The sequence below is a fragment of the Brevundimonas aurantiaca genome, from assembly GCF_904830995.1.
GTDB classification, from domain to species: Bacteria; Pseudomonadota; Alphaproteobacteria; order Caulobacterales; family Caulobacteraceae; genus Brevundimonas; species Brevundimonas aurantiaca.
In genome coordinates this window covers 1-214,471 of record NZ_CAJGVD010000002.1, presented here as the reverse complement: position 1 = coordinate 214,471, position 214,471 = coordinate 1, and the positions used below count along the sequence as shown (strand labels likewise).

Genomic DNA, 214,471 nt, shown 5'->3' with positions numbered 1-214,471 from the left:
CAGAGATTTTGCAGATCCAAGACCAAGGCCTCAAAACCACAAAAAACCACCGCAAGGAAAACCAAGAGGCCTTCCTCTTAACCGTTCGGCGATTCGATTGGAGCGCGGAACCTATTGAAACCAACCCTGGAAAGCAAGAAGTTTTTCAACCCCTCAACTCCCCCAAAACTCCCGAAACCAAAGTCCCAAAAGCCTCAAAGGCCGGCCCGTCTCCGAGCGAGGCAGCCCTATACGGGCCACCATTTTACACCGCAACCAGATTCTGAAGGCGGAGGAAAGATTCTCACCGACTCTCGGTCGGTCGAGCCGCAGCCCCGCCGCTCAGCCCGCCGCTATATAGGTCTTGAGGCTTTCGGCCTCGCGGGCGTGTTCTTCGATCTGGCGTTTGACGAGGTCGCCGATCGAGACGACGCCGACCAGGGTCTCTCCGTCCAGGACCGGCAGATGGCGGATCCGCCGGTCCGTCATCCGACTCATGACGGTCGACAGGCTCTCGCGCGGCTGGGCGAAGATGACCTTGGCGGTCATATAGTCCTGAACGGCGCGCGCGAGGGCCTTCGGCCCGTCGGCCGCCACGGCCTTGACCACATCCCGTTCCGAAAAGACGCCCACGACGGCGTCTCCGTTCTGGACCACCAGAGCGCCTACGCGTTTGGCGTCCAGCGCCTGACACGCCTGGGCCACCGTCACATCGGCGGTAATGGAATAGACGGCGTTTCCCTTGGTCTTGAGGATCTCGGCGACGAACATCGCGGCTCCTTCTCTCTGTTAGGAGACGACCGCAGGGCCGGGATGGCGACAGGGCCGCTCGGACCGATGATCGCTCAGGGACGCCGGGGAATCAAATGGCCGAATCGGCGCCTGAGCGTCCCGCCTGCGACGTCGTTCCGAAAGCGCGTCCCAGGGGGCCGATCGCGAGCAGCCCGGCCAAGAAGCCGAAGGCATGGGCCTCCCAGGCGATTCGCGCGCCGTCGGCGCCGGGGGCATAGCCGATCAGGCCGGTCACGGCGTTGACCGCCATCCAGACGATGGAAGCCGCGATCACACGCCGGTCCAACAGGCTGAGGACTCTGCCGCCCCTCCAGCCCTGTGGCGCTCCCATCAGTCGGGTCGCCCCGCCGATCAGCCCAAAGACGGCGCCCGACGCTCCCACCATCGGATCGGAAGATCCCCAATGCACCAGCCCGTAGCCCAGGGCCGCGATGACGCCACACCCTATATAGAAGAGCAGAAAGACGCTCGATCCGAAGCGTTCGCCAAAAAGCCGCGCGACCGGCGCGCCGAAGGCCAGGGCGCCGACCGCATTCATCAGGGCGTGGGCCCATCCACCGTGCAGCAGCATGGCGGTGAACAGCCCGCCCCAACGGCCGTCCTGCAGATCTATCGGCGCAAAGGCCATGCTGGCGCCCATGTCGGGCAATTGGCGCTGAAAGAAGAACAGCACCGGCATGGACAGGGCGACCACGACCACCGACAGGGGCGCGTTGAATACAGCCTCTGATTTGGGCGGATCTGAATGCGGGGGGCCGTCGAATCGATCGTCAGGTTCGGACATGGTTTTCAATGGGTGACGATTTCGCCGATCTCAAGCGCTTCTTAATAACCTTAACCCAGTTTAGCGGGTGGATCGCGGTTCGATCCCTTGGTTCGTCGACGCGCAAGGAGTCCCCATGCCGGTCCAGAGGCCGATCGCCCCCCTGACGATGGCGCTTGCGGTCGTCCTGGCGGTCCCGACGCTGGCGGCCGCCCAGACCACGGGCTCGGCCGGCGCAGCGCGCTTTCAACAAGGCTATGGGGCGGCGCGAAGCGCCACCCAGGCCGCCGCGACCGGCTCGACACGCGACGCCAACGGCAACCGCATCATCGTCAACGGTCTGATCCAGTCCGGCGCCTCCTCCTATTCCAGCCAATCCGGCGGCGTAGCCTCGGCCTATGCCGGCGCCGGCGCATCGAGCAGCGGGGGCGCGGCCATCGGCGGCTCGACCGCCGTCGGCAATCAACTGAATGTGGTGGTTCAGGGCAGCCACAACACCGTCATCGTCAATTCGAAACAGACCAACAACGGCGACGTCACCGCCGGCACGGCTCTGAACGGAAGCCTCACCCTGCCATGAGCCGACCTGTCTTCATTCGCACCGGCGCTGCGTCGATTGCGGCCGCCCTGCTGCTGGCCGGCTGCGTCAGTCCGGTCGCAGGGCCGTCGGGCCAGTATGCGACGCCGATCGGCAATGCGCCGGTCACCGCCAACCCAACCCCCTATTCGACCGCCCTCTACTGCCTGGCCGACTACGCCCGCCGCTATAATCTGCCCTCGCCGCGCATGGCCGTGGGGCGGATCAGCGACTATACGGGCACCGTCTCCTCCGACGGCGGGCGCCAGATCACCGGCGGCGCCTCGCTGATGGCCAACTCGGCCCTCGCCAAGGCCGGCGCGCGGATCGTCGAACGTTACGACACCTCGGTGTCGGAGCTTGAGCTGCGCTACGCCAACAACAAGCTGATCGGCGACAGCACGCCCAGCGCCCAGGGGCCGGAAGACACCCAGTACCGCCGCATCCTGGCCGGCCAGGTGCCGGGCTCGGACTTCTACATCGTCGGCGGCATCACCGAGGTGAACTACAACATCCGCTCGGGCGGATTCGACGCCGCCGTGGGCGAGGTGGACAGCGACCGGCCCGATTCCGGCATCGCCACCCACCGCACCTATGTGATGAACATCGCCATGGATCTGCGGCTGGTTCAGACCACGACCCTGGAGGTCGTGGACGTGGTCTCCTATCAAAAGCAAATCATCGGCCGCGAGATCTCGGCGGGCGTGTTCGACTTCCTGAACGGCAATGTCTTCGACATCTCGGCCGGGTCCGGCGGGATGGAGCCGGTGCAACTGGCCGTCCGCGCCCTGGTCGAACGGGCCACGGTCGAGTTCATGGCCAATCTTTACGGCGCCCCCGGCCCCGAAATCTGCCTCAACGCCGCCAACGACCCGCTCGGCGATTCCACCGTCGGTCCCACCGGCGGCTATTACCCGGCCTATCCCACTACGGAGACGAACAATGGCCAGACCCGCGCCGATCCGTCTCGCTGGCATGATCGCCGCGACGGCGACGTTCGCCGCTCTCGCTACTGAGACGAGAGCCCAGCAAGCGCCGGTCTGCGACGCCCAGACCGGCTCCACCTGCACCAGCACCCAGACGATGACCGGCGAGGTCACCGGCGCGGTGAACCTGGACGTCGCCGTGGGCCAACTTCAGGTGACCAATGACGTTGCGGGCAATCTTCTGGTCGGAGGCGTCGATCAGGCGGCCGCCGATCTGACCGCGCGTCAGACCATGACGGGTCCGTCCGTCACGGCCCGCACCGCAGTGCGGGCGCCGACCGCCCATATCGAAGACGGCGCCGCCGTCGCCACCACGGCGGCGGCCAATCGGATCGCGCTCAGCGGATCGTCCGCCTCGATCACCGGCGCCCTCGACCAGTCAGCCCAGACCCCCGTCCTGGCCGAGACCGTCGCCGATATTCAATACATCCCCGCCCCCGCCGACTTTTCCGCCCATGCGGCGGCCAACCTGGTCCAGGCCTCGACCAACGGCGCCTCGCATCAGGATTTGACGGTGCGCCAGACCAACGCCCCCTCGACCATCGAGGCCCGCACCGACGTCTATGTCGACAACGCCTGGAACCTGGCCGCCCGGGCCGGCGCCGGGGGCAACCGGATCGTCCTGTCGAACGCCGGCGGCTCTCTGGTCGCGACGAGTGACCAGACCAACCAGGGCCGTGTCCGCGCAGCGGCCCGCGCCCAGACCAATTTGCAGGGCCAGACCACAGTCGCCGCCCGCGCCGTCGCCAACGAGACCGTCGCCGGCAACCAGGACATATATCTGGAGCTGGACAACACCCAGCTGAACACCGGCGGGGTCGAGGCGACCGCGACCTATGCGGGCGTCAGCGGCTATGACGCCTATGTCGGCGCCGAGGCCGTGGGCAACAGCGTGACCGGTTCCGCCTGCTCGCAATGCGGCGGCGAGGTCCATGTGACCAACAGCCAGACCAACGACGCCAATGTCACGGCCACGATCAACGCCACCATCGGGTCCGGCCGCGCCGCGGTGGTCGGCGCCACCGCCGTCGGCAACAGCGCCACCTTCTATGTCAGCCGGCCGGGCGGCTGAGGGAGTAAGGTCCGCCGAGAGACGCAGCCGCCGCGATATCTCGCCCAGCGCGCCCCTTTTGCCGAAAGGCCCCGCCGTGAACGACGGGGCCCTCCTTAATATCTATCAGCGGCCAAGCTTAGTGGGGCCGGGCGCCGCCGCTGGCGGAAACGCCGGCCGAGACGGCTGCGCCGTTGCGGTCCGCGGACGCCGATCCGTTGACGCCGGCGTTGGCGGAGGCGCGGTGCGTGGGGGTTTGGGTTTGACCCGAACCCGATGAGGAGCCGCTGACCGAACCGCCTCTGCTGGACAGGGCGCTATTCACCAGACCCGACCCCTGGGCCTGGCCTTCGCCTTCAATGGAGCCCGCAGCGTTGGCGGCGCCGTTGACGGTTCCGTTCAACGCACCCTGGGCCTGGCCTTGGGCGGCGGCAGCGGTAGAAGCGACGCGGTTTCCAGCCGTGACGGCTGCGTCCTCGGCCCGAGCGAGCGCGCGCTCGGCGGCTGCGGCGGCGCGGGCCTGGGCCTGCTGAGCGCGACGTTCCGCGCGGGTCAGGGTCTGATCGGTGGTCGAGGTGACGCCGTCACGGATGCGCGAACCGTCCACCGCACCGGATACGCTGCCGGCCAGGGACCCGGAGCCGCCGATCTGGCCGCCCATCATGCTCCCGACCGGGCCTCCGAGCCCGCCGGTCAAACCACCGGTCAAGCCGCCGGAACCGCCCAGAACCTGGGCTTGCGATGCACCGGCCAGAGCCAGGCCAAAAGCGACGGTCGCGGTCATCAGGGTCTTCTTCATGGTCAATCTCCTGCATGTCTCGGGCATCTCGCCCTCACAGGATCCAACGACCGGCCGTCGAGGTTTCATCCCGACCGCTCGAATTTTTACCGAGCCAGCCGCCCGGGCGCGCCCATGGTCTGTGGCGAAACGCGCGAAGCGACGCCGACCAGTCCTTGGCCATAAATCGGGTCGCGGCCCCGCGCGCCCAGATCCTCGGCGCTACGTCCCAAGGCGGCCTGGCCCTGGCGCGCCAGAAGTCCAGCCACGATCGGCGCGGCGAAGGAAGTTCCCCGCACGCTGGTCCACCCACCGCCCGGAGCCGCAGCGGCCATATCGGCGCCGGGCGCGGCGAAGGCCACCTGAGGGCCGCGCGCGGCCTCCGGCAGAACCTGGTTGCGGGCGTTCACGGCGGTCACGCCGACCACCCCGTCGTAGGCGGCGGGATAGAGGGCCGGGGCGGCCGGGCCGTCGTTGCCGACAGCGGCCACCACGGTCAGGCCACGGGCTTGGGCCCGCTGAATCGCGCGTTCGACTAGAGCGTTGCGCGGGCCGACCAGGCTGATGTTCACTACCGACACTCTTTGCTCGACCATCCATGCCAGAGCCTGGGCCAGGGCGGTCGATGAGCCGTTCGCCGCTTGTCCACCATAGATGTCTGCGACGCGCAGATCGGCGCCCGGCGCGCCGCCGGCGAATGGGCCGGCGCGGCCGACCATCAGGGAGGCGACCGCCAACCCATGGGCGCCCATACGCGGAGGGCCGGCGAAACCTCGCTGCACGATCTGCGCCCCGGCCAGGGCGGGATGGGTGGCCTCGACGCCCGTGTCGATCAAGCCGAGCGTGGGGCCTGTCTCTCTACGACCGTTGGAGGATAGACCCACCAGTCCGGTCTCCGCCGACGGCACGGCGCCGGCGAGGTCATGGACATGATTGAAGGTGATCTCCGCCTGCGGGTCCAGTCGCTTCAGTTGCGCGACGGCCCGCGCCAAGGCCAGACCCCGCGGCGGGGCCAGAATGACACTGGACAGGTCCAAAGCGTCCAGCCGCTCCTCCCGCAGCAGCGTAAACCCCGCCCTCATCGCCTGGTCGCGGGCGGCGGGCGACAGGTCCAGGGCCACGATCTCGCCGCGCACCACAGGCCAGCCCTGAGGGTCGGCCTCCAGCGCCCCATTGGACCGCCGCACCAGTTGCGCCAGACGCGACGGCGCCCTCAAGGCGTCCTCGACCGCCTGGCGGCCCATGCGATCAATGTCATCCAGACCCGGTAGTCCCTCCGTCAAACGGTCAGGCAGGCGATCCGGCAGACCCTGCCCCGATCCCGGAAGGCTGGGAACGGGCAGCGATCCGATCTGTGCCCGTGCCGGCGTGCCCGCAGCCAGCGACACCAGCAGCAGCGCCGCCAGGCCGGCCCAGGCGGAGGTCCATGTCCATCTCATCGTCGGCTCCTTCGACCGCCCACGCCAGTTCGCCCTTGCCTCACGCTGCGTTCCGTTCTCGATATGCCATGGATGAAACGCTTGGGCTCATTCGTTTCATCCGCATGGAAAAGGACGACACGTGGACGATTTTCAGAGGGGGCTGGTGGAGCTTCTGCCGCGCCTGCGCCGATTCGCCCGCATCCTCCGCCCCCACGACGCAGACGCGCAGGATTTGGTGCAACAGACGGTGGAACGCGCCCTGGCGTCGCGGCGCGGTTTCAAGACCGGCACGCGGCTGGACAGTTGGACCTTCACCATCATGAGACGGATCGCCATAGACGACGGTCGCGCACGCCAGCGCTGGGGCCGGGTCCTGACGCCCGAGGACGAGGCCACGGCCCGTGTGCCCGACGCCGCCCAGGCGGACGAAGGTCTGCGCGCCGACGCACGGCTGGTGCGCGACGCCATCCACGCCCTGCCCGAGGATCAGAAACATGCGGTCGCCCTCGTCCTGGTCGAGGGCCTGTCCTACGCCGAGGCGGCCCAGGTTCTGGGCGTGCCCGCCGGCACCCTGACCAGCCGTCTGGTGCGCGGCCGTCAGACCTTGATGCAGACGTTGGCCGAGCAGGGAGTGACGGGATGAACATCGACGATGAAACCCTGATGCGTTGGACCGACGGCGAACTGGCGCCCGATGCGGTCGCACGGCTGGAAGCGGCGGCCCGGACCGACTCCGCCCTGGCCGAACGGATGGCGACGGCGCGACGGTTGCGCGCGGCGACGCAGGCGGCCTTTCTGGTCCAGGTCGATCCCCGCGACCGTGATCTGTCGCGCCTGATCGCCAATGGCGGCCACGTCCGCGCAGCGCCGTTGGCGGGTTTGAAAGCCTGGTTGTCCCAAGCCCTCGCGCCGCGCCAGGCGCCGATCTGGGGCGGGCTGGCTGCGGCGGCCTTCGTCGCCGGGGTGCTGATAGGGCCGGGCATGAACAGCGGCTCCGGCATCCGTGTCGCCGAGGACGGCGTCCTTGCCGACAGGGATCTGGTCAAGGTCTTGGATCGCCGCCTCGCGTCAGAGGGGGCGGACAACGCCGGTCGGGCCGTCGGTCTGACCTTCCAGGACGGCGAGGGCCGCTGGTGCCGCACGTTCCAGGCTCGAGACGACGGGCTGGCGGGCCTGGCCTGTCGCCGGTCGGACGGCTGGACCGTCCAGGCCCTGGCGCCCCTGTCGAGTCCAACCGGCGAAGTCCGCACGGCCTCGTCCGACACCCCCGCCGCGGTCCTTGGCGCGGTCGATGCCCTGATCGCCGGTCCCTCCGCCGACGCCGTCACTGAGGCGCGCGCCCGCGACGAAGGCTGGCGCTAGTCCGCGAACGGATTCCCTCTTCAAATTCACCGCTTGCAAAGCGCCTTCGACCCCGGAGGGGGCGTCGGGCGGTGCAAAAGGTCGCCTTGCCCTCGCCCCCACGCTCCCCTACTGCGGACAAAAGCCGCTCCGTCGGGGGTTGCGGCGTTGGGAGTGAGTTCATGCGTTCTGCGCGTCGTCTGCTGCTGCTGGCAGCCTCCGGGTTGGCTTTGTCGGTGGGGGCGTTCAATGCACCGGCCCTGGCCTTTGCGCCCGCCGCCGTTCAGGCCGGGGCACAGGTTGGGGGCCAGGTTCCCCCGTCCGACCCCTGGGCCCAGACGGCCAGCGATGTTCCGGCCGATCCGGCGGTGCGGTACGGCCTTTTGCCCAACGGCATGCGCTACGCCCTGATGCGCAACGCCACCCCGCCGGGTCAGGCCTCGTTCCGGCTGCGGATCGACGCGGGCTCGCTGATGGAGCGGGACGACCAGAAGGGGCTGGCCCACTTCATGGAGCATATGGCCTTCAACGGGACCAAGGACATCCCCGAGAACGAGATGCTGCGGATTCTGGAGCGGCTGGGCCTGGCCTTCGGCGCCGACACCAACGCCTTCACCAGCTTCGACCAGACCGCCTATATGTTGGAGCTGCCCAACACCCAGGACGAGACGGTCGATACGTCGCTGCGGGTCATGCGACAGATGATGGGCGACGCCCTGATGGCGCCGGAGTCCATCGACGCCGAGCGCGGCGTGATCGAGGGCGAGGAACGCAGCCGCAACAGCCCGCAGATGCGGGTGCTGAAGACCCAGCTGGCCCTGCTGGCGCCCGGTCAGCGCCTGTCGCAACGTCTGCCGATCGGCGACCTGGAGGTGATCCGCACCGCGCCGCGCGAGCGCTTCGTGGACTTCTATGACGCCTACTATCGCCCGTCGCGGGCGACCTTCATCGCCGTGGGCGACTTCGACCTGGACGCCATGGAGGCCAAGGTGCGCGGCGCCTTCGCCGACTGGACGCCCAAGGCCGCCGACGGCGCGGAGCCCGACCTTGGTCAGGTGCAGCCGCGCCAGCCCCAGACCAGCATCATTGTGGAGCCGGGCGTACAGTCGTCGATCCAGATCAACTGGATCAAGGCGCCGGATCTGGATCCCGACACCTTCAACGAACGGGCCGAGGACATTCGCCGCAGCCTGGGCTTAGCCGTGCTGAACCGGCGGCTGGGCGAGATGGCGCGGGCCGACAATCCGCCCTTCCTGGGCGCCGGCGCCGGCTATCAGTCGCTGTTCGACAGCCTGGACGCGGGCGTCCTGTCGGTCAGCTTCACCCCCGGCCAGTGGAAGCGGGCCCTGGAGACGGTCGAACAGGAGGCGCGCCGCCTGACCCAATACGGTGTGACCGCGCCTGAACTTCAGCGCGAGATCACCGAATACCGCACCTCGTTGCAGAACGCCGTCGCCACCGCAGCGACCCGCTCCACCCCCGCCCTGGCCGGCGCCCTGCTGAACGCCGTCAACAGCGATACGGTCTTCACCGCGCCCCAGCAGAGTCTGGACCAGTTCGAACGGATCGTCGCCGATCTGACGCCTGAACAGGTAGACGCCGCCGTCCGACCTGTATTCGAAGGCCAGGGGCCGCTGGTGCTCTTCACCAGTCCGGTCCCGGTCGAGGGCGGCGAGGCCGCCGTCACGGCCGCCCTGGAAGCGTCGCGTCAGGTTCCTGTGGCGGCTCCGGCCGATCAGGCGGCCCTGGAATGGCCCTACGCCGACTTCGGCGCGGCGGCGACCCCGTCGTCGCGCACTGAGGTGTCGGACCTGGGGGCCGTGCTGGTGCGCTTCCCCAACGGCACGCTGCTGAACATCAAGAAGACCGACTTCCGCGACGATCAGATTCTGATCAGGGCCAAGACCGGCATCGGCTCGCTGGGCCTGCCGACAGACCGCTTCTCGCCCCTGTCCCTGGCCGATACGGTGCTGAACGCCGGGGGCCTGGGCAAGCTGACGGTGGATGAGGCGGATCGGGTCCTGGCGGGTCATGTGATCAACACCTCGGTCAGCCAGGGCGAGGACGGCTATGTCTTCAGCGGCTCGACCCGGCCTGAAGATCTGGCGCTGGAGCTTCAGGTGCTGACCGCCTTCCTGACCGATCCGGGCCTGCGCCCCGCCCCGCTGCAGCGCGCCCAGGCGGCCTATCCCCAAACCCTGGAGCAACTGACGGCCACCCCCGGCGGCGCCTTTGCGGTGAAGGGCGGCGCGATCCTGGCCGGGGGCGACAAGCGCGCCGCCACGCCGACGGTCGAGGAGTTCCAGTCGGTTCAGATCGAGCCGCTGCGCGAGCAGATCAAGGCCGCCCTGGCCTCCGGCCCGGTCGAGATCACCGTCGTCGGCGATGTGGACGTGGATGCGGTGATCGCGGCCGTGGGCTCGACCTTCGGCGCCCTGCCCGCCCGCGGCGCGGCGCCGACGCCGCCGGCCGGTTCGGCCGAACGGCGCTTCCCCGCGCCCACGGCGACCCCGGTCCGGCTGACCCACACCGGCCAGGCCGAACAGGCCCTGGGCGTCGTGGCCTGGCCGACGACGGACCAGATCGGCGACCGCACCACCTCGCGTCAGCTGTCCCTGCTGTCGGCGGTGCTGCAGCTGCGGCTCAACGAAGACATCCGCGAGAAGCAGGGTCTGGCCTATTCGCCCAACGCCGGCTCCAGCACCTCCGACGTCTTCCCCGGCTACGGCTATATGGTCGTGGCGGCCGAGACGGCGCCGGAGTCCCTGCCGAAACTGTTCACCGCCGTTGACGCCATCGCCGCCGATCTGCGCGACAATCCGATCGGTGAGGACGAACTGAACCGCGCCCGCCGCCCGGCGCTGGAGCGTCTGCGCCGCAGCATGGCCGACAACGGCTATTGGCTGACCCAGTTGTCCGAGGCCCAGTCGGACCCCGCCTCGCTGGACCAGACCCGCAACAATATCGCGGTACTGGAAGCCGTCACAGCGGCCGACCTGCAACGGCTGGCGCAGCATTATCTGAAGCCGGACACGGCCTGGCGCGCCGAGGTCGTCTCGGACAAGCTGGCCCAGTAAGAAAAACGGCCCCGGTTCGAAAGAGCCGGGGCCGAGCCCTTTCCAGGGCAGTTTTCAGGATCATCGACGGAGACGTCGACGCCCCCATATCTCGCACGCGGCGCCTGAGCCGAGGCTGAACGGGGCGTGTCAGCCCCGGTTCAGAAGACCCGGCCGCCGACGCCGCCGTCCAGGGTGATGGCGCCGGTGACGACCGTCGCGCTCTGCACCTCTTCGCGGTATTCGGTGTATTCCTCTTCCCGGTACATGGTCAGGATCTTCACCCCGGCGCCGTAGCGACGCAGCAGGGAGCGCTCGTTGCAGTCACGCTCGGGCTTTTCGGGGCGGCATTCCAGCCGACCTTCGCCGCCGAACCACAGGGCCTCGTGCTTGTTGCAGGTCAGGGTCGTGCCGTGGTCGAATTTGATCTCACCCTCATAGTCCGCGATCGTCGCCTGAAGCCAGGTGCCGGCCAGGCAGCGGTAGATTTCGCCCTCATAGCCGTCGGCGATCTCGCGGTCCGGCTTCACCTGAGAGGCGGGATGCGGCACCTGGCGATCGTCGATACAGACGGCCTGGATCACCACGCGCTTCATCATCCGGCGATAGGCGGTGAAGGGCGTCCGCACCGTCTGGGCCAGACCCTCGACGGCCAGGCCCTGAATGGTGGTCGGATAGGGTTGGTCCACGGTCACATAAGCCGCACCGCCGCCCCCACCGTAGCCGTAACCGCCCGCAAAGCCGCCGGCCCGGGCGTTGATATAGGCCCGGGCGCCAGCGTTTGCGTTGGCGCCGGCGTTGGCGGACGCACCGGCGTTCACATTGACGTTCACATTGACATTGGTGTTGGACGACCAGTGGCCCCCCCCCGCCGCAGGAACCGCCGTCTCCGCAAGAGGGCGGGGGCGGCGGCGGCTCGCAGCAGGGCGGCGGCGGCGGCTCGCAGGCCGGTTGGCCGCAGCTCTGGGCGGCAGCCGCGCCGGCGACGCCCAGCATGGCCGCGCCGGCCGCCAGACCCAGCATCAATTCCTGATCCGCTGCCGCATCGGCGGGACTCCCGAACGAATTCTCATCTCGCCCGAACAGACTTCCGGACGATCCAAACTTAACCAAGACGGCAAAAGCCTTTCGTTTCCGTTGAGACGCGGCGGTGTTCGGGATGGCGCAATGCCGCATCCGTCTGCTAGACCGCCTCCACAATGACCGTCCGCGTCCTCATTCGCCTGATTTCGATTAGCCGCCCGGCGTAGCGCCTCTGGGCCCTTGGCCCCGTGCACGCCGGGAACGACCGCCCCTAGAGGGTGAACCCGCCCTCAAGCAGCGCGAAGCGCGATAGGGCGAACGAAGACAGCGAACGCTCACCCCACGACGCCGAGACGACCCATGGCCGACGCCACCGACACCACCGACACCCCCTCCGGCCGCGACTATCGCGACACCGTCTTCCTGCCCGAGACGCCCTTCCCCATGCGCGGCGGCCTGCCGCAGAAGGAGCCGGCGATCCTGGAGCAGTGGGGCGACCTGTACGGCGCCCTGCGCGCCGAGCGGCAGAAGCAGAACGCGCCCCTGTTCGTCCTGCACGACGGCCCTCCCTACGCCAACGGCGACATCCACATCGGCCATGCGCTGAACAAGACGTTGAAGGACTTCGTGGTCCGCAGCCGTTTCCTGCTGGGCTATGACGTCGACTACGTCCCCGGCTGGGACTGCCACGGCCTGCCGATCGAGTGGAAGATCGAGGAACAGTTCCGCGCCAAGGGCCGCCGCAAGGACGAGGTGTCCAAGGACGAGTTCCGCGCCGCCTGCCGCGACTACGCCGGCAAATACATCGACCTGCAGCGCGACCAGTTCCTGCGCCTGGGCGCGGTCGGCGACTTCGCCAACCGCTACGCCACCATGGACTTCAAGTCGGAAGCGGCCATCGTCGCCGAATTCCACAAGTTCAAGAACTCGGGCCAGCTGTATCGCGGCTCCAAGCCCGTCATGTGGTCGCCGGTCGAGCGCACCGCCCTGGCTGACGCCGAGATCGAGTACCATGACCATGTGTCGCCGACGATCTGGGTCAAGTTCCCGGTCACGGGCGCATCCGACGACCATCCCGACGACCTCTTGTCCTTCCGCAGCGGCACGCCCTCGGTCGTGATCTGGACCACCACCCCCTGGACCATCCCGGCCAACCGCGCGATCAGCTACGGCCCCGAGATCGCCTACGGCCTGTACGAGGTCACGGCCATGGAAGAGGGTCTGGAGTTCGCGCCCTGGGCCAAGCCGGGCGACCGTCTGATCGTCGCCGACAAGCTGGCGGAAGACGTGTTCAAGGCCGCCAAGATCGCCGCCTGGACCCGCGTCTACGACATCAATCCATCGGGCCTGGAATGCGCCCACCCGCTGGCCGCGCTCGACAGCGGCTACGGCTTCTCCGTGCCCCTGCTGGCCGGCGACCATGTGACCGACGACGCCGGTACGGGCTTTGTCCACACGGCGCCGGGCCACGGCGCCGACGACTTCGAGGTGTGGAAGGCCCACGGTCATCACGAGGTGCCGGACACGGTCGATCCGGACGGCGCCTATTATCCCACCGTCCCCCTGTTCGCCGGGCTGAAGGTTCTGGAGACCGAGGGCAAGAAGACCGGCAAGTTCGGTCCCGCCAACGGGGCGGTGATGGAGAAGCTGATCGAGGCCGGCAATCTCTTGGCGCGCGGGCGGCTGGAGCATTCCTATCCGCACTCCTGGCGGTCCAAGGCGCCGATCATCTTCCGCAATACGCCGCAGTGGTTCATCCGCATGGACCAGCCCTTGAAGAGCGGCGACACCCTGCGCGAAACGGCGTTGAACGCCATCGACGACACCGCCTTCCACCCGGCGGCGGGCAAGAACCGCATCCGGTCGATGGTCGAGGGGCGTCCCGACTGGCTGGTCAGCCGCCAGCGCGCCTGGGGCACGCCGCTCGCCATGTTCATCGACAAACAGACCGGCCAGCCCCTGCATGATCCCGAGGTCGACGCCCGGATCGTCAAGGCCGTGGCCGAACACGGCGCCGACATCTGGTTCACCGCGCCGGACAGCGACTTCCTGGGCGCTCACGACCCGGCCCGCTACGAAAAGGTCGAGGACATTCTGGACGTCTGGTTCGACTCCGGTTCGACCCACGCCTTCACCCTGGATCCGCGCCTGCCCGAGCACGGCTATACGGGCGACCGCCCGGCGCATTGGCCGGCCGACCTCTATCTGGAAGGGTCGGACCAGCACCGCGGCTGGTTCCAGTCGTCGCTGCTGGAAGGTTGCGGCACCCGTGGCCGCGCCCCGTTCAAGGCGGTCCTGACCCACGGCTTCACCCTCGACGAGAAGGGGGAGAAGATGTCCAAGTCCAAGGGCAATACGACCGATCCCCTGACCATCATCAAGGAGAGCGGCGCCGACATCCTGCGCCTGTGGGTGGCTCTGGTCGACTATTCCGAGGATCAGCGGATCGGCAAACAGATCCTGCAGACCACGGTCGACGCCTATCGCAAGCTGAGGAACACGGTCCGCTATCTGCTGGGCGCCTTGGCCGACTTCGACGAGGCCGAGCGGCTGACCGACTACGACCAGTTCCCGCCGCTGGAGACGTTCATCCTGCACCGCCTGTGGGAGCTGGACGCCCATGTGCGCCAGGCCTACGCCGAATACCGATTCCAGGACGTGGTGCGCCCCGTGCTGGAGTTCTGCTCCAACGACCTGTCGGCCCTGTATTTCGACATCAGGAAGGACAGCCTGTACTGCGACCGCCCCGACGCCCTGCGCCGCCGGGCCTGTCGCACGGTGATGGACGAGGTGTTCGCCCGCCTGACCGCCTGGCTCTCGCCGCTGACGCCCTTCACCATGGAAGAGGCCTGGACCACGCGGTTCCCGGAAGGTGGGAGCAACTGCCTGCGGGTGATGCCGGGAACGCCGGCGGAGTGGGAGAATGCGGCCGAGGCGGCTCGGTGGGCGAAGATCAACACCGTCCTGGAAGTCGTCAACGAATCCCTGGAGGCCGCCCGTCGCGACAAGCGGATCGGCGGGGCGCTGGACGCCTGGCCCACCGTAACGGCCCCGGCCGTGACCTTCGCCCCGTTTGACGGCTTGGACGCGGCCGAGATTTTCCGCACCTCTGGCGCGGAACTGGTCGAAGGCGAGGCCCTGGCCGTAACCGTGAACCTGGCCGAGTATCCGAAATGCGCCCGTTCGTGGCGGCGCGTGCCGGATGTCGGCTCCGACCCCGACTATCCCGACCTGTCGGCGCGCGACGCCGACGCGGTCCGGTACTGGGACCAGACGCGGGGCTGACCTCAAGATCCTCCCCCGCTTGCGGGGGAGGTGGGCCGGCGTCCGCGCAGCGGACCAGGCTCGGAGGGGGAAGTGTCGCTCAGGAAGAAGACCTCCCTCATCGTCAGGCGTGTCGTTGCGCGCCGGGAAGGTCTGAACGCGACACTGCGTCATCTTGAAAAAGCGGCCTGCGGCCACCAACTGCGACGTCTCCGTACAGCGCGCCCTTCCCCTTCGCAGGAGCCCCGATGACGCATGCCGACAGCCTGATTCTCACCCTGGTCGGAGGCTTCGTCCTCGCCTTTGTGTTCGGCATGTTGGCCAATCGTCTGAAGCTGTCGCCTCTGGTCGGCTATCTGGTCGCGGGGATCGTCGTCGGTCCCTATACGGCGGGGTTCGTCGCCGATCTGGAACTGGCGCCCCAGTTGGCCGAGATCGGCGTCATCCTGCTGATGTTTGGAGTCGGTCTGCATTTTTCGCCCAAGGATTTGATGCAGGTGCGCAAGGTCGCCGTGCCTGGCGCCCTGGTCCAGATCGCCGCCGCCACCGCCCTGGGCTGGGCTCTGGGCCGGACCTTGTTGGGCCTCGGCGACGTCGAGGCCCTGCTGATGGGCTTCTCCCTTTCGGTCGCCTCCACCGTCGTCCTGCTGCGGGCGCTGGAAGAGCGCAAACAGGTCAAGGGCGAGATCGGGCGGATCGCCGTCGGCTGGCTGATCGTCGAGGACATGGTGATCGTCATCGCCCTGGTCATGCTGCCCATGATCCTCGTCCCGGCCGGAACCCAGGCCGACCTGGGCGCCCTGGGCATGAACATCGGCTGGACCCTGTTGAAGGTGGCCCTGTTCGTCGCCGGCATGCTGGTGGTCGGCGGGCGTCTGATCCCCTGGCTCCTGGTGCGGATCGCCCATACCCGGTCGCGGGAACTCTTCACCCTGGGCGTCCTGGCGATCGCCCTGGGCATCGCCTGGCTGGCCTATTATCTGTTCCATTCGTTCGCCCTCGGCGCCTTCCTCGCCGGGCTGGTCATGAACGCCTCTCCCCTTGGGCATAATGCGGCCGAACGGTCCCTGCCCCTGCGGGACGCCTTCGCCGTCCTGTTCTTCGTCTCGGTGGGCATGCTGTTTGACCCGATGATCCTGGTGCGCGATCCGCTGGCGGTTCTGGGCGTCCTGGCCATCGTCATCGTCGGCAAGTCGCTGGCGGCCCTGGTCATCACCCACGGCTTCAAGCTGGATCGCTCGACCGGCCTGACCGTCGCGGCCTCCCTGGCCCAGATCGGCGAATTCTCCTTCATCCTGGCGGCCTTGGGCGTCTATCTGGGGGCCATGAGCCGAGAGACCCACGATCTGATCCTGGCGGCGGCCCTGCTGTCGATCTCGCTGAACCCCTTCGTCTTCCTGCTGACGGATCGGATGGGAGGGCGGCCCCGCCCGCCCGTCGCCGGCTCGCCCGAGGCCAAACAGGCGGCGATCGACCACGCGGCGGAAAAGGCCGCATCGAATCCGGCCACCGCCTGAGCCTACGCCTCTTGGCGGGCGCTCGGGATCGTCGTTAACTGCGGCCATGGACGAGACCCTTTCAGCCCAGGCGGTGCTTCACTACGGCGACGGGGAGTTCGCAGTGCTGAAGCCCGGCCGTTTCGTGCGCTGCGCCGTGACGGAGAAGCCCATTCCCCTGGAGGTGCTGCGGTACTGGAGCCCCAGCCGGCAGGAAGCCTATTTCGGCCCGGCCGAGTTCATCGCCCGGATGCAGCCTGAATGATCGGCCGCCGGCCGCTGCTGCTGGGCCTGGCCTCTGCGGTTGCGACGCCCCGCGGCCTGGGCGCCGCCGCGCGCGGCGAGACGCCGTCCGCCCTGCCCCTGGCGATGAACGGCGCCTGGCGACAGGGCGGCTACGCCCTGGGTCGCACGGCGCCGCGCGCCCTGATCTTCGTGGATGGCGAGGCCCTGAGCACCGCCTCCGCCGACGGCCTGTTCATCGTGGGCTTTGACCGAGACGCCGCCGGAGAGGTGGAAATCGAAGCTCGCGACGGCGCGCAATCCACCCGACGCCGCATCGCCGTGGCCCCCTATGACTTCCCCTCGACCCGGATCGACGGCCTGCCGCCGGCCACGGTCGAGCCCAGCGATCCGGCCCTGCTGGAGCGCATCCGCCAGGAGGTCCTGGTCAAGACCGAGGCCTTCGCCAGCCGGGCTGATACGGACGACTTCCGCGACGGCTTCGTCTGGCCGCTGGAGACCTATCGCGTCTCCAGCGCCTGGGGCGCCCAGCGCGTTTTGAACGGCACGCCCGCGCGGTCCCATTACGGCGTCGATCTGGCCGCGCCGATCGGAACCGTCATCCGGGCGCCGGCCGACGGCCGCGTGATCTTCACCCGGCCCGACATGCATTTCGAGGGCGGTCTGACCCTGATCGATCATGGTCAGGGGCTGATCAGCGCCTATCTTCACCAGTCGCAGATCGACGTCGCGGCCGGTCAGACCGTTCGTCGCGGCGATCCGATGGGGCGGGTCGGCATGAGCGGCCGCGCGACCGGCCCGCACCTGTGCTGGCGCTTGAAATGGCGCGACCGCAACCTGGAACCCTCGCTTCTGATCGGCGCCCGGCCGCCCGAGCGCCTGGCCTGATTCGCGGCCGCTTGCCTGCCTAAGGGAAATCCCTTATATTGCGCCTTCGTGCTAGGCGGGGGGCCGAATGCCGCATCTTCAATCGCTGAATGTGCTGCTGGTCGATGACAATCAGCACATGCGCACCATCGCAGCGGCCGTCCTGCATTCCGCCGACATCCACCGGGTGTATGAGGCCGGCGACGGGGCGGAAGCCTTCGAGGTTTTGCGCCGTCAGCCCATCGACCTGGCTCTGGTCGATTACAACATGTTCCCGATGGACGGGGTCGAGTTCACCCGGCGGGTCCGGAACCGCCCCGACAGCGCCAACATCTATCTGCCCATCATCATGATGAGCGGCCATGCCGAGAAGCACCGCGTCTACGCCGCCCGCGACGCCGGGGTCACCGAGTTTCTGGTCAAGCCGATCACGGCCAAAGCCATTCTGGACCGGATCAACGCCGTCATCTTCCGACCCCGTCCGTTCGTGAAGACCGCCACCTATTTCGGACCCTGCCGCCGTCGCCGCGAGGCCGACGACTACTGCGGCCCGTTCCGCCGCTCCGCCGACGGGGCGGCCGCTTCCAACGCGGCGTAAACCCGGTCGGGCCACCGTTTGTGGACCCAGAACCAGTCTTCGGGAACTTCGCGCACCCGCTCTTCGACGAAGCGGTTGGCGGCCTGGATTCCGGCCAGGACGTCGGCGGCCTTGTTTTCGGTTTCACGCACTGTGATCGGCTCATGGGCGGTCACGCGAAAGCGCGCCCCAGGCAGCCGCACCACCGACAGCGGCTGCATCACGGTTCCGAACTTCAGGGCCAGCCGCGCCGCGCCCGGCGAGGCGTTGACGGGCTGACCGAAAAACTCGACCTCCGGCCCCTGATTGTATTTCTGGTCGACCAGCAGGGCGATGGAATCGCCCCGCTTCATCCCGGCCATCAGATCGCGCGTCCCGTCCCCCTTGGGCGCGAACAGCCGGATGCCGTAACGCTCTCGGCTCTTGCGGATCTGGGCGTCGACATAGGGATTGTTGGCGGCGCGATAGGTGACTTGGCACGGCACGCCCGAGGCCATGATGACCGCCGCCATGACTTCGAAATTGGCCAGATGGCCCGAGATCAGCACTGCGGGGCGCCCGCTGTCGCGCAGGGCGTGCAGCCGCTCCATCCCCACCACCTCGACCCGCCCTCCGGCCGGGGTCAGCTGATCCATCACCGCCAGTTCGGCGAAGGTGCGGCCCGTGCGGTCCCACTGTTCGCGCGCCAAGGCCTCGCGACGATCCGGCGGCATCTCGGGAAAGGCGATGCGCAGATTTCGCATCACCGTCTTCTGCGTGCCGGTCAGCGGCCCCAGGGTCCTCAGCAACCAGCCCCCCAGGGCCGAGGCCCGCTCGACGCCCAAAAGGCGCAGGAAGGCGAACAGGGCCTGAAAGCCGACGGCCTCCAGGCGCCAGATGACGTCCTGCTTCCAATCTGTGGCGCGACCGCCCCTTGGGCCGTCTGCGCGCGTGTCTTCACCAGGCAATCGTCAATCCGCCGTCCACCACCAGGGTCTGTCCGGTCACATAGGCCGAAGCAGGGCTGCACAGATAGACCGCCGTGCCCGCGATTTCATCGGGCTGGCCGATCCTTTTCAGCGGCGCCGGTTCGGTGACGGTTTTCAGCAGCTCCGGATTCTCCCACAGATATTTGGCGAAGTCGGTCTGGACCAGGCCCGGCGCGATGCAGTTCACGCGCACATTGGACGGTCCCCACTCCACGGCCAGATTACGCACCAGCTGCATGTCGGCGGCCTTGGAGATGTTGTAGGCGCCGATCAGGGCGTTGCCGCGCAAGCCCCCGATCGAGGAGATCACCAGGATGGCGCCGTCCTCGCGCTCCACCATCTGTGGGGCGACCATCTGGATCAGCCAATGGTTGGAGATGACGTTGTTCTGAAGGATCTTTTCGAACTGCTCGTCGGCGATCCCGGCCATCGGCCCGGCGTAGGGATTGGTCGCGGCGTTGCAGACCAGGATGTCGATTCGGCCGAAGGCGGCGTTGGTTTCATCGACCAGCCGTTGCAGGTCTTCCTTGGAGGCGATGTTGGCCGGAACCGCGATGGCGCGGCCGTCTCCGTACTTTGCGTTGATCTCGGCGGCGGCCTCATCGCAGGGTCCGGCCTTGCGCGAGGATATGACGACCCGGGCGCCGTGTTCGGCCAGACGCTCGGCTATGGCCTTGCCGATGCCGCGCGATGAGCCGGTGATGATGGCGACCTTGCCGGTGAGATCGAACAGTTCCATTGCGTTTCCCTTGAGTTTCGCCGGGTTATTTGCAGCCCGGCTCTAGCCGAACGCCATTGATAGCCTGATACTCAGGCGATTCCATCCGGGAGTGGCCACCGCCAGCCGATGCGCAACCTGACCACGGGCTTTCTCTACTTCGCCTATCTGTTCCTCGGCATGACCGTGGGGGCCTTCCTGTGGCGTGCGGGTTTGGGCGCCGGCGCAGGCGTGGCGGGGGCGATCGGCGCCCTGGGCCTGTTGGGCGCCTTCCACGGCATCGTCACCGGCATGGCGGCGCGCCGCGCTCTGAAGAAGGAAATCGATCAGGTCCGCGAGGCGCATCGGCTGCTGGCCGATGCGATGGAATCGACCCAGGGCGCCCTGACCGAACTGGCCCAGGCCATTGAAAGCGGCGCCCTGTCGGACACCGACGCCCTGACCGGCGAAGTTCGGATGCTGGAGACCCTGGTCCAGCAGATGAGCGACAGCATCGACCAGCGTCTGGCCAGCGCGCCCAGTCTGGGCGTCGAGACCTTCGAAGGCCGCCGCCAGGCCCAGTCCAACGTTCTGCTGCGGACCATCCACGAGGCGCTGAGCCAGGGGCGGGTCGATCTGTATCTTCAGCCCGTCGTCTCCCTGCCGCAACGCCGCACCCTCTTCTATGAGAGCTTCACCCGCCTGCGCGACGCCAGCGACCGGGGGATGATGCCGGCGGAGTATCTGTCCCTGGCGGAGGGCGAGGGCCTGGTGCCGGCGATCGACAATCTGCTGCTGTTCCGCTGCGCCCAGATCGTGCGCCGGCTGTCGCGCCAGGACCGTAAGGTTGGGGTCTTCTGCAACGTCGCCCTGACCTCCTTGGGCGATGAGACCTTCTTCCCGCGCTTCCTGGACTTCCTGAACGAGAACCGCGACCTGAACCAGGCCCTGATCTTCGAACTGGGCCAGGCGACCTTCGACGCGCGCGGCGCGGTCGAGGCTCGCAACATGGCCAAGCTGGCGGACCTGGGCTTCCGCTTTTCGCTGGACAAGGTCCAGACCCTGGACCTGGACTTCGCCGATCTGCAGCGTTCGGACGTGAAGTTCATCAAGGTGGCGGCCGATCTGCTGATCGAGCAGCTGCTGGACCTGGACGGCGGCGCGCCCTTGCGCTCCATGCCCGACATTCAGGCGGCGGATTTCGCCGCCTTGACCCGCCGCTACGGCGTCGAGGTGATCGCTGAAAAGGTCGAGGCGGAACGTCAGGTCGTCGATATCCTCGAACTGGACGTCGCCATGGGCCAGGGCCATCTGTTCGGCGAGCCCCGCGCCATCAAGGAACAGGTGCTGGCCGAAACCGACCCTCCGGCCGAATTCCTGCGCTCCACCCTGCGCAGCGCTGAGCAGCGGCGTCGGTTCAGCTGATCGCTCCATATCTGTCTCCTCCCCATGACATGGGGAGGTGGCGCGGCGCGCCTTCCGCGCCGTGACGGAGGGGTTCTTCCGCACCCCAGGCGCCTCTGCGGCGTCAAGAGCCCCTCCACCGCTTCGCGGTCCCCTCCCCATTTCATGGGGAGGAGACTTTCGTCAGCCCGTCGGAGCAGCTACTCAGCGCCCATGACCCTCCCCCACGCCCTGCCCCATCTCGAAGCCGTCGCCGGCGACTACGACATCCTGCTGTGCGACGTCTGGGGAGTGATCCACAATGGACGGGAGAGCTGGGCGGGTCCTTGCGAGGCCCTGACCCGGTTCAACGCCCAGGGCGGCCATGTGGTGCTGATCTCCAACTCGCCGCGTCCGGCTTCTGACGTCGTCGCCCAGCTGGACGGGCTGGGCGTGCCGCGTGAGGCGTGGAAGGCCTTCGTCACCTCGGGCGACGCGACCCGCGCCGAACTGGCCAAGCGCGCCCCCGGTCCGGCCTGGATCGTCGGGCCCGAACGCGACGCTCCCCTGTACGCCGGCCTGAACCTGGCGCGGACCGACAGCGCCGAGGACGCCGCCTTCATCTCCGTCACCGGGCCGGTCGACGACACGGTCGAGACGCCGGAGGACTATCGTGAACGACTGGCTGTCGGCGCGGCGCGGAATCTGGAGCTGATCTGCGCCAATCCGGATCGGGTGGTCCAGCGCGGCGATCAGCTCATCTATTGCGGCGGGGCCTTGGCCGACCTCTATGAGGCCTTGGGCGGCCGGGTCGTCATGGCCGGAAAGCCTTTCGGCCCCATCTACGACCTGGCCTTGAGAGAGGCGGAACGTCTGCTGGGACGGCCCGTGGACCGGTCGCGCGTCCTGTGCATCGGCGACGGGGTCGTGACCGACGTCATGGGGGCCAATGCGCAAGGCCTGGACTGCCTGTTCATCGCGCAAGGGATCCACGGCGACCAGGCCAGGGGCGAGGACGGAAGCCTCGATTCCGCCCGCGCCGGCGAACTTCTGAAGGCTGAAACAACATATGCGCGCTACGCCGCGCTCGAACTGGCCTGGTAAGGCTCGCCATTTTGTCGCACCGCCGCTAAAGCCTGATCCATGGTCGAATTGGTTCAGCAACATCCGTCCGGCGGCTACATCCTGGACGAGCTTCACATCGGCATGGCGGCCGAAAAAATCGTCGTGGCGACGGAGGACCGGATTCGGCTGTTCGCCGAGGCGTCCGACGATTTCAACCCCGTGCATCTGGACGAGGCCTTCGCCTCCAAGACCGCCTACCGCGGCCGCATCGCCCACGGCCTGCTCAGCGCCTCCTTCGGCTCGGCCGTGGTCGGCACCATCCTGCCGGGGGCGGGGTCGATCTACATCTCCCAGACCCTGGCCTTCCATCAGCCGGTGCGGATCGACGATGTGGTCCGTATACGGATCACCGTGATCGAAATTGAGTCCGAGAGCGCACGGGTCAAGCTGAGCTGCGAAGGCTTCGTCGGCGAGACGATGATCATGGACGGGATCGCCGTGGTTCGCGTTCCGCGCCGGCGCAAACCGTCCCAGCGCTGATGCAGATTGTCCGCGACTGGCGCGACCTGCCGGACGCCCTGAAGGGCGCGGCGGTCGCGGTCGGCGCCTTCGACGGCGTCCATCGGGGGCACCAGGCGGTCATTGCAGAGGCCAAGGCCGCCGCCGAACGGCTGGGCGCCCCGCTGGGCGTGGTCAGTTTCGATCCCCATCCGCGCCGCTGGTTCCAGCCCGAGGCCGCGCCCTTTCGCCTGATGACCGCCGACCAAATGGCGCGGGCTCTGGCGCCCCTGGGGGTCGACATCCTTTATCTGCTGCCGTTCGACGGCGAGATGGCGGGCATGAGCGACGCCGACTTCGCCGAACAGGTGTTGGCCCAGGGTCTGGGCGTGCGACACGCCGCCGTCGGCTTCGACTTCACCTTCGGCAAGGGGCGGTCCGGCTCGCCCGAGGCGCTGCGGGCCTATGGCGAGCGGCTGGGCTTCACGGTCTCGGTGGCCGAACGCCTGGACGACGCCGACGGGCTGAAACTGTCGTCCAGCGCCGTGCGCGAGGCCCTGAAGGCCGGGGACATGGACCGCGCCGCCGCCATATTGGGCCGCCCCTTCGCCATCCAGGGCGAGGTGATCCACGGCGACAAGCGCGGCCGCACCATCGGCGTGCCGACCGCCAACGTTGCTATGGGCGACTATATGCGGCCGGCCTACGGCGTCTATGCCACACGCAGTCGTCTGGCCGACGGGCGGGTCGTGGACGGGGTGGCCAGCCTGGGCCTGCGGCCCATGTATGCGCTGGAGAGCCCACTGCTGGAGGTCTGGCTGTTCGACTTCGACGGCGACCTGTACGGCCAGATCATCGAGACGGAACTGGTCGCCTGGCTGCGCGGCGAGGAAAGTTTCGACGGGCTGGAGGCCTTGAAGGCCCAGATCGAGGCCGATGCGGCGGCGGCGCGGACAGTCCTGGCTTCCTGATCGCCGCCCCTTCGACCCGGTCAGAGCGGGCGCAACTCCGCCGCAAACCGCTTCCAGTTCTGCACATAGTGCTCCGCCGACATCTGAAGCACGGCGATCTGGGCGGGATCGCGGTCGCGCACCACCTTGCCCGGCTGGCCCACCACCAGACTGTTGTCGGGGATTACCTTGCCCTCGGTCAGCAGGGCGTTGGCGCCGATGATGCAGTTGCGGCCGATCTTCACCCCGTTCAGCACCACCGCCCCAATCCCGATCAGACTGTAGTCCCCGACTTCGCAGCCGTGCAGCATGGCCTTATGCCCGACGGTGACGCCCCGCCCCAGGGTCAGGGGCGAGCCCATGTCGGTGTGCAGGACGCTGCCGTCCTGAATATTGGTGTCGGGGCCCACGGTGATCGGCTCATTGTCGCCGCGCAGCACCGCCCCGAACCAGACGCTGGCGTTGACGTGCAGAATCACGTTTCCAATCACGGATGCGTTCGGCGCCACCCAGTATTCGCCCTGCGGCGGAAACTGAGGTTTGCTGTCGCCCAATGCGTAAATGGTCATCAGAATGCCGCCTAATCTTCGAAAATTGAGGGCTTTAACAGATTTCTAACCACGATAGCATCTAACTGTTGATGCGATTCGAGGGTTGCCATTTCGGCCCCGGATCCGAAGCCGGATCAAGCCCGGTCCGGTCAGTTGTCGGGGCTTTCGCTTGGCGCGTTGGGATCCTGGTTCGGTTGTTCGGGAACGGGTTCAGCCCGTTTTGGACGGCCCGGCCGTTGATCCCGGTGGTCGCTGCGGCGCAGGCCGTGACCCCTTCCTCCCCAAGACCAGCCAAGGCGGAACCCGTGTGGGTCCGCCTTTTTTCATGCCCTGGAGGCGTCCATGACCAAGCGTGCGGCAATGAAGCGTCAGTCCCGTGAAAACGGACTCCTGGATTCGCGAGAGTTCATGGAGGAATCAAAGGTGCGGCGCCTGCACGCCCCCCACAACGAACGGTCAGGCTGGTCGCCCTATCCCAACAATGACGACCGGGACCAGGGCTATCTGAAGACGCTGAAGCCCAAGTCGGACGGTCAGCACGAACTGATGGCGGCCATCGACGCGCACAATCTGGTCATGGCCCTGGGACCGGCAGGGACCGGCAAGACCTATCTCGCCGTCGCCAAGGCGGTCGAGGCGCTTGAGGCCGGCAAGGTCGGCCGCATCGTCCTGAGCCGCCCCGCCGTCGAGGCCGGCGAATCGATCGGCTTCCTGCCGGGCGACATGGAGGACAAGCTGGCCCCCTATCTGCGCCCGCTCTACGACGCCCTGTCGGACCGGCTGTCGATGAAACGGGTCAAGGCCCTGATGGCCGAGGGCCTGATCGAAATCGCCCCCATCGGCTACATGCGCGGCCGCACCCTGAACAACGCCTTCATCGTCGTCGATGAGGCCCAGAACTGCACCTATGTGCAGCTGAAGATGCTGCTGACGCGCCTCGGCTGGCATTCGACCATGGTGGTCACGGGCGACCCCCACCAGTCGGACCTGCTGCCCGGCGTGTCCGGCCTGGCGGATATTTCCGCCCGGCTGGAGGCGGTCGACAACATCGCCGTGGTGCGTCTGGCCGAACGCGACATCGTCCGCCACCCGCTGGTGGCCTCGATGATCGGGGTGCTCTGAACGCCCTGCGGGTCTGAGTAGAGGGAGGGCCGGCGTCCCAGCGCGCCGGCCCTCTCTTTTTGCGCGCCCGTCGCCCCATCCGCAGAAGGGCCCTGAAACGACATGTGAACTGGGGGTGTCATAACCACGTTCGATCATGGCCGTTTCGTGTTGTGAACGCTCTCAATCCATGCTTACCTGTTCATGCGAGGGGCCGAAGAGTCTCCGCACAGGGAGCGGAAAGTTGACGGCCTCTCCAGGTCGTCGAACCTCGGCGTCGAAGACGCTATCCGCAAACAGGATCGAAAAGCCTGCGACAGCAGGCGATGCTGTCGGCTGCCCGCCGCCATCATCGATCCTGTGCGGCGCATCCCAACTCTTGTCCTGACGGCGGTCGCCGTCGCGCAATCGGTTCGGGGCGTCTCTTGAAGTTTTCCAAGTCCTTGATGATCAGCCGTCTCGCCCTGGCCTTCGCCGTGGGCGTGACGCCCGCCGGCGCAGTCGCGCAGCCGGCGCAGTCTGCGCCCCAGACGGAGACGGCCGCCGCCCAATCGCGCGCCGACGCCCTGCTGGCGCGAATGACGCAGGACGAAAAGCTTCAGCTGATCCACGGCTATTTCCCGCCCATGGCGGCGCGGACGCCGGGCGCCCCAGTCGCCGACATGATTCCCTCGGCCGGCCACATCCCGGGAATTCCCCGCCTGGGTATACCCACTCTGCGCGAAAGCGACGCCAGCTTGGGCGTCGCCAACCAGGTCGAGCAGCGCAAGGGCGACGTCGCCACCGCCCTGCCCTCCAGCCTGGCGACCGCCGCCACCTTCGATCCCCAGATCGCCTACGCCGGCGGGGCCATGATCGGCTCGGAGGCGAGGGCCAAGCGGTTCAACATCCTGCTGGCCGGCGGGGTGAACCTGACGCGCGATCCGTGGACCGGAAGGAATTTCGAATATCTGGGCGAGGATCCTCTGCTGGCCGGGGTCATGGCCGGGGAGCATATCCGCGGCGTCCAGTCGAACAGGATCGTTTCGACCATCAAACATTTCGCCTTCAACGCGCAAGAGACCGGGCGGATGATCATGGATGCGCGGCTGGACGAGGCGTCCCTGCGCGAAAGCGACCTCTTGGCCTTCCAGATCGCCATAGAGCGGGGAAATCCCGGCTCGGTCATGTGCGCCTACAACAAGGTCAACGGCGACTGGGCCTGCGAGAACGACGTCCTGCTGAACCAGGTGCTGAAGCGCGACTGGGCCTATGACGGCTGGGTCATGTCGGACTGGGGCGCGGTCCATTCGACCGAGAAGGCGGCCCTGGCGGGGCTGGACCAAGCCTCGGGCCAGGAGCTGGACCGGGCGCTTTATTTCGACGCGCCCTTCAGGGAGGCTCTGGAAGCCGGACGGATCCCACAGGCGCGGCTGGACGACATGGTGCGCCGCCTGCTGGTCGGCCTGATCCGGACCGGTGTGCTCGACGCACCCGTGGTGACGACCCAACAGCCGATCGACTACGCCCGCAACGCCGAGGTCGCCCAGCGCGCGGCCGAGGCCGGAATCGTGCTGCTGAAGAACGACGGCGGGGTCCTGCCCCTGGCCAGGACGGCGAAGCGGATCGTGCTGATCGGCGGCCATGCCGACGTCGGCGTCCTGTCGGGCGGCGGATCGTCCCAGGTGCGGTCGGTCGGCGGGGCGCCGGTGGAGATACCCCTGACCTCGGGGGCCGCAGCCTCGTTCGCGCGGATCACCTGGCATGCGTCGTCGCCGCTGAACGCCATCCGGGCGATCGTGCCGGAGGCGACCGTGACCTATGTCGACGGCAAGGATGCGGCGGCTGCGGCTGCTGCGGCGCGAGCGGCGGACGTCGCCGTCGTCTTTGCCATCCAGTGGACCACCGAGGCCCAGGACGTCGAGACCCTGTCCCTGCCCGACGATCAGGACGCCCTGATCGAGGCGGTCGCCGCCGCCAACGACAAGACCGTAGTGGTGCTGGAGACCGGAGGGCCGGTGCTGATGCCCTGGCTGGAGAAGACCCCGGCTGTGATCCAGGCCTGGTATCCCGGCCAGCGCGGCGGCGAGGCCGTCGCCCGCATCCTGTTCGGCGAGGTCAATCCGTCGGGCCGTCTGCCGATCACCTTCCCCGCCTCGGCCGACCAGGCGCCGCGCCCGACGCCGCCGGGCCTGGAGGCGCTGAAGAGCGCCGAGGCCGCAGCCGCCGCCAATCCCGGCGCGCCCCAGGCCGGCGAAATCCAGGGCTTCGAGGTGGACTATGCCGAAGGCTCGGACGTCGGCTACCGCTGGTACGAACGCGAGGGCAAGACGCCCCTGTTCCCGTTCGGATATGGTCTCAGCTACACAAGCTTCGCCTATTCCAACCTGGCGGCGTCCAGCGCAGACAAGCTCAGCGTCAGCGTCGATGTGACCAATACCGGCGCGCGAGCCGGCGCCGAGGTTGCGCAACTCTATGTCGCTTCGGGCGATCGGCCCCGCCGTCTGGCCGCCTTTGCGCGGGTGAACCTGGCGCCGGGCGAGACGCGCCGCGTCACCCTGACGGCCGAGCCGCGCATCCTGGCCGAATACGACACCGCCCTGCCCGGCTGGCGCATCACGCCGGGCGATTACCGCATCACCGTCGCCCGTGACGCCGCTGAGCCGGGGTTGAGCGCGACCGCCACGCTTTCAGGGTCGACCATCAAACCTTGAACCAATGCCGCACAACAAAACGCGGCGCCACCGAGGAGGGAGAAAGAGATGAGAATCCACAAGAGGCCCATGGTTGCGGCCTTGCTGGCGAGTTCGGCGCTGGTCGCGCCGGCCTACGCCCAGACGGGGCCCCAGACCGCTGAACCGGCGGCGACGCAGGAGCCGACCGAGGTCGGCGAAATCGTCGTGACCGGCATCCGCGCGTCGCAGACCCAGTCGATCAACGTCAAGCGCAACGAGACCGCTTTGGTCGATGCGATTTCGGCGGAAGACATCGGCAAACTGCCTGACGTCACCGTGGCCGATGCCCTGCAACGCATCGCCGGCATCCAGATCCGCCGCACCGCAGGTGAGGGCTCCACCGTCAACATCCGCGGCCTGCCGCAGGTTGTGACCCTGCTGAACGGCGAACAATATCTGAGCCCCGGCAACCTGGGCAGCGCCCAGCCGAACCTGAACGACGTGCCGTCGCAGCTGATGAGCTCGATCGTCGTGTTCAAGTCGCAGGACGTGACGAACGCCCTGTCCGGCATCTCCGGCACCATCGATCTGCGCACCCGTCGTCCGATGGACTTCAGCTACGGAACGACCGTCACCGGCGCCGCCGAATACCAGACGGGCGAACGCACTCGTCAGGACGACTACCTGATCAACGGCCTGCTGAACTGGCGCGGCGACCGCATGGGCGTCATGGTCTCGGGCGTGCTCAGCAATTCGAACCTGGGCAATAACTACGCGGGCACCGCCGGCAGCCTGTTCGGCAGCAACGACTGGGGCGGTTCGGGCAACGCTTGGCTGGCGCCCCACGGCTACGAAATGTTCAACCGCGTGGTCGAGCGCGAACGGGTCGGTCTGAACGCCGCCTTCCAGTTTGACATCGAAGACGGCATTCGTCTGACGGCCGAGGCCTTCTACACCAAACAGGACGAGTACAATCGCGCCGCCGGCCTGAACGTCTCCAACCGCTGGAGCGGGCTGGGGTGGACCACCCCGACCGAGTCGACCGACACGGGCCTGGGTTGGCTCGACGTCGAGGAATATGATCTGGACGCCTGGTGGGTAAACTCCTTCACCGTCAACCGCGTCACCAACAATGAGTCCAAGAACTTCAACCTGGAGCTGGACTACGACAAGGGCGGTCCCTTCACCTTCAATGCGCGGGCGATCAAGGCCGAGGCCTCGCTGCTGAGCATGAACGGTCAGGTCCAGGGCGACCTGTCCAACTGGGAGTACGGATCGGACCGCGCCTTCACCCTGTTCCGCCAAGCGGCGGACCGCACCCGCGGCACCTTCTACCCCGCCTCGATCGCCGCCCTGTATCCGGCCTCACGCTATTCCAACAACGTCGTCGGCAGCCAAGGCGGTCGCTACATCACGCCGAACCCCTTCGGTTATGGGGCGGACCCGCAACTGCATATCGATACCGGCGGTTCGAAACTGGCCTGGAGCGGGTTCGAAAACAACATCGTCGGCGGCTTGGGCAATGTGCCGCTGAGCCAATATATGTCGAACCTCGATTCCTACACGGTCGGGGCCTATTCATCCGAAGGCAACCAGCGCAACAACTCGGACCTGACCGTTGTCCGTTTCGACGGCTCGTATGAGTTCCAGGAGCGCCCTGCTTTCGGCTTCCTGACCCGCGTCGACGCCGGGGTTCGCCACAGCGGTCGCGAGGTGGAGATCACCAACTTCCATCTGTTCTCGGACTTCTACGCCAATGCCGGCGCCGGCAACCAAGCGGGCTGCTCGGCCCAGTGGAAGGCCATCGACGTCGTGATGGACAATCCGCAGTGCCAGTCTGGCGAGTTCGTGACTAACCCCGGGTTCAATCCGGCCTTGGCGGTTGCGACCACGCCCAGCAGCTGTACGGCCGGCACGGTGGCCAACGCCCCCACCTGCTTCCAGGGCTATACCGTCAACCGCCCCACGCTGCTGCGCGAAAACAACAATACCTACTTCCTGACCGACTTCGGCTCGGTCGCCTCGGGCATTCCGGGGGTGTGGGTGGCTGATCCGCGCGATTTCGACGACCCCCGCGCCTTCCAGCAACGGGTCTTCGGCAACGCCTATGACGTCATCATTCCCGGCAACTCCTATGACGTCGATCTGTATGAGGACAGCGCCTATCTGAACGGCGCCGTCGAGTTCGGCGCCCTGCACGGCGACGTGGGCGTGCGGATGGTCCGGACCGAGCTTCGGGTCCGTCAAAATCAGACCGGCGACGTGCGCGCCTATGGCGACACGAACAACGATGTCGGCGACACGATTTCGAGCCGCAGCTACACGGACTGGCTGCCGTCGGTGAACCTGGCCTACGACTTCAGCGACAAGCTGCGTCTGCGGGCCGCCTACGCCAAAACCATGATCCCGCTGGATCTGGGCAACTACGGCGGCGGCGTCACCATATCGACGGCGGACCCCCAGGGCCCGACGCCCGCCGATCCGACCGCTCCGCCCGTCGGCGTTCGTCGGGTGACCGGGGCCACCCTGTCCGGAAGCCCGGACCTTGACCCTTGGCGTTCGGATAACTTCGATCTGGCGCTGGAGTACTATTACGGCCCGGCGACGATGTTCAACATCGCGGCCTTCCGCCTGAATATCGATAGCTTCGTCACCCGCGCCACCGTCCCCCAGAGCGGGTCATATGCGGACGGCGATGGCGTCATCCGCAGGCTGGTGGACGTCAACCGTCCGGTACAAGGCGACGGCGGCCAGCTTCAAGGCATCGAAATAGGCGCCAAGATCGGTCTGTCGGATTTCATCGACACGCCCATCTGGTCCGATTTCGGCTTCGACGGCAGCTACACCTTCTCGGACAGCTCCTCCAACTCGACGGCCCTGAACGGGGACGAACTGCCGTTCCAGGACAACTCGAAACACTCGCTGAACGCCGCCGTCTGGTACCAGGGCGACAAGCTTCAGGCGCGGGTCGCCTGGAACTATCGCACGCCGCGCCTCAACAGCACGTTCGGCAGCATCCCGATCTATCAGGATACGTCGCAATACGTGGATGTGAACGTGACCTATGACGTCAACGACATGGTCACGGTTTACGCCAACGGATCGAACGTCCTGGGCGAAATCGAGGAGTACTACCTCGAGTTCAAGCCGGGTGCGGAACAGTTCCAGAGCCGCAACGAGTTCGAGCCGCGCTACACCATCGGCGTGCGCGCTCGCTTCTGATCTCTTCCTGAGCAGACTGGCCGGCGGCATTCGTGTCGCCGGCCTCTTTTTTCGCGTATTGGGATCAGGCCATGGATGAGATCGACGATCCTCGCATCCGTTCCGTCGTCATCGTGGGCGGCGGCACCGCCGGCTGGATGACGGCTGCGGCCCTGGTCCAGCATTTCCGCAGCACACCGCTGAAGATCACCGTGGTCGAGTCCTCCGACATCGGCACGATCGGCGTGGGCGAGGCGACCATTCCCACCATCCGTCGGTTCTATGGGCAGCTGGGTCTGCGCGACGACGACGTGATGCGGGCCACCCAGGCGACCTGCAAACTGGGGATCCGCTTCATCGACTGGTCCGGGCCGGGCTCGGACTTCATCCATCCCTTCGGCCTGTACGGGCAGGACGTGAAGGGGATCGGTTTTCATCATTACTGGCTGAAGCAGAAGCGCGCGGGCAACCCCGCGCCGCTGGCGGCCTATTCCTTGGGCGCGTCCCTGGCCGCCGGGGGCAAGTTCATCCAGCCCTCGCCCAATCCGCCGTCCCAGCTGTCGGTGTTCGACTGGGCGCTTCATCTGGACGCCGGCCTGTTCGCCCAACATCTGCGCGCCTATGCCGAGGCCGGGGGCTGCGCCCGGATCGACGCCCGCATCCGCTCGGTCGAACTGCGGCCCGAGGACGGTTTCGTGCGCGCCCTGACCCTGGACGACGGGCGCGAGGTCGAAGGCGATCTGTTCGTCGATTGCTCGGGCTTCAAGGGGCTGGTGATCGGCGAGGCCCTGGGCGTCGGGTTCGAGGACTGGGGCCGCTGGCTGGCTTGCGACGCCGCCTATGCGGTGCAGAGCGCCAACCGCCCAGGCGACGCCCCCGCCCCCTTCACCCGCGTCACTGCCCGGTCGGCCGGATGGCAATGGGGGATTCCGCTGCGCCACAGGGCCGGCAACGGCCTGGTCTTTTCCAGCGCCCATCTGAGCGACGATCAGGCCCTGGCCGAGCTTATGCCCCATCTGCTGGGCGATCCGCTGACGGAGCCGCGTCGCATTCCCTTCCGCCCCGGCCGGCGGTCGCAGGCCTGGGCCAAGAACTGCGTCGCCATCGGCCTGTCGTCCGGCTTCCTGGAGCCGCTGGAGAGCACCAGTATCGCCCTGATCGAGACGGGCATCGAGCGACTGAAGGCCCTGTTCCCCGACCGCCGCTTCGCCCAGCCGATCCTGGACGAGTTCAATGATCAGACTGCGCGGGAGATGGAGCGGGTGCGGGACTTCATCATCCTGCACTACAAGCTGAACCGGCGGACCGACACGGACTTCTGGCGCGACTGCCGCGATATGGCCGTCCCCGAGACGCTGGAGCGCAAGCTCGCCCTGTGGACCGCGCGGGGCCAGTTCGTCCGCTATCGGTGGGAGATGTTCCACCCGGCCAGCTGGCTGGCCATCTATGACGGCTTCGGCCTGTATCCCGACCATTACGACCCCGCCGTCGACGCCATGGACCCGGCCTATCTGGCGCGCAGCCTGGCCGAGATGCGGACCAATATTGCCGACTTCGTCGCTCGGACCCCCGATCACGCCCAATTCCTGGCGGGTCTCGATCCCGCCGCCTCAGCCGCATGAGACCCGAGATGGACCAACCCCGCCGTCCCCTGAAGAAGATCTGCATCGTCGGCGGCGGGACCGCCGGCTGGATCGCCGCCGCCCTGATGGCCGAGCATTTCAAGGGCCGGATGGCCGAGGTCGAGTTGGTCGAGTCCGACGACATCGGCACGATCGGGGTCGGCGAATCCACCGTGCCCCCCTTCCTGGAAATGCTGAAGAAGCTGGGGATCAACGAGCAGGACTTCATCCAACAGACCCAGGCCAGTTTCAAACTGGGCATCCAGTTCGACGACTGGACCGAGAAGGGCGAAAGCTATTTCCACCCGTTCGGCGCCATCGGCGTGCCGGTGGACGTCAGCGACTTCTATCCGGTCTGGCTGAAGGCGCGGATGAACGGCTATCAGCGCCCGCTGATGGACTTCGCCTCTGCGGCGCGGATGGCGGCCCACGAAAGGTTCATGCTGCCGTTCAAGGCCCAGCGCAGCCCCATCGGCGGGGCCTCCTACGCCGTCCATGTGGATGCGAAGCGGGTGGCCCGCTATCTGCGCGACTTCGCCGAAGCGCGGGGGGTGAAGCGGACCGAAGGCATCGTCGAGGATGTGATGACGCGGCCCGACGGCTTCGTCACCGGCGTGAAACTGAAATCGGGCCAGACGGTCGAGGCGGACTTCTTCATCGACTGCACCGGCTTCCGCGCCCTGCTGATCGGCAAGACCCTGGGCGTCGGCTATACAGACTGGTCCGAATGGCTGATGTGCGACCGGGCCATCGCGGTCCAGACCGAGAATGTCGGGGCGCCCAAACCCTATACCCTGGCCCAGGCGCAGGACTGCGGCTGGCGCTGGCGCATCCCGCTGCAGCACCGGACCGGCAACGGCCATGTCTTCTGCAGCCGCTACATGTCGGACGACGAGGCGACGGCGCGCCTGCTGGCCCAGGTCGAGGGCCGGCCGGTGGTCAATCCGATGGTGGTGCCGTTCAAGACCGGGGTGCGGGAGAAGATCTGGGACAGGAACGTCCTGTCCCTGGGTCTGGCCAGCGGCTTCATCGAGCCGCTGGAATCGACGGCCATCCACCTGATCTATCGCGGGATGGACTTCTTCTTCCGCCTGATGCCGGACCTGGATTGCGATCCGAAACTGGCGACCGAATACAATCGGCGGATGACCGTGGACTACGAGGAGATCCGCGACTTCATCATCCTGCACTACGCCCTGACGAGGCGGGACGACACGCCCTTCTGGCGGGCATGCCGCGACATGGCCCTGCCCGAGGGGTTGCAGCACAAGCTGGACGTCTTCCGCGCCAACGGCAGCCTGGTCGAGGCGCTGGACCCCCTGTTCCGCAATGTCAGCTGGTATGCGGTGATGGACGGCATGGGGGTGACGCCCCGCTCCTATCCGCCGCTGGTCGACCGGATCGACTTCTCCGGCCTGACCGCCGAGATGGACCGGGCGGCCGATATTCTGAACGCCTTCGTCAAGGACCTGCCGTCGCATCAGCAGTTTCTGCAGGACAACTGTCCCGCCCCGCCGGTCGACCTGGCGCCGGTCGCCCCGGCCACCGTACCCGCTTGATGCCGGCGCGCTTGCCTTATCGCCGCCGAGCCTGACAGTATGAGGCGGGGATAAGGAACCAGAGTTTGCGCCGCGCCGTCACCATCAAGCACGTCGCCGCCGAGGCGGGCGTTTCCCTGCAGACGGTGTCGCGGGTCATTAACAACGAACCGAACGTGCGGCCCGTGGTGCAGGAGCGGGTGCGCGCCGCCGTGGCCAAGCTGGGCTATGTGCCCAGTCTGGCGGCGCGACGGATGGGGGGCTCGCGCTCCTATCTGCTGATGGCGCTGAACGACCGAGACCGGACCATCGAGGGCTGGAAGTCCGGCGAGGGCACCGACTGGGTCGACCAGATGCTGATGGGCGGCATGCTGAAGTGCGAGTCGCACGGCTATCGGATGATCTTCGAACTGGTCGACACCCATTCCGACCATGTGGATCGCGCCGTGCGCGCCGCCCTCGCCGCTCTTCACCCCGACGGCGTCATCCTGACCCCGCCGCACAGCGAAAACCCGGCCATCACCGGCCTGCTCAGCCAGTTGGGCCTGCCCTTTGCGCGGATCGCGTCGATCGCCGAGGGCGACGGGTTCGCCGTATCGATGGACGACGCCGAGGCCGCCGCCCACGCGACGGATCATCTTCTCTCCCTCGGCCATAGGCGCGTCGGCTTCGTCACCGGCAGCCCGCAATACGCAGTCAGCGACGGCCGGCTGTCCGGCTATCGCGCCGCTATGAGCGCCTCGCCCCATGGGCTGGACGAGACCCTGATCGGACGCGGCGACTTCTCCTATGAGTCGGGTGTCGCCGCTGTGGACGCCCTGCTCGATCTGCCATCGCCGCCGACGGCGGTCGTCTGCAGCAATGACCGCATGGCCCTGGCGGCGATCCGCACCGCCCAGCGACGCGGTCTTTCCACGCCGTCGGACCTGTCGGTCGTCAGTTTCGACAATACGCCCCTGGCGCGGTTCGCCGACATGACGGCGGTGATCCAGCCCGTCGCCGAGATGAGCGCGGTCGCCGCCGACCTGCTGATCCGGTTCAAGGCGGGGGAAACGGACCTGCCGTCCCAAAGCAGGGTGGCCTTCGGCTTTGCGCCTCGCGGCTCGACCGCCCCGCCCCGGTCTGGCGGCTCACGCTAGGCGACAGTCTTTTCGCCGAGGCCTTAATAAGTCCAGCAGCGCCCGGATCGCATGATATAGGGCCGTCTCTCCTGTTCGTTTGAGGATGTTAGGATGCGCGTCGCGATGATCGGCACCGGCTATGTGGGCCTGGTGTCTGGGGCCTGTTTCGCCGATTTCGGCCACGTCGTGACCTGTATCGACAAGGATCCCTCCAAGATCGAGCGTCTGGAACGCGGTGAGATTCCGATCTTCGAGCCGGGGCTGGATGATCTGGTGGCCGCCAACGTCAAGGAAGGTCGGCTGTTCTTCACCCTGGACGGGGCCGAGGCGATCCGCCGGGCCGACGCGGTCTTCATCGCCGTGGGCACCCCGACCCGCCGCGGCGACGGCCATGCGGACCTGTCCTACGTCTATGCGGCGGCTGAGGAAATCGCCGGCCTGATCGACGGCTTCACCGTGATCGTCACCAAGTCCACCGTCCCGGTCGGCACCGGCGACGAGGTCGAGGCGGTGATCCGCAAGGCCAATCCGAACGCGGACTTCGTCGTGGTCTCCAATCCGGAGTTCCTGCGCGAGGGCGCCGCCATCGGCGACTTCAAACGCCCCGACCGGGTGGTGATCGGCGTCAACGACATCGAGGGCGAGACCGGCGCCCGCGCCAAGGCGGTGATGAGTGAACTGTACCGTCCGCTGAACCTGAACGAGAGTCCGCTGCTTTTCGTCGGCCGGCGCACGTCCGAACTGATCAAATACGCCGCCAACGCCTTCCTGGCGATGAAGATCACCTTCATCAACGAGATGGCGGACCTGTGCGAGGCGGTGGGCGCCGACGTGCAGCAGGTCGCGCGCGGCATCGGCCTGGACAAGCGCATCGGGTCGAAATTCCTGCACGCCGGCCCCGGCTACGGCGGCTCCTGCTTCCCCAAGGACACCCTGGCCCTGGTCCGCACGGCCCAGCAATATGAATCCCCGGTGCGGCTGATCGAGACCACGGTCGAGGTCAATGACGCGCGCAAGAAGGCCATGGCCGGGCGGGTTGAAACCACCCTCGGCGCCGCCGTCGCGGGCAAGACGGTGGCCCTGCTGGGTCTGACCTTCAAGCCGAACACTGACGACATGCGCGACGCCCCAAGCCTGGACATCGCCCAGGCCCTGATCGCCGCCGGGGCCCAGGTCCAGGCCTTCGACCCCGAAGGCATGCCCGAGGCGGCCAAGCTGCTGCCGGACGTGAAGATGAAGGCCAACGCCTATGACGCGGTCGAGGGCGCCGACGCGGTGGTGATCGTGACGGAATGGGACCCGTTCCGCGCCCTGGATCTGGACCGGATCAAGCTGCTGATGAAACAGCCGGTGCTGATTGATCTGAGAAACATCTATCGTCCCGACGACATGGCGCGGCGTGGGTTCAAATACTCCGGGATCGGCCGCGGATGAGCGAAGGGCCGATCCTCGTCACCGGCGCCGCCGGCTTCATCGGCATGCATACGGCCGAGCGATTGCTGGCGCGCGGCGAGACGGTGGTCGGGATCGACAACTTCAACACCTATTACGACCCGGCCCTGAAGGAGGCCCGCGCGGCGCGGCTGCAGGCCCGCGAGGGCTTTCGCCTGGTTCGGGCCGACATCGCCGAACATGAGCAGGTGCTGGCCCTGGTGCGGGATCAGGGGATCAAGCGGATCGTCCATCTGGCCGCCCAGGCCGGGGTTCGTTATTCGCTGGAGAACCCCTTCGCCTATGAGCGCTCGAATCTGGCGGGGCATCTGTCGATCTTAGAGGCGGCGCGTCACAACGCGGTCCAGCACCTGGTCTATGCCTCGTCCAGCTCGGTCTATGGCGATCGGCCGCTGGAGGGCTCCGGCTTTCGCGAGGACGATCCGACCGTGACGCCGGTCTCCTTGTACGCCGCCACCAAACGATCCTGCGAACTGCTGAGCCAGAGCTACGCCAAACTGTACGGCTTTCCCCAGTCGGGTCTGCGCTTCTTCACCGTCTATGGCCCCTGGGGCCGGCCGGACATGGCCTATTTCAGCTTCACGCGGAAGATCGCGCGCGGCGAACCGATCGAAGTCTATGGCGAGGGCCGCATGGCCCGCGACTTCACCTATATCGACGACATCGTGGACGGGATCGTCGGGGTCTTGGACCATCCGCCTGCACTGGGCGTTCATGAGGTCTACAATATCGGCGACAGCCAGCCGGTCGGCCTGATGGAGATGATCTCCACCCTCGAAGCGGCGCTCGGCGCCGAGGCCGAAAAGATCATGCGCCCCATGCAGCCAGGCGACGTCACCGCCACCTATGCGGACGTCTCCAAGCTGAACGCCCTGATCGGCTATCGGCCAAAGGTGCCTCTGAAAGAGGGGCTTGAGAAGTTCGCCGCCTGGTGGCGCGGGTATGAAAACGGCTGAAGATCGAGGGCTGAGGCCGGAACGGACGGCGCTGAAGGCGGTTTTCAGCCCATGCCCAGACGCGCCCCCAAACCCCCGATCCTGAAGAGCAAGCGCGGCGTCGCCATCCTGCTCCTCGTCTTGGTCCTGATCTTCGGCCTGCTCTACTTCGGCGTCGGCGCCACCGCCTTCCTGCGAACCCAGCCGCCGATCTAGGCGGGCGTGCTCAGCCCTCGTTCAGATCATCTACAGCCTCGTCCTTGGCGGTGGTCGGGACGGGCGTGCTGGGATCGCCGCTGATCGGCCCCTGGGGCAGGTCGCCTTCGGGGCGCTGGTCGTGCGGCGTCTTCTGAACCGCCAGCGTATTGGGATCAGGGCCGATCTGGCCGCCCGGACCGACGCCGCCGGCCCGTTCCTGCAGCGCCTCGGACGGGGTGTTCAGCGACCGCCCGCGCGCCACGCCCGGCGGCAGGGCCGCCTCGGCCTCTTGTTCCTTGTTCATGTCGAACCTCCATCCAATGGGGACCAGGAGGTAACCGAACCCTGCCTGCCCGGTTCCTGCATCGTGTCAGGGTGTCGGGCTCCGGTCGCAAATTGACACCGGTAACAAACCTGACAAGCTGGCCGCAAAACAGGGATGAGGGAAACGCCCATGAGGTTCATCGACCGCCGCGCCGCACTGACCGGCCTTCTGGGCGGTGTCGCCGCCTCCGCCCTGCCGGTCCGGAGCGTTCTGGCCCAGACGCTGGAAGAGGCCGCGCCGCTCGGCCGCGAATGGGCGAACATGAAATGGCGTCGCGGGATCGAAAACCAGCGGATGGCGGACCTGGGCGACGGGACCTTCCTGAACCCGATCCTGTCCGGCGACCACCCCGACCCGTCGATCCTGAAGGACGGCGACGACTATTACATGACCTTTTCGTCGTTCGAATCCGTGCCGGGCATCCATATCTGGCATTCGCGCGACCTGGTGAACTGGCGCCCCGTCACTGCGGCCCTCACCACCAATATCGGCTCGGTCTGGGCGCCCGAGCTGATCAAACATGAGGGGCGATTCTACTGCTACATCCCCGCCCGTTTCCCGGAGTACCGGTCGAACTACGTGATCTGGGCCGATCGTATCGAAGGGCCCTGGAGCGCGCCGATCGACCTGAAGCTGCCGGCCCATATCGACCCCGGCCACATCGTCGGCGAAGACGGCAAACGCTATCTATTCCTGAACGGCGGCGACCGAGTCCGGCTGACCGACGACGGCCTGGCGGTCGATGGTCCGGTCGAGGAGGGCGTCTATGACGCCTGGCGCTATCCCGAGGACTGGATCGTCGAAGGCTTCGCCCAGGAAGGCCCCAAACTTCTGAAGCGCGGCGATTATTTTTACATGATCACCGCCATCGGCGGCACGGCGGGTCCGCCGACGGGGCATATGGTCATCGCCGCCCGTTCCCGGTCCATCCATGGCCCGTGGGAAGACTGCCCGCACAATCCGATCGTCCGCACCCGCTCCGGCGCTGAAAAATGGTGGTCGCGCGGTCACGCCACCCTGGTCGAAGGTCCGGCCGGCGACTGGTGGATGGTCTACCACGGCTATGAGAACGCCTATTGGAGCCTGGGCCGCCAGACCCTGCTGGATCCGATCGAATGGACCGACGACGGCTGGTTCCGCGCCAGGGGCGGCGATCTGTCGCAGCCGATCGCCAAGCCGCGCGGCGGGCAGGCCGTACCCCACGGCATGGCCCTGTCGGACGATTTCTCAACCGACAAGTTCGGCCTTCAATGGAGCTTCTATGATCCGCAGCCGAACGAAAAGGACCGTCTGCGGCGAGACAGCGGCGTGCTTCATATGCGCGCTAAAGGCAGGGCGCCGGCGGACTGCTCGCCCCTGACCTTCGTCCAAGGCGAGCAAGCTTATGAAATTGAATGCGAAATCGAGATCGACCCCGGCGCGGTGGCGGGGCTGATTCTGTTCTACGATCGCGCCCTTTACGCCGGTCTGGGGTTCGACGCTCAGCGCTATGTCACCCACCAATACGGAATCGAACGCGGCCGCCCGGCCAATCCCCACGGACGGCGCATGTTCATCCGCCTGACCAACGCCTATCAGAACCTCTATTTCGACACCTCCGGCGACGGCGTGACCTGGCGACGGTTCGATCGAGGCATGGAAGTTTCCGGCTATAATCAAAATGTTAGGGGCGGCTTCATGATGTTGCGTCCGGGCCTCTACGCCGCCGGAGAAGGTGAGGCGCGGTTCAGGAATTTCCGCTTCCGCGCGCTCGGCGCCTAAGCCGCCCGGGCAGCGTCGATGGGCGGGGATCGCCTCGTTCTTTCCCGGCCCCTTCCAATCAAACGCTGATTTTTGCCCTGGCGTTCGCCACATTTTCACCATATGACACCGGTGACATTGTCATGCCTCGCACGGCGGGGCGGACGAATTCAAGACGATCCCCTCATCAAGAGGGGGACAGAGGATGTCGGCATCCGGCCCGCCAGAGGCTGGAGCGCGACAGCAACGGAGGGAACGGATGCACAACCAAACCACAGGACAACTGCGCGCGGCGGCGTCCCCGGCGGCGCTTCTGATCGGCGCCCTGCTGCTGGCGGCGCCCACTTGGGCCCAGGCTCAACAGGCCGATGATCAGGAGGCCACGACCGTCGATGAGATCGTCGTCACCGGAATCCGCGCCTCTCTCGCCAGCGCCCTGAGCGAAAAGCGTCGGTCGAACACCATCGTCGACGTCATCAACGCCGAAGACATCGCCGACTTCCCCGACGCCAACCTGGCGGAGTCGCTTCAGCGGATTCCCGGCGTCTCGATCGACCGCGAAAACGGCGAGGGCAATTCGATCTCGGTCCGCGGCCTTGGCGGCGACTTCACCCGCGTCCGGCTGAACGGGCTGGAGACCCTGTCCACCTCCGGCGCCAGCAGCGCCGACGGAGCCCTGCGGCGCGACCGCGGCTTCCAGTTCAACACCTTCGCCTCCGAGCTGTTCAACTCCCTGAAGGTCCAGAAGTCCGCAGACGCCCAGACGGACGAAGGCTCCCTGGGCGCGACCGTCGATCTGATCTCGGGCCGCCCGTTCGACTTCACCGAACGCCGTCTCGCCCTGACCCTTCAGGACGCCTATTACGAGAACGGCGGCAACCACAGCCCGCGCGTGGCCCTGTTGGCGTCTGACCGCTGGACCAGCAAGATCGGCGAGTTCGGCCTCTTGGGCTCGGTCGCCTACAATGAGCGTAAACAGGTCATCGACAGCTACGCCCGTCAGGTGGGCTCGATGGACTACGCCTATCGCGGCGCGACGTTCAATAACGCCGGCGCCAACGCCGCAGGGGACCCTCAAGGCTTCGCCCTGCCGATTGGCACGCCCAACTCGGCCCTGCCGCGCGTCACCAATCCCGAGGCGCGCAACTATCTGATCGGCTCGAACCCGGCCGCCTATGCCCTGATCAACGGAACGGGGAACCGCGGCTCTCTGGTTCGCATCCCGGCCCTGGCCACCCTGAATCACCGCGAGGTGGATCAGGATCGCCTGGGGGTCACCCTGTCCGGCCAATGGCGGCCGACGGAGCGGACAACGATCAGCTTCGACAACCTCTATTCGGAGATGACCCAGACCTCGACCAACTATCAGATCGGTCCGGTCGGCCTGAACCGCAACAACACGAACGGCAACCGCACCGCCACGGCCTTCAGCTATCAACCCGCGACGCCCGCCAGCAACCCCAACAACAGCTACAATAACCGCCGCAGCGTATACGCCAACTGCACGGCCCAGGCCGCGACCGAGTTTCGCGACGCCATCGACTGCGGGCAGTCCCTCTATGGCAATATGCCGATCTTCACCACGGCGCCGGGCGCCACGAACCAGACTCTGGCAGCCGGCGTCGGCAGCTTCAATCCGAACAACCTCGACGTCTACGACTACTATAACCAGCCCGGCTCGGTCGGCTATGTGGCGCATCCGCAGTATCTGGCCATGCGCGGCGCCTTCATCGGCCGCCCCTCGGTGCGCCTGATCGACGCCGGCCTCAGCGAGACCGGCGCCAACGCCAACTATCTGGTGCTCGGCAACGTCGACATGCGCTCGGCGGTCGATCAGGGCTCCTATACGACCAAGTTCCGCCAGAACTCGATCAATATCGAGCATGACTTCAGCGACCGGTTCAGCATGTCCCTGCTGGTCGGCGATTCCGAATCGACCAACGAAAACATGGGCCTTCTGGCCGACTTCATCCGGCTGGACTCCGGCCAGGGCGTCGCAGGAAACGACTACTTCGTCTACGACGACCGCGCCGGCGGCGACATGCCCTTCATCGACTTCGGCTTCGACGTCGCCGATCCCAACAACTGGGACTTCGTGAAGGGCTATTCCGCCCTGCGCGCCTTCCGCACCGTCACCGAAAACGGCTATCAGACGGCCAAGGCCGACTTCCGCTGGGATTACAACGACTACGTCACCCTGCGTTTCGGCATCGGCAAGCGCAAGTTCGACTTCTACTATACGCGGTTCGAGCGGCTGGTCAGCGACACCATGAACCCCAGCCTGCTGGAGGGGGTCCGCAGCGGCCTGGCTCAGGCCACGACAGTGGCTGACATGGGCCAGACGGTCAGCTGGGGAGACGGTCTGAACGTGCCTGACGGCATGCCGACGTCCTTCTTCGCCCCCAATCTTCAAGCCTTCCAGAACCGCTTCGGCTTCGACTGCGACTGCATCAACGAATGGGGCGACTGGCGTCTGTCGGACCTTCGCAACGGCGGGGTCAACACCTTCTGGGTCGATGAAGAAAGCCTGTCCTACTACGGCCAGATGGATTTCAACCTGCCTCTGTTCGCCGGAACCCTGCGCGGCAACGCCGGTCTGCGGAGAGCCGAGACCAGCGTCGACTCACGCGGACGTTCGCCCAGCGGCCGCCCCATCAGCAACGACAACGACTATAACGACACCCTCCCCTCGCTGAACCTGGCGTGGGAGGTCAGCGACAGCCTGATCCTGCGCTTCGCGGCGGCCAAGGTGATGGCGCGCCCGCAGATGATGGCCTTGCAGCCCGGCGTCACCTCCTTCACGGTGCCTGTGGGCGTCGCTGGGGCGGCGGCCGAGTTCGACGGCTCAAACGCCCAGATCAGCCTGGGCAACACCAAGCTGAAACCGTTCCGAGCCACCAACCTCGACTTCAATGTCGAATGGTATTTCGCCAAGGACGCCTTGTTGTCCGTGGCCTATTTCCACAAGGAAATCGAAAGCTTCCCGCAGGTCGTGCTGCGTGAGGGCAGGCTGAGCGAGGTTTTCAGCAGCGAGCAGATCGCCAATCTTCGGGCCGCCTATGACGACCTGACCGACCTGGCCTCTGACAGCCGCCGCGCCTATATCGACGCCGACCTGCCGTTCGTCCTGCGTCAGTACAATGACGCGCCGGGCGGGACCCTGTCCGGCTTCGAGGTCGCCTATCAGCAGAACTTCACCTTCCTGCCGGCGCCGTTCGACGGTTTCGGGGTTCAGGCCAACTACACCAACATCGAATCCGAGCTGGAATACATCCTCGATCCCGCGCGGAACCTGACCGGAACGGCCCCCTTCCTGGGCGCCTCGCCGGAATCCTTCAACGCGACCGTCTTCTATGAGGTGCCGCGGTGGAGCGCCCGCGTTTCGGCCGCCTATCGGGCCGCTTACCAAACCACCTATCCGCTGGCGTCGGGGGGCTGCGATCCGGGCCAGTGCGACTCGCCGCTGATCAACGACTTCATCGGCTCCAACGAGACGCTGAATGTGGACGCCGCCTTCACCTACAAACTGACCGACAACGTCACGATCACCGCAGAGGCCCTGAATCTGACGGACCAGCCGGACGAGCGCTGGGCCTATCAGGCCGATCCGCTAGTCAACAGCTACGGCAGCACAGGTCGCAAATATTTCGTCGGCGCCCGCTTCATCTTCTGAGGCGGACCGACGCTCCCTGCCCCCTGAAGGGACGTCGCCCCGGCGACGTCCCGCTTTTTTTGCCCTTCGATCCAGGAAAGCGCCATGCTGAGAGCCACCCTGATCCTAAGCCTGTCGGCGATCGCGGGCGCCGCCTGCGCCCAGACCCCGCCGCCCGGGTCCCAACGGGTTGCAGCGGCCTCATCTATGGTCTGGGGGTCGTCCGCCGTCAGCCGTCCGGCGGGCTGGTACGGCTCGGATGAGGCGCGTCGCCTGGCCCTTCAGGTCATCGCGCATCAGTCGCCCCAAGGCGGCTGGCCCAAGAACACGGATCTGTTCGCGCCGCCCGCGCCGGATGCGGATCCGACCCTGACCAACACCATCGACAACAACGCCACCACCCTGCCCCTCGCCTTTATCGCGCGGGTGATCGAGGCCGGCGATTCGACGCCGCGCGCCGCCTTCGACAGGGGTCTCGACTATCTGCTGGCCGCCCAATATCCGAACGGCGGATGGCCCCAGTACGCTCCGCTGCGGGGCGGCTATCACGACGCGGTCACCTATAATGACGACGCCATGGTGCGGGTGCTGCGCCTGCTGGACGAGGTCGCCCAGGCCAAACCGCCTTACGGCTTCGTCGACGGCGCGCGGCGCGAGCGGGCGGCCCAGGCCGTGCGGCGCGGCGTGGACGCCCTATTGAAACCCCAGGTGCGACAGGACGGCCGACTGACCGTCTGGTCCGCCCAGCACGATCCCGTCCCCCGGGCGCCCGTCGGCGCCCGCCGGTTCGAGCCGGCGTCTCTGTCGGGGCAGGAAAGCGTGGGCCTGGTGCGCTTCCTGATGGGGATCGACCAGCCCGGCCCTGACGTGATCGCCGCGGTCGAAGGCGCCGTGGCCTGGTTCCGCGCCACGGCCCTCTACGACATCCGCATCGAGTCCTTCACCGACGCTGAGGGACAGGCGGACCGACGGGTCGTGCCGGCGCCGGGCGAAGGCCCGCTGTGGGCCCGATTCTACGGGCTCGAGGACAATCGCCCGCTGTTCACCGGCCGCGACGGCGTTCCGCGCCCGGCCCTGGCGGACATCGAGCGGGAGCGCCGCGCCGGCTACAACTACTATGGCGACTGGGCGAAGACGCTGCTGGAGCGGGACTATCCCGCCTGGCGCGCGCGCCTTGCCCGGCCGAACTGACAGGGCCGGCGAAGCGAAGGCCTCGCCGGCTCTAGAGCATGATCGTTTCGGACGGAACCGCTTCGCGGTTCCGACAGAAGCGTGAATCATGCTCTCGCTTTAACTTGGAGCCTCAGAACCGCTTGGTCAGCTGCACGCCGTAGGTGCGCGGCTCGTTGACGAAGGCGGTCAGGTTGTTGAAGTCGATCGCGCCGATGACGTTCTCTTCGTCGGTCAGGTTGCGGACATAGGCCGCCGCTTCCAGGCCGCGGCCCAGGTCGCGCCAGCCGGCCCGCAGACCGCCCTCGAAGTGCGTATCCTGCATGAACTCGACCGATTCATAGAGGAACAGGTTGAAGTCCTTCAGCATCGTCCAGTCGGTCGAGGCGAAGAACTCGGTGTCGTCGCCCAGGGGCAGGACGTAGTTCAGCGTCAGATTGGCGGTGTATTCCGGCGCCTGCGGGAAGGGGTTGCCGTCGACCTTGGCGCGACGGGTCGTGCCCACGGTGACGATCGGGTCGGTGACGGTGCAGTTGGAGCCGCAGATGGCGACCAGCAGGTCGCCGTCCTTGATCTCCGTGTGGTTCCAGGCGGCGCCGGCCGCCAGGCTGAAGCCCGCGCCCAAATACAGGTCGCCGTCCAGCTCCAGGCCGTAACCTTCGCCCTTGTCGGCGTTGATCAGGCGGTTGGAGTTGTCCGCCCCGCCGATGGCGGTGAACTGCATGTCGCTGACCTCATAGGCGTAGGCCGTGCCGTTCAAACGGCCGCGGCCGTCGAACAGACGGGCCTTGAAGCCGGTCTCATAGGACATGACGGTTTCCGAATCGGCCGTGGTCAGGACCGGGAGGTTGCGGCCCTGGATCGACGGACCGCGATAGCCCTTGGCCACGCGGGCGAACAGGTTGAGGCTGTCGTTGACCTCATACAGGGCGCTGACGTCCCAGCTGACCTGCTCGTCGCCGACCGAGACGGCGCCCGTCCCACCAGCGCCGGTTCCCAGGACGATCCGACCGAAATAGTCGCGGTTGTCGTCGGTATAGCGCAGACCCGCCGTGACCTTCAGGGCCTCCGTCAGCCTGTAGCTGCCCTGACCGAACACGGACCAGGAGTCCGACTTCTGCACGATGTCGGTCACGCGCGTCGGCTGGGGATTGCCCACGCCGTTGAAGGTGCCCGAGACCAGATTGATCCGCTCATCCCAATAGAAGGCGCCGATCTGCCAGCCCAGGCGCGCATCGCCGTTCGAGGCCAGTCGCAGCTCGTAGGTGTTTTGCAGCAGATCGCTGGACAGGGTGCCGGTCTCGGAGTTGAACGGCGTCTTGTAGGAGGCCGTCGCGGGGGCGCTGGCCACGCCGCCGTCGATGTCGCCGTCGCCCTGCGACCAACCCTGGTAGGAGCCGACGATGCCGGTCAGGGTGGCGGGGCCGAAGTCATAGGCCACGCGCAGCGACTGGGACGTGGTCTTCTGCTTCTGGAAGTTGTTGCGGCCGCCGTCGTAATAGACGGTGTCCCGGTCGAAGTTGTCGTTCAGCTTGTTGGAGCCCTTGGTCAGGGCGTTGGCGCGGTTCATCGTGCCCGTGCCTTCGTAGTCGCGAGCCTGAAGGGTCAACAGGGTCGACAGACGCGCGGTCGGGGTCCAGGCGACATGGACGCGGCCGGCGATGTCGTCGAAATTGCCCAGGTCGTCCTTGTCCGGATTGGCGAAGGACGGATTGTAGGCGTTATCGACCCAGTCGTCGCGATGGTTCCACAGGAAGGCGCCGCGCACCTGGAGCGTCTCGGACGCCGGCAGGGTGACGGCGGCCTCTGCCCGGGTCGAACCCAGGTTGCCGTAGGTCAGGGAGCCGAAACCGGTGAACTCGTCCGACGGCTTGACGCTGTCGATCTTGATCACGCCCGCCGGGGTGTTGCGGCCGAACAGGGTGCCCTGCGGTCCGCGCAGCACTTCCAGCTGCTGCACGTCGAACAGGGGGAAGCCCTTCAGATAGACGCTTTCCAGAACCACGTCGTCCAGCACCACCGAAACCGGCTGGGAGGCGGTGAAGTCGAAGTCCACATTGCCCAGGCCGCGGATGTAGAAGCGCGGCGCATAGCGGCCGTTCGAGCTTTCGACCTGAAGGCTGGGCACCCGGCCCGACAGAGCCAGAACGTCGGCGCCGCCGGCCGAGATGTCCTGCAAGGTCTGGGGCGTCAGGGCGGAGACGGCGAAGGGAACGTCGCGGATGTTCTCGCTGCGACGCTGGGCGGTGACGACGATGTCATCGACGCCGGCCGGTTCGGCGGCGGTTTGCGTCTGGGCCTCGGTCTGGGCCTGGGTCTGAACCTGAGCGAGGGCCGAGCCGGCGCTCAGCAGGGCGATGCTGCTGACGGTGGCGGCCAGAAGGGCGGGACGAAGCATGGCTGAACTATCCTTGGCGTCGTGGGGAGGAACGATCGCGCGACGCCGTAAAGCTTCGAAAAGGGAATCGCCAGCGTCAGAAGGCCCCCTTTCTTGAAGCTTTGAAGACGCGGACACAGCGGTGTGACAATCAGCTTCAGGCGGGGCGCCGCGCGGCCCCCCAGTCTTGTTCGAACAAGGTTGAAGTGCGACGATGTAAGGGTGCGTCTCTCCGCTGCGCGCCCCTTCCCCATATCCTGGATTGCGCATGTCTCTCGTCAGGCCTTCCCGCCGCCGTCTTCTGCAACTGGCCGGGGCGACGACGCTGGCGCCGGGCCTGATCGGCCTGAGAGCGAAGGATCAGACCAAGACGATCGGCCGGGTGCTGGCGGTTTCGGACATGCATTCGGCCTATGAACGCACCGCCCAACTGCTGGCCGCCTTTGAAAGGGAGGTGCGGACCCATCCGATTCCCCATGTGATCGCCGTCAACGGCGACCTGTTCGAACACGGCAACGCCGTGGCCGTGCGGTCCGGCGGTATGATCGACTGGGCGTTCGTCGAGGCCCTGCCGCGCCTGGCGCCCACCGTGTTCAACCTGGGCAATCACGACAACGACCTGACCCCGGACCTGGCTGAGGTCGTGGCGCGTCTGCGGACCCTGGGCGTCCAGGTCGTCAGCACCATAGGCGACCGGCGCACGGGCGAAGGCTACGCCCCCTCTTCGACCACCCTGCCCTTCGGCGCCCGGTCCTTGCGCGTCGTGGGCATAGGGACCGACGCCCTGAACACCTATCCCAAGGTTTCTCGCGACCAACTGGACATTCCAGCCCCTGCGGACTGGGCCAGGGCCGAGCTTGCGACCGCCTTGGCGGGCGCCGATCGGATTCTGATCCTGAGCCATGCGGGTGTCGCGGCCGATCGCGACATCCTGCCCCTGCTGCCCGACGGCGGCCTGATGATCGGCGGCCACAACCATCTGCTGTTCCAGCATCAACAGGGCCGCAGCGCCTATGCCCACACAGGCTCGTGGACAAGCGCCTATACGGTTGGCGAATTCCGCGCCGACGGCTCGGTCACGGCCGCCTCTCACCCGGTCGCGCTGGACGCCGCGGCCGATCAGCCCCTGGCCGAACTGATCGCCGCGACCCTGGCCGCCCAGATGACGGCGGAGGAGCGGGCCCTACTGGGCGTCAGCCCCCGCGCCCTGTCCCTGGGCGACACTGGACGGAGAGTCGCGGCAGGCCTGGCCCAGGCCGCAGGCGTCGATGCGGGCTTCATCGGCCACACCACCCTGGGCGCCGGCCTGCCTGCCGGGCCGGTCAGCCGCTACGTTTTCGACGCCGTCGTGCGTTTCGACGGCCGGCTGATGACCGCCGTCGTCCCGCGTGATCGGTTCGACGCCTTCCTCGCCCGCGCCAACCAGGACCGGCCGATGCCGCTCAGCGCGCGCAACGGCGACTTCCTCTACGCCGCCGGCGCCGCGCCGACGGACGGCCCCGTGCACATCGTCACCACCGACTGGTGCGCGACCAATCAGGCCGGATATTTCGGCGCCGGCGACCTCGTCTTCACCGAAGCGCCCGGTCTGACGGTCAAGACGGCGGCGGCGGCGGCCCTGTTGGAGCCGCATTGACAACGGCCGCCCAGCCGGAGCCAAGATGGATCATGGCGATGCGCTCGATACTGTCGACCATCCTGGCGCTGGCGGCCCTGGGACAGGCTGGGACTGCGGCTGCGCAGACGACGGGGCGTTGGACCGTCGATCAGGCCTACGCCGTCATCGACTTCCAGACCCGCCACGACGGCCGCAGCGTCGCCCAAGCCTTGGAGCGCCATCTTCGCCGTCAGGGCTTCCGGGTCGTCACCCGCCGCCAAGCCTCCGGCGCCCCGCCCCGCACGCCCGGTCGTTTTACCCTGGCGGACCCGGCCGCGCCGACGGGTTTTGGGCTGGAGGGTCCGACGACGCGCGCCGCGGCGGGCTGGCTGCGGCCGGTCCGCACGGTCGTCTGCAACGGCGCCGCCTGGCGCGCCGAAGTCAGCCCGCGTCAGGTCGGGCCGGTCGGGACCCGCTACACCCTCTGTCTCTTTCCCTATCGCGACGGCGCGCGCCAGGGACTTCAGCTCGACATCTACGCCGCCGCCGTCCTGCACGGCGATCCAGAGACGCCGATCGCGCCGCAGTCCGAAGCCGTCTCGCCAGAAGCCTTCATGCGGGGCGCGGTTCAGGCGGTCGAGCAAAGGATCGGTCAGCCCGGCGCCTGGATTGAACATCGCCCGGCCAATCGCGACCGGCCCTTCTTCCTAGACGACGACGCCCTGTCCGCCGGTCCCCACTGAAGCCTTTCGACTGAGACTGAAACGATCGCGCCCCCGACGGAGCCGTCGGGGGCGCGAAAGTCAGCGTTCAGGCGGGAATCAGAACTTGACGCTGAACCGGCCGAAGATGCGGTTGTCGCGGTACTCGTCCTTGTAGAGGCCAGTGTAGCCCATCTCCAGCGCGGTCCGTTCGGTCGCCTGGACGGTGAAGGCCAGGCCGCCGGAGATGACGTCGTCCCCCGGATTGGCGCCGCTGATCACGAAGCCGGGTCCATCGGCGAAGGCGGCGTCGAAGACTGGCCCGTCGCCGTTCAGATCGTGGGTATAGGCCAGGTGGGTCACCGCCGACAGACGCGGACGGCCCTGACCGCCGGCCAGGACGGTGCGGGTGCGGAAGCCGGCCGTGACCAGATCCGCCGTCTGTTCGACTTGGCCCGACAGGGCGGCGTCTCCGCCGACCTCGACCACGTCGGCGTCGTATTGGACATGGCTGAAGGCGCCGTAGGGTTCGAACATCGTCGCCCCGACCGCCCGGCTCCAGGCGAGTTCGCCATAGACCTGCCAGACGTCGCCGTCATAGTCGCCGGCCAAGGCGTTGCTGAACTGGTTCAACTGAGCGGTGCGGTCGGTGCGGACGTCGGCCTTGGCCCAGGATCCGCCGACACGGACCTGGAAGTCGCCCAGGGCGCCGCCGCCGTAGACGCCGATCTGTTCGCTGTTGACACGACCCGTCGAGTTCAGCCGCGCCGACCGCAGTTCCGAACGGCTTTCGCCCAAGGCCAAGCCGATGTGAACATCGTCCGACAGCGCCTTTTCGGCCCCGACCAGATAGCCGGACGATTCGCTGCGGAAGGCCGCCAGGCCGTCATGACGCGAGCCGCGGCCGTCGCCGAAGACGCCGCTGCCCCAGACCGAAACCCCGTTGCCCGCATAGGTCTGACCGCCGGCCTGACCCCGGCCGCGATCCGACATGGCCTCGCGGATCGCGCGCGTGTCGGACACCGCCAGGCCGGCCAGAGAGGCGTGAACCTCGCCGGTCAGGCTGGGCAGGGCGGCCTGAACCGCGGGCACGCTGGCGTCCAGCAGGGCGTTCTCCAGCGACAGGTCGCGGCTTCCGCCGGTCGCCGATCCGTTGATCATCACGTCCAGGGCTGCGCCCGCCGACTTCTGGTTCGAGTTGGCGCCTAGAGACGCCACCGTCACGTCGTTGCGGCGCACCGTCAGCGTGACCCCGTTGGTCGAATAGGTCAGGACCGGCGTCAGGAAGGCCAGATCGCTCTGCGCCCCGGTGAAGGCGCCGGTGACTGCGCCCGTCGATTGAATGATGTTCATCCGCGAGCGCAGGTTCCACTCGCCGCTGTCGGCCTTCAGCACGACCTGACCGCCCTCGAGGCGCGTCGCCCCGCCGACGTTCAGCCGCGAATAGGCGCCGCCGTTGACGCTGGAGCGGATCCACAGGAAGGAGCCCGGCTTGAAGTTGACGTCGCCGGCGACGGTCAGGGTTCCGAACGGATTGGCTCCGTCGCCCGGCGCGACCACGCCGCCGCTTTCCGCCGTCAGGTTCAGCAGACGACCGACGCCGCCGATCATGCCCACGCCGCCGACGGTGGCGTTCGAGCGCAGCAGGCTGCCGTTGACGGTCAGAAGACCGCCCTCGACGCGGGTCGGGCCGCTGTAGTCATTGGCGCCGGTCAGGATCAGCTGCCCCCCGCCCTTCTTGACCAGACCGCCGATGTCATTGCCGAAGTTGGCCCGCACCTCGGCCGAATAGCGGTCGCGCGCGTCGCCGATGTTGTTGCTCCAGACATCGACGGTGCCGACCGCCACGGTGACGTCGCGGGTCGCCCGCAAAGCGGTCGGGCCGCCCAAGGCGACGTTCATCTGGGGCGCGCCCCAGCCGGACTTCAGATCGACGCCCGGCGTGTCCAGATCCCGAGAGCTGGACACCAGAATGTCCGAAATCAGGGCCGTGGAATATTCGGGGAAGTTCTCCATCAGGAGGGCGGCGAAGCCCGACACGTTCGGCGCCGCCATCGACGTGCCGGTATAGGCCGCATAGCCGGCGCCGGTGTAGCGGATGTACTGGTTCAGCACCCGCTGCAGTTCGGCGTTGGCGTATTCGAGCACGGCGCCGGAGAAGGCCGGGGTCAGGATCGCCATGTTGTTGGTCGAGACCAGCAAGCCCGCCAGGGTGGAGGTGAAGCTGTCGGGATCGCCCAGGCGGGCTCCCGCAACCAGGGTGATGGCCGCCGCTTGCCGAGCCACTTCGCGCCGTTGCGCGTCCTCGTCATAACCGGGTCCGCCGGCTTCTCGCGCGTCGAGATAGTTGTTCAGCACGACCAGAAACTGGTTCACGGCCGCAGATTGCAGGGCCGAGACGGTGGTCGCAGCATAGAGTCCCGTATAGTTCGCCCGGGGATATAGGGCCAGGATGCCGGCCCGGTCCATCGTATAGGCGGGCACGGACGAGACGACGGCCGAACCCGGTCCGGCGACGCACCAGGTCGCCGTCTGACCGCAGAAGCTGGTCGACGGGTCGGCGGCGGTGAAGCTGGAATAGTTGGCGACCGACAGCCAGTTGGAGCGCAGGCGCGGATCCGACAGGGGCGCCACGGCGTCGATGCTGGCGTGGACGCCATAGCCGTTGCCGGCCGAGAAGACCACCAGCACGTCCTTGTCCAGCACGGGCTTGTAGTAGTCGCCGTAGTTCCGGTTCATCGACGCCAGAACGGTCGACAGCGACGCATTGTACGGCAGGGACGTGCCGCTGCCCCAGCTGTTGTTGATGATGCGCACCTGCCCCGTATTGGCCAGATCGACGATGTTCTGGTTCGAGGTCGCGACGATGTCGCCGTCGATATAGACGTCCTTGAACCACAGGAAGTCGCCGGCCGCGAAGTTGGTGGTGGCGGCGTAGAGCTTGGCGCCGTAGGCGTTGCCGAACATGGGCTGACCCGCGACCCGGTCGCCGGCGATGGTGCCCGCCACATGGGTGCCGTGGCCCTCCCATCGACGACGCGGATTGATCCGCCCGTCATTGCCGTAGCCCTCGACGACCTGGGTTCGCAGCCCCGTCACCTTGCCCGCCGATCCGAACAGGGGGTGGTCCATATAGACGCCGGCGTCATTGACCCCGATCGTCTGACCCCGCCCGGTCAAACCCATGGCGTAGGCATGTTCCAGCCCCAGGAAACGCTTGGAATAGTCGACCGAAAACTGGGCGTCCGACCGCCACGAGGCCAGGGCCGTCTGATAGTTGGTCGTGCGCGTCCCATTGGCCATATAGAAGCCGCCGGCCGGCGGGGTCGGCGCCGTCTGCGCCGCCGCCGCGCCCGCCAGGACCGACACGCCCGCCGTCGCAGCCATCAGGCCGATTTTGAAACTGAAAGCCACTCTTTCCCCCTCTTCGGCCGACGGCCGAACGCTTAAGCTTGCAACTCCACGGCGCAATTCAAACACTCAATCGACCGGCGCGAGCACCGTCGTCAACACATTTCGGACAAAAGACGGGCGCGGCGTTTCGTCTTTTAGGGGATAAAATTCCGACGCGTTCTGCGCGGCCAGCCGTAGCCTTCTCCGCATTGTCATGCGCTATTCGGTTCAGCGGCGCAGGTCCAGACCATCGCCGGGCCGAAGCAACTCGCTCGCAGGGGGGGGTACGGAGGGAAAGCCGTGGCGGACAGAGAGGGATTCGAACCCTCGGTAGGCTTTCACCTACACACGCTTTCCAAGCGTGCGCGATCGACCACTCCGCCACCTGTCCGTTTCACGCCAGCTCGTGCGCGCCGCCGGAGGTCGATCCGGCGGGAGGCGGGCCTGATAGAACACCATGGCCCCCTCGGCAAGCGCCTGTGACGTCCCCATATGGGGGCGGACGACATTTTCCTTATTGGGGAACCCCATGCTGCTGACCAAGACCGCCGAACTGCCCACCGCCGAGACCGCCCTGCCCGGACGCGCCGAGCCCCTGGCGACGGACGAAACCCATTTCGTCAGCGGCCATCCGCTGAAGGGGCCCTATCCCGAGGGTTTTGAAACGGCGATCTTCGGCATGGGCTGTTTCTGGGGCGTGGAGCGGGTCTTCTGGTCCCTGCCGGGCGTCTGGGTGACGTCGGCCGGCTATTCGGGCGGAATCACGCCCAATCCGACCTATGAGGAGACCTGCACCGGCCGGACCGGGCATGCCGAGGTGGTCAAGGTGGTGTTTGACCCGTCGGTCATAACCTACGGCGACCTGCTTAAGGCTTTCTGGGAAAACCACGACCCGACCCAGGGCATGCGCCAGGGGAATGACGTCGGCACCACCTATCGGTCCGCCATCTACACTCTGAACGACGATCAGCAGCGCGAGGCCGAGGCGTCGCGTGACGCCTATCAGGCGGCCCTGACCGCGGCCGGGCGCGGCGCCATCACCACCGAGATTCAGCCTGCCGGCGAATACTATTACGCCGAGGGTTATCACCAGGGCTATCTGGCCAAGAATCCGGCCGGCTATTGCGGCATCGGCGGCACCGGCGTGGTCTGTCCGATCGGGATCGGCGTGAGGGCCTGACCGACGTCCTTGGATGACGGTCGGGCGAAATGTCCTGTCCGCCTCCGGCTAGGCGTCGGCGGCGGACAGGCGTAGGGAAGCCGAAAACGCCCAAGGGAGAGCCGCCATGTCCGCCTTCGTCCATCCCGATGAGATCCGCAGCCGTTTCTCGGCCGCCTTGTCGGCCATGTACCGAGCGGAGGTGCCTCAGTACGGGGAGCTGCTGACCCTGGTGGCCGAGGTCAACGCCGAGGCCTTGAAGGCCGATCCGGCGGGGGCGGACCGGCTGGCCGCAGCCGGCGAACTGGCGCGGCTGTCTGAGGAACGGCACGGCGCCATCCGCGTCGGCACGGCGGACGAACTGGCCACCATCGCCCGCGCCTTCGCCGTCATGGGCATGGCGCCGGTCAGCTATTACAATCTGGCCCCCGCGGGGGTGCCGGTCCATTCGACCGCCTTCCGCCCGGTCGATCCGGCGGCCCTGGCGCGCAATCCCTTCCGGGTCTTCTGCTCCCTGCTGCGGCTGGAGCTGATCGCGGATCAGGACCTGCGTCAGGAGGCGGCCGCCGCCCTGGCCCGGCGCGACATCTTCACCCCGGGCGCGCGGGCGCTGATCGAGACGGCCGAGACCGCGGGCGGCCTGGACGAGGATCAGGCCGACCGCTTCGTCTCCGAACTGCTGGAGACCTTCCGCTGGCACGCCGAGGCGACGGTCAGCGCCGCAACCTATGAACGCCTGGTCGCCGCCCACCGGCTGATCGCCGACGTGGTCAGCTTCAAGGGGCCGCACATCAACCATCTGACGCCGCGCACCCTGGACATAGACGCGGCCCAGGCCGCCATGCCCGAACGGGGCATCACGCCCAAGGAGACGATCGAGGGGCCGCCCGCCCGCGCCTGCCCGATCCTTCTGCGCCAGACCAGTTTCAAGGCCCTGCAGGAGGCCATCGCCTTCCCCGGCGCGGACGGGGCCGTCCAGGGGGTGCACACCGCCCGCTTCGGCGAGATCGAGCAGCGCGGCTGCGCCCTGACCCCCACGGGCCGCGCCCTGTACGACGCGGCCCTGGCCGGCAAGGACTTCTCGGACCTGCCCGACGACTGGACGGCCCTGCGCCGAAACGGCCTGGCCTGGTTCCGCTATCGCGCAACGCCGCAAGGTCTGGCCGGCCGCGCCGAGACGGCCGATCTGGAGGCCCTGATCGCCCTGGGTCACGTCGTCGCGGAGCCGATCACCTATGAGGACTTCCTGCCCGTCAGCGCCGCCGGAATCTTCCAGTCCAACCTGGGCGCCGAGGTGCGCGAAGCCTATGCCGTCGACCCGGCCAAGGCCGATTTCGAACAGGCCCTGGGCCGGGCCGTGCTGGATGAGATGGCCCTGTATCAGGCGGAGCAGGAAGCCTCGATCAGCGAGACGTTGAAGGCCTTGGGTCTGACCGAGGCCGTGGTCTGAGGAAATCCGAGACCATCCGCCGTATTGCCTGACGCCCCGCGCCGGATCATAGACGCGGCCGTGCCCCCCTCCGCCCCCTCGTCTGCGCGTCGTTATGATCTGGACTGGATCCGGGTGGGGGCGTTCGGCCTGCTGATCCTCTATCACGTCGGCCTGGTCTACGGGGTCTACGGCTGGCACGTGCACAGCGTTCACACCTTCGAGTGGATGCGCGAGGCCATACTGATCACCAATCCGTGGCGGCTGACCCTGCTGTTTCTGGTGTCGGGCGCGGCCCTGCGGTTCATGACCTTCCGCCGCACGCCGCGCCAGGTGGCCCGGGCGCGGTTCGAGCGGCTGGTGCCGCCGCTTCTGTTCGGGGCCGTGGTCCTGGTGCCCATCCAGTCCTGGATCGAGGCGATGGACAAGGCCGGCTGGCCCGGCGGCCTGGCCGGCTACGCCGCCTGGATGGTGCACGAGTTCAGCTTCAGCGGCCTGGCCGACGGCGTGCCGGTCAACCATCTGTGGTTCATCGTCTATATCGCCGCCTACAGTATCGTCGCCATCCTGCTGTGGCGGCGGCCCGGCCTGATCGACCGGATCGGCGGATGGCTGGAGACGGCCCTGGCGGGGCCGCGCCTTCTGATCCTGCCGATCCTCTATCTGATCGCCATCCGCATCCTGCTGTTTCCCTGGTTCGGGGTGACCAATGTCCTGCACTGGGACTGGTACAATCACGCCCTGTCGCTGGGCGCCTTCGTCTTCGGCTTCAGCATCGTGGGCCGCGAGACCCTCTGGCGCGACATGGAGCGGTATCGCTGGGTCGCCCTGGGGCTGGCGGCGGTCGCCCTGCCGATCATGATGGCCCAGGTCTGGCATCCGGGCGGCCGGGCCTTCTGGGGCGTGCCCAAGGCCATGGTCTACGGCCTGGACCAGTGGGCGACGATCGTCGCCATCCTGGGCTTCGGCAGCCGGCATCTGCGGTCGTGCGGCGGGCCGGTTCTGACCTATCTGACCGAGGCGACCTTCCCCCTCTATCTGGCGCACCAGACCATCCTGGTGGCGGCGGTCTGGATCATTCGTCCTGCCCATCTGCCGGCGGGGCTGGAGGCCCTGTCCCTGCTCCTGATCACCTTCCTGGGTAGTTTCGCCGTCTATGAGGTCGTAAAGCGCATCCCCGCCATCCGCCCCTTATGGGGTCTGAAGCCCGCCGGCGGACGGCCCTGGCCGCTGGATCTGGAGGCCTTGCGACATCCCGCCGCCCGTTATCACCGCCGTCGTCGCCTGCTGGCCGTCGGGATCGCCGCGCCGCTTCTGGCCCTGACGGTGGTGGCGGCCGCCATCGCCGCCTATCCCGGCTTCGACAACGCCACCCAGTATCTGAGCGAGCTGGGCGGTTCGACGGCCCAGGCCCCGATCATCTTCAACGGCGGCGTCTTCATCGCCGGCATAATGGCGGGCGTGGCGGGGATCGGCTTCGGCCTGGCCGTCTACGCCCTGACGGAGAAGCGGATCGCGGGCGCCGTGATCGCGGCGGTCTTCGTCCTGGCCGGGGCGGGCATGTCGGCCTCGACCCTCTACCCCTGGCCGGACCCGCGCCACATGATCATCAACCTGGCCCTGGGCATTCAGCTGGCGCCGGTGCTGCTGCTCTGGGGTCTTGCGTCGCGCCGGGATCTGCCCCGGCTCAAAATCTTCCTGACCGCCATCTTTGTCATCATGGCGTGTCTGACCGTTGTTACAAAACACATGATCTTTCCCGGCACGGTCAACGACGCCAACGTCGGCTGGTGGGAGCGGGCCTATGCCCTGGTGCTGGTCGGCTGGGTCGGCGTCGCCGCCTGGCTGCTGGATCGCAAGTTGTTGCAGGAAGCGATAAAATCCCCGTCTGGCGGGTCCGTCGCCCAGGTCGCGGCGGCGGGTGAGTAAAAAAACCCCGAATTTTTCGCCCCTATCAACATTGCGTGATTGAAAATCGCGCGAATGTGATCGACTATAGGGATCGTGCTGCGATGCAGCGCGCACCGCCTTCCTGCCTTCGGAAGCGCGGCTGGTCAACACGGGGGCGCTCAGAGCGGCATGAACAAGCTGGCGATCCGGCCTGTCGAACAGGCTGAAATCGAGACCCTGAACCCGGCGCCGCAGGGCCCGGCCTGGTCCTGGCTGCCCGACGAGGCGCCGCTGGCCATGCCGGTCCAGTCCCTGACCGCGCCCGACGCCGTCGCCGAGGCCATCCCCGCCACCTCCCCGCGCGCGGTCGGCCTGCGCCGGCTGATGCTGCTGGCCGGCACCCTGGTCCTGACCGGCCTGTCCGCCATCGCCCCCTTCTACCTCTACGCCCGCAAGGGTTGGGACGGGACCGAGGTTCTGGCCTTCGGCATCTTCATGGTGCTGATCACCGCCATCTCCTGCTGGTTCGTCAGCGGCCTGATGGGCCTGTTCGTCATGCTGCGCGGCAAGGATCAGGCCGACCTGGCCTTCGCCCCCCACCCGGCCCTGCCGCGCACCCGCACGGCCCTGCTGATGCCGCTGTACAATGAGGACGCCCGCGCCTCCTTCGCCCGTCTGGCGATGATCGACGCCTCGCTCACGCGCCTGGGCGCCGCCTCGGCCTTCGACATCTTCGTGCTGAGCGACTCGACCAAGGAAGAGGCCGCCGCCGATGAGCGTTCGGTCTTCCAGGCCTTCCGCCAGACCGCCGGCTGCAAGACCTTCTATCGTCGCCGCACCGAGAACAGCGAGCGCAAGGCCGGCAATCTGGCCGAATGGGTCCGTCGTTTCGGCGGCGCCTATGAGAACATGATCGTCCTGGACGCCGACAGCACCATGGCCGGCGAGACCCTGCTGCGCATGGTCGACGCCATGGAGCGCAATCCCGGCGTCGGCCTGATCCAGACCGCCCCGGTCATCATCAAGGCCCGCACCATCTTCGCCCGCGTGTCGCAGTATTCGGTGCGCCTGTACGGCCGCGTCGCCGCGGCGGGCCTGGCCTACTGGACCGGTTCGGAATCCAGCTACTGGGGCCACAACGCCATCATCCGCACGCGCGCCTTCGCCGCCTGCTGCGGCCTGCCCCATCTGAAGGGCAGGAAGCCCTTCGGCGGCCATATCATGAGCCACGACGTGGTCGAGGCCGCCCTGATGCGCCGCGCCGGCTGGGCCGTCCACGTCAGCGCCGCCCTGGAAGGGTCGTGGGAAGAGACCCCGCCGTCGATCACCGACTTCATCCGCCGCGATCACCGCTGGTTCCAGGGCAATCTGCAGCACCTGGGCCTGATCGGCGCCAAGGGCCTGTCGCCGATGAGCCGCCTGCAGCTGGCCATGGGCTGCATGGCCTATCTGTCCTCGCCCCTCTGGATGGCGTCCCTGATGGTCGGCCTGTTCATCCAGATGTTCTATCCGGTCGACTGGACCAGCTTCTTCTACATCCTGAACCCGCAGTTCACCCCCTTCATGCTGGCCTCCTTCCTGTCCGGCGTCCTGCTGATCGGGCCCAAGTTCATGGGCGCCGCCCTGGTGCTCAGCCGCCCGGCCGAGCGGCGCGCCTTCGGCGGACGCCGCGCCATCGCCAAGGGCATGGCGGCCGAGATCGCCCTGTCGGCCATCCTGGCCCCCATTCTGATGGTCGCCAACACCAAGGCCTTCATTCAGATCCTGTCCGGCCACGACACCGGATGGACCACCCAGCAGCGCGAGGCCGACGGCCTGGCCTGGTCCGACGCCTTCCGCGCCATGCGCTGGCAGATGATCGCCGGCGTCGGCTTCATCGCGCCCCTGTGCGTCCGCCCCGACTTGGCCACCTGGTTCGCCCCGATCGTCCTGCCCCTGCTGCTGGCTGCACCGATCGCGGTCTGGACCTCGCGCGTCCGCTCGGGCGACGCCCTGGCGAAGAAGGGCTTCCTGGTCACCCCGGCCCAGGACGGCGTCAGCGTCAATCCGTCGGTCCTGCACACGCCGCGTTCGCCCCTGCGCGCGGTGGCCGGCGGCGTCCTGGCCCCGGTCGCAGCCCCCGCCATGGTCCCGGCCCGCGCCCCGGAGCTGTAAGCCCCGCTCTATCCGCCCGACCGATGCAGGACGGCCACAGAACCGTCACAACCGCTACAGCCCCGCTCGACGCAGGGCTCGGTCTTGATCATCTTCAGTCATCAGCTCTGCTGAGGACCGATTCCATGACCAAGAAGACCAGCGCCGATTCCAAGCCCGAACTCCGCATCGTGGGGACCGAGGCGGCCGTCTATGACCTGATGCGCGCGCCCGAGACGACGGCTGAGCGGGTCAAACGCCTTCAGATGGAGGCGCACGCCCTGGCCCTGGAAGAGATCGACCAGTTCGAGAAACTGCTCAGCCAGGCCGCGCAAAAGGCCAAGGACATCGCCTCGGGCGGCGACGCCTATCCGGTCGGCGTTCGCGAGATCGCCACGCGCCTGGCCGCCGACCTGCCGACTCGGGCCGAGACCATACGCACGATCGTGGGCCGCCTGGGCTGACCCCAGGGGGTCCGGCCCTCAGGCAAGGACGTCGTCATAGTCCGGGTGTCGCTTGTGCCAAGCCACGGCGTAGCTGCATTGCGGGAACAGTTTCAGCCCGTGTTCGCGTGCATGTTCGGCCATCGCCTGCATGAAGCGCCCGGCGGCGCCCGAGCCGCGCAGGCTCTGGTCCGCCTCGACGTGCAGGATCATCCGCGCCCCGCCGCGCACGGCGTAGTCGGCCCAGACCCGTCCCTCGCCGCCCTCGCCGTCGAACATCTGTTCAAAGCGGTTGTCGTCCCTGGCGTCGGTGAACGGTCCCATGCTCAACTCCCTTTACGCTTCAACAGCCTGGGAGAAGGGACGTTCCATCGGCGCCGACGCCTCAGATCGGCTTGTCCTGCAACAGATTGATCAGGCCCAGCACGCTCTTCACCGTGAACCAGACACTGAGCAGGAACCAGATCAGCAGGAACAGCAGCAGGAAGGGAATGCCGATCAGCACCACCGAGGCCAGGGCGCTGACGAAGATGCCGACCCAGGCGGCGATGGTCCACCAGAAGACCGACCAGAAGAGGCGGATCTGGGCGTCGATATGTTGCCGGGCCACGCCCGCGGCCGTGCTGCGCGTCACATAGGCCACCACCAGCCCGACCAGGACCAGCACATTGGCGCTGGGGATGGACAGGATGAACAGGGCCCAGGCGATCAGGGCGCCGACCTTGCCTTCCGGCTCCTGGCCGGGGGTGAAGTTGGGTTCGGTCGTCATGGTCGTCCTTTCAGAACAGCCAGCTGCGCGGATTGTCGATCGGCCGCCCGGCCTTCAGACGCATCACGCCGAAGACGCCGCGCGCCAAGATCCACAGGGCCGACAGGAACAGGACGAAGACCCCGATATTGACGATCACCAGCAGGCCGCCCAGCACCACCGCGACGGCGGCGATCCACAGGGTGCGCCTCTGATACAGGAAGTGGCTGGCGGCCAGACGCTCCTGCGGGCCTTCGCGCCCGGTCACGGCCACCAGGGCCAGAAGCGCCGAAACCCCCAGGGTCGGCACGGCCAACAGGATCAGCACATAGACGGCGTAAAGGCTCATCGGCGCGGGCGGCTGTTCCTTTCGGCGCCCCAGGCTGTCGCGCAGGGCGTCCACCGGGCCGGGCCGCACGGACCGGTCAAACGGTCCCGGCTGGGCGGGGGCGAGCGCCGCAACGGGGTGGGGCTCGGGCGGATCGAACAGATCGGCTTCGCGCTCAGGGGCCGGCGTCACGGGCTCGGCCCTGGTCGGCGCGGCGACCGGCGCAGCGGGCGTCGCCTCCGGCTCTCGGCGCCGCCCCGCCAGCGAAGCCGCCGAGACGAAGCCGACCAGGGCGTCGTGATCCTGATCATCGGACGCGGCCTGGGGCTGTGCGGACTCTGAGCCTTGCGGATCGCCGGGTGCGGCCATGGACAGGATACGCTTCTCTCGCGCCGCCGAGACGGCTGGACTGTTAAGGACAATGGCCGCCCGCGCGGGCGGACGCAACCTATCGCGCCAGCACGATCTCGCATCCGGGCGCGATCACGGCCGACAGGGCGCCGGGCTTTTCGATCCGCACCCTGGCCCGCATCACCCGCCGATCCTCCAGACAGGCCCGCGCCAGCCGATCGGCGAAGGTCTCCACCAGGCCCACATGGCCCTCGGCGGCGATAGCGCGAGCGGCCTCGGCGACGGTCTCATAGTTGATAGTGTCGGCCAGCCGCTCGATCGGCCGGGGCTCCAGCTCCAGGGTCACGTCGATGACCAGGGTCTGCAGCCGCCCCTGTTCGTGGTCATAGACCCCGATCCCCGCCTGAACCTCCAGCCCGCGCACGAAGACGCTCAGCCCCTCGCAGCGCAGCGGCTCGTCCGCCGGAAACGGCGACACCGAAGACGACTGGACCACGCGGCTACTCCTGGATGTCCGGGGTGCGCCAGGCCAGATGCTGGCCCCCGTCGACGGCGATCATCTGGCCCGTCACCATCCGCGCGTCAATGAGCCACAGCACGGCCTCGGCCACCGCCTCCGGACTGCCGGGCCGCTGCAACAGGGTGGCGCGCGCCTCGGCGGCGAATTCCTCGGGGGTCTGGTGGATCGACGGCAGGGTCGGCCCCGGCCCCACGCCGTTGACCCGAATGCCCGGCGCCAGGGCCTGGGCCAGGGTCTGGGTCGCCCACCACAGCCCATTTCGCGACAGACTGTAGGAGAAGAAGCGCGGATCGGGCTTCAGCACCTTCTGGTCCAGCAGATTGACGATCGCCCCTTCCACCGTCTGGGCGGCGAAGGTCTCGGCCAGCACGATCGGCGCCCGCAGATTGGTCTCCAGATGCTTGTCCCAGCTGTCGCGCGTCAGGCCCCCGATCCGGTCGTCCTCGAACACCGAGGCGTTGTTGACCAGCACCGTGACCGGCCCCAGGGCCTCGGCCGCCGCCGGCACCAGGGCCCGCACCCGCGCCTCGTCCGTCAGATCGGCCTGCAACAGACAGGCGCGCCGCCCCAGGCCGGCGATCGCCTCGGCCAAGTCCCGCGCCGCCTCGCCCGAGGCGTGATGATGGATCGCCACATCGAACCCGGCCTCGGCCAGGGTCAGACAGATGGCCCGCCCGATCCGCCGCGCCCCGCCCGTAACCAGGGCGACGCCCCGGCCCGAGGTCGCAGAGTCAGTCAACCCGACCGAACTCGACAAAGTTCATCAGGGCCATGACGGCGATGAAGCCGAAGATGATGCCGAGCGCCAGCATGGTGATCCTCCTGTTTCCCCAAGGCTTAGAGGCAGGCGGGGCGCGGTTCAAGCGGGGGATGGGGGAACGTCCGCTGGTGACTGTTTGCCATGTCGTGCGTCCTCAGATTGAGTCAACGCGATCGTTGAGACCTAGTCAGCTCACCATTTTGGCGCGACCATCGGTCAATGAGCTGATTCCCTTTCAGCGGGCTTGGTATGGTGTCGCCGTTTGGAACTGGGTTTTGCAACCAAGAGATTGCGTCAGATCTGCCAACAGGAAGCATCTGCCCGGAAAATGTTGGGCGAGGAGGCCGCTGCGGGCTTGCGCCGCCGACTTGCCGATCTGGAAGCGGTGGATGCCATCACAGAGTTGCCCTGGTTGCCGATCACTTATGGGCACGACGGGGAAGCGTCGATTGAATTTCATTCTGGCTATTCGCTGAACGTCGTGGCTATTCGCGGAGCCTCTCGCATGGTCGAGAATCAAATGACTGACTGGACAACCGTGGATCGCATTAAACTCGTGGGTATCATCAAGCCATGAGCGTCGCCGAAACCTTCCACCCTGACTGGGTCTCGCCTCCTGGTGAAACGATTAAGGATGCGTTGGCCTACAAGAACCTGTCGTTAGAGGCGTTTTGCGTAGAGATCGGAATGGCCTTGCCGTCAGTCGAGGGCCTAATCAACGGCGACCTCAAGATTGACGTATCGATCGCCGATCGCTTGGCAGACACGCTCGGCTCCAGTCGCCAGTTCTGGATATCGAGGGAAACCCTTTATCGGACGAGAGTTGAACTCCGCCCGGTATCTGCTTCGATCACCTTCGACACATTTGCCAAGCAATTGCCACTCAAAGACATGAGAAGCTTTGGCTGGTTTGAGAGCTATTCGGGACTTTCGGACAGAGACGCCGCGCTGGCCTTCTTCGAGGATGCACCTGGAGATTGGCAGTCTTCGGGAAGCAGGATTATGGACGCGGTCCGGTTTCGAACCTCGTTCGCCCATGAAAGCAATCCTGCCGCCGTGGCGGCTTGGCTGAGACAAGGTGTTCTACGGGCGCGTGAAATCGACTGCGCAACTTGGGACGCAAAAGCGTTAGAATCGGCAATTCCCAGCATACGGGCTCTGGTGCGCCAGAAAGATCCGATGCTGTTCTTCCCAAAGCTGGTCGATATCTGCCGGGAGTGTGGTGTGGCCGTCGTCTTCGTGAGGACACCGAAGGGATGCCACGCCAGCGGGGCAACTCATTTTGCAGAAGAGAACAAAGCTGTCGTCCAGCTCAGCTTCCGGTATCGCTCGGATGACCATTTCTGGTTCACAGTGTTTCACGAGCTGGGGCATCTTATCCTTCACCCGGCGAACAGGCTCTTTGTCGAAGGCAAGGAATACGAGGCGACCGAGGAAGAAGACGAGGCGAACAGCTATGCGGCACAAATCTTAATTCCCAATACATTTGATGCAGAGCTTCAGGCGGTAGGGAAAGATTTCAAGGCCGTAATGCGGCTAGCTCGGCGGATCGGCATTTCACCAGGCATTCTTGTCGGTCAAATGCAGAATCGCGGCATTCTTCGCCATGAACAGCTAAACTTCCTGAAAGAGCGTTACGACTGGGCAGCACTACAAGCGATCACCCCCTGAAGGGGACATACGCATATTGCGACTTTTGCCAATTGCACAGGGCGTCTTCCATAACCTGCATACCGACCCCCAATGCTTGGCCTACCTTGACGACAGCATCGGTTAGATCTCGGTTTGAGATATTAGCTTTCGGGTCATTCGTCAGCAGAAGCTTGGCCCCAAAAACCGGGCCGCTGGCCCCGACAAGGTAGGGGTATGGAGGCTCGACATCAGCAATTCCAAGCTTCCCTATCATTGTAAGGAAGTCGAACTTTGCGGTTCGGCCGAATTGAACGACCGGGCATGTCATGTAGAGGCGATGGAACGCTGCCTTGGAGTCATTGTTGGATTTGGCTGCTGCTTCTGCCACGAGCAGACGAAAGCCTCGATTTACACCAACCCATGTCACGTAGCTCGAGATTGTATCAGCGAGGTTGTTTTCCGCGTCTGGCCTGATGCTCTCGTACTTCCTGTGATTGCCGAACGGCACGCCAGCTAGGCTTGCGGCATTATCGATATACCACTTGCGGAACTCCGGAAGGTTATTACTGGTGCGGGTCCAGGTCCAAACGGGGCCGCTACCGAGCGCTCCGTACACGCGCCGGGTCAGTTCCCAGCCGACACGCTTATGAAAGCCAAAGTGGGTCGATAGGAAAGTCAGCCAAGCCGCTTCATCACTGTCGCCCTCATTGTGATATAGCCACGCCGCGCGGACAGGATCGAAAAGCGCATTGCATGGATCCTTACGGCGAGTGTCGAGCGGTCGCTCCCCCAGCCGCCGCACGAATTCGACCCGATGCAAACTATCTATCATTTGCCGAACGAGGCTGTCGAGTGCATCTGCTCTAGCTATACCTAGCAACGGCGTCACATGCTGAGAGAACGTCTGCAACCGCTCCTTGAGTTCTTCAGAACGGATTTTATCGATGTGTCTCATGCGATCGTAACCTTCGCAGCGATTTCGGAGCCCTCCAAATCGAGCTGAGTGACCGCACGGCTCAATCTTCGGGTGTTTTTGCGGATATAGGCGGCATAATACTGTGTCGACATCGACCGCCGAATCTCAACAATTTGTCTTAGCTTTTCACGGGCCCCATCAAATTTTCTTGTCAGCGCAAATATCGCGAGCAATCTAGCGATATCGGCCCAGTACGGGCTGAGCTGCCTAGCCTTTTCCAATGCGTTGGGTATTACCGCGACGCCGCCCTTACGGATGGCGGCCTCGATTACAAAGAGGGTTTTTATATCGGTCCATTGAGAACCCGCCGGCATGTCGGGCATCTCGCGCGTGGATTGAAAGCCTTCATGAATGTAAGCGTCAATCTTCGCCCGATCCTCTTCATAGAGATGGAGGCTGCCGACCATGTGTTTATAGGTGCCAAGGGCGACGCCGAGATCTCTGGCTAGTATTTCCTGAAACATAGTAAAAGCGAATACGTCGTGAGGGAGACCTTTATAAACGTCGTTTGATCTCATATGCACTACTAGATTAAGCAGTCCATCTCGAATTAGGAACTGCAGGCTACACGTGCAAGGTGTGTCTTTTCGTCTCTCCGTAATGTCTTCGCGATCAAAAATTTGAATGACGGCTTGGCGCGACGTCGCGCGTTCTGACAATATCGCCTTTACGACTTCATATTGGGATCGATCTCCGCCAAAAATTCTCGGCCCGTAAGCCCCCCAGATCGTGCCGTCGTCTTCGGCGTACTCGTTGTATCGCTTAATGTAATACCGGATCGGATCTAGCTCATTATTACATGAGATATACCAAATAAATTCACCTATTCCGCTGAAAATCGTACCTTTGGTATCTGTACGACTTAATCGAGCTCTTGGTCTTGTTAGCTCAAGTACAACCCCTTGAACTTCCACGGTGGATCCCTTAGTCGCCACGACGCCCATTTTGCTTTTTTGCAGAAGCCGAAAAGCTTCGTCCAGAAGATCGTCGAGCGTTGATGCTTTGAGGTACATGTTGTGCGCCGCCTCCCAAACGCAAGCCTTAGTCTGGTCCGGGCGTGGCGCAACTTCAAGGTGGTCTGCCCGCCGACGTCAATCGGGGCTGTCGCGCGCGGCTGGCCGAAATCTTCGACGGCGCCCCGGTTTCCGACCTCTGGTGAGACGGAAATGATCCGCTGATCCGTTTCAGAACGGCCAAGCCTGTTCGGAAAGGATCCTTCTATGCCCGTCTCCCGTCGCCTGGCCCTGATGGGGCTGGCCCTCGGCGCCGTCTTGCCCAATGCTGCTCTGGCCCAAACGCGCGGAGATCGGCGGCGCCGTCGAACGGGGCCGTCCACGGCGACCCCGGCGCCGTCCCAGACCGTCGCCTTCGGCCCCGATCCGCTTCAGGCCTATGACCTCTACGCCGACCGGGGCGCAGGACCGGTCCTGATGTTCGTCCACGGCGGCGGTTGGTCGCGGGGCGAGCGGACGCGGGTCAATGAGCTGCCGGCCTATGCCCGCCGCCACGGCCTGACCCTGGCCTCGACCGGCTATCGACTGGCGCCCGCCGTCAGCGCCCGCGAGTCGGCCATGGACGTCGCCGCCGCCGTGGCAGACCTGAAACGCCGCCTGCCCGGCCGGCCGCTCTATCTGATGGGCCATTCGGCCGGGGCGCATCTGGCCGCCCTGGTCGGGATCGACCCCGACTATCTGGGCGCCGTCGGGCTGAGGCCGTCGGATCTGGCGGGGGTGATCCTGCTGGACGGCGCCGGCTATGACGCCACGGCGCCGCGCGGGGACGGCCGCATCGACCAGTGGCTGGGCCAGACCTATGACCAGGCTTTCGGCGATCAAGCCGCCGCCCTGTCGCCCACCCTGCGTGTCCGCCCCGGCGTCGCCTATCCGCCCTTTCTGATCTTCCACGTCGCCCGGCGTCAGGATTCGGCCGTCCAGAGCCGGGGCCTGGCCGAGGCCCTGACCCGCGCCGGCGGCCGCGCCGAGGTCGTTCCCGCCCCCGACGACAGCCATATGACCATCAATCGCGGCTTCGGCGCCGCCGGCGATCCGGAGGGCGAACGCGCCGCCCGCTTCATCTCGGGCTAACAAAAGGCCGGCGACGTGCTAGCCAAGACCCATGAACCCGTCTCTGTTCGCCATCCTCGTCGTCGTTCTGGCCGGGGGCGCCACCGCCCTTCAGGCGCCGACCAACGCCAAGCTGGCGACCGCCGTGGCCTCGCCGGTCAATGCGGCCTTCATCTCCTTCGCCGTGGGCACGACGGTGCTGGGCATCCTCGCCGCCCTGATGCAGACCCGGCCGGACATGGCCGCCGCCCGCGCCCTGCCCTGGTACGCCTGGCTGGGCGGGGTCTACGGCGCCTGTTTCGTGGTGGCCGCCGCCTGGGGCGTGCCGCGCCTGGGGGTGGCCATGACCATCACCTTGATGGTCGGTGGCCAACTGCTGCTCAGCCTGATCCTGGATCATTTCGGCGCCCTGGGCGTGCCGCGCCAGCCGCTGAACCTGGGCCGGATCGCCGGGGTGGGCCTGGTTCTGGCGGGCGTCCTTCTGGTTCGCCGCTCGTAAACCCAGACCCTCTCCCGCTTGCGGGAGAGGCAGCGCGTCGATCGCGCAGCGATCCAGCGACTGAGAGGGAAGTCTTCTTCCCTGAAGTGAAACTCCCCCATCGTCAGCCGTCTCGCTACACTCGACGAGCTGACACTTCCCCCGCAAGCGGGGGAAGGACATGCGCCGCCTCGCGCGAAGCCCTATATCCATCCCGATGACCGAGGAGACGCTCGATTCGACATTGAAGGCCGCCGCCCTGATCGCCGACGAGGCCCGGCGCGCGCCCGACAAGCCGGGCGTTTATCGCATGTATGGCGAGGACGGCTCTTGCCTGTACGTCGGCAAGGCCAAGTCGCTGAAGAAGCGCATCGTCCAGTACGCCCAGGGAAGGTTCCACACCCAGCGGATCGGCCTGATGGTCTCGCTCACCCGGTCGATGGAGCTGGTGGTCACCGCCACCGAGACCGAAGCCCTGCTGCTGGAATCCAACTTCATCAAGAAGCTGAAGCCGCGCTTCAACGTCGTGCTGCGCGACGACAAGTCCTTCGCCGAACTGATGATCCGCAGCGACCACCGCGCCCCCCAGATCCGCAAGCATCGCGGCGCCCACACCACGCCGGGCCAGTATTTCGGCCCCTTCGCCTCGACCTGGGCGGTGAACCGGACCCTGAACACCCTGCAGAAGGCCTTCCTGCTGCGCTCCTGTTCGGACAGCGTCTATGAGACCCGCACCCGGCCCTGCATGCTGCACCAGATCAAGCGCTGTTCGGCGCCCTGCACCGGTCTGATTTCGCTGGAGGACTACGGCGAGCTGGTCGACGAGGCCGAGGCCTTCCTGCGCGGCAAGTCGCGGGCCGTCATCAGCCGCCTGTCGCAGGAGATGCAGGCCGCGTCCGACGCCATGGATTTCGAACAGGCCGCCCGGGTCCGCGACCGCATCCGCGCCCTGTCCGCCATCTCGATGGAGAACTCCGTCAGCGCCGACAGCGTGGCCGAGGGCGACGTCTTCGCCCTGCACACCGACGGCGGCCAGGCCTGCGTCCAGGTCTTCTTCTATCGCGCCGGCCAGAACTGGGGCGGGCGCGCCTATTTCCCGCGCGTGGACAAGACCGACACCGATCCCGAAATCCTGGCCGCCTTCCTGGGCCAGTTCTACGAGGACAAGCCGATCCCGCGCCTGATCCTGTCCAACGTCCGGCCGCACGAGCTGGAGCTGCTGGAAGAAGCCTTTTCGATGAAGGCGGACCGCAAGGTCGAGATCGTCCGTCCGATGCGCGGCGAGAAGCTGGCCCTGGTCGACCACGCCCTGACCAATGCGAAAGAGGCCCTGGGCCGTCGCCTCGCCGAAAGCTCCGCCCAGGGCAAGATCCTCGACGAGGTGTGCGAGGCCTTCGGCCTGGAGGCCCGGCCCGAGCGGATCGAAGTCTACGACAACGCCCACATCCAGGGGACCAATGCGGTGGGCGGCATGATAGTGGCCGGCCCGGAAGGCTTCCAGAAGTCCCAGTACCGCAAGTTCAACATCCGGGGCGAGGACCTGACGCCCGGCGACGACTACGGCATGATGCGCGAGGTCATGCGCCGCCGCTTCGCCCGTCTGATCAAGGACGAAGAGGAGGGCGAGGAAGTGGTGCGCCCGGACCTGCTGCTGATCGACGGCGGCGCGGGCCAGCTGGCCGAGGTTCTGGCCGTCCTGGCCGACCTGGGCCTGGACGACATCACCGTGGTGGGGGTCGCCAAGGGACCGGATCGCGACGCGGGGATGGAGAAGTTTTTCATGCCCGGCAAGCCGCCCTTCATGCTGCCGCTGAAGTCCCCGGCCCTCTACTATCTCCAACGGCTGCGCGACGAGGCCCACCGTTTCGCCAACGGCGCCCACGCCAAGCGCCGCTCGATGGACATCCGCAGGAATCCGCTGGACGAGATCGAAGGGGTCGGCCCGGGCCGCAAGAAGGCCCTGCTCCACGCCTTCGGCTCCGCCAAGGGCGTCGGCCGCGCCTCGGTCGCCGACCTGGTCAAAGTGGACGGCGTCAGCCAGGCCCTGGCCGAACGCATCTACGCCTTCTTCCATCCCCAGGCGCGGTGATTCAGGGCTAGGCGCGATCCGGCGCACGCTCCAGGCTTCGAAACACCTCCTGCGCCAGCAGCTTGGCGGGACCGCCCGAGCCGCGCGCCGACACCAGGGCGATCTCGCTGTCGTGCAGGGCGGGCAGGGTCTTCACCATCGCCAGATCGCGCGGCGCCATGGCGGCCGGCAGAACCCCGACGCCCAGCCCCGCCCGCAGCGCCGCCATCTGACCGGCAAGACTGGGCGAGGTGAAGGACGCCCGAAATCCGATTCCCGCCGCCTCCAGCGCCTGTAGCGCGCGCTTGCGATAGATGTCCGGCGCAGGCGCGATGATCAGGGGCAGCGGCGAGGCCTCCGCGACCGAGGCATCCTGGGCCACCCAGACCAGCGGCTCGCTCCACACCTTCAGCCCCAGGTCGGCGCCCCCGGCCTCGCGCTTGACCAGGGCCAGGTCCAGCAGTCCGCGCGACAGCTGATCCAGCAGATTGGCGGTATAGTCGCATGTCACCGACAGCCGGATGCGCGGATGGCTGCGCGCGAAGGCCCCCAGTATGCCCGGCAGATGAACCGTGGCGATGTCTTCCGGCGCCCCGAACCGCACCTCGCCCTCGGGCTCGCCGTCGCTCAGGGTGGCGATGATTTCGTCGTTCAGCTTCAACAGCCGCCGCGCCTGGGGCAGCAGGGCCGCCCCCTCGGTGGTCAACCCCACCGTGGCGCCGCCCCGGTCCAGAAGCGGCGCCCCGAGCTGCTGCTCCAGGCGGCGCATCTGCAAGCTGACGGCCGGCTGGGTCAGGCCGCGTTGCTGGGCCGCCCGGGTGAAGCTGTGGGTTTCGACCACCGTCACGAAGGTCCGCAGCAGATCGATGTCGAGACTGGTCATGCCATAACTGTTCGTTATGCCGCACATCAAGTCAATAACCTGGCGCGTCAGGGGCGGTGCGGGCAAAGGGCCCGCCACTGAGTTTTTGGAGTCCCCATGCCCGATATCACTGCCAGTCTCGGACTGCTGTCCTCGCCCGCCATCCTGTTCTTTTTCGTGGGCGCGGCTGCGGCTTTTGCCCGGTCAGACCTATCCATACCGGAGCAGGTCGCCAAGGCGATCTCCCTTTATCTGATGCTGTGCATCGGCTTTCGGGGAGGCGTGGAAGCGCGGGAGGCCGGGCTTCAGGGCGACTTTCTCACCGCCGGGGCTCTGGGCCTGACGCTCAGCGCCCTCATGCCGCTCCTGGCCTTCATCCTGCTGCGGTGGACGTCGCGACTGGATCGTCCGACCCTGTGCGCCCTCGCGGCGACCTATGGATCGGTGTCGGTTGTGACCTTCGCCGCCGGTCAGCAGCATCTGACCGACCTGGGTCTGGCGCCCGGCGGCTATATGGCGGCGGTGCTAGCCCTGATGGAGACGCCGGCGATCCTGACCGCCCTGGTCCTGATGCACGGCGCCGGCCGCGAGCCGTCGACCGGCCGGGGCGTCGTCCTGCGCGAAGTTCTGGTCGGAGCGGCGACGGTGATGCTGCTCGGCAGCTTCCTGGTCGGCCTCATTTCAGGCGAGGCGGGGCTGAAGAAGCTGGACCTGTTCGTCAATCCGCTGTTCCAGGGCGCCCTGTGCTTCTTCCTGCTGGACCTGGGTCTGACCGCCGCGCGCAGCCTGATGGCGGATCGGCGCAAGCTGACCTGGCCGGTGATCGGTTTCGCCCTCGGCTTCCCCGTCCTGTCGGCAGGCGTCGCCCTGGCCCTGGGACGACTGGCGGGTCTCGGACTCGGCGACGCGGCCATGCTGGCCGTCCTCGCGGGCTCGGCCTCCTACATCGCCGTGCCCGCCGCCATGCGGGTCGCGGCGCCCAAGGCCGATCCCGGCGTCTTCGTCACCACCTCCCTGGCCGTGACCTTTCCCTTCAACCTCGTGATCGGCATCGCCCTCTATACGGCGGCCGCAGTCTGGCTGTGGGCCTAGACGCGAGGCGAGTGGGGCTGGGGAACCGGAGAGGCGACGGCGATTTTCCCGTTTTCACCTCTCCCCCGCCCCGAGATTGGGTCCTATACCCGCCCCATGTCCGATCCGTCCAAAGACCCTCTCCTGTCAGGTTATCGCCGCTTCCGCGCCGAACACTGGCCCGAGGCGCACGCCGAGTACGAAACCCTGGCTGAAAAGGGCCAGAAGCCGCACACCCTGATCGTCGCCTGTTCCGACAGCCGCGCCGATCCGGCCCTGATCTTCGACGCCAAGCCGGGCGAGCTGTTCGTCGTCCGCAACGTCGCCAATCTGGTTCCGCCCTATGAACCGGACGGCAAGCTGCACGGGGTTTCTGCGGCCCTGGAGTTCGGGGTCAAGGTTCTGGGCGTCAAACGCATAGTCGTCATGGGCCACGCCCACTGCGGCGGGGTCAACGCCATGATCAACGGCGCGCCCGACGTCGTCGCCGACTTCGTGGCCCCCTGGATCGCCCAGGGGACGCCGGTGGTTCAGCACGTCGCCGAAACCGTCGCGCCGAACGAACTGGAACGCGCCGCCGAAGAGGCCGTGGTGCGTCTGTCGATCCGAAACCTGCGCACCTTTCCCTGGATCGCCGAGCGTGAAGCCAAGGGCGAACTGGAGCTCAGCGGGCTTCATTTCGGAATCGCCGACGGCGTCCTGACCGCCCTGACTGACAAGGCGAGGTTCGAGCCGTTGGGGTGACGACCGCCTTCCCCGGCTCGCCTATTCTTGTTATGTTCACCCCATGGCCACCAACGTCCACCTGACCCCGGAACTGGAGCAGTTCGCTCGAGATCGTGTGAAGACAGGCCGCTATGCCAATATGAGCGAAGTGGTTCGCGACGGTCTGCGCCTTCTGCAGGATCAGGAAGTGGCGCGTCAAAGCGCGGAAGCTGCTCGACGGGAAGAACTGGCCCGGCAGCAGGAAGAAAGCGCGCGCCGTCAGCTGGCGTTCAAGGCCATGTTGGACCGGTGGAGCGCCATGCCCTCGATCGACATAGGCCCCTGGACCCGCGAAGAGCTGTACGATTGAGGATCGCCCTCGATACGAACGTCATCGTCTACGCTGAAGGGCTCAACGGTCCCGCACGACGCGCTGCGGGCAGACGACTGATCGACCGGCTTCATGCGGATCATGAGCTCATTGTCGCCGCCCAATGCCTGGGAGAGTTGCACCGCGTCCTGACCGGCAAGGCGCGAATGACACCCGCGATGGCGTCGGAGATCGCGGACAGTTGGCGACGCCTCGCAATCGTGCCCGCGACCAGCGAAGCCGTCGTCTTCTCGGCCTTTGAACTAGTCGCCACCCACCCGCACCAGATCTGGGACGCCATCATCCTATGCGCTGCCGCCGAAGCTGGCTGCGGCCTTCTGCTTTCCGAAGACATGCAGGACGGCTTCGTCTATCGAGGCGTCACCGTCGCCAATCCGTTCGCGGAGACGCTCCACCCCCTGCTCGCGTCCCTGCTGGAGACCCCGTCATGACCGCGCCCGCCCACCGCGCCAATCCGATCCCGAACATCCTGACGGGCATCCGCCTGTTCGCCGGGGTGGTGATGTTCGCCATGCTGGCCGGCGCCGCGCCGGGGGCGCTGGACGCCTGGCTGTCGCCCGAGACCCAGCTGAAGTTCGGCCTGTGGGCCTTCTGGATCTTCGTCATCGCCGCCTCGACCGACTGGGTGGACGGCTTTTTGGCGCGGCGCTGGAACGCCACCACCCGCTGGGGCGCCATTCTGGACCCGATCGCGGACAAGGTTCTGATCACCGGGGCCATTCTGGGCGTCTTGGCGTCCGGCTCCCTGCCGGGCATCGCCCTGCCCTGCGGCCTGATCCTGTTCCGTGAGTTCGCGGTCTCGGCCCTGCGCGAGACCATGGCGGGGCGCATCGAACTGCCCGTCACCCTGGCCGCCAAATGGAAGACCACGGTCCAGATGGTGGCGCTGGCGGCCCTGCAACTGACCCTGCTGTGGGACGCCTTCGGCCTTCAGAACGAGGACGGCTCGCCCCTGTCCTGGCAGCCGGCCTTCGAATCCTTCGCCGTCTTCCTGATCTGGTTCGCCGCCGTCATCACCCTGTGGACCGGCTGGCAGTATTTCCGCGAAGCTCGGCGCCAGATGCAGGATCTTTAGGGTCTCAGCGTCAGACCCGCAGGCGTCGCCTCAAAGGCCGACAGCCGCCCCAGATAGCTCATGCCCAACAGGGAATAGGCAAGCCCCTCTTCGACCACCAGGGCCTGGACTCGCTCGACCCGCGCGCCTGCGACCGAGACCGCCGCGAGTTCGACGGGCGCGGCGCGGGCCAGGCCTGAGGCGGTCTGCACCCGCCCCGTAAAGGCGTCCGGCTCCGGATCGACGCCCAGCCGTCGCGCATCGGCCCGCGTCAGGGCCACCACGCTGGCGCCCGTGTCGATCAGAACCCGCACGGCCCGGCCCTCGATCGTCGCCTGGGCCCAGTAGTGACCGTCCGGCCCCTTCACCACCTGGGTCGCGGTCCCAGAAGCCGGCGCGGGCGCGACGACGAGGCGTTCCGGCTGGGCCGCCGCCGCCAGGGCGGGGGCGCCGCCGTCCAGGTGACGGATCGCCAGGGCCGTCGCGAACGAGGCCGCCAGAGAGGCGCCCAGCACGACGACAGACTGAAGATCGATACGGATCATGCCCTTTCAATAACCGTCGCCCGTTGGGATGCGGTGAAGCGACGTGGCTGACGAAGTCTTAAACGCCCATCCCCCCGACCCCGCCCCCTCAGCCCAGTTTGGCGGGGTCGATCCGGTCGCGCCGCGCGGGCAGTTCCGCCATGATCCGCGTCCGCTCATCCTCCCCCAGAGCGCGCCAGCCGGCGATCTCCTTCAGGGTTCGAAAACAGCCCAGACACAGGCCGCTTTCGCCATCGACCGCGCACACCATGACGCACGGCGTGGCGATCGCCTTGGGCGGAAGCCGGGGCGGGCCGGGCGCGCTCAACGCGACATCTTCATAAAAATTGCTCCGGTTACTGACTTAAAAATTTGCATTCTGGACGGAGATGGCTATCTTGGTCATCGACGCGAAACGACTGATGGTGAGATCCCTAGGTACGACGTGTCTCTTTTCATCGTTCTGCGAAAGGAGACGCCAAGATGAACGATAAGGAGCGCAACCTCCAACACGCCATGATGTCCTTCGCCCTGTGGGGCGGGATGCTGGTCAACAGTCGGCACATGCCGTCTAACTCGGGACGGGCGGCCAGCCATCCGTCCAACTTCGTACCCTATACGCCCAAGAAACGCTGACGGCTTCGCGAGCCGGACGTGCAGGAGCCCCGGTCCCGACCGGGGCTTTTGCAATTCCGACCTTGCCTGACGCGACGGCGGCGGACGATGAGAGGGAAAATAAGGGAGACGACCCATGGGGCTGATTGCCGAAACCCGCCAGGGCGCGGTGCTGATCTGGACGCTGGACCGTGAGGCGCGGCTGAACGCCCTGCCCGACCTGGGCGACGGCGATGAATTCGCTGAGGCCTGCGCCCGCGCGAATGCGGACATGACGGTCAAATGCGTCGTCCTGACCGGGGCGGGGCGGGCCTTTTCGGCCGGGGGCGATCTGACCGCCATGCGCGACCGACGCGACCTGTTCGAAGGATCAGGCGCGGAGATTCGCGTCCGCTATCGCCGCGTCGTCCACCGGATCGTCCGCAGCCTCTATGATCTGGAGATTCCGCTGGTCTCGGCGGTCAACGGCCCGGCCATGGGCCTGGGCTGCGGCATCGCCGCCACCGCCGACATCCGCATCGCCTCGGACCGGGCCAGCTTCGGCGTGCCGTTTCTGAAGCTGGGCATCATTCCCGGCGACGGCGGGGCCTGGCGGCTGCCGCGCGACGTCGGCTACGCCCGCGCCGCTGAAATGCTGTTCACCGGGCGCAGCATCGACGCCGAGACGGCCGAGCGCTGGGGTCTGGTCAACCGCGTGGTTCCCCACGACCGGCTGATGGACGAGGCCCTGATCACCGCCGGTGAAATCGCCGCCCAGCCGGCCCAGGCCCTGCGCATGGCCAAGACCCTGATGCGCCAGGGCCGCGACCAGACCTTCGAACAGATCCTGGAGCTGTCGGCCGCCATGCAGGCCCTGGCCCATATGACCGACGACCATCAGGAAGGCGTCGCCGCCGTGCTGGAAAAGCGGCCGGCGGATTTCACCGGCCGCTGATCCGATCCCTTACTTCTGTCCCGCTGCGCGCATGGCCTGGGCGGGACCGACGCCGGCGGCGACCGGACGGGCGACGCCGGCCTTCTGACCGGGCTTCATGAACTTCACCAGCACGCGCTGGCCGATCAGGAAGGGGGTGTCGTCGGCCGAGACCACGACCTCGACCACCCGTTCGTCGGTGCGGGCCGACGGGTCCTCGGATTGCAGCTGGCGGGCGCCGAAGACGGCGGCGCGGCGCAGGACGCGGCCCACCGAAATCTTGGTGGGATCGCCTTCGGGCGTCAGCTCGACCTCCTGGCCGACGGTGACGTTGGGCAGGTCGGCCTCGACGATCTCGGCGCGGACGATGCGGTCGGTCTCGGGCTCCAGGTCGAACATGGCCGTGACGTTCAGGGTCGAGGCGCCGGCGCCCGGCTGGGCGTAGCGGCGGGCGATGCGGCCGTTCATCGGGGCGCGAATCACCGTCAGCTCCTGATTATAGCGGGCCTCGTCCAGGCGGGACTGGGCGGTCTGGACGGCCGCGTTCTGGGACGCCATTCGGGCCTCGGCCTGGGCGATCTGATCGCGGGCCTGGTCCAGACGCTGGGCGGCGACGAAATTGGTCGCGGCCAGTTTCGACAGCCGCTCATATTCGCGGCGGGCCGTCGCCAGCTCCACCCGCGTCATGCCCAGCTGGGCGCGCGCCTCGGACACCGCAGCCGCCGCGCTCTGGGCCGCCAGACGGGTCTCGTCGTCTTCCTGGCGGGCCAGGATCTGGCCGGCGACGACCTTGTCGCCCTCATTGACGAAGACTTCGCGGACCACGCCGCCGCGACGGGCGGCGACCTTGATCACCCCACCCTCGACGTCAGCCTTGCCGTTGGCGATGGCGGCGTAGGGGCTGTCGATCTTCTGGGCGGCGGCCTTTTCGACCTCGGCCTTCTTGGCGGCGCCGGCCTTGCTGAAGGCCATGAAGCCGACGACCAGGACCACGATCAGGATCAGGCCGATCCAGAGCCATTTGTTTTTGAGAAAGGCGGGCATGACGGTTCAGTCCGTTCGAAAAGAGCTTAGTGGGACGCCAGCTGGGCGTCGGGATCAGGGGTGCGGCGTTGATCGTCCAGGATCTTGCCGTCTTCGATGTGGATGACCCGGTCGGCCCAGGCTTCCAGGCGCGGGTCGTGGGTCACGCAGATCACGGCGGCGCCGTGTTCGGTGGCGGCCCGGCGGAGCAGCCGAATGACGACCTGGCCGTTTTCGCCGTCCAGCGCCGAGGTCGGTTCGTCGGCGAACAGGATCTGCGGGTTCTTGGCCAGGGCGCGGGCGATGGCGACGCGCTGCTTCTCGCCGCCCGACAGGGCGCTGGGCCGCTGGTTCAGACGATGGCCCAGGCCGACCTCTTCCAGGGCGGTGGTGGCGCGCTTCTTGGCCTCCGACGGCGACAGGCCCTGATATTTCAGCACCGTCATCACCTGTTGCAGCGCCGTCAGCGACGGAAACAGGTTGAAGCCCTGAAAGATGAAGCCGCAGTGATCCAGCCGGAACTTGTCGATCCGGCCCGAGCCGTATTTCCACAGGTCGTCGACGTCCAGAATATCGACCCGCCCCTCTTCAGGCTTCAGCAGGCCCGACAGATTGGCGATCAGGGTCGACTTGCCCGAGCCGGACGGCCCCATGACCATGGTCAGGTCGCCGTGGCGCGCGTCGAAATCGACGCCCTTCAGCACCTCGACCCAGCTGCGGCCCGTCTTGAACCGCTTGACCAGACCCTTGGCCTCGATGGCGAAATCGCCGTGCTTGCCGTGGACTTTGGTATGAACGCTCATCGCAGCAGGTCCGCAGGCTGGCTCTTCTTCAGGACGCCCAGCGACAGGAAGCCGGACAGGAGGGCGATCACCACCAGCATGGCCGAGACCATCATCACCATGGTGGGCGGGAAGGACATGGTCAGGCCCGAACCCGCGGCCAGCAGGCTGACGGCCCAGGTCAGGGCGAAGGCCGCCAGAACCCCGGCGATACCGACCCAGAAGCTGAGTTCCAGCACGATCCGCCGCAGCGACCCCATGGACACGCCCAGAGCCCGGAGCGAGGCGAACTCCTTGATGTTCGCCATGATGGCGCCGCGCAGCGTCTGCCAGGTGATGGCGACCCCGATCAGAATGCCCAGGAACAGCGAGAAGCCCAGCATGATGGCGATGAAGCTCTCCTTCATCATCGCCCCCTCATTGGCCTTGGCCAGGTCCTGGCGCGTCCAGGCCTTGAACTGGCCGTTGGAGATGGCGTTCAGCTGGGCCACCACGATCGGGGCGCGCGAGGGATCCTTGATCTGGACCATCAGCGGCCCGACCCGTTCGCCGGTATTGGCCTCGCCCAGCATCCGCAGGGTGTCGCGTGACATGACGACCGTGGCCTGCATCATATTGGGATAGCCTTGGGTCACGGCCGCGACCCGCACGGTCTTGCCGTTATAGGTGGCCTGGTCGCCCAGTTTGACGCCCAGCCGTCCCAGGGCGGTCTGGTCCACCGCCACCGCATAGGGCTGGCGCAGGGCCTCGACCAGATCGTCGGAATAGTCGACGGGCACCGTCACCGCGCCGGGCATGGCGTCGATGGTGGTGACGTTGACGAACTCCATCTTCTTGGCGCCGGGGGCCGCAGGCTCGGCGCCCGGCTCCTTGTCCTTGACGATGTTTTGCCAACGCCCGCCGGACCCGTCCAGGTCGGCGACGGCCAGGACTTCGGGGTGCTGATAGACCACCGGCATGATGCGCCGCGGCACGCCCGAGGGGCCGCCGTTGAACAGGGCCGTGGCCCCGGGGCTCAGGATCATGATGTCGGCGCGGGCGCGGTCGATCTGGGCCGTGAAGGCCTTGCCGATCCCCATGAACATGCCGACCTGGGCCAGCACCAGCAGGCCGGAAAAGGCGAGCGCCACAATGGCCGCCATGTAGCGGCGCCACTCGTAGAGCAAGGTTGATAATGCAAGCGACATGGTCGTCGATAAACCCCCGGTATGGGGTCTATCTGACCGGCGCGTGCCTCAGCGCCAAGTTAAATCGGGGTAAGGCTTCGCATCGGCGCGATTGCGAGGGACCGATCGCCGGGCTATCGGCGTCTGGCTCTTGGCGGCGTCGATGAAACGGCGCTAGTTACAAGATAACAGCGGATCAGCCCGGTCCCGCGCTCTGGAGGAAGTTTCCAAATGTCCCTGCCGTCCCTTCGTCTCACCGCCTCGCTGGCCGCCCTCGGCGCCGCGACCGTCGTCCTGTCCGCGCCTGCGACCCCCGCCAAGGCCGATGAGGGCATGTGGACCTTCGACAACTTCCCCATCGCCACGGTGAATGAGAAATACGGCACGAACCTCGACCAGGCCTGGCTGGATCGGGTGCGCAACGCCGCCGTGCGTCTGCAGGGCTGTTCGGCTTCGCTGGTTTCGGGCGAAGGCCTGATCCTGACCAACCACCACTGCGTCGTCAGCTGCGTTCAGGACCTGTCGGACGCCCAGAACGACTACGTCAAGAACGGCTGGATGCCCGCGACCCGCGAGGAAGAGAAGAAATGCCCCGGCCAGACGGCCGAGATCCTGACCGACATCACCGACGTCACCGACCGCGTCACCGCCGCCGGCGCCGGGCTTGAGGGCGCCGCCTTCGTCCGCGCCCGCGCCGCCGAGATCGACAAGATTCAAAAGGAAGTCTGCGGCGACGATCAGAAGCTGACCTGCCAGGTGATCAGCCTCTATCGCGGGGGTCAGTACAAGCTCTACAAGTTCCGCAAGTACGAGGATGTGCGTCTGGTCTTCGCGCCCGAGTTTCAGGCGGCCTTCTTCGGCGGCGATCCGGACAATTTCAACTTCCCGCGCTACGCCCTGGATGCGGCCTTCCTGCGCGCCTACGAGGACGGCAAGCCGGTCTCCACGCCGAACCACCTGACGTGGAACCCCAATGCGCCCAAGGAAGGCGACGTCACCTTCGTCGCCGGCAACCCCGGCTCGACCTCGCGCCTGTTGACCATGGCCCAGCTGGAGGTCCTGCGCGATCAGCAGCTGCCGATCACCCTGATCCAGACCTCGGAACTGCGCGGTCGCCTGCTGGAATATGCGACCACCAGCGAAGAGGCCAAGCGGGTCTCGGTCGATCCGATCTTCGGCCTGGAGAACAGCTTCAAGGTCTATTACGGCCAGCAGGGCGCCCTGACCGACCCCGCCTTCATGGCCAAGAAGCGCGCTGAGGAGCAGGAGCTGCGCCAGCGCGTCGCGGCCGACCCCGCCCTGGCCCAACGGATCGGCGACCCCTGGGCCGAGCTGGAGCGCGCCGCCGCCGCCCAGCGCGACCTTTACCTGCCTTATCGCCAGCTGGAATCGGGTCCGCGCTCGCAGCTGTACAGCTACGCCAAGGCCATCGTCCGCGCCGCCAAGGAGCGGGCCAAGCCTGCGGCCGAACGCCGCGCCGGCTATTCCGAGGCGGACATCGCCGCCCTGGGCCGCCGCCTGGCGCAGGACGCCCCGATCTCCGACGACATCGAGAAGATTCAGATGTCGTTCTGGCTGTCCAAGACCCGCGAATATCTGACGGTGGACAATCCCAGCGTTAAAGCCCTGCTGGGCAAGGAAAGTCCCGAGCAGATCGCTGAGCGCACCGTCGAGGGCACCCGCCTGGCCGATCCGGCCTTCCGCGCCGAAGCCTTGGCCATGACGCCGGAACAGCTGGCCGCCTCGGGCGATCCGATGATCCAGTTCGTTCTGGCCAATGACGACGCCGCCCAGGCCGTCCGCACCCAGTGGGAAGCGGCCGTGTCCGGCCCGACCAGCCGCGCCGCCGAAAAGATCGCCCAGGCCCGGTTCGCGGTCTACGGAACCAACCTCTATCCCGACGCCACCTTCTCCCTGCGCCTCTCCTACGGCCAGGTTAAGGGCTGGACCTATCGCGGCGTGACGGTGGAGCCCTTCACCTATATCGGCGGTCTGTACGAGCGGAATACGGGCGCCGAGCCCTTCAACGCGGCCGAGGACTGGCTGGCGGCCGAGGGCAAGGTGAACAAGTCGACCGTCTATGACTTCGTCTCGACCAACGACATCATCGGCGGCAACTCCGGCTCGCCCGTCATCAACGCCAAGGGTGAAGTCATCGGCGCCGCCTTCGACGGCAACATCCACTCGCTGGGCGGCAGCTTCGGCTATGACGGCGAGCTGAACCGCACCGTCACCGTCTCGACCGCCGCCATCACCGAGGCGCTGCGCACCGTCTACAACCAGCCGCGCCTGCTGCGCGAACTGGGCGTGCGGCGGTAAGGCCGGGTCATAAAGTCTCCTCCCCGCTTTGCGGGGAGGGGGAGCGCCCCCGGGTCCCGCCTTCGGCGAGCCCGAGGACAAGCTCCGCGGTGGAGGGGCTCTTCACCACCGCACCGGCGCCTGTCATGTATCTCAGAGCCCCTCCGTCACGGCGCGAAGTCGCGCCGCGCCGCCTCCCCATCGCGGAGCGATGGGGAGGAGACTTCAAGGACCATCCCATGCGCCTCGCCCTTCTCGCCTCCGCCGCCGTCGTCGCAGTCGCCTTCGCCACTTCGGCCGGCGCCGAAGAAGGCATGTGGACCTACGACAACTTCCCCATCGCCCGCGCCAATCAGACGCTGGGGACCAATATCGACCAAGCCTTCCTGGACCGCGTCCGCCTGTCCTCGGTCAAGTTCGGCGGTTGTTCGGCGGGCGTGGTCTCGGGCCAGGGCCTGGTGATGACCAACAATCACTGCGTCGCCACCTGCGTCGCCAACCTGTCCACGCCCCAGGTCAACTACGCCGAGACCGGCTTCCTGCCGAAATCGCGCGAGGAAGAGCTGAAATGCCCCGGCGCCACCGCCGAGATCCTGACCGATATCTCGGACGTGACCGAGCGGATGCACAAGGCGGGCGAAGGGCTTGAAGGCCAGGCCTTCACCCAGGCCCGCGACGCCGAGGCCGGTCGGATCGAAAGCGAAGCCTGCGGAAACGACCCCAAGATCCGCTGCCAGGTCGTCAGCCTGTACCGGGGCGGCCAGTTCAAACTCTACAAGTACCGCAAATATTCCGACGTCCGCCTGGCCTGGGCGCCTGAGGATCGGGCCGCCACCTTCGGCGGCGATCTGGACAACTTCTCCTTCCCCCGCTTCGCCGTCGATGCGGCCTTCATCCGCCTGTACGAAGACGGAAAGCCGGTCGAGACCCCGACCCATTTCGCCTGGAACCCGAACAAGCCGACCGAGGGCGAGGCCGTCTTCATCTCCGGCAATCCCGGCGCCACCCAGCGCCTGCTGACCATGGACCAGCTGACCACCATTCGCGACGTGGTGCTGCCGCTGGACCAGCTGATCGCCTCGGAGCTGCGCGGCCGGCTGATCCGCTATTCCGAAGAGGGCGAGGAGCAGGCCTTCATCGCCATGGACCCGATCGTCGGTCTGGAAAACACCTATAAGCGCGGCCGCGGCCGCATGGCCGCCCTGATCGACCCGGCCTTCATGGCCAGAAAGGCCGAACAGGAGGCCGACTTCCGCGCCCGCGCCGCCGCCTCCGGCGTCGATCCCTGGTCGGCGCTCAGCGCGGTCCAGCCGGTCGCCCGCGAACTCTATCCCTCCATGGCCCTGCTGGAGGGCGGCACAGGCCTGGGCACGACCTCGGTCGCCGGGGGATCGCAACTGTTCAGCTATGCCCGCACCTTGGTGCGCGGCGCCCAGGAGCGGGCCAAGCCGTCCGACCAGCGTCTGCCCGAGTTCGCCGACAGCCGCCTGTCCGGCGTCGAATCCCGCCTGTTCGCCGAACGTCCCACCTATCCCGAGCTGGAGCAGATCCGGCTGGAATGGTGGCTGTCCAAGACCCGGGAGTGGCTGACGGTCGACAACCCTTCCGTCCGCACCCTGCTGGGCAAGGAAAGCCCCGAGGGCCTGTCGGCCCGCCTCGTCGCCGGCACGACCCTGGCCGACCCGGCCGTGCGCCGCACCCTGTGGACCGGCGGTCTGGCCGCGATCCAGGCCTCGACCGATCCGATGATCCAGTACGCCCTGGCGATCGACGCGGACGCCCGCGCCGTGCGCGACGCCTGGGAGACCCGCGTTCAGGCCCCGACCGACCGCGCCTCGGAACAGCTGGCGGCCGCCCGCTTCGCCGCCTATGGCGACGCCGTCTATCCCGACGCCACCGGCACGCTTCGCCTGACCTACGGACAGGTCGAAGGCTCCGACGTTCCCGGCCAGAGGTTCGCCGCCTTCACCACCTTCGCGAGCCTGTGGGACCGCGCCACGGGGGCCGAGCCCTTCGCCGTCGCGCCCAAATTGCTGGCGGCCAAGGACCGGATCGACCCGAACGCCGTCATGGACATGGCCGTCTCGACCGACACCATCGGCGGCTCGTCCGGTTCGCCCGCCATCAACGCCAAGGGCGAGATCATCGGCGCCAATTTCGACTCCACCGTCCTGACCCAGCGCAACGCCTACGGCTACGACCGCGCGGTCAACCGCAGCGTCATCGTCACCACCCAGGCCGTGACCGTGGCCCTGCGCGACGTCTATGGCCTAGACCATCTGGTGCAGGAGCTGGGCGTTTCCCGAGACCGGAGGCGGTGAGCGACATCGCCTTCCGCGCGGCGACGCCCGAAGACGTCGCCGCGCTTCATCCTCTGATCGAGCGGGCCTATCGGGGCGAGACGGCCAAGGCCGGCTGGACGCACGAGGCGGACCTGCTGTTCGACACCCGCACCAGCGCCGAAGAACTGTCGGCCCTGATCGCCGACCCCGACCGGGTCATCCTGCTGGCCCATAAGGACGGCGCCCTGGTCGGCTGCGTCCAGGTGGCCCGCGTCGACGACGAACGGGCCTATCTCGGAATGCTGACGGTCGAGCCCGGCCTGCAAGCCTCTGGCCTGGGGCGCCGTCTGCTGGCCGCCGCCGAGAGCGAGGCCGTGCCCCGCTTCGCCGCCCGCCGCATGGAAATGACCGTCATCCACCGCCGCGCCGAGCTGATCGCCTGGTACGAACGGCGCGGATACCATCTCACCGGCGAAACCCGCCCCTTCCCCGTGGACCCGCCCCGGCCGGACCTGCACTTCGTGGTGCTGGAGAAGGGACTCTAATTTCTTCCTTCTCCCATGGGGAGAAGGTGGCCCGAAGGGCCGGATGAGGGCCCGCCGGCGGGCCAGCTCGCACCGCCGCACCCTCGCCCTTTGGCTGCTGCGCGCCGCCCTTCGGGTCGGGCAAGACTGATCGCTACGCTCTCAGGCGCTCAAGCCCTCTCCCGCTGGGAGAGGAATCTTCGAAGACCTCCCCTTGCAAAACGGACACTCGTGTCCATTTAAGCGCGTCACCATGTCGCGCCCCGCCCCCAAACCCCTCCGCAAGGACGTCATCCACAACCGCGCCGCCCTGCTGGACGCCGCGCGCGCGGTCTTCGCCGACCAGGGTCTGGACGCGCCGCTGGACCTGATCGCGGAAAGGGCCGGCGTCGGACGCGGCACCCTGTATCGCCATTTCGCCGACCGCACCGAACTGGCCCTGGCGGTGCTCGAAGCCGACGTCGCCGACCTGGGCCGCCGCACCGCCGAACAGGGCGAGACGCCCGAGGTCTTCTTCTGGTTTCTGGACCGGCTGGCCGAGGACATGATCCGCAACGCCGGTCTGGCGGGGGTGGTGCGGAACGTGCGCTCGCCCGACGCGCTTACGCCCCTGCGGCAAAGCTTGATGGAGGCGGGCGCCGCCCCTCTGCAACGCGCCCAGGCGGCCGGTCTGGTGCGAAAGGATCTGCGGCCGATGGACATTCGCCTGATCGCCACCCTGCTGGGCGCCGGCTTCCAGGGCGCCGATGAAGCCGAGCGTCAGGCTGTGTCCCAGCGCACCCGCGCCCTCCTCATGGACGGCCTGCGCCCCCGGGCCGAGGCCTCCTGATGGCTCGTCGCGCCGATCACAACTGGCATCTGCCGTGGGACCAGTATCTGGCGACTCTGAAACCCCACGAGCGCCCGACCCTGCCCGGCTCGCCCGCCACGCCCGACCACACGGCCTGGCTGAGGCTTCAATACGCCCTGACCGGCGTCCTGGTGGCCCTGGTCGGCAGTCTGGGCAATGCGGCCGTCACCGCCAACCTCTCCAATCTTCAGGGGTCGTTGGGGATCACCCCGAGCGAGGCGGCCTGGTTGCCGGTCGTCTTCGTCATGACCAACGCCTGTATGAACCTGATCCTGTTCAAGTTCCGCCAGCAGTATGGCCTGCGCCTCTTCACCCAGATCTGTCTGACCGCCTTCGTCGTCACCTGCGCCGCCCACCTGGCGGTCGACAACTATGAATCGACCCTGTTCGTCCGCGCCGTGGCCGGCATGGCGGCGGCGGGCCTGTCCAGCCTGGGCTTCCTCTATATGATCCAGGCCTTCCCGGCCCAGCATCGGCTGAAGGGCCTGGTGATCGGCATCGGCCTGTCCAGCTTCGCCGTGCCCATCGCCCGCCTGATCATGCCCAGCCTGCTGGAGCTGAACGACTGGCGCGCCTTCTACACCTTCGAACTGGGCATGGCGCTGCTGGCCTGGGCGGCCGTCCAGGTGTTGCGCCTGCCCCCGTCCGAGCGGCTGAAACTGTTCGAGCCGCTCGACTTCCTCACCTTCGCCCTGTTCGCCCCCGGCGTGGCCCTGCTGGCCGCCGTTCTGGGCCTGGGCCGGATCGTCTGGTGGATAGAAGCGCCCTGGATCGGCTGGGCTTTGGCGGGGGCGATCCTGCTGCTGACCGCCGCCTTGACGGTCGAGTACAACCGCAGAAATCCGCTGATCAATGTCCGCTGGCTGAGCGGCCCCGACATCCTGCGCCTGTTCGGCGCCATCCTCTTGATCCGCCTGACTCTGTCGGAACAGACTTCAGGCGCCGTGGGCTTTCTGACCGTGGTGGGTCTGGGGCCGGATCAGCTGCACGGCCTGTTCCTGGTGATCCTGTTGGCCATGATGGCCGGGACGGCGGTCGCCGCCCTGACCCTGGACATGACGCGGCTGAACCTGCCCATCGCCATCGCGCTCGGTCTGATCGCCGTCGGCGCCTTCATCGACAGCCACGCCACCGTCCTGACCCGCCCGGCCCAGCTCTATCTCAGCCAGGCCCTGATCGCCTTCGCCTCGGCCCTGTTCGTCGGCCCGGCCCTGCTGATCGGGGTAGGCAAGGTGCTGCAACAGGGGGCGCGCAACATCATCAGCTTCATCGTCATGTTCAGCGTGCTTCAGAACCTGGGCGGCCTGGCCGGCTCGGCCCTGATCGGCACGATCCAGGTGGTGCGCGAGAAGTTCCATTCAAACCAGCTGGCCGCCGACATCACCAGCCTGGACCCCCAGGTGGTTCTACGCCTGCGCCAGCTGTCGGGCGCCTATTCGTCCACCATCACAGACCCCGCCCTGCTGAACGCCGAGGGCGCGGCTCTGCTGACGCGCCAGGTGACGCAACAGGCCAACGTCCTGGCCTATAACGACGTCTTCCTGATCATCGCCGGGGTCGCCGGCCTGGGCTGCGCCTGGGTGACGGCGGTCCATCTGCGCCCCCGCCTCAAGGCGCGCCGTCAGGCCAGACGTGACGCCCGAAACACGCCCACGCCCGACGCCGCAGCTGTCGCCGCCGCCGACTGATCTCCGAAAGCCCCGCATCCGATGACCGACACAGCCCCCGCTCCCTCCGCTCCGCCCGCCTCTGCCGCCCCTGCCGCGCCGGAACCCCGCAAGCGCGTCCTCTGGGCCGTGGTGGCGGCCGTCGTCGCCGTCTTCGCCGTCGGACTGGTTCTCTACGCCTGGCGGCTGCCGCCCTTCACCGGCCATATCCAGCGCACCGACAACGCCTATGTGCGCGGCCAGGTGACGATCATCAGCCCCCAGGTCAACGGCTATGTGACGGCCGTGCCGGTCCAGGACTTCCAGAGGGTCCAGCAAGGCCAGCTTCTGGCCCAGGTCGACGACCGCACTTACCGCCAGAAGCTGGAACAGGCCGAGGCCGCCCTGCACTCCGCAGAGGCGGCCCTGTCCAACTCGACCCAAAGCCAGGCGTCCGCGCGCGGCGCCGTGGCCCAGCAACGCGCCTCGATCGCCGCCGCCCAGGCCGCCCTGACCAAGGCCCAGGCCGACGCCGACCGCGCCCGCACACTGAAGGCCGGCGGCTGGGTGTCGCAATCCAATGTCGATATCGCCGTCGCCGCCCTGCGCAGCGCCCAGGCCCAGCTGGCCCAGGCCCAGGCCGCCGAGGGCGTGGCCCAGACCGGCGTCACCTCGGCCGTGGTGAACCGCGACAGCCTGGCCGCCGCCGTCGAGAACGCCCGCGCCGCCGTCCGCCTGGCCCAGATCGACCTGGCCAACACCCGCATCATCGCCCCCCGCTCCGGCCGCCTGGGCGAGATCGGCGTGCGCCAGGGCCAATACGTCACCGCCGGAACCCAGCTGATGGGTCTGGTCCCCGACGTGGTCTGGGTCACGGCCAATATGAAGGAGACCCAAATGCGCGACATCCGGGTCGGTCAGCCGGTCGAGATCACTGTCGACGCCTTGGGCGGTCAGAGCCTGCGCGGCCGCGTCGAACGCATCGCCCCCGCCGCCGGCAGCGAGTTCAGCGTCATCCGCCCCGACAACGCCACCGGCAACTTCACCAAGGTCGCCCAACGCATCCCCATCCGCATCCGGCTGGATTCCGGTCAACCGGCCCTGGAGCGCCTGTCGCCCGGCATGTCGGTGGTGGCCAGGGTGGATACCGGTCGCTGACGGAACCCGCCTGCGCGCCCCGCGCTCCCTCATCAGCAAGGGAGACCATCATGGATGACATTCAGACCGAGGGCCGCAAGAAGAACGGCGCTGAGCCGTTGGGCAAGCCGGACGCCCTGACGCCAGAGGCAGACGTGAAGAAGGTGGGCGACCAAGAGCGGCGCAGCGCCGGGCCCGACGGGCCTGATGCGGCCGAAGTGGGCGACACCTTCAAGCGACAGCCCTGATCGTCCCGGCCTGATCACTCCGGTCTGATTTCTCTCATGACCGGCCGGACGACAGGCGCGCGGCCAGCAGATGCACGTCGTGCGCCCGCATCCGTTCGAAATTGCCCAGACCCAGGGCCAAGGCGCGCATCACCTCGGTCTGGCGGGTGTGTTCGGGATGCTGCGGCAAGGACGCCTCGGCCCGCGCCAGCTCCGCATCCAGCTCGGCCATCATATCGGCCAGAATTCCGTCATTCATCTGATCCTCCGTCACGCCTCCGACCGCCGCAGTCGGTTTAAGCACGAGGAGAACAAATTAGGAACACGACACGCCGACGTCCTTGTGGACGATTGTGACTCTCGACGCACGAACGCCGGCGGCCCGAAGGACCGCCGGCGGCCTGCCTTCACTCCCCCCAAGGGGACGGAGGATTTTCTCTCGTCAGCTCTCGGCCTGCCAGCCGCCGGCGAGGGCGCGGAACAGGGCGATCTGGTAGGTGGTGACCAGGGCGTCGGACTGGGCCAGGGCGGCGTCGGCGGCGGCCTGGGTGCGTTCGGCGTCCAGCACCACCAGGAAGCTGTCGGCGCCGGCGTTGAAACGCTGACGCGACAGGGTGGCGGCGCGGGCGGCCTGGTCCCGCGCCTCGGTCAGGGCAGCGCGGCGGTCCAGTTCGTTGGCGTAGTTGCTGAGCGCCGTCTCGGTCTCCTGCAGGGCCGTCAGAACCGTCTGGTCGAAGGTCGCCAGGGCGGCGTCCGAGCGGGCGCCGGCGGCCTGGATCTGGGCGCGGGCGGCGAAGACGTTGGGGAAGGACCAGCTGATCAGCGGACCGAAGCTGAAGCGATAGTTCTGGTCGTCGCCCAGTTCGCTCGACTCCAGCGCCGTCGAGCCGAAGGAGCCGCCCAGGCTGATCTGCGGATACAGGTTGGCGGTCGCCACATTCACGCGGGCGGCGGCGGCGGCCAGATTGGCCTCGGCCTGACGCACGTCGGGACGACGCGCCAGCAGGGCGGCGCCGTCTCCGACCGGGATCGGCCGGCTGAGTTGCGGCGGCCGGACGCAGGCGGCGGCGGCCCGGTCAGCCTCGGCCGGGGTGCGGCCGGTCAGGGTGGCCAGGCGGAACAGGGCCTCGTTGCGGGAGGCCCGCAGGGTCGGCAGGGTCGCCGCCGTCTGGGCGAGGGCCGCGCGGGCGCTGGCCACGTCCAGACCGGTGCCCGCCCCGCCGTCGAGCAGGGTCTGGGTCAGGTTGGCGGTGTTGCGCTGAAGCTCCAGCGTCCGTTCGGCCACCGCGATCTGGGCGTTGGCCGAGCAGACGTCGGCATAGGCGCGGGCCGTCTCGGCCGCGACCGAGACCTGGACCGTGGCAAGAGCCGCCTCGGCCGCGCGGGCGTCGGCGCGGGCGGCGCGGATGGTGGATTCCACCCGTCCGAACAGATCGACCTCGTAGCTGGCCGCCAGACCGACGTCATAGGTGTCGATCTCGGGGGCGTCCTCGCCGGCGGGCAGGCCGGTGACGGTGGCGGCCGAGGCGCGGCTGCGCTGGGCCTGAGCGCTGGTCGTTGTGCTGGGGAAGCGGCCGACGCGGGCTTCGGACAGGGACGCTCGAACCGCGCGCAGATTGGCGAAGGCCGCCTCCAGCTCGTTGTTCTCGGCGAAGGCCTGACGGATCAGGCCGTCCAGGGTCGGATCGTCGTACAGCCGCCACCAGTCGTCGCGGGCCGGGGCCGCGGCGGTCACGGCCGGATTGGCCGCGCCGACGAAGCCGCCGGTCCCCGAGGTCGGCAGAGCCGCCTCGGGCGCCTTGGGCCCGACCGCGCAGGCGGCGAGCAGGGCGCCGGCGGCTGCGGCGGTCAGGAAGCTGAGGGTCTTGGTGCGGGTCATCAGATGTCCCCTCCCCGACCCGTGGCCGGAGCCGGCGCATTAGGATCGGTCAGGCTGGAAGTTTGATCGTAACGGACGGTCTCGGCGCCGGTGGGCGTCGGCGTCTTGCCCTGCGGCAGTTTGGACGACAGCCAGCGGGTGACGACATAGAAGACCGGGGTGAAGATCAGGCCGAAGAAGGTCACCCCCAGCATGCCGGAGAAGACCGCCGTGCCGAGCGACTGGCGCATTTCGGCGCCGGGCCCGCTCGCCAGCATCAGCGGCACGACGCCGAGGATGAAGGCGAAGGAGGTCATCAGGATCGGGCGCAGACGGGTCCGGGCCGCGGCCACGGCCGCGTCGAACCGGTTCATGCCCTGCTCTTCTTCGGCCTGTTTGGCGAACTCCACGATCAGGATGGCGTTCTTGGCCGCCAGCGCGATCAGAACCACCAGGCCGATCTGGACCAGGATGTTGTTGTCCAGCCCCCGCAGGTTCACACCGATGATGGCGGCCAGCAGACACATGGGCACGATCAGGATGACCGCCAGCGGAAGCGTGAAGGCTTCATACTGGGCCGCCAGCACCAGGAAGACGAAGACCACGGCCATCAGGAAGATCATGGTCGCGCCCGAACCGGCCGCCTTCTGCTGGTAGGCCAGCTCGGTCCACTCGTAGGTGAAGCCTTGCGGCAGGGTGCTGGTCGCCATCTGCTCCATGACCTGCAGGGCCTGGCCGGAGGAGACCCCCATGGCCGGATTGCCCTGCAGCTCGGACGCCGGGAACAGGTTGTAGCGGACCACGCGCGACGGGCCGGAGTCATTGACCAGATTGGCCACCGACCCGATCGGCACCATGGCCCCGCTGGAGGAGCGGGTCTTCAGGTTGGCGATATCGGCGATGTCGTCGCGGTACTGGGGCTCGGCCTGGGCGGTCACCCGATAGGTGCGGCCCAGAAGGTTGAAGTCGTTGACGTAGGACGAGCCCAGATAGACGCCGAGGGTATCGAAGACGGCGCTGGGCTGGACGCCCATCATCAGGGCCTTGTCGCGATCGACGTCGGCCGAGATGCGGGGCGAGCCGGTGTTGTAGGTCGAGAAGACCTGGCTGACCTGATCCGGGGCCTGGGCGGCGGCGCCCATCATGGCGAAGGTCGCCCCCTCCAGCGCGCGGTAGCCGGCGCCCGAGGTGTCCTGGATCATCATCTTGAAGCCGTTGCCGTTGCCCAGACCCTGGACCGCCGGCGGGGCGATGACGAAGATCTGCGCGTCCTCGATCTGACCCGTGGCCTGGGTGATGGCCCCGGCCAGGGCGGCGGCGGCCTCTTCCTTGGAGCGTTCTTCGAAGGGATCGAGGCGCACGAAGATGGTGGCGGCGTTCGATCCGAACGAGAAGCTGGCGCCGTCCAGGCCCGCGAAGGCCACGGTGCCGTTGACCCCGTCGGTGCCCTCGATGATCTGACGGGCGCGGGTCATCACCGCCTCCGTCCGGTCCAGGGAGGCGCCGGCCGGCAGCTGAATCACGCCGATCAGGAAGCCCTGATCCTGTTCGGGAATGAAGCCCGAGGGGGTGTCGACCAGACGCCAGGCGGTCAGGCCCAACAGACCGGCGTACAGGATCAGCACGATGCCGACCGTGCGCACCAGACGCGCCGTCAGACGACCATAGCGGTCCGACAGCCAGTCGAAGCCCTCGTTGAACTTCCGTCCGCCCCAGCCGACGTAATAGACGGCGGTCCCCAGGACGCCGGGCTTGCGCACCGGGCCGTGGTCCTTGTCGTGCGGCTTCAGCAACAGGGCGGCCATGGCCGGCGACAGGGTCAGGGAGACGAACAGGGAGATGACCGAGGCCGAGGCGATGACCACGGCGAACTGGCGGTAGAAGATGCCCGGAATGCCCGGCACGAACATGGTCGGCACGAACACCGACACCAGCACCAGGCCGATGGCGATCAGGGCGCCCGAGACCTCCTGCATCGATCGATAGGCGGCTTCCTTGGGCGACAGACCCTCGCTGATCGCCCGCTCCACATTCTCGACCACGACGATGGCGTCATCGACGACGATGCCGACCGCCAGAACCAGAGCGAACAGGGACAGGGAGTTGATCGAATAGCCGAGCGCCAGCTGCACTGCGAAGGTGCCGACCAGGGCGACCGGGATGGCCACGATCGGAATGATGGCCGCGCGCCAGGTCTGAAGGAAGACCATGACCACGATCACGACCAGGACCACGGCCTCGATCAGGGTGTGCTGAACCGACTCAACCGAGGCGGCGACAAATTCGGTGGGGTTGTAGGGCACCGAGACCTGCATCCCGGCCGGCAGTTCGGCCTTGACGGCCTCGACCTCGGCCAGGACCCGATCGGCGGTGCCGAGCGCATTAGCGCCCGGCTGCTGCACGATGGCCAGGCCGACGCCGCGCTGGCCGTCAAAGAAGCCGCGAATGCCGTAGTCCTGGGCCCCCAGTTCGATCCGCGCCACGTCGCGCAGATAGGTGACACGGCCCTCGCTGTCGGTCTTCAGAACGACGTTGGAGAACTGGTCGGGATCGGTCAGACGGCCTTGGACCTGGACCGGCAGTTGGAAGGCCGAGGCGCTGTTCGGGAAGGGCGGCTGGCCGATGGAGCCGGCGGCGGCCTGGACGTTCTGGGCCCGCAGGGCGGCGACGATGTCCGGCCCGGTCAGGCCGCGCTCGGCCGCCTTGGCCGGGTCGATCCAGACCCGCATCGAATAGTTGCCGCCGCCGAAGACCTGGACCGCGCCCACGCCTTCGATCCGCAGCAGGCGGTCCCGCAGGGTCGAGTTGGCGTAGTTGCCGACATAGTCGTTGTTCAGCGAGCCGTCGGGCGAGGTCAGCCCCAGGATCATCAGGAAGCCGCTCTCGGCCTTGTTGACGACCACGCCGGTTTGGCGGACCGCCTCGGGCAGACGCGGTTCGGCCAGGGCCACGCGGTTCTGGACGAGCACCTGGGCGGCGTCCAGATCGGTGCCCGGCTGGAAGGTGACGGTGATCGCCACCGCCCCGTCCGAGGTGGACGAGGAGGTGATGTAGAGCATGTCCTCGACGCCGTTCACCTCCTGCTCGATGGGGGCGGCGACGGTCTCGGCCAAGGTTTCGGCCGAGGCGCCGGGATAGGCGGCGTTGATGGTGATCGTCGGCGGCGCGATCTCCGGATACTGCGACAGGGGCAGCAGCGGATAGGCGAAGACGCCGACAATGGTGATCACCACCGCGATCACGGCCGCGAAGATCGGCCGGTCGATGAAGAAGCGGGATATGTTCATGGCTTAGTCGCCGGTCGAAAGGCTGGTGGCGAACGAGGCGGTGGAGGCCGGGGCCGCCTGGGTGACCGGGGCGTCCGGCGCCTGTTGGGCGACGGGTTGGATCTTGCCGGTCTTGGGCGTGACCTTGGAGCCCGGCTGGGCGGCGCGTTGCAGGCCGGCGATGATGACGCGGTCGGTCGGGGCCAGACCCGACTTGATCACGCGCAAACCTTGGACGATCGGACCCAGTTCGACGGGCTTGGTCGTGACCGACCCGTCGGCGTTGACGACCGAGACGACGCGGCGCGCCTGATCGGTGCCGACGGCGGTGTCGGGCACCAGCAGGGCGTCATAGGAGCCGGCGCCGGCGACCTGGGCGCGGCCGAACAGGCCGGGCCGCAGGAAGCCGTCGGCGTTCGGCACAATGGCGCGCATGCGGATCACGCCGGACGAGGTGTCCAGGGCGTTGTCCGAAAAGTCCAGCCGGCCGGTGCGGGTGAAGCCGCTCTCGTCCTGCAGGCGGATGCGAACCGGGGAGCCCTGGCTGGCGCCGCCGTCTCGCATATATTTCAACAGCACCGCTTCCGAACCGTCGAAGACGAAGTGGATCGGACCGCCCGAGACGATGGTGGTCAGGACGTCGCCCGCCGAGGAGCCGCCGGCAACCAGATTGCCCGGATCGACGCGACGATCCGAGACCCGGCCCGAGGTCGGCGCCGTGACGCGGGTGTATTCCAGGTTCAGCTGGGCGGTGCGAACGGCGGCGTTGGCCGCCGCGAGATTGGCCTGGGCCGCATCGACCGCCGCCTTGTTGGCGTCATATTCGGCCCGGGAAACGGCCTGGGAGGCCAGCAGGGTCTCGCTGCGCGCCAGATTGGCGCGGGCCAGGGTCAGCTGCGACTGCATCTGGGCGACCTGGGCCTGGGCCTGGGCCAGGGCGGCCTGGGCGGGGCGCGGGTCCAGGGTGAAGAGCAGCTGGCCCTTCTGGACCATCTGGCCGTCGCGGAAATGGACCGCCTGGATATAGCCGCCGACGCGGGCGCGGACATCCACGCTCTCGATCGCTTCGAAGCGTCCCGTGAACTCGTCCCAGTCCACCACCTTCTGCTGCAGAGGCGTGGCCACCGTCACCGGCGGGGCGCCGCCGGGCGCCTGGCCCTCGGCCTTGGGGGAACATCCATAAAGCGCGCCCGTCACCATGACGGACACGGCCGCAATCTTCAGCCCGCGCATCTGCGCAATCTCCCTGTCGGAGGTAAATCCCTGTCGTGCGGATGAGGACCGGTGGGGAGCCGGCCTTGTCAACGCATGGTGACTTAATGGGTGGCGTCGTGACGCTTGTCAACAGGCGTTGACAAAGCCATATGGAGGCTACGGTTATTCATTCTGGAGTGTCGCCCCCTTGTTATGTCCCGGCCCCCGCCCGAGGAACGCCGCCGCCACCCGCACGGCCATCCTCGAAGCAGCACGCGACCGTTTCGCGGCCGAGAGCTATGACGATGTGGGCATGCGCGACATCGCCCGCGACGTCGGCGTCGATGCGGCCCTGATCAGCCGCTATTTCGGCTCCAAGGACGATCTGTTCCTGGCGGCCCTGGACAGCTGCAGCGACGGCAGCACCCTGATGTCGGGCGACAAGTCCGAGTTCGGCCGGCGCGTCGCCCACGAGATCGTCTTCGAGCCCAAGAAGGCTGAAAAGCTGAAGGGCATGGCGATCATGCTGCGCTCCATCGGCTCGAACAAGGCCGCTGAAATGGTTCAGAACACCTGCACGGCCCGCTTCTTCGGCCCGCTTGAGGAATGGATCAGCGGACCAGACGCCCGGGTCCGCGCCCGCCTCTTGGCCGGTTTCATCATGGGGATGTCGGTCAGCCGCGAACTGGGCGGCGGCAGTTTCAACATCGACCAGGCCGACTGCGAAAAGATGCGCGACCGCCTGGCCCCGATCCTTCAGGGCCTGATCGACGGCTGACCGTCCGCGCGGAATTGAAAAGGGCGCGGAGATGGCTCTCCGCGCCCTTTGTCGTGTCTGAAGACCGGCCTCAGTGCGAGACGGTGGTCGTCACCTCGGTCTTGGCCTTGGTGCGGATGCAGGCCACGGCGAAGATCGTCAGGCCGACATAGCCCAGCATCGGCACGACGAAGGCCGGCTGAAGCGCGCCGGCGGCGTCGGCGATGCGCGCCGCCACCTGGGGCAGCAGGGCGCCGCCGATGATGCCGAAGACCAACAGGCCCGAGGTGGCCGAGGTGGGGGCGGTGGACCGCTCCAGGGTCAGGGTGAAGATGGTCGGGAACATGATCGAGTTGAACAGGCCGATCGACAGGGCCGCATAGGCCGCCGTCGGTCCGCCGATCCGGCTGACGACGAAGCAGAGGACCGCCGCCGTCACGGTGCAGACCGCCAGGACGATTCCCGGCCGGACCTGGGTCAGGACGGCCGAGCCGATGAAGCGGCCGACCATGGCGCCGCCCCAGTAGAGGGCGACCATCTTGCCCGCAGTCTCGATGGGGGCGTTCAGGATTTCGGGGCTTTCCAGGAAGTTGGTCAGCATGCCGCCGATGGCCACTTCAGAACCGACGTAGAGGAAGATGGCCAGGGCGCCGAAGATGGCCCAGGGCGAAGACAGAGCCTTCAGCGGGGAGACCGCCTCGGTCGAGGCCGGCGCCGCCGCATTGATCTTCTTGCGGGCGGTGAAGATGAAGAAGGCCACCACGGCGAAGAAGGCGCCCATGCCCAGGAAGGCCATGTCGATGCTGCGCAGCGACTGGGTGCGGGTGGCGGCCGTGACCACGGCGCCGGCGGCGAAGACGCCGCCCGTCAACAGGACGTGCGACCCCAGCCACGGACCGACCGTGGTGCCCAGGGAGTTGAAGGCCTGGGACAGATTGAGACGGCTGGAGGCGCCCTTGGGCGCGCCCAGTTCAGCCACCAGCGGATTGGCCGCGACCTGAAGCAGGGTGACGCCCGAGGCGATGACGAACAGGGCGATCAGCACGCCCGGATACCAGTCGGCGGCCGTCGCGGCCGGCACGATCAGACAGCCCGCCACCATGACGACCAGGGCGCCGATGATCGAACGGCTGTAGCCCAGCCGGCCCAGCACCGCCGCCGCCGGCAGGGACATCAGTCCATAGGCGATGAACCAGGCGAAGGTCGTCAGAAAGGCCTCGGCATTGTTCAGATCGAACACCCGCTTCACCGCCGCGATCAGCGGATCGATCAGCGAGGTGGCGAAGCCCCAGGCGAAGAAGAGCGTGGTGACATAGGCGAAGGCCAGGCCTGTGCCCTGACGTCTTGCGGCCTCTGGTGCGGACATGAATATTCCCCCTTACGGATGATACGAAGACGCCGCGCTGTGCCCGCGCGGTTCTGATCGCCTTGGTTCGGCCATAGCGGACGCGCCGTCCAGCGGAAAAAGGGCGCCTGTAACCAAACTTTGGCGCGCAGTGGGCCCACAGAAGAAAAAGGCCGCCTCGTTTCCGAGGCGGCCACAGTTTGCTCAGGGGAGAAATCAGAAGCGGTAGTTCATGCCCACCGCGAAGGTCCGGCCGTAGCTCTGATAGTCGATGGTCCGGCGCTCATCGCCGTTTTCGAAGGTCTTGAACGGCTCGTCGGTCAGGTTGTTGACCTGGGCCAGGATCGACAGGCCTTCCAGCGGACCGGATTGGAATTCGTAGCCGATCTGGGCGTCGACCACGGTTTCCGCCGCGACCGACCGCAGGGTGCGGCCGTTGCCGAAGCCGGCGACCTCGCCCAGGAAGTCCGACCGGTAGCGACCCGAGACCCGCGCCTGGAAGCCGTAACGCTCATAATAGAGGGTGCCGTTGACCACCGTCTCCGACAGGCCCGGCAGGGTGGTCGGGGCCTGGGTCGGGTCGGGCTGGACCTCGCTGTCGGTCGCCGAGGCGCTGAAGACGCCCCCGAAGCCTTCGAGCGCGGGGTGGAGCAGGTCGAACGGAGCCGACACCGAGAACTCCAGACCCTTGATCCAGCCGCCGTCGCCGTTGTCCGGCGCACCGACCAGACCTTGGCGCAGAGCCGGTTCGGGGTTGGTCGGCGAGATCACGCCGATCGGATAGCCGCTGAAGTCGAAGATCTGGTTGCGGTTATAGACGTAGGTTTCGAGGTGTTTGTAGAAGCTGGCCAGCGAGACATAGCCTCGGCGGTTGGCGAAATACTTCTCGAACGACAGGTCCGCGACGTCGGCGATATAGGGCCGCAGTTCCGGATTGCCGCCGCCGCCGCCCCACGGCGAACGGTTGATGTCCGTCGATTGGGCCAGGCTGGTGTTGTAGCTGTAGTTCCGCGAGGCGCGCATGTCGTCCATTCGCGGACGCGCCAGGGTGCGCGAGACCGCAAAGCGGGCGAACAGGTCGTCGCCGACCTCCAGGATGAAGTTGGAGCTTGGCAGGATTTCCAGATATTCCGCACCGCCGTTGACGGCGATCGTTTCGGCCACGCCGGGACCCACCTGACGGGCCGAGAAGCCGCTGGAGCTCTGATCCGTATAGACGAACTGCATGCCGACATTGCCGGTCAGGGGCATGCCGAACAGTTCGTGGTCGATGTTGGCGCGGATATAGGCGGTAGAGACCTTTTCGGTCACTTCCCAGTTGCCGGCGGCGACGTCGGCGTTGGGGTTGCGAACCCGATCCAGCAGGCCGCTGTTGACCACGCCCAGGGCGTCATAGCTCAGCACCTGCGAGATGCCGAGATAGCCCAGGTCGGTCGGGGCCAGCAGATATTGCGACGGCACGAACAGATCGCCGCCGCCGGGGACGCCGATATAGTACTGGTCGTTGACGAAGCTCTTGTTGCGCTCGGTATAGTTCAGGCCGAAGTCGATGGAGCTGAACGGGCTCTGGTGCAGAGTCCGCTTGGCGGTGATGCGGGCCGCCTTCAGCTCGTCCTCGATCGAGGGCGTGTTCATATAGCCGACCTGGCCGCCCGGAATGACGTCCGAACCCCAGCCCTGGGCCGAGGTGATGCGGATCAGGCTGGCGTCGGCGTAGTCGAGCCGGCTGTTGAACCGGGTCACCCCGTCGTCGGTCAGTTCAAAGCCCAGGGTGTCCAGGGCGCCGTTGATGTTGCGGCCCGTCCCGGCGTTGGTCTCCAGGATGATGTCGTCACGCTCGACCTTCGAATAGCTGAGGTCCAGACCCAGGGTCCAATCGTCATTGGCGACGAATTCGGTGTTCCAGCCCAGGGCGGTGATGTTGCTGTCGCGCTTGTTCAGGTCGTTGCGGACCACGCCCTTGATGTTGTCCCAGGTGCCGGCGACGATCAGGCCGTCTTCCACGGTGTAGCCGGGGCGCAGCGACGGCGCCGGACGGCAGACGGGCGAGGCGACGTTGACGGTGCAGTCGCCCGACGATCCGCCCCAAGCCAGCGGGAATTCGATGCCGCGCAGAACCTGGGTGTTCTTGAACTCGGAATAGAAGGCGTCGATCGTCGAATGGATGCGGTCGTTCGGGCGCCATTCCAGCACGCCCATATAGCCGTCGCGCTCCAGCTCCGAGGACATGACGTAGGGCTTGACCCCGCCGGTCAGCAGATTGCCGTCGGAATAGGTGGGATAGCCCCAGGCGTTGAACCGCTCGGACTGATAGGGCGAGCTCATGTGGGCGTAGCCCAGGGCGACGCCCAGGGTGCCGTCCATGAACTGGTCGATGTAGGAGACGGTGTAGCGGTCGCCGCTGTCGGTCGTGCCCGAGTTCAGGGCGCCGATGTCGTTCCACTCATGCCGATAGTTCAGGGCGATCGCCTGACGGCCGTAGGCCAGGGGCCGCACGGTGCGCAGATCGACCGAGCCCGCCAGACCCTGACCCAGCAGGGCCGCATCCGGGGTCTTGTAGACGACGACGCTGCCCAGCAGTTCCGACGGGAACTGGTCGAATTCGACGCCGCGGTTGTCGCCGGTGGTGACCAGTTCGCGGCCGTTCAGCAGGGCGGTGGTGAAATCCGGGCCCAGGCCGCGGATGGAGATCTGCTGGCTGCGGCCGTCAAGGCGCTGCATCGTCACGCCGGGCAGACGCGCCAGGGATTCGGCGATCGAGACGTCCGGCAGCTTGCCGATGTCCTCGGCCGAAATGACTTCGACGATCGAGGTGTTGTTGGCCTTGGCCGAGATCGAGGCCTCGATCGAGCGGCGGATGCCGGTGACGACGATTTCGCCGACTTCGGTCGGCGCTTGGTCAGCCTGAGCGGCGGTGGTCGCGGTTTGAGCCTGCGCCGCCCCGACGGCGACGAAGGCGGCGGCGCCGACAGCAGCGCCCGACAGCAGGCGCACGCGCCGGTTAAGACGTTGAGACATGGTCATCCTCCCTGGGGCCGCCGCGATTCTGAATGTCGCAGCCGAAGCCTTCGCAAAAATATGCAAATCTTCGACAAGGTTGCAAGCCGTTAATGTGGACGACGCATTTTCGTCGCACACGCCGAGGCCGCGAAAGCCCCATATACGCGGATTTACGGATCGATACGGCCAAGCTGTCGCTGCATCGCAGCATTCTAATCCGCGTTGACAGGCAGGGCTTGGGCTGCAAAATCTTGCAAATCGATCTGGAAGGCTTTGCACTTTTCAGACAGGAGGACCGACAGGATGAGCCTTGCCCCCCGCAAGACGAACCGCGCCCGCGCCTTGGCCGCAGCGACGGCTCTGATGGCGAGCCTATCGGCCCTGCCCTTTCAGGCCCGCGCCGAGACCCCGGCCGCGTCGCCTGCAGCCGCCGCCCTGACGGCGCTGCGTCAGCGTCCGCCACAGGACGAGGTCATTTACTTCCTGCTGCCCGACCGGTTCGCCAACGGCGATCCCTCGAACGACCACGGCGGCTACGCCCCCGAGCGGCTGAAGAGCGGCTTCGATCCGTCGGACACCGACTTCTACCACGGCGGCGATCTGGCCGGGGTGACGCAGCGGCTGGACTATATTCAGGGCCTGGGCGCCACCGCCGTCTGGCTGGCCCCCATCTTCAAGAACAAGCCGGTGCAGACGCACAACGGCTACACCGGCGCGGCGCACCACGGTTACTGGATCACCGACTTCACGGCCGTCGATCCCCATTTCGGCGACGAGGCCGCGATGCGGGCCCTGGTCGATGCGGCCCATGCGCGGGGCATGAAGGTCTATCTGGACATCGTCGCCAACCACACGGCCGACGTCATCCGTTATCGCGAATGCCCGGACCGGCCGTGCGAATACCGCAGCCGGGCCGACTATCCCTACACCCGCCGCGGCGGAGTGGACGGGGCGGCGATCAACGCGGGCTTCGACGGACGGGACTTCTCGCGCCTGACCCGGCCCGACTACGCCTACACCCCCTATGTCCCGGCGGGCGAAGAGACCGCCAAGGTCCCGGCCTGGCTGAACGACCCCATCCGCTATCATAACCGTGGCGACAGCACCTTTGCGGGCGAAAGCTCGCTGGACGGGGATTTCGCCGGTCTGGACGACCTGCTGACCGAGGACCCCGTCGTGGTCCAGGGCATGATCGACGTCTTCGGCGGCTGGATCGACAAATACGGGATCGACGGCTTCCGCATCGACACCGCCCGCCACGTGAACCCCGAGTTCTGGCAGGCCTTCATCCCCGCCATGCTGGAGCGGGCGCGGGCCAGGGGCATTCCGAACTTCCACATCTTCGGCGAGGTCTATGACCCCGACCCGGCGGTGACGGCGCGGTTCACGCGGGTGGACGCCTATCCGGCCGTGCTCGACTTCCCCTTCCAGAAGACGGCGGTGGAGGTCGCATCCGGCAAGACGGGGACCGACGCCCTGGCCCGACTGTTCGCCGCCGACGCGATCTACGCCAAGGGCGCCGAGACCGCCGCCGTCTTGCCGACCTTCCTGGGCAATCACGACATGGGTCGGGTCGGCTTCTTCGTGAAACAGGCCAATCCCGACGCCGACGAAGCCGAAATCCTGGCGCGGGTAAAGCTGGCCCACGCCCTGATGATGTTCAGCCGCGGCGTGCCGACCCTCTATTACGGCGACGAACAGGGCTTCGCCGGCGCCGGCGGCTATGGAAACTCGCGCCAGGACATGTGGCCCAGCCGGACTCAGGTCTATGCGGCGGAACAGCCGATCGGCGGACGGCAGACGCCCTATTCCACGACAGCGCCCCTCTATACGGCCATCGCCGAAATGGCCCGGATTCGCGCCGCTGATCCCGCCCTGCGCCGGGGCCGACAGGTCGTCCGCGCGGCGGGCGATGCGCCCGGACTGTTCGCCCTGTCCCGCCTGGATGAGGCCGGCGGGGAGACCCTGGTCCTGTTCAACAGCTCGACCGCCGAGGCGACGGCCCAGGTCGAGGTGGAGCCCGGTTCGCTGCGGTGGCAAGCTGTGCGCGGCGACTGCGCCGCCCAGGCCTCCGCTCCGGCCAGCTACGCCGTCCGCATCCCCCCTCTCGACTACCTGATCTGCAAGAGCACGCCCCAGTGAACGCCCACAGCCTCGACCTCGCGACCGCCGCCCAGCCGGCGACCGCCCATCACGAATGGTGGCGGGGCGCCGTCCTGTACCAGATCTATCCGCGCAGTTTCGCCGATGCGAACAACGACGGGGTCGGCGACCTGAAGGGGATCACCGATCATCTGGATCACGTCGCCTCGCTGGGCGTGGACGGCATCTGGCTGTCGCCCTTCTTCACCTCGCCGATGAAGGACTTCGGCTATGACGTCGCCGACTATTGCGACGTCGATCCGATCTTCGGGACCCTGGCCGATTTCGACGCCCTGGTGGCGCGGGCCCATGCACTGGGCCTGAAGGTGGTGATCGACCAGGTCTTTTCGCACACCTCGGACGAGCACCCCTGGTTCCTGGACAGCCGGGCCTCGCGCTCAGGCCCGCACGCCGACTGGTACGTCTGGGCCGACGCCAAGCCGGACGGATCGCCGCCGTCGAACTGGCAGTCGGTGTTCGGCGGTCCGGCCTGGACCTGGGACGCGCGACGCGGCCAGTACTATATGCACAACTTCCTGGCCTCGCAGCCGCAGCTGAACGTGCGCAATCCGGCGGTTCAGGACGCCCTGATCGCGGCGGCGCGCTTCTGGCTGGACCGGGGCGTCGACGGCTTCCGGCTGGACGCCATCAACTTCTCCATCCACGACCTGAAGCTGACCGACAATCCTCCGATCAACGACGGCAAGAAGCGGACCCGGCCCTTCGACTTCCAGGACAAGATCTACAATCAGAGCCAGCCCGAGATCCTCGGCTTCCTGAACCGGATCCGCGCCCTGACCGACAGCTATGAGGGGCGGTTCACCGTCGCCGAGGTCGGCGGCGATCACGCCGACCGCGAGATGAAGGAATACACCGCCGGAACCGATCGCCTGCACTCGGCCTATGGCTTCCTCTATCTGTACGCCGACACGCTGAAGAGCGAACTGGTCGCGCGGGGCGAAACCATGTGGCCGGATCAGCAGGGCGAAGGCTGGCCGTCCTGGACCTTCTCCAACCATGACGCGCCGCGCGCCGTGTCGCGCTGGGCGCAAGGGCGGGACCGCAAGGCCTTCGCCGAGATGGCCCTGATGCTGCTGGTCTGCCTGCGCGGCAATGTCTTCGTCTATCAGGGCGAGGAGCTGGGCCTGCCCCAGGCCGAGGTGCCGTTCGAGCGGCTGGTCGATCCCGAGGCCATCGCCAACTGGCCCGAGACCCTGGGCCGCGACGGCGCCCGCACGCCCATGCCCTGGCATGCGGATCAGGCCAACGCCGGTTTCTCCACCGTCGAACCCTGGCTGCCGGTCGATCCCCGTCACCTGCCGCTGGCGGTGGATGCCCAGGAAGCCGATCCGGGCTCCACCTTGCACGTCGCCCGCCGCATGATCCGGCTGCGTCATCAGCACCCGGCCCTGCGCTTCGGCGCCATGGCGCCGATCCAGACCTCGGACCTTCTGGTTTTCGAACGCCAGGAGCGCGGCGGCGGCGAAGAGCGGCTGCTGTGCGTCTTCAACCTGGGTCACGCGCCGGTCGAGTGGAGCCCCCCCGCCGAGGCGACGCAGATCGAGGCGATCAATTGGAGCCAGGGCGACGGCGCCGCCCTGCCTCCGCTCGCCGGCCTGGTCTTCAGACTGGCATGATCCGTTCAGCCGCCACAGGTCTCGCGCACGATCAGGTCGGTGGGCACCCGTTCCGACCGTCCGGCCGTCGCGCCCCCGTGGTCCAGCAGTTTGGACACCATCAGCCGCCCGGCCTTCATCGTGTCCTGGGCGATGGTGGACAGGGCCGGGCGCGAGTAGCGGCTGAAGGGCACATTGTCGAAGCCGATGACGGAGACGTCGCCGGGCACGGTCAGGCCGGCGTGTTCCAGCGCGCGCACCGCGCCCAGGGCGATCTGATCGGAGGCCGCCACCACCCCGTCGAACCTGACGCCCCGGCGCACCAGAGCGTCCACGGCGGCCTCGGCGGACTCGACCTCGAAATGGGCCGGCACGATCAGATCGGCCTCGACCGACAGACCCGCCGTCTCCAGCGCCGCCAGATAGCCGCGATGCCTCTGCATGGCCTCGGGCGGATCCAGATCGCCCAGAAAGACGATGCGCGTGCGGCCCAGCCGCGCCAGATGCGCCGTCGCGCGGCGGCCGCCGGAGAAGTTGTCGGAGCCGATCGAGCAATAGTCCTGTTCCGGCAGGTCGGCGCCCCAGACCACGAAGCGATGGTCGCCCGCCGCCAGCCGGTTGAAGGCGCCGTGCAGGCTGGACTGACCCAGGAAGATCACCCCGTCCGCGCGACTGGTGTTCATCGCCGCCGCCAGCTCGTCATAGGTGGCCGGCGAAATATGGCTCATCAGCAGGTCGCAGCCGCGTTCACGCGCCGCCTCGCCCACCCCGGCCAGCAGCTCCAGGAAGAAGGGGTCGGAGATCCGGCCCTCCCGTCCCTGGGGCCGCGGCGTCACCAGGGCGATGGTGCCCTGAGCCCCGATCGGACCGGCGGGCATGTAGCGGCGGAACGGATAGTCGTGCTCCTTCGCCAGCTTCCAGATCAGCTGTTTGGTGCGGTCATTGACGGCGGGGCTGTCGTTCAGCGCCCGCGAGGTGGTGGCGACGGAGACGCCGGCCAGGCGCGCGATGTCTTCAAGTCGGGTTGTCTTGCGGCTCAAGGTCGCGGGTCCTCAGCACAGGCTTTCGGGCCTGCAAATTTTTCTGCAAACGTTTCAGCCACCGTTCGCAGCGGTTGGCAAGAGGCGGCGTAACGGAGTTCACAGATGAAGCGCAGATCCTTCCTGGCCCTCGGCGGCGCCTCGATCCTGGCCTTCGGCGCCACGGGCGTTCGCGCCCAGACCGCGCCGACCCACGCCCGCGCCTCTTCGCCCGGCGGGGTGCTGACGGTTGAGGCCTTCACCGACAACGACGGCCGGCCGATGTATGCGGTGCTGCGTCAGGGGCGGATGGTCGTGGCCCCCTCCAAGCTCGGCTTCCTGCTGACCGACGCCCCCGCCCTCGAGCGCGGCCTGGCGATCACGGCCGGTCAGCCGGTGACCTTCGATGAGACCTGGGAGCAGCCCTGGGGCGAGCGCCGCTTCATCCGCAACCACTATAACGAATGGCGGGTCTCCTATGCCGAGACCGGCGGGCTGCAACGGCGCGTCGACGTGGTCTTCCGCCTGTATGACGACGGCCTGGGCTTCCGCTACGACTTCCCGGACCAGCCGGCCCTGAAGACGGTTCGCATCGGCTCCGAGATCACCGAGTTCAACCTGGCCGAGGACGGCGAGGCCCTGTGGTGCCCCGCCTGGGAATGGAATCGCGAGGAATACCTCTACAGCCGCACCCCGATCAGCGCGGTCGGCAGCGCTCAGACGCCGATGACGGTCAAGGGACGGTCGGGCCTGCACGTCTCGATCCACGAGGCCGCCTGCATCGACTACGCCGGGATGAACCTGCGCCGGTCGGAGGACACCAAGTTCCGCGCCCAGCTGACGCCCGGCCTGACCAACGCCGCCGTGGTGCGCCAGGCGCCGTTCAACACACCCTGGCGGACGCTGCAGATCTCGGACAGCGCTGCGGGCTTGATCGACTCCAGCCTGATCCTGAACCTGAACGAGCCCAACAGGCTGGGCGACGTCAGCTGGTTCAAGCCGATGAAATACGTCGGCGTCTGGTGGGAGATGCATCTGGATCTGAAGAGCTGGAACTCCGGCCCCAAACACGGCGCAACCACCGAGAACGCCATCAAACACATCGACTTCGCCGCCGAGCACGGCTTGGGCGGGGTGCTTGTCGAGGGCTGGAACAAGGGCTGGGACGGCCAATGGTTCGCCAATGGTTCGGACTTCAGCTTCACCGAAGCCTATCCCGACTTCGACATCGAGGCGGTCTGCGCCCACGCCCGGTCCAAGGGCGTCCAGCTGATCGGCCACCACGAAACCGGCGGCAACGCCTTCCACTATGAGCAGCAGCTCGAACCGGCCATGGCCCTGTATGAGCGGCTGGGCGTCCATTCGGTCAAGACCGGCTATGTCGCCGACGCAGGCGGCGCTCGCGTCGCCGGGCCGGACGGCCGGATGGTGATGGCCTGGCACGAGAGCCAGGCCATGGCCCAGCACCATATGAAGGTCGTCGAGGCGGGCGCGCGCCACAAGGTGGCGATCAACGCCCACGAACCGTTCAAGGATACGGGCCTGCGCCGCACCTATCCGAACATCATCAGCCGCGAGGGCCAGCGCGGCATGGAGTATTCGGCCTGGGGCAATCCCGGCAATCCGCCCGAGCACGAGCCGAACCTGGTCTTCACCCGCCTGCTGGCCGGGCCGATGGACTATACGCCCGGCATCTTCGGCATGGAGACGCGCAGCCCCGGCGGGGTGCAGACGACCTGGGCCAAACAGCTGGCCCTGTATGTCGTCATCTACAGCCCGATCCAGATGGCGGCCGATCTGCTGGTCAATTACGAGGCCAATCCCGGCCCCTTCCAGTTCATCAAGGACGTGCCGGTCGACTGGGCCGAGACCCGCGTGCTCGCGGCCGAGATGGGCGACTATGTCGCCATAGCGCGCAAGGATCGGACCTCCGACGTCTGGGCCCTTGGGGCCATCACCGACGAGCATCCGCGCGTCCTTACGGCGCCTCTGGACTTCCTGGACCCCGGCCGGCGCTACCGGGCCGAAATCTATCGCGACGGGCCGGACGCCGACTATCGCGGCAAGCGCGAGGACATCGTCATCGAGCAGCGCGAGGTGACGTCGGCGGACACGCTGACGCTGGCGCTCGCGCCCGGCGGCGGCCAGGCGATCCGGTTCGTGCCGTTCGGGCGGGGGCGTCGGTGATGGGCGACTTTCAGATCCTCTCCCGCTTGCGGGAGAGGTGGCCCGTCGATCGCGCAGCGATCCAGGGTCGGAGAGGGAAGTCTTCTGACAGAAGGCTGAACTCCCCCCATCGTCACGCGTGTCGCTGCGCGCCACGACGCGACACTTCCCCCGCAAGCGGGGGAAGGTCATGAGCGCCGCCGCCCCCCTCCTCTCCCGCCGCCCGCGCCTGTCCGGCCTGGCGATCTGGAACATGTGCGTCGGCTTCTTCGGCATCCAGATCGGCTTCGGCCTGCAGAACGCCAACACCAGCCGGATCTTCCAGACCCTGGGCGCCGAGGTCGACAGCCTGGCCATCCTCTGGATCGCCGCGCCGTTGACCGGCCTGTTGGTCCAGCCCCTGGTCGGCCATTTCAGCGACAAGACCTGGACCCGGTTCGGGCGTCGCCGCCCCTATTTCCTGGTCGGGGCGATCCTGACCACCCTGGCCCTGATCGCCATGCCCAACAGCCCCGGCCTGTGGTTCGCCGCCGCCATGCTGTGGATCATGGACGCCTCGATCAACATCACCATGGAGCCGTTCCGCGCCTTCGTCGGCGACAATCTGCCGGAGGAGCAGCGCACCGCCGGCTATGCGATGCAGAGCTTCTTCATCGGCGCGGGCGCCGTCTTCGCCTCGGTCCTGCCCTGGCTGCTGTCGAACGTCTTCGGCGTCGTCTCGACCGCCGAGGCGGGCGTCGTGCCCCTGTCGGTCAAGATCGCCTTCTATGTCGGGGCCGCCGGCCTGTTCACGGCCGTGCTGTGGACGGTCTTGAGCACCCGCGAATACAGCCCCGAACAGCTCGCCGCCTTCGAGCGGACGCGGCTTCAGGCCCTCGGCGCCGCCCCCGCCGACGACGCGCCCGAGGCGCCGGCCCGCAGCGTCCGCGGCTGGCTGGGGTCCGGCCTGATCTGCGCCGTCCTGGGCGCCCTTGGCCTGGTGCTGATCGCCGCTCTCGATCTGGAGAAGGAGCTGCTGGTCCTGGCCGGCTTCTTCGTCGGCTTCGGCCTGTTGCAGATCGCCGTGGGCATGATGCAGCGCCGCCGCATCGCCAACGCCGTGACCGAGATCCTGAACGACGTCTATCGCATGCCCCAGACCATGCGCGACCTGGCGGTGGTCCAGTTCTTCAGCTGGTTCGCCCTGTTCGCCCTGTGGATCTACACCACCGCCGCCGTGACCAGCGTCCATTTCGGCACGGCCGACACCACCTCGGCCGCCTACGCCGCCGGGGCCGACTGGGTGGGGGTTCTGTTCGGGGTCTATAACGGGGTCGCGGCCCTGGCGGCCTTCACCCTGCCGGTTCTGGCCAGGCGGATCGGCCGCAGGGCGACCCACGCCCTGATGCTGATGCTCGGCGCGGCGGGTCTGTTCGGCGTCTTCCTGATCCGCGAGCCGGGCCTGCTGTGGCTGCCGATGGTCGGGGTCGGCTTCGCCTGGGCCTCGATCGTCTCCATGCCCTACGCCATCCTGTCGGCGGCTGTGCCGGCGCGGAAGATGGGCGTCTATATGGGCGTGTTCAACATCTTCATCGTCGTGCCCCAGCTGCTGGCGGCCACGGTGCTGGGCCTGATTCTGAAGCACTTCTTCAGCGGACAGGCGATCTGGGCCCTGGTGCTGGGCGCCGCCTCCTTCCTGCTGGCGGCCTTCAGCGCCCTGAGGGTGCGGGAGCAAAGGGCGTGAACCGCCGCGCGCTCCTAGCCCTGGCGGCCGCCCTGCCCTTCGCCGGCGCCGCACGGGCGCAGACGGCGGCCGGTCGTCTGATCCTCCACGAGGCCGTGACCTCGGCCCATGTGAAGGCGAGGAACGTCTCCGTCTGGCTGCCGCCCGGCTATGAGGCGTCGGATGCGGCCTATCCCGTCCTCTACATGCACGACGGACAGAATCTGTTCGATCCCTCGACGGCCAACTTCGGGGAATGGGGGGTGGACGAGCATCTGACGCGGCTGATCGCGGGCGGTCAGGTGCGCGCCCCCATCGTGGTCGGCGTCTGGAACACGGATCTTCGCCTGCGGGAATATGTTCCGGCCGATCTGATCGCGGCCCTGCCCGAGGACATGCGCGGCGATGTTCAGGCCGTCTATGGCGGCCCGCCCCTGTCGGACTGCTATATCCGCTTCCTGACCGAAGAGCTGAAACCCTTCGTGGACCGGACCTACCGCACCCTGCCCGGCCGCGAGGACACCCTGATCAGCGGCTCCAGCATGGGCGGGCTGATCTCCCTGTATGCGGTGATGAAGCGGCCGGAAGTCTTCTCCGCCGCCGCCTGTCTATCGACCCACTGGCCGCTGCGGGTCACAGGTCTGGACGGCCCAGGCCTGGAGGCCTGGCGCGAACGTCTGGTCGCCGCCTGGACCGGGGTGATCGAGCGCGGCCTGCCGGCGCCCGGCGCGAACCGCTTCTACTTCGACCGGGGCGATGAGACCCTGGATCAGTTCTACGCCGCCTTCCAGACCCAGGTGGACGCCGTCTTCCGCCGTCGCGGCTACGGCCCCGGCGATTTCCAGAGCCTGGTCTTCCCCGGCGCCCAGCACAATGAGGCCTCGTGGAACCAGCGGCTGGACGTTCCCCTGAGCTTTCTTCTTTCCCCCGCCCCCACGCGCAACCCGTGAGGACCACAATGCGTCACTTCCGTTCCTTCTGCCTCGCCGGCGCCGCCGGCCTGGCGCTCGCCTCGGCCGCCTCGGCCCAGTCCGGGATCGCTCCGGGCGCGCCGGGTGATCCGCCTACCTGGTCCAGCGCCGCCAAGACCGGCGCCGGGGCCTCCTATGAAGCCTATGTCGACGGCCAGTACCGTGACGGCGGCCCGACCGGCGCGGTGTCGAAGGTCTGGTTCTCCATCGCCGACGGCGTTCTGACCGAAACCATGTACGGCCTGATCCACGAGGCCCAGATCAAGGCGCTTCGCTTCGCCGTCGTCACCCCTGACGGCCTGGCTGTGGAGGGCGCCGACACCACCGAGCAGACCGAATATCTGCATACGGACGCCCAGGGCCGCCCCCTGTCGCCGGCCTATAGGGTCACCACGCGCGACAAGGCCGGCCGGTTCGAAATCGAGAAACGCATCTTCACCGACCCGGACCGCAACGCCCTGGTGCTGCGGGTCAAGATCACGGCCCTGAGCGGAGAGGCCACGCCCTATCTGCTGCTGGAGCCGCACATCGCCAACACCGGCGTCGACGACCGGGGTCAGGTCACGCGCCAGGCCTTCCATGCCTGGGAAGGCGACACCCATCTGGTGCTCAAGCCGAGCCGTCCGTTCGACAAGGCCGGCGTCGGCTTCGTCGGCGCCTCGGACGGTCTGACCGACCTGAAGGACGGCCGGATGGACTGGACCTACGCCTCCACCGGTGAGACGGCGGGCAATACGATGATGACGGGCGCCCTGCCGCGCCTGCGTCAGGGGCAGAGCCTGAGCCGAGATTTCGTGATCGGCTTCGGCTCCAGCGAGGCCGAGGCCCAGGCGGCGGCGGACGGCGCCTTCGCTGTCGGCCTGGACGAGGTTCTGGCCCGGTTCAACGGCGAGGGTGATCGCATCGGCTGGGAGGACTATGTCGCCTCCCTGACCGAACTGCCGCGCATCGCCGAACAGGCGACGGACGGAGGCAAGCTGGCCTACGCCTCGGCCCTGATGCTGAAGGTGCAGGAGGACCGCACCCATGCCGGCGCCCTGATCGCCTCCCTGTCCAACCCCTGGGGCGACACGGTGGACGCCTCCAAGTCCTCCACCGGCTACAAGGCCGTCTGGCCGCGCGACTTCTATCAGGTGGCCATGGCCCTGGCGGCCCTGGGCGACAAGGAGACGCCGCTGGCGGCCTTCAACTATCTGCCCCAGGTCCAGGTCGGCCCGAACACGCCCGGCAATACCGGCGTCGGCGGCTGGTTCCTGCAGAAAACCCATGTGGACGGCGAACTGGAATGGGTGGCGGTCCAGCTGGACCAGACGGCCATGCCGATCATGCTGGGCTATCGTCTGTGGAAGCTGGGCTGGCTGTCCGACGCCCAGATGGCCGACCACTATCGTTCGATGCTGAAGCCGGCGGCCGACTTCCTGGTGGACGGCGGCAAGATCGGCCTTCTGTGGAACGACGCCGAGATCAAGCCGCCCTTCACCCAGCAGGAGCGGTGGGAAGAGCAGCAGGGCTATTCCCCCTCCACAACCGCCGCCGTGGTGGCCGGGCTGACGGTCGCTGCCGAAATGGCGCGCGCCTCGGGCGATGCGGCGGGAGCGACCCGCTATCAGCTCGCCGCCGACAGCTACGCCTCCAAGATCGAAGAGCGGATGTTCACGACCAGCGGCGACTTCGGCGACGGCCGCTATTTCATCCGCATCACTCAGAACGAGAACCCGAACGACAAGGCCCCGATCGGCGCCGCCAACGGCCAGATCGCGCCCCAGGAGGACCGGGTCGTGGACGGCGGCTTCCTGGAACTGGTCCGCTACGGGGTGCGAAAGGCCGACGATCCGCACATCCTGTCGACCCTGCCCGTCTATGACGACCAGAGCCTGGAGGACCTGTACCGGGTCCGCTACGACTTCGGGCCGGAGGGCGACCAGACGCCGGGCTGGCGCCGCTACGGCGTCGACGGCTATGGCGAGGATCATGTCACGGGCGCCAACTACGGCGTCGGCGGGCAGATGAGCCCTGGTCAGCGGGGGCGGGTCTGGCCCTTCTTCACCGGCGAGCGCGGCCACTATGAGCTGGCCCGCGTCAGCCTGAACGGCGCTCCGTCCGCCGCCGACATCGCCGCCATCCGCCAGACCTATGTGCGCGGCATGGAGCGGTTCGCCAATGACGGGCTGATGCTGGCCGAACAGGTCTGGGACGGGGTCGGCGACCCGACCGAGCGCGACTACGCCCTGGGCCAGAACACCGACTCGGCCACCCCCCTGGCCTGGACCCATGCCGAATATCTGAAGCTGCTGCGGTCCTTGGCCGACGGCAAGGTGTGGGATCGGTACGAGCCGGTCGAAAGCCGCTACGCCCGCTGATACGAAAAAGGCCCCGGAGCCAGTGCTCCGGGGCCTCATTCAGCCTATCAAACGAACCGCTGGATCAGAACGCCACCTTGATCCCGGCGACCACACGGTCCTCATAGTTCGCCGCATTATCGACATCGGTGTCGTAATAGCGGACGTCCACAGCCAGATCGTCCGTGAGCGCATAAGCGACACCGACATTCCAAGTGAGATAGTCGTCGCTGACGTCCAGCCATTGCTTGCCGACCGCTCCCGAAACCGTCCACTTGTCAATCGGACTGAAGGTGGCGTTCACTTCCGCATAGGTCGCCTCATCATCCACGCCGAAGAAGTCAGGCGAATAGTAGGCCACCGCGCCTACGGTCGCCCGTCCAAACGCTCGGGACACGCCCAGCTTCGCTTCGGCGTACGTGTAGTCCGCAAAGGCGGGCTCCTTAGCATAGGTATAGCCTACCAGACCCGCATCCCAGGCGAAGCCGGCCGCTTCCCAACGATAACCGCCATACATATCGACCTCGGCGTCCGTCGTGTCCCCGAAATCGACTGTGGAGGCCCACACGCCGGCGTAAAAACCGCCTGCCGTCAGATCCAGGCCGCCCTGGATAGCGGCATCTTCGTTGGTTTGGCTGACGCCCCGGAAAACGTAATCGGTGACGATGCCGAAATTCCCGCTTACCGAGACATCGACGTTGCTCTGGGCTGAAGCCGGCGCAGCCAGGCCGAACAGCCCGACGGTCGCAGCGGCGGCAGCCGCCAAACGAAACACTTTGAAGTCCATTGTCATTATCCCTTATGATTCGAGAGAGGTCGGCGAGCGCCGAAGAATTGGGAGAGCGCGGCCGGCGGGCCGCACCCTCCGGTTTCAGTGTTCCAGCGCCTCGCCGTGCAGCGAGGTGTCCAGACCGGCGGCTTCTTCCGCCTCGCTGACCCGCAGACCCGTGGTGAACTTGCAGATCACCAGGATGATGAAGGTCCCGACCGCGCTATAGGCGATCGTCCAGGCCAGGCCGATGGCCTGGGCCCCGACATTGGCGCCTTCCGACAGGCTGTTGATCGCCGTGGTGGCGAAGACGCCGGTCAGCAGGGCGCCGATCAGGCCGCCCGCGCCGTGGATGCCGAAGGCGTCCAGCGAGTCGTCGTAGCGCAGCAGCTTCTTGATCCAGACCGACGAGATGTAGCAGACCGGACCGGCGATCAGGCCGATGATGACCGCCCCCTTGGGATCGACGAAGCCGGCCGCAGGGGTGATGGCGACCAGGCCGGCGACCACGCCCGACAGCATGCCGATCAGCGAGACCTTCTTCTTTTCGATCAGTTCGATGATCTTCCAGGTCAGGGCGGCGGCGGCGGCGGCCAGCACCGTGTTCAGCAGGGCCACGCCCATCAGCTCATTGGCCGCGCCCGCCGAACCGGCGTTGAAGCCGATCCAGCCGACCAGCAGCAGCGAGGCGCCGATCATGGTCAGGACAGGGTTGTGCGGATTGATCGGCTCGACCCCATAGCCTTTGCGGCGGCCCAGGAAGATGGCGCAGACCAGACCGGCCACGCCCGAGTTGACGTGAACCACCGCGCCGCCGGCGAAGTCCAGCACGCCGGCGGAACCGAGGAAGCCGCCGCCCCACACCCAGTGACAGATGGGGGAATAGATCAGCAGCGACCACAGGGCCGTGAACAGCAGCAGGCCCGAATATTTCATCCGCTCGGCGAAGGCGCCGGTGACCAGGGCCGGGGTGATGATGGCGAAGGTCATCTGGAAGGCGATGAACAGATATTCCGGAATGCCCGTCAGCAGGCTGTTGGCCGTGCCAAGGGTCACGCCGTTCAGGAACAGCATGTCCAGGCTGCCGACATAGGGCTGAAGCGCGGCGTCGGCGTTGGCGCCGAAGGCGATGCTGTAGCCCGCGATGAACCAGACCAGGGAGACGACGGCGAAGACGCCGACCGACTGGGTGATGGTGGCGATGACGTTCTTGCGCCGCACCATGCCGCCGTAGAACAGGGCCAGTCCCGGCAGGGTCATCAGCAGGACCAGGGCCGTGGACGTGCCCAGCCAGGCCGTGCCCGCGCCGTCCAGCTCCAGCGCCGACTGGTGCGCCAGCAGGGCGGGCGCCGCCTCCGGCGTCTGGGCGAAGGCCCCGCCGGCGTAAAAGAGCCCGATGGTCAGAAGCAGGAGCGCAGCGCCCCCCGGAAGTCGATTCCAAACGTGCGACATAAGCAAATACCCCCTTAGCAATCTCGCAAGTGCGAAGGTTTTACTGCAATCGCGTTCGACGCAAGGGGGTCAGGCTGAAACGGTGCAACTTTCTTGCAACGGTCCTGTCAAAAAAGTTAAGCCTCGCATGATCCATTCGTCGTGCGAGGCTTAAGGTTCAGATTCATGTTTCAAGGAACGCTGTTCCCGGCATGAAATTCAGGGGCGGCGCGACGCCCCTCAGGCCCAGTGCATCTGCACCCGGTGCGCCGTCGCCCAGTGAATGGCGCGGATGGCGTCGATGACGGCCTCGGTCGCCCCCCGCGTGCCCAGGGCTCCGCCGAGATCGGCGGTCACGGCGCCCGCCGCCAGGACGGCGGCGACGGCGGCCTCAATGGAATCCGCCTCGGCCTCCAGCTTCAGACTGTGACGCAGCAAGAGGGCCGCCGACAGAATCGTGCCGACCGGATTGGCCAGATCCTGACCGGCGATGTCCGGCGCCGACCCGTGGATCGGTTCGAACAGGCCCGGCCCTTCCGTGCCCAGCGACGCCGACGGCAGCAGGCCGATGGAGCCGCCCAGCACCGAAATCTCGTCCGACAGGATGTCGCCGAACATGTTCTCGGTCAGGATGACGTCATATTCGCGGGGCTTCCTGATCAGGTGCATGGCCATGGAATCGACCAGGGCGTGCTCCAGCGCGATCTCGGGGAACTCCTCGGCATGGATGCGGGTGACCACTTCGCGCCACAGGCGGCTGGTCTCCATCACATTGGCCTTGTCGACCGAAGTCACCTTGCCGCGGCGCTGGCGGGCCGTCTGGAAGGCGGCGCGGGCGACGCGCTCGATCTCAGGGACCGTATATTCGCACAGGTCGGTGGCGCGGTCGGCGGTGCGGGTCTTTTCCCCGAAATAGACGCCGCCGGTCAGTTCGCGAAAGACGATCAGATCGACGCCCTCGACGATCTCCTTCTTCAGCGGCGAACGGTGCGCCAGGACCGGCGATACCTGCAGCGGCCGCAGATTGGCGAACAGACCCATCGCCTTGCGGATCGCCAACAGGCCTTCCTCGGGCCGGCGCTTGCCGCCGTCCCATTTGGGGCCGCCCACCGCGCCCAGCAGGACGGCGTCGGCGGCGACGCAGGCGGCGCGCGTCGCCTCAGGCAGGGGCTCGCCCGTCTCGTCGATGGCGGCGCCGCCGATCAGATGTTCGGTGAAGTTGAAGTTGTGGCCGTAGAAGTCGCCGATGACCGCCAGCACGTCGCGCGCGGCCCGCGTCACCTCCGGCCCGACGCCGTCGCCGGGCAACAGGACGATCTCATAGGTCTTGGGGGCGGCTTGGGTCATCAGACGGTCTCTCTCGAACGCTCGAAGGCTTCGATCTCTGGCAGGTTTGATTGCAGCCAGCCCAGGGTGTCCACCCCGTTCAACAGACACTGGCGCGCGAAGGATTCGACCTCGAACGGCACGGGCTGGGCATTGCCGCGCCGGATCTCCCGGGCTTCGAGGTCGATTGTGACCGGCTGGTCCGGCTGCGACGCCAGATCGTCCCAGACATCCTGGCTGACGACGATCGGCAGCAGGCCGTTTTTCAAGGCGTTAGATGTAAAAATGTCAGCGATTTCGGTCGAGATCACCGCCCGGAACCCATAGTCGTACAGGGCCCAGGGGGCATGTTCGCGCGACGAGCCGCAGGCGAAATTCTTGCCCGCCAGCAGGATGCGATGCTCGGCCGGATCGATCCGGTTCAGAATGGCTTCGGGCTTTTCCGAACCGTCGGCCTCATAGCGCCAGTCATAGAAGGCCGCCTTGCCCAGACCCTCGCGCGTGGTCGTCGTCAGGAACCGCGCCGGAATGATCTGGTCGGTGTCGATATTGGCCTGGCTCAGGATCACCGTGCGGGAGGTCAGGACCTGGAAGGGTTCGGACATGTCAGGCCTCCGCCGTTTCGCGCACGGCGTCGTTCAGGAAGACGCGCGGATCGGTCAGCACACCGGCCACCGCCGTCGCCGCAGCCGTCGCGGGGCTGGCCAGTATGGTGCGGGCGTCCTTGCCCTGGCGGCCCTCGAAATTGCGGTTGGAGGTCGAGACGGCCAGCTGACCCGGCGCGACGAAATCCCCGTTCATGGCGATGCACATGGAGCAGCCGGGAATGCGCCATTCGGCCCCGGCGGCGATGAAGACCTCGTGCAGGCCTTCCGCCTCGGCGGCGCGGCGAACGGCCTCCGAACCGGGAACCACCAGCATTCGCAGGCCGGGCTTGACCTTGCGGCCGCGCAGAACCTCGGCGGCGACGCGCAGATCGGGCAGGCGGCCGTTGGTGCAGGAGCCGATGAAGACCACGTCCACCGGCTGGCTGGTCGTCGCCTCGCCGGCGGTGAAGCCCATATAGGCGATGGCCTTGCGGTCGGAATCCGACTGGGGTTGGGGCACGGGCGTACCGATCGGCGCGCCGGCGTCAGGGGTCGTGCCCCAGGTCGCCATCGGACGTATGGCGGCGCCGTCGATCACGACTTCCTTGTCGAAGGTCGCGCCCGGATCCGTGGCCAGCTTCAGCCATTCGGCCGTCGCCGCCTCATAGTCGGCGGGGACGTGCTTGCGGCCGCGCAGCCAGTCGATCGTGGTCTGGTCCGGCGCGATCATCCCCGCCCGGGCGCCGGCCTCGATGGACATGTTGCACAGGGTCATTCGCCCTTCCATGTCCAGCGACCGCACCGCCTCGCCGGCGTATTCGATGACATAGCCGGTGCCGCCGCCGAAGCCGATGGCGGCGATGACGGCCAGGGCGACGTCCTTGCCCGAGACGCCGGGCTCCAGCCGTCCGTTCACCGTCACCCGCATGGCCTTGGCCTTGCGCTGCAACAGGCATTGGGTCGCCAGCACATGGCCGACCTCCGAGGTGCCGATGCCGAAGGCCAGGGCTCCGAACGCCCCATGGGTGGCGGTATGGCTGTCGCCGCAGACGACCGTCATGCCCGGCTGGGTCAGGCCCAGCTCCGGCCCCATGACATGGACCACGCCCCGATCTTCGGACCCCCAGCCCGCCAGCGGAACCCCGTGGGCGGCGCAGTTCCGCTCCAGCGTATGGACCTGGGCCTCGGCCTGGGGGGTGACATAGGGTTTCAGCCCGTTCAGCCCCGCCGGCAGGGTCGGGGTCGAATGGTCCAGGGTGGCGTAGGTCCGGTCGGGCCGGCGCACCTTCAGGCCGCGCGCCTCGATTTCGGTGAAGGCCTGGGGGCTGGTGACCTCGTGCACCAGATGCAGGTCGATATACAGAACCCCCGGCGTATCCGCCGTCTCCGGGCGCACCACATGGGCGTCCCAGACCTTGTCGAACAGGGTCTTTGGATCAGGCATACTGGGCCACCGTCTCCTCAACGCCGTCGACGCGATCAATGATGGCGATCAGTTCGGCGTCGCTGATCTCGCCGATCTGGTCGGCGCGCTGTTTGAAGCCGGCGACGACGGCCGCCAAACGCTCGCCCTCGATCGGACGGCCGATGGTCTCGGCCCGCTTGGCGATGGCGTGGCGGCCCGAGTGCTTGCCCAGAACGAACCAGCTGCCTTCGAAGCCCACGTCCTGGGGCCGCATGATCTCATAGGTGCGGCTGTCGGCCAGCATGCCGTGCTGGTGAATGCCGGCCTCGTGGGCGAAGGCATTGATGCCGACCACCGACTTGTTGCGGGCGATGACCGTCTCGGTGATTTCGCACAGGATCTTGGAGGCGCGGACCAGATGACGGCTGTCGGCGCCGGTCGTGACGCCATAGCGGTCTTCGCGGACCTTCAGGGCCATGATGACCTCTTCGATCGAGGCGTTGCCGGCCCGTTCGCCGATGCCGTTGATCGCCCCTTCGACCTGACGCGCCCCGCCCTGGACCGCAGCCAAGGAGTTGGCGACCGCCATGCCCAGGTCGTCGTGGCAATGGGCGGAAAAGATCATATGGGGGTGGCGCTTGTGGATGCGCGCCGCCAAGGCGCGGAAGGTTTCACGAACATCCTCCGGGGTCGCATAGCCGACGGTGTCGGGCACGTTCAGGGTCCGGGCGCCGGCGTCGGCGGCGGCCTCCAGCACATCGGCCAGGAACTCAGGCTCGGTGCGGAAGGCGTCCTCGGCCGAGAACTCGACGTCGTCGAACAGGGTGCGGGCGTATTCGACCGCGCGCACGGCGGTCGACAGCACCTCGTTGGTCGACATCTTCAGCTTGGCGGTGCGGTGGATCGGGCTGGTGCCGATAAAGGTATGGCAGCGACGATGGGATTTCGGCGCGGGCTGCAGGGCGCGGAAGCTGGCGTCGATATCCTTTTCGTTGGCGCGCGACAGGGAGCAGAAGATCGGCCCCTCGACCTCGCCGGCCACGCGGCGGATGCAGTCCTCGTCGCCGGGCGAGGCGGCGGCGAAGCCGGCCTCGATAACGTCGACGCCCAGGTCCTTCAGGACCTGGGCCATCTTCACCTTGGCTTGGGCGGTCATGGAGAAGCCCGGCGCCTGCTCCCCGTCCCGCATCGTCGTGTCGAAGACGATGACCCGGTTGGGGTCGGCGGCGATCTCCTCAGTTCGGGATACGCCGGATACTCGTACTTGTTCGGCGGTCATTACGCAGCCTCGGATTGAATAATGTCGTTGCCGATCCGGCGCACGCCGAACAGGCGGTCGATCTGGCGACCCAGGTTTTCGATGCAACGGCCGGCGTCGCGGCCGCGGATGGTCAGGGCGATCCGACGGAAGGCGCCCTCGTCGGCCATGTTGATGCCGTCGATGTGGAAGCCCCGGCGCTCCACAAGACCGATGAGACGCTGAAGCGAACCGTCCGCACGGTCGATCTGGATGTGGATCGTGTTGCTCATCTCAGGAGCCCTCCATCATTTCAGCATTGCTCTTGCCCGGCGGAACCAGCGGCCAGACATTGTCTCGGGGATCGATGACCACATGGGCCAGGCAGGGACCGTCGGCGGCCAGCAGACGCTGGATGCCTTCGGACACCTGATCGCGGCGATCGATACGGAAGGCCTCGATGCCGAAGGCCTCGGCCACCTTCACGAAGTCCGGATTGTCGGACAGGTCGATCTCGGAATAGTTCTCGGCGAAGAACAGCTCCTGCCACTGGCGCACCAGGCCCAGCGAGGAGTTGTCGATCAGCACGATCTTCAGCGGCACGCCGTAGCGCTTCAGCGTCGCCAGCTCCTGGATGTTCATCATGAAGCCGCCGTCGCCGGCGATGGTGACGACGGTCGCCGAAGGATCGGCCAGCTTGGCGCCGATGCCGGCAGGCAGGCCAAAGCCCATGGCGCCCAGACCGCCCGAGGTGATGTGGGCCTCGGGCCGCGAGAAGCGACAGTGCATGGCCGCCCACATCTGGTGCTGGCCCACGTCGCAGGCGGCGACGAAGGCGTCTCCGGCGGCTTCGGACACTTCTTTCAGCAGGGCCGGGGCGTAGACCCCCTCGCCCGGCGCGTCATAGCGATAGGCGCTGGTCCGTGCGGCGTCGACGCACGCCTCGACCCAGGGCTGGATGTCCAGAGCCGGTCCGCCGGCCATCCGCGCCGTCAAGGCCTCGATCCCGTCCTTCAGCTCGCCGACCACGGCGACATTGGCCGCCCGCAGCTTGCCGACTTCAGAGGCGTCGATGTCGAAATGGACGATCCGAGCATTCGGCGCGAACTCGGCCAGCTTGCCGGTGGCGCGGTCGTCGAACCGGGCGCCGACGACGATCAGCAGATCGCTGTCCTGAACCGCATGATTGGCCGCGCGCGCGCCGTGCATGCCCAGCATGCCCAGCATGCCCGGCGCATCGGTCGGGATGGTGCCCAGGGCGTTCAGGGTCGAGACTTGGGGGATGCCGGTCGCGGCGACGAAGGCGCGCAAAGCCTCGGTCGCGCGGCCGATCTTCACTCCGCCGCCGACATAGACCAGCGGGCTCTTGGCGGCGCGGATCGCGGCCTCGGCGGCGGCGACGGCGTCGTGATCGATGCGCGGCGTCTCGTTGGGGATGTGGAAGCCGTAGTCGTCGCTGGTCGTGGCGAACTGCACGTCCTTGGGCAGGTCGACCAGGACCGGACCGGGACGGCCCGAGGCGGCGATGTGGAAGGCCTCCTCGACGGCGGCCGGAACATCGGCCGCGTCGCGGACCAGGATCGAGTGTTTCACGATCGGCAGGGTGACGCCCAGGATGTCGATCTCCTGGAAGGCGTCGGTCCCCATCAGCCCCTGGGCCACATTGCCGGTGATGCAGACGATCGGCGCCGAGTCCATCATCGCATTGGCGATGCCGGTGATCAGATTGGTCGCCCCCGGTCCCGAGGTGGCCAGACAGACCCCGACCCTGCCGCTCTTGCGCGCATAGGCGTCGGCGGCGAAGGCGGCGGCCTGTTCGTGCCGGACCAGAATATGTTTCAGCTTAGACCCGGCCAGGGCGTCATAGACCGGCATGATGGCGCCGCCCGGATAACCGAACACCACCTCCACGCCCAGCCGCTCCAGGGTGGAGACCAGCAGGCGCGCCCCCGATTGGGGGGCGGCCTCGGCTGAGGATTTGAAGGCGGCGGCGGTCATCAGGGTCATCCGGTCTTTCGCTCGGGCTCAGGCCGCTTCAGATTTGGGCGTGTTCAGCCAGGCCATCCGCTCGCGCAGACGGGCGCCGACCTGTTCGATCTGGCTCTCGCGGTCCGCCTTCAGCCAGGCCTCGTACTGGGGCTTGCCGGCCTCGTTCTCGGCGATCCAGTTGCGCGCGAAGGTACCGTCCTGGATCTCGTCCAGGATGGTCTTCATCCGGGCCTTGGTCTCTTCGTTGACGACGCGCGGGCCGCTGGCGACGGCGCCGTACTTGGCCGTCTCGGAGATGAAGTGGTGCATCTTCGAGATGCCGCCTTCGTAGAACAGGTCCACGATCAGCTTCAGCTCGTGCAGGCATTCGAAATAGGCGATCTCGGGCTGGTAGCCGGCCTCGACCAGGGTGTTGAAGCCCTGCATCACCAGTTCCTTGGCGCCGCCGCACAGGACGGCCTGTTCGCCGAACAGGTCGGTTTCGGTCTCTTCACGGAAGGTGGTTTCCAGCAGGCCGCCGGTCGCGCCGCCGTTGCCCTTGGCGTAGCCCATGGCCCGGTCGCGGGCCTTGCCGGTCGCGTCCTTCTCGACCGCGAACAGGCTGGGCACGCCGCGCCCGCGCTGGAACTCGCGACGGACCAGATCGCCCGGCCCCTTGGGCGCGACCAGGATGACGTCCATGTCTTCGCGCGGGGTGATGCGGCCGTAGATGATCGAGAAGCCGTGGGCGAACAGCAGGGCCGAGCCCTCCTTGGCGTTCGGCTCGATGATGTCGCGATACACCTGATCCTGAACCATGTCGGGGGTCAGGATGGCGATGATGTCGGCGCCCTTGACGGCCTCGGCCGGCTCGGCGGTCGGGACGCCGTCGGCGGTGGCGTGTTTCCAGCCCGTGCCGCCGTGACGGACGCCGGCGACCACGTCATGGCCGCTGTCCTTCAGGTTCTGGGCGTGCGCCCGACCCTGCGAGCCATAGCCGATGATGGCGATGCGCTGCCCGGCGATCGCGCCCGGCTTGATGTCTTCGTTGGTGTAGATGGTGATGGCCATGAGAATTCAGGCGTCCTGAGCAGCAGCGGATTTGTGAGAGGCCGGGATTTGCGCCGGCGGCGGGTTGGGGATGGTGACCGCGCCCTGGGCGGCCGAGGCCACGGAGGCGCGGTATTTGGCGAAGACGCCTCGCGCCGGGCGGACCACGTGGGGCGTGAAGCCCGCCCGGCGCGTCGCCAGATCGACGTCCACGTCGATCCGGCGGTTGGTGACGTCGATGGTGATGCGGTCACCATCGCGAATGAGGGCGATCGGGCCTCCGACGGCGGCTTCCGGCGAGATATGGCCGGCGACGAAGCCGTAGCTGGCGCCCGAGAAGCGGCCGTCGGTCAGCAGGGCGACATTGTCGATCTTGCGGCCCTTCAAGGCGGCGGTGACCTGCAGCATTTCGCGCATGCCGGGGCCGCCCTTGGGGCCTTCGTAACGGATGATGATGACGTCGCCCTCGCCCACCGAACCGTCCTGGACCGCGTGGAAGGCGTCTTCCTCGCTGTCGAAGACACAGGCCGGACCTTCGAACTTGTCGACCTTGTGACCCGTCAGCTTGATGACCGCGCCCTCAGGGGCGACGTCGCCATAGATGACGGCGAAGCTGCCGCGGTCCATCACGGGGGCGTCGAAGGTCGCCACGACGACCTGGCCCGGCGTCTCCTCGGCCTCGGCCGCCTCGGCGAACAGGCTGCGGCCGCTGACGGTGGGCGTGTTCACGATCTTGCCGGCCTCAGCCATCCGCTGGGTCACCAGGCGGGTGCCGCCGGCGGCGAACAGGTGAGAGGCCAGGAAACGGCCGCCAGGCTTCAGATCGCAGATCACCGGCGCCTCGACACAGGCCTGGTGGCAGTCCTCGACCCCGAACTCGATCCCGGCCTCGGCCGCGATGGCCGTCAGGTGCATGACGGCGTTGGTCGATCCGCCCGAGGCCGAGACGGCGACGGCGGCGTTCTTCAGGCTGGCGCGGGTGATGTATTTGCGGGCCGTGTCGCCGGCGAAGACCCGTTCGACGATCAGCCGGCCGCAACGCTCGCCCTCGGCCGCCTTGCCGGGATCGACCGCCGGCACGTCATTGGCGCCCATGGGGCTGATGCCCATGACCGACAGGGCCATGGCCATGGTGTTGGCCGTGAACTGGCCGCCGCAGGCGCCGGCGCCGGGGCAGACGGCCTGTTCGACCGCCTTCAGCCCTTCGTCGTCCAGGGCGCCGGCCGAATGGGCGCCGATGGCCTCGAAAACCTCCTGGACCGAGACCTCCTTCGAGCCGATCACGCCCGGCATGATGGTGCCGCCGTAATAGACCAGACCGGGGATATCCATCCGAGCCAGGGCCATGGCCGCCGCCGGGATCGTCTTGTCGCAGCCGACGATGCAGACCACGCCGTCCAGCTGGTGCCCCTCGATCGCCAGTTCGATCGAGTCGGCGACGACCTCGCGGCTGATCAGCGAGGCCTTCATGCCCGCCGTGCCCATCGAAATGCCGTCGGTCACGACGATGGTGTTGAAATCGACCGGATAGCCGCCGGCCGCGATGATCCCGGCCCGCACGTCCTTGGCCAGCCGGTCCAGGTGCATGTTGCACGGGGTGACCGTCGACCAGGTGTTGACGATGCCGATCATCGGCTTGTCGAAATCGGCGTCCTGCATGCCGGCGGCGCGCAGATACGATCGGGCCGCCGCCCGGTTCGGGCCGGCCGTCACCGCCGCGCTGCGCGCGTTGGGCTTCCTGGGCTCTGAGGTAGAATCTTGCGTCATCGGTCCGGTTCGTTTCGAACCGCCAAGCACGAAAAACCCCGCTTCCTTTCGGGAGCGGGGTGGTGCGAGGCGATCCTGAGTGTGTTTAGGTCAGGTCGCGTGCATCCACGCCGCTTGCGTAAGCAGGCCGAGGAGTACGAGGAGAATGAGGATTACAGGGCTTTCCAGGCCGATCGGCGCGCGAGCGGCCACGACCGCGTCAGCGGTGCGTCCCTTCGTCATGTCGCGCGTCATCACAGCCACGGGCGGCTCCCTGTTCTGACGCCAAGAAACCATATGGGCCGGGGCCGCACAACCCCCGTCGCAAAAATTTTGCTCAAAAGGCCGACGACGACCGCCATGGAGGTGTTTCTTACCTTGCGTCCGCAAGTCTCTCCGCCGGCCGTAACGGTTCCTAACCGCTTGTTAGGGCCGCAGGCCCCGCGCGGGGTTGAAACCGGGCCGCGACAGTTCCATTGAGACCGCCAACAACATAATCGTTCAGAGGAGCCCCCCATGACCGTTCGCGTCGCCATCAATGGTTTCGGCCGCATCGGCCGTCTCGTCCTTCGCTCGATCATCGAGCACGGCCGCACGGACATCGAGGTGGTGGCGATCAACGATCTGGGCCCGGTCGAGACCAACGCCCACCTGTTCCGCTATGATTCGGTGCACGGCCGCTTCCCCGGCACGGTGACCTCGGGCGAGGACTGGATCGACGTCGGCACGGGCAAGATCAAGGTCACGGCCGAACGTGATCCGGCCAATCTGCCGCACGCCGAGCTTAAGGTGGACATCGCGCTGGAGTGCACCGGCATCTTCACGTCGAAGGACAAGGCCAGCGCCCACCTGAAGGCCGGCGCCAAGCGCGTCCTGGTCTCGGCCCCGGCCGACGGCGCCGACAAGACCATCGTCTTCAAGGTCAACCACGAGACCCTGACCGCCGACGACATCGTGGTGTCGAACGGCTCGTGCACCACCAACGCCCTGGCCCCCGTCGCCAAGGTGCTGAACGACCTGTTCGGCATCGAGCGCGGCTATATGACCACCATCCACTCCTACACCGGCGACCAGCCGACGCTGGATACGATGCACAAGGACCTGTACCGCGCCCGCGCCGCCGCCCTGTCGATGATCCCGACCTCGACCGGCGCCGCCAAGGCCCTGGGCCTGGTCCTGCCGGAACTGAAGGGCAAGCTGGACGGCTCCTCGATCCGCGTCCCGACCCCGAACGTCTCGGTCGTCGACCTGAAGGTCGTCGCCGGTCGCGAGGTGACGGTGGAAGAGATCAACGCCGCGCTTCAGGCCGCCGCCGACGGCCCGATGAAGGGCGTGCTGTTCACCACGACCGACCCTCTGGTCTCCAGCGACCTGAACCACATCGCCGCCTCCTCCACCGCCGCCCTGCCCCAGACCCAGGTGGTCGACGGCAAGCTGGCCCGCGTGCTGAGCTGGTACGACAACGAATGGGGCTTCGCGACCCGCATGAGCGACACCGCCCTGGTGATGGCGAAGTTCCTGTAACAACCGCGCGTCTCCTCCCCGTTCGCCTCTTGGCGAATGGGGAGGTGGCTCGAAGCGTAGCGGAGAGACGGAGGGGCTCTTTCTGCGCGCACGAAGGACCCCCTCCGTCACGGCGCAAGAGGCGCCGCGCCACCTCCCCATCGTTTCGCGACAGGGAGGAGACAGGGAACCGATCAATGACCTTCCGCACCCTCGACGACGCACACGACCTCGCCGGCAAGACGGCCCTGGTCCGCGTGGACTTCAACGTCCCTATGGAGGGCGGCAAGGTCACGGACGACACCCGTCTGCGGGTCGCCCTGCCGACGATCCAGCGTCTGCGCGACGCCGGCGCCAAGGTCGCGCTTCTGGCTCACTTCGACCGTCCCAAGGGCCAGCGCGTCCCGTCGATGAGCTTGAAGCCGGTCGTAGATGATCTGGAGACCCTGCTCGGCGCCCCCGTCCGCTTCGCCGACGACTGCATCGGCCCGGACGCCGTGGACGCCATCCGCGAACTGGACGCCGGCGGCGTGGTCCTGTTGGAGAACGTCCGCTTCCATGCGGCGGAAGAAGCCAATGATCCGGTCTTCGCCCGGAAGCTGGCGGATCTGGGCGATCTCTATGTCAACGACGCCTTCTCGGCGGCGCACCGCGCCCACGCCTCGACCGAGGGGATCGCCCACCACCTGCCCGCCTACGCCGGCGAATCCATGCGCCGCGAACTGGACGCCCTGGACGCGGCGCTCGGCAATCCGCAAAAGCCCGTCATCGGCATCGTCGGCGGCGCCAAGGTCTCGACCAAGCTGGACCTCTTGAAAAACCTGGTCGGCAAGCTGGACCGCCTGGCCATCGGCGGCGGCATGGCCAACACCTTCCTGTACGCCCAGGGCATCGACATCGGCGGCTCCCTGGCCGAGCGCGACATGGCCGACACGGCCCGCGAAATCATGGCCGAGGCCGAGGCGCGGGGCTGCAAACTGCTGCTGCCGGTCGATTTCGTGGTGGCGACCGAGGTCAAGCCGGGCGCCGCCGCTCGCCCGGTCGCCGCCGGCGCCGCCCTGTCGGCCGACGACAAGATCCTGGACGCCGGCCCGGCCACGGTCGCGCGTCTGCTGGAGGCCCTGACGGCCTCCAAGACCCTGATCTGGAACGGCCCTCTGGGCGTGTTCGAGGTGCCGCCCTTCGACGCCGCCACCGTGACGGTCGCCCGTCATGCGGCGGCCCTGGCCAAGGCCGGCGTCCTGACCGCCGTCGGCGGCGGCGGCGACACGGTCTCGGCCCTGAATCACGCGGGGGTGTCGGACGACATGACCTTCGTCTCCACCGCCGGCGGCGCCTTCCTGGAATGGATGGAGGGCAAGCCCCTGCCGGGGGTCGAGGCCCTGCGCGCCTGAACCCTGACGCAGCGGAAACAACTGTAACACGGCGTGACTTTGAGCGCGCCGCCCGCTAGTCTCGCGCCCAATCAAAAAAGACTTTCGGCTCAGGAGACTTCATCATGGCGCGCATCACGCTGCGACAGCTGCTCGACCACGCGGCGGAGAACGGCTACGGCCTTCCCGCCTATAATATCAACAACATGGAGCAGGGCCTCGCGATCATGGAGGCGGCCCATGAGGTCAATGCGCCCGTGATCATCCAGGCCTCGCGCGGCGCCCGGAACTACGCCAACGATATCGTCCTGGCCAAGCTGATCGACGCCCTGGCGGAACTCTATCCCGACATCCCGGTCTGCATGCACCAGGACCACGGCAACGGCCCGGCGACCTGCGCCACCGCCATCCAGTACGGCTTCACCTCGGTGATGATGGACGGCTCGCTGGAAGAGGACGCCAAGACCCCCGCCTCCTATGAATACAATGTCGAGGTCACGCGCCGCGTCACCGAAATGGCCCACGCCTGCGGCGTCTCGGTCGAGGGCGAATTGGGCGTGCTGGGCTCGCTGGAGACCGGCATGGGCGAGGCCGAGGACGGCCACGGCTTCGAGGGCAAGCTGGACCATTCCCAGCTCCTGACCGACCCGGATCAGGCCGTCGAATTCGTCGCCGCCACCAAGGTCGACGCCCTGGCGATCGCTATGGGCACCAGCCACGGCGCCTATAAGTTCACCAAGAAGCCGGACGGCGACATCCTGGCGATGAACGTGATCGAAGAGATCCACCGCCGTCTGCCCAACACCCACCTGGTGATGCACGGCTCGTCCTCCGTGCCGCAGGAGCTTCAGGACATCATCAACCAGTACGGCGGCGAAATGCCCCAGACCTGGGGCGTGCCGATCGAAGAGATCCAGCGCGGCATCCGCCACGGGGTGCGCAAGGTCAACATCGACACCGACAACCGGATGGCCATCACCGGCGCCATCCGCAAGGTCCTGGCCGAAAAGCCGGGCGAGTTCGACCCCCGCGCCTATCTGAAGCCCGCCAAGGAGGCGATGAAGAAGCTCTGCAAGGAGCGCTATCAGCAGTTCGGCTGCGAGGGCCAGGCGTCGCGCATCCGCCCCCTGTCCACCGCCCACATGGCCAAACGCTACGCCTCGGGCGAGCTTGATCCGTCCTTCCGCAATGCGGCGGTCAAGGCGGCCTGACGACCGCCCCTTCTGATCAGACCGGGTAGCGGCCGCTCAGTTCGAACCGCACCCGGTCCTCTTGCCAGCGCGCCCGGTCCAGCTCGTCCCTGGCGTCGCGGGCGTTGCGGCGAGCGTCGCGGATTTCGCCCCGCACCTCTTCGATTCGGTTGCGGATCCGCTCCTTCTCCTCGTCGGTCAAGCCGTCCTGACGCAGTTCGCGCTGTTTGGCGTCCAGCTTGTCCTCGCGGTCGTCGATCCGCGCCTCGGCGCTTCTCAGCGCGCTCTCGGCCGCCTCCACCGCCGCTGCCGCCTCATGCAGTCGCCGCCCGTCGTTATAGGCCGGGAGGAAGGCCGCCTCCTCCTCGGGCCGACAGACGCCGTAATAGGTGTTGCCCGCCCGCCCCTCGATCCAGCCGCGCTGGAAGGTGCAATAGCCGCGCAGCCCGTCCTCGCGGGCGCGGCTGTAGGTCGCCGGATCGGGCGCGACCTGATATTTGGCGCAGGCCTGGGCATGGTCGTCCAGCCGGCTCATCGGATAGCCCGCCGCCCCATCGGCGTAACCCTTGTCGCCCCAGGCGCCGGCCAGACACTCTTCCTGGCTCATGGTCGAGCAACTGCCCAGCAAGACGGCTACGACGGCGACGCCGCCCGCGATCATCAAGGTCTTCATCACGGTTCCCCACGCCCCCGAGCGCCACTATTCACGTCAGATCAGGCCCGACGCAAGCGCCCTCGCTGGCAGCCGATCTTCCGATGCTTTACGGATAGAGGGTGTCCGACCCCGAACTGATCGACGACGAAGACCCGGCGCCGGCCGCCGAGACCCTGGAGGCCCGGATCGACGCATCCGGCGTCCGCCTGGACAAGGCCCTGGCCCAGGCCTTTCCCGACCTGTCGCGCGCGCGTCTCCAGGCCCTGCTGGCCGAGGGGGCGGTGCGCCGTGACGGGGTCGTCCTGACCGGCGGCTCGGCCAAGGCCCAGCCGGGCCTCTACCGGGTCGATCTGCCGCCCGTCGCCCCCGCCGCTCCTCAGCCCCAAGTCCTGCCGCTTGCGGTCCTCTATGAGGATGCGGACCTGATCGTGATCGACAAGCCTGCGGGCATGGCCGCCCACCCGGCGCCGGGCACGCCCGACGGCACCCTGGTCAATGCGCTGCTGGCCCGTTGCGGCGACAGCCTGTCCGGCATCGGGGGCGTCGCCCGACCGGGCATCGTCCACCGGCTGGACAAGGACACCTCGGGCGTCATGGTCGCGGCCAAGAGCGACCGCGCCCACCAGGGCCTGTCGGCCCTGTTCGCGACCCACGACATCGAACGCACCTATATCGCCCTGACCCGCGGCGCGCCGACCCCGCTCCAGGGCCGGATCGAGACGCGCATCGGCCGCTCGACCGCCGACCGCAAGAAGATGGCCGTGCTGAAGACGGGCGGGCGCGAGGCGATCACCGACTATCGGGTCCAGCGGACCTTCGGCGAACCGGCCCGCGCCGGCGGCGCGCCCCTGGCGGCGCGTGTCGCCTGCACCCTGCAAACCGGCCGCACACACCAGATCCGGGTTCATCTGTCGTCCAAGGGCGCGCCCATCCTGGGCGATCCCGTCTATGGCTCCGGCAGCCCCGCCGCCCCGGTCCGCGCCGCCATCGCCGAGGTCGGACTGACGCGCCAGGCCCTGCATGCCGCCGTCCTGGGCTTCGTCCATCCGATCACCGGCGCGCCCCTGCGTTTCGAAACCGATCCGCCCGCCGACATGGCGGCCCTGGAAATCCTGCTCTCCACCCTGTGAGGCCGCTGATGGACCCCGATATCCACGACAACACCGCGCTCAACCGCTACGAATTGCCGGTCGACGGAGAGACGGCCGTCGTCACCTACAATCTGTCGCCGCCCAATCTGATGATCACCGAGACCCTGGTGCCCGAACGGCTGGAAGGCCAGGGGATCGCCAGCCGCCTGGCCCGTCACGTCCTGGCCGACGCCCAGGCGCGGGGCCTCTTGATCCTGCCGGTCTGCCCCTTCTTCTCCGCCTATCTTCAGAAACACCCCGAACACGCTGAGGCGGTGCATCCGACCTATCGCGGCATACTGGGGATCTGACCGCCCCCTAGGCGCCTCGTCCCCGATGCGCGTCTTGAATAGCAACTGACTAAGTTCTATATTGAGCCGGTCGGCGTGAGTGGCGCCGGGGTCACGGTCACGCTTTCGTGTGACGATCCGCCCCTAACAATGGCGGCAACCCATCGCTACTTCACCGGTTGAGGGGTGAGGCGTCGGCGCACATGCCGTGGCCGACGGCGAAGCGCCCGCTCGTTCTAGACGGTCGGAGGGACCATATGGCTGCCAATAGCACGCTCGCGGTGATGTCGCCTGAACAGGGCCTGTCGCGTTATCTGACGGAAATCCGCAAGTTTCCGATGCTGACCAAGGACGAGGAGTTCATGCTCGCCAAGCGTTGGTCCGAGCATCAGGATCCGGAAGCCGCCCACCGTCTCGTCACCTCCCACCTGCGCTTGGTCGCCAAGATCGCCATGGGCTATCGCGGCTACGGCCTGCCGATCGGCGAGGTGATCTCCGAGGGCAACGTCGGCCTGATGCAGGCCGTCAAAAAGTTCGATCCGGACAAGGGCTTCCGCCTGGCGACCTACGCCATGTGGTGGATCAGGGCCTCGATCCAGGAATACATCCTGCGCAGCTGGTCCCTGGTGAAGATGGGGACCACAGCGGCGCAGAAGAAGCTGTTCTTCAACCTGCGCAAGGCCAAGAGCCAGATCTCGGCCTTCGAGGAAGGCGATCTGCGCCCCGAACACCTGTCGGCCATCGCCACCAAGCTGGGCGTGTCGGAACAGGAAGTCACCGACATGAACCGTCGCCTCGGCGGCGACGCCTCGCTGAACGCCCCGCTGCGCGCCGACGGCGAGAGCGAATGGCAAGACTGGCTGGCCGACGACACCGCCGTCTCCCAGGAGACCCAGCTGGCCGACGACGAGGAAAAGGGCATCCGCATGAGCCTGCTTCAGGAGGCCATGGAGGAGCTGACGGATCGGGAAAAACACATCCTCACAGAGCGCCGCCTCAAGGACGACCCCGTCACCCTGGAGGAACTCGCCGGCCATTACGGCGTCTCGCGCGAGCGGGTGCGTCAGATCGAGGTCCGCGCCTTCGAAAAGCTGCAGAAGGCCATGCGCGCCGCCGCCGAAGAGCGCAATCTGGTCGACGCCTGATTTCCTCGGGTATCAGGACGCCCGGGCGACCGGCGCGTTCGACGCCGGCGTCTGGGTCAGGGCCAGTATGGCCCCGACCGGCTGGGCCAGACCGGCCTTGGTCACGCCGCCGCCGTCCATGAAGGCCTCCAGCCCGCCCGCCGCGATCGCCAACCGGGCGTCGCCGCTCTTGATCGCCACCGCCTTCAGCGTCTGCGCCTGCTGGCGGATGGCGCGGGTGGCCTGGGCCGGGTCCTGGTCGAACTGGGCCATGGCCGCAACGAGGATCCGCATCGCCTGATCCTTTATGTCCAGCCCGCCCTTGGCCGACGCATCGGTGCGGCGCTTGGGCGCTCCGGCGTATTCGCCCGAGTTGAAGCGCCGACGATCCGGCCCGACATAGCCGACCGCCTCGATCCAGGGGCGGGGCTTCAGGGCGACGTTCTCCACCCGTTTGAACAGATCGCCGGTCGTATAGGGTTTTCTCAGAAACTCGTGAACGCCCGCGTCGCGCGCGCCCTTGATGGCCGCCGCCGTCGCCTCGTTCGTGACCATGATGATCGGCGCCATGCGACAGACCATGGAGGAGCGCCGCACCCGCCGCGCCAGCCGCTCCCCGCTCAGGGTCGGGCCGGCGTATTCGGTGAAGATCACGCCGGGCTCGACGTCGCGCAGCAGCTCCACCGCCCGCTCCTCGTCGCTCTCCACATAGATTTCGCGCGCGCCCAACCCCTTGATCAGGTCCGACATCAGACGCGCAGAGGCGGCGTTGGGTTCGATGATGGCGCCGCGCCGCCCCGTGGGCTCGATGCGGCTCAGGGTCTTTGCGTCCGCAGTGAACAAGGGGTCGGCTCCGTTTGCCTCCTCGACCCTATCTGACCGCCGTTAAGACTCGCTGAATTGCTCAGCCCTGGAAGGGATCGCGCATCAATATGGTGTCGTCCCGCTCGGGGCTGGTCGACAGCAGGGCCACCGGCGCCCCGATCAGCTCCTCGATCCGACGCACATATTTGATGGCGTTGGCGTTGATGTCCTTAAAGCTGCGCACGCCTCCGGTGCTCTCGCTCCAGCCTTCCAGCTCCTCGAACACCGGCTCTGCGGCCGCCTGATCCTTCAGGCTGGACGGCAGATAGTCCAGCACCTCGCCGTTGACGCGATAGCCGACGCAGATCTTCAGCGTCTTCAATCCGTCCAGCACGTCCAGCTTGGTCAGGGCGATGCCGTCGATGCCGTTGATCGCCACCGACTGGCGCACCAGCACCGCGTCGAACCAGCCGCAACGCCGCGCCCGTCCGGTGTTGACCCCGACCTCGCGGCCGACCGTCGCCAAATGCTGGCCGACCGCGTCGTCCAGTTCGCAGGCGAAGGGCCCTTCGCCGACCCGGGTCGTATAGGCCTTGACGATGCCCAGCACATAGCCGACGCCCCGAGGCCCGATGCCCGACCCCGCCGCCGCCTGACCCGCCACCGTGTTGGAGCTGGTCACATAGGGATAGGTGCCGTGGTCCACGTCCAGAAACGCGCCCTGGGCCCCTTCGAACAGCACCCGCTTGCCCGCCTTCTGCGCCTGGTCCAGCACCCGCCAGGCCGGCTTCACATAGGGCAGGATCTTGGGCGCGATCTCCAGCAGTTGGGCCAACAGCGCCTCCGGATCGATCGGCTCCAGGCCCAGACCGGCGCGAAGGGGATCGTGGTGCGAGCGCAGCCGGTCGATCTTGACCTTCAGGTCGTCCGCATTGGCCAGATCGCACACCCGAATGGCGCGTCGCCCCACCTTGTCCTCGTAGGCCGGGCCGATGCCCCGCCCGGTCGTGCCGATCTTGGCCCCGGGCGCGCTGGCCGCCGCCTCGCGCGCCACGTCCAAGGCCGGATGGATGGGCAGGATCAGACAGGCGTTGTCGGCTATGGTCAGGATGTCGGGGCTGATCGCAACGCCTTGGGCTGCGATCTTCTCGATCTCGCCGACCAGATGCCACGGATCGACGACCACCCCGTTGCCGATGATCGACGGCTTGCCCTGCACCACGCCCGAGGGCAGCAACGCCAGCTTATAGACCTTGCCGTCCACGACCAGCGTATGGCCCGCATTGTGCCCGCCCTGGAACCGCACCACCATGTCGGCGCGGTTGGACAGCCAGTCCACGATCTTGCCCTTGCCCTCGTCGCCCCACTGGGCGCCGACCACCGCCACGTTCGCCAAAGTCCGTACTCCGCCTCGCGTCCTCGTCGGAGAACGCATCAAAACCAGCAGGCGCCGCAGCATTGCGACGGTCTGAATGCGGGCGCAGCCTATAGCGGGGGAATCGTCCGGTGTCGTCCCGATCCGTCGTATTTTACGACAGTTCCCCCACCGCCGTCTCGAACGCCCATTCGAGCCACGGCGTCGCCGCCACTACATCGGCCGTCTCGACGGTGCAGCCGCACCACAGCCGAAGGCCCGGCGGCGCGTTCCTGTGGGGCTCCATATCGAACACGGCGCCCTCGCCTTCCAGCAGGGCCTTGAAGCGTTTGACGAAGCCCTTCTGCCCCGCCTCGTCCAGGCCGGTCACGCGCGGATCGACGAACTTCAGACAGACTGAGGTGGTCGAGCGGATTTCGGGCCTCTCGGGCAGGAAGGCGATCCAGTCGGTCCGCTCCACCCAGTCGGCCAGGGCGGCGAAGTTGGCGTCGGTGCGCCGGATCAGTTCGCTCAAGCCCCCGATCCCTTGCGCCCATTCCAAGGCGTCGATCCAGTCCTCGATGGTCAAAACAGAGAAGGTGTTGATCGCCACCCCGTCGGCCAGGGCGCGATCGAACCCCTTGCCGTCGGTCAGGCGCAGCAGTTTCGGCACGGGCCGTTCGGGCCGATAGGAATCCAGCCGCGCCACCGCCCGCGGCGACAAAACCATCACCCCGATCCCCGCCTCGCCGCCCAGCGCCTTCTGGAAGCTGAAGGTCACCACATCCAGCTTGTCGAACGGCAGGGGCATGGCGAAGGCGGCCGAGGTGGCGTCGCAGATCGCCAGCCCCTCGCGATCGTCGGCGATCCAGTCGGCGTCCGGCACGCGCACGCCCGAGGTCGTGCCGTTCCAGGGGAAGACCACATCCTTGGACCAGTCGGCCCGGCTCAGGTCCGGCAGCTCGCCCCAGGGCGCCGTCAGGGCCTCGGGCTCCAACCTCAGATGATCGCGCACGTTCGCCAGCCAGGTCAGGCCGAAATTCTCGAAGGCGACCACCTGCACCGGTCGCTGCCCCAGCATGCCCCACAGGGCCGCCTCGACCGCCCCGGTGTCCGATCCCGGCGTATAGAGCAGCACATGGCTGTCCGGCACTTCCAGCACCGCCCGCGTCAGCCTCAGCCCATGGGCGAACCGCTCCACCACCTCGGGCGCGCGGATGCCCCGTCCCAACAGGTCCTGCGGCAGGCCGCCCAGGCTGTAGCCCGGCCGTTTGGCCGTCGGTCCGGCCGAAAACCACGGCCGCGCCGGTTTGACATCAGGCTTTGCGATCATGGTCTCTTTCCCTTGCGCGACCGCGCGTCACCCGGCCCCAACGCCGCTCAACGCCCCGGCGTATAGGGCCGCTTGGCCCGCCAGTCTTCGGCGAACTTGATCAGGGCGGCGTCCGGCGTCTCGGGCAGAGTCACGACGATACGGGCCAACAGATCGCCGCGCCGCCCCTGGGCGAAGGCGCCCCGTCCCTTCAGCCGCAACAGCTTGCCCGAGTTGGAGCCCGGCGCGATCGTCACCTGCACCTCCCCTTCCGGCGTCGGCGCCCGCACCTTGGCGCCCAGAACCGCATCGGGCACCGAGACCGGCAGGTCCATCGTCAGGTCCGCCCCGTCGCGCTTATAGATGGGGTGCGGCTCGATCTTCAGCTCGATCAGGGCGTCGCCGTTCTCGGCGCCCCGCCCCGGCGCCCCCTGGCCGCGCAGGCGGATGGTCTGGCCGTCCGACGCGCCCTTGGGAATGGTCACGTCCAGGGTTCGACCGTCGGAAAACTGGATTCGCCGGGTCGCCCCCGAAATGGCGTCCTCCAGGCTGATGTTCAGGCTGGCGCGCACGTCCTGGCCGCGCGCGGTGAAGTCGCGCGGACCCCGCTGGCGGCCCGCGCCCCCGAACATGCCGAACAGATCGTCCAGGTCGATGCCTTCGAAGTCGGCCCGACCGCCCGGTCCGCCGCCGCCGGAGAAGCCGCCCTGGCCGAAGGGATTGCCGCCCGGCCGTCCGCCCCCGCCGAAGCCGCGATACTGTTCATTGCCGTCGGCGTCCAACTGGCCCGCGTCATACTTGGCCCGCTTTTCCGGATCGCCCAACAGGTCGAAGGCCGCCGTCACCCGTTTGAACCGTTCCTCGGTCTTGGCGTCGCCGGGGTTCTTGTCGGGGTGCAGTTCCTTGGCCAGTTTGCGGAACGCCTTCTTGATCTCGTCCGCGCTCGCGCCCTTTGAAACGCCCAGTTCCTTATAGGGGTCGCCTGCCACGTCCGTTGCCGCTCCAACTGAAAACACCTGAGAGGCCGTCAGTTAAGCCATGCCCCCGCCCCCGCAAAGGGCCGGACCCGGATATTTGCTCAGGCCAGAGCCTGATCCGTTGAGGAGGAACCGCTTCGCGGTTCCGCTGAAACGGTGAATCAGGCTCCCAAGTTAAAGCGAGAGCCTAATTCACGCTTCTGTCGGAACCGCCGCGCGGTTCCGTCCGAAACCATCAGGCTCTAAGCCGATTTCCGCCTCTTCGCCCCAGCCGAACCCCTCGCCCCACTGGGCCACGGCGATCCGCGCCGTCGGCGGCGCCCCGTCCGGAAAGTCCGCCGCCGCATCCGCTGTGGCGTAAAGGGCCGCCGCCCCATCGACCTCCATCGTCCGCACCACCGCGCCCCCGTTCGTCACCCGGACACGAAAGCGCATCGGATCGACCGGCGTCGGCTCGCCGTCCCAGCCGTCGCCGTACAGCCGCACGCGCGGCGTCCAACTGACCCGCCGTCCCTCGGCCGAGGGCCGGACCGTCAGCCCCGCCGGCGACCACGGCCGGTCGCAAAGCCCCCGCAGGGTGAAGCCCGCCTCGCGGAACCCCGCCCCGCCCGGCGCCGCCCCCGCCGGCCCGACGCGACAGACCAGGGGCAGGCCCCGTTCGGCGCGCCCGATCTCCGCCCGCGCCGCACGCGGCTCCAGAAACACCACCACCGACCCGGCCGGGGCGCCCGCCCGCATCTCCGCCTCCGTCCCCTGCTGACCGCGCAACAGGCCGCTCAGCCGCCAGACGTCCGGGGCGATCAGGGTCGCGGAACGGTATTGCGCCACCTCCCAGCCCCCCGTCGTCTGGATCGCCAGGGTGTTCGCGCCGCCCAGCACCGCCGTCTCCGCCGCGCTCTGCGGCGCCGCCCCCTCGACCCGCACCACCAGGGCGTTGACCGTATCCCAGCGCCCGGTCGCCCCCGGCCGCAAGGGCTCGACCAGCACTCCCACCGGCGTCGGCGCGTCCAGATCGGCGCGCGCGGTCAAGGCGCCGGCCGACGGTCCGGCGTGCAGCCGCATTGGCCGCCACGGCTCCACCGCCGCCGCCACGACCGGCCGTGCATCGTCCTCACTCCCTATCAACGGCGGCAGATCCAGCAGGGCCAGAAAGGGCGCCCCGGTCGTCGCCGGACCCTCGCCGCCCCTTCCTCCCCCCTGATCCTCATAGAGTCTTCGCGCGCCGACCGGCTCCAGAGTGATCGCCGGCGTCTCCTCCGCCGCGACGCGCGCCACCCGCCAGTCGCCGTCGCGGCCCTCCAGCCGCACCACGTCCCCAGGCTCGGCCGCCAGGGCCTCCAGCGGCCCCAGGGTCAGGACGACCGTCTCGGCCTGCTCCGCCTCCAGCGCCCGCTCCGCCACAGCCCGCGCCAGGCCGTCGCCGCAGACCAGGGGCAGGTCCAGATCGACGCCGCCGCCGGTCGCGGCCCGCCCGGCCTCGGCCGGCCCACCCTCGGCCCGCGCAGTCACCGCCCCCGTCTGATAGTCCGCCGTCTCATCGATGAAACGCACCCGCGCCGCGCCGGGCCGGGCCTCCAGCCGTCGCGTCGCCGTTTCGGCCCCGCCCCCCTTGGGCAGGGCCAGGCCGTCTCGGCTCAACACCGTCCGGCTCGCCGTCCGCCCCAAGACGGCGACCCGCCCGTCCCGCTCGGCCGCCACGGCGTCGAAGGCGGCCAGCAGCGGCTCCAGGGCGTCGCGCGTCCGCATCGGCCGGTCGATCACATAGCCGCCGGCCGCCCCCTCCACCCCCTCGATGATCCGTTCATCCGTCGCCAGGCCGCCGCGCGCCAGCACCGCCGCGATCAGATCGGCGCCGTCGCCCGCCAGCCGCCCGTTCAGCCAGTGTCCGGCCCGCCACGCTCCGGCGTCGGCCCAGACCTCCGCCCGCGCCGGAAAGGCCGGATAGGGCCGGGCGTCCCAGCACCAGGCGTCCGCCCCCTCCAGCATCGGCCCGCCATAGACCGGCGAAACCGGATTGTTCTCAGGCGCCGCGAAATGGCCCAGCACAGCCTCCAGCGCCGCCCGCTGCACTGCATCGTCGCGCGCCCCGGTGGAAAAGGGCGGCAGGGCGCTCTCGCCGCTCTTGGGGTCCTGAAACAGGTTGGGCGCATTGCCGCCCCGGTCCACCGCCGCACAGCCGAACTCGGTCAGCCGCACCGGCTTCATCCCCGGCCGCCAGGCCGTCGGCGTCGCCGCCCGCACCCCGCCCGGCCGCTCATAGTGCAGGTTCGACCACCAGCCCTTCAGATCCTTGGGCCGGAACAGCCAGTCCTCTCCGCGCGCCGCATCGACGATCGGCGTCCGCACCTGGGCCGCCCGGTCGGCCGCGCTGGCGTAGTACCAGTCGAACCCCTCGCCGCCCGCCACCCCCCCGCCAGACAGGCCGGATCCGCCGCCCCGTCGAACCGGGCTGCATCCAAGCCTCCGTCCCCGTCGCGCCAGTCCGTCAGGGGCGGGTACCAATCGATCGACACATGGTCGATGTTCGGATCGGCCCACAGGGGATCCAGGGGAAACCGCACCTCCCCGCCCGCCAGCCGTCCGAAATATTCACTCCAGTCGGCGGTGTAGGACAGTTTGATCCCCGATCCGACCCCCGCCCGGCACTCGGCCGCCAGGGTCCGCAACTGATCCACCGCCGGAAAGCCGCCCGCCGCATCGCGCGTCCAGGTCACGCCCCGCATCTCCGATCCGATCAAGAGGCCGTCCGCCCCTTCCTCGGCCGCGATTCCAGCGTAGTGCAGCGCCATCCGCCGCAGGCCCCAATCCTCCGGCCCGCCGAACAGGGCCGCGATCTCGGCGGCCGCCCCCGCCCCGTCCGTCCCGGCCACCCGCCCTCGCCACGGATAGCCGGGACAGTCCATGAAGACGAAGGGATACAGCGTCACCTCCAGCCCCCGGCTCTTCAACTCTCGGATCGCCTGGCGCACGCTCTCATCCGACGGCGTCCCGCCATAGGCCGGCGCAGATCCTCCCCCGCTGGGGGAGGTGTCGGCAGAGCCGACGGAGGGGGCCAATCCTCCCCGTGGGGAGGTGGCGGCGAAGCCGACGGAGGGGGCCCGACTGACCTCATAGGCCTCATGCCTCGCCACCCCCGCCACCGACCAGATCATCGGCTCGGTCGGCTTGTCGCGCCGCCCCACCCCCGGCCGCACCCGACAGTGACCGGCCCTCAGATCATCCCCGAACCAGCCGACCACCAGGCTGACCCGTTTCAGATTCGGCAGCTGGGCCTGAAGCTGATCCAGCGACACGATCAGGTCGGCCCGCCCCTCGCCGTTATGGACGTTCTCCGCCGTCGTCCGCGTCAGCCCCTCGCGCCGCACCACCGCCTCGGTCGCCAGGGCGAACTCCCCCGCGCCGGGGATCAGACACACCCCCTCCAGCCGGTCCTCTAGCCGCGGCCCCGCCCCGCGCGGCCGCCGGAACACCTCAAAGCTCAGCTGCGGAACCCGGTCCCCGAACGGCCCCAACGGCAGGTCCTCGAACACCACATAGGCCACGCCGCGATAGGCCGGCGCATCCTGCTCCACCGCCTCGATCAGCGGGTCCGGCCTCTGGTCCTCCCCGCCGCGATGCACCCGCATCGCCACGCCGTTCAGCTCCATCAGCCGTCCGTCGGCCCAGACCCGGCCGATCCCGTCGATCTCGCCTTCGCACAGGGCCACGGCGAAACTCAGCGAATAGGCGTAGTCGACCGTCCTGGGCCCGCCCTTGCCCGCCCGTCCCTTGACCTTGCCTTCCAGGAACCGCGCGGCCCAGATCACCTGTCCCGCCACCCGCGCCCGACCGAAGACGCAGGCCATCGGCGCCCCTTCGGCCGTCCCCTGGATCTTCAGCCCGTCCAGCCTCGGCCCCAGCTGTCGCGCCGGCGACAGGGAGCCGATCACGCGATCGTCGATCACCCGCCCGATCGTCGCCCCGATCACCCGACCGACCGGCCCGCCGACCAACTGCCCCACCGCGCTCAGTACGACTTGCGCCATCTACGCCTCCTCGGGAAATCGAAACGCCGCGACCAGCCGCCGCCGCCACCAGACCCCCATCCAGCTCTCCACCACCGCCCGTCCCCAATAGGCGTGGATCATCTTCGGCTCCGGCCCCTCGACCGCGCTCAGCACGGCGCAGTGTTTGGCCGCCACGCCCGGCGACATGCAAAACAGCAGCACATCCCCTGCCCGCATGGCCTCGACCGAAACCGGCATCAGCCACCGCTCCAGCGCCTCCCGCAACAGCTCGCGCCCGCCCGCCTCGGCCCAGTCCGGCGAATAGGGCGGAACGCCTTCCGGCTCCGCCCCCGCCACCTCGCGCCACAGCCCGCGCACCAGACCCAGACAGTCCGCCCCCACGCCCTTCACACTGGCCTGATGCCGATACGGCGTCCCCAGCCAGGCCCGCGCCGCCACAGCCACCCGCGCGCCGACGTCTCCCGCCCCAGACCCTCTCCCGCTTGCGGGAGAGGTGGCCCGGCGTTCGCGAAGCGAACCAGGGTCGGAGAGGGAAGTTTTCCTCTCACAAGGACTTCCCCCATCGTCAGGCGTGTCGCTTCGCGCCTCCGCCCTCACCGCCGGCTCCCGCCGTCGTGGCGGCCGCCCTGCGCCGGCCAGGCCGTCAGGAAGTCATCCCCCGGCACGTCCGGAAAGCCCCGAAAATTCACCCCATTCCCAAACGTCCCGACACAGGTCTCCCAACGCTTGTCGCAGGTCCGCCCGGCCGCATCCGCGACCCCGCAGCGCGCGTCCCCCAGCCGCGCGTCGCACAGCCGGCCATAGGTCCGCCCGACCACCCGCTCCAGCTTGGCCAGCGGCCCTTCCAGATCGGCGACGAAAGCCCCGTCCTGCCGCCTCAGCCGCGTGATCGTCCCCGACCACAGCCGCACCCCCAGCCCCGGCTCGGACCAGTCCAGGCGCCACAGCTCGACCGCCGCTCCGTCCAGCCGGCCCGCCGCCACATCCGCCTCGCGGATCGAGGCGTCGTCCAGCACGCCCGAGGCCGAGGCCGTCCCCGCCGCCAGTCCGACCGCACTTCCGCCGCCCCCGCCGTCCAGCCGCTCGCCGCCCGACAGACCACCCCGTCCAGCGTCAGATCCCGGTCATGGTCGGTGAAGCCCGCCCGCGTCCCGTCGACGCGCCGCACCAGCCAGACATGGCAAAGCCGCGCCGCCCCGCTTTCGATGCGGGCGGCCAGATCGTCCGGTATGTGTCTCATCTTCGCCTTCGCTCAGTCGTCAGTGGCGAGTGGCGAGTGGCGAGTAAGCGGGCCGACCATTCGTCCCGACGATCAGGTCTCGGCGCTCCCGCATCCCGAACCGCCTCGCCACTCGCCACTGACCACTCGCCACTCTCTTCAGACCCGCACCTCGATCAGCGGGACCGCCGCCATCCGCCCGGCCTCAAAACTCTCCAGGGTCGTCTCGATCCGGTCGGTGTCGAACCGCACCGGCGTGTCGAATTGAAAGCCCGCCGTCACCGTCACCCCCGCCGCCGGCGCGGACGCCAGGGTCACGACCCCCGTCGTCCAATCGACGGAAAGGCCCTGGGTCTCCACGCCCCCGACCGCCACCCTGACCGACCCTTCGACCGGCTTCCGGATCGGCCGTTCGACGTCGCCGTAGGTCTTGATCAGCGGAAACACCGTCCGCGCCCCGTCGCCCAGGCCCAGAACCTGATCCCCGGCCGAAACCGTCCCGCTGGGCACGCACGATTTGAAATCGGCGAAGTCCTTGAACCGGAACCCGTACAGCCGCCCCCGCCGCGCCTCGAAGAAGGCGATCAGGGCGGCCATGTCGTCCAGCGATCTCAGGTTCGCCCCGATCAGATAGCGCCTGCGCCCCAGCGCCCAGGGCGTGGACCGCCGCTCGAACCCGGACGCCAGGGTCGCGATCTCCGTCCGCCGCTCCACCCCGCCGGTCGAGCCGAACGCCAGCCGCGCGGGCAGGCGCACCTCATGAAAGCTCATTCGAACCTGTCCCCTGTTTCACTTGTCCGAACGGCGCCGCTCGTCCATGCTCCGCTAACGACGGCCGAGGGGGCCGTCTCGAGACGGGAGCGAAGACTTGCGCGGCGAAATCCTCAGCTATGACACCACGGCCGGCGCCGGCCTGATCAGCGGCGACGACGGCGTCCGCTACGGCTTCAGCGCCGCCGGCCTGCAGTCCCCCGCCGTCCCCGCCCCCGGCGTCCGCGTCGATTTCGTGCCCGAGGATGGCGAGGCGACCCAGATCCTGATCCTGGCGGGCGGCCCCTCCACCGTCGGCGTCGCCGGCGGCTACGCCAGTTCGACCGACACCACCGTCGCCGGTTTCGACTGGCAGAAACTGTTCCTGTCCTTCGAGGGCCGTACCCGCCGCAGCCATTTCTGGATCGGCTGGCTGATCCTGCTGGGCGTCGGCGTCGTCGCCGGCTGGCTGCCGATCATCGGCGCCCTGATCTCCCTGGCCCTGATCTGGCCGAACCTGGCCATTTCGGTGAAACGCCTGCACGACATGGGCAAGACCGGCTGGCTGGTCGCCATTCCCTGGGTCGCCGCGACGGTCTTCACGATCATCGGCTTCGTCATGGTCATGGGCGCCGCCTTCGCCGGCGGCATGGGCCCCGACTATTACGAAGACAATCCCGCCGCCTTCTTCGCCCTGATGGGCCCGGGCGTCGGCGCCTTCATCCTGGCGGGCCTGGTCCCTCTCGCCTTCCTGCTGTGGATCGGCCTGGTCGAGGGCGACAAGGGCGACAACCGCTTCGGCCCCAACCCCAAGGGCGAATAGCAAGACAGTGACGAGTGGCGAGCGGTCAGTGGCGAGACAGGCCGCATCCGCATCGCCGCTCGTCACTCGCCCCTCGCCGCTCGCCACTCAAAAAAAGCCTACCTCCCCCGCGCCCCCAGGCTGACCGCCCGCGCCAGCATCTGGGCGATCTGGGCCTCGGACCGCAGCAGGGCCTCGGCCCCGCCGTCCACCGCCACATGGACAGTCACAGCCCCGCCCGTCGCCGACCCGATTTCGCCGCCGACGCTCGGGCGAAACACCTCCGGCCCCCGTTCTCCGACCAGATAGGCGCCGCCCCCCAGCACCGGCCCGCCGTCGGCCCTAGCCCCGCCGAAATTGGCCCCGCTGAAACTGGACGCCGCCGCCTGGATCGCCGCGCTCAGACTGCTCCCCGATCCGCCGGACCCGGCCGCCGCATTCACCGCCTTCAGCACGGCCTGGGCCAGCTCGGACAGAGACACCTCTCCGTCCGCCGCCGCCCGCGCCAGCGACCGGCTCAGGCTCTCGCCCGCCCGGCCGAAGGCCGCCTCTATCGCATTCGCCGCCTCCTCGGCCGGTCCCTTCAGCGCCTCCAGCGCCGCCCCCGCCTCGGCCGCCTTCAGCGGCAGGTCGTCGATCCCGTCCCGTCCGAACTCATCCGCCATCGGGCCAGTCCTCCATCAGTTTCGCCAGGCCCGCCCGGCCCATCGGCGCCGTCCCGCGCGGCGCCTCGGTCAGCATCCGCCATTCCTTCAGCGACAGCCGCCAGAAGGCCTCGGGCGCAATCCCCATCCGCATCGCCGCCCGCATCATCTCGCCCCAGGGCGTCGCGCCCGTCATCTTCCGGCTTGACCGGAGGACGCCTCAAAGGCCGCCGCCACGGCCCGCGCCGCCTCGCGCGGATCGACCGCCTCGACCTCCGGCCGGGCCTCGCCCCCGCCGCGCAGCACCGCCGCCAGGACCACCATCAGATCCCGCGCCGACAGGGTCTTCATCCGCTCGGCCGCCGCCGCCAGACCCTCGACGCCCAACCCGGTCTCGATCTCGGCCAGGGCCCCCAGGGTCAGACAGACCCTGCGCCGCACCCCGCCCAGCATCACCGCCGCCTCGCCCCGCGCCTGGTTCATCGTCGCTTCCAATCTCAAGTGAAAAACGCCGGGGCCAGTGCTAGTGCGAGTACGAGTGCTAGGGCCAATCGACATTGGGCCTGCCGCCGTCCTGCCGTCCTGCGCGCAGCCGCCGACCCAAGAGAGGCGCCTCGGGCGTTGAAGACTCTATTCGATTGAGTGTCGGTCTTCCTTCCCGCGTCAGCGGAAGGGAAAACGTCTGGCGGCGTAACGCCGATTGAGGGTGGGTTCATCACAACGGGCACGACGAGGTCACGGCGAACACGGCGGGTTCCGATGGCGTCGTGACCGCTGTGAATCCGCCGTGATCGCTGTGAGGAACCCGCGTCCGCCGCATCAAGGCCCTCTGACGCGGGAAGAGCGGCCTGACCGCAGTAAGCTGAATGTCGATTGAACCTAGCGAGCGTCTACCCAGCCGCCCCGCCGTTCTCCGCTCACCGGCGAAGCCCGCTCACTAGCACTAGCACCAGCACTCACCCCCTCACGCCGCCGAAAACCCGACCGCCCCCGCGCTGGCCAGGCTCAGGGCGAAGGTCGCCTCCCCCTCATGGGTTCCGGCGTATTCCAGCGCCGCCACCAGGAACGGCCCCTCCAGCACGCCGAAGTCCGGCACCACCAGCCGCCACCGCTTCGCCGCCTGATCGAAGAAGGCTTCCCGCACCAGGGCGTCCGAGGCCGCATCGCGGAAGATCCCCTGGCCCGACACCGCCGCCGACTTGACCCCGGCGCCGGCCAGCAGTTCGCGCCACCGTCCGGCGCTGTCGCCGTCGGTGGCGTCCACCGTGCGCGCGTTCAGCGAAATCGTCCGCGCCCTCAACCCCGCCACCGTCGTGAAGACGCCCGGCGCGCCCTCGATCTTCAGCAGCATGTCCTTGCCCGCCTGTGCGGTCATCTTGTCCTCGCTTTGCTCCTGAGTGGCGGGTGGCGAGTGACGAGTGGCGAGGAAGGTCGTCGCAACGGCTCCCCCCGCTGCTTCCGCCCGCCCGATCCAGCTCGCCACTCGCCACTAACCACTCGCCACTTCCTCGGTCACCGCCCTCAGCCGCACCACCGCATAGGTCCGCCGCCCGTCGCTCGCCCCGAACACGTCGGCGAAGGTCGCTCTCAGGGTCGCGGTCCGCACCCCGTCCGCCTCCAGCACCGCCTCGTGCAGACAGGCCCGCACCGCCGCCGCCATCGCCTTGGCCTCTTCCGCGCCGAGGAAGCGCGACACCCCGGTCAGGGTCAGTCTCTGCTCCACCCCGCCCCCGTCCGCCGCCACCGGTCGGCTCTCGCATCGGCCCAGCGCCAGATAGGGGCAGGCCGCCCCCTCCGGCGGCTGGTCGAACACCCGCCCCCCGGTCAGGGCCGACACCGCCGCATCCGCCTTCAGGGCCGCGACCACCGCCTTTTGCAGGGCGCTCTCATGATCCTTCATCGCACCCGCTCCAGCTCCAGCCGCAGCCGCCCCGGTCGCAGAGGATCAAGGCCCACGACGTCCCAGTCGGCCCCGCCGAACCGCAGCACCCGCCCGACCGCCAGCCGCGCGTCGGCCCGCGCCTCGGCGCTCAGCCGCTCGACCGTGCGCCTCTGATCGCCCTCGCCCCGTTCGATCCGCCGCCGCGTCCCGCAGGTCAGCCAGGCCGAGCCGACGGGTTCGAAACCCACGCTGCGCCCGCCATAGGGGGTCTCGGCCTCCACCGGCCGGAACAGGCTCGCCAGAACCCTCACAGCCGCACCGTGCGATAGGGGGCGGTCCATTCGTCGATCGACAGGTCCGCCGCCGCCTCGCCCCGCTCATAGGCCCGCAGCACCAGCATCAGGATCGCCAGCCTCAGCCCCGCCGGCGCGGTGGAGGTCAGGCTCAATCCCACCTCCGCCTCCACCCGCGCCTGGGCCGCCTCAATCAGGGTCTGGATCAGGCCGTCCTCGGCCTCATGCTCGACCCTCAAAAACAGCTTCGCCTCCGCCGCCGTCACCGGTTGCGCCATGTCTCTCCTCGCCTTGCTCGGAAGTGGCGAGTGACGAGTGGCGAGCGGCGAGACCGCCACCCCTACTCAGCCCAAACGCCGTTTCATACGTCAGCGGCGAGCGACCACTCGCCACTCGCCACTGACCACTCGTCACTCCGCGACTACGTCGCCGCGAACCGCATCACCTTGATCGCGTCGAAGTTCTGCACCCCGCCGCCGACGCGCTTGGTCGTGTAGAACAGCACATAGGGTTTGGCCGAATAGGGGTCGCGCAGCACTCGCACCCCCGCCCGATCCACGATCAGATAGCCCCGCTGGAAGTCCCCGAAGGCGATGGACAGACTGCCCGCCGCCACATCCGGCATGGTCTCGATCTCGGTGACCGGATAGCCCAGCAGGCTGGCCGTCTCGCCCAGCCGCGTCGCCGGCTGCCAAATATAGTTGCCGTCCGCGTCCTTGAACTTGCGCACCGCCGAGACCGTCTTCCGGTTCATCACGAACCGGCCGTTCGGCCTATACTGGGCCTTGGGCGCATAGATCAGGTCGATCAGCCGGTCGGTCGGACTGTCGGCCGCGAACCCGCCTGCGGCGCCCGAGGCCACATAACCGATCTGGCCCCAGACCTGACCCGCGTCCGCCGCCGTCGGATAGGCCAGAAAGCCCTTGGGCTTGTTCACCCCGTCGCCGGCCACAAAGGCCTGGGTCTCCTGGGCCGCAAAGGCGTCCTCGACCTCGGCCGCCAGCCATTCGTCCAGATCGACCATGGCGTCGTCCAGCAGGGCCTGGGTCGCCGCCGGATTGGCGTACAGATCCGCCGAGGGGAATTCCAGCAGGGCCAGGGTCGCCGGATCGGTCTCGGGCCGCGCCGCCGTCTCCGCCACCCAGCCGCAGGCCACGCCCGCCGTCGAGACCGGCTTTCGGAACACGCCCGCCGCCACCGTCCTGACCGTCGCGATCTCGCGCATCGGCGAGGCCGCCATCAGCCGCCGCTCGATGGCCCGCTCGGTCTCATAGGGCGCGACATAGCCGCCCGAGGTCGCCCCCGTCGAAAGTCCCGCCTTGACCTCCAGGGCGCCGGCCAGTTGAGGCGAGTGGCCCGTCTTCAGATAGCCGTCCCACGCCGCCTTCGCCTCGGGCGCCGACACAGGCTCCACCGGCTCGCCGCCGATGGCCGGACGCCGGTTCTGGCTCATCACCCGGTCCAGCCGCGCCTGGGCCGCCGCCACCGCCTGGTCGATCCGCGCGACCTTCTCCTCCAGCAGCACATCGGCCGCCGCCTTCTTCTCGATCTCGCCCAGCCGGGCGTCGTTCGCCCCTTTGAACGCCTCGAACGCCGCCATCATCTCGCGCACGACAGCCTGCGCTTCCGGGGAGCCGGAAGCCTGTTTGGTCTCTTTCATGATGTCTCCGGTGTGAGCGCGTCCATGAGGGGCGCGCGGGAATGTCCGGGTTGCAGCCCCGGAATTGTGTGATCCAGCCCCTAGCCTTGATTGCGCCTCATGCTACCAATGCAGCATGGATAGAGGGGCTCTACGGCGGGCGGCGACTTGGGGCACACTCGCCCTGATGCTTCTGGCTAGCGTTTTTTACGGTCGGCTTGCCCCCTCGCCGCCGCCCGGCATGGGAGGGCTCGGACTTTTGATCCTATCAACAGTCTTGGCGGCCGCCGGTGTGGCCGTCGGACTGCGAAGCAGGTTTCCAGCGCTTCTGACCTGGGCCCGCGCCCAACGCGCGCAAGCGTCGCCGCAGCAGAGAAAGGCCCTTTCCGCACTCACGGGATGGATGGTCCCGGTCGTGCTTGCTCAAGCCTTAGGGATAGTGGTGGGCGGTCTTAGTCTCTTGCTGGAGGGGGCGAACGCTTGGTGGGTTTACCTGTCTGGCTATGCCATGTTGATCGCAGCCACGACTGGCGGCCTGATCGGCAGGCTGCGTGAAATAGATATCCTTCTGACCGCCGATCCGAAGGCTCCGGGCGGCTAGGTTCAATCGACATTCAGCCTACTGCGGTCAGGCCGCTCTTCCCGCGTCAGCGGGCCTTGATGCGGCGACCGGGTTCATCACAGCGATCACGACGGATTCACAGCGGTCACGACGCCATCGGAACGCGCCGTGTTCGCCGTGACCGCGTCGTGCCCGTTGTGATGAACCCATCCTCAATCAGCGTTCCGCTGCGCACCGCCCCGGCAGGACGGCGGCAGGCTGAATGTCGATTGGCCCCAGGCCGTCCCAGGGCGCGTCAGGCGAGGTTGAACCGCGCCCCCGGCAGCATGGGAAACGTCACCAGCGACACCTCCCACAGCTCGACCCCGCTCAGCACCCTCAAACGTCCCTGACGCCGCGCCCGCGCCGTGCGGTATCCGATCGACAGGCCGTCCATCGCGCCCGCCCGGCTCAGGGCGGCGGCGAAGCGGGCCTCGGGCGACCAGTCTTCGATCCGGCCGCGCACGAACAGGCCGCGTTCGTCCTCGCGCACCTCGTCCCAGACCCCGACCGGCGCCCGGCCGTCGTGCTGGTTCAGCATCCGCACTCCTTCGGCGCCCGTCTTGGCCAGACTGTCGGCGACCGCCCCCGCCTGGACCACGTCCCCGTTCAGATCCGCCACGCCCCACAGGGAGGCGTAGCCCTGGATCAGGAGTGGCGAGTGGCGAGGGGCGAGGGGGGAGCGAAGACGCGCCTGCCCTCGTCCAATCGCCCGGTTCGCCTCACCACTCGCCACTCGCCACTCGCCACTAACCACTCACCCGCCCCCCCCCAGCCCCCGTTCGATCCGCTCGACAGCCGCCGCCGCCGCCCCGCCTTGCGTCTCCAGCCGCGCCAGCCGTTCGGCCACCAGCCTCTGCTCGCTCACCCTCTGCTCCAGGGTGGCGATCCGCGCCGCCGCGCCCCCGGCCCAGACCAGTCCGCCGATGGTCTGCACCACGACCGCGATCACCAGGGCGGTCGGCACGCGCCGGACCTGAGAGTCGTCGCTCATGCGTCACGTCTCCCTCGCCACTCGCCACTCGACACGCGACACCCCTTCCTCATCCCTCCACCCCCGCCATCCGTCGCCGCTCCGCGTCGGTCAGGAAGCTTGCCGCCTCCAGCCGCGCCCACAGGGCGTCGCGTTCGGGCTGCAGCGCCGGCACGGCCTCCAGGTCGGCCCGCACCTCGCAGCCGGGGAACCGTCCGCCCAGCCAGCCGGTCATCGCGCCCGCCGCCTTGCGCGCCAGGGGTATGACCGTCTGTCGCCAGAAGGCGGTGTTGGCCTCGCGATAGTTGGAATAGGTGGCGTCCCCCGGTATCCCCAGCAGCTGCGGCGGAACCCCGAAGGCCAGGGCGATCTCGCGCGCCGCCGCATGTTTGCCCGCCGTGAAATCCATCTCGGCGGGCGTCAGGCTCAGGGGCTTCCAGTCCATCCCGCCTTCCAGCAGGATCGGCCGCCCGGCGTTCTCCACCCCGGCGTAGGCGCTGGACAACTGGGCCTTCAGCGCCTCGAACTGTCCGTCGGTCAGCCGCTCGCCGCCCTTGGCCCCATAGATCAGGGCGCCGGACGGCCGCGCCCCATTGTCCAGCGGGGCCTTGTTCCAGGCCCCGGCCGCATTGTGGGCGTCCCCCCCTTGCGCCGCCGCCTCCAGCGGCGACAGGCCGTACCAGTCGTCCAGCGGATGCCACAGTTTCAGTTGCATCACCGGCGCCCAGCCGTCGGCCGCCCGCCCGATCCGGATCGACCGTCCGTCTACGGAATAATCCCACGCCTCGGGCCAGCCCGACCGGCCGGGCACCACCTTGACCCGGTCCGACCGCAGCGCCCACAGCTCCTCGGGAACCGCGTCCCCCACCGCCTCGATCCAGGCGTTGCCCGAGACCTGAAGCGATCCGTAAACCGCCTCCATCAGCTCCGCCCCCGACTGTTCGGGATTGGGCCGGCGGATCAGCCGCGCCAGCGGATGGGTCTCGTCGCGCACCCCGTCCACAAAGACCGCAAAGGGCGCCGAGGCCGCCGCCTCCGCAATCATGCGGATGCAGCGATAGGCCACGGCGTTCTTCTGATAGCCTTCGCGCGCCAGGCCGGCGTAGTCATTGCCCGTCCACCGCGCCCGCCCGACGCCCGACAGCAGCACCGCCGTCCGACTGGTCTTCGCCCCCGGCGCGCCCGGATCGGGCGCACGCCCGCCCCGGCCGAACGGCCACCGCATCCCACCCATCGCACTCTCCTGAAAATGTCTCGCCGCAGCGGAGGCGGCGGCCGGCGCTCGGCGCCGCCGTTTCGCCTCCGCCCCGCCCGTGCTAGTCTCGTCCTATGACGATCCACGTCGACATCGCCCGGTCTCAGGCCACCCTGGCCGAACTCGCCGCCCAGGCCGAACAGGGCGAGGAAATCGTCCTGTCCCGCGACGGCCACGCCGTCGCCGTCATCCGCGCCGCGGAGGCGCCGGTCCAGTCCCGCCCCAGCCTGCGCATCGGCGGCCTGGCCCACCTCGGCCCGCTGACGGATGAAGAAGCAACCCTCTTCCTTCAGCCGGAAGCAGATTCACCGGCGCGGCAGGATTGACGAATTCGGCGTCAAAAGCGCCGTAGCGGCCGGATCACGCCGTCTGCTCGATCAAGTCTATGGCGGACTGAGCTGGGTAGAACATCTTGGGCATGGAACAGGGCTTTCCATAAGTTTCAAACCCCATTCGCCTATAGAAGGCCGCCTTGCGCTCGTCCGCCGCCACCAGCGTCAAGGCGCAGATGCCGGTTCTCAGCGCGACTTCGCCAAACTCCCGGATGGCATGCGTCAAAAGCAACGGCCCAAGGATCCCCTTGCCTTGCAGCGGCCGTTGGACCGCGAGGTAGCAGAGCTGAACCGCTGAAAAATATCCGTTTTCGGTGCGAAACACCTTGCCGTGGCCAGCGATATCAGTGTCGGATTCCAGCCTAATACGCATGGAGTAAAGTCCCGCGACAGCGGGATTGCCCTTGAGGTGGGCCGTCACCACGCGCGACTTGAGGGCCTTGTGCTCCTTGTGGGCGCCCGACACCCACTGATCGATCTCGCGGTATCCACACAGAAAAGCGCCTCTCTGAATCGGACCAGAGAGGCGCTTGAATTCAAAGGTCGGAACAGGCGGCTCAAGCCTCGCGGCTGCGTCGTTCATTTTCCAACAGGTCAGCGTAAAGGCGCTTCATTCCGGGCGTTACCCCGCCTGTCCTGTTATAAACCTTCTTCGCAAACTCGCGCGCATGCCGAGATTCCCGCGGCGCCACAGGCTTACGAGAAAGGATGGCCGTAAGGTCGGCCCAAAAGCTGTCTTTTCTAAGCGCAGTCATATCGTCCTCCTTTCAGCCTAAAGGTCTTGATCCGTCGCTCGCGTATCGCGACATCAAGCAGATTGCGTCCGGATCAGCGCTCGTCAAGCGGCGTCCAGGTTGACAAAAGGCGACATATATGGCACGAGCAAACGCTCTTTCCGTTTGATCGCTTGCCCGCATCGGGCGAGGTACAGAAAATCTAATTTTCTGCGGATTTTCTCCTCCTCACAACAGCCGCACCGACGGCCCCTCGCCCCGCGGCTCCAGCATCAGCCGCGACACGCCCCAGACCAGGGCGTCGGCCCGGTCGGGGCTGGCGCCGCCCTCGCAGCCCAGGGCCAGCATCTCCTCCTCCAGGGCGGGAAAGTCGCCGCAGTGGACGACCCGCCCCTGTTCGTACAACAGGGCCACCGGCTCGGCCCGGGCGGCCTTGGAGCGGCGGGCGTGGACCAGGGCGACCGGGGCCGGACAGTCCGCCTGGCCCAGAACGTTTCGCACCATCTCCCCGCCCTGATTGGCCTCGGCCGCCACCTCCTGGGCGTCGAAATCCCGCGCCGCGCGACAGACGGCGGCGGCCCAGCCGCCGGGCGACAGGCCTCGCACCGTCCGGTCGGCCAGGACGAAGGCCCGCCGCTCGCGCCGTCCCACCACCACTATGCCGCAGGCGTCGCCGTGGGCGCTGGCGGGCGGATCGACCGCCACGACCACCCGGTCCAGCTCGGCCGGCCGGCTTCCGCGCGCCTGTTTCAGATCGGCGATACGGAACAGGGCGCCCTCGCCCTCCACCACCTGTCCCTCCAGCTCCTGGGCCGCCAGCCGCGTCCCGCCGTAAAGGTCGGTCAGATGATCGACATAGCCCGGCGACAGGTTCTCGGCGTTGTCCGCCGTCGCCGCCCGGTCCGTCACCGTCCCCGCCTCGGCCATCAGCCGGCGCAGGGCCGGAATGGGCCGGGGCGTGGTCGTCACCGCCAGCCGGGGATCGGGCCCCAGCCGCAGGCCGAACCTCAGGTTCGACAGCACCGCCTCGGGCTTGCGCCAGGTGCAGAATTCGTCGGCCCAGGCGGCGTGGAACTGGGGTCCGCGCAGACTGTCCGGGTCCTCGGCGGAAAAGGCGTAGGCGGTCGAGCCGTTGGCCCACACCAGCCTTCGCCGCCCGGCCTCCCAGCGGGGCCGGTCGCCCGGCTCGGCCAGGGCCTTGATCCCCGCCTCCCCCTCGACCATCACCTCGCGCACGTCGTGCAGGGCCGGTCCGACCAGGGCGATGACCGCGCCGGGCCTGAACCGCGCCGCCACATCCATCCACACCGCCCCGGCGAAGGTCTTGCCCGACCCGCGCCCGCCCAGCAGCAGCCAGGTCCGCCAGGGCTCATCCAGGGGCGGGCATTGGTGAGGATGCAGCCCCGTCGCCCGCACCATCCGCCTCAACTCGCGCGCGTCCATCTGGTCGGGCGCCTTTCGTCTCCAGAATGCGGTCCAAACGCTCGGAATGGAGGGTGAGCCGGCGTCGCAGCCGCTCGTCCTCCTCGGGTCTGTCGGTTCGCCCACCCATTTCGTCCTCTTCGCTGTCTTTTTCGGCCCTGCGCTCAGCCTCCATGCGGCGGCGGATCGCATCGACCGCCAGGGCGGCGCGCGCCACCACGCCGGCGCGCCGCGCCAGCGTCTCCGCATCCGCCTTTTCCTCGGGATCGTCCTTGGCCAGTACGGCGGCGGCGCGCTGAACCGCCCCCTTCAACTGCTCGAACAGCGGCGCCAGCCAGTCGCCGCCCGCCTCGCTCTCTTCGCTTTTTCCCGTCATGCCCAAACCCTAGCGCACCAGCGTTCCCAGGCCGGAAGTTCGCACTCAGAAAGGCGTAAGGGTTTGGAAGAAGGGGATTTCAGACAGCGTCGCCCTACGGCTTGAGGCCATGCATCCGGCAACGGCCTCAAGTAGCGCGAAGCGCGGTAGGCCCAGAGCCATGCCTCAAGTAGCGCGAAGCGCGATAGGCCAAACAGAATGACAAAGGGCGCACCCGTAAGGATGCGCCCTGGAATTCGACGGCTTCAGCAGCTTGTCATCGCCTTCTGAAGCCCGCCACCCCGTCAAGCGGAATGGTCTCAAAGCCCGATGCCGAAACAGAGCGGGGACGAGCCCAATTTGGGGGCCTACAGATGCCGTGTCAACTGCTGGAGGCTCAAGGCGCAGAGCACGGAAGCCCTGATGCTCTTGAGTTGTTGCTCAGTAACGCAAGGCTGAATGTATTTCCGTGAGCCGTCAGGCCCTCGCCCGACGCCGATCAGAGACAGCCGCTTATGGCTGACCGCAGCGAACAGATCGCATTTGGCCCACTTCTCACGACCCTCCCAGGGTCTGGGCAAATCGCGCTCAAGCTCGAGATTGTAGTGGTAGTCGCAGACCTCGTGCGGAGGCGTCGTGCTGAGCGGCACGACGTTGCACAGCCCCTCACGTCTCCGCAGGCGGGGCGAAATCACCACCGACAATCGAAGCTTGATCATTTCAGGCTCGATAAAGCCTGTGCCGTAATCGCAAAGAAGAATGGTCCCCACACGGGGGTGGAACGTGATCGCCATCCCCAATGACTAACAGCGACCGACCCGAAAAGGTAGTGACGCCGTCAACCCTGGATAATCACCTCACCCCCGCTCGACCATCCATTCGGGCGCCTCGAAATCCAGGGCGTCTTCCGGCTCGGCCAGGGCCAGTTCCGAGATCGTCTGGCCCCGGACCGAAACCCCGGCCGCATGGACGGTCTCGGGATCGCCCGAGACCAGCGGATGCCAGGCCGCCAGCGGCCGCCCCTCGTGCAGCCGACGATAGGCGCAGGACTTGGGCATCCACTCCAGCGCCTCGATATTGTGCGGCGTCAGCTTGATGCAGTCCGGCACCTGGGCCTTGCGGTTGGCATAGTCCGAACAGGCGCAGGCGTCCGGGTCGAACAGCCGGCAGTGGACCCGCGTCGGGATCACCTCGCCCGTGTCCTCGTCCTCGAACCGGATCACGCAGCACAGGCCGCAGCCGTCGCACAGCCCCTCCCACTCGGCCGGGGTCATCTCGGCCAGGGTCTTGGTTTCCCAATAGGGTCGGGTGGGCTCGGGGATCATTGGACGGGGCGCCTAATCGACGGATGCGGCCATCAGATGGCGACCGCGTCCTGAACCAGGCATCCATACCACCCCAGGCCCTGATAGGTCTCATAGCCCGGCGTGCGGGCGTAGCCGATGGTGCGTCCCCCCTTGGCGTAACTGCCCATGGCGCCGCCCGCGACGTCCAGCTTGACCGTCTCGTTCAGCACCCCGACCCCGTCCGAGGCCGCCAGCACCCGGTGCGTCTGGTCCAGCAGCAGCACCCGGGTCCGGGCCTTTTCGTCGGGCGTCAGCCGCACCCCGTCCACCACCGTCTGGGCCTGGGCCTGCCAGTCGAAATGGACGCCCAGAACCCCGATCACCGCCCCGTTCGCCAGGCCGCCCTGGCGGATGGCGGTGGCGTAGGTCGCCGTCGGCGCCCCGTTCAACGCCTCCAGCCGGGCGACGTCCGCCACGGCGAAATCCTCGCCCGATCGGGTCGCCAGGGCGTCGCGGAACCAGGTCATCTCTCGCGCCGACCGCCCCCGGACCGGATAGCGGTCGGGCCGGCCGTTGGCGACGATGGTCCCGTTCCTGTCGCAAATCCACAGGTCCAGATAGACGGTGTAGGCGTCCAGAATGACCTTCAACCGGCGGCTGGCGTGTTCGGCCTTGGCGGCGTCCGGCTGGGCGACGCAATCCACCACGGCGCTGTCGGTCGCCCACCAGCGCACGTCGCAGGTCCGCTCATAAAGGTTCCGGTCGATGATCTCGATGGCGTTCAGCGCCAGGTCCGCCAGCCTCTGGCCCCGCAGCTGGCCCAGGATCGCCCCGCCGATGGCCGACAGCTCGCTCAGGTCGCCCCGCACCTGCTGCTCCAGGGCGCCGGCGATGTCGTCGATCTGGCCCGAGATGCGCTTGAACTCCTCGGCCACCACCATGAAGCTGCGCCCGGCCTCGCCGCTGCGGGCGGCCACCACCTGGGCGTTGACCACCAGCATCTTGGAGGCCCGATTGACCGAGGCGATCTCGCCGATCTTCTCGCCCGCCACGGCGTTCAGCCGCTCAGACAGCTCGAGAATACGCTCAGGCCTGACGCCCGCGTCCGCTTCACTCATGGAGACCCCCGTCCCGCCCGGCGCGCCACAAGGGGAGGCGGGCGAACCGAGGCAAGCGCGAAGGCTAGGACGATAAAACTTAACGCCAGATAACCACGGCTCAGTGAGCCATGCTCTTTGAAAACAGCTGGATCACCACCACCCCGCCGACGATCAGGGCCAAGCCGAGCATCGCGGGCGCGTCCAGCCTCTGGCGAAAGGCCACGGCCCCGATCACCGAGATCGCCACCACCCCCAGGCCGCTCCAGATCGCATAGGCGATCCCCACCGGCATCTGTCGCAGGGCGACCGACAGCAGATAGAAGGCCAGGCCGTAGCAGACCGCCGTCCCCGCCGTCGGCCAAGGCCGGGTGAACTGCTGCGAGGCCTGAAGCAGGCTGGTGCCCGCCACCTCACAGGCGATGGCGGCCAAGAGGGCGGCCCAGGTGACGGGGCTCACGGTTCGTTGGCCGTGATCGTATGGCCCGGCGTCAGCAGGGACAGCAGGGCCTTTCGCTGCTCCTCCGAGACCTGATGCAGGCCGAACAGGTCCGACATCCACAGGCCGTCGGCGATCAGCCGCAGCATAAGGGCGTCGTCGGCGCCGACGGGATCATCGGGATCGTCTGTCTTGATCCGCTCCATCCAGGCCTTCCAGCGCAGCACCAGGCTGGGATCGAGGGCGAAGGCGGCCAGGACCACCCGCCCGATGCTGACGTCCTGCAAGGTCACCGGCTCATTGACCGTCACCCTCAGATAGGCGCGGGCGTTGCGGCCGTAGGGCTCCGGATCGCGCGCCGCCTCGGCCAGGACGCTCTCCACATGCATGGCCCCCAGATGATCGATCATCCCCTCCAACAGGGCGGTCTTGCTGGGAAAGTGGTGCAGCAGGGCGCCCTTGCTGACGCGGGTGCGCGCCGCCACCGCATCCAGAGTAAAGCCCGTCGCCCCCAGTTCGGCGGCGACCTCCAGGGCCTTGTCGATGATTTCGGCGCGGGTCTGATCGGGCGCGCGGCGGCGGGAGGGGGTGTCCATAAACGCTACATACCGGCCGGACGGTAACTGTCAAGCTGGGCGCCGATGGACGATCTTTCCGGTGGCGTCTCGGCCCTCCAGCCCTTAGATCAACGCCCTTCCCGCCCCTTCCCCGCCCGTACAGCCTCCCCAGGGAGGATCGAAAGTCAGATGGCCGCCAGACCCCCTCTCGTCGCGCTCAAGGACGTCCGCCTTCAGGACGGCCCCCGCCCCCTGTTCGACGGCGTCGATCTGGCGGTCGAACCCCGCAGCCGCGCCGCCCTGGTGGGCCGCAACGGGGCGGGCAAGTCCACCCTGATGAAGGTGGTCATGGGGCTGATCGAGCCCGACAGCGGCGACCGCTCGGTCCAGTCCGCCACCCGTTTCGCCTATGTGCCGCAGGAGCCGATCATCGCCGGCGAAACCTTGCTGGACTACGCCTCGTCCGGCGAGGCCGAGCCCTGGACCGCCGAGGCCTGGCTGACCACCTTCGGCCTGGACCCGGCCAAGTCCACCCAAGGGCTGTCGGGCGGCGAAACCCGCCGGGCGGCGCTCGCCAAGGCCTTCGCCGAGGAGCCCGATCTGCTCCTGCTGGACGAGCCGACCAACCACCTCGACATCCTCGCCATCGAGCTTCTGGAGACCGAGCTGATCTCGGCCCGGTTCGCCCTTCTGGTCGTCAGCCACGACCGCGCCTTCCTGAACCGCGTCACCGACACCGTTCACTGGCTGGAGGGCCGCCGCGTCCGCACCCTGAACAAGGGCTTCGTCGAGTTCGACGACTGGGCCGCCAAGACGCTGGAGGAGGAGGCGGAATCCCTGCGCCGCCTGACCAAGACCATCGAGCGCGAGACCGAGACCTTCTACCGCTCCATCACCGCCCGCCGCAGCCGCAACGAGGGCCGCGCCCGCGCCCTCCAGGCCATGCGCGCCGAACGGGCCGAGAAGATGAAGGACGTCCCGCGCGAACTGTCCCTGGGCGTCGATTCCGGCGCGACCTCGGGCAAGCTGGTCGCCGAGATCAAGGGGGTGTCGAAGGGGTTCGACACAGTGGCGAGTGGCGAGTCGCGCGTGGCGAGCGACGGCTCCGCCGCCCCGACCGCCGAGCAGGACCCGTCGCTCTCGCCACTCGCCACTCGCCACTCGCCACTTCCTGCCCGCCGCACCCTGTTCAAGAACCTGACCACCCGCATCATGCGCGGCGATCGCCTGGGCATCGTCGGCCCCAACGGGGCGGGCAAGACCACCCTGGTCAAGACCCTGCTGGGCGAACTGCCCCCTGACGAAGGCACGGTCCGCCTGGGCGCCAATCTGGAGCCCGTCTATCTGGATCAGTCGCGCGAGGGGCTGAAGTCCGACATGACCCTGTGGGACGCCCTGACGCCCGGCGGGGGGGACTCCATCCTGGTGCGTGGCGTGTCCAAACACGTCGCCGCCTACGCCAAGGAGTTCCTCTTCTCCGAGGCCCAGCTGCGTCAGCCGATCTCGACCCTGTCGGGCGGCGAACGCAATCGCCTGCTCCTGGCTCGCGCCCTGGCCAAGCCCGCCAATCTGCTGGTCCTGGACGAACCGACCAACGACCTGGACATGGACACGCTCGACAAGCTCGAAGAGCTGCTCGAGGGCTATGACGGCACCCTGATCCTCGTTTCCCACGACCGCGATTTCATCGACCGGCTGGCGACCTCGACCCTGGCCCTGAACGGCCGCGGCGACATCGTCGAGACCCCCGGCGGCTGGACCGACTTCCTGCGCCAGAATCCGGGATTTCTTAATCCTGCCCCCGTTGGGGGAGGGGGACCGCCGAAGGCGGTGGAGGGGGCTCGGGCCGTCCCCGCCCCTCAAAAGAAGCCCGCCAAACTCCCCTACAAGGACGCCCGCCGTCTGGAAGAGCTGGAAAAGCTGATCGAACCCCTGCCCGCGACCATCGCCCGCCACGACGCCGCCCTGTCGGACCCCGACCTCTACGCCCGCGACCCCAAGGCCTTCGACGCCGCCATGAAGGCCGCCGAAAAGGCCCGCGCCGAGCTGGAATCCGCCGAGATGGAATGGCTGGAGCTGGAAGAGAAGAAGGCGGCCCTGGCTGGGTGAGGGGCGCCGCTTGAATCGGATGCGCCAAACCCAATCTCATGCTAGGGTGAAGCCCTGAAGGAGACTCCATGTCGACGATGCAGATCGCTTCTGAAGAGACCCTGCGCGCCGGTCGCAGGATCGTCGAACAGTACGGCAGCTGGTCGGCCGCCATCGCCAAGGGCGAGCGTCGCGACGACGGCGTCGTCATCCTGCCCGCGCCGCCCTCTGTCGCGACCACCGCTCAGGCCGAGGCGCCCGCCCAGGCTCAGGCCAAGATGCAGGCCAAGACCCCGGCGCGCGCCGTTTGACCGTCACGCTCGGGGTCGCCTGGGCGCTGTTCATCCTGGCTCCAGGTCTGGCGGTGTTCGCCGCCCTCTACACCTCGGGCGGCGGCAAGGTGGTGGCGCCGGCCCCACCTGCCCCCAACTCCTTCACCGCCCTGTCCATCGTCATCTTCGGCGCCCTGACGGCCCATGCGGCGGCGGCCTTCGTCTTCGTCCTGGGGGACGGCGTCGCCTACTCCCTTCCGGCCTTGCGTCCGCCGTGGAACCCCAATCCTTACGCCTATTTCCTGGCCGCGCCGCCCAAGACCGACCCCTTCCTCGGCCTTGAGGTCTGGTCGCTGCTGTTCGTCCTCCTGGTCCTTTCGATCGGCGCCTATCTGGTCATGCGATGGGCGATCGGCGGCGCGGAGCGGACCAGCATCGCTCGGGCTCGGCTTGAGCCGCCCCAGCCTGCGGTCCCCCTGTTCCGATTTCTGTACGGCGGCTGGGCTTCGACCCTGGTTCAGCTCAGTCCCGAAGCCGCCTACGACAAGCATCTGGCCGCCTATGTCGTGACCGACATGGAGACCGAGAACGGCTGGGTCGGCTATGAGGGCGAGGTCGCGAGCCTGTCTCTCGACACCGACAAGCAGATCGTCGCCCTGACCCTGAAGAACTGCCAAGCCTTCCGGCTGGAGCCCACAAAGACCAGCCTCAGTCACAGGGTGATGGCCCGCGCGGCGCCCATTCCCCTGCTGCTGATCGAACGGTCGCAGATCAAGAATGTGGCGCTTCAGGTCGTCTTTCAGCGCAAGCCCAGTCCTCGTCCGGCGGACGGAACGGTCGTCTAGCCCTGCGCCGGTCCGCCGTCCTGATCCTCAGGCGGCGTCTTGCCCTGGCCCCGGTTCTGCATCACCCCGACCACGATGAAGGCGACCAGGCCGAAGGCGAACCACAGGCCGAACTTGTCGGTGAGCAGGCCGATCAGGCCGAAGATCAGCAGAACGCCGAAGGGGGTGAGCTTCTTCATGGGGCGGACGTTAGCCGGGTTTCTTTCGGCTGACGAGACCTTCCGAACCTCCGCCCTTGAAACCAAAGCCGCCCTTACCCACTCCAGCCTCATGACCCTTTCCACCCATGTCGTCGACTTTCCCCCGGCCCAGCAGGCGGCGGTGCGGCGGATCAACGCCGTCCTGGCCCGCGCCCCGCGTCTGCGGACCGACCCCTGGCGGATCGAGGCGGGCCAGCGCCTGTCCCTGTGGTTGGACGCGGCCGCCGGGGCCGTCACCGTTCCCCGCCTGCGCAAGCGCGGCGTCACCGTCGAAATCCGCCAGACCGACGGCGAGACGCCCGTTCCCTTGCGCATCCTTAGGCCCGAAGGCCCGCCCCGCGCCGTGGTGCTGGACATTCACGGCGGCGGCTGGGTGCTGGGCAGCGCCGGGCTGAACGACCGGCTGAACGCCCATCTGGCCCGGCACGGCTTCTGCGTCGTCTCGGTCGATTACCGCCTGCTGTCCGAACGGCGCGGCGTCTATATCGACGCCGCCATCGCCGACTGTCTCGCCGCGGCCCACTGGACCGTGACCCATGTCGACGATCTGGGCGCCGCGACCGTCTTTCTGACCGGGGAATCCGCCGGCGGCCATCTGGCGGCCCTGACCGCCGTCGCCCTGCGCGACCAGGGCCTGATCGACAAGGTCAAAGGCTGCGTCTTCACCTATGGGGTCTTCGACCTGTCGGGAACCGAGGGCGTCCGCTCGGCCGGGCCCGGGACCCTGCTGTTCAACGGACCGACCATGCAGGCGGATCTGGCGCGGCTGGCGCCCGATCGGGACGAGGAAGCCTTGCGTCGGCCCGACGTCTCGCCCCTCTACGCCGACCTTGAGGGCCTGCCCCCCGCCCTTTTCCTGGCCGGCGAATACGACCCCCTGTTCGAGGACAGTCTGCTGATGGCGACCCGCTGGGGCGAGGCGGCCGAGGCCGATCTGATCCGCGTCCCCGAGGCGCCGCACGGCTTCCTGCATTTCGGCGGCCCAGCCGCGCGCGGGGCGCGGGCGGCCGTCCGTCACTGGCTCAACAGGCACCTGAAGTCATAAGGAAAATTCCCGATTGTGGGACTGAGGGATTTCCCTTACCTCACGAAACGTCACCACCGCGCGGTCCGGACGCGGGAATCGGGGAGAAGTAAGGCTTTGAACCCGGTCCTGTTTCGCCGTCCCCTCTATGGCTACGGCCTGGCGATCTGCGGCTGGCTGACCGCGTTCGGGGTGCGCATGGCCCTGGCCGACTGGTTCCCGCCGGGCTTCCCCTATCTGACCTTCTTCCCGGCCGTGGTGGTGATCGCCTATTTCTGCGGACTGGGGCCGGCGATCCTGACCGCCGTCCTGTCGGGCCTCAGCGCCTGGTGGTTCTGGATCGGGGCGCCGGGGTTCGACTGGAGCGCAGCGACCGGCCTGGCCCTGGCCTTCTACGTCTTCGTGGTGGCGGTCGACATCTTCTTCATCGTCGGCATGAATGCGGCGACCGACGGTCTGAAGCGCGAGGTGGCGCGCAACGCCGCCCTGGCCGAGAGCCGCGACCTGTTGCTGAAGGAGGTCCAGCACCGGGTGTCCAACAACATCCAGGTGGTCTCCAGCCTGCTGCGGCTGGAGGCCGGCATGACCCGGGACGAGACGGCCCGGCGCGTCCTGTCGGAGGCTGCGGCCCGCACCGCCCTGATCGCCAAGGTGCAGCGCAGCCTGTTGGACGCCGACGGCGCCGCCGCCCCCTTCGACGACCTGGCCCGCCGCCTCGTCGCCGACGCCCTGGAGGCCACGGGCCGCACGGATGTGACGATCGAGGTCGAGCGCGCCTGCCACGCCCTGACGGCGGAAGAGGCGACGCCGGTCGCCCTGATCCTGCTGGAATGCGTCAACAACGCCCTGGAGCACGCCTTCCCCGGGCGCCCCGGCCGGATTGACGTCCGTCTCTATGAGGTGGACGGCGAACGCCGGCTGGAGGTGCGCGACGACGGCGCCGGTCCGCCGCCGGCCTTCGACCCCGGCCAGAGCCGCAGCCTGGGCCTGCGGATCGTTCTGGGCCTGACCGAACAGCTGCGCGGTCGGTTCAGTCTGGTCGACGGCGCGCCCGGCGCCCTGTGCCGCCTGACCTATCCGCGTCCCGCCGATCACTGATCGACCGGCCGCCGTTTCTGTGGACAGCGCAAAGCCCTGATCCGCAAAAGCGAATTTGATCCGTCCACCGATATTCACAGGCTTGTCCACCGCCGCCGGGCCGGTCATGCACATCGGGGCGAGTTCGGGCGCTTGCCTCATACCGGCTTTCGCGAGAACGTCAACAGGCCGAGGGACACGGCGGCGCGGAAAACGGGGGAGACCCCGGCTTCAAGCGGACCGGCCCGGCTCTCCGACCCGGCGTAACGGGCGATCTTCAGGATCGTAACGGACGTCAGGCGGGATCCAGGCTTCCGGCCTTCGACGGTCTTCAGGACCGGCGGACGCAGGGAGAACCGGATCGGGATCGACGGACGACGCGGACGCAATCCGCGGAACGCCTGAGACCAGGGGCGCGACAGGATACAGCCGACCGTCCTCGCGGGCTCCCGCCCCGACGACGCCCAGGCCGAGGTCCGAACCCACCCGGCCAAGTCCAACCCGGACTTGGCGAGGGGACGAAGCACACGGGCTCCCCCGCACGCTTCGTCCCCTCGCTCAATTGGGACGCTGCGCGGTCGCCGCCGTCGGATACGGCTTCATCGCTCCCCCGCCTTCCCAAGGCCGCCTTCCCCTCGTAAAGCAGGGCCATGATCCAGCGTGGGAATCGCCTGCTGAGCCGTCGCCGCGCCCTGCTCGCGGGCGGGGCGGCCGTGGTCGCGGGGGCGGCCCTGGGCCTGAGGGGCTGCGGCCGGTCCGAGGCGCCGGTGGACGAACAGGGCCGGGTGCGGCTGCGCTTCGCCACCGACTGGCGCGCCCAGGCCGAACAGGGCGGCTTCTATCAGGCCCTGGCGACCGGCGCCTATGAGAAGCGCGGGCTGAACGTCCAGATCGTCCAGGGCGGACCGGGCGTGAACGTGCCGCAACTGCTGGCCTCCGGCGCCGTCGAACTGGGCATGGGGTCCAACAGCTTCATCCCGATGAATCTGGTCGCGGCCGGGGCGCCCGTTAAGGCCGTCGCCGCCTTCTTCCAGAAGGACCCCCAGGTCCTGATCGCCCACCCCGATCCGGCGCTGGAGACCATCGCCGATCTGAAGGGCCGGCCCTTCCTGCTGGCCGACGCCTCGATCAACGCCTTCTGGGTCTGGCTGAAGGCCAAATACGGCTTCACCGACGATCAGGTGCGCAAATACACCTTCAACCTGGCGCCCTTCTTGGCCGACGAACGGGCGGTGCAGCAGGGCTATCTGACCAGCGAACCCTACACCATCGAACAGGAGGCGGGCTTCGAGCCCAAGGTCTTCCTTCTGGCCGACGAGGGCTATCCCTCCTACGCCGCCATGGTCCTGGCCCCCAATGCCTTTGCGCGAGACAATGCAACGGCCCTGCGCAGCTTCATCGCCGCCTCGGCGGAAGGGTGGCGCGACTATCTGCGGGGCGACCCGGCGCCGGGCGACGCCCTGATCCGCCGGGACAATCCGGAGATGACCCAGGCCATCCTGGACCAGGCCCGGCAGAAGCTGCGCGACAACGCCATCGTCGACGGGGGCGACGCGGCCCTCTACGGCCTGGGGGCCATGACGGCCGACCGCTGGCAGGCCTTCTTCGACGTGACCAGCCAGGCGGGCGTCTTCGATCCCGGCCTGAACTGGCGCGAGGCCTTCACCGACAACTATCTGCCGGGCCGTGGCTGAGCCCATCGCCGCCCTGCACGGGGCGACGGTCGATCTGGCCGGGCGCGCGCCGCTGGGGCCGCTGGACCTGACCGTGGCGCGGGGCGAGATCGTCGCCCTGGTCGGCGCCTCGGGCGCGGGCAAGTCCACGACCTTGCGCCTGCTGGCCGGGCTCCAGTCGCCCAGCGCCGGAACCGTCACGCGCGCCGTCGGACCGGGCCGCACCGGCTTCGTCTTCCAGAGTCCGACCCTGACGCCCTGGGCCGACGCCCAGGCCAATGTCGCCCTGCCGCTGGAGCTGGCGGGACGACCCCGCGCTGAGGCGCGCGGACGGGCGGCCGCCGCCCTGGGCGCCGTCGGTCTGGGCGACCGGCTGGACGCCCGGCCGTCGGAACTGTCGGGCGGCATGGCCATGCGCGTCGCCCTGGCCCGCGCCCTGGTGACGGGGCCCGAGCTTCTGCTGCTGGACGAGCCCTTCGCCGCCCTGGACAGCGTCACCCGCCGCCGTCTGATCGAGGATCTGCACGCCCTGTGGGCTGCGGCCGACCCCCGCCCCGCCGTCGTCTTCGTCACCCATGACGTCGAGGAGGCCGTCTATCTGGCGCAGCGGATCGTGGTGCTGGAGGCGGCGACCGGCCGGCCCGTCGCCGATCTGCCCACGCCGGGCGCCCCGCCGCGCCCGGCCCGCTGGCGCGCCGATCCCGCCTATCGTCAGGCCGTGGAGACGACGGCCGAGGCCCTGGAGGCGGCGATGACGTCTCAGACGGCGGAGACTGCGGCGTGAGGCGGTCGGTTGAGCTGATCCCGCCCCTGCTGCTGGGCGCCGTCCTGCTGGCGGCCTGGGAGGGGGCCTGCCGCCTTCTGGACCTGCCGCCCTATTTCCTGCCGCCGCCCAGCGCCGTGGCCGCCGCCCTGATCGAGGCGGGGCCGCGTCTGGCCGCCTCCGCCTGGATCACCTTCGTCATGGCGGTCCAGGCCCTGATCGTCGCGGGCCTGGTCGGGGGCGGCCTGGCGCTTATGGTGTCGCTGCACGCCTCGGCCGAGCGGGCGGTGCGGCCCCTGGCGGTGGCGCTTCAGGTCACGCCGGTGGTGGCCGTCGCCCCCCTGGTCCTGATCTGGGCCGGGCTGGACCACGCCGACCGGGCGGTGGTCGCCCTGGCCGCCCTGGTCGCCTTCTTTCCCCTGTTCTCGGGCGTCCTGACGGGGCTGAAGTCGGCCGATCCGGATCTGGAGCGGCTGTTCGACCTCTATGGCGCCACGCCCCTGCAGCGGCTGTGGCGGCTGCGCCTGCCCTCGGCCCTGCCCTTTGCGCTGGAAGGTTTGCGGGTCGCGGCGGGCCTCGCCGTCATCGGCGCCGTGGTGGCCGAGTTCGTCTCGGGCTCGGGCGCGACGCAAGGCTTGGCTTGGCGGCTACTGGAGGCGGGAAACCGGCTGAGAACCGCCGAAATGCTGGCCGGGGTTCTGTGCCTGACCCTGCTGGGCCTGGCGCTGAACGCGGCCGTGGGATTGGTCGAGCGAATCGTGACGGCGCGAATCCGGGTCCGCCGTTAGCGGCGGATTAAGCGATGGCCGCCTAGGCTTGCCCGATGTCATTCGCCCGAGGCCGTCTCTTGCGCCCTGTCCTGCTCCTGTCCAGCGTCCTGTTCGCGGCCCTTATGGGCGCGGGCGCGGCTGCGGCCCAGGTCGCCACGACCTCCGAGGGGCTGCGCTATCTGTCCTGGCCCGGCAAGCCGCCGGTCGCCCGCGGCCCCGACGCCCGCGCCTCGTCCGCTCAGACGACCGCTCCGCGCGCGACTCTTGCCGCGCTTCCCCTGGCCCGGCTGGACGCCCCAGCCTCCACGGCCGTCGCTGCCCGGCGGGGCCTGACCCCCGCCAGCGACTGGCTCTCGCCCGCCGTCGCGTCCCAGCCGGTGTCGCAGCCCCGCCCCTATGAGGCGACGACGCCCCAGCCCGCTCCTGTTCAAGTCGCTTCTGCGCAGCCGGAACCTGTTCAAGCCCCAATCGTCCGGGCCCCAGTCGTCCAGGCCCCAGTCGTCCAGGCCGCTGCGGACCGGACCGCGCCGGCCCCCCAGAACGCGCCCCAACCGGCGCCCCAACCAACGCCCCAGGCCGACGCCCTGGGCGATCCCATGGCGCCTCGCCGCGACGCCCCGATCTTCCGCCTGACGCAGACAGGCATGGCGGCCGCCGCCCCGGCCGCGACGCCGCCGGTTCAGACGGCCGCCGTTCAGGCCGAGGCGTCGCCGCTCGCCTCTGTCCCCTCGGCCGCTCCTCAGGGGGCTCGCTTCTATTCCGTCCATCGCCAAGCGGGTCATCGTCCCGACCCCATCCCCCAGGCGCAACCGGTCTATCTGGACGCCCTGCCGGTCGAGATGAGCCAGACGCCGTCCTCGGCGGACCTGGCTCAGCCCGACGGCCCGCCGGCCCTGATCCGCAATCGCGACGGCTCGGTGCGGGCCGCCCCGCCGTCGGTCGGCGGGTCCGACGCCGTGGACGAACGCTCATGAGCGAAGCCCTGCCCCCCGAAGACGCCGAGGCGATCAAGGCCTCGCGCCTGCCCCAGCTGATCGCCCTTGCGGAAGAGGCGTCCAGCGAGAAGCGCCGCCTGCTGCTGCGCGAACTGACCGACCAGTTCTTCGGCGACGTCGAGCATAGCGCGGCCGAGACCGACCTCTACGGCGCCGTGCTGGAAACCCTGTGCGAAGACATGGAGGTCGCGGTTCGGGCCGAGCTGGCCGCGCGGTTCGCCGTCGCGCCCGATGCGCCCCACAGCCTGATCAAACGGCTGGCCCATGATGCGATCGAGGTGGCCGAGCCGGTGCTGCGCGGCTCCACCGTTCTGACCGACGCCGATCTGATCGGCGTGGTCTCCAAACACGGCCAGGACCATATGCGCGCCGTCTCCGGCCGGGTCGAGGTGCCCGAGGCGGTGTCCGACATCATCGTGGCGCGCGGCGACGACCACACCCTGGGAACCCTGTTGCGCAACGACGGCGCCCGGCTGTCGCGCGCCGCCTCAGAGACCGCGGTCGAGCGGGCCAAGGTCAACCCCGCGCTTCACGCCCCGGCGGTGGAGCGCAAGGGCCTGCCGATCGACCTGCTGAACGACATGTATTTCGTCGTGGAGGCCCGGCTGCGCCACCAGATCCTAGAACAGAACGCCAGCCTGGACCCGGCCCTGCTGGAGGCGGCCCTGGCGGCCGGGCGCACCCGCGTCGCCACCAGCGACGGCGCCCTGCCCCCCGACTACGCCGAGAGCCAGGCCTATGTCGAAGAACTGCATGCAGCCGGCCAGCTGACGCCCCAGGTGCTGATCCGTTTCCTGCGGTCCAAGGGCCGGACCCCTTTCCTGGTCGCCCTGTCGCGCCTGGCCGACATCGACTTCCACACCGCGCGCGGCATCGTCGATCGCCGCGACCTGGACGCCCTGGCCGTGGTCTGCAAGGCGGCCGACATCGACCGGGCCATCTTCCTGACCTATGCGGTGTCGCTGCTGGGCGCGGATTCCAACCCGATGGGCAAGGCCGCCGCCTATGGCCGGATGTACGGCGAACTGACCACGGAGGCCGCCGGGCGCACCCTGCGCTTCTGGCGCATGCGCCGCGTCGCCCAGGCGGCCTGATTCCGACAGGTCGCTCTCCCTTTCCCTGCCGGGAGGGAGAGATGCGCCTCGTCCAAACAAAAACGCCCGCCTCTGGAAGGAGGCGGGCGTTCTATACCGATCAGTCCGGGCTTACTTCTTGGCGCGCGGCGCGCGGGCCGGCTTACGGCCGCCCTGGCCCAGGCCCATCTGCTTGGCCAGTTCGGAACGCGCCTTGGCGTAGTTCGGCGCGACCATGGGATAATCCTTCGGCAGGTTCCACTTGGCGCGGTATTCTTCCGGGCTCATGTCGTATTTGGTGCGCAGATGGCGCTTCAGCGACTTGAACTTGCGGCCGTCTTCCAGGCAGATCAGGAAATCGGGGTTGATCGACTTGCGAATCGGCACCGCCGGTTCCTTGGGTTCCGGCTCGGCCTCGACCGGACCGCTCGAAACACCCGACAAGGCGGCGTGAATATTAGCGATCAACGCCGGAAGGGCCTCAGCCGTGACGGTGTTGTTGCCGACATAGGCCGATACGATGTCGGCGGTCATCTCGAGCAGTTCGGGCTTTTCTTCCATGCCTTGCGTCGCTTTCTGATTCTATTCAACTCGACTGAAACGCCAGCCGCGTTTTCACACCAGTCTCATAGAGTTATTGGTCGGCAAAAGCAATCGCAGAAGGAAACGCCGATTTTCGGCGGAAAAGCTTCGCGGAAAGCTGACAGGGATCAGCGGCCGAAGTCTTCGGCCAAGGCCAGCATCGCCGCTCGTTCCGGGGCTGAATATTCATCCACCTGTTCATCATCCCCGGCGCGAATAGCCTGCAACAGCGCCGGTGTCAGGGCCGATGACAGCGACCAGTTCCAGTAACGCAATACCGTCTGGGCCCGATCAACCGCCAGCAGGTCATAGGTGATCTGAACCCTCTCCCAGTCGGGATGAACCGAGCCGTCAGGCTGAACCTCGGGGCGACGCATGGATCTCCACAAGTTGTGGACGTCGGTCTTGGACAGACCGGTCGCCTTACACAATATGGCCAGGGGTTCGCCCCCCGCGTCGCCCAGGATCTTGGCCCCCGTCAGGGGTTTGATCCCGGACAGATAGGCGATTTCACTGGCGATCTCGCGCGACAGGCCGTCGCGGGCGGCCGTGGCGACCGCCTGTTCCAGACTGTCGAAGGGGCTCTTTTCGATAGCGGCGCGGTTGCGCTGGCGCCGTTCGATGAATTGCAGGGCCTTGCGCGCGACCGGATCGGCCCAGCCCTCGCTCGCCGCCATGGGAAAGACGTCCTCAGCGACCTCCTGCATGACGTCGCGCGAGACGCCGAAGCGCTGGAGGATGGTGCGCCGATCATCGGCGCCGCACCACCAGAACATCACATAGGCCCCCGACGGCCGCAGCTCCGGCCGTTTCAGCAGGCCGCCGCACAGGCCCGGGTGGGTCCGGCTGAGGGCCACCACCGTCTCGATCCCGGCCTGGGACAGGCGGGCGGTCGAGTTGCGCAGCAAGGTCTCGATCACCTCCGGCTCGCCGAAACCGACCAGGGTCTCGCAGACGATCTCCGACAGGCCGCGCCGCGCGGCCATGACGCGCCGGTGCTCGGAACCCGCGTCGCGGGCGCAGGCGACGAGGTCGGCGTCGCTGAGGGCGGCGCACTGTTCGATCAGCACCTGGGCGATCTCGATCTCGTCGCGCAGCAGCAGCCGGGCCAGGGCGTCGGGCAGTTCGGCCAGGGCGGCCAGCCGCCCCGCCACCCGGCGACGCTCCTCCGGCGAGGCGAGGCGCAGCATGTCGACCAGCAGGTCCCCGACCACCGACCGTTCGAAGGCGTTGATCCGGCTGGCGGGCAGGGAGACCACGTCGGCCAGCCGTTTCAGCAGGGCCCGGCGCGCCCTCAACGGCGGCGGCCCGGCCTCCTCTTCCTCGATCAAGGTTGGCGGCTGGCTCATGGCGCCACCCTAAAACCTGGCGGGTTAAGCCGAAGTATCGCCGATCCTCACAGGCCTTCGAACAGGGCGGTCGACAGATAGCGTTCGGCGAAGGAGGGGATGACCACCACGATGGTCTGGCCCGCGCTCTCGGGCCGGGCCGCCAGACGGAAGGCGGCGACCAGGGCCGCGCCCGAGCTGATGCCGACCGGAATTCCCTCCAGCCGGGCCGCCTTGCGGGCCATGTCGAAGGCCTCGTCGTTCGACACCTGCTCCACCCCGTCCACCACCGACGGATCATAGATGGCCGGGACGAAGCCGGCGCCGATGCCCTGGATCTTGTGCGGGCCCGGCGCGCCGCCGGACAGGACGGGCGAGGCCTCGGGCTCGACCGCGATCATGCGGATCGAGGGCTTCTTGGCCTTCAGGGCCTGGCCCACGCCCGAAATGGTGCCGCCGGTGCCGACGCCGGCGACCACCACATCCACCGCCCCGTCGGTGTCGTTCCAGATCTCCTCGGCCGTTGTGGCGCGGTGGATGGCCGGATTGGCCAGGTTTTCGAACTGGGACGGGCTGACGGCGCCGGGCGTGGAGGCCAGCAGCTCCTCGGCCCGGGCGATGGCGCCCTTCATCCCTTTTTCAGCCGGGGTCAGCTCCAGCTGGGCGCCCAGCAGGGCCAGCATCTTGCGCCGTTCGATCGACATGCTCTCGGGCATGCACAGGATCAGCTTCAGCCCCTTGGCGGCGGCGACGAAGGCCAGGGCGATGCCGGTGTTGCCGCTGGTCGGTTCGATCAGGACGGTCTCGGGCGTGATCTTGCCCGCCGCCTCCAGCGCCTCGACCATGGCCACGCCGATCCGGTCCTTCACAGACGCGATCGGGTTGAAGAACTCCAGCTTGGCCAGGACCGTCGCCCCTTCGACCGGCGCCAGCTCGGCCGACAGGCGCGGCAGCCGCACCAGGGGGGTGTCGCCGATGGTGTCGACGATGGTGTCATAGACCTTGCCCCGGCCCTTCTTCACGTGACGGGACGCATCATAGTGGAAGTCGGACATGGGGCGGGCTCCGGGGTAGGGGACGGGTCGTTCAGGATGCGTAACAGATAGACGGCGCGTCCGATCCGCAAGGGGTCAGAGGCGATGATTTCTCTTGCCCGCGCTCAGTTCCGGCGCCGCCAGCCAGCCCTCGGCCCGCAAGGGGGCGACGCGGGCGCGAGAGACCGGGGCGGTCAGCCCGCCCTTCAGCTTCAGGACAAGGTTGCGGCCGTCCTCCACCACCCCGACCACGGCGGCCGTCGCCACCCACCAGGAGCGGTGGGTCTGACGCCCGTCCAGATCCGCCAGGCCTGCCATGGCCTGGGACAGGGACATCAGCACCAGTTCCGAACCCAGCAGGGTGTGGAGGCGGACATAATGGTCCTCCATCTGCAGGCACAGAACCTCGCGCCCCAGGCGGGCGGGCAGGCGGTCGCGGGGATCGGTCGAGGCGGGCGCCGGGCCGGACTCCCGCCGGACCTCCTGGTCTCGGATCGGCCGCCGGGCCAGCAGCCACAGGATCGCGCCCGTCGCCACGGCCCCGACGATCAGGCTTTGCCCATACCATTCCAACAGCCCGACCTCGAAGGTGCGGCCCCAGACGAGGCGCGCCAGTCCCCGGCTGATCAGGGTCATCGGCGCCGCCAGGCCGGCGACCGCCAGCGGCGCCCACAGCCAAGGCGACAGACCTCGCCTGAACGCCCAGCGCGCGGTCAGGGGCAGGGCCAGGGACAGAAGCCAGCCCGCCCACAGGCTGGCCGTCCAATAGACGATCCGCACCGTCGCCGGTCCGTTCATATAGGAGCCGAACGGGCCGATCAGGCCCAGCAGCACGCCCAGGGCCGTGGCGACGCCCAGCCCCAGCCGCGCCGCCCGCCAGACGTCCGTTCGCGAATCCCCGATCTTCATCCGCCTGTTCTAGCGCCGGAACGGCCTTTGCGGAATCGGCCGACCGCCTGCGCCCGTTCGCCCGGCGGCGAACCCGTTCGCCCATTGGCGCAAAGCCGGATGCGGACCGCCCTCGCCCCCGGTCAGAAGGCGGACCGCAACCGCCGCAAACGAGGCTCCGACATGCTCCTGACCGCCGCCCTCCTGACCGCCGCCCTGACCCTTCAGGTCCAGCCGACGCCCCCTGATCGTCATTTCCCACGGCAACGGCGGCGATTTCCGCAGCCATGAGGCGACGGCCCGCGCCCTGGCCCAGGCGGGCTTCGTCGTCGCCGCCCTGACCCATACGGGCGACAACTGGCGCGACCAGAGCCGGGCGACCGACGTGGCCCAGCGCCCGCGCCAGCTTCGCGTCCTGATCGACTATCTGCTGAGCGACTGGACCGGCCGGACGGCGATCGACGCCGACCGCATCGGCGCCTTCGGCTTTTCCGCAGGCGGCTTCGCCGTCCTGACCGCAGCGGGCGGCGAGCCCGACCTGGGCCGGATCGGCGACCACTGCCGCGCCCACCCGGCCTTCTACGACTGCGGCCTGATCGCCGCCCGTGGCGCGCCGAAGACGGATCAGACCTGGGTGCATGACCGACGGATCAAGGCCGTGGCCGCCGCCGCCCCCGCCCTGGGCTTCGCCTTCACCCGCCAGGGCCTGTCGGGGGTCGCCCAGCCGGTCCAGCTGTGGCGGGGCGAAAACGACCGGGTCCTGCCCAGCCCCTTCTACGCCGAACCGGTGCGCGACGCCCTGCCCCGTCCGCCGGAATACCGGTCGATCCCCGGCGCCGGCCATTTCGACTTCTTGCCGCCCTGTTCGGCGCGCCTGGCCGAACTGGCGCCGGCCATCTGCGCCCCCACCCCCGGCTTCGACCGCGCCGCCTTCCAGCAGACCTTCAACCGCGACCTGATCGCCTTCTTCCGCCGCACCCTGACGGCGCCGGGCGTCGGGCGCTGAGATAAAAATGGCTGCGGACCGTGAAGTCCGCAGCCATAGAAGTCCTATAGACAATCTTTAAGACAACTTAGATTATGCTCAAAAAGGTGAAACGCATCGCGAGTTCCGTTCTTCTACACATTCAACCCACGCATCGGAACCACGAGGACCAGCGGAAATTTCGCAAAACCTAGCATTTCTTCGTAAACAAGTATAGTAATCGTCCCATTCGGGCGGGTAGCTACCGTCCCACGGGCTTTGCTGAACACCCACGAACGATTCGCTAACAATATTGAACCCGTCATCACCGCCGATAAAGGCGAAAACTGAGCAAAGAGCTGTCACAAATAGCAAACTTTTCTTCATATCGACCTCGCTGAATGCCAGTTGTACAAATTTTTACTATAAACTTACATTATTAATGTATATACATACTCTGCACGGCCGGCAACTGGAACTTCATATCGAAACCGTACTTGGCGCGACGACTGTTAGCTGCTGATCACGCCGTAGTTCTGGTTGGCCGAAACACCGCCTGTGGAGCCCATATTTGCGTCCCCATCTCTCAAGACGCTCACCCGCTCAGGAATGAATGCTCGGACCTCCACATGCAGGCTCAGGTGCTGCTCGAACGCTATGACAAGGTCGGCTTCAATGCATCAAAAATTACGCCGGCGTAATGTTAAAGACGTCGAGGTATCGCATGATTGCCACTTTTCAGCCTCAGTCGTTAGCGCAGCAAGCGAAATCGCTCCCATGCGGTGATGGGGGAGCCGCCCCGGCGATCTCGCGACGGCTTGGCGGCTGAGAGACGATTGTGGTCGGCTCGGATCTCTGACGGACGGATAAGCAGACGGTCGTCGATAGGGTGGAGCGGGAGCGACCCGCGTCGATGGAAGGACCGAGTCGCCTCAGAACGCCTCCCAGCCGTCCTCGTCCGGGGCGGCGGAGGGGGCGGGGGCGCCGCCGCGGCCGACGCTCTTCAAGGCCGTGACGGCGGCCGAGGGGACGGCGGGGCGTGACCGCGACGGGCGTCGGGGTGGAACTGCGGGCGGCGGCGGGGCGGCGGCGCCGACCTTGAAGCGGGCGACGGCGGCGTGCAGGCCGTCGGCCTCCTGGGACAGGGCGTGGCTGGCGGCGGTGGACTGTTCGACCATGGCGGCGTTCTGCTGGGTCATCTGGTCCATCTGATTGACGGCCGTATTGACCTCGGCCAGGCCGGTGGCCTGTTCGGCGGCCGAGGCGGAGATGTCGATCACCAGGCTTTCGATCTGGGCGACATGGGCCACGATCCGGTCCAGGGCTGCGCCGGTCTCGGTCACCAGTTTGACGCCCGATCCGACCTGGGCGGTCGATTGGGTGATCAGCCCCTTGATCTCCTTGGCGGCGTCGGCCGAGCGTTCGGCCAGGGCGCGCACCTCGGAGGCCACCACGGCGAAGCCGCGGCCGCTTTCGCCGGCCCGCGCCGCCTCGACCCCGGCGTTCAGGGCCAGGAGATTGGTCTGGAAGGCGATCTCGTCGATGACGCCGATGATCTGGCTGATCTGGCTGGACGAGCGTTCGATCTCGCCCATAGCGGCGACGGCGTCGCGCACCACCGAACCGCTCTTGTCGGCGTCGTCGCGGGCGGCCTGAACGGCGCCGGCGGCCTGGACCGCGCCTGAGGCGGTGGCGCGCACCGTGGCCGTGACCTGATCCAGGGCGGCGGCGGTCTCCTCCAGGCTGGCGGCCTGCTGTTCGGTGCGGCGCGACAGGTCGTCGGCGGCCTTGGCGATTTCGGCGGCGCCCGCATTGATGGCGCCCGTATTGGCGGCGATGGTGGCGATGGCCTGTTGCAGCCCGTCCACCGCCCCGTTGAAGTCGGTGCGCAGCCGTTCATAGGCGGCCGGGAAGGGATCGACGATGCGATAGGTCAGGTCGGCGCGCGCCAGGGCCTCCAGCCCATGGCCCAGGCCGGCGACGATGGCGGCCTGTTCGCGGGCGGTCGCCTCGCGCGTCGCCTCCTCGGCGCGGCGGCCCTCTTCGTCCTTCAGCCGCAGTTGTTCGGCCTGATCGGCCTCGGCCCGGACGCGGGCGGCGATCAGGGCCTGGATGTTGACCACGGCGCGGGCGATGTCGCCGATCTCGTCCTTGCGGGCGGCCTCGCCCAGTTTGACCTCGGTCCGGCCCTGGGCCAGGGCGCGCAGATCGTCGGTCAGGCGGCGGATCGGCGCCACCATGCCGCGCACCCCCGCCAGGATCAGGCCGGCGCTGATCAGCATGGCGGCGATGACGGCCGCGATCATGACGATGCGGCTGACGGCGGCCGTCGCCTCGGCGGCGGCGGCGTCGGACTGGGCCTCGGCCTCGATCTTCTCGGCGGCGGCGCCCATGGCGGTTTCCAGCACGCCGAACTGTTCCTGGAACTCGCCCATGCGCCGCTGGGCGGCGGCGGGATCGGCTTCAGCCAGATCGACCATCTGGCCCGCAGCCTGGACATAGGTGCGAAGCGGCGCCTCCACCTCCAGAAGCGCGGCCTTCAGCTCGGGATCGGTGGCCAGCTGCGTGTTTTCGGCGACGGCGGCCTCGAACGTCTCGCGGTGCTCCTTCAACCCGGCCTTCATCTCGGCGGGATCGACGCCGTTGGCCGGGTCCGACGACAGCAGCGCCCCGAAGACGTCGGAGCGCAGGGCGTCGTGCATCATGTCGGCCTGCATATGGTTGCGCAGGATCGAGGCCGAGACCGTCGCCCGGTCCAGGGCGTCGCCCAGGTCGGCGTTCATCTTCAACCCCAGGCCGGCGGTGCCGACGGAGAGGACCAGGACCGCGATCCCGGTCGCCGTCACCTTCTTGCCGATCGTCCAGTTCATCGCGCGCGCTCCCACACAATTCCGAACGGGGTTACGGGAGTTTGGGTTAACGCGCCGTTGCCGGTCCGATACGGCTTGCCCCCAATGTAATGCGAAGGTCCGTGTTCACCTTCCGAAGCTAGGCTGGAGGGTCAACATCACGGACTTCCGGCCATGCAGAATGCTAAGCCCCGCTCCCTTCTCCGCCGTCTGGCGGCCCTGGCCGGTCTGGCCGCCGTCGCGGCGCCGACCTTCGCCCTGGCCCAGGCCGAGACGGAGATCGAACCGACCTGGGCCTTCGCGGCCGAGTCCGCCGCCGACGTCACGGGCGTCGTCTCGGGCGGGGCCGCGCGGGCGGGCCGCTATCTGGACAATCTGAGCGTCAGCCTGGACGGGGATCTGGAACGGGCCTGGGGCTGGCGCGGCGCGCGGCTGCATCTGTCGGGCCTTTACAACGGCGGGGGCGAGCCCAACGCCCTGGCCGGAACCCTGCAAGGGGTCGACAATATCGAGGTCGCCGCCCAGGGCGCGCGGCTGTACGAAGCCTGGATCGAACAGGACCTGGGCTGGGGCAGTCTGTTGGGCGGCCTGTATGACCTGAACAGCGAATTCTACGCCACCGAGGCCTCGGGCCTGCTGCTGGCGCCGCCGTTCGGCATCGGCTCGGAACTGGCCTCCACCGGTCCGAACGGCCCGGCCATCTTCCCCTCCACCTCCCTGGCGGCGCGGCTGCGGATCGGGGACGTCGAGACCTTTTACGCTCAAGGCGCGGTGGTGAACGCCGACGCCCGCACCATCGGCGACCGGGGCGGGGTGGCCACCACCCTGGATCACGGCGTCCTGGGCATCGTCGAGGTCGGGGGCCGCGTCAACGGGGCGGGCCGCTACGCCGTCGGCGTCTGGCGCTATGACCAGCATCAGGACGACATCCGCGACCTGACGCCCGACGGCGAACCGGCCCAGAGCCTGGCGCGCGGCGCCTACGCCCTGGCCGAGGGGCGGGTCTATGGGACGGCGAACCCGGACGGGCCCCAAGTCGATCTGTTCGGCCGGATCGGCGCCTCGGACGGGGACACCACCGATTTCGAAGGCGGCTGGCAGGCCGGCGTCCTGGTCAGCCAGGTCTGGGCGGGCCGCCCCGACAGCCAGGTCTCCCTGGGCGTCCATCAGGGCTGGCTGTCCGACAAGGGCCGCGCCAACATCGCCGACGCCGGCGACGACCCCGCCCATTACGAAGAGGGGCTGGAACTGACCTACGCCGACCGGATCGGCCGTTTCACCCTCCAGCCGGACGTCCAGCTGATCCGCTACGCCGGGGGTCTGCGCGACGCCGACACGGTGGTGGTGGTCGCGCTGCGGGTCACGACCGCCCTCTATTAATCCACCACGGCGCGGGCGGGGTCGAAGCCGACCACCTCGCGGATCACGATCATGCTGCGATAGCTGCGGACCCCCTTTTCCGGGACCAGTTCGCGGATGCCGAAGGCTTCGTAATCGGCCATGGTCGGGACGGCCACGGTCAGCAGATAGTCGGTCTCGCCCGTCACGTCCCAGGCGCCCTGGACCTCGGGACTGGCCCTCATGGCCTGCTGGAAGGCGGTCATGACCTTGCGATCCTGAGTGTTCATCTCGACCAGCACATGCAGGACGATGCGCGGCTTGATCCGGGCCGGATCGACCAGGGCGACGTCGGCGACGATGACCCCTTCGGCCCGGAGGCGCCGCATCCGCCGCAGCACCGCCGATTCCGACAGGCCCACCGCCTGGGCCGTGACCCGCGCCGGCTCCTGATTGTCGCGCCGCGCCCGCGCCAGCAGCCGCCGGTCAAACTCGTCCAGGGTGACGAAATCCGTCATATCATGCTCTTTAACGCCGCTTTTCGGCGCAAGGAGGCCGGAAATCGGCGAGATACGCAAGCGACTTTGGGCTATCTCTCGTCCCATGACCGCGCCCAGCCTGAGCCCGAGCCTGCAGTCCCCGCTGATCGCGCGGCTGATCCCCTACGCCGCCCTGTTCGCGGGGATGATGATCCTGGCGGGGGGCACATCCTTCGCCAAGAGCCTGTTTCCGGTGATCGGGGCGCAGGGGGCCACCGCCTATCGCGTCGGGATCTCGGCCCTGCTGCTGGTTCTGGTGTTCCGGCCCTGGCGGTTCGCCCTGACCCGGGCCGATCTGAAGGCCGTCGTCCTGTACGGCGCCGTCCTGGGGGCGATGAATCTGAGCTTCTACATGGCGCTGCGCACCATTCCGCTGGGCGTGGCCATCGCCATCGAATTCATCGGGCCGCTCAGCCTGGCCCTGATCCATTCGCGCCGGCCGATCCATTTCGTCTGCGTCGGCTTTGCGGTGCTGGGCCTGGGCCTGCTGCTGCCGCTGAAGGGCGGGACAGGATCGCTGGACCCGGTCGGCGTGGCCCTGGCCGCCTTCGCGGGCCTGTGCTGGGCGCTGTACATCATCTTCGGCAAGCGGCTGACCCATCTGCATCCGGGCCAGTCGGTGGCCCTGGGCATGAGCGTGGCGGCGATGGTGGTCGTCCCCTTCGGCCTCGCCCACGCCGGGGCGGCCCTGTTCAACCCGCCCATCGTCGTCGCCGGCCTGGCCGTGGCGATCTTCTCCAGCGCCCTGCCCTATTCGCTGGAGATGGTGGCCCTGCGCGGCATTCCCAAACGCACCTTCGGCGTGGTGCTCAGCGCCGAACCCGCCATCGGCGCCCTGGCCGGCCTGATCGTCCTGCACGAACATCTGACCAGCCGGCAATGGATCGCCGTCGCCGCCATCGTCATCGCCTCGGTCGGGGCCATCGCGACGACGCGGGAGACGCCGGTCGCAGGAGATCCGGTTTAGCCCCCCTTCACCCCCCGTTAACCATGATGGCGCAAACGGTTAACGCCTGTTTCTGGGGTTCGTCTTGCATAATCTCGTCGCCGCCGTCGAAGCGATCGACCCCCTGGTCGTCACCGGCAAGGTCGCGGGGGTGTCGGGCCTGCTGATCGAGTCGCGAGGCGGGCTGTCGCGGCTGGCGGTGGGGGCGCGGGCCGAGATCGGGCGGCGCGGGCTGGAGCCCCTGCCGGCCGAGGTGGTGGGGTTCCGCGACGCCAAGGCCCTGTTGATGCCGTTCGGCCCGGTCGAGGGGGTGGCGCCCGGCGCCGAGATCCGCATCGTCGATCAGGCGGCCAGCGTGCGCCCGACCACCGCCTGGCTGGGGCGGATCATCGACGCCTTCGGCAATCCGATCGACGGCCTGGGCCCCCTGCCCCAGGGACCGGCGCCCTATCCCCTGCGCGCGCCCCCGCCCCCGGCCCATTCGCGCGGCCGGGTGGGCGAGCGGCTGGACCTGGGGGTCAGGGCCATGGACGTCTTCACCACCACCTGCCGGGGCCAGCGGCTGGGCATTTTCGCCGGTTCGGGCGTGGGCAAGTCGGTGCTTTTGTCCATGCTGGCCAAACAGGCCAGCTGCGACGCGGTCGTGGTCGGCCTGATCGGCGAACGGGGCCGCGAAGTGCGCGAGTTCGTCGAAGAGACCCTGGGCGAAGAGGGGCTGAGACGCGCCGTCGTCGTGGTCGCCACCAGTGACGAGCCGGCCCTGAAACGCCGCCAGTCGGCCTATATGACCATGGCCATCGCCGAATATCTGCGCGACCAGGACCTGGAGGTCCTGTGCCTGATGGACTCGGTGACCCGTTTCGCCATGGCCCAGCGCGAGATCGGCCTGGCGGCGGGCGAGCCGCCGACGACCAAGGGATACACCCCCACCGTCTTCACCGAACTGCCCAAGCTCTTGGAACGCGCCGGGCCGGGGCCGATCCGGCCCGACGGCACGACGGCCGCGCCCATCACCGCCCTGTTCACCGTCCTGGTGGACGGGGGCGACCATGACGAGCCCATCGCCGACGCCGTGCGCGGCATTCTGGACGGCCATATCGTGATGGACCGTAAGATCGCCGAGCGCGGGCGTTTCCCCGCCATCGACGTGCTGAAATCCGTCAGCCGGACCATGCCCGCCTGCCAGACCCCGCCCGAGCGCGAGCTGAACAAGCGCGCCCGCCAGTGTCTGTCGGCCTATGGCAATATGGAGGAGCTGATCAAGATCGGCGCCTACCGCACCGGCGCCGACCCGATCGTGGACCGGGCCATCGCCCTGAACCCCGCGCTGGAAGAGTTTCTGAGCCAGGACAAGGACGACGTCACCCGTCTTTCCGATTCCTTTACCCGGCTGGAGACTATTCTGAACCAAGGCATGATCAGAGAGTGACGAAATGACCGCTTGGGCCCAATCCCTGATCCGCATCTCCAACTATGAGGTCGAAACCCTCCAGAAGCGCCTGGCCGAGGTCAGCGCGCGCCGGGCCACGGCCGAGATGCGGCTGGCGGTTCTGGACGCCGAGGTCGAGGTGGAGCGCGAGCGCGCACGCCTGGACGCCGACGCCAATATGATGCTGGCCGCCTATCTGAACGGCTGGAAGGCCCGCCGCGCCGCCGCCGAAAGCGATCTGAGCGTCATCGACGCCGAAGAGGCCGGGGCCCGCGACGCCCTGACGGGCGCCTTCGAAGAGCTGAAGAAGTTCGAACACGTCGCCGAAACCACCCGGCTGAACAAGCTGATCGCCATAGCCAAGCGCGAAACCGCCGCCTTCGACGAGTTGGGCCTGCGGAAACGTGCGGTCTGAGGATCCTCAGACCTTCCCCCGCTTGCGGGGGAAGTGTCAGGTCGTGGCGCGCAGCGACACGCCTGACGATGGGGGAAGTCTTCTGTTGAGCAGCACTTCCCTCTCCGACCCTGGTTCGCTTCGCGAACGCCGGGCCGCCTCTCCCGCAAGCGGGAGAGGGTTTGGTCTCTCCCGCCGCGCCGTGATCGCCTCGTCGCTGGCCCTGGCCGCCTGCGACCGCACCGCGGCCGAACCGATCCCGCCGAACCTTCCGCCGCTGAAGTCCGTCGCCCCCGCCCCGTTCGGCGCGGCGATCAAGGCGATGCAGATCGACGATCCCGACTGGGTCGCCCTGGCCCGCGCCCAGGTCTCTCAACTCACGCCCGAGTGGGAGATGAAGATGGAATATGTCCTGGCCGACGGGCTGGACCGGCCCCGGTTCGACCGGTCGGACCGGATCGCCGCCTTCGCCGCCCAGAACGGCATGGCCCTGCACGGCCACACCCTGATCTGGTATTCGCAAGGGGCCGAGGCCTTTGCGGGCCTGTCCGGCGCGGCCTTCGACCGGGCCTTCGACGGCTATGTCGCCGCCGTGGCCGGCCGGTATCGCGGCAAGGTCCGCAGCTGGGACGTGGTCAATGAGCCGATTCTGGACGACGGCTCGGGCCTGCGCGACTGCCACTGGAGCGCCCGATACGGCCACGACGGCTATATTCTGCGCGCCTTCGAACAGGCGCGGGCGGCCGATCCGGACGCGGTGCTGTTCCTCAACGAATACAATCAGGAAAGCGTGCCGGCCAAGGGCATCCAGTTCCTGAAACTGGTCGAGCGGCTGTTGAAGGCGGGGTGTCCGCTTCAGGGGCTGGGGCTGCAGTCGCATCTTTGGATCGACATCCCCGAGGGGGCGATCAGCACCTTCATGCGCGAGGCGGCCCAGTTCGGCCTGCCGATCCATGTGTCGGAGCTGGACTGCACCTTGCGGACCGAGAACCGGCTGGACCTGCGCGGCGCAGGTCAGCGCACGGCCTTGCAGACGGCGCGGGTGCGGGAGTTGGCGGAAGCCTTTACAGCCCTGCCCGCCGCCCAGAGGTTCGCCTTCACCGTCTGGGGTCTGCGCGACACCGACAGCTGGTATCGTCAGGGCGACAAGGACGACGGGCGCGACCAGCCCCTGCCCTTCGACGGCGCGGGACGACCGGGGCCGATGGCGGCGGCCTTGGCCCAAGGGTTCGCTTAAAGTCGGGGGAAAAGACCGGCTTCGGGCGGTCGGCCGGGAGACCGCCCGAAGTCGGATCAGGGTCTCAGGACTTCTTCTTGGCCGTTTGAGCCGGGGTCTCGGCGCGCTGATGACGGCTGTGGCGGGCCGGACGCTGCGGACGGGCGGCCGAGGTCGTCGAATGGGCGGTCGAGGCGGTCGCGGCCGGGGCGCGGCCAGAGGCAGAGGCGGGGGCCGAGGCGGGGACGGTTCCGGCGAAGGCGGCGCCGCTGCTCAGGGCGACGACGGCCAGGGCGCCCAGGACGGCGGAGGTGCGGAAGGATTTCATCTGAAGTCTCTCTGTGTTGAGAACGTCCGTTCGTTTCGGACGACCCGTTTCTCGACGCCGGCTCCGGCGGGCGATGGGCGGTTCGGTGTCGGCCCGTGTCGGCGGGGCGGAGATTTGTGTCCGACTGTGTCGGCCGCCTTTTCGCCATCAGCCGGGCGGACAGAGACGACCGACCCGCCACGCTGAACCCGCCCCATGACCGCCGCCCCGCCCGTGCTTCTGGTCGTCGACGACGACCGCGATATCCGCACCCTTCTGGCCGATCATCTGGAGCAGCACGGCTTTCGCACCTTAAAGGCGGCCGACGGCCGGGCGGCCAAGGCGGCGCTGGAGGCCGGGCCGGTCGATCTGGTGGTGCTGGACCTCAATCTGCCGGACGAGGACGGCCTAAGCCTGTGCCGCGCCATCCGGGCGACGTCGCGGACCCCGGTCATCATGCTGACGGCGCGGGGCGATCCGATCGACCGGATCGTGGGGCTGGAGATGGGGGCCGACGACTATATGGCCAAGCCGTTCGAGCCGCGCGAGCTGGTGGCCCGCATCCGCACCGTCCTGCGCCGCGCCCGCCCGGAGGCCGAGCCGGTCCAGGGGCGCTGCGCCCAGTTCGCCGGCTGGTCCCTGGACGTCGCCGCCCGCAGCCTGACGGCGCCGGACGGGCGGGTGGCGCCCTTGTCCGGGGCCGATTTCGACCTGCTGCACGCCCTGGTCCGAAACGGCGGGCGGCCCCTGTCGCGCGAGCGCATCCGCGCCCTGTCCACCGTCGCCGACGCCGACGACCGGGCGGTCGATCTGAGGGTCAGCCGCCTGCGTCAGAAGCTGGGCGACGACGCCAAGAACCCGGTCCTGATCCGCACGGTGCGCAGCCTGGGCTATATGTTGTCGGGGCCGGTGACGTGGCGCGCCTAGGCCGGGGCGTGAGACGGGGGCTGGGCGGCGCCGTTGACGGATCCACGGTCCGGCTGTTCGCCCTGGTGCTGGTGGGCGCCCTGGCGGCGGCGGCGGTGACCTTTCTGGCGCTTCAGCTGGGCCGTCATCACTGGCTGAAACAGGCCCATGACTTCACCACTGCCGAGCGGATCGGCGACCTGGCCCAGGCCGACGACGATCCGGCCGCCGCCGTGGCCGTGGCCCTGACCCCGGCCGAGGGACAGCGGCGCGGGCCGCCCGACCCCGCCCTGACCCAGGCGGTGGCCCAGGCCCTGGCCCGACGCGGCGTGACCGGGGTCAAGGTGCGGGCCTATGAGGCGGCCAAGGCCGCCTGCGGAGCCCAGGCGGACGCGGCCCTTCGCTGTCGCATCCTGACCCTCGATCCGCAGGACGGGACGGCCGTGGCCCCCGTGGCGGTCAGCCTGCCGCCCGCCCCGCGGCCCTGGAGCCTGGGGCGCGACAGCGCACTGTTGCTGGCTGTCGGCCTGGCGACGGTGGCGGCGACGGCCTGGCTGGCCTCACGCCGGGCGGCGGCGCCCCTGGCGCGGCTGTCGGCCGGGGCCGAGGCCCTGGGCCGGGACCTGGACGGCCCGCCCCTGGCGGTGGAGGGGACGCGCGAGGTGCGCCAGGCGGCCATGGCGCTGAACGCCATGCAGACCCGGCTTCAGGCCCTGATCGCCGAACGGGCCCGCGTCCTGGCCGCCGTGGCCCACGATCTTCAGACGCCCCTGACCCGGCTGAGGCTGCGGGTCGAAAAGGTGGCGGACGAGACCCTGCGCGCCCAGCTGATTGCGGATCTGGCGGCCATGCAGCATCTGGTCCGCGAGGGGCTGGACCTGGCGCGGCTGGAGACCCGGATCGAGCCGGTCGTCCCGGTCGATCTGGACGCCCTGCTGTCGGCCCTGTGCGAGGATGCGGCCGAGGCGGGACAGCCGGTCGTCTTCGTTAAGGGCTGCGGGGCGGTGCGGCCGACCCGGCCCCTGGCTCTGAGGCGGTGCCTGACCAATCTGATCGACAACGCCGTGCGTCACGGCGGCGATGCGGCGGTCAGGGGCGAAGCGCAGGCAGGGACGGTGCGGTTGATCGTCCGCGACCACGGGCCGGGCGTGCCCGAGGACCGGCTGGAGGCCCTGTTCGAGCCCTTCTACCGGCTGGATCCCTCGCGGTCGCGCGACAGCGGCGGCTCGGGCCTGGGCCTGACCATCGCCCGCCGCATGGCCGAGATCGCCGGCGGCCGCCTGGCCCTGGCCAATGCGCCGGAGGGCGGGCTGGAGGCGACGGTGACCTTCGCGCCGGACGAAGAACGGGGCTGATCGACAGGTGTCGGCCAACCCTTGAGTTCCCATATTGGAAACTTCTCCTTGTTTCCAGATTGGAAACATGCGATACGAATCCATGAACGTGATCGCGAAATCAGTCCTGGTGAAGTTCTGGGAGGCCCAGCCGAAGGGCAAGCCCCAGGATACGGCGAAGGCGGCGATGATCGAGTGGCACACCGCCGCCTCGGACGCCGACTGGAACAACTACGCGGAGCTGAAGGCCACCTTCAGCAGCGCCGACTATGTGGTGGACGGCAAGATCGTCTTCGACGTGGGCGGCAACAAATACCGGATCGTCGGTCTGGTGGGGTTTCGGGCCAAGAGGATTTTCATCCTCTTCGTCGGTACTCACGCTGAATACGACAAGATCGATGTAGCGAAACTATAGGATTGGAGAGAGCGAAGATGACGATGGACATGAGCACGATCCGCACCCTGGCTGACGAGGCTGAATACCAAGCGGCGCTGAAGGCGGTGCGGCCCTATTTCGAGAACGAACCTGCTGAAGGCTCCGAGGCGGCCGCCCATTACGACGCCCTGGTCCTGCTGATCGAGGACTATGAGCGCCGGCACTATCCAATCCCACGGGCCGAGCCGGTCGATGTGCTGAAGTTCGTCATGCAGGCGAACAACTATACGCAGTCAGATCTGACCGAGATCCTCGGCTCCAAGGCGCGCGCCTCCGAGCTGCTGAACGGCAAGCGGGAGATCAACCTCGATCAAATCCGAAAGATCAGCCGGGCTTGGCGGATTCCGGCCGGATCGCTTGTCGGCGACTTAGCCGCCTAACACGGTCAAGGGCGCCCATGTCCTCCACGCCAGGAACACAACTAGAAGCGACATCGGTCCTGCTCACCACCAGATCGCCCAGCTGCATCCGAACGCCCGGTTCGCAGCCTCTAAAGGCTTAAAGCCCTTTTCAGGAGACGCCCGTGCCCCTTTTCCTTCGCCTTCGTCGCGGCCGTCTCGCGGCCTCCGTCCTGGCCCTGGCTCTGGCCCCCGTCCTGGCGGCGGGCCCCCTCGCAGCCCAGGATCGGGCGCCGGACGTGGCCCGAATGGACCAGATCGTCCGGGCCTCCAGCGAGGCCGACGCCTTTTCCGGCGCCGTCCTGGTCGCGCGCGACGGGGAGATCCTGCTGGACCGGGGCTATGGTCTGGCGAACCGGGAATGGGGCGTCCCCAATGACGGCGACGTCAAATTCCGCCTGGGCTCGCTGAGCAAACAGTTCACGGCCGTCGCCGTCCTGCTGTTGAGCGAACAGGGCAAGGTCGATCTGGACGCCCCGATCAAGACCTGGCTGCCGGACGCCCCGGCCGCCTGGGACGCCGTCACCCCGCGCCGGCTTTTGAGCCACACCGCCGGCCTGCCCAACTTCACCACCTTTGCCGACTATGAGGCGCTGAAGACCCGGCCGGCCACGACGGCCCAGCTGATCGCCCGGTTCAGCGGGCGGCCCCTGGACTTCGCGCCGGGCGAAGGCTTCGCCTATTCCAACTCGGGCTATATCCTGCTGAGCGCGGTGATCGAAGCGGCCAGCGGTCAGACCTACGCCGACTTCATTCAACAGGCGCTGTTCACCCCGCTCGGCATGGCCGACAGCGGCTATGACCGGCACGACCGCATCCTGCCTCGACGCGCCTCGGGCTATACGAAGGAGGCGTCCGGCGTGGTCAACGCCGACTATGTGGACATGAGCATCCCCCTGGGCGCGGGCGCCCTGTACTCGACCACCCACGACCTCTTGAAATGGGAACAGGCCCTGTTCGGGGGCCGGGTCCTGAAGCCCCAGTCCCTGGCCGCCCTGACCACCCCGGTCAGGAACGGCTACGCCCTGGGTTTGGCCGCGACGCCGGACCGGAAGCTGGTCTGGCACAATGGGGCGATCGAGGGGTTCAACACCTATATGGCCTATGCGCCGGACGACCGGATCGCCGTCATCGTCCTGGCCAATCTGAACGGCCAGGCGCCCGACAAGCTGGGGCCGGACCTGATGACCCTGGCGCGCGGCGGGACCGTGACCCTGGCCTCGGAACGCCGCGTCGTGACCCTGCCGGCCGAGGCCCTGGCCGCCTATGTCGGGGTCTATTCCCTGTCGCCGACCTTCGCCCTGACGATCACCGCCGCAGAGGGCGGGCTGAAGGTCCAGGCCACCGGCCAGCCCGCCTTCGAGCTGAAGGCGCAAGGGGACGACGCCTTCTTCCTGACCGAGGTGGACGCCCAGATCACCTTCACCCGCGACGCCGAAGGCCGGGTCGACGGCCTGGTCCTGCACCAGGGCGGCCGCGACATGCCGGCGAAGCGGCAGTAGGCGCAAAGAAAAAACGCCCGCCGGAGGGACCGGCGGGCGTTTTCAGGATCAGGACGGAGCGGCCGTTCAGGCGGCGACGCTGTTTCCGGCCTCGGCCGGGTCGCGCAGGACGTAGCCGCGGCCCCAGACGGTTTCGATATAGTGTTTGCCGTCGGCGGCGGTGGCCAGCTTCTTGCGCAGCTTGCAGATGAAGACGTCGATGATCTTCAGCTCGGGCTCGTCCATGCCGCCGTACAGGTGGTTCAGGAACATTTCCTTGGTCAGGGTCGTGCCCTTGCGGAGCGAGAGCAGCTCCAGCATCTGATATTCCTTGCCGGTCAGGTGGACGCGGTGACCGTTCACCTCCACCGTCTTGGCGTCCAGGTTCACCGCGATCTCGCCGGTGTGGATGATGGCCTGGGCGTGGCCCTTGGAGCGACGGACCACGGCGTGGGTGCGCGCGATCAGCTCGTCCTTGTGGAAGGGCTTGGTCAGATAGTCGTCGGCGCCGCCGCCGAAGGTCTTGACCTTGGTTTCGATCTCATGGGTGCCCGACAGGATCATGACCGGGGTGTTGATCTTGCCGACGCGCAGCTGACGCAGCACCTCAAGGCCGCTCATGTCCGGCAGGTTCAGGTCAAGCAGAATGAGGTCGTAGTCATAGATCTTGCCCAGATCGATGCCTTCTTCGCCCAGGTCGGTCGTATAGACATTGAAGCCTTCCGACTTCAGCATCAGCTCGATGCTCTGGGCGGTGGCGTGATCGTCTTCAATCAACAGGACGCGCATTCGTGCCCCTCCAGGCAAAAGCTTTGCGGTAATCACCCTGGCGCACGACCGGGTAACCTTGTTCGCAGGTTAAGACCCGAAAACCTTAAGAAGGGTTAACGGCGAGCTATGAGTCGTTCCTAAGCTGATTTGCGAATCGGCGTCGAGAGTCCCGAGTCAATGATTCGAAAATAATTAACCATGATGCGGACCGGACTCAGCCTGCGGCTCCCCGCGCAGAGCCGGTCGGAACGCGGATCCGCCCTGACGCAACCTCAAGTCCAATCCGGCGCCACGTCCGATTCTGACGCGGAGTAGGACGATATTCCTATCGTGACGCCGCGCCCGCCTAGGATGGGGCGTCGAGGTTCGTGAACGGGAGTGAGGCATGGTTGAGGCATACAGGGCGCCGGTTCGGGAGGCGGACCGGTGCAAGGCGGGGCTGGCCCTGCATCTGGTGGCGGCGCGGACCGGGGCCAGCCCGGACCGGATGACGGCCGGTCGGCGGATCGATCCGCTCAACGCCCGGTCGCGCTGGCTGGCCATGTATCTGGCCCACATCGCCTTCGGCTGGACGCTGGAGCGGGTCGGCCACGTCTTCGGGGTCAACCGCAGCACGGTGGGGGCGGCCTGCCGCTGGGTGGAGGACGAGCGCGACCGCCGGGCTGTGGACGAACTGCTGTCGCAGTTGGAGGCCTGTCTGACCACGGTCTACAGCGCGCCCCGCTGGGAGGCCGTGCAATGAGCCGGACGGTGGAGCGGGCGCGCTGTCTTCTGGCCCGGCCCGGCGCCTGGCTGGGCGCCGAACAGGGGGTCTATGCGCTGCGTCTGGGGCCGGACCGGCGGGGACGGATCAGCCTGACCCTGAGCGAGCCGGAGTTCCGCGCCCTGATCGAACGGCCGGGACTGAGGCGGCGGCCGCAGGGCGGATGGACCGTGCGCGCCGGGGGGGAGGCGGCCCCCCGCAAGGCCGAAAACCCGCCGCCCGGCCGCCCCGGCTTCATCGCGGGCGAGCGGGAGTTGATCGGGGCGGACGGGCGAATGGTCCGCCACGCCGCCAATCTGGGCGAAAGCCCGATCGCCTGGCTGGCGCGGCGCAAGGATGCGGCGGGCCGACCCTGGCTGAGCCCCGCCGAGGTCGCCGCCGGCGAACGGCTGAGGCGGGAGGTCGAACAGGCCGGCGCCGGCCCGGCCCTGACCATGGGCTGGGACGCCCTGCCCCGCGCCGGGTCGGGCGGAACGATGCGGGTCGAACCCGGCGACCGCGCCCTGTCGGCCGGACGACGGGTGGAGGCGGCCCTGTCCGCCGTCGGCCCGCGCCTGAGGCCGATGCTGACGCGGATCTGCATCCACGGCGACAGTCTGAAACTGGCCGAGACCGGCCTGGGCCTGCGCCGCCGCCAGGGCAAGACGGTGCTGAAACAGGCGCTGGCCGCCCTGGCCGACCACTACGGGATCGGCTGAGGTCAGAGGTATTTCATCCAGGGCCGGTCGCTGGCCCGCTTGATCCGGGCGAACCAGCGGCAGGCGAACCAGCAGGGGACGGCGACCACGGCGGCCAGGGCCCACAGGGCGGCGACACCCGGCACGCTGAAGCCTTGGCCTTGATTGGGACCGAACAGGGCCAGGGCCGCCAGATTCAGCAGATGCAGGCCGTAGAGGTGGATCAGATAGAAGAACAGCGGCGCCCCGCCGAAGACCGCCAACAGACCGATCAGACGGTCCGAGGCCCGCTCCAGTCCCGCCAGGATCAGGGCCCCCAGGCCCAGGGTCAGCAGCAGAAAGTCGGCCGAGGGCGGATATTTGGTGACGTTCAGCACGCTCATCGCCGTCCGCAGCGGCGTGTCCTGCACGCTCCAGGGCGTCGGGTCGCCGTACAGATTGATAGACCTGAGCAGGGCGAACAGGGCCAGGGCGCCCAGGCCGGTGACGACCAGACGCCGGAGCCGCGCCCCCTGGGGCCCGACGAACCACGGCCCGATCGCATAGCCCAGGGCCGCCACCCCGATCCACGGCAGCAGGGGATAGGAGGTGCGAACCTGTCCGCCCCAGGGCAGGTCCATCAGGCTGCGGTCGTGCAGCACGGCCCACAGCACATGGGCCGGACCTTCGGCGAAGGCGATCGGGTCCAAGAGATTGTGGCCCAGGGCCAGGACCAGGCCGACGGCGATCAGCCAGGCGCGCGGTAGATGAGCCAGGCCCGCCAGGGCGATCATCGACAGCCCGATGACCCAGATCACCTGGAGATAGAGGATCGGCGGCGTCAGGGAGAAGCCCCAGGCGAAGTTGACCAGGGTCAGCTCCAGCACCACCAGGAACAGGCCCCGCTTCAGCAGAAAGGCCGAGGCCGCCCCGGCGGCGGACCCTCCGCTGACCTCGGCCGTCTTGTTTCCGTAGAGCCAGGCGCCCAGGCCCGTCAAAGCGACGAAGATCGGGGCGCACAGATGGGCCGACAGACGGGTGAAGAACAGGGCCGGATCGGTCGCCTCGACATTCATCGGGTCCGGGACCTGAGCGTGGAAATAGAAGAACTCGCGCGTGTGATCGACCAGCATCAGCAGGATGACCAGACCGCGCAGGGCGTCGATCGAACGAATGCGCGCGGCCGGGCGGACGGCCGGAACGGCGAGGGCGGAAACGGGAAGGGCGGCGGTTGACAGCATGAGGCGCGAACGGATAGCCGCTATAGTATAACGTTTCAACGGAGTTCGTCCTTGCCCCTCCTTTCGAGCTGCGCCGGCCTGTGTCTTATTGCCGCCGCAACCGCCCCGACCCCAGTCCTGGTCCCCGTTGATGCGGCTCAGGCCGAGCCCCACGCCCTGGGCGAGATCGTGGTCCTGGGCCGCCGGGGTTCGCCGCACGACCATACGCTGGGCGTCGGGGCGATCACGGAGCGGATGTCGCCGTCCAGCCGTTCCATCGAAAGCGACCTGCTGCGCGCCGTGGGCGCCACCCGCCTGTCCGACGCCCTGGAGCTGGTCAGCGGGATCAGCCAGCAGAACAATCGCGGCGGGGTGATGGACAATTTCGCCATCCGCGGCTTCCTGGGCACGCCCGACGGCGGGGCGGAATATTATGTGGACGGCTTCCTGGCGAACCGGGGCATGGCGCCGCCGCGCGACCCGGCCACGGCCGAGCGGATCGAGGTGCTGAAGGGGCCGGCCGGCGCCCTGTTCGGGGACATCGACCCGGCCGGCCGGATCAACATCGTCTCCAAGACCCCGCGTTTCACACCCGACGCCGTCTTCACCGGCACGGTCGGCTCCTTCGGCCTGAGGCGGGGGGAGTTGGACGTGACCGGCCCGATCTCCGAGACCCTGGCTGGGCGGCTGGTCCTGGCCGGCGAGACCAGCAACGGTTGGCGCGACCATGTCGGCCTGGACCGGACGGCGGTCGCCCCCTCCCTGACCTGGCGGCCCAATGAGGATCTGCGCCTGACCTATGTGGGCGAGCTCACCGTCTTTTCGACCCTGTTCGACCGGGGCATGCCCGCGATCAACGGCGACGCCCTGGCCCTGCCGGAATCCAACTACTACGGCGAGCCCGGCGACGGCCGGACCCGGTTCCGCAACGCGCGGCACCAGATCACCGGCGAATACCGCCTCAACGACGGCTGGAGCCTGAACGGAGGGGTCGCCTGGCGGGGCGGCTCGCTGAAGGGCCTGTCCAGCGACCAGTCCCGCCTGGTCGGCGATGCGCTGTGGCGCCAGCGCCGGGGCCGGGACTTCTCGGTCGAGGACCTGTCGGCGCGGCTGGAGCTGAACGGGGAGGTCCAGACCGGCCTGGGCGTCCACACCCTGGGCCTCGGCGTGAAAGCCTATCGGCTGACCTATGGCGAGAAGTGGCTGCGCATCAATCCGACGGCGGCCAATCCCTATCCGATCTCGGTCTTCAACCCCGTCTATGGGTCGGTCGTCCCGCCGACGCCCCTGCCCTTCACCGACAATCTGGAGACGCGGGACGTCGTCACCCTGTACGCCCAGGACCTGTGGGAGGTGAACGACCGCCTCAGCCTGGTCGCGGGCCTTCGCTGGGACGACTACAGCCAGACCATCCGCAACAACCGCACCGGCGCCGTGGGCGAGACCAAGGACAGCCCGCTCGATTACCGGTTCGCCGCCCGTTATCGCCTGACCGACGGCCTGACCGCCCACGCCAGCTATGGCCGGTCCTTCGTGCTGAACTCGGGCACGGGGCGGACCGGGTCCGGCTTCGCCCCGGAAGAGGGCAAGGGCTATGAGATCGGCCTGTCCGGCGCCTGGCAGGGGATCGACCTGGCGGCCACCCTGTTCGATATCGAAAAGGCGAACATACTGACCACCGATCCCGTCGACCCCAACTATCTGGCGCCGGTCGGCAAGCTGACCTCGCGGGGAATCGAGCTGGACGGGTCGGTCCGGCTGGGCGAGGCGTGGCAGGTGGTGGCCAACTACGGCTGGACCGACGCCAAGGCCGACGACGACGCCTTCCCCACCGACCGGGTGCTGAACGTGCCCGAACATTCGGGCTCCCTGTTCGTGGTCGGCCGTTTCCCCACCCCGCACGGCACGGACTGGTCGATGACGGCGGGCGCCGCCTATGTCGGCGACCGGGCCGGCGGCCTTGCGCTCGGCGCGCCCGAACTGCCGGCCTATTGGAAGGCCAAGGCGGCGGTGGACTATGGCCTGACGCCCCAGGTCACGGCGCGGGTCGAGGTCGATAATCTGCTCGACGAACGCTACGCCGCCAGCTCCTACAGCGCCCTGTGGATCTTCCCCGGCGCGCCGCGCAGCGTGCGGGCCTCGCTGCGGATCGCCCTTTGACCTGCGCCTTGCCGCATCGAACGGTTGGCGCGCGAGCGGCGGTCCGATAACACCGGACAGGGATGGGGAGACCGAGATGGGCCTTGGGCGGCGGATCAGAGCATGGCTGGGCGCCAAAGGCGACGTCCAGGGCGGCGCAAGGCGCTCAGCCAAGGCGCGGCGGATCCGGACCCTGCCCGACCGGCGGGTGATGGCCGAAAGCTACGTGCCCGCCCTGTCGGCCCTCGGCGGGCGCATCCTGTGGGTCGGGTGCCGGGAATATACGCTGGACGACTACGCCGCCCTGGAGGCGGGCGGGGGCGAGGTCTGGACCACCGACATCGACCCCGGCGCCGCCCGCTGGGGCCGGGCGGGCCGTCACCGGACCGGAGACGTCTGTCAGGCCGACGCCCTGTTCGCCGACCTGACCTTCGATACGGTGGTGTGCAACGGGGTGCTGGGCTACGGCGTGGATCATCCCGAACAGCAGCGTCAGGCCCTGGCGGCCCTGGCGGCGGTGCTGCGGCCCGGCGGGCGGCTGCTGCTGGGATGGAACACCGACAAGGTCGAGGATCCGCTGGGGGCGGGCCTGATCGACCAGGCGTTCGAACCGGCGCCCCTGGGCGATCGGCCGCCCCGCGTGACCTTCGAGGCGGTCACCCACGTCTATGACAGTCTGATCCGAAAGGGCTGAGCGGCCCCTCCCCTCAAGCCCGGCCGAGCGGCGGCAGGCCCAGACGCGGCAGGCTGAAGCGCGGGCGCGGCGGCGCCTCCGCCCGCCGTCGGCGCGCCTGTTCGGTCCAGGCTTCGCGCAGCCGATCCAGCTGGGCCGCCCGCGCCTCGGGGGCGTGGACCTCGGCCACGAAGGCCTGGCCGGACCGGGCCAGGGCCAGCCGTGTCTCCGGGTCCGTGATCAGCCGCTCCAGGGCGGCGGCGAGGGGGTCGGGTCCGTCCACCTCGACATAGAGGGCGTGGTCGCCGCTGGCTTCGCGCAGCCCCCCGCGACCGGAGGAGACCAGGGCGCAGCCGGCGGCGTGGGCCTCCAGAGCGGTCAGGCCCAGGGCCTCGCGCACCCGCGACGGGGTCGCCGCGATCGCCGCCCGCCGCGTGACCGCCCGCACCGCCTCCAGCGGGGCCGACTTCAGGATTTCGACCCGGTCGCCGAACCGGTCCAGCAGGCCCAGATAGGGGTCGGCCCAGGCCTGGTGCCGCTCCCAGTCGCCCAGGATCAGGGCCCCGCGCCAGTCGGGATGGGCGTCCAGGGCTCGGGCCAGGGCGATGCAGAACAGGTCCAGCCCCTTGTCCGCCATGGCCCGGCCGCAGAAGAGGATCAGCTTCTCCTTGTCGGCCGGGTCGGCGCGCCAGGCCCCGACGTCGATCGGATTGCAGACCACGCTGACCCGGTCGGCCAGGGCCGGATAGTCGGCCGCGAACTCCTGCCCCGCCGCCTCGCTGACGAAGACCAGCCGGTCGAACCGCGCCAGCCGACGTCCGTAGCGCCAGGCGTCCAGCGGATGGCGGGGCGGCTTGATCCGGGTGTGGCGGTAAAGGACATAGGTCGCCGGCGGCCCCTCGGCGGCCAGGTCCGAGGCCGACTTCAGCTGCTGGTGATATTCGACCACATCCGGCTGGAGGGTCTCCAACAGGGCCTTGATCCGCCGGTTTCGCGCCCGCCCGCCCAGGCCGGGAGGCACCGTCAGAAGCCGGGGATCGGGGGCGGTCGCCTGGTCCGCGTCGCAGACCAGGGTCACGGCCGACTGGGACCGGGCGTGGGCCGCCAGGGTCCGCACCACCGTCTCCATCGAATTGGCCCGGTCGGGGCGGAAGCCGCAACCGCGCGGCAGGACGACGGCGACACGCATGGTCAACTCTGAGACGCGGAGGGCGGAGAAAAGAGGGCCGGATAGACGTCCACGCCGGTCCGGCGCGAACCGTTCAGCCCCAGGGCGCGGCGCAGCTTGTACTGCGTCTTCAGCCAGGGCTCGGCGCGGTCGCGGCGCACCGACTTGAGGTCGAGGAAACTGACGCCGCCCGCGCCCGACAGGGTGTGCAGCCCGTCGGAAAAGCCCGCCGCCAGATCGCCCGGTTCGAACCGCCGCACCACCGTGGCGGCGAAGTTCTGGGGCGTCAGGACGTCGATCCGCAAGAGGTTGACCGCCGCCCCATAGGCGGGGGCGCAGTCCTGGACCGGCAGATGCAGGGCGCCGTCATGGACGAAGGCCGAGCCGCCCGGCCGCGAGGTCTGAAAGCCGCTCATCACCGGGCGACCGGCGTGAGGCGTCCAGGGCCCGGTCAGCCGCTCGGCCCAGGCCAGATGCAGTTCGCGCATGGCCCGGTCGTCCGGTCCCGGCAGGGCGTAAAACATCCACCAAAGGCCGTCGTGGCGCACCACCGTCGCATCAATGGCCGGCGACGCGCCCAGCCGCGCCACCGCCTCCCAGTCGTCGGGAAAACGCCGGCAGCGATAAAGGATCAGGCCGCCGCTCTTATAGGCTTCGGGCAGCATATAGAGCTCGCCCCCGTCCTCGATCAGGGTCGGATAGGACAGGTGCCAGGGCTCGGCCAAGGCCACCCCCTGCCCCACCAGCCGGTCGTCGGCGTCATATTGGCAGTAGTGGATGTCGCCCCGCCGGACCCGATAGTCGAAGGCCTCGACAAAGACCGTCAGAACCCCGTCGCGTTCCAGGCCGAAGGGGTCGGCGTAAAAGGCGTGGGGGCCGCGGTCGGGCAGCCAGACGATCTCGTCGGGGCGAGGGGGCCGTTCCATGACCTCGGTCAGGGGACGCCTCAGATATCCGGACCGCCAGATGTCGAACATTCGGAGTTGAAATCCTGGCCCGACGCGCGACGGCCGATGGGGAAGAGGGTGACCGACCAGCCGGCCGGACTTGATTGCAAGCCGGGCCATGACGCCGTTAAGCCGCGCCTGTGTCAACTAAGCGACATTACTCTAAAAGCGTGGCGCATTATGACCTTAGCAAGCGTCAGGCCGTCGCCAGGGCCGCCTCGCGGATGCGGCCGACCATGCTGTTCAGGCCGTTGGCGCGCTGGCGGGTCAGGGCCGAGGGCAGGCCCAGCCGGTCCAGGGCGGCCTTGGCGTCGAAGGCCAGGATCTCGGCCGGGGTCCGGCCCGAATAGAGTTTCAGCAAAAGGGCGATATTGCCCTTGGACAGGGCGCTGTCGCTGTCGGCGTCGAACCACAGCCGCCCCTCGGCCGGATGAACCGCCAGCCAGACCTGGGCGGCGCAGCCCGGCACCTTGTTGGCCTCCACCCGATCGGCCGCGTCCAGGGGCGCCAGCCCCTTGCCCAGTTCGATGACGTATTCGATCCGCTGCTCCCAGTCGCCCAAGAGGTCGAAATCCTCGGCGAGGTCGGCCAGGGTCTGGTCCAGGCTGTCGGCGGGCGGCGTGCGATCGGTCATGGCCGCCAGATAGGCCGCCCGGCCGTTAACGACAACCGGCCGGTTTGTCCCCCGAAATTCATGGTGAACGCGCGGTTGCAGATCGCCTGACACGGGAGGGGCCTCGCGCCGACTCGGCGCGCCGTTTAGTCTGGGGACGACCCATAATGGCGACGGCGCTTGCATAATCACCCTCCACAACCCGGGCTGGCGGTCCCGACCGCAGCGGAGTCGGCGGCTCAGCCGTCGGCGGCGCCGGCCGCCCTGTGGCACGCGGGGTGGGCGGCGGCGGTCGCCCTGACGGCCCTGGCGGCCCAGAGCTTCGCCCGGCTGGAGCCCACGGTCCTGGCGGCCCTGCTGCTGACGGCCGCGCCGGGCGTGGCGGGCGTGGCCCTGATGGTGCGCGACACGGCGGGTCTGAGGTTCAGCCTGATGGGCGGCTGGCTTCTGGCGACCGTGGCGGCGGCGGGCCTGACCGGCGGGGCCACCGGGGCGACGCCGGGGCTTTTGCTGCTGCCCCTGGCGGCCGGGCTGGTGCTTGACGATCCCAGGATCGGCGAAGACCGGCTGATCCGGCTGGGCACGGCGGGCCTGGCCCTGCCGCTGATCTCGGGCCTGATCTCGACCCTGCTGATCGGATCGACCGCCCAGCCGCCGGTCCTGGCGGCGGCGTCGGGCCTGCTGGCGGTTCTGGCCCTGGCCGGGGCGGCCCGTCTGTCGAGCCACCGCCGCATGGCCCGTCTGACCCGCGCCGAACAGGACGGCGCCCTGGTCCAGGCCGTGCTGAACGCCCAGCCGGGCCTGACCCTGCTGCTGGAGCCGACCGGCCGCGCCCTGGCCGCCTGGGGCACGCCCCCGCCGTCCGTCTCGGTCCCGGCCCTGATGGACCAGGGGCTGATCGCCGCCGTCCACGCCCCCGACCGCCCCGGCGTCGCCGGCGCCCTGCAACGCGCCGCCCAGGGCCAGCCGGCCGAGGTGATGTTCAGCCCCCGGATCGCCCTGGCCCGCCGGGTGGTGCTGATCCTGCGCCGGTACGACGGCGAGACGGGGGCGGTGGCGGGGGCGCCGCGCCTGATCGCCCAGGCCTTCGACGGCACGGCCCAGTTCGCGCGCGAGCTGGGGCTGGAAAGCGCCCGGGTCGAGGCCGAGGCCCAGAGCGCGGGCAAGACCCGCTTCCTGGCCAATATGAGCCATGAGCTGCGCACCCCGCTGAACGCCGTGATCGGCTTCGCCGACATCATGCGCCAGCGCCTGTTCGGCCCCCTGCCCGACCGATACGCCGACTACGCCGAGTCCATCCATCAGGCGGGCGGCCATCTGCTGGACCTGATCAACGACGTTCTGGACCTGTCCAAGATCGAGGCCGAGCGGTACGAACTGGCCCTGGACCGGTTCGACGCCCGCGATCCGATCTCAGCCGCCGTGGCCCTGATCCGGCCCCAGGCCGACGACAAGGGCGTGCACCTGGCCCCCGTCCTGCCGCCCCATCCGCTGGAGGTCGAGGCCGACGCCCGCGCCCTGAAGCAGATGGCGCTGAACCTGTTGTCCAATGCGGTGAAATTCACCCCGGCGGGCGGGTCCGTGACCCTGACCCTGGACGGGATCGGCCCCTATCTGGAGCTGGTGGTGTCCGACACCGGCGTGGGGATCGCGCCCGAGGATCTGCAAAGGCTGGGCCGCCCGTTCGAACAGGCCGGCGGCGCCGATCAGAAGGCGCAAGGGACGGGGCTGGGCCTGTCGCTGGTCCGATCCCTGGCCGAACTGCACGGCGGGCGCCTGACGATCGACAGCACCCTGGGCGAGGGCGTGGCGGCCATGGTGCGCCTGCCGGTCGCAACCCTGTCGCCCGCCATCGAAGCCGACGAAACGCCGGACGCCGCCGTCGAGGCGTGAGACGATCCAGGTCCTAGGTTTGGCCCATGGCCAGGAAGGCGCGGCCGGCGGCGAAGTCGCCCGCCTCGAAGACCGTGCGCGCCACGCTGCCGTCGCGGAAGACGAACTCCACCGTAAAGACCTCTCGCGGATCCAGGCCGGACAGGGCGTCGGCCGCCGCCAGGGGGAAGCGCCAGGCCTGACCCGCCGTGCGTCCCTGGACCAGCAGGCCGGGATCGGCCGTCGTCACGCCCGAGGCCCAGAAGACCCGGCGCTGGGCCGCAGGCGGCAGTTCGCGCGCCAGCCAGGGCCGGGGCGCCACCGTCGTGTCGCGCATGACCAGCCGCACCCCGGTCGGACGCGACCGCCCCTGCCAGGAGACCACCGCCGTCAGTTGATCCGCCCGGTCCATCGCCCCGACCAGGCCGAACCGCACCGGCGAGGCGCCGACGGCCGTCCCCTGCATCAGACGCCAGGTCGGGCGGCTGTAGGCGGCGCGGTCGGCGCTCCAGCCCGCCCGGTCGCCGGGAAAGGTCATCCGCGCCGTGCGCGACCAGCCGGCGAAGGCGGTCTGAACCCGGCCGCTGACCGTCTTCATGTCGGCGGAATCGCAGGCGGCGGCGGCCGCCCGGGCGCGGGCGCGGGCGGCGGTCTCGGACAGCTGACGCGGATCGGCGCCGGCCCGCAGGGCCGCGCCGCGCGCCTGCCAGGTCGAGGCGTTCAGGGCCGCCGTCAGCTGAGGCTGGAACAGGCCGCACCGCTCATTGGCGGCCAGGACGAAGCTGCGCTCATAGAAGCGGTCGGCCGCCCCCGACCCCGCCCCAGACGCGGCCGGGGCCGCGACCGGATCGCCCGCGATCACCGCCCCGACCACGGCCGCGCCGATCAGGGCCGCGCCGATAGGGACTTGGGTTCGCCGGGGATAAGGCCGTAAGATCATGGGCCGAGCCTAGCGGCCGGGCCTTTGAGTCTGGTTTCCTTACAGGGTTAGCGAATTGCTTCTGTCCAGCGACCTGTGGGTCGGCGCCCTGATCCGCCGCGCCGAGATCGAAGGCGCCCACGCCGTCGTGGTGAACAAGGGCGACCCCCGCGCCGGCGCCGTGATCGTCAAGGCCTATGACACCTCGACCCGCTCGGCCCGCCTCTATGCCGAAGCCTTCGGCCCCGACGGCGAGCGGCTGTGGATCCAGCCCGTAACCAGCGACAGCGAAGCCGAACTGGACGCCTATATCGCCCGCCAGCGCCAATACGACCCCGACCTGTGGATCGTCGAAATCGAAGACCGCCAGGGCCGGCATTTCCTGACGGAGAAGGTGCAAGGGTAGGGGGCGGAAGCGCAACCGAGACCTGTTCCCAGCCCCCTTTAAAGTCGTCTCCCATCCTGTTTCCGGCTAGGGTGATCCATGGCGTGCAGGCGCGGCCGGGGAGGATGCAGATGGACGATTTCGACAAGTTTGAAACGCAGCTTCGCGGCGACGCCCGCGACGTCCTGACCAAATATTCTGACCGGGTGCTGCATCTTGAGCGGTATCGGCCTTGGCTGATCGGCCTCGGCGCCCTGGGCGCCTTGATCGTGGCCCTGTCGCGACTGGATCCGACCGGCACGCCCGGTCTGGTCGCCCTGATCGCCGGTGTCATTCTGGCCTTCGTCAGCGCGGCGCTGGTAGGCGCCATGGATTTCAAGAAGATCGAGATCGGCGCCCAGTTCAAATCGACGGAGGACGCGGCCGAGCAGGCTATCAAGCTGGGCCGGGAGATTGCGGCGGACCGTCGGAAGGTCGAGGACGGCGCCACCGCCCTGGACGAGCGACGGCGGAAACGGCTGCAAGCCATCGAACAGATGCTGCAGGCCGTCGAGGCCGGGCTTCTGTCCTCGGACGAGGCGGCGAAGAAGGCGACCGCCGCGACCCTGCTGAGGCGATCCATCACCTCCATCCGCAGCGCCGTCGACTATAAGGCCGCCGACGTCTTCACCGTCTCCATCTTCCGACGCGAAGGCGATCAGATGGTGCGCATCGCGGCGGAGTGGACCGATCCCGAGCTTGCCCGGACCGGGGGGCGCAGTTGGCGAAAGGGCAAGGGTTTCACCGGCGCCGCCTGGCACAAGGCCGAGGCCAATCCAGACGGCGAGGTCATCCTGCCCGACACGGCCCAAGACTACATCCTCTCCGAATATCCCGTCCCGGACCGCGATCCCCGGCGTGAGGAACTTTACAGGTCGGTTGCGTCCATCCCGATCCTGATCCGGCACAACAACGAGGTCTGGGGCGTGGTGACGGCCACCAGCGATCAGCCGGGCGTGTTTGATCGCAGCGGTCCAGGGCTCCAGAACGTGGATGTCATCCGCGACATCGCTCGGATCGCGGCCCTGCTCGCCGGGCTGAACGCCCCTGCGCCGCCCGGCCCCACCCGCGGCAAACCCGCAGCGGCCGATTGAAAATTGGGCCAGGATCGGCCATTCTCAGACCTGATCCCATGCCCCTCTCTAGGAGGCGAAAGTGCAAGACGTCGAAACGCTCGAGCGGGAATATCGCATCCTGTCCGCAAAGGTGACCTATGCGGAGGTCGCCGGACAGAAGGTCGAGCCCGCCGATGAAAAGCGGCTGGAGGAGCTGGCCGAACTCAGGATCAAAGCGGTGCAGCCCGACTTCCGCGATTACGCCGCCGCCTGATCCGACCAGACGGCGACGTCATCGGACGACTGACGACGCCTATCCCTTCCTCGCGTCGAACGCCGCCCGCGCGGCTTCAATGCGGTCGATATTGGCCTCGGCCCAGGTCCAGACGCCGCAGAAGGCCTCGGCCAGGGTGAAGCCCAGGTCGGTCAGGCGGTATTCGACCTTGGGCGGGATGACCGGATGGACCGTGCGCACCACCAGGCCGTCGCGCTCCATCTGGCGCAGGGTCTGGGTCAGCATCTTCTGGCTGATGCCGCCCACCAGTTCGCCCACGCGAGTGAACCGGGTCTCGCCGTGTTCGGCCAGGACCTCCAGGATCAGCATGGTCCATTTGTCCGCCACACGCCCGATCACCTCATTGACCAGGGCCTCGACGCGCGGATCGGCGACCTCGCCGGTTTCAGGATGCGAAATTCTTGCGGGCGGATAGGCCGTCATTTCCATTTCTTTCCTGCGGGTAAGTATGGCGGGTTTCGGTGCCTACTTTCCAGTGGAGAGCGACCGTCATAGCTGGGTTTCCGCACTGACGCATCCCCTGAAGGAGAGCCCCATGAACATTAGCGGAAACACAATCCTGATCACCGGCGGCGGCACGGGCATCGGCCGCGCCCTGGCCGAGGCCCTGCATGCGCGCGGCAATCAGATCGTCATCACGGGCCGCCGCGCGGACGTGCTGAAAGACGCCGCCGCCGCCAATCCCGGCATGGCCTGGGCGACGCTGGACGTCGCCGATCCCACAGCCGTCGCCGCCTTCGGCGAACAGGTGGTCAAGGACCACCCCGCCCTGAACGCGGTCATATTGAACGCCGGGATCATGAAGACCGAGGATTTGAAGGCCGAACCGTTCGACCTGGCGACGGTGGAGGCGACCATCGCCACCAACCTCCTGGGACCGATCCGGCTGACGGCGGCCCTCCTGCCCCATCTGACGGCCCAGCCCCAGGCCACGGTCATGACCGTCACCTCCGGCCTGGCCTTCATCCCCCTGACGGCCACCCCGACCTATAACGCCACCAAGGCGGCCCTCCACTCCTGGACCCAGTCCCTGCGCCATCAGCTGCGCGACACGGCGGTGGAAGTGCTGGAGCTGGCGCCGCCCGGCGTGGCCACCGACCTGATGCCCGGCCATGCCCAGAACCCCGCCTCCATGCCCCTGGCCGACTATACGGCCGAGGTGATGGACCTGATCGAGCGGGGCGAAACGCCGCGCGGCGAAATCCTGGTCGAACGGGTCAAGCCGCTGCGCTTCGCCGAGGCTGACGGCTATCAGGCCGTGTTCGAGGCCCTGAACGGAGCGGGGTGAGATCAGAACATCGATAGGAAGGAAAGCCGCCGCCTTGGCAGGCGGCGGCCCTCAAGAGTGGTGACAGATTGGCTCTATGGGGCGATCCAAGCGTCCGTCATCTGGAACTCGGTATGGATGACGCCGACATAGACCTCAAAGCGGAAGGTTTGCGCGTCGGGATGGCGCGTGAAGACGCCCTGGAAAAAGCGATAACGTTGCCCCACCTGCGCCGGCGTCGCGGCCGTTGAAACCACATTCCCGCTACCATCAATCTGATGCACGACGACCGTTACGGGATAGGTGTTACCGCCACTGGCGTAGGGAGCCTTTATTGCGGCTCCATAGCTGAACGTCTGGAACGGCGTGTTCAGCGGTGCAGTGTCCTGATAGATGGACTGGCCGCTGGGCTGGGACGGAATCGAGAAAAGCACCGCGCAGTTGGCGCTTTCCCGCGGCGCCTGGGGATTCTGGTTAAAACCCCAGTTGAGATCGCCGATCCGCGACCAGGGCGCCATCACCCTGCATTGGCTGCCGGACTGACCGCAAATGCGCGTGCGACCGCTGCTGTCAGTACAGCGCATATGGGTGTTGGTCAGCAGATTCTCGCTCGTGTAAAGCGGATCGATATGGAAGTTCGCCGGGTTCCAGCCGCCGTTCGCGGCAGGAAAGATGAATGTCCAATCGTGGCAATCGACCAGATAGTAGGTCGTATTTCCATAATGAGCCACGCCATTATCAGTCCCCACTCCACAACGCTCGACGGCGACAGGGTTGGGACCTGAGACCTTATCGGACGACTGCCATGCCTCCCACTTGGTCTTTCCATACTCCTTCGTGAACATGAAAACTTCGATTGCGTCGGAGTTCGAACTGTTCTGGCTGAAATGCCAGGACTTGATCGTGTTGAGGCGCTTGCCGCTCTGATAAAGATAGTTTGGGTAATAGTTCCATCGCGTCATGGACTGACTGAAACGATCCACTGTCGGGCATTGCGGGAAGCTGGCCGTAAGCGTTGTGGTCGCCTGCCCCTGTCCGAAGGGAATCTGCAGGCCGATGGGCGCGACGATCCATGAATCCAGCAGGCTGCACTGGGCGTTTCGCCAGAAGGGCTGCCAGCCTCCGCCTTGGTCGTAGGTGCCGGCGAACGACGCATAGGCGCCTTCGGTCACACCCAGATCATAGGCCGACACGCCGTCGTTGGGCCCACCCGGCGCGAAATAAGGTATTTGATCGTCTCGCGTGAAGTAGAAGGTCGAAACAACCCTTTCCTGACCATACGCTGTTTGAATAGGATAAGAGTCGCTGATCTGAGCCAAGTTGGACTGTTGAGGCATGTCCCATTTATGATAAGGCAGCATCTCGCCAGGCAAGAGTTTACGCGTACGTCCAGGACAGCTTACCGGGTCTTCCGAGGTTACCGCGCCAGCGGCGTCCAGGCATACTTGCTGTACCAGGTAATCCCTTATGGTGTCCGCGCGCGCAGGACTGGGTCCTGCCAATATCAGCGCGGAAATGAAGCCGACCCAAGCGGCATTGAAAATCGCCCACCTCATACTTCACCCCTCACCTTGAGCTAAACGTCAAACTCAACCAAATCACGATACGTCCATAACCCCAAGTTACATAATTGCGACGGCGCTCTTGAGGTAGGGCGACACAGCCGTGGATTTCTTGCTTCGCGCAAGAATAGGAAGCCTGTCGCGTCAGACGATCGACTGCCCCCTGAGCGGCTCAGCCCTGCCGCCGCGCCAGGGCGTCGCGGATGGCCTGGGCCAAGGTTTCGATCAGGGCGGGGTCGGGCGTGCGGTCCTGGGCGAAGGCGTCGTCGCAGTCGCCGGCCGCTTCGCTGATCGCTGGGAAGCCGAAGACGGCGCCGGCGCCGGCCAGGCTGTGGACCAGGCGGCGCAATTCATCGGCGTCCCAGGCGCCCAGCGCGACGTGACGGTCGATCCGCGCCAGATCGCCGACGCACCGGTCTAGGAACCGGGTCCGCAGATCGGCCATGTCCGCCGTCACGGCCCCCTCACCCGGCCTGGGCCAGAATCGTCCGAATCTCCTCCACCAGGGTCATGGGGTCGAAGGGTTTGACGATGACGTCCAGGGCGCCCAGGGCGCGATAACGGCTGATCTCGCTCGACTGAGCCCGGGCGGTCATGAAGATGACCGGCGTCGTCTCATGTCCCGCCCGTTCGCGGATGCGCGCCAGGGCTGCGGGACCGTCCAGAACGGGCATCATCACATCCATCAGGACGACGTCGGGACGAAGCCCGCCGTCCAGCGCGGCCAGGGCCGCCTCGCCCGAGGCCACCGAGGTCACCGTAACCTGGGGGTCCAGCGTCAGGGCGAAGGCGGTCACGTCGCGAATGTCCTTGTCATCCTCGACGTGCAGGATGTGGAGAGCGGTCATGCAACACCTCGGGCGCGGGGGGCCAGGCGACGCACGGTCCGCGCCAGCTGGGTCAGGGACATGCGGGACTTGATCAGGACCGCCTGAACGGCCGGGGCGGCCTCTCGGTCCATGTCCTGAGCCGAATAGATGATGACGGGAATGGTGCGGCCGTCCTCCTCGGTCAACAGCGGCAAGAGGTCCAGGCCGTTGCCGTCGGGCAGGCCCAGGTCCAGAATCACCAGGTCCGGTCGCCGCCGCGCCAGGGCCTCGCGCGCCGCGGCCAGGCTCTCGACCGGCACGACCTCGACCGTATCCAGGGCCTGGCGCGTCACCTCCAGAATGTCGCGGTCGTCGTCGACGTGCAGAACCACCGGCTTGTCGTCGGCGCTGAACAGGGCGCGGACGGCCTGGCGCAGCCGGTCCTGATCGACCGGCTTTTCGACCCAGTCGGCCACCTCCAGCGAGCGGCCGCGCACCCGGCCCCGGGCCACGTCGCCGGAGACGACCACCACCGGCATGGCGCGCGTCGCCTCATCGGCCTTCAGCTGCCGGATCAGGCTGACCCCGTCGGCGTCGGGCAGTTGAAGGTCGATGAGGGCGGCGGCGTAGGGCGCGCGGCGGGCCAGGGTCAGCGCCTCGCGCGCCGTGTCGGCCACATCGGCCTTGAACCCTTCATAGGACAGCATCTCGACCAGGATGCGCGCGGCGTCGGGATCGTCTTCACAGATCAGCAGCCGCACCGCCTCCTCGTCATGCGCCGCATCGGCCTGGTCCAGCGGCAGGTCCAGATGGAAGGTCGCCCCCTCGCCCTCGGCGGATTCGAACCACAGCCGCCCGCCGTGGCGTTCGGCGATCTCCTTGGCGATGGCCAGGCCCAGGCCCGTGCCGCCCTTTTCACGCGCATCGGTCGAATCCGCCTGGGCGAACTTGCCGAAGATGCGCGAGCGGAACTCGTCGGCTATGCCGGGGCCGCGGTCGGATACGCTGAGCCGGGCGATCCGGGTCTCGGGATTGACCGTCACCCGGACCTCGCCGCCGGACGGCGAGAACTTGACCGCGTTTGACAGAAGATTGGTCGCCACCTGGATCAGCCGATCGCCGTCGCCCCGCACCGGCGCCGGCGGGCCGTCGTTCAGGCTGACGCCCACGCCCAGCTGATCGGCGTAGCCCTGGATCCCCTCGACCGCTCGGGCGGCGACGTCGCGCAGGTCCAGCGGGGCCAGGGTCATCTTCAGCTGCCCGGCCTCCAGCTTCTCCACATCCAGGATGTCGTTGATCAGCCGCACCAGACGGCGGCTGTTGGCGTGGGCGATGTCGATCAGTCGGGCCGCCTTTTCCGGCAAGCGTCCGCCCGCCCCGGCCGCGACCAGGCCCAGGGAGCCGGCGATGGAGGTCAGGGGGGTGCGCAGTTCGTGGCTGACGGTCGAGACGAAGGCGTCCTTCATCTCGGCGATGCGGCGGCGTTCGGTGGCGTCGCGGATCACCGCCACCACATGGCGGCCCGTCGGCAGGTCCATGGCCGCAAGAGCGACGTCGACCGGGAAGCGCGTCCCGTCCCGGCGCTTGCCGGTCAGTTCGAGCAGAAGCCCCTGCTCCAGATCGCCGTGGCTGGCGTCCAGCCGGCCCAGAAAGGCGCCCTCTCCGTTTTCGGCCAGATCATCGACCAGAAGGCCGACGTCGCGGCGCTCGACCTCCGGCGCCGACCAGCCGAACAGCCGTTCCGCCGCCGGATTCAGCGTCTCGATGCTGCCGCTGGGGTTCAGGGTCACGATGGCGTCGAAGGCGCTGTCCAGGGTGGCGCTGTGGCGGGCGGCGGCGGCCTCCAGCCGCTCCAGCAGGGCGCTGCGGGTGGCCAGATAGCGCCAGACCAGGAAGGCGGTCCCCAAGGCGGTCAAGACCAGAACCTTGAACATCAGGGCCACCAGGAATTCGGTATGCCGGGTCCGTTCGCGCGCGTCGGCCGACAGCGCCGACAGCAGGTCGGCCTCACGCTGCGTCATCCGATCCACGATCTGGCGGATATCATCCATTGTCAGCTTGCCTCGCCCGCTGATCACGAGGCTGATGGCGGCGGACGCCTGGCCGGATTCGCGCAGCGCGATGGTCCGCTGCATCTCCAGCCGCTTCTGCCGGACCCGTTCCGACAGAAGACGCTGGTTCTCGGCCTGTGGCGGGTCCTTAGCCGAAAGACCCGCAAGCTTGTTCATCTGAGCGTCCAACCGGTCGAGGGCGCGATCATAAGGCTCAAGGAAGGTCTCGTCCCCGGTGATGATATAGCCGCGCTGGCCGGTCTCAGCGTCCTGAACCAATGAGAAGACGGACTGAATCTGTAGCCGGGTGTCATAGGATTGCTCGACCGCATCGCGCAGAGCGTCCGCGCTGGAGAATTCTCGTTGCAGCGTCACCCCAGTGGCCGCCAGAAGCAGGGTCACGACCGCGCCCGCCAAGGCGATGGCCAGTCGGAAACGCCGTCTTCCGAGTTGACGCAACATGGGATTCATCCGTTAGTTCCCCCTGATCGCATCTGGAGGTTGGGCGTGAAAGTCTGCGTGATCGAGGACGATTCGCTGGTTCTGCTTCATCTGGAGGAGATGCTGAAACGGCTGGGTTGCCAAGTCCTGACCGCAGCAACGGTCAACGAAGGGTTGCGGATCGTCGAGGACTGGTCGCCCGACGCCGTGCTGGTGGACATACTGATGCCGGACCGCGACGGGCTGAACTTCATCATGGACACCCGGCATTTGAGGGACTCCCTGCGGGTCATCGCCATGAGCGGCGGGGGACGTCTGGCCTCGTCGTCCATACTGCAGATGGCGACCGGCCTGGGCGCCCACGCCGCCCTGACCAAGCCGATCACCGAAGAGGCGCTGAGGGCCGCTCTGGAGGGATGACCGGGGATGGTCGCGAGGGGGCGGCCGAAACCTCAGTCCCGGCCCAGCGGTCCCAGAACTGGAAATAGAGGCCGTAGTTTCCGTTGAACCGCTTGTGGTGGGCGTCGTGGTGGGTGGCGGTGATCAGCCAGCGAAGCGGCGCCCGCTCCAGCCAGGCGGCGGGCCAGACCTCGCGCCCCGCATGGTTCAGGGCGGCCGTCAGCGACATCAGCGTCAGCAGGGTCAGGGCCACGCCCCAGTGGATCGGCACGACCAGGGCCAGGGCGGGCAGGAACCAGGCGGTGGCCGCAGCCTCGGCCGGGTCGAAGGCGAAGGAGGCGAAGGCGCTGGGGTCGCGCGACCGGTGGTGTTCGGCATGGGCCCAGCCGAAGACGCGCGGGTGATGCAGGGCCCGGTGCACCCAATAGTAGAAGGCGTCGTGCGCCAGCAGATAGACGATCAGACTGACCGGCAGCCACCACAGGGGCCAGGCGTCGGGATCGCTGTAGATCGCCGTCCCGCCCCGCTTCCACAGCTCCAGCACCAGGGCCGCCGGCAGGGCGTAGATGGGGCAGGCGATCAGGGAGGCGACGATCTCGGCGCGGATGCGCTTCATCGCCGGCGGCCGCAGGTTCAGCGCCCGTCCCCGGCCCGCCCCGGCCCACAGCAGCCCATGGGCCGCCGCGCCGACCAGCAGATAGCGCGCGCCGATGATCAGGCTCAGCGCCAGGGTGGTGATGAGCAGGTCCCTCGACATGGGGGCACAGACGGTCAAATCCCTGCGGCGGTCAAGTCGTGGCTAAGGCGGATCAAACCGCCTATGCTGGGGCCATGGCCTGGCTGACGTGGATCGCGCTGTTCCTGACCGCCTTTTTGGGCATGGAGGCGTTCGCCTGGATCATGCACCGCTATGTGATGCACGGTTTCCTGTGGTCCTGGCACCGCAGCCATCATGAGCCGCACGATCACCCCCTGGAGAAGAACGACCTGTTCGCCGTGGTCTTCGCCGCCCCGGCCATCGTCATGGTGGCCGTGGGTCTGCACCTGTGGCCCTGGGCCCTGCCGGTCGGCCTGGGGATCACGGCCTATGGGATGGTCTATTTCTTCTTCCACGACGGCCTGGTGCACCGGCGGTTCCCGACGGGCTTTTCCGGGCGGTCCGGCTTCTGGACGCGGCGCATCCAGGCGCACCGGCTGCATCACGCCGTGCGCACGCGCGAGGGCTGCGTCTCCTTCGGCTTTCTGTGGGTGCGGTCGGCGCGGGCGCTGAAGGCCGAACTGGCTCAGAAGCGGGGCTCTTCCAGCAGCGGCGCCTGAGCGAGGGCCGCCAGATCGGCGGAGCCCGTGCAGAAACAGGCGAGCCGCAGCTGGGCCGCCATCAGCTCGAAATGATCGACCACCGCCTGGGTCGAGGTCAGGGCCGCCTCCAGCACCCCGGCGGCTTGGCCGACCAGATCGGCCCCCAGACGGACGGCGCGGGCCGCATCCAGACCGTCCTTGATCCCGCCCGAGCCGATCAGCCCCAGGTCCGGGGCGGCCTGGGCGCAGTCGCGGAGGCTGCGGGCCGTCGGCACCCCCCAGTCGGCGAAGGGGGCGGCCAAGGCCTCGGCCCGCCCGCCGGTGGCCCGCGCCCCTTCGATCAGGCCCCAGTTGGTGCCGCCCGCCCCCGCCACGTCCAGGGCAGCGACGCCCATGTCGGCCAGGCGCCGGGCGACGGCGGCCGACAGGCCGGCGCCGGTCTCCTTGACCACCACCTGGCCCGGAAAGGCGGCGGCGATCCGCTCGATCCCCTGGGCCACGCCGCGCCAGTCGCGGTCGCCCTCGGGCTGGACGCCTTCCTGAAGCGGATTCAGATGCAGGATCAGGGCGTCGGCGCCGATCATCTCCATGGCCCGGCGCGCCTCGTCCACCCCATAGCCCAGGGCGAACTGCACCGCTCCCAGATTGGCCAGGATCAGGGCGTCGGGCGCCCGGCGGCGCAGATCCGGCCCCAAGCCCGAGCCGCCGGACCCGCCGGCCGTCTCCAGGGCGACGCGCTGGGAGCCGACCGCCAGGGCCACGCCCAGGGCCTGGGCCGCCTCGGCCAGCCGCGCATTGATGGCCTCGGCCCGCGACGGGCCGCCGGTCATCGAACTGATCAGGAAGGGCAGGTTCAGCCGCCGCCCCAGGAAACGGGCGGACAGGTCGATCTGGTCCAGGGCCAGGTCCGGCAAGGCGTCATGGACGAAACGCACCGCTTCCAGTCCCGAGGACGCGCCGCTGAGACCCCGTCCGGCCCGCACGTGGTCGATGTGTTCGTCCTTGCGTCGGATCAGGGCGTCGTCGGGGGTGGGCATCGCAAACGCTCCTAGCGGTTCCCTCCGAAACGATCATGCTCTGGCGGGTTGCATCCGACGCAGTCGTGATGCCGTATGTGATCATAATGCGTCAGCCCAGGGTCGCAACGCGACTGTCGAAGGACATCAGGAGACCCGTATGGCGATCGTCGGCTTAAGGCCCCAGCCCGTGTCGGACCCCGAACCTCAGTCGCCCGAGAATCTGCGTGGCCTGGTGCAGGACCGGCTGGCCGAGACGGCGCCCTCATCGGACGGTCTTTTAGCCCTCGCCGCGCGCGAGGCCCTGCTGGGACCGGGCAAGCGGGTCAGGCCGGTCGTGGCCATGTTGGCCGCCGCGCACGTCGGCGGGCGGGCCGAGGACGCCCTGGATTTCGGTTGCGCGGTCGAAATGGCCCACGCCGCCTCCCTGGTTCTGGACGACCTGCCCTGTATGGATGATGCGGCCTTGCGGCGCGGTCAGCCGACCCTGCACCGCCGCCACGGCGAGGATGCGGCCGTGCTGGCGGCCGTGGCCCTTTTGAACCAATCGACCCGGCTGATTCTGCAAAGCCGGGCGCCGGCGGAGGCGCGGCTGGGCGCCCTGGACGATTTGACGCAGGCGATCGGCTTCGACGGCCTGGCCGAGGGCCAGATGCGCGATCTGCGCGACGATCCCGTTCAGCGCGACGTGGTCGCCCTGCGTCGGATCAACGATCTGAAGACCGGCGCCCTGTTCGTCGCGGCCGCGCGGGGCGGCGGCCGGATGGGCGGCGGCGATGCGGACGACCTGGCGCGTCTCGCCGCCTTCGGCGAGGCGGTCGGCTTCGCCTTCCAGCTTTGCGACGACCTGATGGACGCCTGTTCGACGAGCGAGGCCCTGGGCAAGGACGTGGGTCAGGATCAGGGCGTGACCACCTTCGTGGACCTGTGGGGCGAAGGCCGGGTCCGCGCCGGGGTGCGCCAGTCACTGGCCCGGGCGGCCGAGGCGGTCGGGCACGACAGCCCCCTGACGACCTATGTCCTTCATCTCTTCCGGCAGGCCGAACTTGGACGCTAGCGTCGCGCCGGCGCTGGTTCTGAAGGACGTCGAGGCGGGCTACGGCGAAGGGCCGGTGCTGCGCGATTTCAACCTGACCGTCGCGGCCGGAGAGGTTTACGCCCTGCTGGGTCCGAACGGGGCGGGCAAGTCCACGGCGGCTCGGGTGGCCTGCGGCCTGATCCCCGTCCGGCGCGGGCGGGCGACGGCCGGCGAAGGCGCGCCCCGTCGCGGACGCATCGGCCTTGCGCCCCAGGACTGCGCCCTCTTTCCCGCCCTGACGCCGCGCGAGAACGTCGCGGCGGTCGCGGCCCTGTGCGGCCTTCCCCGTTCCAACCGCCCTGCGGCGGTGGAGCGGGCCCTGGCCCTGACCGGATGCGCCCCCAGGGCGGACGAGCCGGTTCATTCACTGTCGGGCGGATGGCGTCGGCGCGCCAACCTCAGCGCCGCCCTGGTCGGGCGCCCGCGCCTGCTGATCGCCGACGAACCGACCGAAGGGGTGGACGCCGCCGCCCGCGTCGTCCTGTCGTCCGCCCTGCGCGAGACGGTCCAGGCGGGCGCCGGCTGTCTGCTGATCAGCCACGACGAGGCCTTCGTCTCCGAGACGGCCGATCGGATCGGCGTCCTGGCCCAGGGCCGGCTGCTGGCGGAAGGACCGCCCAAGGCCCTGCTGCGTCAGGCCTTCGGCCTGGCGCGGCTGCTGGTCGTCAAACTGCCGCGGCCCGCCTCGCGCCTGGCCGCGAGCCGGTTCGCCCAGTCGGGTCTGGCGCCCTCCAAGGACGGGCTGGAATGGCGGCTGCTGTGCGAGGACGCCCTGGGCGCGGCCCAGAGGGTTTCGCCCGAGGCGGACGCCGAGGGGGGCGAGGTCGCCGTGCGTCGTCCCGGCCTGGACGACCTGGTCGCCCATCTGTCGGACGTCTCGTCATGATGGCGGTGGCGGGCGCCTGGGCGCGCGGCTTCTGGCGGGACCGGTCGGGCATGGCCCTGACCCTGGTTTTGCCGCCCCTGGTCTATCTGCTGTTCGCCGCCGTCTTCGGCGCCGGGGCGCGTGGCGACATCGACGCCAGCGTGGCCCTGCTCGATGCGGCGCACACCCCGGCCACGGCCGCCGTCGGCGACGCCCTGTCGCGGGATCTGGGGCCGCGCCTTCGCCGTCTGGACGACGTCCAGGCGGTGGAGCGGGCCGTGATCGACGGCCGCGCCGACGCCGGCGTTCTGATCACCCGCGATGATGCGGGCGCGCCCCAGGTGACGGTGGTGTCGGCGGCGGGTCGAGACGTGGCGGCGGCGGCGCTCCAGGCGCGGCTGGTTCCCATGGCGGCGGCCCTGGCCGGCCGGCCCGCGCCCCCGTCGCGCGACGTCCCCGTCCGCCAGGTGGGGCCGCAGGGCGACGTCCAGGCCGCCTATTACGCCGGGGCGGTCAGCGTGATGTTCGTCTTCTTCGCCGCCATGCACGGGGCCATGGGCGGGCTGGACGAGCGGCGCTCGGGCCTACAGGCGCGGCTGGTCCTGGCGCGGGGCGGGACGGCGCCCATACTGGCGGGGCGGGCGATCTGGCTGACGACGGTCGGCCTGATGCAGTCTGCGGCCGTCTTCGTCGCGGCCTGGCCCCGCCTGCCCGATCTGTCCGTCTGGCAGGCGGCCGCCGCGCTCCTGACCGCCGCCTTGGTCGCCCTGTGCGCGGCGGGGGTGGCCCTGGCCCTGACGGCGGCCTGCCGGTCACGCGAACAGGCCCAGCCCCTGACCACCTTCGTCGCCCTGCTGCTGGCGGCCCTGGGCGGGTCGATGGCGCCGCGTTTCTTGATGCCCGAAGCCTTCCGCGCCCTGGGCTGGATCACGCCCCATGCCTGGGCCGTGGAGACCTATCAGGCCCTGATCTGGCGCGGCGACTTCAACGCCGGGGTCCTGGCCGGCTGGGCCGCCCTGGGCGGCGTGGGTCTGGCCGGGACCGCCCTGGCCGTGATGATGGAGCACAGACGCGCCGGGCGCTGAGCGCCGTCAGATGTGGGTCCACAGGGCCGGGCGCGGCGGCGGTTCACGCCAGGCGTCCAGGGTCTTGCACCACAGGGTGATCAGTGCCCCGCGCCCCACCAGGGCCAGCTTGCCCGCCTTGTCGACCGAGGTCCGGCCGTCCCAGGCCGTGGCGCCGGAGCGCGAGACGTGCCGGCCGATGGCGCGATAGACGCCCCGCGCCGTGGCGACGGCCCAGGCCGAACGTGGATTGAGATCCCGCAGACCCCAGCGCGCCGAGGCGTAATAGGGTTCGGCCGCCGCCACCAGGCGCTGGGCGGTGTGGGCGACGGCCTGACGATGCCGGGGCTGATCGACCTGATCGCGCGGCACGCCCGCCTCGTCCAGCCACTGACCGGGCAGATAGACCCGACCGCCCCGGGCGTCCTCGACCACGTCTCGGGCGATATTGGTCAGTTGGAAGGCCAGGCCCAGGTCCTGGGCGCGGCGCAGGGTCGGCGCGTCCTGAACCCCCATGATCCGCGCCATCATCACCCCGACCACGCCCGCGACGTGATAGGCGTAGTCCAGAGTGTCCTCCAGGGTGTCGTAGCGACGGCCCTCCACGTCCATCTCGAACCCCTGCAACAGGTCCATCGCCTCCTCGGCGGGAATGGCGTGGCGGGCGGCGACGCGCTGAAAGGCGGTGAAGACCGGGTCCGTCTGCGGCTCTCCGGCCAGGGCGGCGGCGGTGCGTTCGCGCAGTTCGACCAGTTTGCGCCCCGCCAGGACCGGGTCGATGCCGACCGCCCCATGGCCCAGGACCTGGCCGTCGATCTCGTCGTCGCAATGGCGGCACCAGGCGTAGAACATCCAGGCGTCGTCCCGGATGGCCGCCGGAAACAGCCGGGCGGCGGCCGCAAAGCTCTTGGAGCCCTGCTCCATCGACTGGCGGCTGTGGTCCAGGACGGCGTCGGTCATGCGGCGCGCCCCGCGTCTTCGATCATCAGGCCGGCGGTGGCCTTGGCCGAGCCCACGAGACTAAGGCGAATCTCGTATGCCGTCTTCTGCTTGAAAAAAAAAAACACTCGCGCACCACTCAACCGCGCACTCGTGCCACGATCGAGCGCATCGACACGCACCAGCCGAGGACAGCCCGCTCTGTCATCTAGAGCACCTGGCTGACGACGGGTAACGCAGTAAAGAATCCCTGCTAGGCGCTGTATNTGCTCCAGATAGGCCAGAATCCGGTCGCGATAGCGCGGCCCCTCGACCGCCCAGTCGATGTCGGCCGAGGCCAGGTGCGGCACCGGCGCCAGCACATAGAAGGCGTCGCAACCCTCCGGCGCCAGGGACGGATCGGTGCGGGTCGGGGCGTGCAGATAGAGGGAGAAGTCCTGGGGCAGGTCCGGCCCCTTGAAGATTTCGCCGATCAGTTCGCGGTAGCGGGGGCCGAACAGCACCGTGTGGTGGCGCACCTCCGGGTGGACGCGCTTCAGGCCGAAATAGATGACGAACAGCGACATGGAATGCCGCTTGGCGGCCAGACGCGCCCCCTCCTTGCGGCCGCGCGGCTCCTGGCCCAGCAGGCGTTGATAGGTGTGGACCACGTCGGCGTTGGAGGCGACCATGTCGAAGGCCAGGGTCTGGCCGCCGACCACCACTCCGTCGGCGCGCCCGTTCGCCAGGGTGATCCGCTCGACCGGACTGTTCAGCCGGACCTCGCCGCCCAGATCCTGAAACAGACGCACCATGGCCTGGATCAGGGCGCCGGTGCCGCCCCTCGGGAACCAGACGCCCCAGCGCCGCTCCAGCGCATGGATCAGGGCGTAGATCGAGGAGGTCGCGAAGGGGTTTCCGCCCACCAGCAGGGAGTGGAAGCTGAACGCCTGGCGCAGATGCTCGTCCTGAATATAGCCGGCGACCTTGTCATAGACCGACCGCCAGGCCTGGAGCCGCATCAGCTCGGGCGCCGCCTTGACCATGCTGGCGAAGTCCAGGAAGGGCACGGCCCCCAGCTTCAGATAGCCTTCCTTCAGCAGGTCCTGGGAATAGGCCAGGAATTTGCGATACCCCTCCTTGTCCGCCGGGTTGCGGGCGACGATCTGGCGGTCCAGCTCGTCCTGGTCGTTGACGTAGTCGAAGACGTCGCCGTCTTCCCAGCACAGGCGATAGAAGGGGGCGACCGGCAGCAGTTCGACATAGTCCGACAGCTTGCGCCCGGCGGCCTCGAACAGTTCCTCCAGCGCGGACGGATCGGTGATGACGGTCGGACCGGCGTCGAAGGTGTAGCCCTTGTCCTTATAGACATAGGCCCGGCCGCCCGGCAGGTCGCGCGCCTCGAAGACCGTGGTCTGGATCCCCGCCGTCTGAAGGCGGATGGCCAGCGACAGCCCCCCGAACCCCGATCCGATCACTGCTGCTCGCATTAGGCGTGTCCTCTCTCGACCAGACAGGTCAGGGCGGCGCCGATCGGCACCGGGGGTTTTCCGCTGAGGATCCGCGCCTTGTCGCCCAAGGTCGTCTCCCCCGCATAGAAGCGTTCGATCAGCGGCTGGGGCAGGCGGTAAAACCGCTCCAGCACCCTGTACCTCTGATCCGGCCGCGCGGCCCGAAACAGCATGCGGTTCAGCAGCCGATAAAAGCCTCTTTGCGCCCATACGTCGCGCGCATGGCGACGGATGACCTGGGCCAGGGCCGGGCCGTCCGGCGCCGCTTCGATACGCTTCGCCAGATGATCCGCCAGCCGCACCGCGTCCGGCAGGGAATAGCCGGTGGTCGGATGAAACAGACCGGCGCGCAGGCCGCTCAGCGCCGTCGGCCCCAGCCGCTTCAGATGGGCGGCGATGTCGCCGTCCAGGGCGACCGGCAGCACCCCCTCCTCCTCGCGCAGAACCGTCTCTATGACCCAGCCCCGCTGCGCGGCGTAGTCCCTGACGCCCGTTCGGAACAGGTCGCGATCCAGGTCGTCGCCGTCGGTGTAGCGGGTGTCCTCGATCAGCAGGGTCCGGTCGTCGAACGGCAGGACATAGAGGAAACGATAGCCCCCCGCCTGATCGACGCAGGCGTCCATGACGATCGGTTCCTTCAGCCCGTGGGGCGCGGTCAGCCGCACCTCCAGGCCGACGAATTTCTGAAACCCCAGGGCAAGGTCCGGCGCGGCGGTCGGGCCGCGCCCGTCGATCACCGCCCGGGCCGTCAGCCGCCGACCGTCGGCCAGAACCGCCTCGGTCGGCCCGGCCGATGCCACCGAGACGCCCGTCATGATCCGTCCCGGCAGGGCGCGGTCCAAGGCTTGGGCGAACCGCGCCGCCGTCACGCTGAAATATCCGGTCGCCAGACGCCGTTCGGCCTTGGGAAACCGCACGGAATAGCCGGGCCAGCTATGGGCGATCAGCGGCGCGATCCACGCCCGCTGCCTCGGCGTCAGATCGGGTTCGAAGAAGGACCAGGTGTGAACCCCGCCCAGCCGGTCGGCCGCCTCCACGATCCGCACGTCCAGTTCGGGCCGGACCTGGGACAGGCGCAGGGCCAGAAGGCCGTTGGCCAGACCGCCCCCCAGCAGCAAAAGGTCCGGCGCGGAACTGTCGGGGGCGGCGGCCTGCATCCGCGACAGGTGGCACGGGCGGACGTGACGGGCAAGCCGCCTGGATGCCTCCGACGCCGGCATAGGCTAGATTGAAGTCCATGACCGCCGCCGTCGCCGAGCCACGCATCGTCCCGCGCCAGACCTGGATCGGTCTGACCCTGGCGGGAATGATCGTGGCGGGATGGGGGAGCCTGCACGTCTACGGCGTCTATTTTCACCGCTGGGGCACCTCCAGTCTGGTGATCGTCCCGGCGATCGTGGCGGTCCAGACCTGGTTGTCGGTCGGCCTTTTCATCGTCGCCCATGACGCCATGCACGGCTCCCTGGCGCCGGGACGGCCGCGGCTGAACGCCGCAGTCGGCCGGCTGACCCTGGGGCTCTATGCGGGCTTCCGCTTCGATCGGCTGAAGACGGCGCACCACGCCCACCACGCCGCGCCCGGCACGGCCGACGACCCGGATTTTCACGCCCCGGCGCCCCGCGCCTTCCTTCCCTGGTTCCTGAACTTCTTTCGCACCTATTTCGGTTGGCGCGAAATGGCGGTCCTGGCCGGCCTGGTCCTGATCGCCCTCTTCGGTCTGGGCGCACGGCCGGCCAATCTCCTGGCCTTCTGGGCGGCGCCGGCTTTGCTTTCAGCGCTTCAGCTCTTCACCTTCGGCACCTGGCTGCCGCACCGCCACACCGACCAGCCGTTCGCCGACGCCCACCACGCCCGCAGCAGCGGCTACGGCCCCGTTCTTTCCCTGATCACCTGCTTCCACTTCGGCCGCCACCACGAACACCATCTGACCCCCTGGCGGCCCTGGTGGCGTCTGTGGCGCGGCGAGTCTTGATCCAAGGCTGCGGCGCGGGCCGCCAAGACCTGTTCGGCGACCTTCGTGTCGGCGATGGGAACACGGCGGCGCTCCGGGCCTTATAGGTGAGAAGGAAATCGCCCATGCCCCTCGCCCTGCTGTTCGCTCTTGCCGCCCTGGGTTCGACGCCGGCGCCCGCCGCCGACCTGGCCAAGGCGCAGCCCAAGGCGCCTGGCGGGATCAAGGCGGCCGCCCAATCCTCGGCGCCCGTCTTGGACGACGTCAGGGTTCGACTGCGATGCATTGGGCGTGCCGACGGCCGGGTCTCGGATTGCGTCGTGCTGTCGGAGAGCCGGCCGGGCTACGGGTTCGGCGAGGCGGCTGTGGCCCTGATGAACGGAACCGCGACGCCCCCCTCGCGCGACGGCGGCCGCCCGGTCGACCGGCCGTTCGAACATACGATCCAGTTCCTGTCCCTTCTACACATCCGACGCCGCCGACGACACACCCGCCGGTGAATCCCGGGCTGCCCCTCGCCCTTAACACAGAA

196 protein-coding genes, 1 tRNA gene and 4 pseudogenes are annotated in these 214,471 nt (G+C 68.2%); 107 read left to right on the top strand and 94 right to left on the bottom strand.

Annotation, left to right across the window (positions count from 1 at the left end; all coding sequences use genetic code 11):
* Window positions 1-266, top strand: a 266-nt coding sequence (locus JMT67_RS16355) for a hypothetical protein (RefSeq protein ID WP_233455959.1), incomplete at its 5' end; no start/stop codon positions are given.
* Between the two features lie 55 nt (window positions 267-321).
* On the opposite strand, the gene JMT67_RS16125 is transcribed toward JMT67_RS16355, so the two are convergent.
* On the bottom strand, window positions 322-750 hold the full coding sequence (locus tag JMT67_RS16125; protein ID WP_054765009.1) for a CBS domain-containing protein: 429 nt from the start codon (window positions 748-750) through the stop codon (window positions 322-324).
* Window positions 751-841: 91 nt separating this feature from the next.
* Window positions 842-1,555 carry a rhomboid family intramembrane serine protease gene (locus tag JMT67_RS16120; RefSeq protein ID WP_201464187.1) on the bottom strand — a complete coding sequence of 238 codons (714 nt, stop codon included), beginning with the start codon at window positions 1,553-1,555 and terminating at the stop codon, window positions 842-844.
* Between the two features lie 115 nt (window positions 1,556-1,670).
* Here JMT67_RS16120 and hfaA point away from each other — a divergent pair, with 115 nt between their 5' ends.
* The 3 genes from hfaA to hfaD are packed head-to-tail and all read left to right on the top strand — an operon-like array spanning window position 1,671 to window position 4,169.
* Entirely contained in the window at window positions 1,671-2,114 is a 444-nt protein-coding gene (hfaA, locus tag JMT67_RS16115) for a holdfast anchoring protein HfaA (protein WP_054765008.1), read from the top strand.
* Window positions 2,111-3,127, top strand: coding sequence for a holdfast anchoring protein HfaB (gene hfaB, locus JMT67_RS16110; RefSeq protein ID WP_201464186.1), 1,017 nt, complete (start codon window positions 2,111-2,113; stop codon window positions 3,125-3,127). Before hfaA ends, hfaB begins: the two co-directional genes overlap by 4 nt.
* Window positions 3,054-4,169: a holdfast anchor protein HfaD gene (gene hfaD, locus JMT67_RS16105; protein WP_233455958.1), complete on the top strand. Its 1,116-nt coding sequence runs from the start codon at window positions 3,054-3,056 to the stop codon at window positions 4,167-4,169. The genes hfaB and hfaD overlap by 74 nt, the downstream gene beginning before the upstream one ends.
* Window positions 4,170-4,287: 118 nt before the next feature.
* Here the strand turns inward: hfaD and JMT67_RS16100 are convergent, their stop codons facing one another.
* The gene (locus JMT67_RS16100; protein WP_201464185.1) at window positions 4,288-4,947 is read right to left on the bottom strand and encodes a hypothetical protein; all 660 of its coding nucleotides are present in this window, start codon (window positions 4,945-4,947) and stop codon (window positions 4,288-4,290) included.
* A gap of 86 nt (window positions 4,948-5,033) precedes the next feature.
* Entirely contained in the window at window positions 5,034-6,365 is a 1,332-nt protein-coding gene (locus tag JMT67_RS16095; RefSeq protein ID WP_201464184.1) for a S8 family serine peptidase, read from the bottom strand.
* A 121-nt stretch (window positions 6,366-6,486) separates the two neighbouring features.
* Here JMT67_RS16095 and JMT67_RS16090 point away from each other — a divergent pair, with 121 nt between their 5' ends.
* The 3 genes from JMT67_RS16090 to JMT67_RS16080 all read left to right on the top strand — a co-directional run bounded on the left by JMT67_RS16090 (window position 6,487) and on the right by JMT67_RS16080 (window position 10,765).
* Entirely contained in the window at window positions 6,487-6,990 is a 504-nt protein-coding gene (locus JMT67_RS16090; RefSeq protein ID WP_201464183.1) for an RNA polymerase sigma factor, read from the top strand.
* Window positions 6,987-7,709 (top strand): anti-sigma factor family protein, encoded by a 723-nt coding sequence (locus JMT67_RS16085; RefSeq protein WP_201464182.1) that lies wholly within the window; start codon window positions 6,987-6,989, stop codon window positions 7,707-7,709. The genes JMT67_RS16090 and JMT67_RS16085 overlap by 4 nt, the downstream gene beginning before the upstream one ends.
* 161 nt (window positions 7,710-7,870) lie before the next feature.
* Window positions 7,871-10,765 carry a M16 family metallopeptidase gene (locus tag JMT67_RS16080; RefSeq protein WP_201464181.1) on the top strand — a complete coding sequence of 965 codons (2,895 nt, stop codon included), beginning with the start codon at window positions 7,871-7,873 and terminating at the stop codon, window positions 10,763-10,765.
* 140 nt (window positions 10,766-10,905) lie between these two features.
* Here the strand turns inward: JMT67_RS16080 and JMT67_RS16075 are convergent, their stop codons facing one another.
* Entirely contained in the window at window positions 10,906-11,577 is a 672-nt protein-coding gene (locus JMT67_RS16075; protein ID WP_054766857.1) for a hypothetical protein, read from the bottom strand.
* Window positions 11,578-12,127: 550 nt separating this feature from the next.
* Here JMT67_RS16075 and ileS point away from each other — a divergent pair.
* The 5 genes from ileS to JMT67_RS16050 all read left to right on the top strand — a co-directional run bounded on the left by ileS (window position 12,128) and on the right by JMT67_RS16050 (window position 18,235).
* A complete protein-coding gene (gene ileS / locus JMT67_RS16070; RefSeq protein WP_201464180.1) occupies window positions 12,128-15,052 on the top strand; it encodes an isoleucine--tRNA ligase in 2,925 nt (974 codons plus the stop codon).
* Between the two features lie 227 nt (window positions 15,053-15,279).
* Window positions 15,280-16,548, top strand: a complete 1,269-nt coding sequence (locus JMT67_RS16065) for a cation:proton antiporter domain-containing protein (RefSeq protein WP_201464179.1) — start codon at window positions 15,280-15,282, stop codon at window positions 16,546-16,548.
* A gap of 46 nt (window positions 16,549-16,594) precedes the next feature.
* Window positions 16,595-16,792: a DUF2093 domain-containing protein gene (locus JMT67_RS16060; protein ID WP_054764998.1), complete on the top strand. Its 198-nt coding sequence runs from the start codon at window positions 16,595-16,597 to the stop codon at window positions 16,790-16,792.
* Complete coding sequence (locus JMT67_RS16055; protein WP_201464178.1) at window positions 16,789-17,658, top strand: M23 family metallopeptidase; 870 nt, start codon at window positions 16,789-16,791, stop codon at window positions 17,656-17,658. The genes JMT67_RS16060 and JMT67_RS16055 overlap by 4 nt, the downstream gene beginning before the upstream one ends.
* Window positions 17,659-17,725: 67 nt before the next feature.
* Window positions 17,726-18,235, top strand: a complete 510-nt coding sequence (locus JMT67_RS16050; RefSeq protein ID WP_054764996.1) for a response regulator — start codon at window positions 17,726-17,728, stop codon at window positions 18,233-18,235.
* Here JMT67_RS16050 and JMT67_RS16045 read toward each other — a convergent pair.
* Together JMT67_RS16045 and JMT67_RS16040 are read right to left on the bottom strand one after the other, a co-directional pair.
* Window positions 18,178-19,161, bottom strand: coding sequence for a lysophospholipid acyltransferase family protein (locus JMT67_RS16045; protein ID WP_152949703.1), 984 nt, complete (start codon window positions 19,159-19,161; stop codon window positions 18,178-18,180). The genes JMT67_RS16050 and JMT67_RS16045 overlap by 58 nt on opposite strands.
* Window positions 19,151-19,921 carry an SDR family NAD(P)-dependent oxidoreductase gene (locus tag JMT67_RS16040; protein ID WP_201464177.1) on the bottom strand — a complete coding sequence of 257 codons (771 nt, stop codon included), beginning with the start codon at window positions 19,919-19,921 and terminating at the stop codon, window positions 19,151-19,153. The genes JMT67_RS16045 and JMT67_RS16040 overlap by 11 nt, the downstream gene beginning before the upstream one ends.
* 108 nt (window positions 19,922-20,029) lie before the next feature.
* Between JMT67_RS16040 and tipF the strand changes: the two genes are divergently transcribed.
* The 4 genes from tipF (at window position 20,030) to JMT67_RS16020 (ending at window position 23,796) form a co-directional block, all read left to right on the top strand.
* Entirely contained in the window at window positions 20,030-21,304 is a 1,275-nt protein-coding gene (tipF, locus tag JMT67_RS16035) for a flagella assembly cyclic-di-GMP phosphodiesterase TipF (protein ID WP_201464176.1), read from the top strand.
* Between the two features lie 192 nt (window positions 21,305-21,496).
* Entirely contained in the window at window positions 21,497-22,366 is an 870-nt protein-coding gene (locus JMT67_RS16030; protein WP_201464175.1) for a TIGR01459 family HAD-type hydrolase, read from the top strand.
* Between the two features lie 39 nt (window positions 22,367-22,405).
* Window positions 22,406-22,867, top strand: coding sequence for a MaoC family dehydratase (locus JMT67_RS16025; protein WP_054764991.1), 462 nt, complete (start codon window positions 22,406-22,408; stop codon window positions 22,865-22,867).
* Window positions 22,867-23,796, top strand: a complete 930-nt coding sequence (locus JMT67_RS16020; RefSeq protein ID WP_201464174.1) for a bifunctional riboflavin kinase/FAD synthetase — start codon at window positions 22,867-22,869, stop codon at window positions 23,794-23,796. The genes JMT67_RS16025 and JMT67_RS16020 overlap by 1 nt, the downstream gene beginning before the upstream one ends.
* 20 nt (window positions 23,797-23,816) lie before the next feature.
* Here the strand turns inward: JMT67_RS16020 and JMT67_RS16015 are convergent, their stop codons facing one another.
* On the bottom strand, window positions 23,817-24,344 hold the full coding sequence (locus tag JMT67_RS16015; protein WP_152949697.1) for a gamma carbonic anhydrase family protein: 528 nt from the start codon (window positions 24,342-24,344) through the stop codon (window positions 23,817-23,819).
* A 312-nt stretch (window positions 24,345-24,656) separates the two neighbouring features.
* Here JMT67_RS16015 and JMT67_RS16010 point away from each other — a divergent pair, with 312 nt between their 5' ends.
* The 9 genes from JMT67_RS16010 (at window position 24,657) to JMT67_RS15970 (ending at window position 38,166) form a co-directional block, all read left to right on the top strand.
* Complete coding sequence (locus JMT67_RS16010; protein ID WP_152949696.1) at window positions 24,657-25,448, top strand: PhoH family protein; 792 nt, start codon at window positions 24,657-24,659, stop codon at window positions 25,446-25,448.
* Window positions 25,449-25,873: 425 nt separating this feature from the next.
* Window positions 25,874-28,120, top strand: a complete 2,247-nt coding sequence (locus JMT67_RS16005) for a beta-glucosidase family protein (RefSeq protein WP_201464173.1) — start codon at window positions 25,874-25,876, stop codon at window positions 28,118-28,120.
* 48 nt (window positions 28,121-28,168) lie between these two features.
* The gene (locus tag JMT67_RS16000) at window positions 28,169-31,303 is read left to right on the top strand and encodes a TonB-dependent receptor (RefSeq protein WP_233455957.1); all 3,135 of its coding nucleotides are present in this window, start codon (window positions 28,169-28,171) and stop codon (window positions 31,301-31,303) included.
* 71 nt (window positions 31,304-31,374) lie between these two features.
* Window positions 31,375-32,904, top strand: coding sequence for a tryptophan halogenase family protein (locus JMT67_RS15995; RefSeq protein ID WP_201464172.1), 1,530 nt, complete (start codon window positions 31,375-31,377; stop codon window positions 32,902-32,904).
* Between the two features lie 8 nt (window positions 32,905-32,912).
* Window positions 32,913-34,463, top strand: a complete 1,551-nt coding sequence (locus tag JMT67_RS15990) for a tryptophan halogenase family protein (RefSeq protein ID WP_201464171.1) — start codon at window positions 32,913-32,915, stop codon at window positions 34,461-34,463.
* A 65-nt stretch (window positions 34,464-34,528) separates the two neighbouring features.
* A complete protein-coding gene (locus JMT67_RS15985) occupies window positions 34,529-35,581 on the top strand; it encodes a LacI family DNA-binding transcriptional regulator (RefSeq protein ID WP_233455956.1) in 1,053 nt (350 codons plus the stop codon).
* A 93-nt stretch (window positions 35,582-35,674) separates the two neighbouring features.
* Window positions 35,675-36,997, top strand: coding sequence for a UDP-glucose dehydrogenase family protein (locus JMT67_RS15980; protein ID WP_201464170.1), 1,323 nt, complete (start codon window positions 35,675-35,677; stop codon window positions 36,995-36,997).
* Window positions 36,994-37,971 carry an NAD-dependent epimerase/dehydratase family protein gene (locus tag JMT67_RS15975; protein ID WP_201464169.1) on the top strand — a complete coding sequence of 326 codons (978 nt, stop codon included), beginning with the start codon at window positions 36,994-36,996 and terminating at the stop codon, window positions 37,969-37,971. The genes JMT67_RS15980 and JMT67_RS15975 overlap by 4 nt, the downstream gene beginning before the upstream one ends.
* Window positions 37,972-38,022: 51 nt before the next feature.
* Window positions 38,023-38,166 (top strand): hypothetical protein, encoded by a 144-nt coding sequence (locus JMT67_RS15970; RefSeq protein WP_201464168.1) that lies wholly within the window; start codon window positions 38,023-38,025, stop codon window positions 38,164-38,166.
* Window positions 38,167-38,176: 10 nt separating this feature from the next.
* On the opposite strand, the gene JMT67_RS15965 is transcribed toward JMT67_RS15970, so the two are convergent.
* Window positions 38,177-38,452, bottom strand: coding sequence for a hypothetical protein (locus tag JMT67_RS15965; RefSeq protein WP_152949690.1), 276 nt, complete (start codon window positions 38,450-38,452; stop codon window positions 38,177-38,179).
* Window positions 38,453-38,602: 150 nt separating this feature from the next.
* On the opposite strand from JMT67_RS15965, the gene JMT67_RS15960 reads away from it, so the two are divergent.
* From JMT67_RS15960 to pelA, 3 genes are all read left to right on the top strand, one after another.
* Complete coding sequence (locus tag JMT67_RS15960; RefSeq protein WP_201464167.1) at window positions 38,603-40,234, top strand: family 43 glycosylhydrolase; 1,632 nt, start codon at window positions 38,603-38,605, stop codon at window positions 40,232-40,234.
* Between the two features lie 238 nt (window positions 40,235-40,472).
* Window positions 40,473-43,886 carry a TonB-dependent receptor domain-containing protein gene (locus JMT67_RS15955; RefSeq protein ID WP_201464166.1) on the top strand — a complete coding sequence of 1,138 codons (3,414 nt, stop codon included), beginning with the start codon at window positions 40,473-40,475 and terminating at the stop codon, window positions 43,884-43,886.
* 84 nt (window positions 43,887-43,970) lie between these two features.
* Complete coding sequence (pelA, locus tag JMT67_RS15950; protein ID WP_233455955.1) at window positions 43,971-45,056, top strand: pectate lyase; 1,086 nt, start codon at window positions 43,971-43,973, stop codon at window positions 45,054-45,056.
* 112 nt (window positions 45,057-45,168) lie between these two features.
* Here pelA and JMT67_RS15945 read toward each other — a convergent pair whose 3' ends face one another.
* The gene (locus JMT67_RS15945; RefSeq protein ID WP_201464165.1) at window positions 45,169-47,433 is read right to left on the bottom strand and encodes a TonB-dependent receptor; all 2,265 of its coding nucleotides are present in this window, start codon (window positions 47,431-47,433) and stop codon (window positions 45,169-45,171) included.
* A gap of 247 nt (window positions 47,434-47,680) precedes the next feature.
* Between JMT67_RS15945 and JMT67_RS15940 the strand changes: the two genes are divergently transcribed.
* Window positions 47,681-49,048, top strand: coding sequence for a metallophosphoesterase (locus JMT67_RS15940; RefSeq protein WP_201464164.1), 1,368 nt, complete (start codon window positions 47,681-47,683; stop codon window positions 49,046-49,048).
* Between the two features lie 32 nt (window positions 49,049-49,080).
* A complete protein-coding gene (locus JMT67_RS15935) occupies window positions 49,081-49,752 on the top strand; it encodes a hypothetical protein (protein WP_201464163.1) in 672 nt (223 codons plus the stop codon).
* 78 nt (window positions 49,753-49,830) lie between these two features.
* Here the strand turns inward: JMT67_RS15935 and JMT67_RS15930 are convergent, their stop codons facing one another.
* Together JMT67_RS15930 and JMT67_RS15925 are read right to left on the bottom strand one after the other, a co-directional pair.
* Window positions 49,831-53,124 (bottom strand): S8 family serine peptidase, encoded by a 3,294-nt coding sequence (locus JMT67_RS15930; protein ID WP_233455954.1) that lies wholly within the window; start codon window positions 53,122-53,124, stop codon window positions 49,831-49,833.
* Window positions 53,125-53,404: 280 nt separating this feature from the next.
* Window positions 53,405-53,494: transfer RNA gene (locus JMT67_RS15925), tRNA-Ser, on the bottom strand.
* Window positions 53,495-53,632: 138 nt separating this feature from the next.
* Between JMT67_RS15925 and msrA the strand changes: the two genes are divergently transcribed.
* The 5 genes from msrA to JMT67_RS15900 all read left to right on the top strand — a co-directional run bounded on the left by msrA (window position 53,633) and on the right by JMT67_RS15900 (window position 60,178).
* Window positions 53,633-54,283: a peptide-methionine (S)-S-oxide reductase MsrA gene (msrA, locus tag JMT67_RS15920; protein WP_054764969.1), complete on the top strand. Its 651-nt coding sequence runs from the start codon at window positions 53,633-53,635 to the stop codon at window positions 54,281-54,283.
* Window positions 54,284-54,389: 106 nt separating this feature from the next.
* Window positions 54,390-55,712, top strand: a complete 1,323-nt coding sequence (locus JMT67_RS15915; RefSeq protein ID WP_201464162.1) for a VOC family protein — start codon at window positions 54,390-54,392, stop codon at window positions 55,710-55,712.
* Window positions 55,713-55,772: 60 nt separating this feature from the next.
* The gene (locus JMT67_RS15910) at window positions 55,773-57,620 is read left to right on the top strand and encodes an acyltransferase family protein (protein WP_233455953.1); all 1,848 of its coding nucleotides are present in this window, start codon (window positions 55,773-55,775) and stop codon (window positions 57,618-57,620) included.
* A gap of 150 nt (window positions 57,621-57,770) precedes the next feature.
* The gene (mdoH, locus tag JMT67_RS15905; RefSeq protein WP_201464160.1) at window positions 57,771-59,735 is read left to right on the top strand and encodes a glucans biosynthesis glucosyltransferase MdoH; all 1,965 of its coding nucleotides are present in this window, start codon (window positions 57,771-57,773) and stop codon (window positions 59,733-59,735) included.
* 125 nt (window positions 59,736-59,860) lie between these two features.
* Complete coding sequence (locus JMT67_RS15900; protein WP_182713972.1) at window positions 59,861-60,178, top strand: hypothetical protein; 318 nt, start codon at window positions 59,861-59,863, stop codon at window positions 60,176-60,178.
* Between the two features lie 18 nt (window positions 60,179-60,196).
* On the opposite strand, the gene JMT67_RS15895 is transcribed toward JMT67_RS15900, so the two are convergent.
* From JMT67_RS15895 to JMT67_RS15875, 5 genes are all read right to left on the bottom strand, one after another.
* Window positions 60,197-60,481, bottom strand: a complete 285-nt coding sequence (locus JMT67_RS15895; RefSeq protein ID WP_182713973.1) for a GNAT family N-acetyltransferase — start codon at window positions 60,479-60,481, stop codon at window positions 60,197-60,199.
* A 61-nt stretch (window positions 60,482-60,542) separates the two neighbouring features.
* Window positions 60,543-60,926, bottom strand: coding sequence for a hypothetical protein (locus JMT67_RS15890; RefSeq protein WP_183216921.1), 384 nt, complete (start codon window positions 60,924-60,926; stop codon window positions 60,543-60,545).
* 10 nt (window positions 60,927-60,936) lie between these two features.
* Entirely contained in the window at window positions 60,937-61,602 is a 666-nt protein-coding gene (locus JMT67_RS15885; RefSeq protein ID WP_201464159.1) for a DUF4870 family protein, read from the bottom strand.
* Between the two features lie 79 nt (window positions 61,603-61,681).
* Entirely contained in the window at window positions 61,682-62,080 is a 399-nt protein-coding gene (gene folB, locus JMT67_RS15880) for a dihydroneopterin aldolase (RefSeq protein WP_191555273.1), read from the bottom strand.
* Between the two features lie 4 nt (window positions 62,081-62,084).
* A complete protein-coding gene (locus tag JMT67_RS15875; RefSeq protein WP_201464158.1) occupies window positions 62,085-62,843 on the bottom strand; it encodes an SDR family oxidoreductase in 759 nt (252 codons plus the stop codon).
* A 283-nt stretch (window positions 62,844-63,126) separates the two neighbouring features.
* Here JMT67_RS15875 and JMT67_RS15870 point away from each other — a divergent pair, with 283 nt between their 5' ends.
* The gene (locus JMT67_RS15870) at window positions 63,127-63,441 is read left to right on the top strand and encodes a hypothetical protein (RefSeq protein WP_201464157.1); all 315 of its coding nucleotides are present in this window, start codon (window positions 63,127-63,129) and stop codon (window positions 63,439-63,441) included.
* Window positions 63,438-64,535: an ImmA/IrrE family metallo-endopeptidase gene (locus JMT67_RS15865; RefSeq protein WP_201464156.1), complete on the top strand. Its 1,098-nt coding sequence runs from the start codon at window positions 63,438-63,440 to the stop codon at window positions 64,533-64,535. Before JMT67_RS15870 ends, JMT67_RS15865 begins: the two co-directional genes overlap by 4 nt.
* Here JMT67_RS15865 and JMT67_RS15860 read toward each other — a convergent pair.
* The gene (locus JMT67_RS15860) at window positions 64,525-65,451 is read right to left on the bottom strand and encodes an alpha-glutamyl/putrescinyl thymine pyrophosphorylase clade 3 protein (RefSeq protein ID WP_201464155.1); all 927 of its coding nucleotides are present in this window, start codon (window positions 65,449-65,451) and stop codon (window positions 64,525-64,527) included. The genes JMT67_RS15865 and JMT67_RS15860 overlap by 11 nt on opposite strands.
* A complete protein-coding gene (locus JMT67_RS15855) occupies window positions 65,448-66,485 on the bottom strand; it encodes a thymidylate synthase (RefSeq protein ID WP_201464154.1) in 1,038 nt (345 codons plus the stop codon). Before JMT67_RS15855 ends, JMT67_RS15860 begins: the two co-directional genes overlap by 4 nt.
* A 207-nt stretch (window positions 66,486-66,692) precedes the next feature.
* On the opposite strand from JMT67_RS15855, the gene JMT67_RS15850 reads away from it, so the two are divergent.
* From JMT67_RS15850 to uvrC, 3 genes are all read left to right on the top strand, one after another.
* Window positions 66,693-67,556: an alpha/beta hydrolase gene (locus JMT67_RS15850; protein ID WP_201464153.1), complete on the top strand. Its 864-nt coding sequence runs from the start codon at window positions 66,693-66,695 to the stop codon at window positions 67,554-67,556.
* A gap of 31 nt (window positions 67,557-67,587) precedes the next feature.
* Window positions 67,588-68,034, top strand: a complete 447-nt coding sequence (locus JMT67_RS15845) for a DMT family transporter (RefSeq protein ID WP_054764958.1) — start codon at window positions 67,588-67,590, stop codon at window positions 68,032-68,034.
* A gap of 196 nt (window positions 68,035-68,230) precedes the next feature.
* Entirely contained in the window at window positions 68,231-70,102 is a 1,872-nt protein-coding gene (gene uvrC / locus JMT67_RS15840) for an excinuclease ABC subunit UvrC (protein WP_201464197.1), read from the top strand.
* Between the two features lie 7 nt (window positions 70,103-70,109).
* On the opposite strand, the gene JMT67_RS15835 is transcribed toward uvrC, so the two are convergent.
* A complete protein-coding gene (locus JMT67_RS15835; RefSeq protein WP_201464152.1) occupies window positions 70,110-70,964 on the bottom strand; it encodes a LysR substrate-binding domain-containing protein in 855 nt (284 codons plus the stop codon).
* Between the two features lie 96 nt (window positions 70,965-71,060).
* Between JMT67_RS15835 and JMT67_RS15830 the strand changes: the two genes are divergently transcribed.
* The 5 genes from JMT67_RS15830 to pgsA all read left to right on the top strand — a co-directional run bounded on the left by JMT67_RS15830 (window position 71,061) and on the right by pgsA (window position 74,185).
* On the top strand, window positions 71,061-72,035 hold the full coding sequence (locus JMT67_RS15830) for a sodium-dependent bicarbonate transport family permease (RefSeq protein WP_201464151.1): 975 nt from the start codon (window positions 71,061-71,063) through the stop codon (window positions 72,033-72,035).
* Window positions 72,036-72,131: 96 nt separating this feature from the next.
* Window positions 72,132-72,758 (top strand): carbonic anhydrase, encoded by a 627-nt coding sequence (locus JMT67_RS15825; RefSeq protein WP_152949671.1) that lies wholly within the window; start codon window positions 72,132-72,134, stop codon window positions 72,756-72,758.
* Between the two features lie 43 nt (window positions 72,759-72,801).
* Window positions 72,802-73,089 carry a type II toxin-antitoxin system ParD family antitoxin gene (locus JMT67_RS15820; RefSeq protein ID WP_182713985.1) on the top strand — a complete coding sequence of 96 codons (288 nt, stop codon included), beginning with the start codon at window positions 72,802-72,804 and terminating at the stop codon, window positions 73,087-73,089.
* Window positions 73,086-73,541 carry a PIN domain-containing protein gene (locus tag JMT67_RS15815; RefSeq protein WP_201464150.1) on the top strand — a complete coding sequence of 152 codons (456 nt, stop codon included), beginning with the start codon at window positions 73,086-73,088 and terminating at the stop codon, window positions 73,539-73,541. Before JMT67_RS15820 ends, JMT67_RS15815 begins: the two co-directional genes overlap by 4 nt.
* Complete coding sequence (gene pgsA / locus JMT67_RS15810; protein ID WP_201464149.1) at window positions 73,538-74,185, top strand: CDP-diacylglycerol--glycerol-3-phosphate 3-phosphatidyltransferase; 648 nt, start codon at window positions 73,538-73,540, stop codon at window positions 74,183-74,185. The genes JMT67_RS15815 and pgsA overlap by 4 nt, the downstream gene beginning before the upstream one ends.
* Here the strand turns inward: pgsA and JMT67_RS15805 are convergent.
* Window positions 74,182-74,709, bottom strand: a complete 528-nt coding sequence (locus JMT67_RS15805) for a retropepsin-like aspartic protease family protein (RefSeq protein ID WP_201464148.1) — start codon at window positions 74,707-74,709, stop codon at window positions 74,182-74,184. The two genes, pgsA and JMT67_RS15805, sit on opposite strands and share 4 nt — an antisense overlap.
* Before the next feature lie 88 nt (window positions 74,710-74,797).
* A complete protein-coding gene (locus JMT67_RS15800) occupies window positions 74,798-75,016 on the bottom strand; it encodes a DUF1289 domain-containing protein (RefSeq protein ID WP_407645746.1) in 219 nt (72 codons plus the stop codon).
* Window positions 75,017-75,171: 155 nt separating this feature from the next.
* Between JMT67_RS15800 and JMT67_RS15795 the strand changes: the two genes are divergently transcribed.
* Both JMT67_RS15795 and JMT67_RS15790 read left to right on the top strand, forming a co-directional pair.
* Entirely contained in the window at window positions 75,172-75,324 is a 153-nt protein-coding gene (locus JMT67_RS15795) for a hypothetical protein (RefSeq protein WP_007390126.1), read from the top strand.
* A gap of 115 nt (window positions 75,325-75,439) precedes the next feature.
* On the top strand, window positions 75,440-76,237 hold the full coding sequence (locus tag JMT67_RS15790; RefSeq protein ID WP_201464147.1) for a crotonase/enoyl-CoA hydratase family protein: 798 nt from the start codon (window positions 75,440-75,442) through the stop codon (window positions 76,235-76,237).
* A gap of 9 nt (window positions 76,238-76,246) precedes the next feature.
* On the opposite strand, the gene JMT67_RS15785 is transcribed toward JMT67_RS15790, so the two are convergent.
* The 3 genes from JMT67_RS15785 to JMT67_RS15775 are packed head-to-tail and all read right to left on the bottom strand — an operon-like array spanning window position 76,247 to window position 79,208.
* A complete protein-coding gene (locus JMT67_RS15785) occupies window positions 76,247-77,260 on the bottom strand; it encodes an HlyD family secretion protein (RefSeq protein ID WP_152949666.1) in 1,014 nt (337 codons plus the stop codon).
* 26 nt (window positions 77,261-77,286) lie between these two features.
* Window positions 77,287-78,042 carry an ABC transporter ATP-binding protein gene (locus JMT67_RS15780; protein ID WP_152949665.1) on the bottom strand — a complete coding sequence of 252 codons (756 nt, stop codon included), beginning with the start codon at window positions 78,040-78,042 and terminating at the stop codon, window positions 77,287-77,289.
* Complete coding sequence (locus JMT67_RS15775) at window positions 78,039-79,208, bottom strand: ABC transporter permease (protein ID WP_152949664.1); 1,170 nt, start codon at window positions 79,206-79,208, stop codon at window positions 78,039-78,041. Before JMT67_RS15775 ends, JMT67_RS15780 begins: the two co-directional genes overlap by 4 nt.
* A gap of 210 nt (window positions 79,209-79,418) precedes the next feature.
* Here JMT67_RS15775 and JMT67_RS15770 point away from each other — a divergent pair, with 210 nt between their 5' ends.
* The 7 genes from JMT67_RS15770 to JMT67_RS15740 all read left to right on the top strand — a co-directional run bounded on the left by JMT67_RS15770 (window position 79,419) and on the right by JMT67_RS15740 (window position 88,172).
* Window positions 79,419-81,506 carry a S46 family peptidase gene (locus JMT67_RS15770; protein WP_054764944.1) on the top strand — a complete coding sequence of 696 codons (2,088 nt, stop codon included), beginning with the start codon at window positions 79,419-79,421 and terminating at the stop codon, window positions 81,504-81,506.
* Between the two features lie 218 nt (window positions 81,507-81,724).
* On the top strand, window positions 81,725-83,806 hold the full coding sequence (locus JMT67_RS15765) for a S46 family peptidase (RefSeq protein WP_201464146.1): 2,082 nt from the start codon (window positions 81,725-81,727) through the stop codon (window positions 83,804-83,806).
* On the top strand, window positions 83,803-84,312 hold the full coding sequence (locus JMT67_RS15760; RefSeq protein WP_201464145.1) for a GNAT family N-acetyltransferase: 510 nt from the start codon (window positions 83,803-83,805) through the stop codon (window positions 84,310-84,312). Before JMT67_RS15765 ends, JMT67_RS15760 begins: the two co-directional genes overlap by 4 nt.
* A gap of 232 nt (window positions 84,313-84,544) precedes the next feature.
* Window positions 84,545-85,120, top strand: coding sequence for a TetR/AcrR family transcriptional regulator (locus JMT67_RS15755; protein ID WP_201464144.1), 576 nt, complete (start codon window positions 84,545-84,547; stop codon window positions 85,118-85,120).
* Complete coding sequence (locus JMT67_RS15750) at window positions 85,120-86,829, top strand: MFS transporter (RefSeq protein WP_201464143.1); 1,710 nt, start codon at window positions 85,120-85,122, stop codon at window positions 86,827-86,829. The genes JMT67_RS15755 and JMT67_RS15750 overlap by 1 nt, the downstream gene beginning before the upstream one ends.
* A 21-nt stretch (window positions 86,830-86,850) precedes the next feature.
* On the top strand, window positions 86,851-87,945 hold the full coding sequence (locus JMT67_RS15745) for an HlyD family secretion protein (RefSeq protein WP_233455952.1): 1,095 nt from the start codon (window positions 86,851-86,853) through the stop codon (window positions 87,943-87,945).
* A gap of 50 nt (window positions 87,946-87,995) precedes the next feature.
* The gene (locus JMT67_RS15740; protein ID WP_182714330.1) at window positions 87,996-88,172 is read left to right on the top strand and encodes a hypothetical protein; all 177 of its coding nucleotides are present in this window, start codon (window positions 87,996-87,998) and stop codon (window positions 88,170-88,172) included.
* Between the two features lie 34 nt (window positions 88,173-88,206).
* On the opposite strand, the gene JMT67_RS15735 is transcribed toward JMT67_RS15740, so the two are convergent.
* From JMT67_RS15735 to JMT67_RS15720, 4 genes are all read right to left on the bottom strand, one after another.
* A complete protein-coding gene (locus JMT67_RS15735; protein ID WP_054764938.1) occupies window positions 88,207-88,410 on the bottom strand; it encodes a hypothetical protein in 204 nt (67 codons plus the stop codon).
* Window positions 88,411-88,593: 183 nt separating this feature from the next.
* A complete protein-coding gene (locus tag JMT67_RS15730) occupies window positions 88,594-90,030 on the bottom strand; it encodes an efflux transporter outer membrane subunit (protein WP_201464142.1) in 1,437 nt (478 codons plus the stop codon).
* A complete protein-coding gene (locus JMT67_RS15725) occupies window positions 90,030-93,296 on the bottom strand; it encodes an efflux RND transporter permease subunit (protein ID WP_054764936.1) in 3,267 nt (1,088 codons plus the stop codon). The genes JMT67_RS15730 and JMT67_RS15725 overlap by 1 nt, the downstream gene beginning before the upstream one ends.
* A 3-nt stretch (window positions 93,297-93,299) precedes the next feature.
* The gene (locus JMT67_RS15720; RefSeq protein WP_054764935.1) at window positions 93,300-94,508 is read right to left on the bottom strand and encodes an efflux RND transporter periplasmic adaptor subunit; all 1,209 of its coding nucleotides are present in this window, start codon (window positions 94,506-94,508) and stop codon (window positions 93,300-93,302) included.
* A gap of 169 nt (window positions 94,509-94,677) precedes the next feature.
* On the opposite strand from JMT67_RS15720, the gene JMT67_RS15715 reads away from it, so the two are divergent.
* Window positions 94,678-95,247 (top strand): TetR/AcrR family transcriptional regulator, encoded by a 570-nt coding sequence (locus JMT67_RS15715; protein WP_182714328.1) that lies wholly within the window; start codon window positions 94,678-94,680, stop codon window positions 95,245-95,247.
* Between the two features lie 70 nt (window positions 95,248-95,317).
* Here the strand turns inward: JMT67_RS15715 and JMT67_RS15710 are convergent, their stop codons facing one another.
* The gene (locus tag JMT67_RS15710; protein WP_201464141.1) at window positions 95,318-96,592 is read right to left on the bottom strand and encodes a sugar MFS transporter; all 1,275 of its coding nucleotides are present in this window, start codon (window positions 96,590-96,592) and stop codon (window positions 95,318-95,320) included.
* Between the two features lie 195 nt (window positions 96,593-96,787).
* Complete coding sequence (locus JMT67_RS15705) at window positions 96,788-99,589, bottom strand: TonB-dependent receptor (protein WP_201464140.1); 2,802 nt, start codon at window positions 99,587-99,589, stop codon at window positions 96,788-96,790.
* 285 nt (window positions 99,590-99,874) lie between these two features.
* Here JMT67_RS15705 and JMT67_RS15700 point away from each other — a divergent pair, with 285 nt between their 5' ends.
* Both JMT67_RS15700 and JMT67_RS15695 read left to right on the top strand, forming a co-directional pair.
* Window positions 99,875-101,713 (top strand): alpha-amylase family glycosyl hydrolase, encoded by a 1,839-nt coding sequence (locus tag JMT67_RS15700; RefSeq protein ID WP_201464139.1) that lies wholly within the window; start codon window positions 99,875-99,877, stop codon window positions 101,711-101,713.
* A complete protein-coding gene (locus tag JMT67_RS15695) occupies window positions 101,710-103,350 on the top strand; it encodes an alpha-amylase family glycosyl hydrolase (protein WP_201464138.1) in 1,641 nt (546 codons plus the stop codon). The genes JMT67_RS15700 and JMT67_RS15695 overlap by 4 nt, the downstream gene beginning before the upstream one ends.
* A gap of 5 nt (window positions 103,351-103,355) precedes the next feature.
* Here JMT67_RS15695 and JMT67_RS15690 read toward each other — a convergent pair whose 3' ends face one another.
* On the bottom strand, window positions 103,356-104,369 hold the full coding sequence (locus JMT67_RS15690; RefSeq protein ID WP_201464137.1) for a LacI family DNA-binding transcriptional regulator: 1,014 nt from the start codon (window positions 104,367-104,369) through the stop codon (window positions 103,356-103,358).
* Between the two features lie 105 nt (window positions 104,370-104,474).
* On the opposite strand from JMT67_RS15690, the gene JMT67_RS15685 reads away from it, so the two are divergent.
* The 4 genes from JMT67_RS15685 to JMT67_RS15670 all read left to right on the top strand — a co-directional run bounded on the left by JMT67_RS15685 (window position 104,475) and on the right by JMT67_RS15670 (window position 111,547).
* Window positions 104,475-106,535 (top strand): glycoside hydrolase family 97 protein, encoded by a 2,061-nt coding sequence (locus JMT67_RS15685; RefSeq protein ID WP_201464136.1) that lies wholly within the window; start codon window positions 104,475-104,477, stop codon window positions 106,533-106,535.
* Window positions 106,536-106,704: 169 nt separating this feature from the next.
* Window positions 106,705-108,237 carry an MFS transporter gene (locus JMT67_RS15680; RefSeq protein ID WP_201464135.1) on the top strand — a complete coding sequence of 511 codons (1,533 nt, stop codon included), beginning with the start codon at window positions 106,705-106,707 and terminating at the stop codon, window positions 108,235-108,237.
* A complete protein-coding gene (locus JMT67_RS15675; RefSeq protein WP_191555249.1) occupies window positions 108,234-109,166 on the top strand; it encodes an alpha/beta hydrolase in 933 nt (310 codons plus the stop codon). The genes JMT67_RS15680 and JMT67_RS15675 overlap by 4 nt, the downstream gene beginning before the upstream one ends.
* 8 nt (window positions 109,167-109,174) lie before the next feature.
* Complete coding sequence (locus JMT67_RS15670; protein ID WP_201464134.1) at window positions 109,175-111,547, top strand: glucan 1,4-alpha-glucosidase; 2,373 nt, start codon at window positions 109,175-109,177, stop codon at window positions 111,545-111,547.
* Window positions 111,548-111,611: 64 nt separating this feature from the next.
* On the opposite strand, the gene JMT67_RS15665 is transcribed toward JMT67_RS15670, so the two are convergent.
* The 10 genes from JMT67_RS15665 to ilvD all read right to left on the bottom strand — a co-directional run bounded on the left by JMT67_RS15665 (window position 111,612) and on the right by ilvD (window position 123,066).
* Entirely contained in the window at window positions 111,612-112,313 is a 702-nt protein-coding gene (locus tag JMT67_RS15665) for a TorF family putative porin (protein WP_182714320.1), read from the bottom strand.
* Between the two features lie 84 nt (window positions 112,314-112,397).
* Complete coding sequence (locus JMT67_RS15660) at window positions 112,398-113,747, bottom strand: ammonium transporter (protein WP_201464133.1); 1,350 nt, start codon at window positions 113,745-113,747, stop codon at window positions 112,398-112,400.
* A 219-nt stretch (window positions 113,748-113,966) separates the two neighbouring features.
* On the bottom strand, window positions 113,967-115,073 hold the full coding sequence (gene leuB / locus JMT67_RS15655; RefSeq protein ID WP_201464132.1) for a 3-isopropylmalate dehydrogenase: 1,107 nt from the start codon (window positions 115,071-115,073) through the stop codon (window positions 113,967-113,969).
* On the bottom strand, window positions 115,073-115,657 hold the full coding sequence (gene leuD / locus JMT67_RS15650) for a 3-isopropylmalate dehydratase small subunit (protein WP_201464131.1): 585 nt from the start codon (window positions 115,655-115,657) through the stop codon (window positions 115,073-115,075). The genes leuB and leuD overlap by 1 nt, the downstream gene beginning before the upstream one ends.
* Window position 115,658: 1 nt before the next feature.
* Window positions 115,659-117,083, bottom strand: coding sequence for a 3-isopropylmalate dehydratase large subunit (leuC, locus tag JMT67_RS15645; RefSeq protein WP_201464130.1), 1,425 nt, complete (start codon window positions 117,081-117,083; stop codon window positions 115,659-115,661).
* Entirely contained in the window at window positions 117,076-118,323 is a 1,248-nt protein-coding gene (locus tag JMT67_RS15640) for a 2-isopropylmalate synthase (RefSeq protein ID WP_201464129.1), read from the bottom strand. Before JMT67_RS15640 ends, leuC begins: the two co-directional genes overlap by 8 nt.
* Window positions 118,323-118,574 (bottom strand): ACT domain-containing protein, encoded by a 252-nt coding sequence (locus tag JMT67_RS15635; RefSeq protein WP_166621380.1) that lies wholly within the window; start codon window positions 118,572-118,574, stop codon window positions 118,323-118,325. Before JMT67_RS15635 ends, JMT67_RS15640 begins: the two co-directional genes overlap by 1 nt.
* A gap of 1 nt (window position 118,575) precedes the next feature.
* Window positions 118,576-120,288 (bottom strand): acetolactate synthase 2 catalytic subunit, encoded by a 1,713-nt coding sequence (gene ilvG, locus JMT67_RS15630; protein ID WP_201464128.1) that lies wholly within the window; start codon window positions 120,286-120,288, stop codon window positions 118,576-118,578.
* Window positions 120,289-120,306: 18 nt separating this feature from the next.
* Window positions 120,307-121,320, bottom strand: coding sequence for a ketol-acid reductoisomerase (ilvC, locus tag JMT67_RS15625; protein WP_201464127.1), 1,014 nt, complete (start codon window positions 121,318-121,320; stop codon window positions 120,307-120,309).
* A 6-nt stretch (window positions 121,321-121,326) separates the two neighbouring features.
* Window positions 121,327-123,066: a dihydroxy-acid dehydratase gene (ilvD, locus tag JMT67_RS15620; RefSeq protein ID WP_201464126.1), complete on the bottom strand. Its 1,740-nt coding sequence runs from the start codon at window positions 123,064-123,066 to the stop codon at window positions 121,327-121,329.
* 495 nt (window positions 123,067-123,561) lie between these two features.
* Between ilvD and gap the strand changes: the two genes are divergently transcribed.
* The 3 genes from gap to fba all read left to right on the top strand — a co-directional run bounded on the left by gap (window position 123,562) and on the right by fba (window position 127,132).
* Complete coding sequence (gene gap / locus JMT67_RS15615) at window positions 123,562-124,569, top strand: type I glyceraldehyde-3-phosphate dehydrogenase (protein ID WP_054764915.1); 1,008 nt, start codon at window positions 123,562-123,564, stop codon at window positions 124,567-124,569.
* 176 nt (window positions 124,570-124,745) lie between these two features.
* Window positions 124,746-125,942 carry a phosphoglycerate kinase gene (locus JMT67_RS15610; protein ID WP_201464125.1) on the top strand — a complete coding sequence of 399 codons (1,197 nt, stop codon included), beginning with the start codon at window positions 124,746-124,748 and terminating at the stop codon, window positions 125,940-125,942.
* A gap of 104 nt (window positions 125,943-126,046) precedes the next feature.
* The gene (fba, locus tag JMT67_RS15605) at window positions 126,047-127,132 is read left to right on the top strand and encodes a class II fructose-bisphosphate aldolase (RefSeq protein ID WP_054764913.1); all 1,086 of its coding nucleotides are present in this window, start codon (window positions 126,047-126,049) and stop codon (window positions 127,130-127,132) included.
* Between the two features lie 16 nt (window positions 127,133-127,148).
* Here fba and JMT67_RS15600 read toward each other — a convergent pair whose 3' ends face one another.
* The gene (locus JMT67_RS15600; RefSeq protein WP_054764912.1) at window positions 127,149-127,784 is read right to left on the bottom strand and encodes a DUF2799 domain-containing protein; all 636 of its coding nucleotides are present in this window, start codon (window positions 127,782-127,784) and stop codon (window positions 127,149-127,151) included.
* 101 nt (window positions 127,785-127,885) lie between these two features.
* Between JMT67_RS15600 and JMT67_RS15595 the strand changes: the two genes are divergently transcribed.
* From JMT67_RS15595 to rpoH, 3 genes are all read left to right on the top strand, one after another.
* Window positions 127,886-128,896: an RluA family pseudouridine synthase gene (locus tag JMT67_RS15595; protein WP_201464124.1), complete on the top strand. Its 1,011-nt coding sequence runs from the start codon at window positions 127,886-127,888 to the stop codon at window positions 128,894-128,896.
* 8 nt (window positions 128,897-128,904) lie between these two features.
* Complete coding sequence (locus JMT67_RS15590; protein ID WP_183216836.1) at window positions 128,905-129,207, top strand: GNAT family N-acetyltransferase; 303 nt, start codon at window positions 128,905-128,907, stop codon at window positions 129,205-129,207.
* Window positions 129,208-129,443: 236 nt separating this feature from the next.
* On the top strand, window positions 129,444-130,331 hold the full coding sequence (gene rpoH / locus JMT67_RS15585) for an RNA polymerase sigma factor RpoH (protein WP_082382620.1): 888 nt from the start codon (window positions 129,444-129,446) through the stop codon (window positions 130,329-130,331).
* Between the two features lie 12 nt (window positions 130,332-130,343).
* Here rpoH and JMT67_RS15580 read toward each other — a convergent pair whose 3' ends face one another.
* The 9 genes and pseudogenes from JMT67_RS15580 to JMT67_RS15545 all read right to left on the bottom strand — a co-directional run bounded on the left by JMT67_RS15580 (window position 130,344) and on the right by JMT67_RS15545 (window position 140,754).
* The gene (locus tag JMT67_RS15580) at window positions 130,344-131,153 is read right to left on the bottom strand and encodes a response regulator (protein ID WP_201464123.1); all 810 of its coding nucleotides are present in this window, start codon (window positions 131,151-131,153) and stop codon (window positions 130,344-130,346) included.
* 61 nt (window positions 131,154-131,214) lie between these two features.
* Window positions 131,215-132,510, bottom strand: a complete 1,296-nt coding sequence (locus tag JMT67_RS15575) for an adenylosuccinate synthase (protein WP_054764909.1) — start codon at window positions 132,508-132,510, stop codon at window positions 131,215-131,217.
* A 133-nt stretch (window positions 132,511-132,643) separates the two neighbouring features.
* Window positions 132,644-133,801, bottom strand: a complete 1,158-nt coding sequence (locus JMT67_RS15570; RefSeq protein ID WP_201464122.1) for a phosphoserine transaminase — start codon at window positions 133,799-133,801, stop codon at window positions 132,644-132,646.
* A 47-nt stretch (window positions 133,802-133,848) separates the two neighbouring features.
* A complete protein-coding gene (locus JMT67_RS15565) occupies window positions 133,849-134,769 on the bottom strand; it encodes a DnaJ C-terminal domain-containing protein (RefSeq protein ID WP_152949638.1) in 921 nt (306 codons plus the stop codon).
* A gap of 180 nt (window positions 134,770-134,949) precedes the next feature.
* A pseudogene (locus JMT67_RS16535) lies at window positions 134,950-138,782 on the bottom strand (baseplate multidomain protein megatron).
* The gene (locus tag JMT67_RS15555; RefSeq protein ID WP_201464121.1) at window positions 138,783-139,208 is read right to left on the bottom strand and encodes an NlpC/P60 family protein; all 426 of its coding nucleotides are present in this window, start codon (window positions 139,206-139,208) and stop codon (window positions 138,783-138,785) included. It lies immediately after the preceding pseudogene.
* A gap of 149 nt (window positions 139,209-139,357) precedes the next feature.
* Window positions 139,358-139,582, bottom strand: a complete 225-nt coding sequence (locus tag JMT67_RS16530) for a phage BR0599 family protein (RefSeq protein WP_407645747.1) — start codon at window positions 139,580-139,582, stop codon at window positions 139,358-139,360.
* Window positions 139,580-140,004 (bottom strand): annotated as a pseudogene (locus tag JMT67_RS15550) (DUF2163 domain-containing protein); the annotation flags it as partial. The pseudogene JMT67_RS15550 and the gene JMT67_RS16530, both read right to left, overlap by 3 nt.
* 138 nt (window positions 140,005-140,142) lie before the next feature.
* Window positions 140,143-140,754: a DUF2460 domain-containing protein gene (locus JMT67_RS15545; RefSeq protein ID WP_201464120.1), complete on the bottom strand. Its 612-nt coding sequence runs from the start codon at window positions 140,752-140,754 to the stop codon at window positions 140,143-140,145.
* Window positions 140,755-140,851: 97 nt separating this feature from the next.
* Between JMT67_RS15545 and JMT67_RS15540 the strand changes: the two genes are divergently transcribed.
* Window positions 140,852-141,556: a DUF805 domain-containing protein gene (locus JMT67_RS15540; RefSeq protein ID WP_201464119.1), complete on the top strand. Its 705-nt coding sequence runs from the start codon at window positions 140,852-140,854 to the stop codon at window positions 141,554-141,556.
* 98 nt (window positions 141,557-141,654) lie between these two features.
* Here JMT67_RS15540 and JMT67_RS15535 read toward each other — a convergent pair whose 3' ends face one another.
* The 11 genes from JMT67_RS15535 to JMT67_RS15485 all read right to left on the bottom strand — a co-directional run bounded on the left by JMT67_RS15535 (window position 141,655) and on the right by JMT67_RS15485 (window position 148,792).
* Window positions 141,655-142,200 (bottom strand): phage tail tape measure protein, encoded by a 546-nt coding sequence (locus tag JMT67_RS15535; RefSeq protein WP_201464118.1) that lies wholly within the window; start codon window positions 142,198-142,200, stop codon window positions 141,655-141,657.
* Window positions 142,190-142,375: a phage tail assembly chaperone gene (locus JMT67_RS15530; protein ID WP_224764448.1), complete on the bottom strand. Its 186-nt coding sequence runs from the start codon at window positions 142,373-142,375 to the stop codon at window positions 142,190-142,192. The genes JMT67_RS15535 and JMT67_RS15530 overlap by 11 nt, the downstream gene beginning before the upstream one ends.
* Window positions 142,372-142,662, bottom strand: coding sequence for a GTA-gp10 family protein (locus JMT67_RS15525; RefSeq protein WP_054764900.1), 291 nt, complete (start codon window positions 142,660-142,662; stop codon window positions 142,372-142,374). Before JMT67_RS15525 ends, JMT67_RS15530 begins: the two co-directional genes overlap by 4 nt.
* Before the next feature lie 481 nt (window positions 142,663-143,143).
* On the bottom strand, window positions 143,144-143,554 hold the full coding sequence (locus tag JMT67_RS15520; protein WP_054764899.1) for a phage major tail protein, TP901-1 family: 411 nt from the start codon (window positions 143,552-143,554) through the stop codon (window positions 143,144-143,146).
* Between the two features lie 114 nt (window positions 143,555-143,668).
* Window positions 143,669-144,079 carry a DUF3168 domain-containing protein gene (locus tag JMT67_RS15515; RefSeq protein ID WP_201464117.1) on the bottom strand — a complete coding sequence of 137 codons (411 nt, stop codon included), beginning with the start codon at window positions 144,077-144,079 and terminating at the stop codon, window positions 143,669-143,671.
* Window positions 144,076-144,402, bottom strand: a complete 327-nt coding sequence (locus JMT67_RS15510) for a phage head-tail adapter protein (RefSeq protein WP_227976057.1) — start codon at window positions 144,400-144,402, stop codon at window positions 144,076-144,078. The genes JMT67_RS15515 and JMT67_RS15510 overlap by 4 nt, the downstream gene beginning before the upstream one ends.
* Complete coding sequence (locus JMT67_RS15505; protein ID WP_054764896.1) at window positions 144,369-144,632, bottom strand: head-tail connector protein; 264 nt, start codon at window positions 144,630-144,632, stop codon at window positions 144,369-144,371. The genes JMT67_RS15510 and JMT67_RS15505 overlap by 34 nt, the downstream gene beginning before the upstream one ends.
* Before the next feature lie 143 nt (window positions 144,633-144,775).
* The gene (locus JMT67_RS15500; protein WP_201464116.1) at window positions 144,776-146,014 is read right to left on the bottom strand and encodes a phage major capsid protein; all 1,239 of its coding nucleotides are present in this window, start codon (window positions 146,012-146,014) and stop codon (window positions 144,776-144,778) included.
* Window positions 146,015-146,850: 836 nt separating this feature from the next.
* Window positions 146,851-147,246: an HK97 family phage prohead protease gene (locus JMT67_RS15495; RefSeq protein WP_201464194.1), complete on the bottom strand. Its 396-nt coding sequence runs from the start codon at window positions 147,244-147,246 to the stop codon at window positions 146,851-146,853.
* 105 nt (window positions 147,247-147,351) lie between these two features.
* The gene (locus JMT67_RS15490) at window positions 147,352-147,588 is read right to left on the bottom strand and encodes a hypothetical protein (protein ID WP_201464115.1); all 237 of its coding nucleotides are present in this window, start codon (window positions 147,586-147,588) and stop codon (window positions 147,352-147,354) included.
* Window positions 147,589-147,637: 49 nt separating this feature from the next.
* Window positions 147,638-148,792, bottom strand: coding sequence for a phage portal protein (locus tag JMT67_RS15485; protein ID WP_201464193.1), 1,155 nt, complete (start codon window positions 148,790-148,792; stop codon window positions 147,638-147,640).
* A 104-nt stretch (window positions 148,793-148,896) separates the two neighbouring features.
* On the opposite strand from JMT67_RS15485, the gene JMT67_RS15480 reads away from it, so the two are divergent.
* Window positions 148,897-149,148, top strand: a complete 252-nt coding sequence (locus JMT67_RS15480; protein ID WP_201464114.1) for a type II toxin-antitoxin system Phd/YefM family antitoxin — start codon at window positions 148,897-148,899, stop codon at window positions 149,146-149,148.
* 34 nt (window positions 149,149-149,182) lie between these two features.
* On the opposite strand, the gene JMT67_RS15475 is transcribed toward JMT67_RS15480, so the two are convergent.
* From JMT67_RS15475 to JMT67_RS15440, 8 genes are all read right to left on the bottom strand, one after another.
* A complete protein-coding gene (locus tag JMT67_RS15475) occupies window positions 149,183-149,737 on the bottom strand; it encodes a GNAT family N-acetyltransferase (protein ID WP_183216807.1) in 555 nt (184 codons plus the stop codon).
* Between the two features lie 379 nt (window positions 149,738-150,116).
* On the bottom strand, window positions 150,117-151,331 hold the full coding sequence (locus tag JMT67_RS15470; RefSeq protein ID WP_233455950.1) for a DNA-packaging protein: 1,215 nt from the start codon (window positions 151,329-151,331) through the stop codon (window positions 150,117-150,119).
* Window positions 151,258-151,686 (bottom strand): hypothetical protein, encoded by a 429-nt coding sequence (locus JMT67_RS15465; protein WP_201464113.1) that lies wholly within the window; start codon window positions 151,684-151,686, stop codon window positions 151,258-151,260. The genes JMT67_RS15470 and JMT67_RS15465 overlap by 74 nt, the downstream gene beginning before the upstream one ends.
* 347 nt (window positions 151,687-152,033) lie before the next feature.
* On the bottom strand, window positions 152,034-152,459 hold the full coding sequence (locus JMT67_RS15460) for a type II toxin-antitoxin system PemK/MazF family toxin (protein WP_201464112.1): 426 nt from the start codon (window positions 152,457-152,459) through the stop codon (window positions 152,034-152,036).
* Between the two features lie 63 nt (window positions 152,460-152,522).
* On the bottom strand, window positions 152,523-152,990 hold the full coding sequence (locus tag JMT67_RS15455; protein WP_054764887.1) for a YcgN family cysteine cluster protein: 468 nt from the start codon (window positions 152,988-152,990) through the stop codon (window positions 152,523-152,525).
* A gap of 32 nt (window positions 152,991-153,022) precedes the next feature.
* The gene (locus JMT67_RS15450) at window positions 153,023-154,069 is read right to left on the bottom strand and encodes a methyl-accepting chemotaxis protein (protein WP_201464111.1); all 1,047 of its coding nucleotides are present in this window, start codon (window positions 154,067-154,069) and stop codon (window positions 153,023-153,025) included.
* Window positions 154,070-154,169: 100 nt separating this feature from the next.
* Window positions 154,170-154,508, bottom strand: a complete 339-nt coding sequence (locus JMT67_RS15445; RefSeq protein WP_201464110.1) for a DMT family transporter — start codon at window positions 154,506-154,508, stop codon at window positions 154,170-154,172.
* Window positions 154,505-155,083 carry a TetR/AcrR family transcriptional regulator gene (locus JMT67_RS15440; protein ID WP_201464109.1) on the bottom strand — a complete coding sequence of 193 codons (579 nt, stop codon included), beginning with the start codon at window positions 155,081-155,083 and terminating at the stop codon, window positions 154,505-154,507. The genes JMT67_RS15445 and JMT67_RS15440 overlap by 4 nt, the downstream gene beginning before the upstream one ends.
* Window positions 155,084-155,233: 150 nt before the next feature.
* On the opposite strand from JMT67_RS15440, the pseudogene JMT67_RS16505 reads away from it, so the two are divergent.
* From JMT67_RS16505 to JMT67_RS15425, 4 genes and pseudogenes are all read left to right on the top strand, one after another.
* A pseudogene (locus tag JMT67_RS16505) lies at window positions 155,234-156,106 on the top strand (ATP-binding cassette domain-containing protein); the annotation flags it as partial.
* Between the two features lie 111 nt (window positions 156,107-156,217).
* A pseudogene (locus JMT67_RS16500) lies at window positions 156,218-157,153 on the top strand (ATP-binding cassette domain-containing protein); the annotation flags it as partial.
* A 68-nt stretch (window positions 157,154-157,221) separates the two neighbouring features.
* Window positions 157,222-157,443 (top strand): hypothetical protein, encoded by a 222-nt coding sequence (locus JMT67_RS15430; RefSeq protein ID WP_054764883.1) that lies wholly within the window; start codon window positions 157,222-157,224, stop codon window positions 157,441-157,443.
* On the top strand, window positions 157,440-158,249 hold the full coding sequence (locus tag JMT67_RS15425) for a hypothetical protein (RefSeq protein WP_054764882.1): 810 nt from the start codon (window positions 157,440-157,442) through the stop codon (window positions 158,247-158,249). The genes JMT67_RS15430 and JMT67_RS15425 overlap by 4 nt, the downstream gene beginning before the upstream one ends.
* Here JMT67_RS15425 and JMT67_RS15420 read toward each other — a convergent pair.
* On the bottom strand, window positions 158,246-158,428 hold the full coding sequence (locus JMT67_RS15420; protein WP_201464107.1) for a hypothetical protein: 183 nt from the start codon (window positions 158,426-158,428) through the stop codon (window positions 158,246-158,248). The two genes, JMT67_RS15425 and JMT67_RS15420, sit on opposite strands and share 4 nt — an antisense overlap.
* Before the next feature lie 91 nt (window positions 158,429-158,519).
* On the opposite strand from JMT67_RS15420, the gene JMT67_RS15415 reads away from it, so the two are divergent.
* The 7 genes from JMT67_RS15415 to JMT67_RS15385 all read left to right on the top strand — a co-directional run bounded on the left by JMT67_RS15415 (window position 158,520) and on the right by JMT67_RS15385 (window position 165,845).
* A complete protein-coding gene (locus JMT67_RS15415) occupies window positions 158,520-159,494 on the top strand; it encodes an alpha/beta hydrolase (protein ID WP_201464106.1) in 975 nt (324 codons plus the stop codon).
* Between the two features lie 96 nt (window positions 159,495-159,590).
* Window positions 159,591-160,571, top strand: coding sequence for a sensor histidine kinase (locus JMT67_RS15410; RefSeq protein WP_201464105.1), 981 nt, complete (start codon window positions 159,591-159,593; stop codon window positions 160,569-160,571).
* A gap of 629 nt (window positions 160,572-161,200) precedes the next feature.
* Window positions 161,201-162,244 carry an ABC transporter substrate-binding protein gene (locus JMT67_RS15405; protein WP_201464104.1) on the top strand — a complete coding sequence of 348 codons (1,044 nt, stop codon included), beginning with the start codon at window positions 161,201-161,203 and terminating at the stop codon, window positions 162,242-162,244.
* On the top strand, window positions 162,237-163,007 hold the full coding sequence (locus JMT67_RS15400; RefSeq protein WP_201464103.1) for an ABC transporter ATP-binding protein: 771 nt from the start codon (window positions 162,237-162,239) through the stop codon (window positions 163,005-163,007). The genes JMT67_RS15405 and JMT67_RS15400 overlap by 8 nt, the downstream gene beginning before the upstream one ends.
* Complete coding sequence (locus tag JMT67_RS15395; RefSeq protein ID WP_201464102.1) at window positions 163,004-163,774, top strand: ABC transporter permease; 771 nt, start codon at window positions 163,004-163,006, stop codon at window positions 163,772-163,774. Before JMT67_RS15400 ends, JMT67_RS15395 begins: the two co-directional genes overlap by 4 nt.
* Before the next feature lie 59 nt (window positions 163,775-163,833).
* Window positions 163,834-164,730, top strand: coding sequence for a hypothetical protein (locus JMT67_RS15390; protein ID WP_201464101.1), 897 nt, complete (start codon window positions 163,834-163,836; stop codon window positions 164,728-164,730).
* On the top strand, window positions 164,727-165,845 hold the full coding sequence (locus tag JMT67_RS15385) for a DUF2336 domain-containing protein (protein ID WP_191555217.1): 1,119 nt from the start codon (window positions 164,727-164,729) through the stop codon (window positions 165,843-165,845). The genes JMT67_RS15390 and JMT67_RS15385 overlap by 4 nt, the downstream gene beginning before the upstream one ends.
* 111 nt (window positions 165,846-165,956) lie before the next feature.
* Here JMT67_RS15385 and JMT67_RS15380 read toward each other — a convergent pair whose 3' ends face one another.
* The 4 genes from JMT67_RS15380 to JMT67_RS15365 all read right to left on the bottom strand — a co-directional run bounded on the left by JMT67_RS15380 (window position 165,957) and on the right by JMT67_RS15365 (window position 169,677).
* On the bottom strand, window positions 165,957-166,385 hold the full coding sequence (locus tag JMT67_RS15380) for a MucR family transcriptional regulator (RefSeq protein WP_054764874.1): 429 nt from the start codon (window positions 166,383-166,385) through the stop codon (window positions 165,957-165,959).
* A gap of 149 nt (window positions 166,386-166,534) precedes the next feature.
* The gene (locus JMT67_RS15375) at window positions 166,535-167,755 is read right to left on the bottom strand and encodes a DUF2336 domain-containing protein (protein WP_152949616.1); all 1,221 of its coding nucleotides are present in this window, start codon (window positions 167,753-167,755) and stop codon (window positions 166,535-166,537) included.
* Between the two features lie 47 nt (window positions 167,756-167,802).
* A complete protein-coding gene (gene cysK, locus JMT67_RS15370; RefSeq protein ID WP_054764872.1) occupies window positions 167,803-168,789 on the bottom strand; it encodes a cysteine synthase A in 987 nt (328 codons plus the stop codon).
* 75 nt (window positions 168,790-168,864) lie between these two features.
* Window positions 168,865-169,677, bottom strand: coding sequence for a LytTR family DNA-binding domain-containing protein (locus JMT67_RS15365; RefSeq protein WP_201464100.1), 813 nt, complete (start codon window positions 169,675-169,677; stop codon window positions 168,865-168,867).
* Window positions 169,678-169,900: 223 nt separating this feature from the next.
* Here JMT67_RS15365 and JMT67_RS15360 point away from each other — a divergent pair, with 223 nt between their 5' ends.
* Window positions 169,901-170,662: an alpha/beta hydrolase family protein gene (locus tag JMT67_RS15360; protein ID WP_201464191.1), complete on the top strand. Its 762-nt coding sequence runs from the start codon at window positions 169,901-169,903 to the stop codon at window positions 170,660-170,662.
* An 890-nt stretch (window positions 170,663-171,552) separates the two neighbouring features.
* Here the strand turns inward: JMT67_RS15360 and JMT67_RS16435 are convergent.
* Window positions 171,553-173,490, bottom strand: a complete 1,938-nt coding sequence (locus JMT67_RS16435; RefSeq protein WP_201464099.1) for a methyl-accepting chemotaxis protein — start codon at window positions 173,488-173,490, stop codon at window positions 171,553-171,555.
* Window positions 173,491-173,643: 153 nt separating this feature from the next.
* Here JMT67_RS16435 and JMT67_RS15350 point away from each other — a divergent pair, with 153 nt between their 5' ends.
* A complete protein-coding gene (locus JMT67_RS15350; RefSeq protein ID WP_201464098.1) occupies window positions 173,644-174,849 on the top strand; it encodes a carbohydrate porin in 1,206 nt (401 codons plus the stop codon).
* On the opposite strand, the gene JMT67_RS15345 is transcribed toward JMT67_RS15350, so the two are convergent.
* Complete coding sequence (locus JMT67_RS15345; protein WP_182714391.1) at window positions 174,846-175,325, bottom strand: Lrp/AsnC family transcriptional regulator; 480 nt, start codon at window positions 175,323-175,325, stop codon at window positions 174,846-174,848. The genes JMT67_RS15350 and JMT67_RS15345 overlap by 4 nt on opposite strands.
* An 85-nt stretch (window positions 175,326-175,410) precedes the next feature.
* On the opposite strand from JMT67_RS15345, the gene JMT67_RS15340 reads away from it, so the two are divergent.
* The 4 genes from JMT67_RS15340 to JMT67_RS15325 all read left to right on the top strand — a co-directional run bounded on the left by JMT67_RS15340 (window position 175,411) and on the right by JMT67_RS15325 (window position 179,352).
* Entirely contained in the window at window positions 175,411-176,313 is a 903-nt protein-coding gene (locus tag JMT67_RS15340; protein ID WP_201464096.1) for an EamA family transporter, read from the top strand.
* Window positions 176,314-176,377: 64 nt separating this feature from the next.
* On the top strand, window positions 176,378-177,721 hold the full coding sequence (gene fliI, locus JMT67_RS15335) for a flagellar protein export ATPase FliI (RefSeq protein ID WP_201464095.1): 1,344 nt from the start codon (window positions 176,378-176,380) through the stop codon (window positions 177,719-177,721).
* A gap of 4 nt (window positions 177,722-177,725) precedes the next feature.
* Window positions 177,726-178,136: a flagellar export protein FliJ gene (locus JMT67_RS15330; RefSeq protein ID WP_054764866.1), complete on the top strand. Its 411-nt coding sequence runs from the start codon at window positions 177,726-177,728 to the stop codon at window positions 178,134-178,136.
* A gap of 181 nt (window positions 178,137-178,317) precedes the next feature.
* Window positions 178,318-179,352, top strand: a complete 1,035-nt coding sequence (locus tag JMT67_RS15325; protein ID WP_201464094.1) for an endo-1,4-beta-xylanase — start codon at window positions 178,318-178,320, stop codon at window positions 179,350-179,352.
* A 64-nt stretch (window positions 179,353-179,416) separates the two neighbouring features.
* Here the strand turns inward: JMT67_RS15325 and JMT67_RS15320 are convergent, their stop codons facing one another.
* The gene (locus JMT67_RS15320) at window positions 179,417-179,659 is read right to left on the bottom strand and encodes a hypothetical protein (protein ID WP_054764864.1); all 243 of its coding nucleotides are present in this window, start codon (window positions 179,657-179,659) and stop codon (window positions 179,417-179,419) included.
* A 195-nt stretch (window positions 179,660-179,854) separates the two neighbouring features.
* Between JMT67_RS15320 and JMT67_RS15315 the strand changes: the two genes are divergently transcribed.
* The 5 genes from JMT67_RS15315 (at window position 179,855) to JMT67_RS15295 (ending at window position 184,214) form a co-directional block, all read left to right on the top strand.
* Complete coding sequence (locus JMT67_RS15315) at window positions 179,855-180,565, top strand: response regulator (protein ID WP_054764863.1); 711 nt, start codon at window positions 179,855-179,857, stop codon at window positions 180,563-180,565.
* 8 nt (window positions 180,566-180,573) lie between these two features.
* Window positions 180,574-181,899 carry an ATP-binding protein gene (locus tag JMT67_RS15310; protein WP_233455949.1) on the top strand — a complete coding sequence of 442 codons (1,326 nt, stop codon included), beginning with the start codon at window positions 180,574-180,576 and terminating at the stop codon, window positions 181,897-181,899.
* Between the two features lie 82 nt (window positions 181,900-181,981).
* The gene (locus JMT67_RS15305) at window positions 181,982-182,293 is read left to right on the top strand and encodes a type II toxin-antitoxin system HigB family toxin (protein WP_054766844.1); all 312 of its coding nucleotides are present in this window, start codon (window positions 181,982-181,984) and stop codon (window positions 182,291-182,293) included.
* Window positions 182,294-182,310: 17 nt separating this feature from the next.
* On the top strand, window positions 182,311-182,694 hold the full coding sequence (locus JMT67_RS15300) for a helix-turn-helix domain-containing protein (RefSeq protein ID WP_007390098.1): 384 nt from the start codon (window positions 182,311-182,313) through the stop codon (window positions 182,692-182,694).
* Window positions 182,695-182,837: 143 nt separating this feature from the next.
* On the top strand, window positions 182,838-184,214 hold the full coding sequence (locus JMT67_RS15295; RefSeq protein WP_201464092.1) for a serine hydrolase: 1,377 nt from the start codon (window positions 182,838-182,840) through the stop codon (window positions 184,212-184,214).
* 66 nt (window positions 184,215-184,280) lie between these two features.
* On the opposite strand, the gene ctrA is transcribed toward JMT67_RS15295, so the two are convergent.
* Window positions 184,281-184,982 carry a response regulator transcription factor CtrA gene (gene ctrA, locus JMT67_RS15290; protein WP_054764860.1) on the bottom strand — a complete coding sequence of 234 codons (702 nt, stop codon included), beginning with the start codon at window positions 184,980-184,982 and terminating at the stop codon, window positions 184,281-184,283.
* Between the two features lie 367 nt (window positions 184,983-185,349).
* On the opposite strand from ctrA, the gene JMT67_RS15285 reads away from it, so the two are divergent.
* Both JMT67_RS15285 and JMT67_RS15280 read left to right on the top strand, forming a co-directional pair.
* On the top strand, window positions 185,350-185,706 hold the full coding sequence (locus tag JMT67_RS15285; RefSeq protein ID WP_152949605.1) for a chromosomal replication initiator DnaA: 357 nt from the start codon (window positions 185,350-185,352) through the stop codon (window positions 185,704-185,706).
* Complete coding sequence (locus JMT67_RS15280) at window positions 185,703-186,425, top strand: DUF6456 domain-containing protein (protein ID WP_201464091.1); 723 nt, start codon at window positions 185,703-185,705, stop codon at window positions 186,423-186,425. Before JMT67_RS15285 ends, JMT67_RS15280 begins: the two co-directional genes overlap by 4 nt.
* 2 nt (window positions 186,426-186,427) lie before the next feature.
* On the opposite strand, the gene JMT67_RS15275 is transcribed toward JMT67_RS15280, so the two are convergent.
* Entirely contained in the window at window positions 186,428-187,624 is a 1,197-nt protein-coding gene (locus JMT67_RS15275; RefSeq protein WP_191555653.1) for a DUF1624 domain-containing protein, read from the bottom strand.
* Window positions 187,625-187,675: 51 nt separating this feature from the next.
* Between JMT67_RS15275 and JMT67_RS15270 the strand changes: the two genes are divergently transcribed.
* Window positions 187,676-189,763 (top strand): TonB-dependent siderophore receptor, encoded by a 2,088-nt coding sequence (locus tag JMT67_RS15270; protein ID WP_201464090.1) that lies wholly within the window; start codon window positions 187,676-187,678, stop codon window positions 189,761-189,763.
* A 76-nt stretch (window positions 189,764-189,839) separates the two neighbouring features.
* Window positions 189,840-190,436: a methyltransferase domain-containing protein gene (locus tag JMT67_RS15265; protein ID WP_082382613.1), complete on the top strand. Its 597-nt coding sequence runs from the start codon at window positions 189,840-189,842 to the stop codon at window positions 190,434-190,436.
* A gap of 13 nt (window positions 190,437-190,449) precedes the next feature.
* Here JMT67_RS15265 and JMT67_RS15260 read toward each other — a convergent pair whose 3' ends face one another.
* The 3 genes from JMT67_RS15260 to JMT67_RS15250 all read right to left on the bottom strand — a co-directional run bounded on the left by JMT67_RS15260 (window position 190,450) and on the right by JMT67_RS15250 (window position 193,164).
* Entirely contained in the window at window positions 190,450-191,604 is a 1,155-nt protein-coding gene (locus JMT67_RS15260; protein WP_201464089.1) for a glycosyltransferase family 4 protein, read from the bottom strand.
* A 2-nt stretch (window positions 191,605-191,606) separates the two neighbouring features.
* Window positions 191,607-192,560 carry a glucosamine inositolphosphorylceramide transferase family protein gene (locus tag JMT67_RS15255; RefSeq protein WP_201464088.1) on the bottom strand — a complete coding sequence of 318 codons (954 nt, stop codon included), beginning with the start codon at window positions 192,558-192,560 and terminating at the stop codon, window positions 191,607-191,609.
* 166 nt (window positions 192,561-192,726) lie between these two features.
* Window positions 192,727-193,164: a SufE family protein gene (locus JMT67_RS15250; RefSeq protein ID WP_183216756.1), complete on the bottom strand. Its 438-nt coding sequence runs from the start codon at window positions 193,162-193,164 to the stop codon at window positions 192,727-192,729.
* Window positions 193,165-193,323: 159 nt separating this feature from the next.
* Between JMT67_RS15250 and JMT67_RS15245 the strand changes: the two genes are divergently transcribed.
* On the top strand, window positions 193,324-195,036 hold the full coding sequence (locus JMT67_RS15245) for a sensor histidine kinase (protein WP_233455948.1): 1,713 nt from the start codon (window positions 193,324-193,326) through the stop codon (window positions 195,034-195,036).
* Between the two features lie 13 nt (window positions 195,037-195,049).
* Here the strand turns inward: JMT67_RS15245 and JMT67_RS15240 are convergent, their stop codons facing one another.
* Window positions 195,050-195,955 (bottom strand): hypothetical protein, encoded by a 906-nt coding sequence (locus JMT67_RS15240; protein WP_233455947.1) that lies wholly within the window; start codon window positions 195,953-195,955, stop codon window positions 195,050-195,052.
* A 55-nt stretch (window positions 195,956-196,010) separates the two neighbouring features.
* Between JMT67_RS15240 and JMT67_RS15235 the strand changes: the two genes are divergently transcribed.
* The 3 genes from JMT67_RS15235 (at window position 196,011) to JMT67_RS15225 (ending at window position 197,687) form a co-directional block, all read left to right on the top strand.
* The gene (locus tag JMT67_RS15235) at window positions 196,011-196,340 is read left to right on the top strand and encodes a DUF1491 family protein (RefSeq protein WP_201464087.1); all 330 of its coding nucleotides are present in this window, start codon (window positions 196,011-196,013) and stop codon (window positions 196,338-196,340) included.
* A 110-nt stretch (window positions 196,341-196,450) separates the two neighbouring features.
* Entirely contained in the window at window positions 196,451-197,452 is a 1,002-nt protein-coding gene (locus JMT67_RS15230) for a GAF domain-containing protein (protein ID WP_201464086.1), read from the top strand.
* A gap of 61 nt (window positions 197,453-197,513) precedes the next feature.
* Window positions 197,514-197,687, top strand: a complete 174-nt coding sequence (locus tag JMT67_RS15225; RefSeq protein WP_201464085.1) for a hypothetical protein — start codon at window positions 197,514-197,516, stop codon at window positions 197,685-197,687.
* Between the two features lie 39 nt (window positions 197,688-197,726).
* On the opposite strand, the gene JMT67_RS15220 is transcribed toward JMT67_RS15225, so the two are convergent.
* Window positions 197,727-198,131, bottom strand: a complete 405-nt coding sequence (locus JMT67_RS15220; protein ID WP_233455946.1) for a winged helix-turn-helix transcriptional regulator — start codon at window positions 198,129-198,131, stop codon at window positions 197,727-197,729.
* Between the two features lie 112 nt (window positions 198,132-198,243).
* On the opposite strand from JMT67_RS15220, the gene JMT67_RS15215 reads away from it, so the two are divergent.
* Window positions 198,244-198,996 carry an SDR family oxidoreductase gene (locus JMT67_RS15215; protein ID WP_183216752.1) on the top strand — a complete coding sequence of 251 codons (753 nt, stop codon included), beginning with the start codon at window positions 198,244-198,246 and terminating at the stop codon, window positions 198,994-198,996.
* Between the two features lie 74 nt (window positions 198,997-199,070).
* Here the strand turns inward: JMT67_RS15215 and JMT67_RS15210 are convergent, their stop codons facing one another.
* The 4 genes from JMT67_RS15210 to JMT67_RS15195 all read right to left on the bottom strand — a co-directional run bounded on the left by JMT67_RS15210 (window position 199,071) and on the right by JMT67_RS15195 (window position 203,859).
* Window positions 199,071-200,531: a hypothetical protein gene (locus JMT67_RS15210; RefSeq protein WP_201464083.1), complete on the bottom strand. Its 1,461-nt coding sequence runs from the start codon at window positions 200,529-200,531 to the stop codon at window positions 199,071-199,073.
* Between the two features lie 178 nt (window positions 200,532-200,709).
* On the bottom strand, window positions 200,710-200,994 hold the full coding sequence (locus JMT67_RS15205) for an Hpt domain-containing protein (RefSeq protein ID WP_201464082.1): 285 nt from the start codon (window positions 200,992-200,994) through the stop codon (window positions 200,710-200,712).
* Between the two features lie 7 nt (window positions 200,995-201,001).
* Window positions 201,002-201,385 carry a response regulator gene (locus JMT67_RS15200; RefSeq protein WP_054764848.1) on the bottom strand — a complete coding sequence of 128 codons (384 nt, stop codon included), beginning with the start codon at window positions 201,383-201,385 and terminating at the stop codon, window positions 201,002-201,004.
* Window positions 201,382-203,859, bottom strand: coding sequence for a CHASE3 domain-containing protein (locus JMT67_RS15195; protein ID WP_201464081.1), 2,478 nt, complete (start codon window positions 203,857-203,859; stop codon window positions 201,382-201,384). The genes JMT67_RS15200 and JMT67_RS15195 overlap by 4 nt, the downstream gene beginning before the upstream one ends.
* Before the next feature lie 45 nt (window positions 203,860-203,904).
* Here JMT67_RS15195 and JMT67_RS15190 point away from each other — a divergent pair, with 45 nt between their 5' ends.
* Window positions 203,905-204,258, top strand: a complete 354-nt coding sequence (locus tag JMT67_RS15190) for a response regulator (protein WP_054764846.1) — start codon at window positions 203,905-203,907, stop codon at window positions 204,256-204,258.
* Here the strand turns inward: JMT67_RS15190 and JMT67_RS15185 are convergent.
* On the bottom strand, window positions 204,221-204,994 hold the full coding sequence (locus tag JMT67_RS15185) for a sterol desaturase family protein (RefSeq protein ID WP_201464080.1): 774 nt from the start codon (window positions 204,992-204,994) through the stop codon (window positions 204,221-204,223). The genes JMT67_RS15190 and JMT67_RS15185 overlap by 38 nt on opposite strands.
* A 38-nt stretch (window positions 204,995-205,032) precedes the next feature.
* Here JMT67_RS15185 and JMT67_RS15180 point away from each other — a divergent pair, with 38 nt between their 5' ends.
* Entirely contained in the window at window positions 205,033-205,554 is a 522-nt protein-coding gene (locus JMT67_RS15180; protein WP_227976050.1) for a sterol desaturase family protein, read from the top strand.
* On the opposite strand, the gene fni is transcribed toward JMT67_RS15180, so the two are convergent.
* Window positions 205,521-206,573 (bottom strand): type 2 isopentenyl-diphosphate Delta-isomerase, encoded by a 1,053-nt coding sequence (gene fni, locus JMT67_RS15175; RefSeq protein WP_182714372.1) that lies wholly within the window; start codon window positions 206,571-206,573, stop codon window positions 205,521-205,523. The two genes, JMT67_RS15180 and fni, sit on opposite strands and share 34 nt — an antisense overlap.
* 139 nt (window positions 206,574-206,712) lie before the next feature.
* Between fni and JMT67_RS15170 the strand changes: the two genes are divergently transcribed.
* Genes JMT67_RS15170 through JMT67_RS15160 form a run of 3 tightly spaced genes read left to right on the top strand, consistent with a single transcriptional unit; the run spans window position 206,713 to window position 209,580 of the window.
* Window positions 206,713-207,609, top strand: a complete 897-nt coding sequence (locus JMT67_RS15170) for a polyprenyl synthetase family protein (RefSeq protein ID WP_182714371.1) — start codon at window positions 206,713-206,715, stop codon at window positions 207,607-207,609.
* The gene (locus JMT67_RS15165; protein ID WP_201464079.1) at window positions 207,599-208,516 is read left to right on the top strand and encodes an ABC transporter ATP-binding protein; all 918 of its coding nucleotides are present in this window, start codon (window positions 207,599-207,601) and stop codon (window positions 208,514-208,516) included. The genes JMT67_RS15170 and JMT67_RS15165 overlap by 11 nt, the downstream gene beginning before the upstream one ends.
* A complete protein-coding gene (locus tag JMT67_RS15160) occupies window positions 208,513-209,580 on the top strand; it encodes an ABC transporter permease (protein ID WP_201464078.1) in 1,068 nt (355 codons plus the stop codon). Before JMT67_RS15165 ends, JMT67_RS15160 begins: the two co-directional genes overlap by 4 nt.
* 6 nt (window positions 209,581-209,586) lie before the next feature.
* On the opposite strand, the gene JMT67_RS15155 is transcribed toward JMT67_RS15160, so the two are convergent.
* Together JMT67_RS15155 and crtY are read right to left on the bottom strand one after the other, a co-directional pair.
* Window positions 209,587-210,519, bottom strand: a complete 933-nt coding sequence (locus JMT67_RS15155; protein ID WP_201464077.1) for a phytoene/squalene synthase family protein — start codon at window positions 210,517-210,519, stop codon at window positions 209,587-209,589.
* Between the two features lie 1,447 nt (window positions 210,520-211,966).
* Window positions 211,967-213,145 carry a lycopene beta-cyclase CrtY gene (gene crtY / locus JMT67_RS15145; protein WP_201464075.1) on the bottom strand — a complete coding sequence of 393 codons (1,179 nt, stop codon included), beginning with the start codon at window positions 213,143-213,145 and terminating at the stop codon, window positions 211,967-211,969.
* An 80-nt stretch (window positions 213,146-213,225) separates the two neighbouring features.
* Here crtY and JMT67_RS15140 point away from each other — a divergent pair, with 80 nt between their 5' ends.
* Entirely contained in the window at window positions 213,226-213,960 is a 735-nt protein-coding gene (locus tag JMT67_RS15140; RefSeq protein ID WP_233455945.1) for a fatty acid desaturase, read from the top strand.
* Between the two features lie 104 nt (window positions 213,961-214,064).
* Window positions 214,065-214,439, top strand: a complete 375-nt coding sequence (locus JMT67_RS15135; protein ID WP_201464074.1) for an energy transducer TonB — start codon at window positions 214,065-214,067, stop codon at window positions 214,437-214,439.
* Window positions 214,440-214,471 lie beyond the last annotated feature (32 nt).

What these genes read in the sequence shown, in the direction of transcription:
- JMT67_RS15345 (WP_182714391.1), bottom strand. Translation starts at nt 175,325, where the DNA reads ATGACGGATTTCGTCACCCTGGACGAGTTTGACCGGCGGCTGCTGGCG.
- JMT67_RS15300 (WP_007390098.1), top strand. Translation starts at nt 182,311, where the DNA reads ATGACGATGGACATGAGCACGATCCGCACCCTGGCTGACGAGGCTGAA.
- JMT67_RS15185 (WP_201464080.1), bottom strand. Translation starts at nt 204,994, where the DNA reads ATGTCGAGGGACCTGCTCATCACCACCCTGGCGCTGAGCCTGATCATC.
- JMT67_RS15380 (WP_054764874.1), bottom strand. Translation starts at nt 166,385, where the DNA reads ATGGAAGAAAAGCCCGAACTGCTCGAGATGACCGCCGACATCGTATCG.
- JMT67_RS15710 (WP_201464141.1), bottom strand. Translation starts at nt 96,592, where the DNA reads ATGTCCGCACCAGAGGCCGCAAGACGTCAGGGCACAGGCCTGGCCTTC.
- crtY (WP_201464075.1), bottom strand. Translation starts at nt 213,145, where the DNA reads ATGCAGGCCGCCGCCCCCGACAGTTCCGCGCCGGACCTTTTGCTGCTG.
- JMT67_RS16080 (WP_201464181.1), top strand. Translation starts at nt 7,871, where the DNA reads ATGCGTTCTGCGCGTCGTCTGCTGCTGCTGGCAGCCTCCGGGTTGGCT.
- JMT67_RS15765 (WP_201464146.1), top strand. Translation starts at nt 81,725, where the DNA reads ATGCGCCTCGCCCTTCTCGCCTCCGCCGCCGTCGTCGCAGTCGCCTTC.
- JMT67_RS15960 (WP_201464167.1), top strand. Translation starts at nt 38,603, where the DNA reads ATGAGGTTCATCGACCGCCGCGCCGCACTGACCGGCCTTCTGGGCGGT.
- cysK (WP_054764872.1), bottom strand. Translation starts at nt 168,789, where the DNA reads ATGTCCGACTTCCACTATGATGCGTCCCGTCACGTGAAGAAGGGCCGG.
- JMT67_RS15210 (WP_201464083.1), bottom strand. Translation starts at nt 200,531, where the DNA reads ATGAGGTGGGCGATTTTCAATGCCGCTTGGGTCGGCTTCATTTCCGCG.
- JMT67_RS15665 (WP_182714320.1), bottom strand. Translation starts at nt 112,313, where the DNA reads ATGGACTTCAAAGTGTTTCGTTTGGCGGCTGCCGCCGCTGCGACCGTC.
- JMT67_RS15830 (WP_201464151.1), top strand. Translation starts at nt 71,061, where the DNA reads ATGCCCGATATCACTGCCAGTCTCGGACTGCTGTCCTCGCCCGCCATC.
- JMT67_RS15515 (WP_201464117.1), bottom strand. Translation starts at nt 144,079, where the DNA reads ATGAAGGATCATGAGAGCGCCCTGCAAAAGGCGGTGGTCGCGGCCCTG.
- JMT67_RS15745 (WP_233455952.1), top strand. Translation starts at nt 86,851, where the DNA reads ATGACCGACACAGCCCCCGCTCCCTCCGCTCCGCCCGCCTCTGCCGCC.
- JMT67_RS15740 (WP_182714330.1), top strand. Translation starts at nt 87,996, where the DNA reads ATGGATGACATTCAGACCGAGGGCCGCAAGAAGAACGGCGCTGAGCCG.
- JMT67_RS15470 (WP_233455950.1), bottom strand. Translation starts at nt 151,331, where the DNA reads ATGGACGCGCGCGAGTTGAGGCGGATGGTGCGGGCGACGGGGCTGCAT.
- JMT67_RS15320 (WP_054764864.1), bottom strand. Translation starts at nt 179,659, where the DNA reads ATGAAATCCTTCCGCACCTCCGCCGTCCTGGGCGCCCTGGCCGTCGTC.
- JMT67_RS15660 (WP_201464133.1), bottom strand. Translation starts at nt 113,747, where the DNA reads ATGTCGCACGTTTGGAATCGACTTCCGGGGGGCGCTGCGCTCCTGCTT.
- JMT67_RS15735 (WP_054764938.1), bottom strand. Translation starts at nt 88,410, where the DNA reads ATGAATGACGGAATTCTGGCCGATATGATGGCCGAGCTGGATGCGGAG.
- JMT67_RS15215 (WP_183216752.1), top strand. Translation starts at nt 198,244, where the DNA reads ATGAACATTAGCGGAAACACAATCCTGATCACCGGCGGCGGCACGGGC.
- JMT67_RS15795 (WP_007390126.1), top strand. Translation starts at nt 75,172, where the DNA reads ATGAACGATAAGGAGCGCAACCTCCAACACGCCATGATGTCCTTCGCC.
- JMT67_RS15520 (WP_054764899.1), bottom strand. Translation starts at nt 143,554, where the DNA reads ATGACCGCACAGGCGGGCAAGGACATGCTGCTGAAGATCGAGGGCGCG.
- JMT67_RS15455 (WP_054764887.1), bottom strand. Translation starts at nt 152,990, where the DNA reads ATGATCCCCGAGCCCACCCGACCCTATTGGGAAACCAAGACCCTGGCC.
- JMT67_RS15850 (WP_201464153.1), top strand. Translation starts at nt 66,693, where the DNA reads ATGCCCGTCTCCCGTCGCCTGGCCCTGATGGGGCTGGCCCTCGGCGCC.
- JMT67_RS16435 (WP_201464099.1), bottom strand. Translation starts at nt 173,490, where the DNA reads ATGAACTGGACGATCGGCAAGAAGGTGACGGCGACCGGGATCGCGGTC.
- hfaD (WP_233455958.1), top strand. Translation starts at nt 3,054, where the DNA reads ATGGCCAGACCCGCGCCGATCCGTCTCGCTGGCATGATCGCCGCGACG.
- pelA (WP_233455955.1), top strand. Translation starts at nt 43,971, where the DNA reads ATGCTGAGAGCCACCCTGATCCTAAGCCTGTCGGCGATCGCGGGCGCC.
- gap (WP_054764915.1), top strand. Translation starts at nt 123,562, where the DNA reads ATGACCGTTCGCGTCGCCATCAATGGTTTCGGCCGCATCGGCCGTCTC.
- JMT67_RS15230 (WP_201464086.1), top strand. Translation starts at nt 196,451, where the DNA reads ATGGACGATTTCGACAAGTTTGAAACGCAGCTTCGCGGCGACGCCCGC.
- mdoH (WP_201464160.1), top strand. Translation starts at nt 57,771, where the DNA reads ATGAACAAGCTGGCGATCCGGCCTGTCGAACAGGCTGAAATCGAGACC.
- JMT67_RS16020 (WP_201464174.1), top strand. Translation starts at nt 22,867, where the DNA reads ATGCAGATTGTCCGCGACTGGCGCGACCTGCCGGACGCCCTGAAGGGC.
- JMT67_RS15220 (WP_233455946.1), bottom strand. Translation starts at nt 198,131, where the DNA reads ATGACGGCCTATCCGCCCGCAAGAATTTCGCATCCTGAAACCGGCGAG.
- JMT67_RS15685 (WP_201464136.1), top strand. Translation starts at nt 104,475, where the DNA reads ATGAAGCGCAGATCCTTCCTGGCCCTCGGCGGCGCCTCGATCCTGGCC.
- JMT67_RS15415 (WP_201464106.1), top strand. Translation starts at nt 158,520, where the DNA reads ATGACCCTTTCCACCCATGTCGTCGACTTTCCCCCGGCCCAGCAGGCG.
- JMT67_RS15340 (WP_201464096.1), top strand. Translation starts at nt 175,411, where the DNA reads ATGACCGCGCCCAGCCTGAGCCCGAGCCTGCAGTCCCCGCTGATCGCG.
- pgsA (WP_201464149.1), top strand. Translation starts at nt 73,538, where the DNA reads ATGACCGCGCCCGCCCACCGCGCCAATCCGATCCCGAACATCCTGACG.
- JMT67_RS15915 (WP_201464162.1), top strand. Translation starts at nt 54,390, where the DNA reads ATGTCCGCCTTCGTCCATCCCGATGAGATCCGCAGCCGTTTCTCGGCC.
- JMT67_RS15160 (WP_201464078.1), top strand. Translation starts at nt 208,513, where the DNA reads ATGATGGCGGTGGCGGGCGCCTGGGCGCGCGGCTTCTGGCGGGACCGG.
- JMT67_RS15255 (WP_201464088.1), bottom strand. Translation starts at nt 192,560, where the DNA reads ATGTTCGACATCTGGCGGTCCGGATATCTGAGGCGTCCCCTGACCGAG.
- JMT67_RS15450 (WP_201464111.1), bottom strand. Translation starts at nt 154,069, where the DNA reads ATGAGTGAAGCGGACGCGGGCGTCAGGCCTGAGCGTATTCTCGAGCTG.
- JMT67_RS15170 (WP_182714371.1), top strand. Translation starts at nt 206,713, where the DNA reads ATGGCGATCGTCGGCTTAAGGCCCCAGCCCGTGTCGGACCCCGAACCT.
- JMT67_RS15970 (WP_201464168.1), top strand. Translation starts at nt 38,023, where the DNA reads ATGCCCAGACGCGCCCCCAAACCCCCGATCCTGAAGAGCAAGCGCGGC.
- JMT67_RS15590 (WP_183216836.1), top strand. Translation starts at nt 128,905, where the DNA reads ATGGACCCCGATATCCACGACAACACCGCGCTCAACCGCTACGAATTG.
- JMT67_RS15990 (WP_201464171.1), top strand. Translation starts at nt 32,913, where the DNA reads ATGGACCAACCCCGCCGTCCCCTGAAGAAGATCTGCATCGTCGGCGGC.
- JMT67_RS15955 (WP_201464166.1), top strand. Translation starts at nt 40,473, where the DNA reads ATGCACAACCAAACCACAGGACAACTGCGCGCGGCGGCGTCCCCGGCG.
- JMT67_RS15430 (WP_054764883.1), top strand. Translation starts at nt 157,222, where the DNA reads ATGTCGACGATGCAGATCGCTTCTGAAGAGACCCTGCGCGCCGGTCGC.
- JMT67_RS15195 (WP_201464081.1), bottom strand. Translation starts at nt 203,859, where the DNA reads ATGTTGCGTCAACTCGGAAGACGGCGTTTCCGACTGGCCATCGCCTTG.
- JMT67_RS15570 (WP_201464122.1), bottom strand. Translation starts at nt 133,801, where the DNA reads ATGATCGCAAAGCCTGATGTCAAACCGGCGCGGCCGTGGTTTTCGGCC.
- JMT67_RS15280 (WP_201464091.1), top strand. Translation starts at nt 185,703, where the DNA reads ATGAGCCGGACGGTGGAGCGGGCGCGCTGTCTTCTGGCCCGGCCCGGC.
- JMT67_RS15480 (WP_201464114.1), top strand. Translation starts at nt 148,897, where the DNA reads ATGACGATCCACGTCGACATCGCCCGGTCTCAGGCCACCCTGGCCGAA.
- JMT67_RS16005 (WP_201464173.1), top strand. Translation starts at nt 25,874, where the DNA reads ATGATCAGCCGTCTCGCCCTGGCCTTCGCCGTGGGCGTGACGCCCGCC.
- JMT67_RS15890 (WP_183216921.1), bottom strand. Translation starts at nt 60,926, where the DNA reads ATGACGACCGAACCCAACTTCACCCCCGGCCAGGAGCCGGAAGGCAAG.
- JMT67_RS15250 (WP_183216756.1), bottom strand. Translation starts at nt 193,164, where the DNA reads ATGACCGATCGCACGCCGCCCGCCGACAGCCTGGACCAGACCCTGGCC.
- JMT67_RS15980 (WP_201464170.1), top strand. Translation starts at nt 35,675, where the DNA reads ATGCGCGTCGCGATGATCGGCACCGGCTATGTGGGCCTGGTGTCTGGG.
- JMT67_RS15895 (WP_182713973.1), bottom strand. Translation starts at nt 60,481, where the DNA reads ATGGGACCGTTCACCGACGCCAGGGACGACAACCGCTTTGAACAGATG.
- JMT67_RS15420 (WP_201464107.1), bottom strand. Translation starts at nt 158,428, where the DNA reads ATGAAGAAGCTCACCCCCTTCGGCGTTCTGCTGATCTTCGGCCTGATC.
- JMT67_RS15790 (WP_201464147.1), top strand. Translation starts at nt 75,440, where the DNA reads ATGGGGCTGATTGCCGAAACCCGCCAGGGCGCGGTGCTGATCTGGACG.
- JMT67_RS15275 (WP_191555653.1), bottom strand. Translation starts at nt 187,624, where the DNA reads ATGCTGTCAACCGCCGCCCTTCCCGTTTCCGCCCTCGCCGTTCCGGCC.
- JMT67_RS15475 (WP_183216807.1), bottom strand. Translation starts at nt 149,737, where the DNA reads ATGAACGACGCAGCCGCGAGGCTTGAGCCGCCTGTTCCGACCTTTGAA.
- JMT67_RS15755 (WP_201464144.1), top strand. Translation starts at nt 84,545, where the DNA reads ATGTCGCGCCCCGCCCCCAAACCCCTCCGCAAGGACGTCATCCACAAC.
- JMT67_RS16025 (WP_054764991.1), top strand. Translation starts at nt 22,406, where the DNA reads ATGGTCGAATTGGTTCAGCAACATCCGTCCGGCGGCTACATCCTGGAC.
- JMT67_RS15670 (WP_201464134.1), top strand. Translation starts at nt 109,175, where the DNA reads ATGCGTCACTTCCGTTCCTTCTGCCTCGCCGGCGCCGCCGGCCTGGCG.
- JMT67_RS16065 (WP_201464179.1), top strand. Translation starts at nt 15,280, where the DNA reads ATGACGCATGCCGACAGCCTGATTCTCACCCTGGTCGGAGGCTTCGTC.
- JMT67_RS15885 (WP_201464159.1), bottom strand. Translation starts at nt 61,602, where the DNA reads ATGGCCGCACCCGGCGATCCGCAAGGCTCAGAGTCCGCACAGCCCCAG.
- JMT67_RS16085 (WP_201464182.1), top strand. Translation starts at nt 6,987, where the DNA reads ATGAACATCGACGATGAAACCCTGATGCGTTGGACCGACGGCGAACTG.
- JMT67_RS15440 (WP_201464109.1), bottom strand. Translation starts at nt 155,083, where the DNA reads ATGGACACCCCCTCCCGCCGCCGCGCGCCCGATCAGACCCGCGCCGAA.
- JMT67_RS15705 (WP_201464140.1), bottom strand. Translation starts at nt 99,589, where the DNA reads ATGTCTCAACGTCTTAACCGGCGCGTGCGCCTGCTGTCGGGCGCTGCT.
- JMT67_RS15285 (WP_152949605.1), top strand. Translation starts at nt 185,350, where the DNA reads ATGGTTGAGGCATACAGGGCGCCGGTTCGGGAGGCGGACCGGTGCAAG.
- ilvG (WP_201464128.1), bottom strand. Translation starts at nt 120,288, where the DNA reads ATGACCCTGATGACCGCCGCCGCCTTCAAATCCTCAGCCGAGGCCGCC.
- JMT67_RS16060 (WP_054764998.1), top strand. Translation starts at nt 16,595, where the DNA reads ATGGACGAGACCCTTTCAGCCCAGGCGGTGCTTCACTACGGCGACGGG.
- JMT67_RS15725 (WP_054764936.1), bottom strand. Translation starts at nt 93,296, where the DNA reads ATGAACATATCCCGCTTCTTCATCGACCGGCCGATCTTCGCGGCCGTG.
- JMT67_RS16040 (WP_201464177.1), bottom strand. Translation starts at nt 19,921, where the DNA reads ATGGAACTGTTCGATCTCACCGGCAAGGTCGCCATCATCACCGGCTCA.
- JMT67_RS15785 (WP_152949666.1), bottom strand. Translation starts at nt 77,260, where the DNA reads ATGCCCGCCTTTCTCAAAAACAAATGGCTCTGGATCGGCCTGATCCTG.
- JMT67_RS15775 (WP_152949664.1), bottom strand. Translation starts at nt 79,208, where the DNA reads ATGTCGCTTGCATTATCAACCTTGCTCTACGAGTGGCGCCGCTACATG.
- leuD (WP_201464131.1), bottom strand. Translation starts at nt 115,657, where the DNA reads ATGTCCGAACCCTTCCAGGTCCTGACCTCCCGCACGGTGATCCTGAGC.
- JMT67_RS15460 (WP_201464112.1), bottom strand. Translation starts at nt 152,459, where the DNA reads ATGGCGATCACGTTCCACCCCCGTGTGGGGACCATTCTTCTTTGCGAT.
- leuB (WP_201464132.1), bottom strand. Translation starts at nt 115,073, where the DNA reads ATGACCCAAGCCGCCCCCAAGACCTATGAGATCGTCCTGTTGCCCGGC.
- JMT67_RS15730 (WP_201464142.1), bottom strand. Translation starts at nt 90,030, where the DNA reads ATGACCCGCACCAAGACCCTCAGCTTCCTGACCGCCGCAGCCGCCGGC.
- JMT67_RS16055 (WP_201464178.1), top strand. Translation starts at nt 16,789, where the DNA reads ATGATCGGCCGCCGGCCGCTGCTGCTGGGCCTGGCCTCTGCGGTTGCG.
- JMT67_RS15855 (WP_201464154.1), bottom strand. Translation starts at nt 66,485, where the DNA reads ATGTACCTCAAAGCATCAACGCTCGACGATCTTCTGGACGAAGCTTTT.
- uvrC (WP_201464197.1), top strand. Translation starts at nt 68,231, where the DNA reads ATGACCGAGGAGACGCTCGATTCGACATTGAAGGCCGCCGCCCTGATC.
- JMT67_RS16120 (WP_201464187.1), bottom strand. Translation starts at nt 1,555, where the DNA reads ATGTCCGAACCTGACGATCGATTCGACGGCCCCCCGCATTCAGATCCG.
- JMT67_RS15720 (WP_054764935.1), bottom strand. Translation starts at nt 94,508, where the DNA reads ATGCGCGGGCTGAAGATTGCGGCCGTGTCCGTCATGGTGACGGGCGCG.
- JMT67_RS16125 (WP_054765009.1), bottom strand. Translation starts at nt 750, where the DNA reads ATGTTCGTCGCCGAGATCCTCAAGACCAAGGGAAACGCCGTCTATTCC.
- ilvD (WP_201464126.1), bottom strand. Translation starts at nt 123,066, where the DNA reads ATGACGCAAGATTCTACCTCAGAGCCCAGGAAGCCCAACGCGCGCAGC.
- JMT67_RS15770 (WP_054764944.1), top strand. Translation starts at nt 79,419, where the DNA reads ATGTCCCTGCCGTCCCTTCGTCTCACCGCCTCGCTGGCCGCCCTCGGC.
- JMT67_RS15940 (WP_201464164.1), top strand. Translation starts at nt 47,681, where the DNA reads ATGTCTCTCGTCAGGCCTTCCCGCCGCCGTCTTCTGCAACTGGCCGGG.
- JMT67_RS16095 (WP_201464184.1), bottom strand. Translation starts at nt 6,365, where the DNA reads ATGAGATGGACATGGACCTCCGCCTGGGCCGGCCTGGCGGCGCTGCTG.
- JMT67_RS15545 (WP_201464120.1), bottom strand. Translation starts at nt 140,754, where the DNA reads ATGAGCTTTCATGAGGTGCGCCTGCCCGCGCGGCTGGCGTTCGGCTCG.
- JMT67_RS15805 (WP_201464148.1), bottom strand. Translation starts at nt 74,709, where the DNA reads ATGATCCGTATCGATCTTCAGTCTGTCGTCGTGCTGGGCGCCTCTCTG.
- JMT67_RS15825 (WP_152949671.1), top strand. Translation starts at nt 72,132, where the DNA reads ATGTCCGATCCGTCCAAAGACCCTCTCCTGTCAGGTTATCGCCGCTTC.
- JMT67_RS15635 (WP_166621380.1), bottom strand. Translation starts at nt 118,574, where the DNA reads ATGAGCAACACGATCCACATCCAGATCGACCGTGCGGACGGTTCGCTT.
- JMT67_RS15640 (WP_201464129.1), bottom strand. Translation starts at nt 118,323, where the DNA reads ATGACCGCCGAACAAGTACGAGTATCCGGCGTATCCCGAACTGAGGAG.
- JMT67_RS15600 (WP_054764912.1), bottom strand. Translation starts at nt 127,784, where the DNA reads ATGAAGACCTTGATGATCGCGGGCGGCGTCGCCGTCGTAGCCGTCTTG.
- ilvC (WP_201464127.1), bottom strand. Translation starts at nt 121,320, where the DNA reads ATGGCCATCACCATCTACACCAACGAAGACATCAAGCCGGGCGCGATC.
- JMT67_RS15375 (WP_152949616.1), bottom strand. Translation starts at nt 167,755, where the DNA reads ATGAGCCAGCCGCCAACCTTGATCGAGGAAGAGGAGGCCGGGCCGCCG.
- JMT67_RS15780 (WP_152949665.1), bottom strand. Translation starts at nt 78,042, where the DNA reads ATGAGCGTTCATACCAAAGTCCACGGCAAGCACGGCGATTTCGCCATC.
- JMT67_RS15330 (WP_054764866.1), top strand. Translation starts at nt 177,726, where the DNA reads ATGACCGCTTGGGCCCAATCCCTGATCCGCATCTCCAACTATGAGGTC.
- ctrA (WP_054764860.1), bottom strand. Translation starts at nt 184,982, where the DNA reads ATGCGCGTCCTGTTGATTGAAGACGATCACGCCACCGCCCAGAGCATC.
- JMT67_RS16030 (WP_201464175.1), top strand. Translation starts at nt 21,497, where the DNA reads ATGACCCTCCCCCACGCCCTGCCCCATCTCGAAGCCGTCGCCGGCGAC.
- JMT67_RS15485 (WP_201464193.1), bottom strand. Translation starts at nt 148,792, where the DNA reads ATGCGGTGGCCGTTCGGCCGGGGCGGGCGTGCGCCCGATCCGGGCGCG.
- JMT67_RS15845 (WP_054764958.1), top strand. Translation starts at nt 67,588, where the DNA reads ATGAACCCGTCTCTGTTCGCCATCCTCGTCGTCGTTCTGGCCGGGGGC.
- JMT67_RS15865 (WP_201464156.1), top strand. Translation starts at nt 63,438, where the DNA reads ATGAGCGTCGCCGAAACCTTCCACCCTGACTGGGTCTCGCCTCCTGGT.
- JMT67_RS15945 (WP_201464165.1), bottom strand. Translation starts at nt 47,433, where the DNA reads ATGCTTCGTCCCGCCCTTCTGGCCGCCACCGTCAGCAGCATCGCCCTG.
- JMT67_RS15530 (WP_224764448.1), bottom strand. Translation starts at nt 142,375, where the DNA reads ATGACGGGCGCGACGCCCTGGGGCGAGATGATGCGGGCGGCGATGCGG.
- JMT67_RS15525 (WP_054764900.1), bottom strand. Translation starts at nt 142,662, where the DNA reads ATGAACCAGGCGCGGGGCGAGGCGGCGGTGATGCTGGGCGGGGTGCGG.
- JMT67_RS15155 (WP_201464077.1), bottom strand. Translation starts at nt 210,519, where the DNA reads ATGACCGACGCCGTCCTGGACCACAGCCGCCAGTCGATGGAGCAGGGC.
- JMT67_RS15385 (WP_191555217.1), top strand. Translation starts at nt 164,727, where the DNA reads ATGAGCGAAGCCCTGCCCCCCGAAGACGCCGAGGCGATCAAGGCCTCG.
- JMT67_RS16000 (WP_233455957.1), top strand. Translation starts at nt 28,169, where the DNA reads ATGAGAATCCACAAGAGGCCCATGGTTGCGGCCTTGCTGGCGAGTTCG.
- leuC (WP_201464130.1), bottom strand. Translation starts at nt 117,083, where the DNA reads ATGCCTGATCCAAAGACCCTGTTCGACAAGGTCTGGGACGCCCATGTG.
- JMT67_RS15510 (WP_227976057.1), bottom strand. Translation starts at nt 144,402, where the DNA reads ATGGACCGCCCCCTATCGCACGGTGCGGCTGTGAGGGTTCTGGCGAGC.
- JMT67_RS15610 (WP_201464125.1), top strand. Translation starts at nt 124,746, where the DNA reads ATGACCTTCCGCACCCTCGACGACGCACACGACCTCGCCGGCAAGACG.
- JMT67_RS15835 (WP_201464152.1), bottom strand. Translation starts at nt 70,964, where the DNA reads ATGACCAGTCTCGACATCGATCTGCTGCGGACCTTCGTGACGGTGGTC.
- JMT67_RS15535 (WP_201464118.1), bottom strand. Translation starts at nt 142,200, where the DNA reads ATGGCGGATGAGTTCGGACGGGACGGGATCGACGACCTGCCGCTGAAG.
- JMT67_RS15860 (WP_201464155.1), bottom strand. Translation starts at nt 65,451, where the DNA reads ATGAGACACATCGATAAAATCCGTTCTGAAGAACTCAAGGAGCGGTTG.
- JMT67_RS15490 (WP_201464115.1), bottom strand. Translation starts at nt 147,588, where the DNA reads ATGAGCGACGACTCTCAGGTCCGGCGCGTGCCGACCGCCCTGGTGATC.
- JMT67_RS16015 (WP_152949697.1), bottom strand. Translation starts at nt 24,344, where the DNA reads ATGACCATTTACGCATTGGGCGACAGCAAACCTCAGTTTCCGCCGCAG.
- JMT67_RS15700 (WP_201464139.1), top strand. Translation starts at nt 99,875, where the DNA reads ATGAGCCTTGCCCCCCGCAAGACGAACCGCGCCCGCGCCTTGGCCGCA.
- JMT67_RS15680 (WP_201464135.1), top strand. Translation starts at nt 106,705, where the DNA reads ATGAGCGCCGCCGCCCCCCTCCTCTCCCGCCGCCCGCGCCTGTCCGGC.
- JMT67_RS15465 (WP_201464113.1), bottom strand. Translation starts at nt 151,686, where the DNA reads ATGACGGGAAAAAGCGAAGAGAGCGAGGCGGGCGGCGACTGGCTGGCG.
- JMT67_RS15975 (WP_201464169.1), top strand. Translation starts at nt 36,994, where the DNA reads ATGAGCGAAGGGCCGATCCTCGTCACCGGCGCCGCCGGCTTCATCGGC.
- JMT67_RS15305 (WP_054766844.1), top strand. Translation starts at nt 181,982, where the DNA reads ATGAACGTGATCGCGAAATCAGTCCTGGTGAAGTTCTGGGAGGCCCAG.
- JMT67_RS15315 (WP_054764863.1), top strand. Translation starts at nt 179,855, where the DNA reads ATGACCGCCGCCCCGCCCGTGCTTCTGGTCGTCGACGACGACCGCGAT.
- fba (WP_054764913.1), top strand. Translation starts at nt 126,047, where the DNA reads ATGGCGCGCATCACGCTGCGACAGCTGCTCGACCACGCGGCGGAGAAC.
- JMT67_RS15405 (WP_201464104.1), top strand. Translation starts at nt 161,201, where the DNA reads ATGATCCAGCGTGGGAATCGCCTGCTGAGCCGTCGCCGCGCCCTGCTC.
- hfaB (WP_201464186.1), top strand. Translation starts at nt 2,111, where the DNA reads ATGAGCCGACCTGTCTTCATTCGCACCGGCGCTGCGTCGATTGCGGCC.
- JMT67_RS15750 (WP_201464143.1), top strand. Translation starts at nt 85,120, where the DNA reads ATGGCTCGTCGCGCCGATCACAACTGGCATCTGCCGTGGGACCAGTAT.
- JMT67_RS15350 (WP_201464098.1), top strand. Translation starts at nt 173,644, where the DNA reads ATGCAGAATGCTAAGCCCCGCTCCCTTCTCCGCCGTCTGGCGGCCCTG.
- JMT67_RS15900 (WP_182713972.1), top strand. Translation starts at nt 59,861, where the DNA reads ATGACCAAGAAGACCAGCGCCGATTCCAAGCCCGAACTCCGCATCGTG.
- JMT67_RS15505 (WP_054764896.1), bottom strand. Translation starts at nt 144,632, where the DNA reads ATGGCGCAACCGGTGACGGCGGCGGAGGCGAAGCTGTTTTTGAGGGTC.
- JMT67_RS15135 (WP_201464074.1), top strand. Translation starts at nt 214,065, where the DNA reads ATGCCCCTCGCCCTGCTGTTCGCTCTTGCCGCCCTGGGTTCGACGCCG.
- JMT67_RS15140 (WP_233455945.1), top strand. Translation starts at nt 213,226, where the DNA reads ATGACCGCCGCCGTCGCCGAGCCACGCATCGTCCCGCGCCAGACCTGG.
- hfaA (WP_054765008.1), top strand. Translation starts at nt 1,671, where the DNA reads ATGCCGGTCCAGAGGCCGATCGCCCCCCTGACGATGGCGCTTGCGGTC.
- rpoH (WP_082382620.1), top strand. Translation starts at nt 129,444, where the DNA reads ATGGCTGCCAATAGCACGCTCGCGGTGATGTCGCCTGAACAGGGCCTG.
- msrA (WP_054764969.1), top strand. Translation starts at nt 53,633, where the DNA reads ATGCTGCTGACCAAGACCGCCGAACTGCCCACCGCCGAGACCGCCCTG.
- JMT67_RS15820 (WP_182713985.1), top strand. Translation starts at nt 72,802, where the DNA reads ATGGCCACCAACGTCCACCTGACCCCGGAACTGGAGCAGTTCGCTCGA.
- JMT67_RS15935 (WP_201464163.1), top strand. Translation starts at nt 49,081, where the DNA reads ATGGCGATGCGCTCGATACTGTCGACCATCCTGGCGCTGGCGGCCCTG.
- fni (WP_182714372.1), bottom strand. Translation starts at nt 206,573, where the DNA reads ATGCCCACCCCCGACGACGCCCTGATCCGACGCAAGGACGAACACATC.
- JMT67_RS15365 (WP_201464100.1), bottom strand. Translation starts at nt 169,677, where the DNA reads ATGAAGATCGGGGATTCGCGAACGGACGTCTGGCGGGCGGCGCGGCTG.
- ileS (WP_201464180.1), top strand. Translation starts at nt 12,128, where the DNA reads ATGGCCGACGCCACCGACACCACCGACACCCCCTCCGGCCGCGACTAT.
- JMT67_RS16050 (WP_054764996.1), top strand. Translation starts at nt 17,726, where the DNA reads ATGCCGCATCTTCAATCGCTGAATGTGCTGCTGGTCGATGACAATCAG.
- JMT67_RS15995 (WP_201464172.1), top strand. Translation starts at nt 31,375, where the DNA reads ATGGATGAGATCGACGATCCTCGCATCCGTTCCGTCGTCATCGTGGGC.
- JMT67_RS15500 (WP_201464116.1), bottom strand. Translation starts at nt 146,014, where the DNA reads ATGAAAGAGACCAAACAGGCTTCCGGCTCCCCGGAAGCGCAGGCTGTC.
- JMT67_RS15965 (WP_152949690.1), bottom strand. Translation starts at nt 38,452, where the DNA reads ATGAACAAGGAACAAGAGGCCGAGGCGGCCCTGCCGCCGGGCGTGGCG.
- JMT67_RS15200 (WP_054764848.1), bottom strand. Translation starts at nt 201,385, where the DNA reads ATGACCGCTCTCCACATCCTGCACGTCGAGGATGACAAGGACATTCGC.
- JMT67_RS15240 (WP_233455947.1), bottom strand. Translation starts at nt 195,955, where the DNA reads ATGATCTTACGGCCTTATCCCCGGCGAACCCAAGTCCCTATCGGCGCG.
- JMT67_RS16100 (WP_201464185.1), bottom strand. Translation starts at nt 4,947, where the DNA reads ATGAAGAAGACCCTGATGACCGCGACCGTCGCTTTTGGCCTGGCTCTG.
- JMT67_RS15265 (WP_082382613.1), top strand. Translation starts at nt 189,840, where the DNA reads ATGGGCCTTGGGCGGCGGATCAGAGCATGGCTGGGCGCCAAAGGCGAC.
- JMT67_RS15260 (WP_201464089.1), bottom strand. Translation starts at nt 191,604, where the DNA reads ATGCGTGTCGCCGTCGTCCTGCCGCGCGGTTGCGGCTTCCGCCCCGAC.
- tipF (WP_201464176.1), top strand. Translation starts at nt 20,030, where the DNA reads ATGCGCAACCTGACCACGGGCTTTCTCTACTTCGCCTATCTGTTCCTC.